The sequence below is a fragment of the Calditrichota bacterium genome, from assembly GCA_013112635.1.
In the GTDB taxonomy this organism is placed as follows: Bacteria; Calditrichota; Calditrichia; order Calditrichales; family J004; genus JABFGF01.
In genome coordinates this window covers 57,672-288,357 of the sequence record JABFGF010000001.1, presented here as the reverse complement: position 1 = coordinate 288,357, position 230,686 = coordinate 57,672, and the positions used below count along the sequence as shown (strand labels likewise).

Here is a 230,686-nt window from a genome sequence, read left to right as displayed (position 1 = left end):
TTAAATCGTCTTTTAAAACCGTGCCTGCAAATTCAATATCCGATTTGAGAAAACGGCGAACCATTAGATTCAATCTTTTATAAAGGTTTTCACCTGCTTCATGGCTTGGCATAATATTAGGGATAAGCATGATCGGGATGTCCAGGTCATTGCGTTTAATAATTTTTATCACTGCATAGGCATCAGCTATTGAAGCCGGATCGGATGTAATAACCAGAACAATTTTATCAGCGCCAAGCAAAAACGATAAAACTGAATTCGCAATCCCTGCACCTGTATCTACAATTATGTAGTCATAGTCGGTTTCGATTGTTTTAAATGCCACCGCTAATCTTTTTAAAAAAACATCTTCCATTTCCAATAATTTCCCTGATGCAGAAGAAGCCGGGAGTACATCAATGTTTGAAGGTCCGGGAACAATAATATCACTTAATGCAATACCATCATTCAGAACGTCAGCAATTGTATATTCTGTCCGGATTCCTAAAATCAGATCGACATTTCCAAGATGGATGTCTGCATCGATTATCAGGACACGTTTGCGCATTTGCTGCAACATAATGGCAAAATTAACACTTAGAGAAGATTTCCCGACGCCACCTTTACCGCTGGTAATAGCAATAATTTCAGCTTTTTTTTGATCCGAACCTTCTTCTACCCCAATGCGGGTGCCAATCTCTTTTCCTAGGGTTGTTAGCATTATATTTCCTTTACCTTGCTTTCAAAAATTTTATCATACATATATTGTGGATTGCCTTTTTCCAAATCGATAAAAATCCTTTTTCCATCGCCAAAACATGCAACAGGAAGACTGATCACATCCAAAATGGAAAACACCTTACCCGGTTGTGTCGTTTCATCAAATTTGGTAAACGCTATCCCTGTGGGCTTTAACAAGAGGTAATTTGCACATAGCAAAACCAAATCCTTAAGATCCGAGCCGACACTTAAAACAAGAAAAATATCTGTTGGTTTTAACTTTTTTATAAAATTTTCCATTTTGCCCAGTTGATTTGGAGCAAATGGGCTTTTCCCCGGTGTATCAACAATAAGGACATCACTGCTTTTATATTTTTCTAACATTGTTTCGGTTTTATCAATGTCTTTTTCTTCGTGGATTTGTGTCCCGCTCATCCGTGAAAAAGATTTTAGTGCCTCAGATGGTCCGTAAGGATCTGTTGATATAATTGTGACTTTTTTATTGCCATAAATATCAGGATGGGCTGCAAGTTTCATTGCAATTGTTGTCTTTCCAACGCCTGTAGGTCCCATCAGCAAAATAACTTTTTGTTTGCGGCTTTTTAACTGGCGGTCAAAATTATATGGCTTAAGGAGGTGATCCATTTCAGTTTTTATCAGCATGCTGATTTCATCTTTGCTGACAATGGATTTTCCATCCAGAAGCAAATAGGCCTCTTTAATAAAGGAATACGCCATGTCATCCTGAATGCCATTGTCTTTTAACATCTCTTCAAGTTCGCGGTACACTTCCGGTAATTCTGTCGGAGATTCAATTTGCTTGCTGTTAAAATCTGACTTTTTACCAAGCTCTTTTATCTCGTTGCGCAAAAGGGATATTTCTTCAAGGATATTTTTTTCCTTATCAAGCTCTTTTGGTTTGTTATCTAAAATATTACTTATAAGACTATCAAATTGGTTGCTTTTTTTTGCTGGTTTGCTTTTTGGTTTTTCACTTGCAACAGTTTTTTTGTCAGCCTTGGGTTTTGAAGTTAACCCCGGATATGTTCTTTTCTTTTTGGGCTTTGTTGGCGAATCAACAATTGGTGGTTCCCAGTTTTTCACCTCTTTTTCCTGTCCATTTTGAAAACCAACCGTTGCCTGAATCATTCTTTTTCCTGGATAATCAGGATGATTGATTATGTTTTTCGTTTCCAAAATAACAATGTCACTGCCAAGTTCTGTTTTTGCTCTTACAAGAGCTTTGGGCAGACTGTCTGCTACATACATTCTAACTTGCATTTGGGTATCCTATTGATCCAACTGACTTAACTTCTGTATCCGGTGTTAATTCCATATATGAGATTACCAGGACATTTGAGAAAACTGATTCAAGAAACTTGCGTACAGCGCGCCTTATTTGTGGTGAAACCAACAATGCCGGTTTTATCCCCATAATATTTATTTCTTCAACTTTCTCAGCAATATCCTGGAAAAGTGCACTAACCTGATCCGGAGCCAACCCTAAGTTTTGAGCTAACCCATTTGTTTTAATCGAATTCATAATATGATCTTCCAGAACCGGATCGAACATAGCAACAGTTATTGTGTTCTCCTGGTTCTTCAACATATCGGTAATAGTTTCTGCGAGTGATTGACGTACATATTCGGTCAAGACTTCCGAATCTTTCGAAAAGGCCGAATTATCAGCTATAGTTTCCAGAATAACGATCAGATTACGTACAGGTATTTTTTCCTGTAACAAATTTTTTAATACTTTTTGAATAGTTCCAAGAGAAATAATATCAGGAACAAGACCATCAACTAACGCAGAATGTGTTTCCTTTAAATCGGTTAACATTTTTTGCATTCCCTGACGATCGAGCAATTTATAACAATTACTGCGTAAAATTTCCATTAGGTGTGTTGCAATTACTGCCGGCGCTTCTACAACTGTATTTCCAAGAAGCTCAGCTTTTTCACGTTCTTGTTCAGAGACCCAGATTGCGGGTAAACCAAAAGTAGGCTCTGTCATTTCAATGCCCGTAAGCTCAAGCCTTTCATCCGGGTTAACTACCATGAAATAGTCCATCATTACTTCACCACGGGCTACTTCAATACCGTAAATTTTAAAAATATATTCGCTGGCTTTAAGTTGAATATTATCACGTATCCGAATGGCCGGAACAAGGATACCCATTTCTATAGCAAGGCTTTTACGGATTGTGGTTATGCGATTTAACAGATTGCCACCCTGGTTTTCATCAACTAGTGGAATTAGCCCATAACCAATCTCAATTTCAAAAGCATCCGGATGTAAAAATGACTCAATTCTTTCAACTTCTTCTACTTCTTCCACTTCTTCAGCTTCAGCCGCTTCAGCTTCATCTTGCTCTTTTTTCTGATAATTACTGACATAATTTCCAAGGAAAAACAATCCGATTGCAAGAATCATAAACGGCACAAATGGCAATCCCGGAAGCACACCCATTAAACCTAAAACACCAGAAGCAGCGTAAATTGCCTTGGGTTGCCCGATAACCTGTTTGGCTATATCAGCACCAAGTGTAGACATTGAGGAAGCACGGGTAATTACAATACCGGCGGCCGTTGAAATAATTAGTGCAGGAATTTGTGCAACAAGCCCATCACCAACAGTTAGCAAAGTATATAATCCGGCAGCTTCACCTGCGGGCAAACCTTTTTGTAAAACACCAATCAATAATCCGCCAAGCATGTTTACGGCAGTAATGAGCAAACCGGCAATTGCATCTCCGCGCACAAACTTACTTGCACCGTCCATTGCCCCATAAAAATCAGCTTCTTTAGCGATTGTCTCGCGGCGTTGCTGAGCTTGTAAATCATCGATTAAGCCGGCGTTTAAGTCCGCATCAATTGACATTTGCTTACCGGGCATCGCATCCAATGTAAAACGTGCAGATACTTCTGCGATACGTGTGGCACCCTTTGTAATAACCACAAAATTAATGATTACAAGAATCAAGAATATTACAGTCCCGACAGCGTAGTTGCCCTGAACAACAAAATTTCCAAATGCCTCGATTATTTCACCGGCATAAGCCTCACCCAAAATTAACCGGGTTGATGCAATATTAAGAGCAAGCCTGAACAAAGTGACAATTAAAAGAAGACCGGGAAAAACAGAAAAATCCATCGGTCGTAAAACAAATAATGTCACAAATAAGATAACTAGGGCACTTGTCAGATTTAGCGCCATCAGGATATCAAGCAGAAAAGACGGGATCGGCAAGATCATAATCCCAAGGATAAGGACTATGCCTGCTGTCAATATTAGATTGCTGTTTTGTGAGGCCGGGGATAATTTTATCGCACCGACAGCCGGATTAGCCATTTAGTGATCCCCTGATATCATTATATTTTCCCTGATTATTTTTAAAAACCTGGCTTAGTACTTCTGCCACGGCCTGATATAGTGCCATCGGTATTTCACTTCCTACTTCACATGCGGAGAACAAACTGCGCGCCAATGGTTTGTTTTCAATAACCGGCACATTATTTTTTGCTGCAATTTCTTTTATTTTTTGAGCGATCAAATTTTTACCCTTTGCCACTATTTTGGGTGCGTCTGATTTGTCCATTGGGTCATATTTTAAAGCCACTGCAAAGTGGGTCGGGTTAGTAACAACAACTGTTGCATTTGGTACATCGCTCATCATTCTCTGGCGAACAATTTCCTGCTGTTTCGATTTAATCTTACCTTTAACTTTCGGATCGCCTTCAGATTGTTTTGTTTCATCTTTTACTTCTGTTTTGGTCATTTTCAATTTTTTGGTGTGCTCATATTTTTGATAGGCAAAATCTGCAATGGCCATCACCAAAAGTGCCAAAGCAACTTTGAAAGTCAATTCAAAAATTACTTCAGCTGTTAAAGCACTTATCTGCAAAACACTTTTATGGGCGAGAACCAAAAACTCATCAAAATAGCTACTGACAACCGTATAGCCAATAGTACCAATAATTGCCAGCTTTAATATCCCTTTTAGCATTTCAACCAACGATCGTGACGAGAACATACGTTTGATCCCTGATTGGGGACTAAGTTTTTTAAAATCCGGGATTAGGGCCTTACCCGCAAAAATGAACCCCACCTGGCCAACATTGCTAATTACCGCTAATAACAAAACGCCGATTAAAACCGGGCCAACAACACCTGCGAATGCGCTCAATGTCAAAAACATAACATCACTTATAGTGATTGATGTGATTGTTAGTAAAGATGAATGTTGATACATATAGCCCATATAACCCTGTAAATTTTCTCCCATAAAACCGGAATAATTTTTAAAAATCAGTAACACTGCTACAATCACCGCCACGGAGTTTAGCTCCGTACTTTTTGCTACATCCCCTTTCTCGGTAGCTTCTTCCAGCCGCTTCCCACTCGGCTGTTCGGTTTTCTCCTGGCCATTTTCATTTTCTGCCATAACTTACCCTTTTACCGCAGTGATTATATCCAAAGTAAGCCCTTCAAAATTGTTATAGATATAACCGAACATAGTTTGAAAAATTTTTAAAGAAATCAGTACCATAAATAAGCCAACTCCAATTTTCATGGGAAGACTTATAAAAAATATATTTAGTTGAGGCATAACGCGTGCTGCAAAGGCAATAGCTACATCTGCTAACAGCATTAATACCATCATCGGTGCTGCAAAACGAACAGCGAGTTCATACATTAATGATCCGGCCTTAACAATGTACTGCCCTGTTGCAGGATCAAATTTTGCTTCATTTAATGGAATTGCGCTAAAATTGTAGTAAATCACTTCCAGCAAAAAGTGATGACTATCTGTAACAACAAAAAATGTGATCATCACCATTAACCAGAAATTTCCTATGACCGGCGCACTGTTTCCGCTGTTTGGATCCAGTATGTTCATAATGGCCAATCCCATCTGAAAACTTACAAATCCTCCGGCCAGGGTGAACACTTCAAAGATTAACCGTGCCCCAAAGCCAATGATAAGCCCAATCATTATTTCACGCATAATATCAACAACCAATACGGCCAGTGATGTATATTCAGTTTGGAAATTTTCACCAACAATTGGGGAAATTATTAATGTCAAAATTACAGCAATTGTAATCCGGATTCGTGGAGCAACGGTTGAATATCCAAAAATCGGCATGGTTATCATCATGGCAGAAAGCCTGACAAAAACCAGCATTGTAAATGGCAGCCAATTTTGTATTTGATCCGGTACTTCAAACATAAGTTTTAATTCCTTGAAACTGGTTGAGCATTTTTTGCAAAATCCTGTGCTTTTACGAGGATGCTGAATAGTGTGCGATTTGTTTTCATTTTAAGCTTTTTCTTTTTTCTTTTGTCTTTTCATATCGTTGTTCAAAACAACTCCTACTTTCCACTTCTCACTTCTTACTTCCTGGATTATTGTTAGTTTTAATTTTTAATCTTTCTTTTTTTATTATTTGTTTCGCCATCTGGAGATGGCTCCCTACTTTTATTGTTTTACCTGCCCCATCAAGGCAACCTGTTCAAAAATTTCACGCATAAAACCCATCATCAAATCAAGAAACCAGGGCATAAACAAAAATATCACCAAAAAAACTGAGATGATTTTTGGCACAAAACTCAGGGTCATTTCGTTTATTTGGGTTGTTGCCTGGAAAATCCCAATGATTAAACCGATAACCAATCCTGTTCCCAGGATAGGCATTAGAATAAACAAAGCAGTCATCAATGCTTCGCGGGCTATATAAATCACAAAATCCACAGTCATGTCAAAATCCTTTTACTAAAGATTCTACAACGAGATACCAACCATCAACAAGAACAAACAGTAGAAGTTTAAAAGGCATTGCAATCATTACAGGCGGCAGCATCATCATACCCATGGATAGCAAAACGCTACCAACCACCATATCTATAAGCAGCATTGGCAAATAAAGCAGAAATCCAATCTGAAATGCCGTTTTCAATTCACTTATAATAAATGCGGGGATTAATGTCGAAAGTGGTATATCATCTACTGTTTTCGGCCTTTCACGATCTTCCCTCAAATCCACAAAAAGCAATAGATCTTGCTCCCTGGTTTGTTTTAACATAAATGCACGAATTGGTTTGGCAGCTTTATCAAGCGCTTCGGCTTGTGAGATTTGCTCATTTAAATATGGTTGTAAAGCTGTGTCATTTATTTCATCAATTACCGGGCGCATAATAAAAAATGAGATAAACAGGGCCATGCCAACTAAAATCTGGTTAGATGGAACAGTTTGGGTGTTTAAACTTTGCCGTAAAAAATGGAAAACCACTACAATCCGTGTAAAGGATGTCATCATTATTAAAATGGATGGTGCAAGACTAAGGATTGTTAACATGAACACAATTTGCAGTGTTGGGACAAGATCTTGCGGCTTATCCGATTGATCCACTCCAATTGTCAGGTTTGGCAAAACGTTTTGTGCTTCTGTTTCGCTAAAACTGCCAAGGGCCAATACAAAAAAAAGTGTGATTAAAAAACTTTTGCGTGACATATTTATTTATTCTTTTGAAGTGATTTTTTTTAATATTTGTCCAAAACCGATGGGCTGATTTTCAATAGAATTTATATCCTGATCGTTTACTTCACCCAAATCCGAGATGAGAGAAATCTGTTGTTCAGTAACGCCCAATGCATATTTTTTCCCTTCGATAACAACAATCACAACAGATTGTTTTGCCGATAGTGCCTGACGAGCAATAACTTTAATTGAGGAACTATAAGGAGTATTGTTTTTTAAGATGAATTTCTTATAAAGGAAAAGACCACCAATTAGAAACAAAACTAAGAAAAATGTTACCAGAACAACCTGGTATAAATAACTGCTCACATTGGTTTGTTCTTTTGGTACTGCATTTCGCAACGAATCTGAAAATGTAAGTTTCTTACCATCAGAAAGAAAAAGCGAATCCTGCCCGCTTTGCTTCACTTGTTCCTGGCCAATTACAGGCGCCAAAGATAAAAGAAATATTATCAGGACAATTCTCATCAGATAGCCTGTCCTAAACTTTTAACACGCTCTTTGGGACTAATTAACTGTGTGATACGAATTCCAAATCTATCATCCACAACAACTACTTCACCCTCTGCAAATTTGCGGCCGTTTACAAAAACATCTAACGGCTCACCTGCTGATTTGTCCATTTCAACGATTGAGCCTTTGCCCAGTTTTAACAAATCAGAAACCAATATTTTTTTGCGGTCAATTTCTACGCGAATCTCTAATTCAACATCCAACAACATAGAAACATTTTGAGGATCACCCGGTGTTGTGCCGGAATAGGATATATTTCCAAATTCAGCACTTTGAATATCAACAGGATCGTTACTTAGTAAATCATCCACTTGCGGCATCTCGGTCATTGGGTTTTCCTGTTCTACAAACATTTCCGGATTTTCCGGCCACATAAACTGTTTTAGTTGATAAGTCTCGCCTTCTGTTGTTAGGGAGTAATTGCAAAAAGAGCCTTCACCTTCAATAACCTTTTCATTTACGGCATCAAACGTTTCAGCAGGAAAAACTTCAAGACCAGTAATATTGAAATTACCTTTTTCATCTGCAACAGCCATTTTAAGCTGACCAAATACTTGCTCAAGCCCTTCTTTTAGCCCATCAAAATGATCATCGGACACTTCTTCTGCCGGTTCATCCATCAACATCCAGGCATAAAATTTTAATAAGAATGCAGGTTCGAGAAGAATAATGTGTTGTATTGTTTTGTGGTCTGGTCCTGATGTAAAAGTAACTGCAATACTTGGATAAGACTCAGCAGTAATTATTGGGTTAATATCAGCCTGGTCTGAGAATTCCAACGAAAACTCAAACTCACGGTTCAGGATTTGGTTAAGGGCATTGTTTATGACAGATTGAACATCATTAATATTTTGCTCAACCCTTTCTTGAAAATATCTATTCGCCATAATGTTTTTCCTCAGGAATTTTTTCTAAAACCCGTACAGCGTATCTTTTTTTATGAACGCCAACTATCGAGTTATACATATGTTTATTATTTGCAAATAAAGGCAGAGACTGGTCGGTGCGGGTACCAAGTTTTACAACATCTCCGTTTTTAAGATTTATGAATTCATCAACAGAGATTTTGCCTTTGCCGAGTAATGATTTTAAATGGATGGGTGTATTTACCAGGTTAAACTTTACAAGATCTGTCTCTTCTTCGCTTGGTTCTTTTGCCCCAAAAAGAATTTTTTCCTGAACCTCAGGTGTAGAAACAATATTGGAGATCATCATATAAGGATAGCAGATGTTCATTAAAGTTGAATTGCCATGGATTTTTACTTCCATGGAAGCCACAACAACCGGTTCATTTGAAGGAACGATCTGAACAAATTCAGGGTTACTTTCAAACCGGTTTATATTGCAATTGAACGGTGCAATGCTTTCCCAATTTTTATTTATTTCTATTCCGATTCGGTCTATGACCCGGTTCATTATTTTCTGCTCAATAATCGAGATTGGCCTTACTGTAGAGACGAATCCACCTCTTCCACCAAATAGTCGTTCAACTATAAAAATAGAAAGTGTTGGATTTACTTCTAATACAAAAGAAGATTCCGGATTTTGGACTTTCATTACATAAATGCAGCTTGGCGGCGCAATTGACATTACAAATTCTGAATACATGATCTGGTCTATTGCCAATAAATTCATTTCAACAATCATCCGTAGCTGTGCGGAGAGAAAGACACCGAAATTCCGGCATACGCCTTCGTGGATATTTTCGAGCAAACGCATCTGCTCTTTTGAAACAAGGTTTGGATGTTTAAAATCGTATAATGAAACCTTCTGGTTCTGTTCTGCCTCCAGTTCTTCTTCTTCCCCGGAAACATTCGATAACAACGCATCAATTTCATCTTGTGATAATATTTTTGCCATTTAAGAATTCCAATCTATTCTAATACAAAACGAGTAAAATACACATTGTTTACCAGCTCATCGCCTAAAACATTATTAGCAATATCTGAGATATCTAATTTCAAAGAATCCAACAATGAGTCATTGGCCAGATCTTTCATTGTCCTGTTTCTAAAATATGCGATGTAATTATCTATAAGAACCGTCTTATATTTATCAAGAGTTGCCATTTCCTCCTCACTGGGAACTTCCAAGGAAAATTCAAAAACAGCATAGCGCATACCACGAGTGCCTTTTGGATTAACCGTTAAGTTTTCTATTTTATACATTAAACCCAGTTCTTTTGGGCCTTCTTCATCTTCATCATTTTCTGCCCCTTCTTCTTGCTGAGCAACCTGATCATTTAGTTCTGTTAATTCGTTGTATTCCGGCATAACAAATTTCCAAATCAGAAAACCGGCTACGAGCAGTTGTACCACAATAATCGCTATATACAGACCAGCTTTGCTCGATTTTTTCTCGGGTTCCTGTTCTTCAACAACCTCTTCTTTTCCTTCTACTTCATCTGCCATATCATTTCCTTTTTTGATCCTTGAAACTTTTCTTGCCTGTTATGCTGTGTTTAAGAAAGCATTCTTTGTATTGGAGGTGGTTATTCCAAAGGGCTGCTTTTAAGCACTGCTCAGAAAAATATGTAAAACTATATGCCCACTATTTATCAACTTCTGTGCCAATTGTTTAAAGAAATTATTTTACAAGGATCGAAAAACCTAAAACATGCATATATGCTGATTTTATTAGGCTTAAGGGAGGATTAGTTGTTAACAAATAGAATTAATAAAAATATTATGAAGGAAATTTATTTCTTTGCAGAAGGGAAAGTTTTTCCTGTTGAAATTTGGATTACATTTTAAAGAACATTTCCACCCGGCGATTTTTAGCCCGGTTTCCACGGGTATTATTATCAACCAATGGTCTATGTTCACCATGGCCAACGGCAGTCAGTTTAGTAGGTGGGATTTTCCCTTTTTTATTTAAATATTTTATTACGCTCATAGATCGTGCTGCGGAGAGTTCCCAGTTTGAAGGGTATTTTAAACTTTTAATGGGGATATTATCGGTATGACCTTCTACATAGATATCTTTAAATTTTCCTTTAAAAGCCTGCACTACAATATCCATCACCGGGGTAGCCTGGTTTTTTATACGCGCCTTGCCGCTGTCAAAAAGCAAATCATCACCCATACGCACCATTACACCTTCCCCTGTAAATTCAAGATCAACCATTTCAGCCAGCCCCATTTTCTCTAAAATTTCTTCCACATCGTTCATGGTATCAATTAGCTCTTGCCTCTTTTTAGATTCAAAATCCTCGTAATTTGGATCCTGCTGTTTTTTGTAGGTACTAATGTTTTCAGGTAAAACACCCAATGCCCCTTTCATAGAGCTCATCGCACCTTTAAATTTTTCTAGCTGGATGGTTGAAAATGATAGGATTAAGATAAAGAACACCATTAATAATGTAACCATATCACCATAGGTTGTCATCCAAAATGGTGCGGTTGGTTCTTCAAGTTCTGGTTTTTCTTTTTGTTCGTCGCTCATAATTATTTATTGGAGTGATGAGGTATTGAATAAAATGTACCCCGGTCACAATTAAATTGCTTTAATCTTTTCAAGTTTATGTTCCATTTTTATAACAATACGATGCTTTGTTCCACAGCCTGACAATTGATATTTCACTGCATCCCTAATTGTTGCTTCATTTTACATCTTACTTTTTACGTCTGCTTTTTTACGCTGCTTTAGCATCTCCGTTAAATCCTTCACGCAATTTAGGCGGTATAAAATTTAGTAATTTTCTACTGATCGTATTTGGGTGCTCACCAAACTGAATTGCCAACACACCTTCGATGATCATTTCTTTTTCTAAAATTTCACTCCCAGACATATTTGCCAGCTTTGTTGCCATGGGTAAAAATACAAGGTTGGCAATCAAAGCACCATAAAATGTTGTAATTAAGGCAACGGCCATACCAGGTCCAATCGCAGCCGGATCATCTAAATTTTGCAGCATGGCAATCAAGCCAATCAAAGTACCAATCATACCAAATGCCGGAGAATACATACCCAGTGTAGTATAAAGAGCCTGTCCTTTTGAATGACGATCCATTAGATAAGACAGCTCTGTATTCATCACTTTTTTTATTAGCTCCGGTTCTGTACCATCAACCACCATTTCCATACCGGTTTTCAGAAACTCATTTTCAATTTTGTTAACTTCCTTATCTACTGCTAAAAGGCCTTCACGTCTTGCTTTCTTTGCCAAATCAACTACAACTTCAATCACCTGGACATAATCAATCTTTTTCCCAAAGAATGCATTTTTTGTAATATTGGCCACGCTAAGCACATCACCAAAAGGGATAGCCACAAACGTAGCGGCAATCGCACCTCCAACAACAACCAGGAATGATGCGATATCAAGGAATGACATCATTTCCCCACCAAGAAAAATAGTAGTGAAAACAAGTATTACACCGCTCACTAAACCGACAACTGTACCCAGTTCCACGTGATTACCTCTTTGTTTTAATTAAAGGCTACCCCAAATATGGGATAGCCTGTGAATCAGTTAATTATCGTTTTAACCTAATTACTTCGTCAAGAATGGAATCGGCGGTTGTTATAATTTTCGCATTCGCCTGAAATCCTCTCTGCGCCGTAATCAGCTCTGTAAATTCATCAGCCAAATCAACATTAGACATTTCCAATGCACCAGAAACAATCGATGATGTTGCATCGCTATCAGGATTTAATATTTGTGGATCGCCTGATGCAATACTCGTTGCATATAAGCCGTCACCTAAGTCACTAAGGCCTATATTGTTTGGAAATTGTGCAATCGCAATTTTGGCCATACTTGAAATGTCACCATTACTGAACGATCCTGAAATAATTCCATCACGGTCGATAGTGATTCCAATCAATGCGCCTGTTGATTTTCCATCCTGCTCACGAACATTAAGTGTCGAAACCGAATCAAATTGGGACAAGCCGCTAAACTCATCTGAGCTTTCTGCATGCAATAAAATATCTACCTGATCAGCTCCATTACCTGGGTTCAAAGTCAATTGGCTTACACCGCCATCATGGCTGAATGATGTCATATTCCCGTTTTCGTCAAATGTAACACGGCCTGTTCCGCCACTTGCAACACTGCTATCGCCTGTTGTTGTAGCCTCCCATGTCCATTCATTGGCATTTTCTGTATTGGTAAATTCTAAAATCAGGTTATGGCTTGCTCCCAACGAATCATAAACAAGTACAGATGTTGTGGCTGTTCCAGTATTTCCCGGAACTGTATTTGTAAAACCTGGGAATGTTACGGAACCTATGTTACTTGAACCATTGGAAAGGTTTACTGTTGTTGAGCTATCCCCAGCAACATTATCTGTTACTACCAGGGTACCTGAATCTATAGTAACAGTTACGCCACTAAAGCTACTTTCAACTATTGTTGCCAATTCACCAAGTGTTGTACCATCATTTGCAGCTCCGTAAGTAAATGTTGCAGTTACTACAGAACCATCAGGATTTGTACCCGAGATTTCAATAGTATCGCCATTGGTTAGGGACTCAGAAAAAGTACTAACTCCCAACAAGTTGTTCAAAGCAGTTGTGCTATCTGCTATGGATGCTGTTGCACTATCACCATCTGCATATCCGATTGTTGCTAAAGCCGTGTTTGTTCCATCACTTAGGCTTATAGTAGTTGATGATGTCCCATTTAATTGGTGAAATTCTAAAGTTCCACCATTATTTACGGCTTCAACTCGTGTGCTGATATTCGCTGTGGCCGCTATCTGTGTATTAAGCTCTGCCACAAGTGCATTCAAATCCGCATAAGTTCCTGCTGTCAATGTAAGATCTCCAGCGATTGTTGAGGTTGGGTTATCCTGAATATTTATTGTCAATTCATTATTTGTACCATCTATTGGCATTGGGAAAGCTGGTACTCCGGCAGTACCGGTTGCAATGGCTTTATTGGCAAAAGCACTAGGTGATTGCCAGATTTCAGCAACAGTCCTGTTTCCCGCATTGATGTTTCCATTCATGTAAACATTTTGAGTTGACTCAGCCGGAGATACTAATCCTGAATCAATAACTATATCTTCAGTGTTTCCTACTCCCAATCCACCAGTTGTTTGCGATCCATTTAATTGCCAACCTTGAACTGCAAGACCTTTAGTATTTACAAGCTTGCCATCAGAGTTAAAGAAAAAATTTCCTGAACGCGTATAAAGGTTGTTCTCACCGGATTTCACCATGAAAAAACCTTCGCCTTCCAATGCTAAATCAGTAATAACACCTGTATTTTCCAAACCACCTTGCGTAAAAATGTTTTCTATTGAAGATGTATTCATCCCCAATCCAACCTGCACAGGATTTATAAAACCTGTTCCTGAACCTGGGGTTGCATTCTTAACAGTTTGGTTTAGTGCTTCTGAAAACATGATACGTCCGCCTTTAAAACCAACAGTGTTTACGTTTGCAATATTGTTACCTAATACATCAATCTTCATTTGATGATTTCTTAATCCGGAAACGCCAGATTGCAATGCCTTTAACATAATACTCTCCTTGAGTTTGTTCCGCCTCAATCAGTCAGCGGAGTTCAAGGGCTTCCCTACGGTTTATCCGATTATTGGGTCCAGCCCGATTTAATGATTATTTATTTATTTTGTCTCTCACTTCCAACTTCTTACTTCCCTTCCCTACTTCATCATCAGGAGACGAGTGCTACACAAAAGCCACACTGTCAATGTTTGTAAATACATTACTCGCAGTAAGTGTTTTATCAATTGCCGTTATAACTGTTTTGTTGCGAACACTTACTACAAATGCCGTATCATCAACCATAATCAGTGAATTTTTTCCACCTTTGGCATCAACCTGCTTTACACCGGCATTTAAACGTTCAATATCATTTGTTGTAACCGGTAAAGAACGTTCTTCAAGCCTTTTTACAGCATGGGCAGAAAACTGAACAGTACTGTTTTCTTCTACATTTTTCTGCAGGATATCTGCAAAATTAATCCCGGCTGTGGCCTGATCAGCTTTTTGCGCGGCACCTGTTTTTGCCTGGTTTATTTTATCATTCTGAAGCGGGTACATATTGGCCCGCATTTGAAGATCAGCAACTTTCATATTATGCTCCTAATCCACTTGATATTTCTAATACATCACCAAAATTAACCCGTATATTGCCAATCTTGAACATCGCCTGCCCGCCTTCATATTGCAACGATCCAGCAAAGCCACGAATGAGTTCTTGTACATCAATAGCCGTTCCTTCATTGTCTGTTGCATCAACTTCAAAAGTATAAGTTCCTTCAGGTAATTCCAGTCCATCTTTATCAAGGCCGTCCCATTCCACAGATTGAATTCCTGAAGAGAGATTATTTGCTTCTATAGTACGTACAATATTCCCGGCAGCATCCATTACATTAACACTTACATTTTCAGTAAAATCAGCCAACTCAAAATGAAGGTTCACCGGCGTATCAGGCTGTAATTCCACCTGGTTTCCCAAAGCTGTAATCTGCTTTCCTATTAAGGTCGTTGCTAATGTATTGTTAATTGTTTGGCTCAATACAAAATCAGTATTAATACTGTCTTCAATATTGCCATCAATACTTGTTAACTGCTCAACAGAGCTAAACTGCGCCAGTTGGGAGGCAAACTCCTGCCCCTCCATCGGGTTTAACGGATCCTGATTCTGGAGTTGCGCAACTAGCAAGTTCAGAAACTCTTCTTTACCCAAATCGTTTTCAAAAACGTTGGAAAGGTTATCTGTTGTTGCCGAGTTCGAACTTGTTACTTGTGTTATATCCATTATTTATCCTTCTTTAATTTATGCGGTTATATCCATGGTATTATAACCATAATATTTCTTTGAGTTTATGGTGGCGTCTTTATCATTTATTCCCTCCATTGTTTGTGAAAGATTTTGTTTAGAATTGTTTTTATTATTATTCCGTTTATTATTTTTATTCCAGGATTGTCCAATATCGATATTTACTGAATTTATTGGCACACCTTTGCTTTGTAAACTTTCAGCAAGATGCGGTAGAATGCGCGCCATTTCTGTTTTAATTGTATCATTTTCCACCAATATTAAAATAGTCTGTGAGCCTGAATCCTTGTTTAGGCGTATATCCAGGCTACCCATTTTACCGGCATCAACCACAACCTGGCTTTGAGTAAATGCCTGGTTTGATGAGTCATAATAACTTTGAATAATTCCGGAAATGTACTTGGCCTGTACAACCGGTTTAGTAAAAACTGCATTGGTTACTTTTGGCGCTTGGTTATTACTCACAATCGCTTCTTCGACTGTACGCACCAAAGGTACCTCGTTCTGAGAATCTTTTTTTGTTACGTTGCTGTTAAAGTTTTCATCATTAATTGATTGTAATTTTTCTGGTTTCCCGCTTATTGGTTCAGATGAAAAATTGGTTTGAAAAGTATTTTTTGAGATTTCTTTTGTTACGGAATTAGTTTCTATTTTTTTTGTTGGTTTTACCTGATTCTCAAAGGAATTATCATCTTTTAAAAACGAATTAGTTTCTCTTTTATCATTATGTGTGTTAACCCTGGATTTTTCATTTTTCTTAACCGGGTTTGTTAAATTCAAATCATTTACAACAGTAGTTTCCCCTGTTGTTACTTTTACAGGATTTGATTTAACAGATTTTGAGAATTCCCCCCTAAAACCATTATTTCTTAAAAGTTCATTCAAAGAGAAATTTTTAAGTGGTTCGTTTCTACTAAATGTTTTATCAGGTTTATTTTCTTGATGTTGATTTATTTTTGGCTTACGGACTTCCTTAACAACCTCATCTGTAAAAACAAACTTTACTTTCAGATTTTTATTTACATTGAAATCAATTATCTCTTTTACGATTGGTTTATTATCAGTTTTAGAGATTTCTAATGGTTGCTGATTGGCCTCTGTTTTCAAATTTTGTTGCACAGATTTTGTTGTAAAAACTTTCTCTGTTTTAATAATGACTTTAGGCTCATTTTTTTCACGGTGGATATTTTTAATATTCGATTTTACAGATCGCTGAGCAGCCACTTTTAGCTCTTCTCTTTTTGAAATATTTGATACAGTCTTCTTTAAAAAGTCGCTTTTGATGTTTTCGTTTACCGCTGTTTTCGCACTTTGCTCTTCTTTTAAAATTGTTTTTACATATCCATTTTTTGCCTCAGTAGTTCCCGGCTTTTCAAAATTATTTCTAACTAAGCTTTTTATATATCCTGAAGCTTTTGAGAGGTTTTTTTTGTTAATATTGTGGGCAGTTACAATGGCCTGGTTGTTTTTAACTTCTACAGAAACACGGTTTTTGTTATCCTTTCTGCCGACATAAATAAACTTTGTTTCTTTTTTTTCTTCAACATCAAAGTCAATATTTTCACTTGATGTTTTTGTCAATATTTCAGCGGTTTGTAGACTTTGGTTTTTTAAAATTACATTTTTATTTACTACAGGTGCAGGTGCGGTTTTGATTTTTATTTCCGCTTTTGAATTCTCATTATTTTGTGGTGTACTGTTATTTTTTACCCCTAAATTTTTAAGCACATCAATTTTATTATCCTGTTTCGCCGCAGCTGTATTCACTACTTTTGAAGCTTCATTTTTCACAGCTAAACTTTTAAGCTTTTGGCTATTAGTATCCGGAGTGTTTTTGGCTATTTCATTTGCAAGTGGTTTGCTATTGGATGCTATTTTTTTAGAAGCTGCACTCTTACTGTCTGAGATAAATTCTTTGCTATTTTTCAAACTTATCGCGGTTTTAGGTTTCTGAATCAACGTTTCGTTATTTTTTAAACCTGATTTATCAGGAACATTCACATTTGATATGACAGTTTGTTTAACAGATAATTCTGCAATTTCCTTTATAATTGAATAGACAGCTTTCTGAACCGGCACCGGCTCTTTCAATAATTTTTTTACAACTTTATTTTCTGTAGGGTTGTTTAGTGAATTGTTTTTTAATTCTTTTATAAAAGATTTGAAAGTGGACCTGGCCATAATTTTGGTTTCAGAATTATCAGTAGAATTATCCACTAATTTTATTTTTTCAGCTGGCTTACCAATTTCAAGTTGATTGATTTTTTCAAAACTGTTTAACAATGAAGCAACTGACGTTTCTGCCATAACATCGTTGTCTATTTGAAGTAGTGCTTTCTTTTCTTTAGAAACATGCGTATTTATTCCTTCAACAGATTTGTCAGATTCAAAGATTAACTGCGTATTTTTTTCTGATGGTGTATTGCCAAAAAGTCCATTACTTTTTGAGATTAATGCAGGTGTTGCCAGCCGATCATTCACTAAAGGTTTTTCAGATTTGGCGGATTTCAGATTTGTGATTAGTGTATCAATAAATGCAGCAAATCCTTTCCCGGAACCAATTGAAGAAGATTTTCCGAGTTTATTAACCAAAGTATTCAAACCCATCATTTTTTTTGATGCTACTGAAACATTATTGTTTTTCATATTTTTTGCTCAATTATTGATAAATTCTTTTGTAATTAGTGCTGCCCTTTTTTCATTAACCGCCAATAAAATATTCTTTTTAAAACGATTACCCGTATTTGTGTAAATCATCATTACTGTCTGATCATCAAGATTTCTCAAAATGGGGGCGATTTGCTTTATACTCATTTTTTCAAAAGTTTTAGCCATTGATAGAGCCTTTTCCTGTTTCATAGTATCATTTTCTTCTTCAGCAATTTTTACAGCCTCTTTTTTTGCTAATTCAACCTGCTTTTTTGCATCGTTTTTCAAACTGTCTAATTTTGTTTCTTTTTTGGTTATCTCCTGCTCTTTCATCTCAACAATTTTTTTCAAACTGTCTGTTTCGGAAAGAGGCTTCTCTAAAGTGAATGTTGAATCATTTGCAGCAAGCTCTGCAATAACTCTTTGTTGTTCCCCTTTTACATATAATAAGGCTCCATAAACAATTCCAATCATTATCAGCATTCCTATAAAAGAAATAATTAAAGCTTTCATATTTTCAATTTCACATTCTGTTACTTTGAACTATTCGTGAAGCAACTTCGTCTTCTTTTATTTGTGAAACCCTGTTGGCTTCCTTTTTAAAAACCTGTTTTTGGTTATCTTTTAACAATTCAACTGATTTTTTTTCCTGATTAGCTTTCATCAAAACGGTTCTCTTTTCATCCACCTCTTTTTCTGCCAGAGCGATTTTTTGTTTCTGCTGCTCAATCTGGTTGTTTATCTGGATCAGATATTCGTTGGATGAGCGTAGTGCATTTAAATTTACACTAATAAAATCATCACCGTTAAAAAGAGAATTTTTCATTTCTTCAAAAGTTTTCAATTGGTATAGCTCTTTATTCAAAGCCGCTTGTGCCTGACCTAGTGAAATCGCTTTCTGATCTTCGCTGTACTTTTTAAGATTTAGCAGTTTTTGTAAAGGAAAATTAAATTTTGCCATCACAATGCACCTTTTCCAATTTCTTCCAGCTTACCCATGGTTTGCAAAAAGTTTGATTTATCTTCGATATCCTGGCGTAAAAATGTGTTAATGTTTTCAGTATTGTCAATTGCGTTATCTATTTTTGTACTTGTGCCTTTGCTATATGCACCAATGTTTATCAAATCTTCCGATTCGCGATATGTTGCCATTTGCTCTAAAAGTTTTAACGATATATTTTTTTGATTATCAGTCATAACCTCATTTTTAACGCGGCTCACACTTTCCAAAACATCGATTGCCGGATAGTGGCCTTTTGTGGCAATTTTTCTAGATAAAACAATATGGCCGTCTAAAATTGAGCGTGCCGCATCAGCGATTGGTTCATCCATATCATCGCCATCTACTAAAACCGTGTAAAGCCCGGTTATACTGCCTTTGTCACTGTTTCCCGCCCGTTCCAACAATCTTGGCATTAAAGCAAATACAGACGGTGTATACCCTTTTGAAGCCGGCGGCTCACCAATCGCAAGGCCAATTTCTCTTTGTGCCATTGAAACCCTTGTCAACGAATCCATCAGCAATAAAACATTTTTGCCCTGATCCCGAAAATACTCTGCAATGGTTGTCCCGATTAAGGCGCTTTTTATGCGAACCGTGGCTGCCTGGTCCGAAGTTGCAACAATCACAACAGATTTTTTTAGGCCTTCTTCGCCGAGATCCCGTTCAATAAAATCTCGTACTTCCCGGCCACGTTCCCCAACCATAACAATTACATTTACATCGGCATCGGTATAGCGTGCCATCATCCCTAATAGCACACTTTTACCAACACCACTACCTGCAAAAATCCCCACACGTTGCCCTTTGCCCAAAGTAACCAGCCCATCAATTGCGCGGATACCTGTTTCCAGTCTTTCCGTTATGCGCTGACGAATTAGCGGGTTTGGAGGCGCGTTGTAAACACTGCGCATATTCTTTGAAAAAACAGGCGCTTTTCCATCAATCGGTGCACCAAGGCCATTTAGAACTCTTCCCAACAAGGCATTGCTCACCGGAACTTTTAAAGGCTCCGGATTTAAACGAACCCTGCTTCCGGGAGCGACTCCAACGGTTTCTCCTAAAGGCATAAGCAAAATTTTATTATTTTTAAATCCAACAATTTCCGAGCGGACAGATTGCCCCGGTTGCAGGAAAATATCACATACATCACCGACAGTACCAGACTTTGAAGTTGCTTCAATTATTAATCCGGCCGCTTTGCTTACTTTGCCGTCAACTAAAACGGGATTCATAAACGGTGCATCCGCTTTAAATTGCTCAAATTTATTCTGGAGATAACTCATTTGTCAGACCTTTTGATTAATTCACTGCGAATTTTATCAGTATGGTTTTCAAATGTACCATCAATAAAATAATCCTCAGTTTCAATATGTGCTTCGCCCGGATTCAGGCTGTCACTTCCAACAATTCTTACTTCACTTTTTTCTGTTAGACCCAGTTTTTCTGCTGTTAATTCGTTTTTGAGAGAACCTAATTGTTGAGTATTCACTTCAATAATAATGTTATTTTGTTCAATTACATCGCTTAATAATTTTCTTAAACGCTCCATCAAGATTGTATCTGTTTGCTCGTTTAGTTTTATCTCCTGTTGAATCACTTCTTTGGCCATCACCTTAGCAAGATCTAAAAGCAGCTGCTCCATTTGTTCAATGGTTTCAATATACTTTAATTCCAACTGTTTCATTTCATGATGCACGGCTTCAACCTTGTTTTGTGCTTCTTGAAAAGTTCGCTGTTTACCTTCATCATATCCTGCCTGAAAAGAATCCTCTCGCGATTTTTGCAGCTCTTTTTCCAGATTTCTCACCTGGTCTTCCAGATTTTTAATCTTGCGCGCATCATTCATTATCTGGTTCGGTGAACGCCCGCCGGAATCACTTCCTGCTGAGTCCTGGATATCTTCATTTTTATAAACATTATGATATCTTATCCCGCGTAGCTTTCGCCCCATTTTTATTACAGATTCAGCCATATTTATCCTACCAGTTCCTCTTCTTCGCCACGCGTTAGTTGTATCTCGCCGGTTTCTTCCAGCTTCCTTGCAACATCGAGAATGTCTTTTTGGGCCGTTTCAACATCTTTGAGCCTCACAGGTCCCATATAATCTAATTCCTCTTTTAGCATACCCGCCGCACGTTCAGACATATTATCAAATATCTTATCACGCAGTTCCGGAGTTGTAGCTTTTAATGCCATGGCAATGGAATTTGATTGTACTTCTTTCAGAATTGATTGTATAACAGCTGCCGGAAGTCCAATCAAATCTTCAAATATAAACATCATATCATTAATTTCAGAAGCCAGGTCTGCATCACGTTCTCGTAAATTGGTAAGAATATTTTTCTCTGATGTACGGGAAACAGAATTAAGAATTTCTGCAACAGTGCCAACACCACCTGTTTTGCTTAAGCCACCACCAAAAATAGAGCCCATTTGTTCTCTTAAAACATCCTCAATATCTTCAATTAATTCAGGAGATGTTTTTTCCATAGTAGCAACCCTGTAAGCGATTTCATATTGATACTCCTCCGGTAACTCCGAGAGTATTCCCGCCGCTTGCTGTGGTTTTAAGTTGGCCAGAATTAATGCTGCAGTCTGGGGATGTTCATTTTGTAAAAAGTTTAATAGTTGTTTGTCATCCACAGTTTGTAGTAAGTAAAAGGCACTAACTTCTGTTGCCGCTTCAACACGTTTCAAAATTTCTTCTGCTTTTTTAAGGCCATAAGCATTTTCAAGTGCTTCCCGAGCATACCCTAAACCACCCTGAACAATGTACTTATTGGCCATCATCATTTGGTAAAACTCTTCGATGGTTTGGCTTAGTGTTTCAACCGGAACATTGTACATGGTTGCAATTGCAATTGAAATTTTCTCACCTTCTTTTTCAGTGAAACTGCGCATTATTTCGCCAGCTATTTCTGAGCCAAAGGAAACCATTAACAAGGCGCATTTTTCAACTGCCGATAGTGGTTGTATCTGCTGTTTTTCTTCAGTTTGTTCTTTTACTTCTTCTGCCATGTTTACTTTCTTTTATTTATGCTTTAGGTTGTTCTGCTAACCAGGCTCGCATTAATCCGGTGACTTGCTCTGGATTTTGTTCAGCAAACGCGATTACATCCTGAGTCATTTTATCATTTGCTTTCATCCTTGCACGTGCTTCAGGACTTAGCTTTGCAATATAAATATCTTCATCAATTTCTTCTTCCGGTGTTTTTTCTTTTGCTGCTGCTATTAAACTGTTTTCTTTTCCACTTGCCAAAGCTTTCTTCTGAAGCTCAAACGGGATAAGAATTTTGCTGGTGGCTTCTGTATTCATTAAACCTTTTACAAGATTAAAACCCAGGTAAAGACCAACTGCAATCAGCAAGTACATGAAAATTTCTTTCCACATTTCAAAATCTTTAAAATTGTCGATGAATCCGCCTTCATAAACAACCGGATCGGCAAACTGAATGTTTATGACATTAACCACATCTCCACGCTCTTCATTATAACCAATCGCGCCTTTCACCAATGTTGTTAAGTCCTCCAGTTCCTGTGGAGTTCTTGGAACGTATTGTTGGTTTTCTTCGCCATCATCCGTAATAATTGTTTCATATTTTCCGTTTACTGCAACAGCAACCGAAAGTCTTTTTATATTTCCTGTACCATGAACTATATTTCTTACAGTTTTGCTAAATTCATAATTTGTTACGCTGTTCTCAACAGCAGCGGTAGATGAGTCAACATTATCCTGGTTGGATTCATTTATTATCTCTTCACTTAAAACGGTTACATCATCCGGATCAATATCTTCAATTGTCTGTTGAACCTGATCAAAATTTAATTCAACACCAACCTGAACACTTGAATTGCCAAAACCAACGCTGCTTTCAACTATATTGCGTGCTTTTAATTTTATTTCATTGGATACAGAATTGGTTAATTCCCACTGTGTTCCGGAAAGTCCAAGCGTGTTTTCTTTCTCGCCGTTATAAAGCAAATTCCCCCGAGAATCCATTACCCGCACATCTTCTGGTTGTATTCCATCAATGCTTCCGGAGATTAAAGCCGGTATGCTTTTTATCTGCGATTCCTGAACAGACGATCTGTTTAAAACCAGAAAAACGGAGGCCGATCCGCGTCGGTCATCTTCAAACAATCTTCTTTCCGGGATATTTAAATGAACCCTGCTTCCCTTTATCCAAATCATGGAATTAAGGGTTTTCATTAGCTCGCCTTCTTTTGCACGGATTATTTTTACCCGCTGCATGTTTGTCGTCTCTCCGATATTTTGCTTCTCCGGATCAAAAATATCATCAAACCCTTGTGGAGCATTGCTACCAGCACCCAGGCTGTGAAAACGAATGCGCATTTCTTCCATTTTATCCTGCTGCACATAAATTGTAGTTCCGCCGTTTTCCAACCTGTATTTTATTTTATCATTACTTAGGTTTGTTACAATTTCACTTGCATCCTGAGGAGCAAGGTTTGCAAAAAGTAATTCATACTCTGTTTTATTTGCCCACATTAACAATGCAATTACAATTGATAAAAAGCCAACAATTATTGCCGTGATAATTGCCCTTTGCTTTAAAGAGTATTGTAAGAAAAACTGAGTGAGTTGGGCCACCACATCGTTCATTTATATCTCCGTTCCTTATACCTGCATTCTCTGTACTTCTTTGAAGGATTCAAGAAGTTTATTTCGTATTTCTAACATTAGCTTAAAACTTAAACCCGATTCTTCCATTGCAGCCATTGCTTCATGCAAATTTTGCGATTTCCCTTGAACAACATCTGTTGCCAATTGTCCGGCTTCTTTAGATTTTTGATTTACAGACTTAATAAAATCTGTGATTGTATCTCCAAAGTCCTTTTTGTCTGCTTCAGAAATATTCTCACTTTGCTGATTGTTTGTCGCGCGGATTAGATTGTGCAAATCCACCGAAGCCAGTTGATCGATACTTGACATAATTATCCTATCCTTTTACATCCAGCAACATCCCGGAATGGACATTGCTCATTTTATTAGCGCCGTAAATTCCGTCACCGCCATTTTGCTCATATCCAAAAAGTGCATGAAGGGAATTTACTTCTTTTACAGAAAGTATCTGTTTTAAAGAAAAGTCCTTGATATCAGGTTTTTGATTATTTTTATCCTGAAGAAATTTAATTTCTTTTCCCGCCAACTTTGGTTTGTGAACCTTTGTTTCCTGCTGGTTAGGCCGGTCTGGTGCATATAGCCCTTGTAATCTTTCGGTAATTTTCACAGGATTAAATCTCCATTGATTTTTTGGCTATGTTTTTTGCAGCATTAATTACTGTAACGTTTGCCTCATAAACGCGTGTTGCAGAAACGAGGTCAACCATTTCTTCAACAAGATTAACATCCGGTTTACGCACATAACCGTTTTCATCTGCCATCGGGTGGTTTGGTTCATACACCGATATCTCATTATCCTGCTCCGCTACTTCAAAACCAGGTCGGTTTTTATTGCCTTTAAGGTTATCAATTCCCGGGCTCATGTGGTCTTTGTCCGATCTGTTCAATTTCAATTTTAATTGTTCAGAAAATTGCCCGGAATTGTTCTTTGAATCAGCAACCAAAACTTTGCGTTTGTAAACTTCACCATTCTTATCCGGGGTTTTTTCAGCGTTCGCAATATTATCAGAAATAAGTTCCATTCTACGCATCTGGGTGTTTAAGCCTCCCATAGTTGTTTTAATTGCTGCCAGAATTCCTTGTACTTTCATATTGCCCTCTGATATTATGATGTTCTACCTGTAATGCTTGTGTTAAGCCCACGATAGGCTTTCTTTAACATATTACTTACAAAATCAAAACGGATTTGATTGACAGCTAAATTTGCCATTTCTTCATTCAAATCAACCCCTTCTTCTTCCGCGCCTTCGCTAACACCAGAACTTCCTTTAGAATCCATATGTCTCACATCTGACTGTTTAAGAGTCTGGTTTAGCGCAACTTTGAGCTCATCGGAAAAATCCGTTTTTACCCTTTTATAATTTGTATTATGCGCATTAGCAACATTTTTTGCGATCGCTTCATGCTCTTTTGTATGAACATCCAGAGCTTGTTTATAAAGCAAAATCTTTGCTGAATTAAATATTTTCATAGTCCACCTTGTGCAGCATCTATTCTCAAACCACGTGCCAAACATTTTAGATTTTTTTATGATAACGTCTAAGGACCATAAAAACAGCCTCTTAGCTATCAATACTTTTTATATGAAATAAGTAAATCGTACGAGATAGTATTTTTCAGAGGTAAATATTTCCTGACATCGCTCAAAAATTTCCTCATGCAGCTTCATATCCAAAACATTGCACAAAATGCACCAAAAAAAGGCCATGATTTGGTATTAAATTTAATATAGAAGGCAAACAACCGACTATTATATAATGAGAGAAAAATTAAAAGTACTTATTGTTGAAGATGTTTTTCTAATTCAACGAATGCTACAAAAGCTTATTTTGGAATATGCCGATTGCCAAAGTGCGGAAAATGGTAAAAAAGCTGTAGAACTTTATACAAGCGAGTATTTTAATGGTGAACCATTTGATGTAATTTTTCTTGATATATTTATGCCTGAAATGGATGGAATTGAGGTTTTACAAAGTATTCGTCTTTTTGAAGATGAATTAAAAATGAAACCGGAAGAGAAAATTAATATTATTATGGTTACATCAATGTCAAATAACAATATGATTCAAAAAGCAAAAAACCTTGGCTGTAACGGCTATATTACAAAACCATTCTCAAGAGAACAGATTATTAGCGAACTGAAAAGATTAGGATTGGTGAAAAAAGCAGAAGGAAGGTTTAAAACGAGTTAAGTTTCAAAGTAATTCAAAATCTTCAAGAAGACCAGGTGCAAAAATATATCTAATACCTTAGATTTATTCATATCTACTTAAAAATATATCAAATCGTAATTTCATATTTCTTTCATTTTTTAGTTGTTTTGTATTGCGAAATGCTTATCTAAACGGGTAATAGCCAAAAGTTTTAAAATATTTTCAGACACATTTACCAACTTAAGACTTTCGCCTTCCTTTTTTAGCGAATTATGGGCGGATATTAAAACTGAAAGCCCTGTTGAATCAACAATGTTTACATTGTTTAAATCAATTGTTATCTGCTTTACTCCATCCTTAAAAGACTTTCTCAATTTGTCCCTAAGATCATCACATTTGGATGTTACAATGTCATAGTCAGGCTGGACAACTAATTCACTAACTTGACTCATAGAATTCCCTCCTACTTTATATTATTTCTATTATTTTCTTTTATTAGGTTTAAACTTTTGTCTCTGCTATTGTAATGTAAATCATACCCAAGTGAAGATATTATTGTTAACCCCATACCATGAGGGGTTAATACATCCGATTTTTGATCCATCTCTTTCGAAGGATTAAAACCGATTCCTTCATCTTTAATATTGAATTGCCACTCACCGTTTTCCCAAAAAAGCTTAACCCATACTTTTTTTTGAGGGTTGTTTTGATTTCCGTGTCTAATTGCATTTGTAAACACTTCACGCAAAATTACATTCAACTCAAAAGTTCCACCATAATCTGATTCTTTTTTAATATGTTTTACAATCTCTTCGATAGCCCTATCTACATTTATAAAATATGAATTGAATTCCAGCAATAGTCCTTGCTCATTTTTGCTAACTTTAAAGTGATTCATTATTATACCCAGAACCCCTGTTAATTACTCGCCGTTCATCAAGCCCAATTCTTCTAGCTTATCATAGATTTTTTGCCGGTTGTAAGGTTTCACAACATAGCCTTCACATCCTGCCTTAAATGCGTTTAAAACATTTTTACTATCATCAAGCGCTGTGGTCATAATCACTTTTACACCATCCAGGCCTAGAACACCATTTTCTTCTTCAAACTGTCTTATTTCTATAAGCAACTGCAAACCATCTTTTTTAGGCATCATTATATCAAGAAAAATAACATCATATTTTTCATTATTTGTAAAAGCTTGTTTAAATGCAATCCAAGCTTCTTCTCCATCAACCGCAATATCTGTTTCAAAATTTTCTATTAAAAGCTTCTGTAAAACCTTTCGGCTTGTAAAATCATCTTCAACAACAAGTGCTTTCATGATAATTTCTCTTTTTTTGTAAGTAATTTTTGTTTGTCAATTAACTTCAATTTTTCAAGTATGTTTAAAAACCTTGTTCTGTCAAACGGTTTTACAAGATATGCTTCACAACCCGTTTTAAAGGCACCAAGAACATTTTTACTGTCTTTTAATGCTGATGTCATTACAACCCGAACACTATCCGATGCAAAGATTCCCATACTCTCTTCAAGTTTTCTTATTTCTTTAAGGAATTCTTGCCCATCCAGCCTTGGCAATAAAATATCCAGACAAATTAGATCATAAGGTTGTTTATCCTCAACAGCTAAATTGAATGCTTGTAACGCTTCTTTGCCATCTACTGCAATATGAACTTCAAAGAAAGGTGTTAAATATTTTTGCAGCAACATGCGGCTTCTAAAGTCGTCTTCGACAATTAATGCACGCATAACTTTACCTGTTTTTTTTAGAATAATTTTATATATCGGACTTGTTTGAAGGGTCTAAAGGGAATACAAAATAAGTGAACAGAAATAATTAGAAATGCAATCAATATAGAATAAAGTCAACCAGGCCGAATATAAAACATTACTAATTTTCGGCTTCTATACTTCCGTCTTGTTCAAAAAGATGAAGCTTATTTCGAAGGGTTCGAACTGTTATTCCTAAAAGCTCGGCAGCCTGTGTACGATGATTATTTGTTTTTTTTAGAGCAGCGAAAATAAGCCTTTTTTCCATTTCAGCCAACGGCATAACTTCTGCCGCTTTAATAGAGTTCGTATGAGGTTCAAGATCATTTTCAAGTTTTAAGTGCTTAACTCCAATCTCACTTTCCTTACCAGAGAATAGTATTGCCCTTTCTAAAAGGTGATGTAGCTGACGGATATTGCCAGGCCAATTATAATTGCTTAGTTTTTCCAATGCCTGAGAATTGATTGTTTTTTTATCATATTTGTATTTCGAACTAAACAACTCCAGAAAATAATTAATTAAAAGTGGTATATCACTTTTCCGTTCCTTTAATGTCGGCATTTCAATTGGAAATACATTTAACCTAAAAAATAAGTCTTCCCGGAATTTCCCATTGTTTACCAGTTCACTTATATCTTTGTTTGTCGTTGCAATAATTCTTACATCAACAGGAATTTCAGTCGTATTTCCTACACGTACAATACACATTTCCTGGATTACCCGCAGTAATTTAGCCTGCATGGTTTGAGGAATCTCACTTATTTCATCAAGCAACAAAGTACCGCCATCACATTCTTCAAAAATCCCCTTTTGGTCTTTATGTGCCCCACTAAAAGATCCTTTCATATGTCCAAACAGAGTGCTCTCAAACAGTGTTTCTGGAACAGCTGCACAATTGATCTTTAAAAATGGTTTATCTGCCCTCTCACTTTGCGTATGAATCGCTTCAGCAACCACCTCTTTACCCGTTCCACTTTCTCCTTTTAAAAAGACAGTTGCGTTGCTGTGGGAAACAATATCAATATGATATTTTAAATCAAGGGCTGCTTTACTTTCGCCTACAAATTTATTCCGTATTTTATGTCCGGCCAATTGTTTTTTCAGTTTTGTATTTTCAGATTTAAGTGTACTGAATTCAAAAAAACGTTTAACCCGTGACTCGATATGGGAAATGGAAAATGGTTTGGTCACAAAATCAAAAGCACCTTCTTTCATAGCATCGACGGCCGTTTCAACGGTACCGTAAGCAGACATAAGAAGAACTCCGATTTCAGAATCCATTTTTTTTGCACGGTTTAGCAGCTCAATGCCTTTAATACCCGGCATCATCAGGTCTGTAATCATTAAATCAAATTTTTCTTTTTCAAGAAGCTTTAAAGCTACGTTGCCATTTTCAGCATCCTTAACTCTAAATTCATCAGATTCCAGGCTTTCTTTGATTATCATTCTAAGATCATCATCATCATCAACAACGAGTATATTCTTCTTTTCTTTCACAAAATTCCTTAATTCTTCTGTAGTTATGGGGAAAAGGTTTTAGATTTAAAACCTTTGTTGTTTTTTGTAAATATCGGCCGCTTTAGAGTTTGATACAACACTTTTTGATGCTTTGCTGACAACTCTTACCTCAGTGTTATTTTTTTCATCCAGTTGTTTTTGCAGAAGGCCAATTTGTTCTTCCAGCTCTAAGACCGAACGGTATAGGTTTTTATTTTCTTCAATAAGATCGTACTCACGTAAAGATCTTTCAAAAGCTGATATAACCTGGTCTATACGAAACGGCTTTATCATGTAATCAAATTTATAAGCGCGCATTGCTTCTACTGCAAATTTAATATTCTGATAACCGGTCATTATCATAATTATTGCATCCGGCGCATGAAAACGTATTTTCTGTGCGAGCTCAACTCCATTTAAACCCGGAACTCCCAAATCATAGTCAAGCAAGGCGAAACGAACATCTGTTTCATTAATTAAGCGCAAAGCATCATCGGGGTGCGACGTTGTTGTAACATTGTACCCATGTTCTTGCAGGCCGTCATTAATCATTTCCAGTAACCCGCCATCATCATCAACAACTAAAATTGAATTATTCATTCATCAAACCAATAAATTATGCTTCCAAATGATTATCAAGTTTATCATTTTTTGTACTGTTAATTTCCTGAAGTAATTTTGCCCATAAACGGTCAGTTATTTCTTTAGCGGTATCTCCTGCTTCAGGATATCCCATGCATGAAAAATGGATATGCAATGAAGCACCCGGTTCTTTTGCACTGTAATCCTGATTAGCAATACTTTTTAAGTTTTTACAATAAATTTCTGCATTAAAATAATCCATTTCAGGCATAATCAGCAACGCAGTATCCTGAGATTGCCATAAAAGTTTATAATCTTTATCAACCATTTCCAGCATAAAAGATTGAGATGTGCGAATCATATCCTGAAAAGAAAATGGGTCGCCGGAAGGACTGTTTAACTCCATTCGTAGTAATGCAAAAGAAATAGGGCTTAATACATCTGTAGCTTTGTTTATACTATCACGGATCATATAAATAACATCATTTTCCATTAAAGGTTTTTTATGACCATCAAATTTGAGAGAAAACATCATAGGAGCTGTTTGTGAAGCAAGGATATTTAACATAGCAATTATTTCAGAAGATGGAAAAGTTCCTTCATCTTCGGATTGGATCATTAAGAATCCCATAATCTGATCATGAAAACTAATTGGATTAAATGTAAACCAGCCATTTTTTTCAACAGAATATTTTTTTTCTCCAAAAGAGATTTCATTATTTCTTACATAAATGATTGATTCATTTTGAGTTGAGAGCTCTACATCATTTACAATTTGCGGAAGTTTAAATTCAAAACCCTGAATACTTTTACTAAGATTATTTGAAGCAACAATTTTAAAAGTAGCTGATTGAACATCTTCCATTATAATAGCACAGTTTTCAAGTTTAAAATATTCTGTGATTGTATCAATAACCATCTTAAAAACTGATTGAAGATCAGTAACCTGGTAAATAATTTTACTGATATCCATTAGCAGAGAAAGATTGGCTAAAATACGTTTATTTCTCCTTTGTAATTCTTTATTTCTTCTTTGGAGATAAAGATTTTCCGTTGCCCTGAAAACAAGGTTTTGCAATTCTTTATGATTTATAGGTTTATTAACATAATCGTATACACCAAGCTGAATGGATTCAATGGCTGTATTTAAAGTTGCATGACCGGTAATAACAATTACAGATGTATCTTTCCCACCTGTTTTTATTGCATTAACCAAATCCATTCCACCAACTTCCGGCATCATTAAATCCGTTAAAACTAAATCGTATATTTCATTTTCTAACAATTCCATCGCTTTAACAGGGTTTGTCTCACAATGGATTTTATAACGTGGACCAGTTAATGCCTCTTTTATTGTATCTAGCACATCTTGCTCATCATCCACAATAAGGATGGTGAAAACTGTTTGGTCTGTTTGGTCTTGGTTTTCCATAATTTACCGCATTGGCTAAAAATTTATTTTTCAGAAATAAAGATATCATAATCTGGCGAAGTTGGTTCTTTTAAAGATTCCAGAATTATCTCTTCTTTAAAATTTACTAACCTCACTTCAGAGATTGGTTGGTCGCATTTATAAAAAACACCACCAATGTCAATTCGCACATTTTTATACATGGTACCATGAATTTTTATTTCTTTTTGAATTGTTTGAATTGATGATTCTTTTTGCAAAAGCACTTCATCATTTTCAAGAAGTCCAAGCTTACTCTTTAGTCTCGCTATTTCAGTTTCTATAAAACTCAACTCGGAAGTTTTATCATCAGAGAGTTGTCCGGCACCCCTTTTTAAAATAAGTAGAAAATCCTTTCGTTTATTCAATGAAGAAAGTCGCAAGGTATAGCTGGACTTTTCCCTGTTTAGTTGCCACAATTGAGATTGCGATTCGCCTTCGGTGTAGTTGCGAATTTTCAATTCTGTCTCGGCTCCCCGTTCAGATCCGACATTATGGAGTTCTATCCACTTTTCAGCAGTCAAAATTCCGCCACGAATAAGACTGTCATTTTCTGATGTCCGGATAACACCACCGGATGAAACGATGCTGTTTAACGCATATTTTTCAAGCGTAATATCTTTTTGAGCCGCTACATTTGCATCTTGCATAAATCCGCATTTTAAATTTCCACCGCATAGTATTTTTGCCCTGCCTTGGCCTAGTATGCCATGTGTAATTGTTATATCTCCATTTTGCGAAAATAGATTTGCAGCATCAACACTGCCACCTACAAAAATAGACCCATCTGTTTCTACACGAAACCCAGAGCGAACATCACCATCAATTATTACAGGTCCTTTTAGTTTCAGGTTACCGGTACTATAGTCAACATTTCCTTTAATATGTAATACATCTTCTATAACAAGACTGTTATCCCGCCACAGAATGTATCCGGAAACATTAGCAACAAGTGTTTTTTTATCTTTGGAAAGTGTTAAATTTTCATAGTTTGGAAATTGCAGCTCATCCATTTCGGGCTCAACAATTTCGCCTGTAACTTTTTTACCATTTTTGGATTCCGTGGAATCTAACAAAGAAACTATTTTTGTATTTTTAGAAATAAAATGATATGAGGTTAGTTTTTTAAAATCTGCCCTGTTGGTTTTTGTAATTGTAGGTTTATGCGGATTATCGATTTCAATATGCCAGTTTAGCCTTCCTTTCGGCTGATCCCCTCTGGCAATAGTTGCAAATTTTACTGATGTTTTGTTTTGTGATATCCGGCTAATTACCGGATGATCTAATCCATAAATGATATTATTACTGCTGATCGCATTATAAATTTCTTTTTCTGTAGGGAACTCTTTTTGTTCAGCAATTATAGTAATTGAAGCAGAATACTTATCGGGGGAAATATTTAATTTTATTGATTTCACAATAATAAAAATTAATAATAAATGATGTCTTTAAGTTGTATTTATCATATTCGGATAAAAAGCCATATTTATTACCTATAATTTTTATTGACTAAAAGATTCATCAAAATCAAAAACAACTTTAGCAATCTCTCCACAGGAACACTCATAAATAAAACCAATTATCTCCTCATTATCTGTAAGTGGTGTTATTTTTCCCTTGTTAACAGGAATGTGTGAATTTTCATATGGATTGATTTTTTTGCTCGATCCGGCCAATTGCACATTGTCCTTTTTAATGATCGAGCTAGCTCGTTTCTCTTTTTTTGTTTTAAACACTTTTGACTGTTCATCAACGGTCAATTCATCAAAAACGCTCATTTATTATCCTTGTTATTATTTGAAGAGACTATCAATATCATCTTGCGATACTGCTGTATCATGATGCATAATATCCTTTGTTTTCTCATCAAAATATTCTTTATTCTCTACTTCTTTTATCGATTGTTTTTGAAATTCAACTTCCAGGGCTTTAGCTACATCACTACCCATAGCGCTGTTCATGCGCATACTTTCAAATGATTTAAACAGTGTTTCAAATTTATCATGAACTGTTTTTAGTATTCTGCTTGTATGTTCTAATTTTTGGGTTGTAATATCCTGAAACTGGAAAGCGAAGATCATCTCATTTGTCATACTGGAAATCTCATCAACAAGAACTGTTTGTTCTTCGGCTCCACTATCTTTTTTTATCATTTCACCTAATGCAGATAGTTTACCAGAAATTGTATCAATTGAATCCAATACTTGATTGGTTGAGCTTTCAGTCATTTCTGAAATATTATCAATATTTTCAGTTGCTGTTGGGATTCGTGAAGTACTTTCTTTTATAGAAATATTTGCTTCCATTAACAACGGGATCATGTCTTTCAGGAAGATAAATAAATCTTTTACTAATGGAAAAAGGTCGTCACTAAATCTAATCGTTTCACGAAGATCTTCAATATGACCAAGTACATCGTCAAGCGTTTTTATTTTCTTCATTATTAAACCTTTCGTTTAGGAAGTAAATATCTCACCAATCTTCTTCTTCAAGATTTCTGGTGTAAAAGGCTTAACAACGTATCCGTTAACGCCCATTTTTATTGCAGTCATAACATCATCCTGCATACCGCGAGTTGTAATCATTAATATAGGCATGTCCTTATATTGATCTTTACTTCTAAGCTCTTTTACAAGCTCTTCACCATTCATTTCAGGCATATTCCAATCGGTTATAACCATATCCCAACTGGCATCGCCCATCTTGTCTAATGCATCAACCCCATTTTCTGCTTCAGTAACATCATCAATTCCAATCTTATTAAGTGAGTTCATAATGATGCGCCTCATAGTAGGAGAGTCTTCAACAAAAATGACTTTTTTCCCTTCCATCATTTTCCCCTTTCTCTAGGATATTTAAATATTAATATCTATTTATTCGTCAATATAAATCTATAATGAAGGCATAGTCTGAATAACACCAAATTACTTCACTTCTAAACAACTAATTTTTACTTAGGATACAATAGACACAGGTTTCTTCCATTTCCAATGCAAATAATCTTCTATTTTCAGACTTTACACTGTTCTCATTTCCATCCTCCCAAGGATTGCACTCAGGAAACCCTAAACTAAACTCTTCATCTTCAGGGACTATTCGTGAGAGGAAACGGCCTACAATTGTATTTCCTATTTCTGAAAGTGCATCATTAACCATACTATTGGATATTTCCTCAACATCGCCTCCTGTCATTTCCATAACAATTTCTTCAGAATATTCTTTATCAATGACAAGACCAACCTTCCCCATAAAAGGCTTCAGAGTATCCACTGAAATAACAAGCGATTCTTTTTTAACCTCAATGGCATCTAAATCGAGACAGTTCTCAATATCCGCAAAAAACATGTTTTCAAATGCTTCAGAAACAGCATCGGTTAACTCTTCACTAATTTCATCAATTTCATAATTCATAAATCTACCTCAATTTTTTTCCAGGTTTAATGAATTTTCCAATACACTATTTAAAAGCGGTATTGACAAAGGTTTGGATAATACCGCCTCTGCATGATCAGCAATTAGTTTCTTTTCAGTTGCAGAGTTTGTTTTACTAGAAATAATCACAACCGGTATGTGATTTAATTTGGGTGAGCTTTTTATACGTCTCAATAAGCCTTCACCATCTAGTTTAGGCATATTCAGATCTGAAAAAACAATATCAAATGACTTTTCCTTAAGAATTTCCAGAGCATTTTCACCGTTTACAGCTTCACTCACCTCAAGGTTTTCAAATCCGCAAATCTCTAAGCACCTTTTAATTAAAGCTCTGGCCATTGCTGAGTCATCTACTATCAATATTTGATTCATAACTTTTTCCTCATAAACCTGTTTAAATATTCCACATGCCCCTACCCGGAGACGTAATCTTAATTTCTCCAGAGTCGGTATCCACGCTTACTGTCCGGCTAAAATTTTTGCCAATATCCTCAGCAATCGCCCCTAGTTTGTATTTCCACAATATTTTTTTTGTTGCTAAAACATTTCTTTTGCCAATATTAAAACGGCCTTCGGGATCCATAATTTTAGCACCACCCGTCATTTTCACAATTACTTCAGAATTTTTCTTCACCCCGAACGACTTAAACTTTTCAATTAACTCAGGGATGGCCAAGTCTGCAAAATAACCTGGTAACGATTTTGCCTTCCCATTTGAATAGTTCGAGTCTGGAAGGGCTATATGGGCCATACCAACTGCATTCAGTTTTGGTGCAATAAAAATAAGTGCAATGCACGATCCTAAGGCGTAGGTTTTGACCATTGTTTCCGGGTTGTTTGATACTCCGATCTCACCAACGCCAACATTGATTACTTCCATTATTCTCCATCCTCTAAAAACACTTTTATCTTATTAGGAATCAATTCTAAGGGAACAAGCTCTTCTGCTCCTCCTCTTTCGTATGCCTCTTTTGGCATTCCAAAAACAACTGAAGTTTTTTCATCTTGCGCAATTGTTCTCGCGCCTCTTTCACGCATATTAACCATTGCATCTGCCCCATCACTACCCATTCCGGTTAACATAATTCCTATGGCATTTTTTCCTGCAAAGCGGGCAACAGAACGGAAAAGCACATCAACTGAAGGCCGGTGGCCGCAAACTTTTAAACCAGATCTGCATACTACTTTGTACCCGGCCTCACCTTTTATCAATTGTGTCTGCAATCCACCAGGAGCAATTAGAACCTTTCCATTTTCAATCAAATCGCCAGTAACTGCTTCTTTTACAGTAAGATTTGATTGCTCATTTAATCGATCTGCAAACATTTTTGTAAATTTTTCCGGCATATGTTGTACTATAACAATCCCAGGATAATTGGAAGGCAAAGCTGATATAACCCTTCTCAACGCTTCTGTACCACCGGTTGAGGCCCCTATTGCAATGATTCTTTTTGAAAAGTGCCCGGTTTTGGTCTTCACGTTCAGGTTTTGTGGTGGCAGTTGCTTATTATTGTTTTTATATTTTGATACATCAACTGTTGCCGCTGTTGAAACTTTCTCTGACAGTTCATTCATCATCCCCATTAAACCGGTTTTTAAGTTAACCGAAGGTTTGCACACAAAATCTACAGCGCCTGCCGAAAGTGCATCCAAAGTAATATTTGATCCTGAATCAGTTAGTGAACTTACCATGACAACGGGCAAAGGATATTGTGGCATAAGTTTTTTTAGAAATTGCAACCCATCCATTCGCGGCATCTCAACATCTAACGTTAAAACGTCAGGCCGTAACTTAACAATCATGTCACGGGCTTTAAATGGATCACTTGCTGCACCAACAACTTTAATTCCTTTTTTCATCGAAAGGCCTCGGGACAAGATATCTCTGACCAATGCAGAATCATCAACAACTAGTACTCTTGTTTCCATTATTTTATTTTCCTATATACGGCCGGCTTAACATATTCAAAAAATTCATTGCTCCGCCCCAAGCTTTCCGAGTGCCCGATAAATAGGTAACCTCCGTCGACCATGTGTTGGCTGAATTTTTTAATCAGCTCTTCACGGGTTGGGACATCAAAATAAATCATCACATTTCTACAAAATATTGAATGAAATTTTTGTTGAAAAGGAAATTCAGTCCGCATCAGGTTCAGCCTCCTGAATAGGATAATATCCTTTATTTTACTTTTTATTGTCCATGAATCCTGGTCTTGTTTTTGAAAGTATTTACTTTTAAATGTACTATTAATTTTTTCAACATTTCCATCGGCGTAACGCCCTTGTTCAGCAATTTTGAGCGCTTTTGCTGATATATCGGTGGCCAAAATGCCAAGTTTCCATTTTTCCTTATTTACCCCAACAGATTCATGCATAACCATTGATAAAGTATAGGGTTCTTCCCCTGTTGAACAACCGGCACACCAAAGACGGATTGATTTTCCACGCTTTATTTCCGGATTATTAAATTGTTCCGGAAGTACCGTTTTCTGTAGAAAATCAAAATGCTCATTCTCTCGTGCAAAGTAGGTCAGGTTTGTCGAAATTCTATTTATAAGTGTATCCATACTATTGCCACTTTTATCATTTAAGATAAACTGGTAATAATCCTTGAAAGTACTAAAATTGTTTTCGACTAAAACCTTTCTCAAACGGTTTGTTACTAAAGACTGCTTTTTACCACCAAGGTTTATTCCAAAACGGTCATAAACAAGCTTGGAGATTAGCTCATATTCTTTAGGTGTTATATTTATATCAGATACATTCATCATATGATTCTTTTAAAATTCATCTTCATAATTTTGACCGAACTCACTGTTATCACCATCTTCAAGAACAAATTCTTCATCTTCTTGTTCGTTATTTAACAAAGAACTATTACCATTTGAAGAAAGTTTAAAGCGGGTTAACATAGTTCTTAAATGTTCAGAGGCTATTGTTAAATCACCTGCAGCTGCTGCACTTTCTTCAGCATAGGCCGTGTTAGATTGAGTAACCTGATCGATTTGTTGCAGTGCTTTTGTAACCTGGTCAATTCCCTGCACTTGTTCTTGAGAAGACGTATTGATTTCAGAAATCAGATCTGTTGATTTGGTAATACCTTCTATAATATTATTAATTGCACCTGCTGTTTTGCTGGCAATTTCAGTTCCATTTTTTACCTTGGAAATTGATTCTTCGATTAAATCTGTTGTTTCTTCTGCAGCCTTTGCACTTCTTTGTGCAAGGTTACGGACTTCTTCAGCAACTACTGCAAAGCCTTTTCCATGAACACCAGCTCTGGCTGCTTCAACCGCAGCGTTTAAAGCAAGCAGATTGGTTTGAAATGCAATTTCATCAATTACCTTTATTATGCGGGATATTTCTGCAGAAGATTTATTTATTTTTTCCATGGCATCCAACATATCATTCATCTGCGAGTTGCCCTCTTCTGCCGCACTTCGTGAGCTAAGAGAAATAGTATTTGCATTTTCAGCATTTTCTGCGTTTTGTTTTGACTGTTGGCCAATCTCAACCATTGATGCACTAATTTCTTCCATTGAACTTGCCTGATCAGAAGCTCCTTCTGAAACAGACTGGCTTGTTTCAGAAACCTGACCTGAACCGGAACTTACTTTTTCAACAGCTTCCTGCACCTGAACTAATATTTCATTTATTGAACCTATTGAATTATTTAATGCCGTTTTAATTTTAGCATGGTCGCCAGTGTAATCACCGTCCATTGTATAAGTAAGATTACCATTAGCCATTTCATCCAAAACAACTTTAGCTTCATTAATTGGAATAACCACCGCTTCCATTGTATTATTGAGCCCTTTCACAATCTTTCCATAATCACCGGTATGCTTATTTTCATCAACTCGTTCGCTCAATTTTCCGGATACGGCAGCCTCTGCTAAATAATTGGAATCTTCTATAAGAGCTTTAATAGATGTAATACACATATTAAGGTTGGATTCGACAACTTTAAAATCACCTTTGAAATCTTTGTTAACCTGCTCTGGTATATTTCCGCTTGCAATTTGCTGTATGTATTCTGAGGTTACAGATATAGGTTCAACAACAGCATCCAAAGTTCGGTTAACCCCACTAATTATTTCGTAAAAATCTCCCTGGTGATTCGTTGCATCAGCTCTCTTTTTTAAGTCTCCCTTAACAGCACTTTCCACCAATTCCTGCACATCATTTACCATAGCCTGAATCCGAATTTTCATGGTATTCATTGCTTTTCCAAGGTCATCAACATCTTTTAGGTCTGATAATTCCACATTCATATTTCCCCGTGAAATTTCATTGGCCACATGTGCTTTTTCACGCTGGGATTTTACAATCTCGCGAAATGAGTCTGCAAGCATTCCCAGTTCATCTCCACCTTGATAATCAATTTCCTGCTGCACGTCTCCATCGCTGAGTTTATCAGCAATATCCGCAAGATTTTGAATAGGTTTTGAAAAACGGGTAGCCAAAAATAAAATGAGCACTGCTATAACCAACAGCCCGACAATGGATATAATATAAAGGATTGTATTTGCAAAACTTAAAGCTTCGTCTCTTGCCGTAAGTGAAATACCAACATAAACATTACCAATTTTATCACTCCCAGAGAACACTGGTTTTGAATTAAAAAACTCTGAGTCGGTATTTTTCAATTCAGAAATATTTTCTGCACTTAAATCAGGATAGCCTTCTTTTCTAAAAAAGTAAACCGTTTCGCCATCGGAATTTTTGACTTGTAAGAACGAAATCTGTTCATCGTTTTTAAAGTTTTTAAGAGCATCAGCAACCGTCTCATTATCTGCAAATTCCATTCCTGTTCTAACTGCACCGGAGGCAATATTACTGACAATTTCCAACGATTTTTCTAGATTCTTGTTCAGAGCACTTTCGGTAATGATGTTTATTATCCACATGCCTGCTAAAATCATTACAAAAAGTACAGGCAGGAAAATTACCAATACTTTTGATTTGATTTTCATTTGGCCGAAACTCATAATTATGTCCCCTTAAATAGTACCTATTTTAAAACCTGTGTAATACCTAATGATAAATTGAATTCTTCTGTAAATTTATCACTTTGGTCAGAATGGTTTTGCAAGTTTATCAATAGTTCAGTCATTTTAAATTTGTCGTTAACAATTATGCCTATAAATGCCCCAGATTTAGCATAATCCATTGAAGACGAAATTACTGGAATGCCTTTTTCTTTGCACTTAGACAGAATAAACATTTTACTCGATTTTTCTTTCAAAACAGGTGTTTCATAAACAACCAATGCATCATCTGAAGAAAGCTTTTTTATGCTTCCGCCAATGGTGCGTGCGTTATCAATTAAATAAATAGTAACGGTTATCCCAAAGGTTGCTGCAGCCCTTTCAAGCTTTGGCTTTTCTTTGTTAACTAAATCCTCAGACATAAAAACAGCAACTGTTTTTCGTTCCGGTATAACCTTATTTATCATGTATAAATATTGTGCCGCTGTTGCATTTTTCCCAAAAACCTGTCCCAAAAAAAGGAAAGAAAAAACCACAATAAATAATCGAATAAAACTCATTACATCCTCCATGACGTAAATTATTTTAATAAAAAAAATTATATTTTTAGCAATATATAATTTATCGGATAAGGCACGAACGATGTTATATATATATATTTTTTGACAAGATTCTTGCCAGCATGTTGAAGATAAAAATAATAATGAGGATTGTCGAAATTTGGAATGAGTGTCTAAATTGAATAATAACAAAAGCCTTCTTGAGCTTGGACCAAAAGAAGGCTTTTAAAACAACGTCAATACAAGATAGGTTGATATATTAATTTAAGTTGTTGCAGCTTTAATTATTTGTTCTAATTCCTCTTCAAACAAAAGTTTTTGTGTATCTAATAATATTTTAACATCCTCTTCAACTTTGCCTAGCCCATGAACGAAGCGGTTGCCATTTATTTTTTTATTTACTCTTGGGGGTGGTTCAATATTTTCACCAGGAATGTTCATCACCTCTGACACAGTATCAACTACTAAGCCGACTGATGTTTCTTCAATATTTACCACAACAATACATGTCCGCTCATCGTAGTCACGTTCATCCATCCCAAATCGTAACCGAACATCCACAACCGGGATAACTTTACCTCTTAGGTTTATTACGCCTTTAACAAAATCCGGTAAGTCCGGTAAGTCGGTTACTTTTTGAATACCAATTATTTCAGTCACATGACGAATATTGATACCATATTCCTGAGTTGCAATATTAAATGTCAGGAACTGACCTTCTTGAGTGTCCTCATCATTAAACTTTTCTACCATAACTTCTTCAGTTGTTTGCATAACACTTTCTCCTAAGAGTTGACTTTTATTATTTTAGAGATCTGGTTAAATGAATTATTAATGATCATACAACTGATTCAACCATTTTTATTAAATTAGCCAGTTCAAGAATTAAACAAATTTCTCCAGTTCCAAGGATTGCACAACCCGAAACACCCTGAACTGAGCCAAGATATTTTGGCAAGGCTTTTATTACAAGCTGCTGTTGACCCAATATTTCATCAACTAAAAACCCTATTCCTTTTCCATCTTTTTCAGTTACTACAACAATACCATCACATAGTGGCTTTTGCTCAAAGCTTAAATTATGTAATTCATGAACTCTCAAAACAGGAATCAAATTTTCCCGAATTTTAATGACTTCCTGACCATCAATTAAATCGACAATATTATTTTCACCAACCTGAAGTGATTCTTTTATATCTAATGTTGGGATAGCATAAATCGAATTTTCGACTCTCATTATCATGCCATCTACAATTGCAGTTGTTAATGGAATTCGTAAATTTATAGTCGTTCCCTCACCCTCATGGCTTGTCACTTCAACCTTTCCACGAATTTTTTCTACATTTCTTAGAACAACATCCATTCCAACACCACGGCCGGAAATATCAGATACTTTCGCTGCTGTAGAAAAACCAGGGGCAAAAATAAGGTTCCAAACTTTTTCGTCAGGCATATCCAATTCAGATTCCTGGATAATGCCTTTTTCAAGCGCTTTAGATAAAAGCTTTTCTTTGTTTAGGCCAGCGCCATCATCCTTAATCATTATCCAAATCTCTCCGCCAACCTGTTTCGCAGAAAGGTCGATTTTACCTGTTTCACTTTTCCCAATCTTTTTTCTTTCGGCGGGCGTTTGAATGCCGTGATCAGCTGCATTTCTTAAGATATGGACAAGAGGATCTGAAATGTGCTCGAGAACAGAACGGTCTACCTCGGTTTCACCTCCTGAAATTACCAGATCAATCTTTTTATTATTTTTTGATGACAAATCCCGGATTAGCCTTTTCATTTTACCAAAAACGCCATTTAAGGGGATCATCCGCATCGATGTTGAAAGCTCCTGAAGCTCACGTACATTTTTTTGAAGGTAACTAATTGACTTTTCAAAACTTTCCAACTCCATTCCTTTTAAATCCGGATTATGTGAAACCATCGATTCGGAGATTACAATTTCGCCTACAAGATCCATCAACGTATTCAACTTATTTACATCGACACGAATTACCTCCGATACGCTACTTGCGTGTGTCTTATCTGTTGTTTTTTCCTGTTTTACCTTATTAACACCAACTTCAGGTTTAACCTCTTTTTTATCTGGAAGGCTTTTGGCAGTTTGTTTTTCTGGAGTTTCCTTTGGTTTTGAATTCTTTTCAGCTTTTTTAGTTTTATTTTTTGATGCACTGACTATAACTTCTTTTTTCGGCTTTTCTTGTTTTTCTTGTTCGTCTTCTTGGTGTTCTTCAAAACCAAATGAGTCATTCATTAAATCTATTAGACCAATTTTACCCATTATAACCGGTGGTTTTCCGTCATCTAAGTTATCAACTGCAATTTTTATGAAATCCAAAACCTGCAAAATGAGTGAAATTTGTGATGATCCGGGAACTGCTTTTCCAGTGCGAGCCATATCAAGAAATGTTTCCGCTTTATGGCAAATCTGGTTTATATCCATATAATTAAAAAATCCTGCATTTCCTTTTAAGCTATGTAAAGTACGGAAAGCGTTTTCAATTAACTCCATGTTAGCCGGGTCTTTTTCCAGGCTAAGAAGATCCTGTTCAAGGCTGTCTAATAAATCTGTTGAGTCAACAACGAACTGTTTTTCCATTTCAGGGGTAATTAGGGCATCAAGCATTTCTTCTTCAGTCATATCTTCAAGAGATTTATTCTTTTCATCTGCTAAATCTTCTTGTTCCTCTAAAACACTATTTTGCTCCTCTTTTTCTAGTTTACCGTTGCCAGATTCTGCTTCAGAGATAAAACCCGTAATCTGTGAACATAACAAATCCGTATCCGCAGGAAATTTGTCTTCAGTAAAGTTCTCTTGAAGATGGTTCATCATCATCATTAAAGTATCACTAACTTCAAGAAAGATATCAATGTGCTTTTTTGATAAATCAAGCTTATCTTTCCGAACCAAATCTAATAGAGTCTCAGCTTCATGGGTCAGGTTCTGTGTAGATGATAGACCAATAAACCCTGCACTGCCTTTTATAGAATGGAATGTGCGGAAAATAGTATTTATTTTCGCAGAATCTATTTTCTTGCTACCAGCAATAGTTTCTTCCAGATTTAATAAAACCATTTCTGTTTTTTCTAATGCTTCATTACTCTCAGTAATAAAATCAAATAAGATTTCCTTATCTTCTTCCAAAATTGCGCTCATCTGCCGCCTCATTATCTAAAAGATAGTAATATGTATAAAAATGTTGTAGAGTAATTAACGACAACCGAGTTATGAAAATGAAGGTATTAAGGTAATGGTGGTTAAAATCTGATAGGAAAACAATTAAAGAGAATTTACTTCAAGAGTTCCGTTTTCTTCAACCAGGCGGATTGAAACATGATTTAAGGATTCTCTAATTCTCAAAGTTTGATGAGGAGCATGAATGACGCAACCGCTGCTTATTTTACCTGTCACGATTATTTCAGGATTCTTATCATCCCGGGTATGAGTTTCATAAAATGAAAGCTGCTTTTTTTCATCTTCAAATATGCTTAAGGTTCTGTCACACTTTTCAAGAGTAGCGTTATACTTTTCATGAAGGTCTTGCATGTTTACAAAAAAACGGTTTAACAAAACATCAGAAGAAATGCTTGCTTTGGCCATTTTATTTAATTTTGCCAAATGACCAAGTGCTTTCTTTTTTGTAAACTCTAATTCACGCTGCTGATCTTCTAAATCAAGATAAAGATCAAACAATTTTCTTTCATGCTGTTTATGATAGTTTTTTATATTTTTCAAGTTAGGATCTACAACATAATTTGGCCCCAGAAATATTTGCGATGACTTATCAATATTCCGCGTATAAATTTTTGATCCCACCCTTATTTCCGAAGCGCTGATCAAAGGAGAAACCAAACTGTTCATGCATTGTATAGTAGATCTTTCAATCGATTGCTGCACAATAACATACATACCGGCCCAAACAGGATAGCCAATGATCTGATTTGTGAAAATAGATTGCCCGGCATATATCCGGGCCATTTCCAATTTTTGCATATTATCAAAACCAAAATGGCAGGTAATATTTCCACCAACACGAATGTTTGCCGAACGGATTAACCCATTTACCATTAGGTTTGAGGGCAGCGTAACAATGGACTCACTTCGGATATCCTGCTCCACTTCCAGCGCATTATCAAACTCTACACGGCCATGCATTTTCCCTATATTTTTAACATCTTTTAGCGGATAAACTGAAACTGTACCATAAATTGTGCGATGGGCATATCCGTCTACTTCTGACTCAATTGCATTGTTTTGTGCATTTAGAGTTGTATTTTCTCCGGCATAAAGCCCAATATTATCGTCACTAATTTCGGCCAAAAATTGTTTTTCCCCATTGGGATGTCTTAAATAGGAAAATGGTGTTTGAGATAAACTCAATAACCGTTCGCCCGCTTTAACCGGATAAGAGAAATCAATTGAATCAAAACTTCCGCTCTTTAGCCAGCTGTTAAAATTGTCATCATTCAAAGCATCTTCAAAGTGAAACCACGGTTTTCCGGGATCTTTATCAAGATATGCCAGGGCAATTGGTACCTGACCTTTTTGACCGCTTTCCAACAAATCGAAGCTGGAATCTAATAGACCAAAGCGATAACCTTTTTTTAACATTGCCGGGCGCATTTCAGATTTTTTAGCTGTACCGTAGCGAATTTCGCCTAATATTAATTTCCCATCCCATAACTCGGTTGCGAGCAGCAGGCCATTATTCAGTTCAATTCGTTTCTTGCTCAATCTACTTACCTCTTAGTTGTCTAATAGAGATCCAAACTTTTCCAGCCATGATCCTATCGTACCCGAGTATTTTTTTAATTGGGTGAGTTTATAATGATTTGAAAATTGTTCGTATTCAACTTGTTCCAGGTTTAAACTGTCATACAATAAATCAAAAATAGCTTCTAAAGTTACAGGTTTTTTTATCAGATCTGTATGCGGTAATTGTTTTGCATGTTCTACATAATAAGAATCCGGATTTGTACACAGGAAATAGATGGGTATTATTCCGTTTGGACTAAGTTTTTGCGGACCGTTAAAATAACGTACAACATCTTCTACATTAATCATTTTCGTTTCCACATCAATAAAAACGCATACAATTTCTTCGCGGATTAAACCTGAAATTGATGTTGTGTTAAAAGCAACAACGGGCTCATAATTTAACGCCGTAACCAGTCGCGAGATATCGTTTAAAGTAGATGAATCACGGTCTACTATAAGAACTTTTTTCATAGAGTAACTGAATTCTTTGTAATTAGAATGTTATATATTATTAATTCGAATAATTAAAACAATCGGAATAAACACGCTTCAGTTTAACGATTTTTGCTACAATTGCTATAAAAAGATATTTCCAAATCTAAAAGGATTAATTATCCAAATAAATTGATTATCATTTTTCAACTAAACTTAGTATTTCCTAAGACTTTAGCGTGTTATACCGAAAACCGGATTAAACCCAATAAAAAACAATGATTTAAAAAAAATGTCTTTAAAACAAGAATCTACAGACTTAATCAAATTTGTTAAACATCCTGTTTGTGTAATCTCCGCTTCCGGGCTTATAGAATTTATTAACCCGCCTTTTATTACACTTCTGGGTTTTTCTGAGGAAAAGCTTGTTGGCCAACATGTAAGAATTCTTTTTAATAATGAGATTCCTAAAAACCTTAAAACCAAAATTCTGTCCAAAACCGAGGATAACAAATCCTGGTGCGGCGATGTTCTTATAAATAACGAAAATGGCGAGCTGCTTCGGCTGCAGTTAAACATTGTGCCGCAACAAAGTCAATCAAAAGAAAAACGTTATATTTGTACACTGGAAAAAAATACACCGACCAATGAGCTTCATGAAAAAATAAATGAGCTGAAAGTCATTTTCCGCAGCCTTTTCCAAAAAACCAGCGATATACTTTTGCTGTTTTATTATGACCAAAATGGATTGCCAAAGCCTTTTATGGATATAAACAATATCACATGCAATCTTTTAGGATATGCGCGGAAGGATCTGTTGGAATTTTCTTTGCTGGATATTGTGGACAACACATCACGAAATGATGTTTTAGGTCTTCAGGAAATTTTAAATACCAAGGCCGTTAATTACATGACTTTGGATTTACAAAAGAAAAACGGCGGAACTGTTAATATTGAAGTTGAAGCGCAATATGTAAATTATGAGGGCAGGCAAGCTGTTTTAATGATCGGTAAAAATATTAGTGAGCAAAAAGAGCTGGAGAATAAGCTTTCTCAGATTGAAAAACTGGAAGCGGTTGGACAGCTGGCAGGCGGAATTGCCCACGATTTCAACAATGTCCTGGCCGGGATTAGCGGTCTTTCGGAACTTGCTTTACGGAAATTAGCAAGCGATCACAAAGCAGCCTCATTTATAAAAACCATCCACCAAAAAGCCAATAATACGGCTAATATGGTGCGCCAACTGGTTGCTTTTAGCCGTAAGCAAAAATTATCAACACGTACAACCGATCTTAATAAAATTGTTAAAAATAATTATAAACTTCTCGAACGCTACCTGGGCGAAGATGTCAGTTTTATTACTGATTTACAACCATCACTTTCTATGATTTCTGCTGACCAGGCATCACTTGATCAGATAATAACTAACCTGTGCATAAATGCCCGCGATGCTATGCCCGATGGTGGAGAACTTATTATTACAACCCGAAACAAAAACTTTTCTCAAGAAAAAATCACAACAACCGGCATAATTCCACCTGGAAAGTATATTCTATTTTCGGTAAAAGATACAGGCCTTGGTATGCCTGCAGAAACAATCAAACATATTTTTGAACCTTTCTTTACAACAAAAGATATTGGTTATGGTACAGGATTGGGGCTTTCAATTGTTTATGGTTTAATAAAACAACATAATGGATTTATAGAATGTAGCAGCTCTATTGGTGAAGGCACGACTTTTGACATGTATTTTCCCTGGCACTCGGAAAAAAAATCTAACAAAGTTGCAAAAGCAGAGAAAAAGAATCTCTCCGGTAAAGAGACTATCCTTGTTGCGGAGGACGAAGCCGATCTTATTCTTTATTTGAAAGAATCTTTAGAATATTATGGATACAAGGTTTTAATTGCACATAATGGTGTAAAGGCCCTGGAATTATTTGAGGACAATATTGAGCAGATAGATATGATAATTTCTGATGTGGTAATGCCGGAAATGGGTGGGGTTGAATTAAAACTGGTGACTCAAAACATAAAAAAAGATATTAAATTTCTTCTGATCAGTGCCTACACAAATCGTATAGAACCGGGAATAGCGTTCCTACCAAAGCCTTTTCAAATGGAAGAACTGGCAATGATGGTCCGCAGCATTTTAGACAACACATTTATATATGAATAATGTTTACCTATTCATATAGTCTGGTAGATTCACTAATTTATCAACCAAATCACTAATTACATCTTCATCAAAATAATATTTTGATGCGATTTTTTCCTTAATTGCATCGACTTCTTGCGGTGAAATCACTTCACTTTCTTTTATTTCTTTAAGATAGTTTTCTGCCTCTACCTTTAAAGAAAGCAACTCACGGCCTTTGTTCGATATTTCTACCTGATCTTTTGACGCATTGCCTGCAGCATTCGTCTCTTTTGCACCCGGATCATTATCAGTAGGCTTACCAATTTTCTTATTAGATTCCGCTTTTTTAAGATCAGGAGACGTTGAGAATAATTGTCTTATTGGTCCCATGATTTACTCCTGAATTATATTTATTTTTGCAGAGTTTTTTACTTCGTTAACCTGTTTATGATTATATTTTCTTTGCCCGGAAATTGCAGCAGATTTTTCAATATACTCCATTTTTCGGCTTTCCAGGTTTTTATATATCTTGTCATCAATTTTAACAAGCTTACTTGCTAAGCGTGAAATACTCTTGATATATTTTTTTTCATTACTGTTTTGAGGAACTGTGTTCAGTTCTTTTCTACGGTTTTCAAGCTTCTGGATTTTCTCAATCCACTCTTTACGGTAATCCACCATTTCTGTTAAAACTGATATTGGTAAAGATTCAACTTGTTTGACAACTTTTTCAGATATACTTAATACAGAATTGAAATAATCCAATTCCAACTTAAGAACCGATTCTAAATTATTTGGAATTGCCGCCGTATTCTGAAACACTTTAATACCTCCCGTTAAAGATCAAACCAACAAAATCTTCCATTTTGTCATTTAATCGAATCATTTCTTCTGAAGGAATTTGCCTTATAACCTCACCTGTTTCTTTATCGGAAACAATAATTACAGGTGGATCACCTTCATTATCCATTCTGAAATTAATCTCTTTGTTATTTGCATCTGCAATTTGATTTGCCTGTTCAACTAATTCCTCAATATCAATATCCGGAACCACTGAAACGTCTTTTTGGTGATCGTTCTTTGTTTCAGCTGAGGTTATTTCCGTTTTTACTTTGTTGCTTCCAGCTACTTGCGGCACGGCGGATGCAGCTGGTGAGCCAGCTATTCTTGCAATCCTTATATCTTCCATGATATTCTCCCTTAATGCCGTTTCTTACCCTGATATGAATAAGCTTAAATATGATTGTTGGTTCTGCAAAGTTGCCATTGTCTCCTGCAACTTTGAAAACTCCTCAAATAATTGTTTTTCTTTTGAATCTAAAAATGACTCAACTAAATCCAACCTGTCATTAAGACTTGTTATTTCATCGTTTAATGTTTTTTTGCTATCCGAAATTGTACCACCGGTTTTGACAAATTTTTCAACATATTCATCAATTTTTGTTGCAATCCCATCTGTTCCTGTAAATATGTCTGAAACATATTCTGTATTTGTTTCTATGGCGGTTGTTAATTTATCGTCATCAATAATTGATAGCTTGCCTTGCTGATTTGCTTCAATTCCGATGTCATATAACAAATCATAATCCGTAAAGGTTGTTCCCTCAACAGCACCCTGGGCAATATTTCGTAAATCTATCGAAATATTTCTATAGGTTAAATCTCCAGACAACGCTCCCCGGCTTTTTGTATCAGAACTATACTGGGTCTGCTCTCTCAAATAACCGATGGATTCGTTATAGGCCTTGATAAATTCATTTATTTCTTCTTTTACTTTTTCTGTATCAGTATTTACGGTTACAGTTTCTGCTGCTGTGAATGTGTTTAATAACTTCAAAGTTACGCCATCAAGTGCATCAGTAACTGTTGACGAATCACGATAATAAGTCAATCCATCCAATTCAAACTTTGAATTTAACAGAGATGTAGATGCGCTGCTTCCGGGATCCAAAATATATCCACCTGTTGTACCGCTTGTTTGAGCGTTATTATTGATATTTAAATCATCAAGCAATGTACTTGCACCAAAATCCATGCGGTATGTATATCCACTACTTGCAGAAGTGACAGACAATCTGGAGACTCCTGCTTCTTCACTGACAGTAGAAGCCAATATCTTTTCTTCATTGGTTATTGTCTCATCAGCAACTGCCTGGTCCATTGCGCCGTTAATTGCATTTTTAACAGCATTTAATACAGATTCGTTATCACCGGAAAATGCGCTTGCTGCAACAGTAACACTAATATCAACCCTGTTATCTGCATCATCATCTGTCGGGTGCGCTACTTCAATTGTGAAAGTCTGATCTGTAATATAGGAAGTAAAATCTGAATTTGTATTTGTAAACTGATCAGAAACGCGGTTATCCGATGCTGAAATCCTATCGACAGTAAGAGTATGGTTACCAAGAGCGGCATCACTGGTTGCAGTAGTCTTTAAAAGATCTTCGTTTGTAGTTGATGATTTTTTAGCCGCAAAATAATTGGTGAACTCATCCGTCATTCTGGTCGTACGTTTTTGTAATGCCGAGAGCTTCGAATCCAGATCAGAAAGGATTTGGATTCGGCTATTAACAGAATCTTTTTTATCCAACAACCTGTTTCGAGGTTCCTGCTCGAAGAACATAAACTGATCAACAAGATATTGAACAGAGTTCTGATTTGCGAATAATGAAGAAACATCCATCTTCTTTACCTCAAATTAAACAACTTTCATTGCTTTTGTCCATGTGGACTTTAAATCTTCCAGATTCCTTTTAGCTTCGGCAAAATTTCCCTGGGATATAGTATAATTTATATAGCGGTAAACATTAAAAAATGTTAATGACATTTCTTTTTGATCAAAATCCAAAGCGTTAATCAAAACCTGGACAGCTCTTGTTGCATCAGATCTGTTTTCCAACGAGCATGCTTTTATGCCGGCATCATAAACGTAAGATACCAATTGTTCAGGACTTGCAGACATAATTTTCTGAACGAGGTATGGATTCTTCTGTGTGTTCGGTCTCGGTTTATTCTGAGTCATAAATTGTTTTGCCGCTAACATATTATCTCTCCTTTAAGCAGGAAAAAGGAGTGGGAAAATAATCCCACCCCTGGTTAATTATTGTTCACCTTTAGAATAGTGACAACACTATTTGTGGTGATTGGTTCGCTTGTGAAAGTGATGCTACAGCTGTTTGCTGCAAGATCTGCATCTTTAATACTTCCATTTGCTCTTTTGCAAAATCTGCATCTTCATAAGTACTTCTAATCGCCTCAGTATTAGTGATCGACACACTCAAGGTGTTTTCTTTGGCAGATAGCCGTGCCTTATATTCACCAACATCCTGTGCACGGGTTGCCAGCGTATTAATCGCCGTATCCAAAGATGTAATTGCCGCTGATGCACTAGCCTGAGTTGACATAGAAAGACTGTTTATTCCCAATCCGGTGGATGTTGCACTGGAAAGTGCCACAGCCAATGTTTCACTGGCGCCCTCACCTGTTTGGAATGTAACAGAAAATGTTCCGTCAATAAGCGCATTGTCATTGAAAGTTGTTTCCGTAACAATCTGATCTACCTCACTACGTAGCGCTGTAAACTGATCGTTTATAGCAGTACGTTGTGTACTTCCCAAACTACCATCTGCAGCCTGTGTGGCTTTGGATTTCATAGTTTGAAGAATATCCATAATGTTTTGATAACCACCATCAGCAATATTAAGAATGCTTTGTGCATTATTAACATTTTCCAAGGCAGCTTCTAAACCATTACGGCGTGCTTCTAAACCACGGGAAAGCTGATACCCAGCAGGATCATCACCAGGTGAATTGATCCTTTTACCTGTTGCCAGGTTAAGCTGATGCTTAGCAATACCTTCATTGGTTTTATTCAGGTGAAAAAGTGATTGCATTGCCTGTATGTTCGATGCAACCCTGGTTAATCCTGAACTCATAATAACCTCCTTATTAAGGTTTAATGTAGAAACTTCCGTGTTTCCGTTATTTATTACTTTCGTAATCTTTTTTCTTACTACATAGGTCGTGGGTCGATTAGTCTTCTTAAATGTTTTTTTAACTTTTTTTTATAATTTTATAATTCCTATCATCTAAGAGTTTGTTTTTTTTATTGTTATGGAAATTGATTTTTTATGTTTTATTGGAAATATCAGTTGGGAAAATGATAGGATTTCTCAGTAAACTTGTTTAAGAATAAAAAAAAGCGCCCGTCAATTGACGGACGCTTTAGCGCTAAGTATTCTTTCCTTAGAATAAAGACAGCACTAACTGCGGTGCTTGATTTGCCTGGGATAAAGAGGCTACTGCAGTCTGCTGTAAGATTTGCATCTTAAGCACTTCCATTTGCTCCTTAGCGAAATCCGCATCTTCATAGGTACTTCGTATCGCTTCTGTATTTGTAATTGCTACACTTAAAGTGCTTTCTTTTGCACCCAACCTTGCTTTATATTCACCAACATCCTGCGCACGTGTTGCCAATGTGTTAATCGCTGTATCAAATGTTGTAATGGCTGCCGAAGCACTGGCTTGCGTAGTTAAGGAAACAGCATTTATTCCAAGCCCGGTAGAGGTTGCACTTGCTAAAGTTACTGCTAGCGTTTCAGCAGCTTGTTCACCTGTTTGGAAGGTTACAGAAAATGTACCATCAATCAATGCATTATCATTAAAAGTTGTTTCTGTAACAATCTGGTCAATCTCACTACGAAGTGCAGTAAATTGATCATTAATGGCTGTACGCTGTGTAGATCCCAAACTTCCATCAGCAGCTTGTGTGGCCTTAGATTTCATTGTTTGAAGAATATCCATAATATTTGCATATCCACCATCTGCAATATTCAGGATACTGTTCGCGTTATTCACATTATCCAGCGCTGCTTCAAGACCACTTTTACGCGCCTCAAGACCTCGTGACAATTGATACCCTGCAGGATCATCTCCAGGTGTATTAATTTTCTTTCCGGTTGCCAAATTTAATTGGTGTTTTGCTATACCGGAATTTGTTTTATTCAGATAAAAAAGTGATTGCATCGCCTGAATATTTGTAGCCACTCTTGTTAAACCTGAACTCATAATTTACCCCTTTCGTTTGATTAAAATTTTTCAACTTCGCAGTTGATTAATTCGCCTTTACTTCTTTGGTCGGGGGGGCAATTTTCTTCTTAAATATTTTCTTAAATTTTTGATAAATATATATACAAAACAGAATTATAACTCATTGAATTTTATAACTTTACTGATGAAAAAAAAGAGGGATTAAATATAATAAAAGTAGATTATTTGAATGAATATATTTCCACGATATCATTTTTTTCTATGAACTGCCCTTTGATATTATTAGTTTTTTTTAATGAGTTAGCATTAACATTAAATTGAAGGGCAATATTTCTATAAGATGTTTTTTCCTGAACCTCATAAATATATTTTGTGATTTTTTTAGGAGCTTTTATTTTTAGTGATTGGCCTTTTTTTAATGACTTGAATTTAAGTGAATTCCATTTAACCAATTCTTTTTCAGATACTCCGAATATCCGGGCAACAAGATGTAGAGTATTTGCCCTTTTGACATAATAAATAAACTCTTCACCGATATTATAAACTTCTGTCTTTTTTACAAAGTTTGGGTTATAACCAACTTTTCTTTTCTTTGTATTTGATTTTCTTTTCTTTTTTAATGGTACATTGGTCTGTTTCACATTTACAGGCTCTGAACCATCAAACTTTTTTGGTCCAAATTTTTTCCGTAAAAACTCCAGGCATCTTTCAGCTGTCACAGTTGGCACAAACAATGGATAATCCGCAACATCCATAGGTGTAGTTAGCTTATTGGAATCAATATCAGGATTTAAAGAGAAGAAGATTTCCGAAGAAATATTTAATGATTCAGTAAGTTTTTTTATATTTATTGATCGAGGTATAATAAAAGTAGAATAATCCCCACGAACAGGAAAGCCAGGATCTTTAAAGCCAAATTTTTCAGGATTACCCGTTTTTGCAATTACTATTGCAGCAAAAATTTGAGGAATATATTCCCTGGTTTCTTTAGCAAGCTTTTTGCTTTTTTCCCGAATAGCCCAAAAGCCCCTCTCGTGTAGTGTGGTTAATTCTTTTAAAGCTGACCTGGTTTTACCAGATCCAGAATTATATGAAGTAAGAGCAAGGTTTATACTGCCTAATTCTAAATAGAGATCTTTTAAGTATTGGGAAGATGCTTCCGCACTTTTAATTGCGGAGAAGCGCTGGTCACTTTTCTTACTAACTTCTAAACCATATTGTCTTGCAGTGGCCGGCATAAATTGAAACATCCCAGCTGCCCCGGCTTTACTAATCGCATTTTCATCAAATCCCGATTCAATAATAATAAAGAATAATAATTCTTCCGGAAATCCCTTTTCTGTAAAATGTTCTCGAAATAAAGGAACATACTTCCTTGATTTATTAATAGCTTTTTGAAAAAATGCGTGAAACTTTTGCTTTTGGGAAAACATGATTACGTATTTTTCAACTTCTTTTATAAAACTCTCAGGCAAGATTGTTTCTGGACGTTCTCCAAGTTCAATCGCAATGGATTGCAATTCATTCACAATAAAGAAATGAAGCTCATTATCTATTAAACTATCTTTGGCTGCATATTTATTGGACAAATCATTTTTAATTGTTTTATCATTTTCTCTCGCCAAGGTAGTGATTATAGAATCTGTCAGAAGATTATGTTTATGCAGTTCAAAATAGTTTTCTTTAAACCAAACCCCGGCACTATCCTTTTCACCTTTTTTAAGCATAAGTAACATTTTTTTTAGACCATAATTCAATTCATTAAGGATTTCACTCTTTGTTTCGCTACTGTCCTGATCTTGACCCAAAACCAATTGAAAATTAATTGCTAGAAGAACCAAAAAAATATACCTATTCAAAGTATTCATCTTTTCATTTTATAAATATCAATAACTGGTCAATAATACCACATGAGGTTATAATAATAAACAATTAATGTATTTTAGTCGAAGCTGTTTACTAAATATTTAAAAATATTATGGTAAAGTTTCTAAACGTATGAAGATTAATTCTATGGATACGTTCGATACATCTGAATTGACTGCTCAAACAGATATTGAAAATTTGTCCCAAAAAATTACTCATTTACTCAATGCGGTATTTTATGCTAGTAATGATGCGATGCTTTTGTTAGATCAGGAAGCGTCAATTCTAATTTTAAACCCGCAGGCAGAAAAAGTTTTTCAATGTTCTGATATTGAAATGCGTGGGCATTCATTTGCAAGCTTTATTCCTGAACAAAACAAAGATAAATTTATTGGGCTTCTAAAGCACTTTTCGCTCACCTCATCCGAAGGCAACACACCTTTGGATAATATGGAAATTGCTGCAAAACGGACAGATGGAGAAATATTTCCAATGGAAATTTCTCTGTCAATAGTAAATATTGATGGCGAAATATTTTTTATTGCCACAGTATGTGATATTGCAACTCGTAAGCGAACTGAAGTTGAAATAAGTATGCTTGCCCATGCAATGAAAAGTATCCATGAAGGCCTTGCAATAATTGATCTTAGCGGTAATATTATTTATGCCAATGAGATGCTTTACGAAACTTTCAACTTCACTTCCAAAGAGCTTAAAACAAAAAATATAAGTTTTCTTTGTGCCACAGCTGAAAAAAACCTTTTTGATGATGAGATTATCCCGGCAACAATGACTAGCGCATGGGAAGGCGAAATTACAGGTTTAAAAAAAACAGGTGAAGAGTTTCCATTTGCCTTTTCAACATCAACGATTTCCGATGATTCCGGCAATCCAATCCTTATAATTTGCGTTGGTCGTGATATAACGGAGAAAAAACAGCTTGAGGACCAGCTTAGACACGCACAAAAAATGGAAGCGATTGGTCAACTTGCAGGCGGCGTAGCTCATGATTTTAATAATTTATTGATTGTGATTTCCGGATACAGCAACAACCTTCTTGCCACAATTGACAAAAAGAATCCTCAATACAAAAACATTATTCAAATTAATAAAGCTGCAGACCGGGCAGCATCATTAACCCGCCAGTTATTAGCTTTTAGCCGAAAGCAAATTCTGCAACCGAAATTAATCAATATAAACCATCTTATTCATGATATGGAAAAGATGCTAAAAAGATTAATTGGTGAAAACATAATTTTGCAAACTCGTCTAGAAGATAACTTAGACAAAATCTTAGCCGATCCTGGCCAGATCGAGCAGGTTATAATGAATCTTGTAGTAAATGCAAGAGATGCAATGCCTGATGGCGGAGAATTAACACTATCCACTGAAAGCATCGAAATTAACGCAGACAACAAATTTTATGGAGAACTTGGAGACGGAGAATATATAGCTTTTAAAATATCCGATAGTGGAATTGGAATTGAAAATAAGATTAAAGACCGCATTTTTGAACCTTTTTATACAACTAAAGAAAAAGGTAAAGGTACAGGACTTGGATTATCTACAGTTTACGGTATTATTGAACAAAGTGGTTGCCACATAACTATAGACAGCGAAAAGAATGTTGGAACTACCTTCACAATTTTTATCCCTAAATCTGGAATTACTGTTGAAGATATAGAAAAAGAAGAGCTGCAAATACAGCATAAACCAAGTGTTGGTGGAGAAGAAACCCTTCTTGTAGTAGAAGATGAAGAACAGGTTCGCGAACTTGTTATCGAAATGCTGGAAACATATGGTTATGAGGTATTAGAAGCCAATAATGGTAAAAAAGCTATTGATGTTTATAATAAAAACAGAGAACAAATTAGTATGATTTTGACAGATGTAGTAATGCCAGAGATGGGTGGAAAAAAACTAATTGAAAGCCTTAAAAATTTCAAAGCCGGGACAAAAGTGATTTATATGTCCGGTTATACAGATAACGCAATTGATGAACAAGGAATTCTCGATCCTGGAACTGAATTTATTCAGAAACCATTCTCACCTTTTGACCTTTTAAAGAAAGTCCGCGAAGTTTTAGATGCATAAAATAGGTTTAATCACCTAACAAATCTGCCTGATTTAATCCCGGAAAACCTGTATCCTTTTCTGACAAGAGCACGTCTTTTATAGGCCATTTAATATTTATTTCAGGATCGTTCCACATTATTCCCCGTTCACTTTCATAACTGTATTCCGCTGTAACTTTATAGGCCACTTCAGCAATGTCTGTTAAAGCCTGAAAACCGTGGGCAAACCCTGGAGGGATATACAACATATTATTATTCTCTTCACTCAACTCATATCCAACCCATTTGCCAAAAGTGGCCGAATTCCTACGGATATCAACAGCTACATCAAAAACTGCTCCATTAATGCAACGAACAAATTTCCCCTGAACAAATGGTGCTACCTGGTAATGCAATCCCCGTAATACTCCTTTCACGGATTTTGAGCAATTGTCCTGGACAAATTCTTCCTGTATTCCATTTTCTATAAATTCTGATTTTTTATATGATTCAAAAAAGTGACCACGCTGATCGTTATAAATTTTGGGTTTTACAAGAAGTACTTCTTCTATTTCAGTTTTTTCGAAAATGAACGGCATATCATCCTTTATTTTAAAAGCCCTAATAAATATTCACCATAACTGTTTTTCTTCATTGGATCAGCTAATTTTTCAATCTGGGCCGCATCGATAAAACCATTTCTGTAGGCTATTTCTTCAATGCAGCCAATTTTTAGCCCCTGCCTGTCTTCAATTGTTTTGATAAACAAAGTTGCATCAACTAATGATTGATGTGTTCCGGTATCCAGCCATGCGAAACCTCTGCCCATCAACTCTACATTTAGTAAACCTCTTTCTAGATACACACGATTTACATCGGTAATTTCCAATTCACCACGAGGAGAAGGCTTAATGTTTTTAGCAATTTCAACGATATCATTGTCATAAAAATACAATCCTGTGACCGCATAATTTGATTTAGGTTTGTCGGGTTTTTCTTCAATACTAAGTGCTTCATTTTTATCATTAAATTCAACAACTCCGTATCTTTCAGGATCTTTTACATAATAGCCAAAAACTGTTGCGCCTTTTTGTTGTTTAGCAGCTCTTGTTAAAATCTCGGGTAAGGAATGCCCGAAAAAAATATTATCTCCAAGAACCAGAGAGACAGGGTCATTTCCAACAAACTGCTCACCAATAATAAATGCCTGTGCCAAACCTTCCGGCTTTGGTTGAACAGCATAAGAAATGTTTATTCCCCACTGGCTGCCACCTTTTAATAATCTTTCAAATTGATTTGCATCTTCCGGTGTTGTGATGATTAAAATGTCATTTATCCCGGCAAACATTAATGTTGAAAGCGGATAATAAATCATCGGTTTATCATACACCGGTAATAGTTGTTTGCTGACAGTCTGAGTAACCGGGTAAAGCCTTGTTCCACTTCCTCCGGCTAAGATAATTCCTTTCAAACTTTCTCCTTATTTTTTTGCATTCAAGAAGCATTAAGAATTAATTGAAACCGCAAATACCTAAATTAAAATTTCCAAATGGTTGCATAATAGGTTTGATATATTTGTGTTTTTATTTTGTTATTTGTTTGTTTTTTATTATTTGTACTTTGTGATTTCATATGCCTTAACGCAGATTCGATTATCCTTTCAATCCCAATCGCTGTAAGTCCAATTTCCCGTCTAAAACTATGGAACACCATTCCAAATTTTCCAGGTACCATTTAACTGTTTTTTTGAATCCCTCTTCAAATGATGTTTGCGGTTCCCAGCCCAAAGCATTTTTTATTTTTGCAGCATCAATTGCATACCTTAAATCATGCCCTGGCCTGTCTTTTACAAAGGTTATAAGGTCGGCATGGTTTTCCACTTTTGGGTCTTCATTCAGTTCATCCATTAGGTTGCAAATAATGTTTACTACATCAATATTTTGTTTTTCATTGTTTCCGCCAATACAATAAGTTTCACCGATTTCACCTTCAGAAATAACTTTCCATAGGGCCGAAACATGATCCTCAACAAAAAGCCAGTCTCGAACATTCTCTCCTTTTCCATAAACAGGAATTGGTTTTCCCTGCAAGGCATTTAAAATAATTACAGGGATTAGCTTTTCTGGAAATTGATAGGGCCCATAATTGTTTGAGCAATTCGTTATCAAAGTTGGCAAGCCAAATGTGTGCTGCCATGCTCGTACTAAGTGATCGGATGATGCTTTACTAGCAGAGTATGGTGATTTTGGATCATAAGCAGTTGTTTCAGTAAAGATGCCCTCTTTTCCCAGAGAACCAAAAACTTCATCAGTTGATATGTGTAAAAACCTAAAATTATCTTTTTTATCAACATTTAGTTTTTCCCAATAATTCCGGCTTATTTCGAGCAAATTATAGGTGCCCATAATATTTGTATTTAAAAATTCGGAAGGCCCATCTATAGATCTGTCCACATGCGACTCTGCTGCAAGGTGCATTACAAAATCAGGTTGGTATTTATCGAAGATTTTATTAATTGCAGTGGTATCACAAATATCTGTTTTTTCAAAATGATACAGTGGATTTTTTTCAATTGGTTTTAGTGAGGCGAGGTTTCCAGCATAGGTCAGACTGTCTACGTTAATAACTTCTGCCAATTTATTATTAATCAAATAATGCACCAGGTTGGAGCCAATAAACCCGGCACCACCTGTAATAAGTACTTTTTTCAATTAGGTTTTCCTTAATAAAAATAGATTGGTTTATTTCGAGGAGAGAAATTTAGGGAATAAAATGGTTTTTAGCTACACGGAAAATAAATAAAAAAAAGGCGGCCTAGGCCGCCTATTTTATTTACCATGACAAATATAACTTAATTATATGTCGGCAAGAATGAATACTTTTTACTATATTCTAACATCTGCTCAGTAAAATCATCCGGATACTCTATTTTTACATCAACAATATTTCCATTCTCTTCAACAGCCGTTAACTTTGGCTGAATAAATCCACCATAAGGAGCGATATTTAGTTTTTCATAACGTGCCAATACTTCTTTATGAAGCTCTGTATCAACTTTTACTCCGTAAGTTTCAACAAGATTTTTACCAGCTTCAAAATCACCTTCAGATTTAATTCGTTGAATCTCGCGAAGCAATTGGCCAAACAAATCGCGAAGCTTCATATAGTCGTTAATAACAAAATATGTTTTGCCATCACGTTCTTTTCGTTCGATTACATTCTCAGCCTTACCCATTTCATATGCCCACTTGGCATTTAACTGGCGATTGCGCATATGAGATTCTTCCAGATTGTCGCCCAACTCAAGACGTTTCAATTGTTTCATTAAACCATTTGCAATATAGCCATTATATTCAGCCATACCAGGTTTTAAGTTTGGTAAAATACCCATATCAACTAATCTTTCATCCATAACAAAATATAAGGCTACAAGATCTGCACGGGCTTCTTCCAAAGTATTGGAATAGTTTTTCAATGTTTCTTTTGGAGTACCAATGCCATCATTAATAACACCGGAAGCATGGCCAATTACCTCGTGCATATCCGTATGCAGGTTTCCGGCAAGTTTGCCCCACTCTTTAGCCAAATCAATTGCTTCCTGGTTCCAGGCAAATTCTTCAAGAGAACCGCTGCTTTTAGATGATTCACCATATGCATCAACAATATTTCCTAAACTAATGGATTTTGAACCATGTGTTGCACGAATCCAGTTTGCATTTGGAAGGTTGACTCCGATTGGTGTAGAGGGTGCCGCATCTCCTGCTTCCATTACTGCATTTATAACATTTGCTATAATCCCTTTAACATTCGCTTTTTTGTGCTCTTCCATGATTGTAGAATTATCTTCAAACCATTGGGCCTTTTTACTAATCGCCTCAATGCGTTTTGAAGCAATCGGATCTTTTACCTGGATGATAGATTCATAGGCACCGCGATAACCAAGAGCATCTCCATAAACCTCAATAAAACCATTAATCATATCAACGCTGGATTCTGTGTCATTTACCCACGCTATACTGTACTCATCAAAAATTTTCAAATCACCTGTTTCATAATATTTTATCAGTAATTCAAGTGTCAACTTTTGCTTATCATTTTCAGCAACGTCAATCGCTTTGGTTAACCAAAATACAACCTGTTCAATCGCTTCAGTATACATTCCGCCAACTTTATATACTTTTTCCTTAATAACACCATTTTCTTTGATAAGCTTGGAGTTTAATCCCCAGGAAATGGGTTCTTTATCTTTCTTATTCATCCGTTTTTGATAGAATGCTTCCACTTCTGCCTGTGTCACGCCTTCATAATAATTATTTGCAGACTCGGCAATAAGGTCAATCCCTGCTGCAAGATTTACACTTTTTGCATACAAAGTTTCATCAAACATGATTGGATTGATACGCGCAAGAAAATCATCCACGCTTTCGTCCTCATTTGCAGGCAACGATTCAAAAGGGATTTCTTTAACTAACTTTGAAAAATAATCTGAGCTAAAATTGGGTTTAAATTTTGATTTGGCATAATGATGATGAATTCCGCTTGAGAACCAGACGCGTTTTGTATAAATCATCAGATTCTTAAAATCATCGCTGTTTTTATCACCTTTATAGTTCTCAATAACAGCTTCAAGTGTGCGCCGAACAAATAGATTATGTTTGAAGTTTTGATCATAAATAATATCTCTGCCAGACAATGCTGCCTGCGAGAGAAAATAAAGTAATTTCTTTGTTTTCAAATCCAGTTCTTCAAAACCCGGCACCTGGTAGCGGATAATACGCAAATCTGCAAATTGTTCGGTTTGGTACTTAAACGAGTTGCCATCATTGGCTTCATCCATATTCTCGCAGGAAATAATCATTCCAAGCAATAAAAATAGAAACACAAATTTCTTCATTGTAAACCTCTTATAAAATTAAACTGTAGATATTTTATCAACTTTTAATAATACTTTTTTTAGTTTCTTACAGAATAACAGACAGATTGAATTTTCAATCCTGCAATTATCAATCGCTATACTTCGCCTTTTAGAAAAACACTTATAAATTTAAGTGAATCAATTCTTTCAAATACAATGGCACTTGTTGCTAAAATTGGAACAGAAAGCAGCATGCCGGCAACGCCCCAAATGTATCCCCAAAAAATCAAAGACAATATAACAATCATCGGGCTGAGATTTAAGGAGTAACCCATCAAACGTGGCTCCAAAACATTTCCCATAATAAATTGAAGAATTCCCAGAACAAGCAGAAGCCAAAGGGCCGTGCTAAATGTGCCAAATTGTAATATGGAAAAAATTACCGGTAACAACGATGCGATTATTGACCCGATATTTGGTATAAAATTAAACAGGAAAATTACTATGGACCAAAAGATGGCAAAATCCAATCCAAAAATTGTAAATATTATAAAGGAAATTATACCGGTAATTGTACTTACTAAAAGTTTTGTACCAAGATATTTTTGAATCTTTCCACTGGCAGCGTCAATTATATCATCAATTCTTTTGGCCTGTTTATCAGGAAAGGCTTTAAATACTTTAGATTTAAGGTTGTTTTTTCCCATCAGCATATAGGCCATAAACACCGTTACAATTAGCATCTTGCCAAAAAAGGAAAAAAATGTACCAACACCGGAAACCACATTACTGGCAATTGAAAAATCTTTTATTGCTTCCAGCCAATTAATTTCTTCCCAAAGTTCAACAGTAATTTGCTGCCCAATTAATTGTTCGAAAGAGCTGACAGTGCCTTCTAATAAGGAAACGAGTCGTTCTTCATAAGTCGGGAAATGCTGCACAAAAGTTTGAACGTTTGAATAAACAAGCAGGCCTATCAGGTATAAAATTACAAAAGAAATAATCATTGTAATAAAAACAGCAAGCCCGCGTGGAATTTTTATTTTGATTAACAATGTTATTATTGGATCTAGTACAAAAGTTAGAAAAGCTGCAATCATAAAAGGCAGAATAATAGCGCGGCCAATTATTAAAACCCAAATTGCTAAAAAAAGAACAATTGCCCCGATTGCAAAATTTATAAAACGCGGAGTAGAATTGGTTTCTGACATAATCAGGTGGCTTCCAGATTAGAATAACAGAATTTTTCAGCACCTAATTTAAGAAGATGTTGGACAAAATGCCATCTGTTAATACAGTGTTTTCGCTAAAATGGACTTTTGTAAAATTAAACCAATTGTTTGAGATTTTCATTCAACATGTTGATTAATTCTTCTGAAATGGCTTTTCCCCGGTCTTTTGCATAAAATGTCCTGATTTTACGCATGACGTCTTTCTTTTCGATTATGCCATCACTAATATCCTGGCGGTGTTCTTCAAAAATTGCCTGGGATTTTTGGGGTCTCGGGCCAAACTTTGTAATCAGATCGCCATTTGAGTCTAAAAATAAAAATATTGGAATTGCACGACCGCCTTTGGTTAAAAACTGGTCTATCAAATCGGGGTTTTCATCTCGGAGGGCAACTTTAATTTCTACAGATGTATTCTCAAATATTTTTAACAATACCGGAAAGATTGCTGTTGAATCGCCGCACCATGGCTCCGTAATTACTAATATTTTCAGATTGTCACTTTTGGGTAAATGGCCAATTATTTCTGCTTTTTTGTAATGAAGCTGATGAAGTTTTTCCTGATCACGCAATGTAGCTAAATATTCATCAACAGTTTTTGCTGATCTAAATTCATTTGAATAATTCATTTTTCCCTGTTCTTTAAAATATTCAATTTCTTTATCATGAATTTAGATTACAATTATCGAAAAGGGATACAGATCTTTTATTCTTTTTGCAAATATTTATACAGGTACTTTCCGCTAACAACTGTAAAATAAAAAAGTCCAATTCCGGCAAACACATCAATTACATAATGATAGCGTAAATAAACAGTTGAAATTAACATCAACGAAGTAACAGGAATCATAAAATTAAAATAAGGCCTGTGATATTTTTGCGCGTAATATAAAGTTAGCAAGGTCATTGCAGTATGGCCGCTGGGGAAAGCATCGCGCTGAGAATTTTCTAAAGTGTTTAACAAAATCTGAATGTCATTGGCCAGCCAAACACCGGTTAATGGAAAGCTTTGAAGGTGATCAAGAGTGAAGCGAGGCCCGATAGCCGGTAAAATAAAATACCCGATATAGGAAAGATAAAATCCATATACAATTTGGAAAATCAAGAAATTTAAATCGTTTTCTTGCTTCTTCTTCGCTAAAATTATTCCAAGACCGATGGGCAGAAAGTAAAAAGTTGAATAGATAATCTGTAAAAATTCTGTTACATATGGATTTGTAAACTGCTCCATCCAAATTGTTGGATCTGTGCCAAACATAAAGCGGTCAATTTGGATAAGAAGGTTGTCATAATCAATTGGATGAACGGTATGGACAAGATAATGCAGTTCTGTAAAATTGAGCGGGATTAAAACAATCACGGACCATTTTTTAATTCTGTTTAAATAGGCCGATCGATCCCATAACAAAAAGGCAAGAACAGTGACATGAAAAATAAGCCATAACAAGCTATTTTCTATTTTGGAAAAAAACAGAATTAGCATCACCATCATTATAACTTGATAGACGGCGATGATGACTAATAAAGGTTTATCTTTTTGATTTTTAAATATATTCCACATGTTTAGTGTAATTAAATCGTCATTCCAAATTCATTATTGAAATTCATAAAAGGAACCTGAAACAAGTTCAGGTTGACGATTAATATTTTATGGATTTATTTTTGGTTTTCAACTCGCGGCAGAACAATTCCATGCTGATTTTGGTATTTCCCTTTTCTGTCGCCATAGCTGGTTTCACATTGTTCGTCGCTTTCATAAAACAAAAGCTGGCCAAGACCTTCGTTGCTGTAAATTTTAGATGGCAACGGTGTTGTATTGGAAATTTCAATTACAAGGTGTCCTTCCCATTCCGGTTCCAGAGGCGTAACGTTAATAATTACTCCACATCTTGCATATGTAGATTTCCCAACACAAATTGCCAGTACATTTCGCGGAATTCTGAAATATTCCACAGTACGCGCAAGAGCAAAACTATTTGGCGGGATTATGCAACTGCCTCCTTTAAAATCAACGAAGGAAGCTTCTTTAAATTCTTTGGGATCAACCAGTTCGTTATTGATATTGGTAAAAATTTTATATTCATCGGCTACACGGAAATCATAGCCATAGCTGGAAAGCCCGTAGCTGATTTTATCTCCGCCGATATGCTCGCAATACGGCTCGATCATTCCATTTTCCTGCGCCATTCGGCGAATCCATTTATCTGATTTAATACTCAATTTTTCTCCTAAGCATCATCTGTTATAAATTCAATAATTAAAATAATGATATAAAAAATAGTAAATACATAAACAAAAACATTCTTACGTTTTTCAATCCATTTAATAAATAATTTATCTCTTTTTGTTGGCTTAAAAACCTCAAAGTCAAATGCATTTTTAAATAGTTCTCTAAAGATTGGATCAACCACTTTTGTTAAAAAAATAACCAAAAGAATGATTCCGATTATTTCAAAAATTAATTCTATCATAAAAACTACAACGGAATATTACCGTGTTTCTTCGCCGGGTTTTTATCCACCTTATTTTCCAGCATGCGCAAAGCCTGGATAATTCTTAGCCGTGTATTTCTTGGCAAAATCACTTCATCAATATAACCGCGTTCAGCTGCAAGATAGGGATTTGCAAACTTATCCCTGTATTCTTTTTCCTTTTCTGCCAGCATTGCTTCAGGATCTTCAGCATTGGAAATTTCTTTTTTAAAGATAATCTCTGCCGCACCTTTTGGTCCCATCACAGCAATCTCAGCAGATGGCCATGCAAGGTTCACATCACCACGAATATGCTTGGAGCTCATTACATCATAAGCACCACCATAGGCTTTGCGGGTAATAACTGTAATCTTTGGTACAGTCGCCTCACAATAAGCATAAAGCAGTTTAGCTCCGTGTTTAATAATGCCACCCCACTCCTGATGTGTGCCGGGCAAAAATCCGGGAACATCTTCAAATGTAACCAGAGGAATGTTAAATGCATCGCAGAAACGGATAAAGCGCGCGGCCTTTGTTGAAGCATCAATATCCAAAACACCCGCAAGGTGTGCCGGCTGATTAGCTATTACTCCAATCGAATAACCATCCATTCTTGCAAAACCAACAACAATATTTTTTGCAAAATCCTCATGGATTTCAAAAAAATCACCCTTGTCCACAACTGAGTTTATTACTTCTTTAATATCATAAGGTTGATTTGGATTTTCAGGTACCAGAGTATCAAGTTTCTCATCAGTACGATCAGGTCTATCATCGCTGTTTAACTTGGGCGGATCTTCCATATTGTTAGACGGCATGTAAGAGACTAGTTGCCGAACCTTTTGCAATGCCTCAATATCGCTATCTGCAGTTAAATGGTTCACTCCACTTTTTGAAGCATGAGTATCTGCACCACCCAAATCTTCCGAGCTAACTTCTTCGTGGGTTACGGTCTTTACAACATTTGGCCCGGTGACAAACATGTAGCTCGTATTTCGAACCATGATTGTAAAATCTGTAATCGCCGGAGAATAAACAGCACCGCCTGCACAAGGCCCGAGAATAGCGGATATCTGTGGTACAACGCCAGAGGCCAAAGTGTTGCGTAAAAAGATTTCCGCATAACCTCCAAGGCTTACAACACCTTCCTGGATGCGTGCACCACCGGAATCATTTAAACCAATAACAGGAGCACCAACTTTCATGGCCTGCTCCATAACTTTTAGAATTTTCTCAGCAAAGGTTTCTGACAATGAGCCGCCAAAAACCGTAAAATCCTGGGAAAAAATAAAAACCAGCCTTCCATCAATATAGCCATAACCGGTAACCACGCCATCACCTAAAGGACGCTGTTTTTCCAGTCCAAAATCTTTGCTGCGGTGACGAACAAGCATATCCATTTCTACAAATGATCCCTCATCCACAAGAAAATCTATTCGCTCCCGCGCAGTAAGTTTGCCCTTTTTATGCTGCGCAGCAATACGTTTTTCACCACCACCAAGCTTTGCCTCTTCGCGCAAAGATTCGAGATGTTTGAATTGTTGTTTTCGGTCCATGGGAACTCCTTACTGATTGAAAAATTATAAGACTGAAAGATTGCAAGATTTTCACTTCAATCCCAAATGCAATATCACCTTTGTTTTCCGGTTGCTGTCATTCTAGTAGAAATAAATATTTTCGCAATTTCCTGACTTTCATTGAATAACGGCTTTACAAGATCTACTTTCAATATTTTTTCATCGATTATAAATTCTAACCAAAAAACTGACTCATCTGCTTCTTCGATTACGATACTAATTTTAGCACTAAATGCCGCTTTTGATTGTGCTAAACATGCTGCCCTATAATTACTGGCTACTGAGGTTGAACATCTAATAAGTTGACTTTGAAGATGCCTTCCCAAGGTGGTTTTTGGCAAAGAAACCGCCAACTTAACACACCTATGTGCGAATTTCTTTGTTCGGATCTTCAATTCTTGGTTTGTCATTTATTATTTCAATCTTTCGATATTACAATCTTCAGATTCTCAATTAGATAAGCCCATTCTCTCTAAAGCTGTAATAACCTTTTTCTGTTATTATGAGATGATCATAAAGTGGAATAGAAAGAATTTTTCCGCTCTCAATCAACCGTGTTGTCATACTTCGATCATCAGTGCTTGGTTTCGCAACGCCAGATGGGTGGTTGTGTAAAACTATCAATCCCTTTGCATTATGACGAATAGCCGGATTAAAGACTTCACGCGGGTGAACCAAAGACTCTGTCAGAATTCCCCGAGAGATTTCCATATCCTGGATCTTCTTCATAGCGCTATCTAAAAGGATTACGTAAAAACTCTCTTTTTTAAGATGACCAATTACAGGAATGTAAATTTCAGCAACAGCAGCCGGATCAGTAAATTTAGTAATTGATTTTTCCGCACTTTCTTGCTGCATATTGCGGTATAATTGAAAAGCGGCAAGAAGTGTTACTGCCTTTGCCGGGCCTATTCCAGGGATTTTCTGTAGTTCAACTAAAGAAGCATTTGCCAAACCCTGCAGTGATTTAAATTCACTCAATAGATGTTTGGCTGTATCAACGGCATTATGCCTGGCACTACCCTGACCCAACAAAATGGCAATCAACTCTGCGGAGCTGACGGAATTTGCCCCATTTTTCATCAGCCGTTCACGCGGACGCTCATCAATCGGCCAATCAGTTATACGCGATGGAATTTTTTCCTGAGTAGAATTTGCCATTTTTATTATTGAGATATTATACAATGGGCAAATTTAAGCAGTAGGAAGATACACAACAAATTGAATATCACTATTCGTTGGTAGAGATTTCTTATAAATTATTTTAATCTATTTTTTTAGCAAGATTTGATTTTCTAAAACCTCAAAATTTGAAATACCAAGTTTTTTTAGCATTGATGCGCCAATCCTGATTTTATGGCTGCCTTTTATAGAAGCCAAATCATAAGAGAAATCACCAATATTAATTTGGGCATCTTCAGCAAATTTTAAAACTGAACCATCTCTGATTGGTATTCCATCAAATGAAACATATACATTTTCCAGCATATCTTTCGGGGCAGATTCAAGAAATAAATCCAGATATTCGCGAACTTTATCCGGCATTTCCTGTTTTGTTAGTTTTTCAACATCCACCAGGGCTTCCATTTTTAAACGCCCGTCAATAATTTCACTTTTTACCTTTTTAACAATCGGTTGCAAATCCACTTTGCCACGTTTACTTATCTGGCTTATAATCAAAGAAGTAATCTCGTCGCCACTTACTTTCGTCTCTCCAGTTTCATTAAGTTCTTCCCGTACTCTCGCTTCAATTTCACGTCCCTGCTGACGTTTTTCGGAAAAATTTATTTTCTCAACTTCTTCAAAGTAGTCCGGTTGGTAGGTAAATGAGCTGTAGGCCCAAAAAATTGATAAAGCTGCAATAACTAAAATTGCGCCAATAATCATTAAAAATACTTTCATTTTATTCTCCATTTTTTTCAGGTAGGAGTGCTCTCCTGAGCACGATAATGGAAAACTACAACTTACTTCTTCCTGTCTATCAAGAATAACGCTGTCAGGAGACTGCTCCTACCATTTTCAAAAAATAATTAATCACTTTTCTCTAGTTTTTCAATTATGGCAAAAACGTCTTTCATATACTTCCCATAATTTTTCTCAGAAACACCAAAAATGCCACCCTTTTTAGGACAATGTTCCAATAAGTATATTAATTCATCAACATCATCATCGCCAGTTTCATAGGCGTCAATTTCGCCCTTAATTTTATCAAGAAAATCAAAAAAGTTTAGTTTGTCTCCACAGACTTTCCTGGAAAGTCTGGCAACTTTCAAACGATAATTTTTATCTCTGTATTTTGCTGGTTCTTTATTTTTTTTAACCAAAGAATATATAACCAGAATTGTAAAAATGAATACAACAATTACAAGATTTTTTTCCATCTTATCTTACTAAAATTGCACCAATAATCATTAAAAATACTTTCATTTTATTCTCCAATTTCTTTTCTGGTAGAAGTGCTCTCCTGAACACGATAATTGTAACTACAACTTACTTCTTGCTATTTATCAATAGTAACGCTGTCAGGAGACAGCTCCTACCATTCAATTCAAAATTATCTTACATAAATATTTTTTATTTTCAAGTATGGTGAACCAAACCCAACCGGAAGAATTTGATTCTCTTTTATACAATCGGCATGAACATCAGCCATGCGGAAATCATCGCCAATCATTTTTATATTATTAAGAGTATCTTTCACATTGCCGCTAAATTCAATTCCGTGAAACGGCTTTGTTGGTTTTCCATTTTCAAGAATAAATCCTTCAACATTTGCAAATGTAAAATCACCTGTCAAAGTATTGACTGTACCATCACCGGGATCAGTCACAAACAATCCTTTTTTCACCGATTCAAGTATTTCCTGTTGCGAAAAAGTTCCCTTTAAAACCATCGTATTTGTCATACGCGGTAAGGGCAAATCTTTGTATGACTGCCTCCTGCCATTACCTGTGCTTGTAATATTATGTACCTCTTCATGATATTGATCGGAAATGTAATTCTTAAGGATTCCATTCTCAACCAAAACTGTTTTACCTGCTTCTACTCCATCATCATCAAATTTATAATTCACAATGCCATCATTTAAACAAGCATCTAAAATTGTAATTTGTCCATCGGCTATCTTTTGACCAATACAATTTTTAAACAACGTGTTTTGATTTGTAACATAATCCGCCTCCAGCAAATGGCCAACAAGTTCGTGAAAAACCAATCCACCAAAGCCTGAATCAAAAACTACATCAAAACTCCCTGGTTCTACAACTACGCTGTTTGATTTATTCTCTGCATCGCTCAATGCACTTTCAATCAATCCGGCAATTCTGTCAACCGTGAAAGCCATTTTTTCGTTTACCGCACTAAACGCTGATTTACCTTCATAAAATGTACCATGCTTTTTAATCTTAAGATTGATACTTAAAGCAGCCAGAGATTCAATCCTGAAATTATAAAATTCCTTTGAGTTAAGCAGCGTAATAAATTTATCATTTGTTTGCCATTTTAAAGCGAGTCCATCAATGGAGCTGTTTTTTGGCAGTATTTTAGCCTCAGCTTTTATAAGGATATTTTTTCTTTTTTTATTAGTCAAACTGACGGGATTAAAAGGCCTAATAACTGAAGGCGAATTTTTAATATCGTATAAACCCGAGATGCTTTTAGCAGAAAATGAGACAGATTCTTTTTCAATGCTTCGTTCTGAAAATCCTGATTGGCTTGAGGTTGAGTCGGTTATAAAAACACCATTGACATATTCGAGTAAAAATGAATTTGAATTCTCAAAATATATTTCAGAATGGGATTTATCATGGGCGGTAAGAGATTGAACGAAGTTTCTTTTAGCAACGTCAAAATCAGTATTAAAACAATCAGAAAATAATTTTTTAAAATTCATTTAAGGTTTTGTTGCAAGACAATTCCAACGTGCCGGACAATTGGATCGTTTAATTGATTGATGTATTCAAAGCTTTGAGATATTTTTTCGTTTCAATACGTAACAGGCCAAAATTTGAGGTGTGATCGGCCAATAAAAGTAGAAAATCCTGCGCTTCGGCCAACCAGGTAATTTTTAAAAGCCCTTCGTCATATTCGATTGTAATTTCTTTTTTGGTGCTTAAGTTTAAAAGAGAGGATAATTTCTTTTCTTGTTTGATAAGGTTTTCGATTTGTTCTTTGATATTATCTACATCATATTTTTCTTCAAATTGCTTATTTAGTTTTGTTACAAAAGGTTTGCCGGTTTTATCAAAAAGAATAAGAAGGTGTACACCTTTTGTCTCGATAAATTTTGAAAATATTTCATCTACCTGCTGTTTCTTTATTTCATCAGAATCCAAAACTTCTTCAGTTTCACGTTTTTCATCATTGCGTCGCAACCCTTCTAACATCAAAGATTGCCAGCCTTTCATGATTGTTTCCTGATCTGCCTTTGCGCCTTTATTTATGGCAAAACTTCCGCCTTGCCAACAGATAATTTCATAAAATGCTTCTTCTCCATCTAAATCACCAACCGTTGAATGGATGATATTTCCATCTTCAAAGTAGATTATTCCTTTCTTTTCCATCGTTTCAACAGTAATAGCATTTGTTAACCGCCCAAGGCAATTCATCTGGATTAAATCACTGAGCTGAAAATCTGAAATGCGGCCTTCAAAACCTTTTTTCTCCTTAACTGTATCCAGGATCATCTGGCGTAATTTATTTATTTCAAAAGGTTTCTCGATATATTTAAAACAACCTCGCCGGTTAGCTTCTTCTTGTATTTCCGAAGAACCGTAAGCTGTCATAATTATAACTTTTGTGGATGGATATAATTCTCGGATTTTGAGTAGCAAGTCCAGCCCGGAAATTTCCGGCATGCGAATATCTGAGATTACCAGTTCTACACTAATTGTTTTTAATAAAGCAAGCGCATCTGCTGCAGAATTGACAGCATGAAGGTTATAATGTTCCTTATCTTTGGAAAGATGTTTTGCAATAGACCAGGTTAAATCTTCTTCATCATCAACAACAAGTACATTTTTAAGCGACAAGATTTTCTCCTTTTAAGATAAGTTTCTATTTTCGATCATCAAGCCAATACTCTTTAGCATTATAAAGAAAACCGTCACTATTAATTGTTACATTTTTCAGGTTTTTAGAAACTACATTTAAAATACGCTTCCCAAATAAAACTGTTACCGGCATATCCTGAATAATCTTCTTTTGAAATTTCAGCCAGTTTTTTTCACGCGAACTTTTATGTTTACTACTCAGGGCATTTTCTATGAAGAAATCAACGGAGTCATTTGCATAACCCATAAAATTATTATCACTTTTTATTCCTGAGGAATGATACAGTTCAGTTGGATCAAATTTATCTGAAGCCACCCATGAAATAAGCGCTGCATCGTATTCTTTCGATTTTAAAGCTTTTAAGAAATCGCCCCATGGTACACTTACCACAGTAACTTCTGCCCCAATTGCTTCCCAGTAAGCTTTAATATTAATGGCTACTTTAACGCGAAGATCATTTTCATTATTGGTTAAGATTTTCAATTTAAGTTGAGAACCGTCTTTTTCAAGACGACGAGTTGTTTTATTGGTAAACCACCCTGCTTCATTCAAATATTTCCGGCTTTTTTCAAGATCAAATTCCAAAGGATCTGTTTGATGATAAGCCCAAAATTCCGGATATGCCGGTGAATCAAAAACTGTTGCATAGCCGGACATAATGCCATCAACCATCGTCTGCCTATCGAGGGCATGAGATAATCCTTTACGAAACGCTAATGCAACCGTTTCTTCATTTTTCAGGTTCCAGCCCAAAAAAGTATAACCCGGTTCAACAGAAGAGATTACTTCAAAATCAGTTAACTTTTTTACCGATTTAAGCAAATTATGTGGTAAATCGGGCATTAGGTCTATACTTGCTGATTCTAGCCAACTATTAAGAGTATCTGTCGATGAGAAAAACTTAACATTAATTTCGTCAAGCAATGGGTAATTTATATCGTATTTTTCATTTCTAATCAGCTGTATTTCATTTTTATAATATTTTTTTAGCAGAAAAGGACCACAACCAACAAAATCTTCATAATAGCTTTTTTTAAGATTATCCCAGTTTTCGGCATTTTTAATTTGCTGGTTGTTAAGAATTGGGAAGCGCGTAACAGAATGTGGCTCAGAAACATCTTCTTTAAACTTAAAACGAATTGTCAGAGAGTCAACAATTTCAATCTCTGAAATCAAATCAGTATTAAAAAGCGTGCTGATTTTATCTTGATTTTGGTTTATGAAATAAAAAGTTGTACTTACATCCTTTGCAGTAAAATGCTGGCCATTGCTCCATTTCACTTTGCCTTTTAAAACATAAGTAATTTGATTGTGCCCTGCCTGCCACGATTTTGCTAATTGCGGCTGAATATCACCATCAGGATTTACTATTGTTAAAGATTGGGAAAGTAAGTTGCTATTTATTTCCTGCGTATAATATTCACGAATATTGAAAGGAAACAAATTATCTGCATTCCCTTGAATGGCAATGTTTATTGAACCGCCTTTTTTTTCTGAGATTGTTTTTTCAGAATTTCTATTACAAGTAAAAAGGGCTGTGAAAGTTACAATTAACAACACAGCCCCGGAAAATAATTTCATTATAAACTTTAACTCCAGAATAAATAAATAATCATAAAAATTGGTGAAACAAATATCAGGCTATCAAACCTGTCCAGCATTCCTCCATGCCCCGGTAACAAATGTGATGAATCTTTGATAGCCGCATCTCGCTTAAACCATGATTCCACTAAATCACCAAACTGGCCAAACAGACCAACAACAACGCCACTTATAACCGCCAGTTCCAAAGAAATTTGATACCATTCAAAATAGTAGACCGCTAAAAAGACAGCAATAGAACCAACTAAACCACCAATTGCACCTTCGATACTTTTCTTTGGGGAAACCCGTTCAAATAGACGATGTTTTCCGATTGATTTCCCAACAAAATAAGCAAATGTATCACAAACCCAGATAGAGACAAATATTGTTAATACAAATCCTCCGGCAGATGAGACGCCTAATTGCTGTGCATTGTTTCTTAAAAAAAGTAATGCTGCCAAAAAAACACCGGGATAAATGACGCCGGCTAATGTAGTTGATACATTTAAAATCGCAGATGACTTATTGTGGAACATTTCGTAGCCAAAGATTAAAACCAATGTTGCAAATGCCACGGCCCAAATTAAATTGCTTACACCTGTTTGAACAGCAATTAACATCACCACGGTTAACAAAATGCCGGGTGCAAGTTGAGACAAACTTTCTTTTTGTCTGGCAAGATTGTAAAATTCTACCTGACCGCCAATTATAATTATTGTCATCAATGAGAAGAAATACCAACCGCCTTGAAGAATTAAGTACACCAAAAGCGGGATTGCTACAATCGCAACAGCTACACGTTTTAGAAGCTCTTTCATATTTTTCCTGTTTTATTTCTTCGTTGTATTCAGTCGTTTTCTTTATGCTGATATTTACTTAATAATTCTTTGCTAAACCCAAAATGGTCTTTCGATAATTTCTTAAACTCTCTGGTAGTATCTTGAACACTCTTGTTGTTATTATCAAGCCATTTAATCAACTGACCTTTTGCGAAATAGTAGCGGTTTTCTGAAACTGATGACTTTGAATAATCCAGCATTTCCATTCCATCTTCTTTTAATTCTTCATCCGTCATAGATAATGAAGAAACCGGTGAGTTATAATATTCATCAATGATCAGTAGGAAAAATAATGAATCATTCTTGTAATAATACTCATGGTTACTTTTTCCTATTTCACCCAGAAATTCAGCTTCCACAATTAGGACTTGGTTAAAATCATTAATAAAAAAAGTAAACTCTGCTCCTCCCGTCGAGTAGCCCATTTCAATAATTGATTTTTTTTCTAAATCCGGTTGCAACTCTTTTAAGGCATAATAATTTTCTTTGATTTTAGTTATTTGCTTATCACTTTGGGCGAAAGATATGATCGAGAAAATAATTACAACAATGAGTACATTTAGTGTCATCGTCATTAGATTTTTTATCCTCTTAAAACCTTAAACCCAATATCCCGACGAAAATTCATTTTTTGAAAACTGATTTTTTCGATTTCACAGTAAACTTTTTCAATACACTCTTCAAAAGTATCAGCAAGCGCCACGAGATTTAACACCCTTCCGCCAGATGTTAATATATTCTTGTTTTCTGCTTTTGTCCCTGCATGAAAAGTAAGTATTTCATCTACAACCTGGTCTAAGCCAACTATTTTGAACCCTTTATCATAAGCATCAGGATAGCCACCCGATGTAAGCACAACATCCACTGCACATTTATCTTCAATTTCAAGGGACAAATTTCCCAGCGAACCTTTTGCACATGCCTGAAAAAATGGCACCAAATCACTTTTAACCAAAGGTAAAACAGCCTGCGTCTCAGGATCACCAAAGCGGCAATTGTATTCCAATACATAGGGTTTTCCCTCAACTACAATAATCCCGACATACAATAACCCACGATAAGGATGCCCAAGCTTTGTCATTGCCAGCAAAGTTTTTTGAATTACATTTTTCTCAACATTTTGGATTAGTTCAGGCGTTGCCAAAGGAGCCGGAGCATAGGCACCCATGCCACCAGTATTTTTCCCTGTATCTCCAACACCTACTTTTTTATGATCTTGAGATGGTGGTAAAATGCGGTAATTTTCACCATCACATAAAACGAAAATAGAAACCTCATCACCATCCAGAAACTCCTCAATAACCAGTTTATCCCCTGCTGAACCAAATGATTTATCAGCCATAATTTGGTTAAGGGCATCCATGGATTCATTTTCATTTTGGCAGATAAGTACACCTTTTCCGGCAGCTAACCCATCGGCCTTTAAAACAAGTGGGTATTTTTCATTTTTTAAAATATAATCCCTGGCAAGATTTGAGTCCGTAAAGGTTGCATATTCAGCCGTTGGAATATTATTTGCCTGCATAAAATCTTTCGAAAAGGATTTGCTTCCTTCCAATTGTGCTGCAAATTTAGATGGACCAAACGCTAACAAACCTTCCTCTTCAAAGCGATCGACAATACCATCTACCAAAGGATTTTCAGGACCGACGATGGTAAGATCAATATTATTGTCTTTGGCAAATTTTATCAGGGTATCAAAATCAGAAACGTCCAGATCATGATTTTCCGCAATACCTGCTGTACCCGGATTACCCGGAACACAATACAATTTTTCCAGTAAAGGGCTTTGTTTTACTTTCCAGGCTAGAGCATGCTCACGCCCACCTGAACCGATTATTAGAATATTCATTTTTTATCCATTAAAAATAAATCACAATTCTCAAATATTAAATTATAAATAAATTTCAAAACGCAATTTTAAAAACACCAAACTACTTGTTTGATGATTTTTCAATTATTGAAGAAAATATTTTTTTTAGTTCAGAAGCTTCTTGAATCAAATTTGAAACTTCTTTTTCATTTTCCAGACTATTAGTTTCATAAATTAGTTTTAGCCAGTATTCACTTTCCTTAGCTTCTTTTCTACTAATTTTCATTCTCATCAAAAAGTCTTTTTTACTCAGTGATTCATTCGCCTCCCGATAGTTTGCACCAACTGATCCTGATGACCTGATTACCTGTCTACTATCTTCCGTATTCGCCAGAGACCTTGGTAATTGTTTTACAAAAAGTCTTACTTCTTTAGCAAAAATGAATGTTCTCTCTTCAAGGTCATATACTTTAGGCATAAAGTTTTGAATTTTATTATTTTTTCTTTGGAATTTATTTGTTTTTTATGTTTTGAATTTTGCTATTTACTTTTTGGGTTTTGTTTTATGATTTCAAACGAACAATCTCATCTCTTAAAGCAGCAGCTTTTTCAAACTCAAGGTTTACCGCAGCCGTCTTCATGTCTTTTTCGAGACGTTCAATCATTTCTTCATTACTTAAACTTTTCCCATAATCAATTTTCACATCGGATACAACAGGTTGTGCTTTGCGCACATCTGCAACTGCTGTACTGCGCATAATTTCTTCTGCAGATTTCAAAATTGTTTGCGGAGTGATTCCATTTGCTTCGTTAAATTCAATCTGTTTTTGACGACGACGGCTACATTCATCCATGGTTGCCTTCATCGAATCAGTTATTTTATCAGCATAAAAAATTACCTGTCCGCCCACGTTTCGGGCTGCCCTGCCTGCCGTTTGCATTAATGAAACATAAGAACGCAGGAAACCCTCTTTGTCTGCATCAAGTACGGCAACCAACGAAACCTCCGGTAAATCAAGACCTTCACGTAAAAGATTAATTCCGACCAATGCATCAAACTCTGCCAGACGCAATTCACGCAAAATGGCAACACGTTCCAGCGCATCAATTTCCGAGTGCATGTAGCGAACCTTTATACCAGCTGCATTGAGATAATCGGCCAAATCTTCTGCCATACGCTTGGTCAAAGTGGTTATAAGCGACCGCTCGCCCTTCTCAGCTCTTAGTTTTACTTCACCAATCAAATCATCAATTTGTGTGGCGATTGGCCTCACATCTATTTCGGGGTCAATCAATCCGGTTGGGCGAATAACCTGCTCCACAAAAACACCATTGCTATTTTCCATCTCGTAATCTGATGGTGTCGCCGAAACACAAATCACTTGATTGATATGCTGTTCAAATTCATTAAACTTTAAAGGCCTGTTATCGAGTGCACTCGGTAGTCGAAAACCATGTGCGACAAGAGTTTCCTTTCGAGCACGATCGCCATTATACATAGCCCTGACCTGTGGAAAACTTTGGTGGGATTCATCTACAAATAATAAAAAATCATCAGGAAAGAAATCCAGTAACGTATAAGGCGGTTGCCCTGGTTTTCGTCCGGAAAAATGTCGTGAATAATTTTCAATGCCGCTGCAATAGCCAATTTCCTGCATCATCTCTAAGTCAAAATTAGTGCGCATTTCAATACGCTGGGCTTCCAGCAATTTGCCTTCAGATCGCAGGTGCTCCAATCTTATTTTTAACTCTTCTTTGATTTGCTTTTGGGCGATTTCACGTTTTTCATCTGTTGTTACAAAATGCTTGGCCGGAAAGATAGCGGCTTTATCTGTTTCATGACGGGCCTTTCCTGTAAACGGCTCCAATACCTGGATGCGTTCAATCTCATTTCCAAAAAATTCCAGACGATAGGCAAATTCTTCATAAGCGGGAAAAATATCAATAATATCACCACGAACACGAAAGCAACCGCGCTGAAATTCAAAATCATTTCTTGTATATTGAATATCTACAAGTTTCATCAGAAAATCCTGGCGATTGATTATTTGGCCCTTCTTAAAAGTGACCAATAAATCCTCATAATCCGATGGCGAACCAATTCCATAAATACAGCTCACACTGGCAACAACAATCACATCCCGCCGTGAAAGCAAAGAGCTGGTTGCCTTAAGCCGCAGACGGTCAATTTCATCATTAACAGATGAATCTTTTTCTATAAAAGTATCAGTTGTTGGGATATAGGCTTCTGGTTGATAATAGTCATAATAACTAATAAAAAACTCAACGGCATTTTGTGGAAAAAAACTTTTAAACTCTCCATATAACTGGGCTGCCAGCGTTTTATTATGTGAGATGATCAATGTTGGACGGTTTGCTTTTTCAATAACGTTGGCCATTGTAAAAGTTTTACCGCTGCCTGTAACCCCAAGCAAGGTTTGATATTGGTCGCCGCGAAGCAAGCCATCGTTCAATTCTGAAATAGCCTGAGGCTGGTCACCTTGCGGTTTGTAAGGCGAAACAAGTTTAAATTTTTCCATATTGATTTTGAGTTTTAAAAGCCGTTGGTGTGTCTAATTTTTGGAAGGCAGAAATTAAGAAAATTGGCTTTGATTTGCGAATTTTAAAACAAAGTAAATACTCTAAAAAAATATTTCTTTTCAATGCTTCTTTTTTAGTAAATATTATTTATGTCAGGAATTTATTCTATAAAAACATTTGTTCTATTTTTAACTGACAAATTGATCATATTAATGTTGGAGTTTCTATGAGGTTTTTAAAACCACCACCAGTTCTAATAATGGTATTTTTTTTATTAACACATATTTCTCAGGCGCAAGATTATCCTTTGCAAACTATTGAGGAAATTCAATTTGTTCTCAACCCACAAACGGATGACCAATCTTTTTCGCTTGGTGATACAATTGAAGTGCGCGGGATTGTTATGAGTGATGTTCGAGGATTGGTACCAAACTCAAGTTGGTCTTGTTTTATTGTTGATCCAACCTTTCCTACCGATCCATGGCAAGGATTATTAATAGTCCAAAATGATACAACAGTCAGCGCAACCCAATTTGGAAATATTTCAGCGGGTATGATCTGCCGCTTCACAGGTATCGTTCAAGAAATAGAGACTGTAACACAACTTTCATTGTTAACCGATCCTGCAATCCAGGTAAGTATTGAGTCAGTTGGTGCTATTCTCCCTGTACCGATTGAACTCGGAACAGATGAGCTAACAAACAAAACAAACGGCGAACAATGGGAAGGACAATTAGTACATATAGCTGATGCTACAATTACAAATAATTCCGTTTCATCAAATCGTGCCATAATAGAAGATGATAGCGAGCTGCCAACTTTTATTGATGACCAGTTTCGTTTTTTTAACAGAATGTTTGAAAATGCTACTTATAACTGGCCGGCAAATGGTTCAACTGTTGAAGTAACCGGATTTGTTCAGGGATTAAGTGACGGCTACAGCGTGAATCCGCGTGATTTCAATGATTTTATTGCAATAAGTACAGCTCCGGTTATCAGTGATGTAATTCGGAATCCCCTGGTTCCAAATCCTGACAATAACGTTTTGGTAACAGCGACTATTACAGACAACAATTCTGTTGCCAGCGCCACCTTGCATTATAGTTTAGATTGGGGAGCATGGAATGTTGTTGCAATGAATTCCAACGAAAGTGAATGGAGTGCTGAGATACCGAAACAGGATGACGAAAGTTTTTTGCGCTATTTTGTTTCTGCCAAAGATAATGAAGATTTTGAAGCTCAATTTCCTGCAGACACTTCGAAAGCAACCGGAACTATTTTTCGGTATGTTATCCGTAAAAGTGGTCTGCCAATTGCCGATGTTCAAAACACTTATGGCTATGGAAATGATGTCTCCGGCTATAACACTTACAATATAATCCTCGAGGGTGTTGTAATGTCAGGACCGGAACATTTCGCAGGTTATTATATCCAGGATGCCGCAGCGGCTTGGTCAGGCATATTCGTGCGTGGCATTTCAACCACTTATCAAATTGGTGATTGGATAAAGGTCAGCGGTAAAGTAGAAGAAGACTTTGGTTTGACAAAAGTTTTAGCTTCCTCATCAGAGCTTATTACAGAAGGGTTTGGCGTTTTTGAACCCATGCCTCAAAAAACCGGCGATCTGGCTACCCATGGTGCGCTTTCTGAAGCTTTTGAATCGGTTCTCGTTTCTTTTAACAATGTTACTGTTACAGATATTGCGCCTGATGGACAAAACAATTTTGGTGAATTTATTATTGATGACGGCAGTGGTGGTTTGCGTGTCGATGATGAATCTGAGCAATATGAGGGCAATCTTGGCAATGAAATTGAACTTGGTTCAATCGGTTCAATAAAAGGAATCCATTTTTACAGTTTTAGTGAGTTCAAACTGGCTCCGCGTGATAACAATGATACGGATCTTGTTTTAGGTTTAAGTAAACATGATGTAATTCGAGCAGGGTTTTCATTGAAACAAAACTACCCCAACCCGTTTAACCCGATTACAATCATAAATTATGATATAACTAACAGGAATTATACAAGTTTAATAGTTTATAATTTATTGGGGAAAGAGGTAACAACTCTGATTTCAAAAAAACAAAACCCAGGCAGCTATCGAGTTGAGTGGGATGCTACAGAACTACCAAGTGGTGTTTATATTTATACACTGAGATCGGGGGATTATATTGAAACAAAAAAAATGGTTTTATTGAAGTAATATTAAAGGATCGATAATAGTTTTCATATTTTCCATATTTCTTTAATTACCTGATCAATATTTTGAAAAACCTCATTATCATCATAAAATAAATAATAGACCGGCTTTCCCCATTTTTCATTTGCCGATTTATTAAATAAGATTACTTCCGATCGGATTTTGTTGAATGTGCCGGGTTTAACTTGTATCCCACATTTCGTGATATTTTCTTTTTTAATCAGTAAATCGATTCGCAGCTCTTCATCCAAAAATCCTTCTGCTTCCTCGATTGTATATCCGGATAATTTATGGGTTAAAAATTGTCGCGCTTTCTTTTCGACAATATTTCCTTTCATCGATTGGGTAATAAACAAATCATATTCCCATTGAATGCATTCTTTTAATGTGAAGCGATATTCTCCCCAATATTTGATTTGCGACTCAAACAGTTTACTTCCAAAATCCTCGATTGTCCCCTGGCTTTTAACACCGCATTCGCATGTTTTATCAAAATGATTTTTTATTAACTGCACCAATTCATTTTTACTTTTTGGCTTGTGAATTCTAATCAACTTCATTACAGGCACGCTTTTATGTGGCGCGGAAATACCCATTTTCCCGTTTAGCTCATTTAAAGGTCCGCCTGTGTAAGCCACTGTATTTTCCTACCAAATTGAAATAAGCGTGATGGGTTTATTTTGATAGTCATTCGTGTCTGTGCCGACAAAATAAAAATGCATCGTAAATGACAACCCTAAGGAGTCTTTATAATAGGCAAATGCGCGGGGATACATTTCATTCGTTGTATCGTCATTTAAAGTAAACTTCTTCCATGGTGCGTCATAAAGCCTGAGTACATCATCCATTGTATCGCTTGTTTTCTCCAAACTTAATCCTGAGCTGGTCTGATATTCATACTTCGTGTATGATCCTTTTGAATTTGGATAACTATAAGACCAGTTATTTCCATAGGCTGTTATCCCGTCAACCAGGTTATTTATTTTCATTATTATTACCCGGAGGCCAAGCTTGGGATAGTAGTAATAGAGTCTCTCATCCGACTCACCAATACCATCCGGAAAACCAAGTTTATCTTCCACCTGTTCTTTGGTCGATACATCCGGGGAAATTCTTCAATGCTGTAAAAATCAATTATCCCGTGATCAATTTCATCTTTTGGTTCAACAGGATTATTATTTCTATCTGTACAATTAGAAAATACAAGGATGGAAACAAGAATTAAAATAACCGAGATGTATTTTGATTTCATATTATTCCTTTTTTGGTATTTTAATAATGACTTACTAAAACAGAACAAACGCAAAGTGCAAATCATTGTCCCGGTATAATTTCAGCTTTTAAGTTGTTTGTTGTGGATTGAGTATGTTCGTTTAAAACTAAAAAATCAATTGTTCGTCTATTTTTTGTAAGTTTTAATCCAAGTTTTTCTAATCAGTTTTCAATGTTTTTTTATCAGCAAAAGTCCATTTAAAATCTATATCGTACTTATCCAATAAGCTAGTCTTATCAATAACAAGGAGACTTCTGAAATTATCTATGTATTTTACAAATTTGGTTAATTGGAATATTTTTGCCATTAATTCTGGCCACCCTGGATTTGTATATTGTTTCATCCGAAACTGAAACCATAATTTTTCCAAAATTAGAACTTCAACGTCCGATACCCTTTTTTCAATCCTTACAAAAATGTTAAAACTATTATTCAAAAGATCAATCATTATTGTTTTTATATTTTCTCTTTGATGCTTAGGGACAATTAAATCAAAGTAATATTTATCATGATTTCCAAATCGATCTCAAGTGAATGGCTTCTTTTGGAGTTGGGACCAAGCATAAAGCCAAAGAATCCTTCGGCAGCTTGATCTATATAACGTGCAAATAGTAAACCTTCATCATGATAAGGTATTTTGCAATATGTGGCAAAATCACCTTAATTTTTTCGTTAGCCACAAGGTTCATTTTATTAAAATCATTTTTTTACTTTGAGTAAAGATATCGGATTTTATTTGATAAATATAGACACCACTCGATAAAAAAGACGCATCAAATGAAACTTTATAAGAACCAATATTTTTGAATTCATTAAAAAGTGTGGTTATTCTTTCTCCAAGCAAATTGTAAATTGTAATTGAAGTTAATCCAGGTTTTTTAATTGAAAATAAAATATTAGTGATAAGGTTAAATGGATTTGGATAGTTTTGGCCTAACGAATAATCTAAAGGCTTAATCTCTTCTTGATTTAAATCCGTAATTAATTCCCACTTACGGTAAAGAATTGAAAAACCGTTTCCTGCAGCCCAGACATTTGGACGATCGTTTTCTGTTAACACATAAAGTCTATTATAATTATTTGAAGTTGATGTAAATTGCTCATAACTGTATCTAATGCTTCCATCTTGATTTATATAGTAAACATGAGCTTTGCCATTTTCGCCTACTTCAATATATCTGTTCCATCCTTGCATAGAAGGACCAATAAATTTGCAATCAAGAGTTCTAATAAAAGATATCTTTGGTACTGTTTTCCAGGAAACTCCACCATCATTTGTGAACTGAAATTCACGAGAATGGTTTGAAACAATGCCCACTTGTGAATTGTAGAAGTTAAAACAGCCATTATAAAAATTTATATCCAAGATATGTTCCCATGATTTAGATGTATCATTTGAAACCCAAAGACCATTATCAGCTTTTCCCCATAGATGTTTAGGATTTGTAAATTGCATTTTTTCAAATGTTATTGGTAAGCCACTTAGTGAATCTAGTTGTGGACTTATATGGTTCCAGGTATCTCCACCATTTGTAGTTATATAATGGTATTCTTCAGGGTGTTCTTGGTAATTTCTTCCTGTTCCATTAAATATAATTCCTAAATATTCATCATAAAATTCAAATCCTTTAAACCTCTGTGCATATTCTTCAAGGTATACTTCAATCCAAGTTTCACCACCATCTATAGTTCGATATAATTTTTCCCAAGTAATTAACCACCCTTTTTTTGCATTTAACATCTTAATCTGTAAAACTTCTTGAGGATTTGTAATTTCAGGTGAGAATACTTTTTCCCATTTATTTCCACCAGTTTCAGTTTTATACAATCCTTTCGATCCTAATGCAAATCCAATTTCTAATGTTAAAAAATCAATATCAAAAATATCTGATTTATATGATGAGTCAATTAAATCCCACGAATTACCTCCATTTTCTGTCTTAACAAGATTATTTCCAAAATGGAACCCCTTGTTTTTATTATAAAATTCAATTTGATTTTTTCCGGAATATCCTAATTCTTTTAATGCCCAAGACTCCCCAAAATTTTCCGAAACAAAGAATTTACTTTGGCCTGTTAATACAAATATGGTACTATCTGCTGTTGTAGCAATATCATCTATAGTATAATCACTTATATCTTGAGTAGACCAGTTTTTTCCACCATCAACAGATTTATAAACAGCTCTATGAGATTTACTCCAACCAATAGAATCATTAATAAATGATATTTTTTCCAAGTAATCGTGAAGATCCAGAAAAAGGGTATCCCATGAAGCACCAAAATTGTTTGTTTCTATGATTACAGATAAAGAATCATCTAAGATAGTATAATCGTATGCTATATCATTATTTCCAAGTGCTAAAATTTTGCCTGATAATAATTTTTCAAATTGTATAAAATGGCCATAAGGAAAATATGTATTATAATAAACTGAATCATAAAACATGGGTTGTGTAAAAATTTGAGTCCATTTATTAAAAAAATTATTTAAAGAAAATATATCGCCGGTTTCTGAGCTTTTGAAAATTAGTTGCTCTGATATAGGTAAATATGCAGTACCATCCAAAGTGATGTTTTGTTCTTCCCAATTATTGCCTGAATCTGTAGTATATAATAAATGATTATTGATTCTTATAAATCCAGTTGTCTCATTAATGAAAATAATTTTAGTTAATGATTTATATGGGAAAGATACAATTCTTTCCCAGGATTTACCGCCATCAAAAGATTTATAAATACTGCCATACTCATTAATAAATATAATTTCATTTTCATTAATGAAATGTAAGTCTTTTATATAATCAGTTGGGATTTTGGGATAAATAAGAGATTGACTAAAAAACATAATAGGTGACAATAAAAATATACTTATTATTAGTACTCTCATAAACCTGTCTCCCAAAAAAAAATTATTAAGTGGTTAACTTAAAATAGAGCGCTTATAAAGTGTTTTATTTTTAAACCGGTTAATTCAACATCCGAAAGGCAAACCGAAATAAATATATATTTTTTTGTACTTCTTTAAACACTTAATCCAAAACTCTTAGAGTTTGCATATAAAACTTATAGAGTTTGCAGGGTAAACTCTTAGTGTTTGATCCTGAAACTCTTAGTATTTGGAATAGTGCTATCTTTATATTATGGTGTAGCTTAGGCAAGTTGTTAAAAAAGAGTTATATCCCTGTACCAAAACCACAACCAATCGTTTATAAATTATACTAAAGTGAGAGTGTAAAGGCAAAGAAAAAGTAGGCTCATTTTAGAAAGGCAGAGTTACTTCCTATTATAAGTTAAATGAAAACAGAATCAATTTAGAATATCAAGATAAGCTGCTATAAAATCATTGGATATTACAGTTGTAACTGAAACCCAGAATAATAATTGATCTTTGGCAAAAACAAAATGGGTCTGCCCCATACCAAAGCATTTGTAAATTTCTACTTTATTCATTTCAAGGTATGTACCTCCTATAAAGACCGAATTCTCAGGAGATATTTTCTGTGTCATTTTTTCATACTCAGACTGGCTGGTTTTGTTATCACGATAGTAGGATACATAAATTGTTGCTACACTATTAGGCCCTTCATAAACGGCTATTTCGTTTTTCTCGGCAGCGACATTTTGAAAATGCAGTTTGTTGATTTGTTGCGTTGCATCAGGGTCTTCAATTTGCTCTTTGAGTGTTAAATTAAATATTTTAGGAGGTATAGGATTCTTTGTGGATGATTCACAATTTAAAAATATAATGAGTAGTAATATTGGAAGTGTTTTGGTGGACATAGGTTATTTTCTCCGAAATCCTATCAATTATCTCTTAAGCCTCACTCGAATTCATATAGTATTAACGATTTGCGGTTAACTGCGCCAAAAAAAAGCAACGATTAACCGATGCCTTTTCCGAATTACCGGACACGTGTTAGCGTCCGCTACAACGCATTTGTTATATTTTATGACGGATTATTTAAATCAGATATCTTCATCACTGCGTTGTGTTTGTAAAGATATCATTAACCCGTTTTTCAATTTCACCTGATTTCCCACCCAGTGCGACATTAATTACTTCCAAATCTTGGGTTATTAAATAATATTTATTGTCGTTTCTATAAAAATCTAACCACCTGAAAAAATTGTCTGAGTATCGAAAAAGCATCCAAATCATTTTCCATATAGTGGATAATATTGCCAGACTTGATCCAATTAAAATACTTATCGAATAGCCAAATGAATAATTAACCCAAAAATAATACGTGAAAAATAAGATTATGGAGGTTAATAGACCACTAAAAAAAACAGTTATTATATATTTTTTCAATACAGGTCGGGAATTAATAAGGTCTTTCCGTTTTAGTTTTAATGTTGCCGGAATATCCAAAAAAAGTGGAGTAAAGATATTTGCGAATAAATAAAAAAATACTACATATGAGATCGCAATCGTGATAGTTGCAATAATATAAATCATAATATTCACTCACTTCTTTGGGGGTCCGCATTAATATCAAAAAGTTTCAAAAATACATTTAGATCTTCTTGCGAATATTCAGTTAAAAAGTACTCAATACCTCCAATTGAAATTTTATCATTATAAATAATTCCAGGAACATCATATTCTTCTCCTTTATCACCAAAACTTGATTCCTCAATTCCATATCCACTTTTATTCTCTAATTTTAAGTAAAATTGCCAAACTGATTCCACATTATCATTATACCACCTAAATCCAAATGGATTAATAACTCCGTCAATGTTCCACAGGCCGCTTACTAAGTGAGTCGCTTGAGTTCCATATATTTGATATAAACCAGCATCAAAGGCTTCAAATTCAGGATGTTTCTTAATTAATATCATTTTATTCGAAGGTGTTAAAATCAATATTTCAATTTGAGAGATTTCAGTTCTTTCATAAATACTAAAGTTTTTCGTTCCATATGCGACTTTGACACAACTTTTTAAAGAAATGAAGATAATTAGTATAACTGCCAGTGTAGAAAATATTTTTTTAAAAATATTCATATCACACCTTTGATTTTAGTTAAGCCGGAAAATATAACGACCAAGCTAACCGGCGCCGCGTGGGGAAAAGCTTCCGGTTGCCGATTCATCGTCCCCGTGTGAGCGTCCGTGTTAAGCGCTGTGTTATATGTAATTTAAGGATTTCAAGATTGCTGTTTCTCTATTGTAAATATTACAATTAAATTATAAATAGAATTAACAAGTATTCCAATTGCTATGCCCATTCCCCCGCCAATCAATGCTATCATGTCTATATCTTTTTTAAAATCGGTAGGTATTACTTTTTCAGAGAATAAGAAAATTAAAAACCCTAACAATATTAAACTTGAAATTAAACCGATAATTGATTCCGTTTTACCTTTTAATATTTTAATAACAGATGCAAAGCCAATTATTATTGCTACTATTAGTAAAGCTATAAATGTATTAAAGTATGATTCTTGTGGAGGTGGAATAACAAAATAAAAATTGTTATGATTAGTTTTAAATTCAATATAATAAAAACCACTACCTTTTTCGGACAAACTAAATTTGGGTTCTGAATCAAGTAACGTTTCTGTTTCAATTGTTACGTCCCTTATCTTTACTATACTAAAATTTGAGGCTTTTGATGAAATCTCATTTTTTTCAGCTATAAAATTTAGATTAACTAATAATCCATTCGTTTTATTATATATTTTTTTTGCCGGGAGAACAACATTTATAAATTCTGCCTTAAAATCAAAGTTATTATTCTTATTAGTAATAAATCCTATCCCTTTGTTAGAATTATTAAAACCATAAGTAAAGAATAAATTTGGATCATTCGCAATAAGATTAAAAATCAAATCATGATTTTCTTCAAAGGGAAGCGGAACAGCAAATAAGTAAATAGAATCATTTTGTCCTGAGATAAACGAATAAATAAAATCACATTTAATTTCTTCATCCGAAATTTCATTTATTTTAATGTCTAATTGAACATCTATATTACTAAATGTTTGTGTAACTGGTAAGACATTAAGCAGTAGTATGTATAGCGCTAATTGTCTTATTCTCATTTTTCGTTCAATTTAATATTTTCAGATTTTTCCCAAAGCTTATTAAATAATTCAATAAATGACTTTCCTACAGTGTCATAACTGCTGAGACTAAATAACAATCTACTATTAATTGCTTCGCCAAACTGATTTATAACCCAAATTTTAGTATCCAAAGCAATTATTGTATAATTTTTGTATTCAACAGAATTAATTAGTTTGATATCTAAATATTTGTGATACTTTTCTTTGATTTCCTGTATGTTATTATGGATTGTTTCTTCAGAAGAATGAGTATTAATAATAATTCTCGTAGTTGAATCAATTTTTGTATTAGATACTAAACTTCGTAAGAAATATAGGTTGTCAATATTTGCTTTTGGAAAATATATACTTGCTTTATAAATATATCTTTGTTTTCGTATTTGATATAGAAAATCATTTGAGAAATCATCAGCAATCAGCTTAACATTACTTAACTTATTGTCTTTTTCAAGTTGTAATTCTTCTTCAATTGCCAGAAGCCGTTTTTTAATTTCTGTAAAACCATAAAACATAATTCCAATAAATATCAAGACTAAAGCAGTTTGATTGATTATAGAAGTTGGAAAATTTAATGGTAAAATCCAGGGTAGAAATTGAAGATAGATACCTGTAACAATAAATACCAAAGCAATTAATTTTGTTTTTATTTTCAACATGATAAAAAATATTCCTTATTTAGTTTTTTTGGTAATAATAAGTAAATATTTATTTAATGTAAAATTGACACTCACTACATATAACGGCTTAGATAACCGGACAAAGGCTTGTAGATCCTTCATATCGCCAAATCATGCTCCGAGCCTTTGTTCCGTGTTAATTGATTTGTTAGCAGCATAAATAATTACATTTCTTTGTATTGAAAAAAAGAAAACTATTATTTGTTCTAATAACTATATTTTTACCAATCACCATTTCCATATGACTGTTTTACAAGAACAGTTGAATATTCAGTTTCTATAAAATCTGGACCTGGATTTATTGGGCCTGTTTCAGAAATCTCTGCATAAGTTGATCGAAGTTCGTATCTAATAGTATAAGCACCTGTTTGATCAAAAAAATATGGTAATTCAATTTTCTTAATTCTTGACCATTCATTAAAAGGGAATTGGTAAAGTTGATTGTGAATAAGGATTGCTGGCTCGGATGACTTTTCAATATATATTTTTAACCAAAATTCATCCGGTTGTAATACATTACAAAAAATATTAAGAGAAGCAGGACTTCCACTTGGCGATATTTCAATGGTTTGGTCTGGTGTAACAGCGTTAATATGAGACTTATATTCATTAAAATCATCATAAAGATATGTGTCGTATTCGTTACACGTTCCTTCTATTTCAAGAACAATATTATCAATAATAACAATATTATAGTTTTGTGGTGTAAAATTCGGTGGTACATCTACTATGTGATGTATGCCGTAAGAAGAACTTGAATATGTTGTATTTATAGTACCGTTTGAACTATGCAATAATCCAGAAACATCTATGTTTGCTTGTGCGGCTGACGTTATCCAAAAATCAAGATCCTTACCTGCATTCCAATTCCAGCGTTCTAAATCTGTTGTATTATTTATTTGAGAACTCGTTTGTTTTGCTATTTTTGATTCAACAACATCAATTTCTCTTTCAGGCTTTACCATGTTTGAACAGCCAATAAAAAACAATAATACGATAAAAACTAAACTCTTTACAATTTTGCTCATGAACTTCTCCTTTGGTTAGATAAAGTATAATAATTTAAAACTATCTGATGGCTGCTAACGACCGAATGTTTACCGGATTTTGCGTAGGAGAATTATCCGGTTTCCGATTCACCGCCGCACGTAAAATTCCGCGTACAACATTTTGTTATACGGAATATCGCTCCATGATATCTAATATTTTAAGTTTTTTAAAAGTATTTTTAAACGCTTGTAACTAATAGGTTCATTACAGAACTGATATTCAACTTTATTAAGTTGATCCAAATTAAGTTTTACCATTGAAGAGATAAAACCTTGTGGATAGACAGTTAAATAAAATCTGCTTTGTTTAATAGCTCTTTTAATTTTGATACAGGGACTTTCCCCACCCGGATCAAATTCAAAAAAAACATAATTGGATATAAATTCAGATGAATGCTTATTATATTTTCTCCAGATTGACAATGTATAATATGTAGAAGGATACTTTAATAGAAAGTTTTCACATTTAATAATGAGCGATATCCTTTGTTTCCAAGATTCTTCATCTTTTACAATGTTAAGAAAAAGCGTCAATAATGAGTCACCAAAAGATTTGGAATATTTAAGAAATAAATCGCTATCTGGAACAAATGGTTGATTTCTTGCTGGGCCATCCTCTGGCTCTTGAATACACTTAATACCAACTTTGGCCAAATTATCTTCGATTGATGAAAAATTATGGATATTTCCGTAACTATATTCCAATCCTTTTGAATAGTATTGTTGAGATTTATACCATCGATTAAGAACTTTTATTCTGTCAATTGTTGAATTTTGAGTATTATTCAAGTAATTAAGAATATTAGGAATAAACTTTTCATATATTTTATTTGATCTCCGAAACCCACCCTCCATAAATATTAAATCTGCACTATCCAATAAGGAATAAAAATTGTTTATATCATTTTTTTGGTTTTCCTGTGAATATGAAACTGAAAACAAAATATTAAATGTTAGAAAAATTATAATAGAAATCTTCATATAGCCTTTCTTGAATGATTACCGTATAACATAATATTAGTGTTCTGTAAAGCTATTTTTTTTAAAGATAACTCTGGTCAACTTACCAAAAGGCAAATATTTAACTCAGTTTTTCTTTAACTGAAACCGCGTTTAAAACTCGTTTAACAAGACCGCGTTACAAACCTGCTTTGATATCTGGGAATTAGTCTTAATATAAAACAGTAAGAATAAAATCACAACGGTAAATATTAAACCTTTAAAGCTTAACGTTCTGCTTTCAATCCAAACAATGGGCGCAAAAAGGAAATACGTTTGATAATCAACTCATAGCTGGCAAAACTACCAATAAATGTGATTAGGGTAATCAGGGCAAGATTTAATTCCAGAGACAAATTAAGAGGTAAAATGAAATAGGCAGCACCAAACAGAAAAGCCATATGCAGAATATAAACCGGGTAAACTGCCTGACTTAGATAACTCAAAACTGCGCTCTGTTTGTTGAGATATTTATAACCAAATCCAAAGATAGCAAATATCCAATTCATCGATTCGATGGAATTTAAGTAATTCGGGCCGTTAAGATCAAAATAGAACAGGCGAACTAGATATAGCGCAAAGGCAATTATCAGACTAACAGTTTTAATTCGGGTAACTGCATTCCAAAAAGCATCACCCGTGGCAATAAATATATAACCGCTGGCAAACGCCAGCATGCCAATTAAAAAGCCATGGCTATTACCAACATAAGAACTAAAATATTTGGGATTGATTAGTTCCGCTTCCAGGATAAATGGAATCATAAACAGGTATAAAAAGTATGGTCGTTTCAATAATTTTCTAAGGGCTTTAAAAAACCAATAGTCATAATTCTTATCCAAAAAAGCCAGGCCAATCATCTGAAGCACATAAATAAGGATATTCAACAAAAACCATAAATGCCCAATGTTGGGAATATAGCTTATTTCTTTAGCATAGAATTTCTGGAATAGCATATCGTGGATTGGTACGATGAGCAAACTGCCAAAAACCAATGGCAGCAAAATACGTCGGCTGCGTTCGAGCAATAATTGTTTCCAATCGCGTCGTCTTAAAGCAAAACACATGCCCATTCCGGAGACAAAAAAAAGTAAAGGAATTCTCCAGACATTTATCAATGCCATTGGAATCCAGATTATCTCGCTCGATTGTTCACTCTGGATAAAGCCGATAAGTTTGCCCCAGGGCTGAAAGACAAGCGCCACATGATAAATTAACAGCATAGCGATGGCAATTACCCGAAGCCAGTCTATATCATATCTTCTATCGGAGTCATTCATTTAGTAACCTATCCCAGTTTACAGCTCTTCTTCAGAAATCTCCCAATGCACGTTTCTCGCCTGTAATCCTTTTTGCATAAAATCAATGCACTCTTGCTGTTTTCCCATATACTCCGGAGGTGAAATGCCCTTGTGTGTATAAATCCCTTCGGCAATCATTCTTAGCGCAAGTGTGGCTGTATAGCCGGTTGTCCGTGCCATGGAGATAACATCTGTGTCCTCGCAATACCTGTCGTGCATATTAATTGTGTATCTCATTTTCCGGCCGTCTTTTTCACCTTCAATTGTGGATTGAAATACCGTGATATCAGCCTCACCCTTTTTTAATTTCCAGTTGGGGAAAAGAACCTGGGATGTAAATTGTAGTGGGCTTATTTTATTGCCGTTAAGTTCAAGGCGCTCCTCTTTAGAAAAGAAGCCAAGTTCCCGCAGAACCGCCATCTTCTCGATATGACCGGGATAGCGCAAAGTTTTTTCTTTTAAGTTTGGTGCATCGATTGTTTTTGCCAAAGTTCGCAAACCATCGGTGTTGAATGCCTCAAGCGTTCCTATTTTGGGGAAGAAAATATATTCAGGATCTGATAAAGCCGGACGCACTACTTCAAATCCATTTTCGATATAACGCGCCGGACGAATATATTCTTCAATTACATCAATCGGCGAAAACACAGCTTTGTATTCACTTGGCCACTCCCTTATTTCCGGTAATCCGCCAACATAAGTCAAAACACTATCCACCTTATCAAGCTGCAGTGCCCTATTCATGATTAATGCGCTGCCCATACCGGGATAAACACCACAATCCATAATCATGGTTACATTGTTATCTTTGGCCAGTTGGTCAAGCTGAAAGGGGTCTTCTTCATAGAAAGCAATACAAGCACAATTTTTTCCGGCTTTTATAATTGCCTTTGCCGTTTCAAATCCCATAAAGCCGGGCACGGCATTAACAACAAAATCATAATTGCTTACAAGTGTGGTTACATTGTGCGGGTCAGATAAATCTTTTTGGACAAAAGATAATTGCGGGCATTTCTTTTTCAGATTGTCCAAAGCCTCGTTACTGTAGTCTGCCACTGTCACATCAAATTTGTCATCATTATTTAAATCGATCGCCATTGGCGCCCCAACCAGCCCTGCACCTAAAACAATAATTTTCATCTCTTCCTTTCTAAATTCTAAACCACATCAATTACAACATTGCCTTTTTTATGCCCTTTTTCCACATAAGTATGTGCTTCAGGTATTTGGTCAAAAGGAAAGTGCCTGTCTATAACGGCTTTTAGCTTCCCTGCTTCAATTAGTTCTTTTAAGAAAATCAGATCTTCTACTTTTTCTTTGTCGCTTGTATCTTTTAAAACATCAAAATATTTTCCAGAGTCTTTCAGCGATTTTTTAGCTTTCGATGAGTCTAACTTATGAACGGCATCAAAAACAACATCGTACTTTTCACCATTTTCAGTAAAATCCACTTTAGTATAATCAATAACTTTGTCTGCTCCCAATGATTTAACCAGCTCCAGGTTTGCCCCGCTACAAACCCCGGTTACTTCTGCACCAAAATATTTTGCAAGTTGCACAGCGCTGCTTCCAACAGCTCCGGATGCACCGTTGATAAGAACTTTCAGTTTATCAGATTGATTAGTTGATCCATTTTTCAAATTTGCTTTGCGTAAAACACCAAGCGCAGTCATCCCACCACCGGGAATTGTTGCGGCTTTATCAAAAGTTATATTATCCGGTTTTAATACAAGCATGCCGTTTTCCGGAAAACATTTATACTCAGCATGGGCGGCAAATCCAATACTAAAGGTAGACCCAAAAACATGGTCACCTGGTTTGAAACGCGTCACATCTTTTCCAATGCTTTCAACCACACCGGCCAGCTCCATTCCTAAAATACTTTTTCGCAGTTTTCTAAAGCCAAATGCCACATGCAGCATTACTGTATAAAATTTTGAATCAGGGTGTTTTCCATTGCGGATTATTGTATCGCCAATGGTTACGGTGGTGGCTTTAATTTTCACCAAAACTTCTTTGTCTTTTGGAATTGGTTTTTCAACTTCTCTAAGTTGTAGAAAATCTGTCGATCCAAATTTTGAACAAACAAATGCTTTCATAGTATCTCTCTAAAAAGTAAATGTATTTTTGCTTAGATTTAAAATGGATATATCAAAATATAAAACAGTGCTTAGCAAGGTACAACTGATTAAAATTGAATCTTTAAACACAATTTAACCAGCCCAACTAAATAAGTTATTAAAAACCGATACGAGCCAATTTTCGCTAAGATGCTCTTTCAAAGTATTAGGATTTTTTTAATACTTATTCTTTATTTTTAAATTTTTGTATATTAATTCCAACCAAACCATTCCACAAAAATTAAGCTAATATGAAAAAACAAAATCAACCCATTTGGGATAAATATCCTTTGTCGGGTATAAAAATCAAGAAAATCACAATTGCCGATTTGGTACTTTACATACAGCTATTAAAAAATGAAATAAAAATCGCAGCATATTATACAACAGATAAAAAAAACCCTGACAACAACATTGAAGAAAACCTAGATTGGAAACGCTGGCCAATTAGCAAAGAAATAACTGCTGTTCAGATCGATCCCGTCTTTCCCGATCTTTCTATTCTTGTTAAACCTGAATCATCTTTCAATCTGGCCATTAATTCGGAAAGTAATGTATTTGTTCGCTTCCCTATTTCAATAAAAATTTCAGCTATATCTGAAAAGGAAACATATCAACTTATGGAAATTCCATCTGTCAAATTATCCAATACCTGGTTTGGCACATTTACAGAAGGAGAAAAATGCTACAGTATTTCGTCAGGATTTCGGACCGAAATAGAAACAGACGATTCAAGACAGTTTATGGTAATATGTCCCATTAAACTTAAAAATAAATCCAAAGAAGATTTATTGGTAGACAAGATCTGTCTCCGGACAGAATATATTTCGTTGTTTATGGACCAAACGCAGCTTTGGACTGATGATATTTCAATAACCTATTTTGGTAAAAACGAAATAAGCTTAGTCAACTTTACCAGTAAAAAACCGCACATTTTACCAGAGGCATCTTTGTTGACCAAGCCGCGTTCTGTGACAAAAAAATCAATTAGTGCCCGATCGTTCTCATCAATAAAAGATTTAGCAGGCCCAAATGTATTTGTTGGAAAATAGGAGAGAGAATGGATTTTTTATCAGGACCAGACATCGAGAAGTACCTTACACAAGAATATTTTAGTTTAGCAATTCGCATATTATTTTGGGTAGTTATTGCTTTACCGCTTGTACATATTACAGGTAAATGGGTTAAGCGGATCACTCAAAAGAAATTTTCTGCTCAACTATCGATGATTTTTCATAAGATCATTTTATACACCGGGTACATAATCATTAGTTTTTCGATTTTAAATATTTTTGGTTTTGAAATTTCCACATTACTTGGAGCAGCGGGAATCATCGGTATTGCAGTGGGTTTTGCTTCTCAAACCAGTGTTTCAAACATCATTAGCGGTTGGTTTCTTATTGCCGAAAAACCCTTTGAAGTGGATGATGTGATTACGGTAGGAAGTACAAGTGGTGTCGTATTGTCCATAGATATGTTATCTATCAAGCTGCGTACATTTAACAATGAATTTGTCCGAATTCCGAATGAAACAATCATTAAAACAGAAGTAATAAATGTCACCCGTTTTCCGATCAGGAGGGTTGATATTAGTGTTGGTGTAGCCTACAAAGAAAATATTGATCATGTAAAAGAGGTTTTAACTAATATTGCAAAAGAAAATCCTCTTTGTCTCAATGAACCAGAAGCTTCAATTATTTTTACAGGATTTGGAAACTCATCGCTCGATTTTCACTTCAGGGTATGGGCTGTAAAAGATGATTGGCTCGATCTTAAAAATTCGATCATGGAAGAAATAAAGAAGAAATTTGATGAGGAAAAAATTGAAATACCCTTTCCACATTTGTCGTTGTACAGCGGCAGTGAGAGTAAACCAATTCCTGTGAGTATTATTAACCCGGCAGAATCAACAAAATAATTATTCTTGTAAAATGGAAACACAATATGAATCCTACGGTTGATTTTTTTTTCGATAAAGCCAAAAAGTGGCAGCAAGAATATGAGAAATTGAGAACGATTGTCCTTGACTGTGGACTAATCGAGGAATTGAAGTGGGGTGTTCCTTGTTACACCTTTCAAAAAAGTAACATCGTTTTAATTCATGGGTTTAAAAAATACTGTGCTCTGCTGTTTCACAAAGGTGCTTTATTAAAAGATGCCAATAGTATTCTAATCCAACAAACCGAAAATGTGCAGGCTGCGCGACAGATTCGTTTCTCCAATCTTCAGGAAATAGTCGAGATGGAAACTGTTTTGAAAGGCTACATTTATGAAGCAATTGAAGTGGAAAAGGCCGGTTTGAAAGTGGAATTAAAAAAGACTTCAGAATTCACAATGCCGGAAGAATTTCAAAAGGCATTGGATGAAAACCACGCACTGAGAAATGCTTTTGAGGCATTAACACCGGGGCGGCAAAGAGGATACCTTCTTTATTTTTCTCAACCAAAACAGGCAAAAACTCGTGTATCCCGGATTGAAAAATGCATACCACAAATCTTCGATGGCTTGGGATTAAATGATCGGTAAATCAACAAATGGCTGTTTCCTCATAAGCAGAGTATGGCAACAACTGCATTTTAAATAAGTTGTTTAATGAGATAAAATGAATTATACAAATTGAGTTGGTTTTACTTGCCATTATATTATTTGGTGTTTTTACCGTTCAATATACTGTTCATGGTCATAAAAGACCTAAATTAAAAAAAGCAGCTTAATGAGTCCACGACGGAGCGTTAATTATGAAAAAAGCCCTTCGGCTGTCTCGAAAAACCGGGCTTGTTCCTGGCAGCCCTGTTTTTGTTGGTGAACAAAAACAAGAAAAAACATTGATAAACCTTATGGATTTCGATTCCGGTAACTATGAGTTTTTCGATTGTAAAAATATAGACGACATTTTTCCTTATAAAGATAAAGAAAGTACAACCTGGGTAAATGTTTATGGTTTACACGAAACTGAAATTCTTTCAAAAATTGGAAAACAGTTTAACATTCACCCATTGGTTATGGAGGATGTTCTAAACACCAAGCACCGTCCAAAATCCGAAGAATTTGACGAGTACATATTTTTTATAATTAAAATGATACAGTACTCTCCTGGAAATGATGAGCTTGATATAGAGCAGATCAGCCTTGTAATGAATAAAAATTTTGTTCTCTGTTTTCAGGAGCGCAAAGGAGATTTGTTTCATGCATTACGGGAAAGAATTAAGAATTCGCACGGCAGGATTAGAAAATCTGGAGCCGATTATCTTTGCTACTCAATATTGGATGTTCTGATAGATAATTATTTTATAGTTATGGAAGGGCTGGAGGAGCAGATTGATAAGTTGGAAGAAGAAGCTTTAGAAGCGAAAGCAGAAAGTATCCAACATATAAATAACTTTAAGCAAACAATAGTTCACCTTAGAAAAAACATTTGGCCCCTTCGCGAAATGCTTGCTAACCTGGTACGAAATGAATCAGCTTTCTTTAAGGAATCCACCTTACCTTTTCTCAGGGATTCATATGATCATGTATTAAAAGTTGTTGATTCATTAGAAACATATCGTGAAAGAATTGTAGGCGTAATGGATATCTACATGTCTGCAACCAGCTTTAAGATGAATGAAACAATGAAAGTCCTGACAATAATCGCAACTATTTTTATCCCATTAAGTTTTTTTGCCGGCCTCTATGGAATGAACTTTGAATTTATGCCGGAACTAAAGTGGAAATGGGGCTATTTTAGTCTGCTGGGATTTATGGCAACTATTTTAATTTCGATGTTGTTTTATTTTAGGCACAAGAAATGGATTTAAGTTATTCAGCTCTACCTAATAAAATCTTAACTTCAAATTAATTCCGATGTCTAAAATAATTATCGCCATACATGGGCTTGGCAACAAACCTCCAAAAGAACAACTTGAAAAATGGTGGTTGGCTGCTATACAAGAAGGTCTTCAAAAATCTGGCATTGCTGATCCTGATCTAAGTTTTAAGCTGGTTTACTGGGCTGATATTCTTTATCCTGAACCATTAGAGGCCGACGTGACTGATGAAGATAATCCTTTATACCTGGATGAGCCTTATCTGCCTGCCAGCGGAAACTTAAAAGCAGAACCTGAAAATCTAAAAACACGCCTTTTGAAATATGCCGAAAAACAATTGGATAAAATATTTCTAAAAGAAGATATGACGCTCAACTTTGAAGGTGTAACCGATTCCATAATTCACAGTTATTTCAGGGAGCTGGATATTTATTATCGTGGTGATGAAACGGAAAACGAACAGGAGAAAAGTTTTCAGTCACGTAATACTATTCGAGAGCGACTAAAAAGTGTACTGCTAGAACATAAGAAGGATGAGGTTATACTTTTATGTCACTCAATGGGCACAATAGTGGCTTATGAGGTTTTGCAGGATAACCCGGATGAACTCTCGATTAATACTTTGGTTACTTTTGGTTCTCCGCTTGGATTGCCTGTTGTGGTTAGCCGGATTTATGCTGATCAAAAACTGAATAGCGGTTCGGAGGAGCCATTAAAAACACCCGTCAATGTTCACAGCAAATGGTTTAATTTGGCTGATCCGCAGGATATGGTTGCGCTGGATCCTACGCTGGCAGATGATTATCAGGCCAATGCTCTTGGTGTTCAGGCCCAGGATTTAAGCGTAATTAATGATTATGAAGCAAACGATGAAAGGAATCCACACAAATCCTTCGGATATTTACGGACAGTTGAGATGGCTAATATTATTAGAACTTTCCTGGCCGAGGAAGAAAAACATGGTTTACCAAAGTATTATTCACAAATAAAACATAAGCTTGTTAATTTATTTTCCCGCCGGAAGAAGTAGAGTTCTCCTATGCTTTCGATCAATCTAAAATTATCTATTTTGTACAAGATTTGACTGTTCTGATTTCGTATATTAGACAACTGTAAAATAAGTTGAACCTTTAAAAGTAACAAAGAGGGGTTATATGAAAACATTAGCTTTAAACCACATTCTCGATAAACCTAAAACTGAAATTACCCGTGAAGATATTTTAACTGTGATCAAAGACGCGGAAATCAATAAAATAACGTTTCATTATGTTGGGATAGACAGTAAGCTAAAAGAACTAAAAATTCCGATAAATGATTTAAAACATGCGGAGCGTGTATTGGCTGAGGGTGAACGAGTAGATGGCTCTTCCCTTTTCAAAGGTCTTATCGACGCATCGGTTTCTGATTTATACGTTGTCCCACTTTACAAAACCGCTTTCATAAATCCTTTTGATTATCACAGCATTAATTTCATGTGTCGTTTTCTGGATCGTGATGGAAATCCGGCATCTTATGGACTGGATAGTGTTTTACATAGGGCAAACCACCTTTTGAAAAAAAATAGCGGATTGGAGTTATATGCGCTTGGAGAACTGGAATTTTTCCTGATAAGCGAGCCGGATAATAATTCCTTTCCAATTGCCAGACAGCACGGCTATCATGCTACAGCGCCCTTTACAAAAAGTGGTGAAATCCTGGATGAAATGCTTACCTATCTATCACAAATAACAGGTATTATTAAATATGCCCATAATGAAGTTGGATGTATCAATTACATCAGAAGCGATGTTTCTGAAATTAAAGGAAAGCAAGCCGAGCAGATGGAAATTGAATTTTTGGCAGCACCTATTGAAGATGCAGCTGATTATTTACTTTTGGCCCGCTGGCTAATTCGAAATGTAGCATATAAGCACAATTGTGTGGCCACGTTTGCACCTAAACTGGAAGAAGGAATTGCGGGAAATGGTTTTCATGTTCACATGGAGCTACGCAAAAATGGACAGAATATTATGCTCGATAAAGATAATTCTTTAAGCGAAGAAGCAAAAAAACTAATAGGAGGATTATCCCATTATGCCGCTTCTTTAACTGCATTTGGCAACACAACCTCGTCTGCATATTTGCGGCTCGTTCCAAACCAGGAAGCACCAACCCATATTTGCTGGAGCGATTTGAACAGGAGTGCTATGATCCGTGTTCCGCTTGCCTGGGGCAAAGAAAAAGATCTTGCCAGAAATATGAACCCACAGCAAACCACTGATTATTCCAGTAATGACAGCCGCCAAACTGTGGAACTACGCAGCCCGGATGGCAGTGCAATAATTCATTTTTTATTAGCCGGAATTACAATGGCTGCAGAATGGGGACTGACAAATGAAAAATCTCTCGAGAAGTCTGAAAAGTTATATGTCTCCGGAAATATTTTTAAGAATCATGATGTATTGAAAAGCCTGCCCATTCTTCCGGCCAGCTGTGTTGGATCGGCCCAAATTCTGCTTGAAAGCAGGGATTTGTACGAGCGCGAAGATGTATTTCCTTCAAGTATAATTGATTATATGGCTAAACTTTTGCAAAAAGAAGATGACGAACAAATGAACGATAAGCTGGCTGACCTACCGGCTGACGACCGCCTAGAAAAAACACGTGCTATCATGCATAAGGATATTCACAGGCACTAGTCAATTGATAATTGATCAATGACATTTTTAAAATGTTATTTGAATTACCCGGCACTAAAACCGGTTAGCCGTTCGTAGGTATCTTCAACTTCATCTGCAATAAGCTGAATAGTTAAATTAATTTCGTCGTGAATGCGCGGTTGCAGACTTTGCAGCGGTGGATGCTTTAATAAATTGAAGACTATAACATTGCCAATTTTAATTATGGCCTGAATTACTTCCTGAACCTCAAAATTTTCTTTTATTCTTTCAATGGCCAGGTTATTTGCATAAGGCATAATATGCATCCTGTCGCCGGATCGTATGGCCCTTTTGAGGATTTCATAAATTACCTCAATACGTTCTTTTAACTTTTGTGGCTGAAGACTTTGATAGGTTTTAAAGATTTGTTTATACTTTTTTGATGTCAACTCCATTAATATTTTTGTTATTATTTCTTCTTCCAACAGCAACATTGCATCCAGTATAGCAAGGTTTGGCCTGCCTTCCCCTTTTTTATAAATGGCCTCATAATTCCGTCGGTTCCATTCATATGGATTACTTTTCATATTTTCAATTAGAAACAGTAAACGCCGGTTTATATGATACCGTCCGGTTGGTTTCCAGGATAACATTTTTCGTGTTAACGATGCATCAATCACCATTTTTTGATTGATATATTTTATCATCCAGGGCCTTTCAAACGGACGTTTGCCGATAAGTTTTCCAAAAACATCTTTTATAAGAACAACTATTGCTGCCAACCCTTTAGGAATAAAAAACGGTTTTGCCTGATTTGTAAAATTATATCGCATAGCCAAGCTATATAATTCTTTATGAGTGCTGCAGCCATCCGGACTTACAACATAAATCTGGTAATCCGGCAGTAACGTGCTTTGTTTTATCAGGAGATTAATAAACCTGTTAACATCACTCACATGTAAATACGGCACTGCAGATTCCCCTTTTCCGGCAAGAATCCTGGCCTTCCAGGAATTAGAAAACCACCCTGTTAGAAACATATAAAGCGGACCATACTCACACCAATCACTAAAAATAGCAGCCAGCCTTATAATTGATGAAGGAAACAGATATGAGTATTCTAAAATCATCTCTTCACAAATTCGCTTACTGATTGCATATGGAAACGTGGCATCTGCCGGACTTTTTTCATTTAGGATTGTGCCCGGTTTTGTAAACTCAGAAACAGTCAGCGAACTGGTATAAATAAATCTTTTTATATTTAATTGCCCGGTATTATCAAGGATATATTTTGTGCCATTTATATTTGTCCGTTCAAATTCAGGATGTTCTTCATTGTCAAAATCATAATAACCGGCAAGGTGTAAAACAAAATCTGCTCCACCGTTTTTTGCAATTTTTGAAAATATTTTTTTCACTCCGGCTTCTTCGGCTATATCCTGGCGAATCCAGCAAATATTTTCATGCTCAGTAACAGCAGCTGCACGCTGACTGCGACGGCCAATACAATACATATAAAACTCATTACAAAAATTGTTTACAAAATGACGCCCTATAAATCCTGAGGCCCCTGTTACTACAATAATTGGTAATGGTGATGGGCGTTTATTCACGAGTTTGGCCAATAAAATGCAGGTATTGTTTGTAAAAAATAAATATGAGCAATGCCATCAAACCGTCAGCAATGGCGGACAATAAAATTATCCAAATGGATTCTGCATACAGGAAATAGACAAATAGAAATATCACGGCAACCGTTTTTGCGCTTATCACAAATCGGATTATTATTGCAGAGTTAAGATTTTTTGAAGCCATGAAATAGGCAATACACATCACAATATGGAAAACACCGCCTTGTGCCTGGAAAAAACTGGAAGAGTAATTTTTAAAACCATAAAGTTCTAAATATTGGGATGAGATTATTATCAGGCCAAGTCCAACAGCCAATGAATGAAAGGCAATAAGTTGCAACAAAACTGTGATTCGTGATGCCGGGTTCATTGTTAACATACAGCACCTCTTATCTTCTAATCTTCAGAAAAGATTGAAACAGACACAGCAGGGATACATAAATTTAACAATATAAAGTGGGTATGTAAACAAAAATGATGGGTTTTTTAAGGTTCACAAAAAACAGAATTTTGTTTCGATAAAAATATTGATAATTAGACTAATCGCGTATAAAGATACCTCTATCTTTAAAATATGAATTAGCCCATAAAAAACTATTCATCCTTATAGCAACAGAATTGGATTCATTTAAAGTAGCTCTCGTATTTAAATACAATAAATCATTTTCTATTTTAAAGTTAAACTCATGTGGTTCTTCATTATAGGGTTTTAATAAAATCTTTTTTTCTCGATGCTAACTTTTTTGCTACTTTACTGTCTATATATCCAGGAGGCGGAATTTAAGTGCACAATGATCTTGAACTGATAAATAAAACTCTTGCTAATAATCTATCAGCATACGATGAATTGATGCAGCGTTATGAACGTTTGGTCTATACAATTAGCTTTGGATTTGGCAAAAACAAAGAGAATGCCCTCGATATTACACAAAACGTTTTTATAAAATGTTACCAAAAGCTGAGTACATTCAAAGCTAAAAGTTCATTCAAATCATGGCTTACAAAAATAAGCTATAACGAAGGGGTTAACTGGGTGCGCAGTAACCAAAAATTTAGCAAACATGAAAGCATTGATGAGCATTTGGATTTACCATCAATTGCATTGAGCAATGAAGATGAATACCTGGCAAAGGAGAATAAATCTCAGCTGTTACGCAGCTTATACAATTTAAACACCCGCTATCGGCTGGCAGTTGTGTTACGCTATTTTGAGGAACAATCTATAAAAGAGATTGCCGAAACGTTGCAATGCAGTGAAGGAGTTGTAAAAAATATGTTGTTCAGAAGTTTGCAAAAATTAAAAGAAAATCTAAAAAAAAACGAAGAGCGTGAATCATAACTGTATTAAAAAATGCTTTGCGTCATTCCGAACTTGTTTCGGAATACTTTTAATAATGAATGCTCAATCCAGTTCAGTATGACGGAAATATTGTAGAGGTAAAAATGGCAATAAATAAACAATTAGAAGAAAAGCTAAAAAAGTATATTTCAGATGAGCTGTCTGCTGAAGAAAAAGAACGAATCCAAAAAGAGGCAGAAACCAATTTAGAAATATCCGAATACCTTAATCTTCATTCAAATCTAACAAACCCTGAAATGACCTTTGAAATGGCTGATGAAAATGAATTTCAAAAAATGCGATCTGTGAGTATTAATAAAATTCATCATTACAATAATCATAAGTCAAGATATATTTTTTCATCACTTTGGGACAATATTTTACAACCATTTCGCATTCCGGCTTTTAGCGCCGCATTTGCAGGCGCAATGTTCCTGATTGGTTTTTTTATGAGCACTTCGGTCTCAGACAATTCTTTAATCAGGAATATTAATTATGCAGCTGAACAGACAGGTGAATTACAGGAAAGTATAAATTCACCTTATATTTACAGCAATACCATTTTTCGCGAAAATGAAGACGGCCTCGTAAGTGTTAGTTTTGATGTAACCCGGCACCTGCAAGTTACCCGCAAAAAGAACGATCCGCTGATTCAGGATATACTTGCTCAATCTTTAGTAAATGCCAGCTCCACGGGTGAACAACTACGCAACATTTCGGTTAGTGAAAAAGTGATGCACCCAAAAATTAAACAGGCATTAATAAAAACCATGTTAAATGATGGCAATGAAATTGTGCGTCAAAAAAGTCTCTTTAGCTTGATGAAATATCCAAATGATGAAGTCATTCAAACGGCATTGATTAGGTTGTTAACTGAGGAAAAATCAGTTTATATGAGATTGACTGCCATTGATTATTTAAGCAACAACAATGTAAACCCCGCCCTTCTTGAGAAAGGTTTAGAGGAATATAAAAATGTTAACAGCGCTGTTACACAAAAAATAAAACAACTAAAATATGAACACTAATAAACAGGAAAAAAAGTAAAAAAAACTTGCTTGCCATGCTGAGGAACGAAGCAAGTCCTAAAAGAAACATTTAAAATAATCGGATTCTTCGTTTCACTACAACAATCAGAATGACAGGATCGTTCAATCACAAAGGAAAGGAAACAGAATGAAGTACTTAACAATATTTTCAATTTTAATGGTAGCGTCAATTACGTTTGCAGGTGAAATAAAAAAAGAGTTTGACGTTTCTGCGGGACAACGACTGGAAATGGATATAAAAACAGGCGGTTCGATTTACATCTATGGAGAAAACCATGACAAAGTAGTTGTTGTTGTATCGCATAGGGGCAGCAAATTAAATGAAAATGTCTGGGTCGATATGGATGATAATAGTCGTGGTGTAGAAATTTCGGCTGGCGCAGACGGTAATACAAATTCTGATTTGGAATTTAAAGTTTACGTCCCGTTAAAATTTGACATTGAGGTAACAACAATGGGTGGCGAAATAGTTGTTGCCAATGTTGAGGGTAAACTTGAAGGCGAAACCATGGGTGGCGAAATAACATTGGAGAAATTAAAAGGGTCTGTAAAATTTTCTACAATGGGTGGAGATGTGGAATTAACTGATTCTGATGTAGATGGCAAGATTAGCACTATGGGTGGTGAAGTTTTGTTCAAAAATATTATTGGTGATGTAGATGGCTCATCAATGGGAGGAAATGTAATATATAAAAATGTCCGTAGCAGGAATGGTAAATCAACCGGAAAAGAAGTAAATATTTCAACAATGGGTGGCAAGATAAAAGTTGATGAGGCCTTTTCAGGCGCAGATGTTTCAACAATGGGTGGCGATATAGATGTAAATAAAGCAAAACTGTATATAAAAGCCAATACAATGGGTGGCGATATAGATATTAGGGATATTGATGGCTGGGTAAAAGCAACAACTATGGGTGGTGATGTTGATGTTACAATGACCGGCGATCCATCAAAAGGTGACCGCCATGTAGAGATTAGTTCCATGGGTGGCGATATTGAATTAGTTCTGCCGGATGGAATTTCTGCTGATTTTGATATCCGGATAACATATACAAGAAATAGCAATAAAAATTATGAAATAAACAGCGACTTTTCATTGGATATTGAAGAAGATGATGAATGGTCATACAATAATGGTGATCCTCGTAAAAAGATTGAAGGCACAGGTAAAAGCGGTGATGGTGAGCATTCAATAAAAGTAAGTACAATAAATGGAAATATTACAATAAAAAAGAATTAAAACGTTTTAAAAGAATTTATCAAAAGAGATTCTTCCAGGATGGCAACTAGAGAGCCCAATACTTACCACCCTGTTAGAATCCTTTTTTATTACTTAATTTCTGTATTGGGGTAAAAGGCAGCCCACGCAAACCAAAATGAGATATAAGAATGTGTACCAGCCAACCTGGAGCCACTATTAGGCCCAGTGACAACTTCACCTAAAACATTATAATTATTCCCAATATTATCTTTAAACACAACCTGGCCGTTACCTGAACCTTTTGTAAAGGTTAATGGAACCTGGCTGTCATTAAAAGTATTTTTATAGGCGACTAAATAGTTGCTTGTTTTACTGCCAACAACTACTACTTCAACACCACCAACATTTGTGTTTATGACATTTATTCCACTTTCCAGACTTTCGAATCGGTATGCTCGGGCTTCTCCGTTTATTACAATGCCCATTACCCGTTCTTTCCCTGGAATTCTGTTATCACTGTTGCTTATTGGAAACAGCAAGCGATTATTATTTGTTTTATAATCTCCATAAGGGTAAACCGCATACTGCTCGGTACTGTAATAGCCGGTTTTATCTGATAAAACTCTAGCATCCTGAAACATATTTTTTACTGTTTTATATGTTGTTTCAACAAGTATTTCATTTTTAGGAAAAGTTCCGATGAGATCTCCGCCGACACATTGGTTTTTCATTTGCGACCAATAGCTGTCTGTTAATCGGTCATACAAAATCAAATTAGTATTGTACAACAAACCGGAAACTCCAAATGCTGTTCTTTCAGATAAACCATTTTGTTCAATTTCACGGTTTAAACCAATCGCGGTACCAGTCAACGGGCAATAGGATACAACTACATCCTGGGCATTAACAATCTCGTGCCAATCCAGTATTTTGTGTGGATAAATACTTAACTCTCCTTGATTGCCAAATAGAACAACCAAATCATCATCATTTAAAAAATCTGTATTTTCTAAAGAAATCATTTTGGGATTATCAATCGAAGGAATACCATCCTTACCTGGCCCGCCATCATGAACTTCCCTTTTAGGAATTAGCCAATCGCCATTTACAACATTGGTAAGTGGTTCTTCTGAACACGAAAGAATCACAAAAATAATTAAGGTTATAAAAACTAATTTCATCATAGCTTTCCCCTTATAAAATGAAATAAAAAATTGATGCTGAAATAGAATAACTTGTTGTTATCTGGATACCTTTCAGATTTCTGTAAACCGGAACCTGACTTGACAAGCGGAAACCATATGTATCAAAGTTAAAGTTTATAGAAGGGATAAGATAAAGCCAGTCACCCCCAGTATTTATAACTTCTCCACCTGCAAACGAATCTTTGGCTGTGTGCCTGAACCGAGATTGTATTGCCAAGTCTACCAAAGGTGTCATTCTGTAAGAAATACCACCTGTTACTGCAAAAACATTCCCAAAGTGATAAGACCTAAATGGGCCATTTGTTTGAAAACGATTGTTATCACCATTTATTCTGTAGTTTAGGTTTAGGAAAAAGCTAAAGGGACTTGGCCTGAAGCTTTGAGAGAAAAATGCCCATAGAACATGATCCCATGATGCAGTTCCAGGTTGTAGTTGCGGGGCAAGTACCACACCAGTTTGACCACGAATTTTTGATTTCCCTGTGGGCAGCTTTAAGCCATAGCCAACCGCAAATTGTCTTTGATTGGCAATATCAGAAGTGACAATGTTGTATTTTGACATAACCAGGATATCTCCAAAACCATTGGACGATATTTCCTCCCGGCTTCCAAAAAGGGCTGTCTGGCTTAATTGAACATAAGGAAGGATAATTGTCGCAGAAACCCGCTCATTTATTCCATAAGAAATATCAAAAATATAAGAATTTGTAAAACGCTCTTCTCTAGGCTTTATCGATTTTGGCAATACATCCTTTATGGAATTATGCTCGGCAGAAAAGGAAAATTGCCATTGATTAGCATTTGTTGCCGCAACATTTACTGCTGATAATATGGGCGTTCCGGCAGAGCAACAAGTTTGACTAAGACTATCAACCGGTAAATAAAGGACAAGGATATATAAAGCAGATAATGTTTTCATCTATCTCTTTTTTTACTTTACTTTGCTCTATTTTAAGCAATAGTTTTTCAAAAAACAGGGATGCAAACCAATGTTATAAAAATTTTAAGATGATTAAAAAAGTGGTGATGAAAGATAAACAGTTTTGTGAGATGAAATAGAAGAATAAAAAAAACCCCGAAAAATCGGGGCTTTTAAGTTAAACAAAAACTATTCTTGAGTCGCTTCTTCAACAGCAGATGAAACAGAATCAACAACAGCCTCTGCAGAATCAGCAACAGTAGAAACAGCCTCTTCTACTGCAGGTGCTTCTTCTGTTTGAGCTTCCTGTTTCTGTCCACCACAAGCTATTAGACCAAAAACAAAAAGTAGTAATACGAGCCTCTTCATACAGACCTCCAAATGTGAATAGAAGTGCAAAACTTATGTGAGGATGTGATCAATGTCAATTTTATTTTAAAGTGGAAAAAATAGTACAATCCTTGTACTGACAGCCTTTAGCAATTAATATTTTCAGACTATTTAGAAGAGAGTTGCATTGGAAAGAATTGAAAATTGATTAACCATTTGTTTTTAAAATTGAAACAATTTCATTTAAAACCGAGTCTGCGTCACTCGATGGAACAACACATGATCCGGCTGTCATCCTGCCGCTTCCATGGTACTTATGCATTAATTCATTAATATCTGTTTTGCACCCACGGTTAAAAATATTATGGCCGCAGAAAAGGACGGATTGATCTGTTCCTCTTCTGTTAAAAATACTAATGGAAACATTTTGATTAGGATACAGTGAGTAGATTAAAAAGCGGTTCCCATTCGGGAAATAACGTAAACTTCTTGAATCTGTGATAATAACATTTTGATCAACATTGCTGCATTCACGGAGGGCATTAATAAATAATTTGTGTTCACTTCGAACATGTTCAATGCGGTGTTGAACATCATCAGACATTAATATGCTGCTTAGCGAACTTGTTTTTATCCAATGAACAAGCTTAATAAAATATTCTCTAAAATCTCCCAAGGTACCTTTTGGATCAAATGCACTCAGGGTTCTATCGATTATAAACCAACCATGGGGATTCTTAATTGCTTCAATAGATAAACTTGCTGAATCGATTTGATCGGCAACTTCAACAACCTTTTCAAAACGACGTGTTTCAGCAATATTTTCACAATAATCAAAAATAACACGGGAACAGCTTGGAGCAACTTTAAAACATCCCTGAAATTCAATTTCATTGGCTACATGATCTTCATTAATATGGTGATCAAACCAATATCCACAATCACTATGATATGGTAGGTTAGCGAGTATATCATTAGATGTTATTTCAAATTTACATTCTTGAATTTCAGCTGGGTGAGATATTTTAACATCATCAATATCATACGAAAGACTAAGAAGTACAGTACTGATCAAACTGTCAAAATCACCACGAGTTACTATACGCATCTAATAATCTCCAAACCTGGTATCCCAAACAAAGTATTTCTAAACCACAAAATCATAAAAAGAATTTCTAATACTCTATTAACGGTTTTTGAATAATTTTTCTTAACTTTTATTACTTAAATTGTCTTTTTTGAGCTAAAACTTCTTTAAAAATAATTACTTAAGATACTTTTTTGAATAAATATACTCACTTAGGTTTTTTAGAGTATCTCCTTTTATATTTTCAAATCTTGGCATTAACCAATCGCCTTCCAATATTGCCCGCTCAATCTTTTTTATATCAAGTTGAGAATGGTCAAATGACGGGTACAAAATTCCACTTCCCTGCCCTTTTTTGCCATGACACTGAACACATGCTTCCTGATAAATCAACTCCGGATTATCCGTTGTGGGAAAGTAAGGTTCATTATCTCCAAGCAATATAAAGTAGATAAAACTAAAACATGCTATAATTAGCAAAGTTACAAACGGAGCCCAACGGCGGATTTTATCCATTTTGTACCTGCAATTTTTTTAATAAAATGGTTGCCCAGGAACCAAACTGAATTAAACGGTTTTTAGCCTTTAAACCCGGGTATTTTTTGTATTCTAATTTTTTTTGGAAATCTTTTTGTGAATCAATCCGATAAATATTTATACGTTCAAATGGACGCAGGGAGTTACTATTCTGAAAAAATGACGGCAACAAACCCACATCAAAATCATAATATTTTCGGGCAAACTGTAAAACCCTGTTATTAAATTTACCAAAGGGATAGCTTATGGAAATAATATTTTTGCCAACAATACTTTCTAGTTTTGTTTTACTAAGTTCCAGCTCCTTAACCAATTCATGATCCTGTAAATCATTTAAATATTTATGATTTAAAGTGTGTGAACCTATTTCAATATTATTTTCCGATATTTCCCTGAGTTGATCTTCCGACATGTGCCTGTACTTTTTACCAAAAAGTTGAACATCCCATTCGTTTTTTTTATTGATAAAATTTACCGGTACAAAAACAACAGCTTTCATCTTATGTTCTTTTAAAATTTTAAATGCGCTTTCATAAAATGAAAGATATGCATCATCAAAAGTTATTATTACAGGTTTTTCTGGTAGCTGTTCCGGTTTTTTTAGATCATAAAAATTAACAGTCTGGTAGCCCTTTTGAACAAGGGTTTTCAGATCTTTTCTAAAATCATCCGGATGACGGGTAGTAATTCCAATATCAGTTCTGGATTCTATTTTGTGGTAATTTAAAATTAGAAGATTTGGGGGGATCATCGCTTTACAGATTTAGGTCTAGAAGATCAAAGATATTATGAAAAGTATAATCGAATCTGTCGGCCAGTATTCGGTTGGTTATTTTTCCTTTGTACATGGCCAATGCCGAGAGTAATTCCGGAGATTTGTTTAATCCATTTTTCAATCCGTTTTTAGCTAATATTTGTACGAAAGGTATTATTTTTTTTGTATAAATCTGGCTGCTTGTTAAAGGTACAGTTGCACTTATGTTTGGCACACAATAATGAACAATATCATTTACCCTAAATGTCGGTTGGTTAATATTTGTTACATGTGACGTTTCTACAACCGGGCTCTGTTCCACAGAAAGATCAATTATTACACTTCCTGGTTTTAAAAGATTTACCATTTTTTTATCAATTGAAAACTCAACTTCAGGGTAGCGTAAAGAATAAACTGAAACAATTAAAACATCGGTTTCGGGAAGCAAATCTCTCAAATTTTCAGGAGTGAACTCTTTAATGCTTAAGCCATCCCGGACAATATCATAACTTTTAATATTTTCCGGTTTTAAAGATAAAAGATTAACATTTGCCCCATTGGTCCAAGCCTGAACAGCTGAAACGCGCCCGATAAGGCCAGATCCAACTATTGTTACAGTTGCTGGTGGAATTACATCAGCGCCAGAAAGTAAGATTCCTTTTCCACCTTGTGATACAGATAAAAGGTTTGCGCCAACATGAACTGCCATTCTCCCCGCAACCTCGCTTATTGCTTCCAGGATTGGATGAGTACCCTGATCATCTTCCAGCAAATCCGATCCAAAATAGATTGTATTTGAGTTAATAAGTGGCTTTAAACGCTCACCTTTAGGGTTTAGCTTTAAAAAAGAAAAAACGATGTGTGAATCATTTATTAGTTCGGCTTCAACCGGCGAAATGGGCAAAACCTTTACTATTAACTCTGCTTTGCGGATTAGCTTTTCAGCAGATGGTAAAATTGTTGCTCCTGCACCTATATACATATCGTCAGAAAAATCACATCCTTCCCCGGCACCTGACTCAACAAAAACTTCGATACCTTCGGAACAAAGTGTTTTTACCCCATTCGGACAAATACCAACCCGTCCATCATCATTTTTTATCTCTTTTAGTACACCAACTTTAAGCATTAGTTTTTCCCAGATGACATGATTACCGAATTGAGATTTGTAACATTCAAGTATTCATTGGCCATCTTGTTTATACTTTCGGGGCTAATCTGATTTATGGAATGGGCCAGTTCATCAGCAGAAATAAATTTATTAAAATATATTTCATTTTTTGCCAGCCGTGACATCCTTTTAAATGTACTTTCCATTGAAAGGAAAAAACTGCCTTTAATTTGTTCTTTTAAAATATTCACTTTTTTTAGCGTCAGTTTATTAGTTGCTATTTGGTCTAGCTCCTTGTGAAGTTCCCCAATTGCCTTTTCCTGATTTTTGACATCGGTGCCGAGGTAAAAGCCAATAACACCCGTGTCTTTATAAAAATCTAAAAATGAATAAACAGTATAAACCAAACCATGTTGCTCTCTCAAAACCTGAAACAGGCGTGAACTTAACCCACCTCCCAAATAAGTATTCAAAGCAATAAGATCAAAACGGTTTTCATCGTAATACGAGATTGTGCCATTACCCAAACAAATGTGTGTTTGATTCAACGGTTCGCTTAATTTAAAATGAATGTTTTGTGCTACCTTTGCGGGCAGCATTTCAATTCTATCGGCATTGTCTGGAAAATTGAAATAAAATTTTACTAATTCTACCAAAGAATCATGGCTTATATTACCAGATGCTGAAACAACAATATTAGAAGGATGATAGTGTTTTTTCCAAAACGCAATCAATTTTTGCCTGTCAAATCCACGTACATTTTCCGGATTGCCTAGAATAGGATAACCTAAAGGTTGGTCCGGAAATATTTTTTCCTGAAAAATATCAAAAATATACTCGTCCGGTGTATCCTTTACCGCTTTAATTTCTTCCAGAACAACATGCTTCTCCATTTCAATATCACTCTCACGGAATAGAGAATTACAAATCATATCAGCTAAAACCTGAACACTTATCTTTAGATGAGAATCTAATGTATGAATATAAAAACAGGTTTCTTCTTTTCCGGTAAAAGCATTTAAACTTCCACCAAGCTCTTCGAGAGAACTGGCAATTTCCAGTGCTGTTCTATTTTTTGTGCCTTTAAAAAGCATGTGCTCAATAAAATGCGCCATGCCTTTCTCTTCAAGTGTTTCAAATCGGCTACCCATTTTTATCCATATACCAAGTGCTACCGATCGAAAAACAGAATTATGTTCCGTAACAATTGTAAGTCCATTATCCAGAACAGTTTTATTTACAGCAGAATTTTGCATACCAGTTTTACTTTTTTTTCTATCAGATATGTATTATCAAAAAGGGAAATAGTTTCATTTGATTTCCCTTTCGTTAAACAAAAAATCCCCCAAAATTATATTTAAAAAACTTTGGGGGATTATAATATTAAACTATTGATTTTAAAACCGCTAGTTATCTTTATTTTGTTCTTTTTGTTGCTTTAGCAAAAACATCTTCATACTCAAGGCGATTTTGCCATCAGGTGCAATGCTTTTAACTATTACATCAACCTCGTCACCTTCTTTAACAACATCGGTAACTTTGTTTGTGCGTTCAATTGCCAATTCGGAGATATGAACCATTCCATCTTTACCAGGCAATATTTCTACAAAAGCGCCAAAATCACGAACGCGTTTTACAACACCTTTGTACGCTTTACCGGCCACTGCTTCTTCCGTAAGTTTTTCAACTATGGAAATTGCTTTTTCAGCAGATGGTCCGTCCGGTGCAGCGATCATCACGGTTCCGTCTTCATCAATATCGATCTGAACACCTGTTTCATCAACGATACTGCGAATCATTTTTCCACCTGGTCCAATTACAGTTCCAATCTTCTCTGGAGAAATTTTTATCTTGTGGATTTTTGGAGCATATGGATTAAGTTCTTCACGACCTGCAGAAATGGTTTCGTTCATGATACCCATAATATGCATCCGGCCAGCACGGGCCTGTTCCATCGCATTTGCCATAATCTCGCTTGATATACCATCAATTTTGATATCCATTTGAACTGCTGTAATACCTTTGGCAGTTCCGGCAACTTTAAAATCCATATCACCTAAATGATCTTCATCGCCTAAAATATCAGATAGTATTGCTACCTTGTCTCCATCTTTGATTAGTCCCATTGCAATACCTGCAACTGAGCCTTTAACAGGCACACCGGCATCCATCAAAGATAAGGAACCGGAACAAACTGTTGCCATTGAAGATGACCCGTTTGATTCGAGTACTTCGGACACTACACGAACTGTGTAAGGGAAATCCTTTGGAAGAATTGGTTTGATAGCTCTTTCAGCAAGATTTCCATGCCCAATTTCCCGGCGGCTTGTACCACGGATTGGTTTAGCTTCCCCTGTGCAAAATGGTGGGAAATTATAATGTAGCATATAGTCTTTTTTATATTCACCACTAGGTACATCTACAATTTGCTCATCACTTTTACTACCAAGGGTTACAACACCAAGTGATTGGGTTTGACCTCTTGTAAACAATGCAGAGCCATGTGTACGAGGCAAAACACTAACTTCACAGGTAATATCTCTGATATCTGTCAAACCACGTCCATCAAGCCTTACTTTTTCATCCAGGATCATTTTCCGCACTTCGGCTTTTTCAATATCATGGATTATATCTTTGATCGTACCTTCTGTTTCGGGGTATTCCTCTTCAAGTGCTTCCAAAACACTTTTCGTAACTTCTTTTAATGCTTTGCGACGTTCCTTCTTTTCACGGATTTTAATACCGGCAGCAATTCCATCTAAGGAAAGATTTTGTACTTTCTCCTCTAATCCTTCTGGCAATTCTTCAGGAACTACTTCCCATTTTTCATTAGAAACCTCAGCAAAGAACTCTTTTTGAAACGAAATCAGTTTTTTGATCGCATCATGTGCAGTTGAAATTGCTTGTTGTAAATCAGCTTCGGAAACTTCTTCAGCTTCACCTTCAACCATCATGATTGAATCTTCAGATCCGGCAATAATAAGCTCAATATCTGATTTTTCAACCTCTTCAACCGTCGGATAGATAATAAAATTGCCGTCAATACGTGCTATTCTCACTGTGGCGATAATTCCATTAAATGGAATATCAGAAAGCCCCAGCGCAAACGATGAGCCTAATCCTGCAAGAACATCGGCATCGTTTTCTTTATCCATGGAAAGCACGTTGGCAATAATCTGGGTTTCATTCATAAATCCGTCCGGAAAGAGTGGGCGAATTGGCCTGTCTATAACCCTTGCGGATAAAATTTCTTTTTCACTCGGGCGGGCTTCCCTTTTAATAAATCCCCCAGGAAATTTCCCGGCGGCATAATATTTTTCTCTATACTCTACTGTCAATGGGAAAAAGCCCAAACCTGCTCTTGGTTCTTCTGAAGCAACTGCTGTAACTAAAACGGTTGTGTCTTTTAAACTAACCAGAACAGCTCCGTTTGCTTGCTTGGCCATTCTACCCGTTTCAACAGTAAGGGTTTTACCACCAATTTCGATTGATTTTTTTACTAACATTTATCCTCCAGGCTAAAGTGCCTATTTACCTGCGTAACCCGAGATCTTTGATGACTGCACGGTAGCGCATAATATCTGTTTTTGTTAAATATCTTAATAATCTTCTCCTCTGACCTACAAGTTTCAACAAACCACGGCGGGAATGATGATCTTTTTTGTGGGTCTTTAAATGTTCTGTTAAATACTTAATTCTTTCTGTGATTAAGGCAATCTGTACTTCGGTTTTTCCAGTGTCCTTATCATTTTCACCATGTTTTTTTACGATGGTTTCTCTATCTGCATTTGTTAATGCCATTGTGTTCCTCCAAAATCTTAAAGTAATAAACTTTGTTCTTTGTCTAAATTTAATTGCTTAATAAGTTCTTCAACTGACGAGAACTTTTTTTCCTTGCGAAGGCGTTTTTTAAAATATACAGTTATTGTTTCATTATAAATATCTTCATTTAGTCCAAAAATATGGGCTTCCATCGTGTGACCACGGTTTTCAAATGTCGGTCTGAAACCAATATTCATCATGCCTTTTAGACGTTTCCCTTTTAACAATACATCTATTGCGTAAACCCCATTCATTGGGACTATTTTCCTGCATTCCCCAATATCCAGGTTTGCCGTGGGAAACGACATCTTTTTACCACGCCCGTCACCATGGACAACTTTTCCGGTTAAAGTATAATGGCGCCCCAAATATAGTGAAGCAACCCTTACTTTTCCCAATCCGAGGTAATTGCGGACAACCGAACTACTGGCAGGCTTATCTTCAACAAAATGCGGTTCCACTCTGCTCAGCTGAAAATTTATTTCTTTGCTTAGCTCTGTTAAAGATTCAAAATTTCCAGATCTGTTTTTTCCAAAAGCATGATCGTGACCGATAACAAGATGTTGCATATCCAATTTATCAATCAAAATTCTTTCAACAAACTGCTGATGAGATAAATTGGCAATTTCCTTGGTAAAGTCAATTACTAATACTTTTTCAATACCAAGTTTTTCTAATAGCTCAAATTTTTCATCATAAGAAGCCAGTAATTTTACGCTATTATCCAACTGACTGTTTAATACAACTTTGGGATGTGTTTTGAAAGTGACAAGGGTACTTTGAAGACCTGAATCCTTACCAATTTTTAAAACTTGCTCAAGAATTTTTAAATGACCCAGATGAATTCCGTCAAAAGTTCCAATTGTTACAACGGAAGCGCTTTTATCTGAGATATTATTAATTCCCTCAATTATCTCCATTTTTTAAGCAGCTACCTTTTCCCAAAATGTGCAAAATTCTTCAATTGTAAAACTATCCTCTAAAAGGAAATTATCAACCTGGGTTCTTTGCAGTTCTTTTAAAAGTGCCGGTACATGAAGAGCCTTGCCTAAATCATGCGCATAAGATCTGATGTACGTCCCTTTTGAAACATGTAAATTCATTTTTAAAAACGGCTTTTCCCAGAAATTAATTTTTGATTCAATAATTCTTACTTTTACAGCTTTTCTTTCAATTTCTATTCCTTGACGGGCATATTTATAAAGCGCTTTACCCTTAACTTTTTTTGCGCTGAACATCGGTGGTGTTTGTTCAATTTCACCGGACATTGATTCAACCACCTCTTCTATCTGTGAGTAATCAAGATTAAAATCTTCTTGCTCATTAACAATTTTTCCGGTTATGTCGTAGCTGTCACTTTCTTTTCCAAACTGAATCAGTGCTTCATACTTTTTTGAAGCCTGGCTAAATTCAGTCATCATTTTTGTCCCTTTGCCTGCACCAATCAGTAAAAGACCTGTCGCAAAAGGATCTAAGGTTCCTGCATGACCAACTTTTTTCATGCCAATGGTGTTACGAATTTTTTTACAAACATCAAATGAAGTCCAGTCAACCGGTTTATCAATCAAAACCAAAAAACCATTTGACAAATCACTAAATTTGAGCTCACTCCCCTTTTTCAGGACCGGAACTATCATGAATTTTATTTAAAAGCTTATTAATATTATGAGCATGTTCAATGGTATCATCATAAAAAAAACGCAACTCCGGCAACCAACGGGATTTTATACTTGGTTTAAGTTCATTCCGTATAAAACCTTTTGATCGATCCAGCGCACGTTGGCTTTTTTCCTTTTGCTCATCATCACCTAAAACAGTGTAATAAATTGACGCAATTTTCAAATCTGGTGAAACACGTACTGCATTTATTGTAATGAATCCTTTTTCAGGATCATTAACCTTGCGATCAATAATAAAGCTTATTTCTTTTTTTAAATTGCCGGCATATTTTACAAGCCGTCTGCTATCTGCCATTATTTATAATCAAATCTATATTTTATAAGCTCAAAGCTTAAATCTTTATCAAGAATCTGAAAAATCTTTTGTAAAACTTTTTCAGAATGTTTTTTGCTGTTTGAAACAGTCGCAAAAGCCATCGACGCCCTTTGCCACTTATCTAAAAAATCAATCTCGGCAACAGATACATTAAATTTTTTAGATATTCTATCTTTAACAGAGCGAATCACCATTCTTTTATCTTTTAATGACAAACATCCGGGCAGGTGTAGCTCTATTTCCAAAACCCCTACAATCATGCAGTTTCGAGTTTACGTTTTGTATGGGTTATTTCAAACGGTTCAATAATATCACCGACTTTTAAATCATTATAGTTTTCAACTTGTATACCGCATTCAAAACCTGTAGCAACTTCTTTTACATCATCTTTAAAGCGTTTTAATGATGCCAGTGAGCCGGAATAAATTTCAATATCATCACGAATAAGACGGATTTTATTATTTCTGCTTATTTTGCCACTGATAACATGACATCCTGCGATAACCCCGATTTTTGATATTTTGAATGTTTCGCGTACTTCTATCTGGCCTAAAACAACTTCGTTCTCTGTTGGTTTCAATAATCCTTCAAGGGCCATTTTTACATCATTTATCGCATCATAAACAACACGGTAAATATGCATATCTACTTCTTCACGTTCGGCCAGTTCTTTGGCTTTTGCGTTTGCCCTAACATGGAAACCAATAATAACCGCTCCGGATGCGCTGGCCAGAAGAACATCACTTTCTGATATCGGGCCTACTGCTTTACGAACCACATTTACCTGGACTTCTTCAGTATTTAGTTTTATCAATGAATCGGCCAAAGCTTCAGCAGAACCATCCACATCTGCTTTTACAAGAATATTCAATTCCTGAACTTCTCCACGTAAAATCTGTTCTGAAATTTGGGCAAGGGTAACATGCTTATGCTGTTTCGCATCTTGCTCGCGTTTTAATTGTTGACGTTTATTTGCAATCTCGCGGGCAACTTTTTCATCTTTTTTAACAACAAAACGATCACCAGCCTGCGGAACCCCCATAAAACCAACAACAAGGGCAGGTTGTGCAGGTCCAATACTTTTCAGCCTTACATCGTGTTCATTTAAAAGAGCCCTTACTTTTCCGTTAAACTGTCCGGAAACAAAACTATCACCAACTTTTAACGAGCCGGTTTGTACAAGCACCGTGGCAATTGCACCTTTTCCTTTATCAAGACGTGATTCGATAACAAATCCAGCTGCCATTCTTTTCGGATTAGCTTTAAGGTCAAGCATCTCTGCCTCAAGGTGAATTTTCTCTAAAAGTTCTGGAATACCTTGTCCTGTTTTTGCAGAAATTTCAGCACACTGATATTCTCCACCCCAGTCTTCAACTAATACATTTCTTTCTGCAAGCTGCTGACGGATTTTTTCACTGTTTGAACCAGGTTTATCAATTTTATTAATGGCAATTATTATTTTTACACCAGCTGCTTTGGCATGATCAAGAGCTTCATCTGTTTGCGGCATAACCGCATCATCAGCCGAAATGATCAAAATAACAATATCCGTAACCTGTGCACCACGGGCACGCATTGCGGTAAAAGCCTCATGGCCGGGCGTATCAAGAAAAGTTACTTTCTTACCATCGTTATCAACTTCGTAAGCTGCAACGTGTTGTGTAATTCCACCTGCTTCACCATCAACTACATGGCTTTTGCGCAAATAATCCAGAAGCGATGTTTTCCCATGATCCACATGCCCCATTATCGTAACAATCGGTGCACGGGATTCTAAATCAGCCTCATTTTCTTCCAGCTCTTCCTCTTCATCTTCAACAAATTCACTAACATTGGAAAGCTCAGCTTTAAAGCCGTATTCTTCTGCTAATAAAGTAATTGTATCAATATCAAGACGCTGGTTTATAGAAACTACAAGTCCAAGTTCAAGGCATTTTGTGATAATTTCTGAAATTGGAACATCCATCAGGTTGGCCAAATCATTGGCAGAAATAAATTCTGTAACCTCGACAATGTTCTCTTCAATAAGTTCGCCTTCAACTTCCGTAACCTTTTTGCGATGCTTAGTCTTTTTAGATTTAGTATCAAGGTTGGCAAGCGTTTTCTTTACATTATCCTGAACTTCTTTTAAATCAACTTCTTTTCTTTTTGGCTTTTTATGTTTTTTTCTTCTTGGCTGTCCATCGCCATCAACGCCAACATTTCTCAAATCCGGCTTAGCGGCTTTCCCTTTCTTGCCATCTTTGCGGATCATTTCAAGGGCTTTTAATCGCTTTTTCTCTTTTTCGGTTAAACCTTCGTCTTTTGGTTTTTCTTTTTTCTTTTTTGGTTTAAATGCATCTAAGTCAATTTTCTCAAAAACCTGTTTCTTAGGCTCTTCTTTCTTTTCTTCAGGAACCTTCTTTTCTTCCTTAGCAACAACTTCTACTTTTTCAGGAGCAGGTTTTTCTTCTGCTTCAACAGGAGCTTCCTCAGGTTCTTTAACTTCTTCCTGAACAGGTTCGACCTCTTTTACAGGCTTAGGCTTTTCTTCTTTTACTTCAGGTTTTGTTAGTTCTTCAGTACGATCTTCAATGGATTTTTTGATCGCCTTCATATATTCTGATTGAACAACATCTTCTGCAACTTCCACTACTTCTTCAGGGGCCGCCTCATCGGTCGTTTCTTTTTTGCGCTCCCTAAGCTTATCTGCTTTTTCTTTGTCTGTTGCAAATCGCTCAACAATTTCAAAATAAAGATCTTCATGAACCGCAGAATTAGGGCCGGTAACCTTTACACCCTGTTTCTCAAGAAAGCCCTTAATTGTGTCTAAACCTAAGTTAAGTTCTTTACAAATTTTAAAGAGTTTGTATTTCTTAGCCATTAATACTCCAATAACCTTGCTTAGTCTTCATCCTCTGTGTCCAGATATTTCTGAACAACATCCCAGATTTTATCAACAGTCTTAGGGCCAATTCCAGCAATTTCCTTAAGCCCGTCAATTCCTTTTTCTGCAAGGTCTTCAATGTTTTCCAACCCGGCATCAATTAATTTAGTTTTTACTGATTTTGCTAATTCTTCAATATCATCAATCACAGTTGCTGCATAATTTATCGAGCTTTCCGTATTATATTCTGATTCTTTAATTGGCTCAATCTGAAAATCTGTAAGCAAAGATGCCATTCTCAGGTTAACACCATTACGGCCAATAGCAAGCGACATCATGTCATCCGGAATAACTGCAACAGCCATACGCTCATCTTTATTTACGATGATTTTTACAGGCTTTGCAGGTGTCATGGCACGCATAATAAAAATTTCCGGTTCTGAAGAAAAACTAATGATATCAATTTTTTCATTATTCAATTCTTTAACAATTGACTGAATACGCACACCTTTCATTCCAACACATGCACCAACCGGATCGATACGGCGGTCAATTGATTCAACAGAAATCTTAGACCTTTCACCCGCTTCTCGTGCAACCTTTTTGATCTCAACAATACCGTCATAAATTTCAGGTACTTCCAACTCAAATAAACGGATTAAAAATTGTTCATCGGAGCGGCTAACGATAATTTCAGGGCCACGGCCGGTATTTCTTACTTCCTTAATCAAACACCTGATTGTGTTTCCACGCCTTAAACGCTCATTATGGATTTGTTCATCTCGCGGCAGAAACACCTCTGTTTTATCCACATTGATGTACATGCCCCGTTTATGCATCTGGTGAATGTCGCCTATAATAATTTCACCAATTCTATTTTCATACTCTTCGATTAAATTTTCTTTTTCAAAATCACGGATACGTTGATTTAGGTTTTGTTTAGCAGCCACAATTAAACGCCGTCCAAATAAAATCGGGTCAATCACTTCTACAATCTCTTCACCCATTTCAGCATCTTCGTCAATCTTCAATGCATTTGCCAAAGTTATCTCACGAACCGGGTCTTCTACATCTTCAACAACTGTCTTTTCCTGATAAATTTCTATATCACCTTTATCAATATTAACGATAACATCAAAGTTCTCATCCGAACCATATCTTTTTTGGATCATACCTCTAAAGATATTTTCAAGCATATCGCGCAGATCTTCTTTTTCAATTTTTTTATCTTTTGCAATCTGAGTGATTGCTTCCATTATATCTACATTCATTAGGTTTGAATACCTCCTATACTGGAATAATCCCGCTGTAGTCTCGGGACGTTCTGACAGTTATACTAGATTCATTAGTGTCTATTTTACCGATCCGTATAATCTACCATTGTAGCTTAATTTTTACTTCCCCGATTTTGCTTCGGGAATATTGCTGCTCAATACCTTTTTTATTTTCAATAATGAGCATTTTTTCATTAAAAGATTTTAATTTACCAATTACATTGTTTTTTGATTCTTCAAATGTAAACGTAATGTTTTTCCCGATACACCTGTCAAATTGAAAATCTTCGACCAAAGGCTTATCTAAACCCGGTGAAGAAACATCCAAGCGGTATTTTAATGGGAAATCATCATCAATATCAATTTCGTCCTGTATTAGCCGGGATAATTGCTCACACTCACCTAACGTGATTCCTTTCTCGCTGTCGGCAAAAACCTGGTAAAGGGGTTTTGATTTATCGCCTTTCACTTCAAGATCGATAAGATGCAGATGCAAGTCCGAACACAGGCCCTCAGTAATATTACGAAGCTTCTCGTAACTACTCATCATTTCTCCAATACACCCGGAATATGCTAAAACAACCAGCTTTGATTGATATTGGCATGAACAGGGATAAAACAAAAAAAGTGGGTATATACCCACTTCAAACAGTTGATAAATATAAGGGTAATATCCCTTGTTTGCAAATTTAACTATAAGTATTTAAATACTTTAAAGGCAATGTAAAATGATGCTATAAAATCGTTTTTTGAGGAAGCATTAAAGGCAAAAAAAAAGGGCGCATTTTTGCGCCCTTTTCTGTTTCAAAATCTGAATTAGTAGCTTAATGTAATGCCAATATTAAATGTCTGAGGAAGTCCCATATACACTTCTGCATCATCTGCATCATGGTCACCATCAAAACCGTTAAAACGGCTATTGTCCGTAGCATCACTGATATAAAGGTCATCAAGAATATTGAATACATGTGCATTTAAACTAAAAGTCACACCATTCAAATCAACTGGTAATTTATATGAGCCATGAAAATCAAGAAGCCCATATGCAGGAACTTGCCAGCTTTGTTTTCTATCAGGATCAGCACCATCAAAAACTATTCGGTCTGTAGGATCCCAATCTGCATAAAAATCATCATAGTATCTGTACTGTAACTGAAGGTTTAAACCCTGTACCGGGAATACTGTACCAGCTATGGCGATCTGTGTTTGAGGAGCATCACCTATCATCAATCCGTCAACACCAACTAGATATGTTGTTGTTGTTAAATTATCATCAGAATCTAAAGCACGATATTCACCTGATGCATCTGATGTATGCTCCCAACTTCCAAGGGATCCTGCCAAGTCAACCCTAAATAATGATATTGGTTGATATGCTGCTTCAAATTCAAAACCAGTATGTAGCTGATCTAATCCGGTTAAGAAAAAGATGTCAGTATCATCCAATGAAGTTCGAACATTCCTTGGAAGTGATCTATCAGCCCACATTGTATAATAGAAGCTACCTTTTAAACTCAAAGTATTATTCAGACCTCTCCAGTTTGCACCAGCTTCAAATGAAGTAAATTTTTCGGTTTCCGCGCTCCCTGCAAAGATACCATTATTGTCATCAATAACATTATCAAAAATAGGTACCTTTTCAACATAACCAACATTAGCAAATACTTCTGTATTGTCATTTAAACGATACATCGCACCACCTTTAAGCTGGAAACCATATTCTGGGTCAGAATCCAATTTAAGTTTGCCACCTTCGTCTGCTTTTTTGAAATGATCTACGTAACTGTATGAAACAGAAGAAAAGCCGAATGTACCGTAAGCAGTCCACTGATCCAATGTGTATTCAGCCTGAGTGAAAGCACCATACCAGTCAACCGTGTTTGTGTTGTTATAGCCTACTTTATCACCTAACCTTCTTTTTACATCATCACCTTCCCAAAATTCGGATTGGTCATCTAAATCTGGAATATAAAATTGTCCACCAAGTAAATCCCGAACCTCACGAAAATGATCAATTTCAGCAGTACGCCAATCAATACCAAATGTTGTTTTTAAATTATCACTTACACGCCAGTTTAATTTGGAAATTAAACCAATTGTACTTTGATCATTACGGCTATTACGTAAAATACCAGACGCACCAGTACTATCAGCTCCTTCAATATTTCTTTCTATTGTAGCATCCCAAGCAACAAAACGAGACGGACTTTCAATTCCTACATGATAATTCCAACGCATGCTACCCATTGTACCCGATCCACCACCTGTACCACCTGAATAATACAAAACAGTAGCCAAACCTAAATCAGAAGAAAGATTTGAATACCAGTTTAGGTTTACTTGTGGTTTATGATAAAAATTTTCACGTTCATTTAGAAATCCACTATCATGACGATCAAATCTATCGCTTCCCACAGCTTGCTTCCCTTTGTACGAAGAACTTACAGGACCCCAGTTTTCATTATATAATCTGCCGCGGCTTGCTTCTGGATAGTCATCTAAAGCAGCAACATCATAATCATCTTGATCTTTAGCAAAATCATGATCATAAGCTGCAATATTTTGTTGCCACAAATTCTGGCCATGTCTTTGAGGAGCTCCAACCGCATATAGTTCCAAACGGTTATCTTCATTTATGTTATACGCTGCACCAAAATAATATGCCCAGGCATCGGTCCAGGTTTTATCTGTAACGCCATCACCTGTTTTTCTGACTACTGAACCGCTCACTGCATATTTCCCATCAATTAAACCTGAATTTGCAGAAAGTGTTGTTTTTAAGAATGTACCCTCACCATATTCCTGCTTAAATTTAGCTCCGGCGTTTAAAGCAGTAGGATCAGTAATAATATTCATTGTTCCACCAATGGAAGGTGTTGCAAGGTTAACTGCACTTAGTCCACGCTGCATCTGTATTGAAGCAGTAGCATCACCTACACCATCCCAGTTTGACCAATAAACCCAGCCATTTTCCATATCATTTACGGGAACCCCGTTAATCATAATAGCTACGTTTCTTTGATTAAAACCACGAACATTAATCCGTGCATCACCAGCTCCGCCACCTTGCATTGTAGAATACACACTTGGAGTGGAGTTTAAAACCATTGGAATATCTTGAGATCCAAGTTCTTGAACCATTTTAGCCTTGGAGACATTTGTGTATGCAACCGGTGTTTCACGCTCTTTTGCCCGGTCAGCAATTACACTAATTGTTTTAGAGAACAAAAATTCAACCATAACAAAATTTTGTTCAACATCACCATCAACATTTATCTCAACTTCTTGAGTTGCATAACCTACATAATCACAAACCAATGTATATGTTCCATCTTCAATATCACTGATGTAATAGATTCCATCTTCATCAGTTGCCGCACCTAATGTTGTACCTTGCAAATATACGTTTGCACCAATCAATGGTGAATCATCTGATGCACCTGTAACAATACCTTTGATACTTCCAGCAAAGGATGTACCAATTACAAATGCCATCATAACTAGAGATAGTAATAATTTACTCACACACACCTCCTAAAAATTATTTTTTGTTTAAAAATAGAACTATAGAGAAGCTAGGTAAGATTGACAATTCGAAGATCCCTCCTTTCCGAAAAATATATCAATCTATAATTGGGTTTTATTTTTATTGTAATAAAAATATGAATTCAATGTGATTTGTGTCAAATTCTTTTAAAATATAGCTAAGCTATTAAAACAACTAAACTTATCGTTTCAAATTCATTTTTTAATTTGGAAAACTAAGTATTGAATATAAGGATTCTGTTAAGTAAATGTTAAAAAAAAATGCAGTATTTTGTAGAGTAACCAAGGAAGGATATACTGAAAAGTGTCTTACTTAATTTTAAACTCTTTGTCCATTAGTTCACTGATAATGCGGTTAAAAACTTCATCTTTTTCATAAAACTTATTCTTTATTCGTAGCTTTATTAAATCGATTTTTTGTTTTTCAATTAGACTGACCTCGTTTTTTTCGGTCATTTCCCCCGCCTTCTTCTTTTGATCCATACCCTCATGCAATCGAATAGATTAGTAGATAACCACTATTTCGGATAACCGCAATAAAACTTTAATTCAGAAATCACATGTAATTTTTAAAAATTGGAAGAAAGAGGAATTATTGTTGTGCAGCTACAGGGTTTTCTTTTGGTAGGTTTATAATAAATTTGTTCCCAGTTGAGGAAGAATTATCTAAATACAATTTGCCTTTATGGGCTTCAACAGCAATTTTAGAATAGGTAAAACTTAGTCCACGACCGACACGATAGCCTTCATTTTTTATTTCAATCTGACTATACTTTTCAAAAACTGAATGCTGATATTTGGGGGGAATTTGAATACCATCATCCTTAATCTCGCAATTAACAATATTGTCATTAAATGAAGTGTTTATATTAACTTCACCATCCGTATTAATATTTGAAACAGCAAAAGTAATAATATTTTCCATCACTCTTTCTAAAACTGAGTTGTCAACATATGTAAAAGGGACTTCTTTAGAGAGGGAAAGCGTTACTTTTTTTGTATTGTTTTCTGGGTATTCGCATACTTTCTGGACGCATTTTTCTATTACATCATTAACTTTTATTAGTTCTTTATTGAGTTTCATTTGGCCGGATTCAATTTTAGCAATATCGATCAGGTTCATAACCATTCGCAGTAAATTTTGAGTACTTCTATCAATGCGGTCAACATATTTTTTTAACACACTTGATGCGGGATCAGATAATCCCATACTCATCATTTGCAAATTACCCTGGATAACAAAAATTGGATTTTTCATATCATGAACAATAAGGTGTGATAATTCATCCTTAAATTGATCCATCCGTAATAATTCTTTATTTTTTTGTTCCAACTCATCATGATATTTTTTCAATCTTAATAGAGATTTAACACGGGTAAGTAATTCTACATTTTCAAATGGTTTCGTTATAAAATCATCTGCACCAACTTCGAGGCTATGGATTTTATCTTTAAGCTCTTTTAATGCAGTAATCATTATAACAGGTATAAAACGTGTTTCCGGATTTTTTTTAATCCGTTCGCAAACTTCAAAGCCATTCATTTTGGGAAGCATAATATCAAGCAAAATAATATCAGGCGGATCATTTGCAATTTTTTCAATAGCAGATTCGCCATCCATTGCAACTGAAATTTCATAATTCTGTGGTTTTAAAAAATATGAAATGAGGTCAATATTATCTTGTTTATCTTCGACAATTAAAATTTTTGGTTGAGCAACATCCGCGGACATCCAATTTCCCTGTATAAAAGTTGTTCTATAAATATAATTTTAATTTAAATTCATTCTAAGCATATGTCATTTTGTTGATTTCTTTTCTCAACTTAGACATAGTTTCTGAATGAATTTGGGAAATGCGAGATTCGGAGACACTTAAAATCTTACCAATTTCTTTAAAAGTAAGCTTTTCATAGTAATACAAAGTAATGGCAAGACGTGTTTTTTCAGGTAGTTTTTTGATTGCTTTTAGTAGAATTCTTTTCATTTCATCATCTTCAATTTTGTCGTTTGCGCTGATATAATCAAAATCTTCAATTACATCATACAAATTTTGTTTATTTGAATCGTCAATCGGTTTATCGAGGGAATAAACGTTGACGGCATTTACATCTTTTTTCCAATTATGAAGATCTTTAACTTCAATACCTAATCCATTAGCCATTTCAGCTTCTGTGTAATTCCCGGAAAACTTCTGATCCATTTCAACGGCTTTTTCTTTCATATTATTTAGCTTTGCACGTAAAGAACGCGGCACCCAGTCCAGTTTTCTAAGCTCATCAATAATAGAGCCTTTAATTCTAGGAATTGCATATGTTTCAAATTTAATCCCATAGGCAGGGTCAAAACGTTCAATCGCTTCGCATAAGCCAAGGATACCAATCTGGTGCAAATCATTTTCTTCTATTGCCTGAGGAAAGTTTTTAATCATCTTACGGACTACGTATTTTACCAAGCCACTATATCGAAGAATTAATTGTTGACGAAAAGCATTACTATTAAATTGTTTATATTCGTGCCACATTGTATCAACTGCTTGTTGCATTGCGCCCCCTTTTGGTAAGAGTTAAATTTGAACAGCCTGAATGCATCTACCATGCCATAATTTGTTCATCTTGGCAATAAGCAAACTAAACAAACGATATAAACACTTGTTATTAATAAACTTACATATTGTATATTTAGAAAATATCCCTTTTTTTTACAAATCACGAAAAACTATTTTTTTTCTAAAGTGTACCTAATATCACCACTAAACTGTGTCAATTTTCAACACTATAAACATCAATATTGAGCACTTTTTTCTCAAAAAACTTTAATATATATTGGGATTTTTCAATTTATTGACTAATATTTGACCGATTATTGAACCAAGTATGGATAATATTCATGTTTAAGATTTTTAAGACTTTGGCTTTCGACCTAATAAATATGGTTTTACCTGCAACATGCACGGTTTGTGGAAAAGTATTGTCGAGCAACAGAGTGATTGTTTGCGAAAATTGTTATTCAGAATTAAGAAAAACCACACCGGAACAACTAGAGGTTTTTATAAGCAGAATTAGTAATCAGAAGTTTGATAATGTATATATAATGTTTGAATTCTCTGAATTATTCCAAAAGTTAATGTATTTTTTTAAATATGAAGGACATCAAAGAATTGCTGACTATTTTGCGGCATCCCTCCACGAATCAATTAATAATACCTATGACATGGTTTCATTTGTGCCACTACATGTTACAAAACAAAGAGAACGAGGTTTTAATCAAAGTGAGGAAATCGCCAAGAGCTATTGCCAGAAATCTGGGTTACACTTTAGCAACCAACTGTTACAGCGAGTTAAATATACTACATCGCAAACAAAATTGGATCGAAAGAAACGTCTGGAAAATATATCAAATGCTTTTTTGGTGAATGAAGATATTACAAATAAATCAATATTGATTATAGACGATGTGATTACAACCGGTGCGACTTTAAATGAATGTGCTGGGGTTTTGAAGAGGGCAAAATGCAAAAAAGTGGACATTGTTGCAATGGCCACTCCTGTAAATATTCTTCAATCCAATCTTGAAACTAGTGAGATGGACGATTTAATTTTGATTTAAAAAAGATTCTAACTCATTTCTATCCTGCCCTACTAAATGCAGGATATCGCTTGCACCTTCAATTGAATTTGCAGTACCCAAATCTTCAAGAGTTAAAAAATGATTCGCCATTCGGGTTACATTCAAATTTGCAGATGCTCCCTTAAGGCTGTGGGATATTGATTTCAATTCATCATAGTTCTTATTCTCGATAGCTTTTTTAATTTCATCAAAATTTTGGTCTATCTGGATGAGTAACTCTTGAAGTAGTTCATTTAAGAATTCTTCATCACCGCCTAAACGGTCTAATGCTTCCTGATAATCAATTAGTTTTCCACTCATCGTAAATAATCCTTATTTATAACTAATAACCCCAAATTCGGCAACATAATAACCCAGTTTAGATTTGAATATTTTATGAACAGACTTTGTCTCCTTTTATATTTGTTAAATAAATCTTAGTTTAATAAACAAAATATGAATTAGTGTTGCCTTAGAGCTTTGAATATTAGGAGATTTTCTGTGGATCATTTTGGTATCTGGTCTTTAGTACCACCGGTTATTGCAATTGTTTTGGCGATTAAAACACGTCAGGTTTTTATTTCACTGCTATTTGGTATTTGGCTTGGATGGATAGTTTTAAATAATTGGAATTTTCTGGATGGCTCTATTGCAACCATTCAGGCCCTGGTTGATGTTTTTAAAGATTCCGGAAATACTCGGACGATAATGTTTAGTTCACTTGTAGGGGCTCTTATAGCTTATATACAACGTTCAGGAGGTGTGGACGGATTTATCAAAATAATGAGTAATAAACTGCAAAAGCTTGATGAGGGAGATAAATCCCGGACTCGTGTGCAGTTGTACGCCTGGATAACAGGTGTCATTGTCTTTGTTGAATCAAGTATAACTGTCCTTACGGTTGGTTCACTGTTTCGACCTTTGTTTGACCGTTATAAAATATCGCGTGAAAAGTTAGCCTATATTGCAGACTCAACTTCTGCCCCAATTTGTATACTGGTTCCCTTTAATGCCTGGGGCGCTTACATCATCGGCCTTTTGTTAGCACAAGGCATTTCAGATCCGATTTTAGTTTTTGTTAAGGCCTACCCTTTTAACTTTTATCCAATTCTTGCTTTGATTGGTGTTTTACTTATTATACTCTCAAAAAAAGACTATGGACCAATGAAAAAAGCAGAACATCGAGCCCAAATTGAAGGCAAGGTTTTAGCAGATGCTGCGCAACCGATGATTTCTGATGATGTAGTTGGACTGCAGAAAAAGGAAGGTATACCGGTAAGAGCAAAAAATATGATAGTTCCCATTTTTGTTATGGTGTTTATGATGCCCTTCGGATTGTTATATACTGGCTGGAATATTTCTGATAATTTCCAAAATTATAGTTTTATGGAAAAGATATTTGATTCAATGAGCAATGGCTCGGGATCAACAGCTGTTTTATGGGCAGTATTATCTTCTATTTTTATTGCGGCAATTATGTACCGAACCCAAAAACTATTCAAAATGAAAGAACTAATTGAATTGGCCTTTAAAGGAATTGGTGGGTTAATTCCTCTTGCTCTGCTAATGATGCTGGCTTTTGCAATTGGTAAGGTGAGTAAAGATTTAGGTGCCGGATTGTTTGTTGCAGAAATTACAAAAGAGTGGCTTAGCCCTTCCATGGTGCCTTTTATTATATTTATTGCAAGCAGTTTTATTGCTTTCTCTACAGGTACATCATGGGGTACATTTGCGATAATGATAAGTATTGCAATACCAATGGCTACTTCAATGGATGTGAGCATTCCATTGGCACTGGCTGCTGTTCTTGGAGGTGGGGTTTTTGGGGATCACTGTTCGCCCATATCTGATACAACTATTATTTCGTCTATGGCTTCTGCCAGTGATCATATCGATCATGTAAAAACACAATTGCCATATGCTTTAGTTATTGGCGGTGTTTCGAGTATATTTTATATTATTGCTGGTTTTGTTTTGTAGAGTTTATTTCTTTATGAAAAATAGTGAACACACTGCCAATAGCTGCACCGGATGTCATTAATAAAACGTCGGTTATATCCATTACCCGGCCTGGGATAAATAGTTGTCCTATTTCTATAATAAAACTAAGGCTAAAAACTGCACTTACTGTAATTAGAACCCGTTCAGCAGTATTCTGTCTTTTAATCAAATAACAAAGATATCCCCCAATCGGAATGGATAATGTTATGGAATAAAGGACATCTTTTATATTAAAAAAAGAAGTCTCTTTAAAATAGAAATAAAATGGTACAAAATTCTTAATGGAAATCTCTGAAGACGAAAAAGAAGTGAATTTAAAAGGATAGAATCCATCTATCAAAATGTATGTTATTAATAAAAACACAATGCTAATAAATATTCGATTTGTAAGGTGTGGTGTTGTTTTTCTGTTTTCTATCCAAAATAATCCTGCTTTATGCCCCAAACTAAATCCTAGTAATGCAAGAAAGATAATACTTGAATAAACCGGTATTTTATAAAACAGGATATGAAATGCCTCAGAACCAAACAGGAATAAAATCAATCCGGAATAAACAAAAACAAGAAAACTCTTCCTGCCCTCAAATTTTTTGATTATCTCTGAGAAAAACAGGCCCATAAATAAATAGATCATAAAATTTTTAAATAGAATACTATCAGAAAAGGAAGAAAACGGGATCAACTCTGAAAGTTCCCAGGCTAAACCAACATTATGTGCCCTAAGGAATGTTTTATCTGGAACAAGGATATCAATTAGTTTAAAAACGAAAAATAATAAAAATAAAATATTGTGTGGATGCGCGAATATAATTTTATTGAAAAGTCTTTTAGTATGATCAAAATATTTGTTAATAATTAATATTGCCAATACCCCGCCAAGAGCAGCACCAAAAGTATTTGTAAATAAATCATGTGAGGATGTGATTCGGTATTTAAAAAATATTTGGGCTGTTTCAATAAACAAACTAAACCCAAAGCCAACTAATGTAGTTTTTAAAAGAATTGAAACGTTATTTCTATTTCGTATAAAATATAGCGCCGCAAAAAAACCAATCGGCAAAAAAAGAATCACATTTCCCAATAAATCCACAAAAGGCACTAAACTGCCATTATGCAAGAATGGAATCCATTCAATGCGTCCAATATTTCTTATAATTTTTGAGGGTTGTGTGTAAAAATGGAATGGAATTAGCGTATTATACAGAATTAGTATTGCAGAAAATGCGAAACCATATTTAGCAATTTGAGATCGTTGAATATTCAAATCAAGTTCCAGGCCTAAACTTCAACATATCTCAACAGGTCTTCGCTGTTTGGAAGATGCACAATCCATCCTTTGTATTCCATATCGGAAATAAGTTGCTTCACTTCTTCCAAAGGCAAATCGTACCTGTAAACAAAATGCCAAATATCAAACGCAGAAAGATGAAGTTCAAAAAGGATCAATTCATCAATATCAAGCTGTTCATTCTGTTCGGTTTTTTTGAGAATTCTTTCCATCTCCTGTAAACCTTTTGGCTTAATATGTTTTACGGAGAAATAATAATTTGATTCTTCCAAATCACAAATCGGGAAGCCATTTTTTTCTTTTAAAAATTGGGCGAGCAAATCAATGCTGACAAGGTATAGATTGTCATTATCACCCCAAATATCATTCCAGACCCGGTTATCATTTTTTTTCAACCATTCAAAAAACAATAGTTCGGCAGGCGGCAGTTTCATCAAAACGCGCCCATGAAAATGTTCAACAAGCTTGTTTGCAGTTTTTAGATCAATTCGGGCAATCTCTTCATCCGAAAATTGAATGAAATTATTTTTGAGATGATCTTCCTCTTTTTGTTTTATTAATTTTTCTATATTCATTTTTTCAAGTTTCAAGTTTCAAGTTTCATAAAAATTGTGCCTAAAATCCCGGAAGCTGCAACATTTCACTTCAACGCATTCTCAACAACAGACAACACTTTATCCAGAGCTTCTTTTGCATCCTTGTCTAACACTTCACATCTCTTTCGCATTTCCGCGTTAAACTCCTGGTCGGAGATATCCTTCAAATTGATCAAAACATTGTATATGCCGCCTTTTACGCCACTATAAGCCATTTGAGCCCCAACTCCTACATCTGTTACCGAGGCAGGATTTCCATACTTTACAACAGTTTCTGCAAGTTTAACTGCCCTAAAGCTTTGACGCGCCGTATTTAATGGAACTGCAACGGCCTGCTTTAATCCATCAAGCATGGCATCCTCGCGAATCTTTTTTTGCTGATCAGTTTTGGCCGGTAAACGCCGTGCATCCATATAAATATTAAAAGCATCTGTATCCGCATCCACTGCCTTTATCAACGCCTGTTTTACTTCCTGGCAGGTTTCTGCTGCCTCATTCAAAATATCATCTACGTCTTCACTACCACGCCTGTTTGCGGTTAACGTGGCAACCATGGATGATAAGGATGCACCAATCGCGCCAGCCAATGCAGCAATTGAGCCACCACCCGGTGCTGCAGATTCCCTGGAAACTTCATCAGTAAAATCTGTAACAGACATCTCTACTAATGCCGTATCAAGATTTTTTGGCAAACCAAGCACACGTTCTTCAATGTTAAATTCAGCAACATCTGTTAAACCAAGTGACTGCACAGCGGTATTTAAAATATCTATGATTGGAATGCCAACGGCCCTGCCTTGTTTGCGTAAATAGTATTTTCCTGTTTCCAATAATGCGGGATAAGGCACCATTCCAACTATCTCACTGCCAGTTACAACAAGACCTCTTTCAGCCGCTAACTTCCGAGTGGCTTCGAGCACATCATGTGTAGAGGTTACATTATAATCTGTCAGATTGATTGAAATTTGTGCGCGGTCAAATTCAGGCACAACCCAGCCAATTGATTTCGCGTGAGAAAAAAGACCCGGTTTTTTTACCGATTTTCCTTCCGGCTTTTCCGGATTAATCGCATTTTGTTTTAGAAGCGCTACTAAATCATAATTATGTTTTTCAATGCAATGGGCATTTGTTTCTGTAATAGTTTTGCCTTCAAAATCACAACTTCCACAAGGATACAATCCTTCTTTGTATTTAAGAATTGTTTGGCCTTTATAATAAAACGGATTAATATTTCCACGACGAGCAGAACGCCCTTTCTCGCGTAGTTCAAAAGCAATGTCTGTAGCATGCAATTTTTCGCGGGTATTCAAGCTAATATTATAAGCAATCAAAAATTCACGGACACCCATTACTGTGCCACCTGCCTTAGCATTAAATATGGCCGGTCCAAAATCGGGCTTCCACTCCGGCTTGGCCAGTTTTGCTTCCAAAGCCTCATATTCCCCTTTCCGCACAACAGCGAGATTTTCTCGTTCAGGTTTTTGGGCAGATTTTTCATACAGGTAAATCGGGATTTGTAATTCATCGCCAACTCTTTTGGCCACTTCTTTGGAAAGTTCGATGCATTCCTCTATTGAAACGCCACTAACCGGCACAAAAGGGCAAACATCGGTAGCGCCCATGCGTGGATGTGATCCCTGGTGTTTTGTCATATCGATCAATTCGGAAGCTTTTTTGATTGACCGAAATGCAGCTTCCTTAACTGATTCAGGTGGGCCAACAAATGTTACAACAGTACGGTTCATCTCAGCACCGGGATCAACATCAAGAAGTTTTATATGATCGACGGCTTCAATTTCGTTTGTAATTTGTTTAATAAGGTTAAGATCTTTCCCTTCAGAAAAGTTGGGTACACATTCAATTAATCTGTCATCCATTATTTTTCCTTATTCTTGCTGATTTTAAATTTTTGGTTGATATAACTTTGTAAATCATTGATTGAATGCCTAAAATTAAACCTAAATTTTGATAAAAAAAACTTTATTATTTTAAAATCCATTTTCACTTGGATTAATTTTTTGGAGATATATGAAAAATCCCTGGAAAAAAATCAGCACAAAAGAAATTTATAAAAATGATTGGATACGTCTGCGTGAAGATAAGGTAATCAATCCATCGGGAAACAATGGTATTTACAGTGTTGTTGAGGCAAAACCTGCAATCGGAATTGTACCGATCACTCATGACTTGCAGACATACCTGGTTGGCCAGTTTCGCTATCCACTAGGCGAGTACTCCTGGGAAATACCTGAAGGCGGAGGATTACACGGAGAGGATACTTTAATAGGCGCTAAGCGTGAGTTGCGTGAAGAAACTGGGTTGACAGCAAAAAGATGGACTTTTCTTAACACCCTTTATACAAGTAATTGTTTTACAGATGAAGTAGGATACGTTTATCTTGCTGAAGATTTAGAACAAGGTGAATCTGACCCGGATGACACAGAAGACCTAATCATAAAAAAACTGCCTTTTGAAGAAGCATGGCAAATGGTTTTAAATACAGAAATTAAAGACGCTCTTGCAGTGATTGGGTTGATGCGGGCTTATAACTATTTGCGGAAAAATAACCGGATTAACTTTTAATCACTATATGAATAAACTAAAAATAATCGGTGTTATGGGATCGGGTAATGACGAACACCTGGAATTCTCAGAACCTTTGGGAAAGTGGATTGCTGAATCGGGATTTCATCTGTTAACCGGTGGTGGTGGTAGTGGTGTAATGCAGGTTGTAAGTAAAACTTTCGTTGAAACAAAAAAACGTTCCGGGTTATCACTTGGCGTCATTCCGGGAAAAGTTGAAAACAGAAAGTATAAAAGTCACTCAGGCTATCCCAATCCATGGATTGAGGTTCCACTTTATACTCATCTTCCATTTAGCGGAAAAAAAGGAACTGATCCTTTGTCGCGTAACCATATAAATATTCTAAGCGCAGATTATATTGTTGTATTGCCGGGGAGTTATGGTACTATAAGCGAGGTTGAATTAGCTTTGCAATATAATAAACCAGCGGTAGGATTTTATAAGAATTTTCTGTTGTTAACGAAAATGAATATTAAAATACCTCATTTTAACAAATTGGAAGAGGTTTCAGATTATATACTTAAAAGAATAAAAATCTGATGTCATACTGAGGGTTGAAGCATTCCCGGTTCCTATAAGATTCTTCGCTTCACTGCTCTACTTTGAATGACACCATTAACTAGCAAAAAGCATCATCAATGGCCTGGCAGATTATATGACCAATTAAAATATGCATTTCTTGAATTCGTGCTGTTACATCTGATGGAACAATTAAATTCAAATCACACTCACCGCTAAATTTGCCGCCCTTATTGCCACTAAAACCAAGCGTTTTGCAGCCAAGTTTTTTTGCCATTTTAAGCGCGTTGATAACGTTGGCGCTGTTTCCGGAGGTTGAAATACCAATCAGCAAATCACCTTTTGATGCAATTGCTTCAACCTGCCTGGAGAAGACAAATTCAAAGCCAAAATCATTTGAAACAGATGTTAAGACAGATGCATCGGTTGTTAATGCCAGCCCTGGCAAACCTTTTCTTTCCCTTACAAAACGCCCGCTAAGCTCCGCAGCCAAATGCTGAGCATCCGAGGCACTACCACCATTTCCGCAAAACATAATTTTATTTCCGGATTGAATTGTCTCAACAGCGAGAATCGAGGCTTTTTCAATTTCCTGAGCAAGTATTTCTGTTGTTTTTTCCAAAACAGATTTATGTTCAAGCAGTTGTTTTTCTATCGTTTCATGCATATCTATAATCCCAAATTAATATTACCAAATTTTAACTAATTCAAGTTTTGTTTATTTCTTCAATTAGTTTTTTTTGTATGTCCATCAAGGCTTCCCCAGTTTCCAAAGCCACCTTTTTACAATCCTCAAATTCCGGAGTTCTTTTTATACTTCCATCCGGCAAAGTAATTTCTTTTACCTTTATAATACCAAAAGATGTTTTAAGATCGGTAACCCTGCGCTTTAAAATTGATCGTGTTAATTTTTGTTTGCGAACCCCGATCGAAGTTGTTTCTTTAAAAATGATATTTAAAATATCCTGTTCATTTTCATCTGCACATAGAATCGAAAACAAATGTCCCGGTCTGCCCTTTTTCATTACAACCGGTGTAACAAATGCTTCTACCGCCCCGGCTTGTAAAACTTGCTCAATCAAATAAGGATAAATTTGAGGGTTTAAATCATCAATATTACACTCAATTTGAAGAATTTCATCAGATTCTAAATTAGTGCTTTTTTGTATTTCTCCTAACTGGACTCTCAAAACATTTGGGGTGTCCTTAAATTCAGCAGTACCAGCTCCATATCCTGTTGCCTTTAAATGGAAAGAAGGGATTTCAGTTTGTTCACACAAAGTAGCTAAAACAGCTGCTCCGGTTGGCGTCACAAGCTCTTTATCAACAGGGCCTTGGTTAAGCATAAAACCTTCTAATAAATATGCAGTTGCCGGTGCAGGAACCGGATAAGTTCCGTGAGCAATTTTGACAAGTCCACCACCCACTGATATTTTGCTACAAAAAGCCTGATCAATTTGCAATTCGTGAAAACCCAACGCTACTCCGGTAATATCAGCGATTGCATCTAAAGCACCTACTTCATGAAAATGAATTTGGTCAACATCTGTTCCATGCACGCGGGCTTCTGCTTTAGCAAGATTTAAAAATATCTTTTTTGATATGATTTTTACAGGATCAGGTAAATCCGCAGCATCAATTATTTTTTCAATATCAGCAAGATGTCGGTGTACCTGTTCTTCGGGAAACGTTACATCAACCTTTGTAGCACTTAATCCATTTTTAAGGACTTTGTTGATTGTAACTTTAACTTGTGGAAGATTGAGTTTTTCCGGTAATTCGGTTAATAACTCTTGATTAAGACCAGCATCAATAAAAGCACCAAGAAGCATGTCTCCGCTTATACCGCTAAAACAGTCAAAGTAAATAATTTTCATTCAGCAAAATACCAACATTTTTTAAATTTTAAAAAAAGTTTTTCATTTAACCCAAAGAATAACACATGCAATGGTAGGTTTTAACTTCTAAACACTTAGTCAAAAGACTTGGTTTCTGATCAAAAATAGTATTTAGTTTAATTACTAAGAATATATTTCGACATTCAAAATAGAAAGACTATTTCCCCTTTATTTCTTTTCATCTCAAAATTCGAGGTTAGATATGAATACAAAACAACAAACTCAGAGATTGTATTTGTTATCTATTGTATTGTTTATTGCCCATTGTTCTTATCTTTTAGGGCAAGAAAAAGTATACAAACATATTGATGTTATTAGGGCACTCCCTACGAGTGAAGCATCAAAGCATCCCAATGTAGAAATTTTTGGAACAATTACTTATAGTACCGAACGTTACTGTTTTGTTCAAGATAAGACTGCAGGCATATTTATGTTTGTAAATAATGGTGATAAGCCTAAAATGGGCGACCGGGTCAAAGTCACTGCCAAAGTCTATCCTGGTGATTTTGCACCAGTTTTAAACGAAACGTTTATTAAAGTGCTAGGCCAAGGGAAAATGCCAACATATCCGAATACAAACCACGATAAAATATTTAATGGCCATGAAGACAGCCAGTGGATTACTGTAAAAGGAAAAATAAAATCTGCAAAAAGAGATGATTTTCATCAATCTATAAAAATGATTTTAGATATGGATGGTAAAACAATTGGTGTTCAGCTTAAAACTAACAATACTCAAAAACTGCCTGTTCATTTTATCGGAAGCTTTGTCGAGGTTAGTGGGGTGTGTGCAAGCAATTTTAATTCGAGAAAGCAACTCCTTGGGATCAGAATAATGCTTCAAAATATAGATCAGATTTCCATCCTGAATGAAGAACCTATAAACCCATTTGAGTTAAAACCAGTGCCAATTAATAGGATTATGCAATTCTCTCATGGTTTTGATGCTAACCAAAGAATAAAGTTAGAGGGAACTGTCATTCACCCTGGAATTAATCAACAAATATACATTCAGGACTCAACAGGAAGCATATTGGTAAGCACAACAAATGCTTATAACTTTAAGATTGGAGATTATGTTGAAGTAGTAGGGTTTGCAATATCTGGAAACCTATCTCCGGAAATTGAAAACGGAATTTGTAAAAAAATTGGAAGTAGTCAAATAATTGAACCGGTTGCATTAAAATCCATATCTCCCTTAATAAATGTCCCGGAAGCCACCCTTGTATCTTTTAATGCACATTTAGTAAGGATTGTAGAGACTAAGTCTTCTGTTGATCTCCACCTTGAAAAGGATAACCATTATTTTACAGCGTTTTTATACAATACGGATTCAGTGAGTTTAGCCGAGTTATTTGAAGCCGGGAGTGATATTGCAATCTCGGGTATAACGAAGTTGAGTATTAACCCTCTAAATATCAAAAAAACAGAAGAAGGTGTATATGTCCCCGAAACCCTAAAGTTACTTTTAAGGTCGAAGTCAGATATTCAATTAATTAATCCTCCACCCTGGTTAACAATACAAAAAGCATTTGGTTTATTGGCTGGCTTGGGTTTACTAATTGTAATCACTTTTGGGTGGGTTTACCTTTTAAAGAAAAAAGTAAATGAAAGAACCAAAGAATTAGCATTAAGTAACCAAAGTCTTAAAGACTCTCAAAAAGAAAAAGATAAAATTTTACAGAATGTAGAAGAAGGTTTTTTTCTTTTAGATATTGACCTTATTATTCAATCGCAATATTCTTCTGCATTATTAGATATACTTGAAACTTCCAGCCCTGCTGAAAAATCAATTTTGGAATTACTTTCTTCATATTTACAAGAAGATAATATTAAAACAGTTAAAGAATATCTGGATATTTTGTTTGATATAGAAATCGATGAATGCCTGGTTAAAGAATTAAATCCAATTACCAAATTAAGATTTGGGTTTGATGAAGAAAGTAAGTCAAAATATTTGTCTTTCGAATTTAAAAGAATTATTCACAACGAGAAGATAACAGGCTTAATTGCAACAGTCATTGATGAGACAGACGAATACCTGCTTTCTGAAAAGCTTAAAAAAACAGAAGAAGATTCCCAAAAACAGGTAGAGTGGTTAATGTCCATAGTTCAATTAGCCCCAAAAACATTGCAAGATTTTATGACATCTACTAATAATGAGTTATCAGAATTAGAAAACTTATTGCAATGTGAAGACAATTCTAAATATAATTTTGTCTTAGAGCAAACGGGAAGAAAGCTTCACCTGTTAAAAGGAAATGCGAGTTTATTAAACTTTGGCTTTTTTGCTAATCAATGTCACAAACTGGAAGAAATAGCGCTAGAAGTCGGGCGAAAACCAAATGTAAAAGGAAACGATTTTATCCCACTAGTAATGGGAGTTCATGATTTAATGAAGAACATGAATGATTTCAAAGGTTTAATTGATAAATTATCTGCCCTCACTTTTCAAAAGGAAGAAATGGGTGCAAATGATAACCTTCTTATAGATTTTAAAAAAATGATAGAAAATGTCTCGAAAGAATTAAATAAAAAAGTTTCATTAGACAATTCAGATTTCAATTCAGAATTAATTCCATCAAATTATATTCCATTGATAAAAAACATTCTTGTTCAATTTACACGCAACAGCCTATCTCATGGCATTGAAAGTGTTGATGAACGTTTAAATGGAAACAAACCTGAAACTGGTGTTATTAGATTATCAAACAGTATTCACAAGAACCGACTTATTCTCACTTACATGGATGATGGAAAAGGTTTGCAACTGGACAAACTAAAAGACAAAGCATTAGAACTAAACAACTGGAAGGAAGAGGAAATAAATAGCTGGGATAAAAAGCAATTATCCAATGTAATATTTACAGCTGGAATCTCGTCAAACGATGAAGCAGATTTAATTTCGGGTCGTGGGATTGGGATGGATTTAGTAAAAGAATTGATAGAAGAAAATAATGGTTCAATTGAGGTTGATTCTGAAACAAACTCTCATTGTAGATTTACAGTTTCATTGCCGCTCATTAATTCGAATTAAACGAAGAATGATGCTAAAAAACACAAGTGCTTAACTCCGCCCAATTCAAGTTTTTCCAATCATTTCATTAAATATCCATACATAAAAAAAGCTCCAGGAAATCCTGAAGCTCATATCTTTGTACCGAGGGCCGGACTTGAACCGGCACGATCCGAAGATCGAGAGATTTTAAGTCTCTTGTGTCTACCAATTCCACCACCTCGGCACGGAAACTTAATGTGAGGCGACGGTCGGATTCGAACCGACGATAAAGGTGTTGCAGACCTCTCCCTTAACCACTTGGGTACGTCGCCGTTTTTAAAACAAAAACCGTATTTTGCCGCCCTGAAATAAAAATGAGCGAGAGACGGGATTCGAACCCGCGACCCCGACCTTGGCAAGGTCGTGCTCTAGCCACTGAGCTACTCTCGCTAAAAACAACAATATTCTCTGTTGTGAGCCTTGAATATACACACGTCAAAAATGTCTGTCAACTTATTTTTAATCACGATCTCTGTTTTTTATCTTATTAATTAACTGTCTTCTTTTAAGGGCAGCTTTCTTAGTTTCCTTTTGAGAAGCATACAGCAAAAAAACAAAAATTATTATCAAAAGTATTAAGAAAATTTTAATCATTTATTCTATAATTTGTCAGATTTATTTCTATAAAGTGATTTATCAATGGCATTTACCATACCATCTAAATTTAAACTCTTTTCTAAGAAATTATTAATTGACTGGCAAATTGGGAAAGGCGTTTCCATAATCTGATTATAAGAAACATTTATTGTATCAATATTTTTTTGATTTTTTAGCCAATCCTTGCACTTTATAATTTCAGAATTAAATAAAATTTCAAATTGTCTGTTATCCTGACCAATAGATTTTCCAGATCTCAGCAACATTTTATTTTGTGATGCTAAAATCTCCTGCATATTACGCTGCATAAAGATAATTTTGAATTTATATTTTTGTGGAAGGAAATACAAAAAATTGAAGAGTATTTTGATTGCTTGTCCCTGGGCATCAAAAAGCCAGGAATTATCCTCTTTTAGGTTTTTTACTTTTGCATATTCAAAATATCCGTTCGGATTGTCATTATCTGCAACCCTTAAATCATCATAAACTAAAGTCATTCCGCCCTTTTGCAAAACTTTCATCATCATGGATGTGCCAGAGCGTGGAAGACCAGAAACAATTGTGATTTTATTATTCATGTAAAATTAAAGGTAGGAACCACTACAATAGTAAAGTTATCTCTTCCGCCGATAGTGACTTTGAACTAAGGCATCTAAAAACACTTCTGTTTTGATATGTTCAAATCCCAATTCTTTCGGAAGCTTTTTAAATAGTGAAACTCCACCACCAAGCAATATTGGCATAATTGTAATAATCATTTCATCAATTAAATCTTCTTTTAGAAAATTTTGAACTGTTAAACCACCATCAATATAAAGTTGAGAAAAACCTTCCTGATTCAAATTCTTCACAACATTTGAAAGGTCCCCTTTAACAAGCTTAACCTTATCTTTGAATTCATCCCCTAAAGAAGTTAAAGAATTACTTAAAACAAATACCGGTTTTTGATATGGCCAATCAACATCGAAGCCACACACTGCCTCGAATGTGTTCCGGCCCATTATAATTGCATCAACCCGGCTCATAAAACTTGTCCAGCCAAGATCAAGTCTGTCTGGATTAGGAATTGAATCGAGCCATTCTAATCCGCCATTTCTGTCTGTAATATATCCATCAAGACTAGTAGCAATATAAACTATATTTGATTGCATTCTGCCAATTGAAAAAGGTTGTTTAATCTGGTTTAATTGATAAAAAAAGTGGAGACGCCGGGAGTTGAACCCGGGTCCGGACAAGGACCAATGCAAACGTCTACAATCATAGTTACTTTTTTAGGTCTCATTTTATAAGCGATAAAGTAACGAGCCGTTTATAAAACCAGCCTGCTAAATATGAATCAATACCCACAGACAAAATATTGACCCAATCTACCTTAAAATTGGCGCTTCAAAAATCCCCGGTAAATTAGAGAAATAGGAAGCGTAGCAGTCAATTAAGCTGCTAATGCGTAATTATTATCGGCACTTATAGTGCTTTCCGGTTAATCACGGGGTAGCCGGAATCCCGGATTGCTGTTTACACCCTTCTCTTGCCCGTCGAATCCAATATCGTCCCCAAGAGAATTTTTAATATAAGAAACAAAATACTTTAAAACTGTAGATAATAAGAAGAAAAAATCCAAATATTGTATTTTAAGCTCTAAACGGCGAGTCTTTTTTCTTCAACGTCATCCGCATTTAAATCATTTATATCACCACAAAATGGCGGACATGGAAAAGCTTTTTCAATGATTACGCCATCAAGGATATCATAACCATGTTTATCAACTCCAACGATCACAATTACATTCTTATCTTCTTCATTAATTCCATGATAATAACGCATTGCAATGCAATCCTGTTGGTTTAATACTGCTAAAACAGTCTCTTTGTCAAACAAACCCGAAATACTTTCACCTGTCTTTTTTTCCGCCCTGAAATTTCGAGTCAATTCGCGCGCATAATCAATGGAAATTCGATGATCCTTTCCTCCATAGAGTTTCATGGCTCTCCTCCTAAACTTTGTTTTCCCCAATATAGCGCACATGAAAAAAATTGCAATATTTTATTACCTATACATAAAAACTAAATAATTGCAAAAATGCTTATTTGCTTTTCAACAGAGCAGAATAAAGTTTTATATATTCTTTAACTTGTCGATCCCATGAATAATCCTGTTTCATGGCATTTGAGATTATTTTCTTCCAGGCCTTCGTATGCTTAAATGTTTCCAATGCATAATCGATTGCCCAATCCAACCCTTCTGCGGAATAATCTTCGAAAACGAATCCTGTGCCGCTTTGCTTTTCCCAATCATAAAGATCAACTGTATCAGCTAAGCCACCTGTTTTACGTACAATTGGAATTGTGCCATATTTCAGGCTATAGATTTGATTTAATCCACATGGCTCGTATTTCGACGGCATTAAAAACATGTCCGATCCTGCCTCAATAAGATGAGCCAGTTTGTTATTATAACCAGAAAAAAATCCCAATTTTGCAGGATATTTGTTTTTCAAGTATGTAAAAAATTCCACATATTTTGGGTCTCCACTCCCTAAAACAACTACCTGCATATCTTTGTGAGCCAGAAAATTTTCTAACACCTGAATTATTAAATCAAGACCCTTTTGTTCGACCAACCTGGTAATCATGCCAATTAGTGGCCTTTTTATGGAAAATTCTAAATCAAACGAGTCTAATAGACTTTGTTTATTTTTCTTTTTTCCGGAAAGTTTATTTATTGAAAATGGAAAGTTAATATTCGTATCATTTTCAGGATCCCATTCCTCATAGTCAACACCATTTACAATTCCAACAAGATTTTCTTTCCGGTAAGCTAACATTGGATCCAGCCCAGCGCCATACTCTTCAGTCTGAATTTCCTGAGCATAGGTTTTACTGACCGTAGAGAGTTTATCAGAGTGGATTACCCCCAATTTCATAAAATTGAATTGGCCGGATTTATTGTCAAAATCATCCAGGAGATGAGTAAAATCGGCAAAACCTAAATCATTAATCACGGCTAAATTAAAACTACCCTGATAACCGATATTGTGAATAGAAAGCAATGTTTTTGATTTACTAAAAAGCGAATCCCAGGAATAATGAGTTTTTAAATATAAGGGCAATAAAGCACTCTGCCAGTCATTGCAATGAAAGACATCTGGTGCCCATGCCATTTTCTGACAAATCTCAATTGCTGCCCGGCTTAACAAAGCAAACCGAATGTGTTCATCGACATCATTTGTATATAGTGACTCCCGGTTATACAATTCAGGACAGGAAATAAAATATACACTTGCAGCTGTGTCCGGAATTTTTGCTGTATGAACGGAATAACTATACTTATGACTTCCAAACCACAATTCCATATCCTGTAAAAATTTAACAGGATAAAAGTTGGATACGGATAAGTCGACATCTGAGTATAAAGGTGTTATTAACCTTACATCAACATTGTTTTTTGATAGGTATTTGCCTAATGCACCGCTCACATCCGCCAGCCCACCTGTTTTGGAAAAGGGGAAAATTTCTGAAGAAACCAAAGCGATTTTAATTTTTTTTGGCATTTGATCACCTGTAATAAAGCAAAAATAATATTGGGATAACTATTCCAATGGCTGTCATCCATGTACCACGCCACTTCCAACCTTTTTTACCTTTTAACAAAAAGAGACCACTAATTGCAAGGAACAAAAGACTTACGGCATATAAATCTGAAAACCAGGTCCAGGCTTGTTTGGGTTCATTTAAATGCAAAACATTAAACTCTCTCAAAAATGGCCTTGGTGATACTTTCTCTTGTACAATTTTACCGGTTTCAAGATTAACATCTACAGTGTTGCCTTCTAAAAAAATCTGTAAGTGGTTTGGCGAAGTTCTATGCCAACCCTCCGGCTTTTGAGTTATTTCCAGCTCGTTTAGAACATGCTTTACAATATCTTCATTATTTGTAGATGGAATATTTTCTACTTGCGTTGTTGATTGTTCTATGGAATAATTTGGATTCCAATCATGAATATGATTTACGGCGATCCCGGAAACAGCAAAAATAACTGTTAAACCGATTCCCAGATAACCAATATCCCTGTGCAAAATGCGCAACCATTTTCTTATTTTCAATTTATACTCCGTATTCTTTTTTGGGATATCCACTCTTTTTTTATCCAGCTAAAAAAAAAGCCCCGCAAGGCGAGGCCATAGACTTAGCTAAAATAATTACATTTCAATATCAGCACCAAGTGCGCGTAAACGATACAATACATCTGGCTTTGTAACTTTAGATGCATCAAATTCCTTGCCTTCCATCTCGCATTTGTGCTTTTCTTTTTCAATGGTTTGTTCCATTGTATATTCTACTTTTTCAATTTTCCCTTCAACTTTGGCCATTTTACCTTTGCTTTCCATTGGGAAAATTATTACACCATCGTCTACTTTAACAAGAATAGATTCAAACTCTTTATCACCAGCAATTTTAATCCAGCAGCCACGTTTTTTACAAACGTCAATGATACGGCCTTCTACAAGAACAGCCTTATCTACAAAGTCTTCCGGTGTTTCGTTTATTTTTGAAATCTGAGTAGTTTCATTAAGGGTCAGCTTTTCTCCAAAATTTTTTGTATCGGCTGCAAAAAGCAATCCAGCCAAAATTAGTGATGTAATTATAACAGATTTAAAGTTCATGAAACGATCTCCTATGATTTTTTTTATTTTGTAGTGGCTAAAATTAATGAAATAAAATAACCTTTGCAAAATCAATTCAGAACCTTTGTGGAAATATTTTTCAGTTCCATTTATTCCTTGTAAATTGATAGCAGCTTGTTCATTCTCGTTTGAAAACCTACATCCAATCAACCTTGGCAAGTTTTTCAGATATTTTATGGAAATGGTTTTACCAGTTACCAATTTTTTCCTTTATATTTTTCAATAATTCTAAAAATTCAGGATTGTTTGAAACTGCAGCTGCTATTCCAAAAAGAATTTCTTTTTAAATGATTCGTGTTTTTCCTTTGCGTCAATAAGTATCTTTTGAAAAGCATCATCGTTTCGAACATTATTTAAAAAAGAATCATTTAGTAAAAATGGGTAGCAATAAAAACCGCTTTCAACTGCCTTTTTTAAAACACGGATACAATCTTCTTTTTTTCCATAAAGCCCGTATAAATTAGCGTAATTGTAAAATTGTTCTCCATCAAACACATCAGATGTTTCAAGTTTTCTGATCATCTCTAGACCTTTATCAATTTCTCCATCGATATAGTAAAGCATTGCCTTTGACCAGGTTCCCAGCGAACCACCGGGTTGTTGTGTAATTGCATCCGATAAATACTTTTTGGCTTTTGCAAATTGGCTTTTTCTTAAATAGATATTTCCTTTCCAGGCCTTTGTGTATGTACTTTCTTCATCTAAATTTAAACCAATCAATGCTTTCTCAAACTGTTGCTGATAAATATAAGTTACACCCAACGATCTGAAACGGGGATTGCCGGGATCTAAGGCAACTGCCTTTTCCATTTCCTCTACAGACTCTTTTAGCAATCCTGTGTATCGATAAATGTAACCAAGCCAAAAATGAGCCCCGGCATTATTTGGGTTTATAGCCAGCGCCTTTTTAATTAGCTCAACCGCTTTTACTGCTTTATTCTTTTCTGTATATAACACCGCTAACTGACTTAGTCCCGTGAGCAAATTTTTATTAATTGCCAACGCTTTCTCATATGCTTTCTCTGCATCTTCAAGCCTGCTTCTTTCATTAAGATCGTAGCTGGCAATTAAATGAAGGCGGAAGCCAAGTTCTGCATAGGCCGGTGCAAAAGTCGAATCAAGCTCTATAGATTTTTTGAACATTTCAATTGAGAGTTGATGCCCTTCAAGGCTTAAGGGATATGACAAAGCACGTAAAAAATACTCATATGCTGCAGGGTTATTTGTGGAATTATCGTCTGTAGATTTTGATGAAAAGTGGATTTTTAAATTATCTACTACTTTTTGAGAAACCAAATCTTGCAGCTTAAAAGTATTCTCAAATGGTAATTCAATTCCTTCATGCCAAATCAAATTATTTGTTTTTACATCAATTAGTTCCAGGGAAAGCCGGACCATATCATTTTCTTTGAGATAATTGCCAGAAAGTATATAATCAACTTTTAATTTTTCTGCGATACTCTTGGTTTCAACCTCAATATTTTGATAAGGTCTAACAGATCGCGAGGGACGGACAAGTAACTCTTCAATATATGCCAGTGAGCTTATTATCCTGTCTGAAAGGGCAAATCCAAGATAATTGGACTCAGGATTATTATTTAAATTATTGAATGGAAGAACCGCAATTCTTTTCAGTAGTATGTTACTATTTTCTTGTTTGGCTATATCGGGTTCGTTTATAAATACAATTTGGGATACAAAAAAAGCCAGAACTACAAAAAGCGTTATTAGTGCAAAAAGATGGGTTTTTCGTATTTTCACAGAACTCTTTACATCTTCCAACTCCTCAATCGCTTCCGAAGAAATAGAATGGTAACTTTTAAAAATGCTTTCTTGTAAAATGCTTTCAATATTTTGGTAGCGTTCTTCAACATCTTTCATCAAACATTTATCAATAACTGTTTCTAAAACTTTCGGAATACCTTTAATATAATCTGATAAAGGTTTTGGAGGTTCATTTACAATTGCATACAACACTGCCAGTTCATAATCCCCTTGAAAAGGCAATTGTCCTGCAATCATTTCATAAACAACAATTCCAAATGACCAAATGTCAGTTCGATGATCTGCTTCTTCCCCATTGGACATCTCGGGTGACATGTATGCAGCAGTACCAACAGTTGTTCCAGCTTTTGCCGGTGTGGATGATCTGAACTTTGCCAGTCCAAAATCCATTATTTTTACTTTGCCATCGACTGTTAACATTATATTTGAAGATTTAATATCGCGGTGAGCTATCCCTTTTTTATGAGCGGCTTGCAATCCTTCGGCAATTTGGATGGCAATGTCGACAGTTCTTTCAATCCCAAGTTTGCCTCTGTCAATCTGCTGTTTTAACTCTATCCCCTCTATATATTCCATTACAAGAAACATTTCATTTTCAGATTCTTCAATGGCATGAATAGTAGCAATATTTGGATGGTTTAGAGCTGCGGCCGCTTTAGCTTCCGTTTCAAAACGCTTACGTTCATCTGTATTCCCTGCAATATGGTGAGGTAGGAATTTTATGGCTACCTGTCTTTCCAGCTTGGTATCCTCTGCAAGGTATACTATACCCATGCCGCCTTGACCCAGCTTTTCAAGAATTTTGTAATGGAGGATAGCCTTTCCAATCATCAATTTTTCTCCGAATACTTCTTAGTTAACTCCTGAAATCCAGTTTTATCATGCATACGGGCAAAACGTATATCGTTTTTTAACCAGGTGCTGGAAAGCATAGATGGTTTTATTAATAATTCTTCAAGCTGCTTCAGCGCAAGATCGAATTCTCCAACTAATGTATAAATGTGGGCAAGATCAGTTACGAAAATAGTACCGTAAATTGCATCTTTTGAAAGTGGAAGCAACTCAACTGCTTTTTTACCTTCTTTAATGGCATCAACCTTATTTCCGAGACCTGCATATGCAATACCAAGTGAGCTGTGATAACGTGGATCATCCGGTGTTTCTTTTACAGCTTGCTCCAGAAGAACACGGGCAGAATCATAACTTGCTTGTGCAAGTTCCTTTTTATTTTGAAAATCATAAATAAAAGCAGCAAGCAAAGCATTGGGTCGCGCACAAATTTTATTATTCATCCACATACCTTCTCTTTTGGATAAAAGATCAAGCGCTTTTTGATAATTCCCACGCATCGTTTCCTGCCAGTACCAATACCATAACCACCAACTATGCTCCGGTGATGCATTTTCAAGAGCAGCCTGTGAAATGTCATCCGGGCCGGATTTACTCCAGATAATATTGGCTTTATAATAATAAGGCCAGTTTGACCCGGGTGAAATCTCTATTGCCTTGTTACTTGCTTCCAACCCCAAATCAAATTCATGATTAAACCAATAAGCAAAAGCAAGTTCAGAAACCAGCGAAGGATCTCTGGGACTCAGTTCAATACCTTTCTTGAGTGCTTTCATATAAATATCCCACTGCCCAAGAGTGCTATACAGACTTGACAAGGCTCTCTGTACATCTGCATTATTTGGCATGCCTTGTTCGGCAATCCTGAATTCTTTTAAGGCCATTTCTGAATCTCGATATGCCCACAAATAATAATATCCGATATTAAGATGAATCTCAGGAAGGTCCCTACCAAAACGCAATGCTTTACTGGCAGCGCTGTCTGCTTTTGTCATTCTTTCAGGAGTAAGGTCATACCGTACAAAAATCATGCGGGAATGCGTTTTTGAAAGTGCGGCATAGGCTAAAGCAAAATGTGGATCAAGTTTCACAGCATGCTCAAAACTTTCAACCGCTTTAAGCCAAAGTTCCCTTGTAAAATGTGGGCGATTTAAATAATAAATACCTCTAATATATGATTGATAAGCTTCGATATTTTCTGTTGGAGTCTTGTTCAGGTTTTGTACCTCGGACGCTTCCAAAGTAATACCAAGTTCTTTAACAACGTTATGAGCAATTTCGGATTGAACGCGAAAAATATCCTCAATTGTTTCCTCATAAATATGCGTCCAAATATTAACATCTTGCTTAGTCTGAATTAATTGTGGTGTTATGCGTACGCGGTCAGTGCCATCAGGGTTTCTCGCCCAGCGCACAGTCCCTTCAAGAATATATTTTACTCCAAGTTCTTCGCCAATTTGTTTAATCGTCTTTTCTGTTTCCCTGTATTGACGCGCGCTTTTACGTGAAATAACAGCTAATGATTTTAGAGATGATAAACGACTGGTAATCTCTTCTGTTATACCTTCAGCAAAATATTCTTCTTCCGAAGGTCCAAGATTTTCAAAGGGTAAAACAATCAGTTTATCTTTAACAGTCAAATTGTCTTCTGCTTTTTGAGTGAAAAATAAATAGCCTCCAAAGACAATAATAAGAAACCCAGCAATTGCTGCTATATAATAATTACCCCTTTTCTTATTCTGTGCGTTTTCATTTTTTTTAGTTGAAATTTTTATACTTTTTGATTGCTCATACTTTCCAGATAAATCTCTGATTATTTCCTCAGCATTTTGATATCTGTTGGAAGGTTCCTTTTGCAGGCACTTATCCATTATATGCACTAATTCTTCAGTAATATCTGCTGAGTGCTCTGTCATGGATTCAGGTGATTCATTTAAAATATTATAAATAACTGCCTGCTCATATTCGCCTTTGAAAGGTAGCTCACCAGTCAACATTTCATATAAAACAACACCAAATGACCAGATATCTGATCTGTGATCAACTTCATCACCCCGTGCTTGTTCAGGACTCATATAAGCGGCAGTTCCAAGCGTTGTGCCAATTTGGGTAAGTTGTGCTGAACCGTGAAACTTGGCCAATCCGAAATCCATGATTTTCACTTTACCATCTTCGGTAACCATTATATTGGATGATTTAATATCCCTGTGAACTATCCCTTTTTCATGCGCGGCTTGCAAACCTCCTGCAATTTGGATGGCGTAATCAATTGTTTTGTTAATTGGTTGGGGTGTATCGCAATACGCCCTTACAATATTCCTGAGCTCTTTGCCTTCGATATACTCCATCACCAGGAACATCTCTGTATCTGATTCTTCAATAGCATGAATGGTGGCAATATTGGGATGGTTTAGTGCTGCAGCCGCTTTGGCTTCTATCTCAAAACGCTTTCGCTCATCAGAATTAGCAGTTATATGATGTGGTAGAAACTTGATGGCTACCCGGCGTTCCAGCTTTGAATCCTCGGCAAGATATACCACACCCATCCCGCCTTCGCCGAGTTTTTCTATAACTTTGTAGTGAAGTATTTTTTTTTCAATCATCTTTAGTTTCCGGGAAAAAATTTCTTTTTAAAAGCTAAATGTTTTTTCTTTGCCTTTTCCATGAGTTTCTGGAATTCAGGGTCATCTCGCACCGGATCTAAATCAGGTTGCCTTAACATTGCCGGATAATTAAAATAACCACCATCAATGGCCTTTTGCAAAGTTTGAATACATCTCTTTTTATCACCAAATAGTGCAAAATCACAAGCTATATAATAAAGAGGTTCTGAATCAGTAATATTCAACTCTTCTCTTTTTTGAATAGTTTTAAGCCCGGTCAATGTATCCCCAATGAGAAACGATTTTCTTGTAATTGAGCTTAATGTCCAAAACGAATCAGTGTTCTATTAATAATTTTATTAAAAACCTCAATGGCCTGCTCTTTTTTCCGCTGCTTGAAAAAGATATAGCCCCTCATCCCAACAACCCAATCACTACTTTCAATTAATTCAAAAACTTTTAGTGCTTTTTCGTATTCTCCAATATTACAGTAGGATAAACTTAAAGATCGAAACCGGGGATTTCGTGGATCATTTTTCATAGCCTGTTCCATTTTCAAAATACTTTCATTATCCATACCGGCGTATCGGTAAATATATCCTAAAGAAAAAAGGGCATCTGCATTATTAGGGTTTATTTCAAGAAGATGACGAGAAATTACTACGGCTTTTTCTATTCTTCCGGTTTCAGCATAATACATAGCTAAGCCTGCTTGTGCGCTAATAAGGTCGTTATTTAGAGAAATAGCCTTTAAATAAATACTCTCTACCCTTCTATATTTTTCTGAATCATATTTTCCATAAAGAGCTACACGGTGCAGACGATCTGCAAGTTGGGAAAAAGCCGGTGCAAAAGTAGAATCTAATCCAATGGATTGCATTAACATTTCAGTGGCAAGTTGGTTTCCTTCGGCTGTCAATGGAAACCCAACCCCCCGCAGGTAATATTCATATGCTAAAGGATTGTCAGGGACATCTTTGCCAATTCTATTCATTTCTTTTTGTGAAAACTGGACATTAAGCCTTTCAACAACTTTTTCCGCTACAATATCCTGAAGCTCAAAGGCCGAGTTGAAATCGACCTCTATTGGTTCACGCCAAACCATTTCATTATTATTAACTTTAATAAGTTCAACATTTAATCGAATAACATTAGCTTCCTTAAAAAAGTTGCCTGTTAAGATATAATCTACTTTCAGTTCATCACCTGCAATCGAAAGGTCCGTTGCTTGTTTTCCATATTTGCGTACTGAACTTGAAGAACGGACCACAATATTTTTAAGGTAAACCAAGTCTCCAATAATCTGATCAGCAAGTGCGAAACCCAGGTAATCTGTTTCAGGGCCAGGCTTATTATTGGAAAAAGGGAGAACTGCAATTAAGTCTATTGTTTTTCTTTGCTCCTTTTTAGGAAAGAAAAACAATGCAATAACGACAGTTAGCATGATAGTGACAAAAATTCCAAAAATGAGATATGGCGTCTTTCTTTTCGGGGCCTTGTTTAGTGAAGCGACTGTATTAATATTATTCTCATTCGATTGATTTTTTAACGTTCTTAATTCAGCTAATAATTCAGTTATGTTTTGGAATCGATCATCGGGGTCTTTTAAGATAGCTTTGTTTATAACTTGCTCTAACCCCTCAGGAATATCAGTAGCTGACCCGGTAATTGGTTGCGGATCTTCATTTATGATCGAATAAATGACCGCCTGTTCATAATCACCTTTAAAAGGAAGTACTCCCGTTACCATTTCAAACAAAACCACTCCAAAAGACCAAATATCAGAACGTTGATCAACTTCTTCCCCCTTGGCCTGCTCCGGCGACATATAAGCTGCTGTACCAACTGTTGTACCAACCTGGGTAAGTTGCACCGATCCACGGAATTTAGCTAAGCCAAAGTCCATAATTTTAACTTTTCCATCAGTGGTAACCATAATGTTAGCAGGCTTTATATCGCGGTGCACTATGCCTTTTTCATGAGCTGCCTTTAGACCTTCTGCAATTTGGGTCGCGTAATCAATTGTAGTTTCAATTGGCTTGGGCGAATCGTCATGCGCTCTTACAATTTCCTTCAGTTCTTTACCTTCTATGTATTCCATGACGAGAAAATGCTGGTCATCAGTTTCTTCAATCGCATAAATGGTTGCAATATTAGCGTGGTTTAGAGCTGCGGCTGCTTTAGCTTCTGTTTCAAAACGTTTGCGTTCATCTGTATTCCCTGCAACATGGTGAGGTAGGAATTTTATTGCTACCTGTCTTTCCAGCTTGGTATCCTCTGCTTTGTAGACGATGCCCATGCCACCTTCGCCGAGCTTTTCAATAATTTTATAATGTAAAATTGTTTTGCCGATCATCTCAATTTCTTCCTTTTCCAAATAATTGCAAAGGGAATACCGGTTGCAATTAAAGCCAGGTCAATTAATGATTTTTCCCATTCATAATATGCCCTAAAAAGTAATAGCAGCGTAATACCAATAAAAAACACAATAGGCAGAAAGGGGTACAAAGGCATTTTAAAAACTCCTGATCCTTCATTGGATTTCCTTTGTTTTATTAAGGCTGCTGTTGTAAATAAATAAAATATTAATACAGCAAAAACCATCCCCACTGCAATTGTTTCAAATTGCCCTCTTACTATAAGGATTAAAGATGCCCATACACAATGGACAATTATTGCACGCGAAGGTGTTTGATATTTTGGATGGACATAGTTTAACCAATTAAAGAAAAGGCCATCTTTCGACATTGCGTAATAAACTCTCGGAGCTGTCATCAAAGTGCCATTAGTACTTCCCATTGCAGAAATTATAACAAGTATTGAAACCAGTCCTGCGCCAATTGGCCCAATAAGGTGTGTCGCCGTATCAGACGCAACAATCTTGCTACTTCGTAAGCCTTCAATACCAAGTGTATTATAATAAATGAAGTTAATTGAAAGATAAAGAATTATAATAATCCCTATCCCAAAAATCATAGTTTGCGGAATAACTTTCTTTGGATTTTTCATTTCGCCGGCAACATAGCCAACACGGTCCCATCCTGTGTGTGTAAAAATGATAAGCATAAAAGCGGCCACCGTATTGCCAATCACACCCAAATTTTGTGAAGCAATTGCTTTTGTACCAATTAAACTCGTTTGAGAATCAATTAGAATAATTCCAATTATGACCAGTAATAACAATCCAATCACTTTTATAAGAGTTGAAAGTTTTTGAAAAAGGCTGGCAGCGCCAACACCGATGAAGTTTAGATAACCAAGAAAGCTAATTATTAATAGCGCAAGAATAGTTTGCTCCAGGCCGGTCATAGTAATAAAATACCCGAGATAATTGACTGCAATAATGGTTAATCCTGCCGTTGCGCTGGTCCTTATAATAAAAAGCTGGGTCCAGCCAAAAAGAAACCCCAAAAAAGATCCAAATGTCCGGCTGATATAAATATACTCCCCGCCTGTTTCCGGAAATCGGGTCCCAAGCTCTGCATAAATTAAACTGGCCACAAAAACAAAAAGCCCGACAATTAGCCAAAGAACAATGATGCTTAGGAAGGACTCTTGGTACCCGGCAATTATCTGAGGTGTTGAATAAATTCCTGCACCGATGGTAATACCAACGAGAATGGCAACGCCATCAGGCACTCCCAGTACTTTTCGTAGATTTGTATTTTTATTTAAGACCTGTTTGCTTTTCATTTAAACTGTTTGGATTAATAAATGGAGATACTCTTATCATTAATTGAGGTAGAATAAAAGAAAATGACAAATAATATCGAACTAAACGTATGAGCCACAATAATTATTGCACTTATAATTAAAAAAAAATAACTGTTTATTTGTTACTTTTCAGGTCAGGGATTAAAAAAAATTTTAGTATAAATTTACGGGGTTTTCTTTAAAACAACGAGCGTTATATCATCCATTTGTTCTTCACCGGCAACATGATTTTCTATCTCTTTTAAAATCGTATTCATAATCTGTTCAGCACTTTTTTTATTATTTTCCAGGACTATCTGTTGCAAACGGTCTAATTCAAACTCTTCTTCAGCCGCGTTCATTGCTTCGGTTACACCATCACTAAAAATAACAAGGATTTCATTTGATTTAATTTTATAGGTGTCACGTTCATAATCAAAGTGTGGTACAAATCCCAGGCACAATCCTCCCATTCCCAGTTCTTCATAATTATTTTGGATACTCAGCACAAAAGGTTTGTCATGCCCGGCATTGCAATAAATTAATTCATTTGTTTGTAAATCAAGAATACCCAGAAAAAAAGTTATAAATTTATCTGATGTAGTACTGGCATGAATCAACTTGTTGGCCTGCTGGACAATTTTTGAAGGCTCTTCGTTGGCGAGTATTAATGAATGGATTGTCGCCTGTAGATTGGCAACAAGTAAAGCAGCGGGCATTCCTTTACCGGAAACATCACCAAGGCAAATAATATATCTGTTCTCATCAATTGGGATTACATCGTAATAATCCCCTCCCACTTCTTTTGCCGGTATATTTGTTCCGGCTATTTGATATCCTTTAATTTCAGGAAGAGTATCCGGCAGAAGTTTCTTTTGTATTTTGCTGGCAATATTCAGTTCTTCCTTAACAGCAATTAATTTTTTTTCTTCTTCCAATAAACGCGCATTTACAATTACCTGAGATGATCCCGAAGCAATAATAGTCAATAATCTCTGATCATTACTGTCAAAGTCTTCCTTCCCGGATTTATTAAAAAGGCTTAAAACACCAATCACTTTTCCTTTATGCATCATAGGCACCGCAAGCAGTGAAAAATATGCAGATTCGGTAAGAAAAGATTTAAAACGAGGATCCTCATCAACATCATTTATGATAAGTGCCTGGTGTTTAGTTAACATCCAGCCGGTAATTTGTTGATCCAGCCTAAAAGGAATTCGCCCAGATTCGGAATCAAATTCCCTGATCATTGTTTGCAAGGGTACTAAAGCTGTATCTTCTGTGATAAGTGATATATTGGCTTGTTCAACTTTAAAATGGCGAATGCATTTTTTTACTACGATCTCAATTATATTGTCCAGCTCCATTGTTGAGCTAATGGTCGTAGCAATTTCATTCAGAATTGCCAATTCCTGAATACCTGTCTTCAACCGATCATGATCGGCTTTAAGTTTTTCGTAATTAAGCTGGTCGGGCATATATTACTCTTGATATGATTTACAAATTACAATTCATGATTTAATTAAAATGAAAATTGAATATCAACGAAACAAGGCAAATTATCAAGCCATTAGATAATAGATAAGGTTTTAAACCTAAAATGGTGCCTTGATAAATTCGTGAATTTGCCACTAAAACATCAGTCTGCTTATCAAAACGGCTGTTATCAAACCGGCTGCATCAGCCATTAAACCGGCTGAAATAGCATAACGTGTTTTACGGACTCCAACGGCTCCAAAATAAACGGCCACAACATAAAAGGTCGTTTCAGTACTGCCAAACATTGTAGAAGCAGTAAAACCAATCAAAGAATCTACACCATGTGTGCTCATAAGCTCAGACATTACGCCCAATGATCCACTACCTGATAGCGGGCGCATCAATGCCATTGGTAAAAGCTCCGGTGCCATTCCAATAAAATTTGTAATTGGGGATGCCAGCCAGGTTAAAACATCTAAAGCCCCGCTTGCCCGAAACATTGCAATTGCCATAAGCATCGCAACAAGATAAGGGATGATTTTTACACCAACATCAAAACCTTCTTTTGCACCTTCCACAAATACCTCGTAAACGCGTACTTTTTTTAGATATCCATAACCAATAAATACAAAAATCATCAGCGGGATTGCCAATAAGGACAGCCAATCGATAATAATTTTAAAAACTTCCATTTTTTCTCCAGGAGGAATAAGTCATTTATAGTTTTAATTTGTTTCGCTATTTAGCAGCTTGTTTCTTGCTTTGAAAATACTGTATCGTTTTAACAGTTGTTAAGCCCACGATTGTTGCTACAGTTGCCGCCATAATTGCAGGGACAATAATTGCCTGTGGATTTGCTGAACCAAGAGACGCCCTAATTGCAATAGCCGAAGCAGGTATCAAGGTAATAGCGCTTGTATTGATCACGAGAAAAGTGATCATGTCATTGCTTGCAGTATCTTTTTCAGGATTTAGTTTTTGAAGTTCATCCATTGCTTTTAACCCAAGAGGAGTTGCAGCGTTACTTAAGCCAAGCATATTTGCGGCAATATTCATAATCATAGCCCCAATTGCCGGATGATCGGATGGGATCGTAGGAAATAATCTTTTTGTAATTGGCCGTACTAGATATCCGAGTTTCTTAATCATCCCGGCTTCTTCGGCTACGCGCATAATGCCAAGCCACATTGCCATAACGCCAATCAGGCCAATCGCAATTTTAACTCCCAACTCAGCCGCATCAATAGCGCCATTTGTTACTTTCCCAAGATAAGTTGTTTCGCTTAATGAAGGTGCTTTTTCATCTTTGGCGATTTGTTCTGTAGCGGTTTTTTCATCATTAACGCTATTAACAATATCATATATACCAGCAATAAAAAGACTGGCCAAAATCATCCAGAACCAGATGTGGTTTAACATGAAGCCTCCTATAAGAATAGATAATTTTATTATTTTTGATTAAAAAGTGTGAAGTTGAATAGCAGTAAGATTAAAAAGTAAAAAGGAAAGATGAAAGCGAAATCTGTTCAATTTCGCTTTCATAATTGAAGTAAATAGTTATTTTTCCTCGGGAGAAATTGCCACTTTGGTTATCTCATTATTTACCGGCTTTAGTGATATTAAAAATCTATATATGGCTTTAAGATCGTTATCGCTCATTTTTGCAAATGGTACCCATGGCATCGGTGACGTTTCGTACCCTTTTCCACCTCGCATACGCTCAATAAAATCATCTTCACTCCAATCAGACATTACACCGCTTTCTGAATGCGGAGTTAAATTAGGTGTGACATAAACCCAACCTTTTGTGAAGTCATCAGGACCAAATATCATTCCACCTGCGTAATCATCACCAATAAACTCTCCACTTTTTAAATCTCTATCTGTATGGCAGCCCCTACAATTTGCGACAGAATAAGCAAGATACTTACCATATTCAACGCTTGAGTCCGGTACAACTTTATCTAAGATTGGCTTATCAGGTTCACCTGATTTAATGGCCCCAAAAGCCAAAAGCATTTTTCCCAAAAAACTAAACTCTGTCTCAGGCATTTTGTTTTTGACTGGTTTTTGGCTCTTTAGGAAAGCTATAATGGAATATATATCCTCATTTGCCATATTTATAAATGGCATAAAATCTATGGTTGCCTGTCCACTACGTGTAATATTGTGACGCATCATTCTATACAGCTCACCATCGCTATAATTACCAATGCCCGTTTCCTTATCTGGCGTAATGTTGGGTGCATAAAAAATACCGGGGGGTATTTGCAAACCAAATCCACCGGATAGAGGCAATTCTGAATTGTCTTCATTTTTAACAACTTGTTCCATTGGGCTATGGCAATCCATGCAGTGTGCCGGTCCATAAACCAGGTAACGCCCTCTTTCAATCATTGCAGAATCTGCTTCTACTTTTAAATCGGAAACTGGGTATTGTTCACTATAATCTCTGTCATAAGTGGAAAAGACAAAGACCACAACTCCTAAAACAACAATAAAAAATAATGCAAATACTCCAATTAGTATCTTTTTTACCATGCTGAACTCCTTGATTTATATTTAGGAAAGATGAGCTACGGACAATCTAAACATTGGCAAAATACTAAATATTCCGCCGTTTGCAATTTATTGAATCCCAGGCAATAGGCATTGGTACTTTGTTTTGCACAAAAAACAAATATTATTTATACTGCCAACCGTCAAAGTATGCTTGCCTTAAACATTCAACAAAAACGGTTTTACATTGGAGTAATTCTATGAAACAATTATTTCTGTTGTTTATTTTTATTTTAATCAGCTGTGTTTCTCAAAAACAAAAAGATGGATTATTAATTGAAAAAGCATACAAATTAGCTAAACAAAATTTGATTGTAGATACACACGTAGATGTCCCTTACCGTTTGCATGATAAAATGGATGATATCTCACAACGGACTAATGGGGGTGATTTTGATTATCCGCGTGCTAAAAAAGGCGGTCTTGATGTTCCATTTATGTCCATTTATATTCCGGCAGATTACCAAAAAAAAGGCGGGGCCAAAGATATTGCTGATTCGCTGATTGATATGGTTGAGAAGTTTACTAAAGACTGGCCGGATAAATTTGCTTTGGTCCGTTCAGTAGCGGAAGCAAAGGATAATTTTAAAAAAGGTTTAATTTCCCTGCCAATGGGTATGGAAAACGGTGCACCGATCGAAGGCAATTTAGCCAATGTTTCCTATTTTCATAAAAGAGGGATTCGTTATATTACACTAACGCATTCCAAAGATAACCATATTGGAGATTCCTCCTATGATACAACCAATACCTGGAATGGACTAAGCCCATTTGGCAAAGAACTTGTAGAAGAAATGAACCGTGTGGGCATTATGATTGATATCTCTCATGTATCGGACAGTACATTTTACCAGGTTATTAAAATATCCAAAACTCCAATCATGGCTTCTCATTCCTCATGCCGCAAATTTACTCCAGGCTGGGAACGCAACATGAATGATGATATGATAAAAACATTAGCTCAAAATGGAGGCGTAATTCAAATAAATTTTGGGTCCGCATTTTTAGATAGCACTATAAATAAAGAGTCGTTAAAACGATGGGGGCACCTAGATGAATATCTTATCGAACATAATCTTGACCGTAACAATCCAAAGGTTAAAGCCTACTGGAAAAAATACAAAAAAGACAATCCTGTTGGCTGGGCAGATGTATCATTAGTAGCTGATCACATTGATCATGTTGTTAAACTTGTTGGGATCGATCATGTGGGCATTGGTTCAGATTTTGATGGTGTTGGTGACTCTTTACCAACCGGGTTAAAAGATGCATCTGAATTACCAAATCTGATTTACGAACTTCTTAAACGCGGATACAGTGATCAGGATATTGAAAAAATATGCTCTGGCAATATTTTGCGCGTTTGGACTGCTGTTGAGAACTATTCATTAAATCGATAATCCATAATTTAAATATGACCAATTTAACTTATTGAATATCTTGCAGCATTGTATTTACTAGATAGCTTTTTCTGTACAATAAGAAATCTAACTAATCCAACCTTTGTTTTCCGAATGTTTTGAATACCAGATTAAAAAGATAGCCACGAGCAATGGCATCAAAATCATCATCGCCATTTCAAAAGGCCCGCTAATTGATGAGGTATCAACACTCATGGAATGAATCATTGTTAAAATAACACCAACTAATGATGCTATAAAAAGATAAAATGAAGATGATTTTTTTAGTAAGAGCAAAATACAACCTATTGACCCACAAAAAACAGCAATAGCAAAAGCGCCTGTAGCCCAGGCAGGCCGGCTTTCAATAATGGCACGATGTGATTCCGGATACGATGCCATCACCTCTGAACTCATCTGCATTAAATAATTCATAACACCCATTAAATTCCATATCAAAGCAACAATTGCAATAACCCAGAAACTCCAGTGAATTTTAGCAGCAGTGTTCTCGCTCATTTTTTCTCCTATAGGTTTTAGCTATTAGTATTTTCCATTTTCTTAGTGAACGGTAAAATCATCATTTTCATTCCATTAAGACTGGTAATTTCTTTTTTACTGGCTGAAAATAATTTGCAGCATATTAAAATCTAATCATGAAATGTCAATACTTTCCGAAGGAATATCTTTCGGTAATTTCAGAGTTCGAGTATCAATGAGCTCTAAACAGTATGATTAGGTTGTCCATGGTTAAAAATGACTTTAACGTAAAATATGCTAAACCATCTCTTTTAAAGAGAACTTTCTCAGATATTCTTTTTTTCCGAATCCTTGCTTTTTCACTTATTCTAACATTATTAACAATTATAATCCTGGCAAATATTCAGTTTGAAAATGTAGATGAACAAATAAAAAAACAATATAAAGAATATGTTTTAAGCCTTACACCGGAGCCAATCCTTAAAAAGGAAGTTGAAAAACAAAAGAATATTTTTTCTACAAAAACCAGTTCAAGCGGCCCTTCGGAGCGTTTCGCATTTAAAGATACAACTTCTGCAATTACTCCGCAGCCAACCATTAGAATAGCTGATATTGAGATTGAAGAATTATCGCATGACGGCGAAGCTGATGGAGATATCACAATTGAAAGGCCTGTAACGAGGCAGCAAAGAGGTGAAGTAAAACTTGAAATGGACGGCTTGATGACGAACAAGCTCTTTGAATATGAGATTGAGCGAAATGCTAACTTATATATCAAAGAGCCTGTCAGTGAATCTGCTGAAAAAGAAAAGTTTGGATATCGTGATCAGGAAGAGGTTTACAGGGTAATTGAAACTAAAAGTGTTAATATTGAATCATGCTACAACAAAGCAGCGCGCTATGGCATGGTAAAAAGCGGATATGTAAAAGTACAATTTAAAATTACAAGTGATGGCTACATTCTACCTCAAAGTATCAGAATTATTGAATCCAATTTAAGAAATAAGTCTGTTGAACAATGTATCAAAAAGACAATCCGGCGCCTGCGTGGCTTTGAAAAATTAGATGAGAGTAAAGGAACCGCCAGGATTAGGCACAAATTTGTTTTTAATTAATATAATTCTTTTTTGCCACAGATTAACACAGATAAACACGGACTTAATTATAAGACTTAACAACTTCATCAGTGAAAATCAGTGAAGATCAGTGGCTATACAGATAGTTCTTTTAGTGATATACTCTAAGAAGGTTTTTGGGCAGGCCTTGGATTTCTTCTTCTTTTTGACCTTACCGGTTTTTCCTGCGCTTTCTGTATATCCAATAGTTTATTATACACTTTTTGTGAATTCATTTTAAGATCTTCAAGTGAGGTGTTGTTGTTAATAACAAAATCTCCCCAGGACACTTTATCCTCAAGTTTGATTTGCTTATTAACCCGGTCATAAAAATCCTTGCGAGATATTTTGTCTCGTACAACCACCCTTTTTTGTCTTTGGCCAACAGGCGCATTTACAACCACGATATGGTCAAAATTTCGCTCAATACTAATCTCAAATATTAATGCGGCATCAATTATAATTAATGGGTACTTTCCGGAAAAACGTGCTTTTTCCATTTTTTCGATCAGGTTTTCAACCATTCGCGGATGAACAAGTTGGTTTAATTTTCGTGTCTGAAGTTCATCTTTAAAAGCAAGTTCTGCCAAACGCTTTGTATTTAACTTTCTTTTTCTATCAAAAATATCCGCCCCAAATGCTTTCTTAAGATCGGACTGTAAAACTTTATTCATTTTTATAGCATTTTTAGCTTCATCATCTGCATTAATTACTTTTGCGCCCCACTCTTCAAAAAATGAGCAAACGCTTGATTGGCCACTGCCCATTCCACCTGTTACACCAATTACTAATGGATTTCTATATTTCATTTTTTTCCTTATTTAATGATGGCAAGTTTACCACGGATTACTTTTCCGTTCCACTCTAAAGTGTAAATGTATAAACCGGCCGAAACTTTTTTTCCTGAACTATCTTTTAAATCCCACTTTACGCCGCCATAGCTTGTTTGCTCTTCAATTTTTCTAACCGAGGATCCATTAATCGAATAAATTTGGATTATTACATCACCGGGCAAATTAGCAAAGATCAACTCATTATGCCGAGGTTTAAGCGGTTGCGGATAAACTATAACTTTATCAAGATTTTCACTTTCGCGAAACAAACTGATTGCACTGGTTTCTTCGAGCAATACACCATTTTGGCTATAAAGATTTATTATAATCAGATAGCTTTTTTGCCCACTGGCACCTATGAAAGACTTCTTTCCCAACGTGACTATCATCGAATTTCCAAGGCTATCAAATTCAACTTTTTCAGTTTCACCTGATGGCTCAATTGGAAAAGAGAACGAAGTTTCCCGCGGGATTTGCATTGCTTCACTAAATTCAATTTTCATTTGGGTTTCTGAAAACCAGCTACTTTCTGTCACATATGGCGCTGAAAACTCAGCAACATAATTAATAGCAATTTTATTAAAATTATTATCAACCGGCACACCACTTTGTCCAAAAATATTATGTAGCTCAAGCGTGTCCGGTTCATTTTCAACAAATGGATCATCGAAACTGACCAATAAACTTTTCCCTGAATTATCGTTAATAACTGAACTTGCAACATCATTTCGGTTAGTCAGCTTTACCAAGAACGGTTGTTCCTCAAATAAAAAAACAGGCTGATCGAAAGTAATAAGAAGCTGTTTTTCATTACTAAATTCAACCGATTCCGGCTTAGGCGGATAAGCTGTCTGTGCTGAATCTAAAGTGCTGAAAAAGCTTTCTCTAATTTCAAAAGAAGAATCAACAGTTGTAATTTTGTAGAAATACTTTTGACCGGTTATCGAACTCGAATCGATGTAAAATGTTTTTGATGTATTTGTGAATAAACTCAAATTATCAGAAACACTTCCACGGTAAATGTTGAAATAGTCAGCATCTTCAACAGCAGACCACTGCAATGAGACACGTGTACTATCCAATGCACGCGCAGAAAAAATGTAGGGAGCAATGGGTCTGTTTTCCCGGGCAGAAGAGTACCCCACAATTTGTGTTCCGTCATTAAAATAAAACTCGTCATTTCCATCACCGTCTAAATCTGCAACAAGAACGGTATTAGATCTTGCCTGCTCATTAAACCAAACCGGAAGCCATTGATTCCCTGATTTCTCAAAAACAAATAGTTCTGGAAAAAATGGTGCAAATAATAATTCACGTCCATCAAAAACATGATATTTTAAACCGCTGTCAAAATCTTTTGTGGCCGAAAATCCAAATGTATTTATTGTATCTTTTGAAATTAAACTTCCGGAATGATTTTCAAAAAACTCTATCGACCAATATCGCGCATCAAATTCATGTTCAAAATTCAAATCATCGGAAGTATGGGTTGCTGTAAAGATTGTGCCTAAACCATCGGAGCTAATCATTTCTGTTGAGTTTGTATGAACTGTTTTTCCTGTTGAAACAAGATCAAACTGGTTATCTCCGATTGTAGTGAAAACTAGCAGCTCCCCATCATAATCTCCAAAAACAATATCATCAACTGCGTCTCCGGTTAAATCACTCAACTCAACTTTTGGAACACCCAACCGGTTTTGCCCTTCCCCGTTATTTGTAAGCCGCGCAATTTCAGAAAAAGAGTTATCCGAGATATTTTCCAAAAGTACATATTCGTTTTCTATGCGCCCTGTAATTTCATTTTTTCCATCATTGTCAAGATCGGTGTATGCGGCGGCCCAGAAATTTGTCGTGTCTTGCCAGATCAACTCGGTTGGAAAACTGTTTGCATCTTTTGCTTCCAATAAAAACGAGAATTGTCCCAGCCCCAAAAGTAAATCAGTCTTCCCGTCACTATCAACATCACCGGCAGCCCGTGGAATTGCTGTAAATCCGGTTTTCAAGCGTAATTCAAATATTCCATTTTCAAATTCATAAATTTCAATTGGGCCAAATGCTGAATTTTCATCATAACGGCTTATTACAACTTCCTTTTTTCCATCATGGTCAAAATCCATTACTTTATCCAGCATATATCCGGCAGGAAGCTGCCATTCTACTTTGTTAAATTCTTTCCAGGAAAAGTTTCTATCCAGCGAAATATTGTAATTTTGGCCCAGGTTATCATCCCTGCTTTTTAGGCCGCTTAAGTTTTTTACTTCAATGAAAAATTCAAATTCTCCATCAAATTGATTCTTATCTATTTTTATACGCTGATTTTGTGTTTCGTACGGTGAAGCCATAGTTATAAATGGCTCCGAAGAACCTAAAGGCCTTAAGTTTAACTGCGCAGTACAAATATCATCAGTCTCAAAAGAAACAAGCAACGATGCTGTAGCTCCATCCCATAAAGGCGTTGTAGAAATATTGCTGATTTGGGGTTCTGTGCGGTCAATTAAAAAGGATGTGTGTATCTCATCAGACAGAAAATTAAACAGCTCCATTGTAATTTTTATTGTCACAATTGTATCAGAGATAGCCGCGCTATTTAAAACAGCAAGAGTATCATCAATTATTTGCCTTCCTTCAAGATTGCGTAAAGTACTCCATTGTTCCGGTGATTTTCCTATTCCATATTCAATTGTACTTTTTACCAAATCAGGATGTGCAGCACTGCCTATTATGGCAATTTTCTGATCCGCCGTGCTGAAGTTTTGCAAGGGCGAGGTCACTTCAAGTACTCCACCATGTGGAATATTTAATGCGTGTGATGCTGAAACTCGGCCTGCTCCGCTGTAATTATCCCATCCGAGAAACAAAATATCCTGCGCACTGCTTTTTAAAATATTACGAATTTGATCAGAAGAAATATCCGGGTTATTTGAAAGCAACAAAGCTGATACGGCACTCACAATTGGAGCACTAAAAGAGGTTCCGTTAACGCTGTTATAAGAACCACCCACTGCTGTACTCAAAATATCTGAACCCGGGGCCACAAGGTCGATTGTATTTCCAAAGTTTGAGAATCCTGCTAAACCATCGTCTTCCGTACTTGCTCCAACTGAAATAGTCTCAATTAAACCCGATGGATAATGAACCTGGTCTGTGGCACTGTTCCCTGCAGAAGCAACGATTATAACATCCTGCTCATTAGCAAAATGTATGATGTCCCTTAAAAAACGTGATAAAGCTGTATCCCCAAAACTCATATTTATAATGCGGGCGCCATTTTCAACGGCATATAAAATAGCTCTTGCAACATCGTCTTCTTCCAAATAACCGCTTGCAGTACCAGCCCTCAGGTTCATCACTTTAACACCCGGCGCAACTCCTGCAATACCGGTTACATTATTTGCTTTGGCCGATATAATCCCTGCCACCTGAGTGCCATGCCCTGTACCAAACTCATCCATTGGCTCATTATCAGGATCCTGAAAATCACCGCCATCAGCAAAACGCGGTGCATCTGTAAAATCCCAACCAATTACATCATCAACAAAACCATTGCCATCATCATCAATATTGTTCAGGTCATCTTCATCCAATTGACCATTCCCATTCAAATCTTCCTGGCTATTTATCCACAGCGATTCAATCAAATCGGGGTGCAAATAATCAATACCCGTATCAATTACACCAACAATTATATCCGGTTTACCCTGAGTTATTTGCCAGGCGCCTTTAACATCAATTTTGTCTAAATACCACTGCTGGCCGGAAAGTGAGTCACTACTTTCAAAATCAATTTTAAACCTGCCAATTGGTTCATAATATTCAATTATATGATCATCTTTTAATGATTGTATAAAGTTTGTTTCTTCAGTTTCTGTCTCAAGAATAATCCAGTTTTGCAAATTTGAATTTAGCAAATAGGACGAGTTGATTTCTTTAAAAGTAAATTGATTGTTTTTTGCAAAATTGATATTTGTGGAAGATAAAAAGGAAAGGTTTTCATTTAACAGCTTATTTTTGTGTTTTAGGCCTTCATCGCTTAAATGCACAAAATACTCACCGGAAAAAGCAATCTGAAAAAAAAGAAAAAGAAGTATTAAAATATTTTTAAACATTAATAACCAAAAATTACATCTATAAATTACGCTTTTTGAACAGCGAGAAATTTATCCAAGAACTCAACTTTCTTTAAGAAGCGTAAGTTATCTGGTTCACGTTTCAGAAGTTCCATAAATATATGGCGGGCCTCGGAAAATTTACGTTGTGAAACTAATATTTCACCAAATGTAGGTGTTACAAGGTTTGGGTTTTCCATTAAATCTTTTATAGTAACTTCTTCATCAGAACTTAATTCACTGGGTTTCAATGGTTCAAATTCAGGTTCCGGTGTTACATCGGGCAAAGGTTCAAGCACTGTTTCCTGCTGAGAATCAGCTTGAGTTTCATCTTCTTCCAGTTCAGGAACTAAAAGTTTCTCACTCTCAGTTAATGTATCTAAGGGATTTATTTCAGCAGGACCTTCTTTATTTATCACCGTTGAGTCAGTGGTAGCTTGTTTTTCGGAATTATCATCCACACCTAAATCCGAAAGTTGTTCAAGCAATAACTCTGTTTCGTCGCGAGTGTTTTGTATTTCCGAATCAGCCTCAATTTGCGAATCTGGTTGTTCATTATTGGCAGCTACAACAGGTTCTGAAGATTCTTCCTCATCAATCAAAAGATTTTCAACTTCAATCCATTCATCAGTTTCTTCGGATTGATCATCCTCTTCAGAATCAAAATAACCATCCATAATTGTCGAAAAATCATCTTCTGTGTTTGCATATTGGTTTAAATCATTTTCAGCAGTTTTTTCTTTATCTGCGAAATCTCTATTATGTCCTTCACCTAATTCTACATTCTCAGCAAGTGGATCCAAATCATCAATTAGCCCATTTTCATCGGCTTTCTTTTCTTCAGCTGGGACATCTTCTTTATTTACAGAATCTTCAACATGTTCTAAATCAGGCTCAGAAGCACTGGTTTCTTTCGTTTTAATTTCTGAATCCGAAGTTTCAATAGCATCATTTTCAATACGGTCATTTTCTTCCACAGCTTTTTCTTTTTGATCAGTAAGATCGTAAAGATTTTTCTCTTTTAGAATTTCAATCAACGATTGATCCATTGGATTGTAAAGAGATTCTTTTATCAGCCATTCATTGGATATTGTTGATAATCCGGAGTTTTCATAAATCCCGGATAATTTGCGCATTGCTTTTGAGTGAGAAGGATCGTAAACCAATGTTCTCTCAAATTCATTTTTGGCTTCATCTTTTTTACCCAATGATTCATAACAAAGGCCTAACACAAAATGTCCTGGTGAATAAAAAGGGAAATTACGAACACCTGCTTCACATAAAGTCATTGCTTGTTCCACTTTATCATTTTCCATTAAGCGGGATGCTTTACTGGCAAATAAAATAAAATCTTTTCCCATAGGTGAAGATTTCTCTGACATATTTTCTCCGGGCATTTACCAACCACCAAGGGTTGTATTTATAATGTCTTCGGTAATTAACTCAATGGCATCATCAATGGCCTGATCTTTTTCATCCTGACCTGCACTACTTGACATTATACCATATTGGCGAAAAACTTTATCATAAAGCTTTTTTGATTTTCTTATATCTTCGCATAACACTTTTATGCTTACATGCATCTGATATTCGGAAACAGTCTCACCTGCTTTAATGGCTGCAGCTTTTTGTGTTACAGATTGTATTGTTCCGTTAATAACAATATCAGCTTTACTTTCGTCAACAACTTTTAAAGTATTATCAGTTACAAATGATTCAATAACTGTGTCAGTCACTTTTTCGAGCATTCCAGGATAACCGGATCGATCAATGAAAATTGGAATAGCAACAGATTGAATGTGCGAAGGTAATGCACCTTTGAACGAGTAATATCCACATCCTGATAAAATAAAAAGGATTAATAAAATAATATATTTATGAGTTTTCATTTGTTTAATTACAATCCATACTCGTTTATTTTGCGGTACAGTGTTCTTTCACTAATCTGAAGAGCTCGCGCAGTTTTACGGCGGCTACCGGCATATTTATTTAAAGTCTCTTTTATCATTTCACGTTCCATACCGGAGAGCGTTGTTGGTTTCACTTCATTTTCGCCAACTTCACCCAACGGACTATCTTCACGTATTGGTGGATACGGTTTTGGTGCTGATCCATTTTGCATAAATATGGAGATCATTTGCTTCAATTCATCCATATCAAGTTTTAGCGCCATAAGCATTCGATAAATAAGTTCGCGCTCTGCCTGATCAGGAGTTTTGTTGAGTGGTATTGGCAACGAGCTGGAAGATGTAAATCCCTTATCCAGGTTCAGCGTTGTACGAACATAATCCGAACGGACAACTTCTCCTCTGTTTAAAATAATCGATGTCTCAACAAAATTGCGTAACTCGCGGACATTGCCGGGCCAGTTATAGGACATCAATTCATCTACTGCATCGGGCGAAAAACCTTTAAAATTAATATCATTCTTTTCTGCGTAAAGCTGGGCAAAATGTGAGACCAGCCCCTGGATATCATCTTTGCGTTTTCTTAAAGGCGGAATTTCAACTGTAATTGCTTTCAACCTGAAATACAAATCACGGCGGAATTCATTATCATGAACAGCTTGTTCCAGGTTTTTATTTGTGGCCGCAATAACCCGAACATCAACCTTGTTTGTTTCAGTTCCACCAACGCGCATAAATTCAGATGATTCTAAAACGCGCAGCAATTTAACCTGGGTATTTAAAGGCATTTCTCCAATTTCATCAAGAAAAATTGTACCTTTATTTGCAACTTCAAAATAGCCTTTTTTCTGCCCAATCGCTCCTGTAAATGATCCCTTTTCATGCCCAAATAGTTCTGATTCGAGAATGCCCTCCGGAATGGCTCCGCAATTAACAGAAACCATTTGCCTGTTTTTACGCAAACTTAAGGAATGTATCGCATTTGCAATTACCTCTTTACCAGTACCGCTTTCTCCATTTATTAGTACAGATAATTCGGTTGGCGCGACCATTTTTACCGTTTGTAAAAGTTCATCGATTTGAGGATTATTGCCCAAAAATCCGGTTGTTTTTTGCAGATCTTTTAGTGAAGCTGAATTCATATTCTTTCAATTATTTTTTAAAAACGTAAATGTATATATTTTGTGGATTTAATTCAATTTTGAAGTTAAAGATTTTTGACATGCAATTTAAGCATAATCTATGCCCTTGGATGGTATTTTCTGTATTGTTTTTCAATATGGCTGCGATCCAGATGCGTATAAATTTGAGTAGTACTTATATCAGCATGTCCCAGCATTTCCTGAACAGCACGCAAATCAGCACCATTTTCTATAAGATGGGTGGCAAATGAATGACGCATAGTATGTGGATGTACTTTCTTTTTTATGCCGGCTAAATGCGCATCTTTATCCAGAATTTTCCAAAACCCCATGCGAGACATCGCCTTCCCTCGGGAATTTAAAAAAACAACTGTGTCTCCCAAACGCTTTTTATCTAAACTTGGTCGTGCCGAATCCAGGTATTTTTTTAGCCAGGTTAAAGCCGAATCAGAAACCGGGACAAGCCTCTCTTTACGTCCTTTTCCAAAAATACGTAATATTCCCTGTTCAAAATAAATTTGAGATATCTTTAATGTTAACAACTCAGAAACCCTTAGGCCGGATGCATAAATTGTTTCAAACATGGCCCGGTTTCGAAGGCCCAGTGTTTTTTTTGTATCAGGTACATTAAACAAGTTGGTTACTTCTTCAAATGTCAATACTGATGGTAAATACCTGGGAATTCTTGGTCGGTCAACATGAACCGTCGGATCTGTTTCAATTATATTTTCGCCAATTAAAAATCGGTAAAACCCACGGATAGAAGACAAGTTTCTGGCCAGGCTGTTCTCACTTAATCCAAGCCCAGTTAAAGCCTGCAATAAGCGATGTACATGTACCGGCTTTGCTTTTTGAGGAGAATCAACACCATTCTTCTTTAGGTAATCCAGGAAACGAACAATATCTAATTTGTAAGCATCAATTGAGTTTTGTGAAAGGTTTTGCTCAAAGGTAAGGTGGCTAAGATAAAGCTTTAAAAACGCATGCATTATTATTCAGATTTTTTCTCCAAAAGCGGCTCGGTTAACGATAGTGCAATCCCTGAAAGCATAACTTCCGGCGCCAATTGAGAAAAGTCTCCGGACAATAATTCTGCATCAACATTTGTAAAAATAGAACATCCGGCCTGGCGTTCAACAATCACACCCGAAAGATGCCCTTTAAACTCTGCAAAGAATGTGACTTCTTCCAAAACATCGCTGGCAACAAATCCATTACAAAAATGCAGTTGCGAATGAGTATATGGAGTAAAAATAGAAACCAGGTTGCCAACTCTTTTCCCGATTTGCATATCAGGATAAATTTCAATTGTCAGCTTGCGGCCAAGTTCAGTATTTAATAAAACTGCGCGATATTGATCACCCCGTTTTTTAAATTTTGTATCCAATACTTCTTCAATTTCTTTGAACTTTTCTTCAGTAAACTTAAAACTCATATCAATCCTTTAGTTGTAAGAAGTGAACAAGCGCTGTTACGCAAAAATTTCTATTATGTTATCTAATTTTATAGCTGATTTTACAAAAAAAGGCTCACCATATTCAACCCCAATTTGAAACCCAAAGTATTTTGCCCTGTTTTTTACAGATTCAATAAATTCAGGGCTACTTATATAAGTTTCTGGCTCATCCGATGATGAATTAAAAAACTGGCTTTTGTAAGCGTTCACAGCTTGTAATTTGTTTTTAAATTCAGTACTAATATCAACAATAAATGAAGGCTTTGCCACTTCATGATGAAAATAATATATCAAATTATTGGGGCGATATGCTTCATATTCCGTTTTTATCTTTGTCAATCCGCTATAAAAAAAAGAAGCACTGACCAGTTGTGATGCAGAAATGTGATCCGGATGACGGTCTTCCCAATATGGCGCTAAAACTATTTTAGGCCGATATTTCCGTATTATTTCAATAACCTGCTTTTTACTTTCCAAATCAACTATTATATCACCATCACTCAAACCGGCATTTTCACGAATATCAAGATTTAAAATAGTTGAAGCTTCCTGTGCCTCTTTTGATCGGAGTTCAACTGTACCACGTGTACTTAATTCTCCACGGGTTAGATCAATTACTCCAATAGAGTGGCCTTGAGATTTTAATTTTATCAAAAGCCCGGAGCAGAAGAGTTCCACATCATCAGGGTGTGCACCAAATGCTAAAACATCAATTTGCATCGCTAATATTTTTGATTGTTGATAGTGATTAATACAAGTTGTGGAAATTATAGAAAAACATGTTTTAAATACAATTTAATTTTTTGATTTGAAATTAATTTATTTCGAACTTTAAAAGACTTATAGGTATATTTACAACTCTAAACTAACTCAAAAATTTCAAAAAAATATATCTAAACAATTTTCATAAAAATTTCAGAATAGTTTTATAATGCAGGAGCATTCCATGAACCGCAAACTTGTCATTCTTCTTTGTTTAGTGCTTATACCGGCCAGTTTCCTAAATGCACAAAATAAAAATCATTCCAAAATAAATACACTGCCGGACGGTGTTTCAATCCATTTATTAGATAACGGGATGCAGGTTCTGCTTATCGAAAACCCTGCCCTGCCAATGATTGGCGCCAATGTGGTAGTAAAGGTTGGATCAGCTTATGAAACTTTTGCAACCAGCGGAATGAGCCATATGCTTGAACACCTGCTTTTTAATGGCACAACAACACGCAAACAAAAAGAATTATACGATGATGCTGACCGTATTGGCGGCTATAATAATGCAAATACCTCAGATTATTATACAAACTATATGATGGTCACGCCTTCAGAACATATTATTAAAGGGATGGAAATCCAGGCAGATATGTTGTTTAATTCAATTTTGCCTGATGAAAAATTTGAGAAAGAAAAAGGAATTGTGCTGGAAGAGATATCAAAATCTTTGGCAGAAGCACGCGAGCAGTTGGAACGAAACACCAACGCCATTCTTTATCCCGGCCATGCCCTTTCTTTACCAACATTGGGTACTTATGCTACGATTGAGGGAATGTCCCGCGATGAAGTAAATGATTTTTATAAAAACAATTATGTGCCCAATAATATGATTTTGAGTGTGGTTGGTAATTTTAAAAGTAGTGAAATGATCAACTCTGTTAAGGAAATTTACGGCAAGGCAAAACCGGGTTTGGTAACACGCGATGCAAACCCAGCATGGAAAACAGGATTTGAAGATTTGCTGGCAAATACAAATCAAAAAGATCTGTATTTTCGTTTTTTTGATGGATCTAATGTTCAGTTTCAAATGCTCTACCCAATCCCATCCGTTGCATTTGCAGATTATTATGAATTGATGGGCGTTGCACTGGAAAACAACAAATCAAAGATTGAAGATGCGGTAAAAGGAAAATTTCAGGATCAATTTAAAAGTGTCGATTTTTCTACTCATAACTCACCAATCGCCAATTGGTTGGAAATTACAGTAAGCCTGACAGATGATGTTGATTTTAACGCGCTTACCAAAATTGTTCAAAATAATTTAGCTAAATTTGATTTTGCAATTTCCAAGGATGAGATAGATATGCAAGTTGCAGGTGCACGGACAAGCTTCTTAAAGAATATCGAAAAACCTCATATGTTTGGAATTTATAATGCCCGTCCCTTTTCTGTAGGTGGAATTGAGGCAGTGCTCGCTTCCTATAGCGGATCAAAATTAAAAGAAGGAGCCGAACTATTAAAAGGACTTAAAATAGATTCTAAACCTATTACAATTATACAAAACCCTGCCCCTAAAGATGAACAAGGCAGTTCCGAATCGATCACACGAAAACTATTTAAAGATGAAAAATCAGGGTTGTCTTTGATTACAGTTCAAAACAAAGCCAGCAACCTGTTGGCCATTCATTACCTATATAAGCACAAAGCATTCTTCGATTCAAAATATGGTAAAGATGCAGCAAAAATTTTGCATGATTGTTTTGGCCAAAGGCTCAAATCGGATGAAAATCAAAAAATTAGCGCCAAGTTTGGTTTGAGTTACAAAGTAAATGATAATCCATGGTTTCCGATGGATAATATTTATTTACACCCGGATTTTGGTTATATCCGCGCTGAAGCCTTGGCCGACGATATTCCGGGAGTTATTAATTTTTTAAACAGCCAAATGAATGGTTTTAAACCGACAGAAAAAGAATTCCAAAAAGCAGTTGGCAAATTTAGCCGGTCTAACCCAATGATGGGCGGTGGCAACAAAGCTAAAAAAATGTTCGAAAATATATATAAATCAGCGATTTATGAAGATAATCCCTTTGAAAAAAACACAAATAAAATTGATTTTGAAAATATTCAGAAATATGCAGAGGAATACTTTCAATCCGGAAATATAATTATTTCTGTTGTTTCTCCGGAAAGCCCGGAAAATATTGAAAAACTTTTTGCAGGTTTAAAAGGAAGTATTTCTGAAAACGAGCCAATTGTTTTTTCCACTAAATTAAAAAAGATTGATCAACCTGTTACAAGCGAAGAAAAAATGGATGGCCAACGATCTTATCTTTTCTGGGGATTTACAAAAGAAATTGATCCTGCAGATAAAGCTGCCATGACTGCCCTCTCTCTTGTTTTGTCAGATAAAATTGTTTTTGATATCCGTGAAAAACAAGGAATGGCTTACCGTATAAAAGCAGGGATTGAAATAAAAGGCGATAAAGCACTTTTTAATATAAACCAGGGTACGAGACCGCAAAATGTGGATGTGCTGCTTCCGCAATATCCAGGCTTTTTTGAAATGGAAAAACTGGATGGTCTAACAGAAAATGATGTTCAAAAATCAATTAACATGTATTTGGGCCGTATGATGTTTCGCCGTTTGTCCAGTGTTAACCAGGCTTATTATTTGGCTACATCGCTCTATTTTAATAATGACATGAATTATGATGCCACATTTTTAGATCAATTGAAAAACACCAAATTAAAAGATGTGATGGCAGTAGCTAAAAAATATATGAAAGTTGAAAATCCAGTTCAGGTTATTGTTAGGTAAAAAATATCATTAAAATATCTCACGTTCCATTCAAACAACGGGGAAAATATGGGTGATAAGGATATTCGCTGGGAACAACGTTTTTCCAACTATCAAAAAGCAGTAAATAAGATATCTGAAGTTGTAGAAAAATTAAAGCTTGAGGAGCTTACAGAACTTGAAGTAGAAGGTCTAATCCAGCGTTTTGAATATACATATGAACTCGCGTGGAAAACACTTCAGGATTTGTTTAAACATCAAGAATATATTGGCATTACTGGCCCCGGACCTGTCTTAGACCAGGCTTTCAAAGATGGTTTGATAGAAGATGCTGAAGGGTGGAGAAGACTAAAAAAAAGTCGAGAGCTAACATCTCATACCTATGATAGTAGAACTGCAGAGGCAATTGCTGAAGAAGTTGTTGAAAACTATTATCTTCTATTTAAAAGATTAGAAGATAATCTCATTAAGCTAAAAAGTAAATAAAATGAAAACTTTTGGAATTGCTAAATATGCTTTTGACAAACTTATACTTCTTATCAGCCAAAACCCACGTTTTGAAAAAGTTGTTATTTTTGGATCGAGGGCAATGGATACATATCAAGAAGGCTCGGATATTGATCTTGCCTTGTATGGTCCAGAAGTTAAGCTTAATGACCAGCTTGACCTAATTTGGAAACTTGAAAAGCTTGGTTATCCATATTCTTACGATTTCCTGATCCATAAGAACATTAAAGATCAAAACGTTTTAGATCATATCGAGAGAGTGGGAATTATTATCTATAAAAAAAACCATTGATTATCGGAGAAAAAAATGTTTTCAAAAATTTCCTCATTCTTTTTAGTTTTTATTGTGGTCGGATTTGCCTTTGCCGGACCAAATGCCATTCATCATAAAATTGAGGCTACGGTTGATCCCGCTACCAGCTTTATTGAAGCAACCGATAAAATCACTATTCCTGCAGACCAGATCAATGCAAATTTGCACTTTTTACTAACCAGTGATTTGAAGGTTGAGTCCATCACACCCGGCGTTTCAATCAGCTTGGAAAAAAGTGAAATTAAGGGTGAAGACTTTGGCATGGACAAAGAGGATTTTGAGTCTTCGTCGTCCATATCTCAAAACAAATATGCTGTTTCCTTTGACAGCAAAGCGAAAGGCGATCTTGAAATTACCCTAAAGTTTAGCGGCAAAATCAATCATCCCATTGAGCAGCTTGGCGAAGAATATGCCCGTGGTTTTAGCCAAACACCAGGGTTAATTGAAGAGCGCGGTGCGTATCTTTCAGGGTCAACCTATTGGGTGCCATGGTTTAATGATAAGCTTATCACCTTTGATATGACAACCAGCGTTCCTGAAGGTTGGGATGTTGTCAGTCAGGGCAACCGCACATTACACGAGGTTAAAAATGGCCGGCAAATCACCCGCTGGGAATCTCCTGAACTAATGGAAGAGGTTTTCCTGATTGCAGCGCAATTCCACGAATATTCATTTTCTGCCGGAACAGTGGAAGTAATGGCCTTTTTGAGGACGCCAGACGAAACAATGGCCAATAAATATCTTGAAACAACCGCCCAATATTTGGAGATGTACCGCAACCTTGTAGGCCCTTATCCATTTTCAAAATTTGCATTGGTTGAAAATTTCTGGGCAACAGGCTACGGCATGCCTTCTTTCACCTTGCTTGGCGAACAAATTATCCGTTTCCCTTTTATTCTTCACTCTTCTTACCCGCACGAACTTTTGCACAATTGGTGGGGCAACAGCGCTTATGTGGATTTTGACAATGGCAATTGGTGTGAAGGCCTTACAGCTTATATGGCCGATCATCTGATCAAAGAACAACGCGGACAAGGTGATTCTTATCGCCGGTCAATCCTCCAAAAATATACTGACTATGTTAAACCGGAAAATGATTTTGCATTGAGTAGCTTTATCTCGCGAACAAGCTCTTCATCTGAAGCGGTTGGTTATGGTAAATCGTCTATGACCTGGGATATGTTGCGCATGGAAGTTGGTGACGAGAATTTTATCAGAGCTTTCCAAAAATTTTATCGTGAACTAAAATTTAAACGTGCATCATTTGATGATATTCGCATTGCTTTTGAAGATGTTAGCGGCAAAGATTTAAAACCATTTTTTAAGCAATGGGTAGACCGTGTTGGCGCACCGGAATTAAAACTGACTGATGTGAAGGTAACAAAACCTACAAAATTCTATAAACTGCAATTTACGCTAAATCAAATCCACAAAGACGATGCTTATAATTTAAATATTCCTGTTGCCATATCCTTTGCAGATGAATCAAAAATCGAAACAATTAAAATGAACAGTAAGCGGCAAAATATTGAATTGTCTTTTGAGAAAGAACCTCTTAAGGTTCAGGTAGATCCGCAATTCAACATTTTTAGAAAACTTCATTTTAGCGAAATACCACCTGCTCTCTCCAAGGTTTTTGGCTCTGAGAAAATATTATTTTTATTACCTTCTAAAGCTTCTAAAGAAAAACAAACCCAATACAAACAGCTTGCTGAAATATGGGCAAAAGATCCTACAAAACAATCAACCATAATGCTTGATAGTGAATTAGATGAAATTCCTGAAGACCAGGCAGTATGGGTATTTGGAGAAAACAACAGCTATTTTAAAACTATTAAAAACGGTTTTAAAGATTTTGATATTGAAGTTAAAAAGGAAAGCATTCGGCTGGGAAAAACAACTTTAAGCAAAACCAACAACAGCTTTATTGTTTCAACACGTCATCCGAAAAACCCTAATTCTGTGCTGGTTTGGCTTACAATAGGCAACAAAGATGCGGGAGCAGGTTTAGCAAGAAAATTACCTCACTATGGCAAATACAGCTACCTTGCTTTTGAAGGTGATGAACCCAGCAATATTGCAAAGGGCCAGTGGCCAGCGGTTCATTCACCACTCATGGTTTCTTTGGCCGATAAAAATCAGGAAATACATTCCACATTACCAAAACGGCAAGCCTTGGCAAAATTAGCGCCTGTTTTTTCAGCTGACAGGATGCTTGAATATGTCACTTATCTTGCGAGTGATGAGCTGGAAGGACGTGCGCCCGGTTCTGCAGGAAGTGATAAAGCCGCTGATTATATAATGACTCAATTCCAAAAAGCTGGATTGAAACCCGGTGCTGATGATGGCTCATTTTTCCAGCAATGGCAGGAAGTTGTTGACGCAAAAGGCAATAAGGCTTCCGTAAAAAATGTGATTGGAATTATTCCGGGCATTAATAAGGATTATGCCGGTGAATCTGTGATTGTAAGTGCCCATTATGATCATTTGGGTTTGGGTTGGCCGGATGTGCGCCAGGGAAATGAAGGCAAAATCCATAATGGCGCTGATGATAATGCCAGCGGTGTTGCTGTTATGATGGAATTGGCAAACTTGCTAGGTAAAACTTTTAAACCACAACGTACTGTAATTTTTGTGGCTTTCACAGCTGAAGAAAGCGGATTGATGGGCTCCCGATACTATGTAAAAAACATGAAAGGCTTTCCTGCTAAAAAGATTATGGGTGTTTTAAATTTGGATACGGTTGGACGTCTGGGTAAAAATAAATTAATGGTTATTAATTCTTCAACGGCCCGTGAGTGGAGATTTATTTTTATGGGGACAAGTTATGTAACCGGCGTTGAATCGGAAATAGTAACACAGGATTTAGATGCCAGTGACCAGGTTAGTTTTTTTGAAGCCGGGATTCCTGCTGTACAGTTTTTCTCCGGACCTCACAGTGACTATCACCGCCCCGGAGATGACGTTGATAAAATTGATGCTCCCGGTATGGTTAAAGTTGCAACCTTTGTTCGTGAAAGCATTTTACATTTAGCGGACAGGGATAAACCTATGCCGTTTACTGGCAAAGCCAGGACATCTGATGATAAACCACGAAGACCTCAAAGTGAAGGTGGAAAAAGAGCTACTACAGGAAGTATGCCTGATTTTGCATTTGCAGGAGAAGGAGTGAAAATTGCAGCACTCTCTGATGACTCTCCCGCTGCCAAAGCCGGTCTAAAAAAAGGTGATGTAATTATCCAGCTTGATGAATATAAATTCAAAAATTTAAAAGAGTATTCAAATGCATTAAGGAATTTTAAACCGGGAGATAAGGCAGACTTAACTTATTTAAGAGATGGGAAAGAATACAAAACACAAATTGTGTTGGGTGCGAGATAGACTGTTTTATTTATCCAATCATTTCAAACTAAAAAGCCCCGAACAATCGGGGCTTTTTTTAAACTTATTCTAATTTTTTAACTAGCTTCCAGTCAAATTTTCCATTCCCGATATAAGAGTAAGTAACCGTATCCATTAACTTGGTTACCAGTGACATTCCCAAACCATTATCGTTTACTTTATCTAAAACCGCCAGATCATCCAATTGAACATCATCTTTTTCAATAAACGAAAAAGAAATTGAAAAAGGATCTGTCACCGTATAATAAACAGTTCCATCTAAAACATCACGCAGTTTATACTTTTGGCCTATGCATTCTTTTGGGTAAGGTGGCAAATGGTCATTTGCTTTAAAACCCGGGCCATAATCATAAATTGATATTGAGAAATATTTTAGACCTATTTCAAATTGGAATCGAACAATTTCATTCTCTTCAGCTGTATTTGTGTGTTCAATAATGTTCACAAAAACTTCATTCATTACCGTACATAGTTTTGAAGTAAAATCCTGTGATCCTTGAGGATGCAAATACGATGCAGATATTTTGATGAAGTCTTCTACAAGTTTAGTGTATTCAATTTTACATGGTAGGTGAAAGCGAAGTATATCGTTCATAATGTCTTCTCTTTATTTTAATTTATAGGGAGATTGATCAAAAAACGCATCCATTCACCTTGTTTGGACTCAGCAACGATCGAGCCATCGTGGAGTTCAATAATATGTTTTACAGTGAATAACCCAATCCCAACATTTGTTTGTCTGTATTTTGTATGAAAACGAGAAAATTTTTCAAAGATATGGCTCAGGTGCTTTTTTTCCAATCCTTGCCCTTTATTGAAAACCTCAATCAGCACACGGTCACGAACTTTTTCTAATCTGATTTCAATATCCGTTTTTTCGAATCCATATTGAATAGCATTTACAGCTAAATTGCGCAATGCAACTTGCAATAAAGCCGGGTCGCCATTTAAAAGAACATCATCTTCTTTTGAGATAACTTCAATCACCATACCTTTTTCATGCAATTGAAATTCAAGTTCCCTTACAAGCGGATCAACAACATCTTTTAATAATTTATATTCACTTTTTTCAGCAATTAGTTTTTCCTGTTCGATCAAAGACATGTTTAGCAAAGTTTCAATCAGACTAAAGAGTTTTTTTGAAAGCCTGTCAACATTGCCGGTTATATCTTTTAAATCATCCGTTCGCCCTTCAGAAATTCGTTTATCTATTATGCGGTTATAGCCATAAATGGATGTCAGAGAGTTTTTAAACTCATGGGTTATCACACTTAAAAGATCACGATAATTTTGATTAACAGTTCGCAGGTTTTGTTGGATTCTTGAATTTTCTTTGATCAGTGCAGCCTGGGTACCAAACAAAACCAAAGATTTTAGTTTTTCTTTTGTTTCATCATCAAACCCATTGTTCAGTAAATCTGAATCGAAGTTTGGCAGGTCTGCAAAACGGGTTGTGTATTCATCAAGCACCTTTAAAAGTAGCTTTTTGGGCTCTTTTTCACTTTGAATTAAATCAAGACCCTTTTCATAAATTTCTTCGTAATGTCCAAGTTGAACCTGGGTATCACCAAGATATTTGTAATCTAATTCTTTCAATTCTTTCGTATTCATTCCATCTAACCAGTCATCAAGTCTGTCAAGGTAAAAAAGATCATTCATTCAGGGAGCCTGCTACATTTTCAAATTTGTTAAAAAAACTCATTTAAATAATGAATTTTCAATGAATTATCGTTGACAATGCCGGTTAACTTAAATAAAAGTTGGTTGTAGATAAGAATCAAACACAATTAATAATTTCAAATGGGTTTAATAACTATGTAACATTCCAAAGATATTAATAAACGATCATGATAATAAAAAAAAAAGCTTTGGCATTCTTTTACCAAAATTAGTTTTAGAAGGAATTATATTAACGTATCTACCGTTGTATGCAAATCAATGTAGCTTAATTACAATCCCACAACTTACTTCGTAACTATTCTCCCACTAATTAAAAATATTCAGAAGGTAATATGCTTAATAATATATTTGCCCACTATAAATCTTCTTTTTCAGGGTTATCAAAAAATGCCTGGATTCTAACTTTTGCCATGCTGATAAATCGCACTGGGACAATGGTTATTTTCTTCTTGATGCTCTATCTCACCAAGGATTTGAATTATGCACTGGAAGATGCGGGATTGGTTATAAGTTTTTATGGAATGGGTGCAATGGTCGGTGCTTTTGCTGGTGGTTGGTTTAGTGACAAATTCGGAACAAAGTTTGTTCAGCTTTTCAGTTTATTTGTTGGTGGCCTTGGCTACATCGTTCTGTCTTATGTAGAAGGAAAGGTTTACTTAAGTATTTCTTTATTTTTTCTGGCAATTATTGCAGAATCATTTAGGCCAGCTGTTATGACTGCTATTGCCCTTTCCTGTAAACCGGAAAACCGGGCTCGCGGCTTTGCTTTAATTCGCTTGGCTATTAACCTCGGTGTTTCAATTGGGCCTGCTGTTGGTGGATTTTTAGCACTATATGACTACTCTTATATTTTCTGGTTTGAGGGTTTGACGTGTATTGCCGCTTCCTTTTTTCTGTTGTTTTTTTATCACGAGCCAAAGCTTGATCACCATAAAGAACCAGGAAAAGCTGAAATAAAAAAAATATCTCCTTTTAAGGATGTAATATTTATTCAACTTCTTGTTATTATGATATTTACGGGATTTGTTTTTAATCAGCTATTTAACACATGGCCATTGTTTATAAAAGAATTTTACAATTTTAATGAAGACACCATTGGTTTGCTTCTTGCATTTAACGCTTTTGTAATTGTGTTATTTGAAATGCCTTTGGTCCATAAGTTTGAGCGATTAAATAATATTGCTGTAATTGGTGTTGGTCTCCTGCTGCTTTGTTTCGGGTTTGGAGCAATAATGTTTTATAGTTCTATAACATATATAGTTTTTACTATTCTGATTTGGACTACGGGCGAAATGCTGGCATTCCCTTTCATAACCTCGTTTATTGCAAACCGGGCAAATGATCAGAACCGCGGAAGCTATATGGGAATGTTCACTTTTTCATTTTCATTATCCTTTGTTATAGGTCCGCTTCTTGGATCGTGGATGTACAAAAACCTGGGCCCAGAATTCTTGTGGTGGTTAATTATGGCAATTGGTATAGTTGTTATACCAGGTCTTTTTATAATTGACAAAATGATAAAAAAAGAAAATTTTGAAAAAATAGAAACGATGGCAGATTGAAACTGGGTAAAAAAAAGGCGCCCAATTGGACGCCTGTCTTACTTAATCCCCCTCAAACAGTTACTTGTTCAATTTGGCTTCAAGTAACGCATCCAGGCTTATTTTGCCCGGACCTTTAACTATCAGCGAAAGAAGCATTGCCATATAAGTTACAACATTTTCAATACCATTCTGTAAAATCACAAAACTACCTTTTTCAGTAAGCCAATCGTAATTGCCATATTCTTTTAAAATATCCTTAGCAGCTGATAAGCGGCTGGCAATTTCCGGATTCAAATCGCTGCTACCAATTACTAACCATCCATTATCCATATGTACGGTTACCATTGCAACTATCATAACAAAAAATAAAGGAATTGAAATAAGGCGTGTACCCAACCCAAGGAACAAAAGAACAAATCCTGCTACTTCGGTCGCTGTTGCCATAAATGCATTTAGTGTTGGGAATGGCAGATTTAAGCCATGTTCAAACCAGTAGACAATTCCTTCAAAATTATTAAACTTCATCATCCCGGTTACATAAAAAACGTATGCAAGTAAAAACCGAAATAGTAATGGCGCCACATCCTCTAATAAACTGAGAGAATCTCTGAACTTATTATACAACTCCAACATTTTAACGACCTCCAATTGATTGATATTTTTATATAAGATATTGTAATATACCAGCTTCAACGAAGTGAGTTATCACTAAATTCAGAAAAAATAATATCAAATTATCACGGATTTATAATATGACAGAGAATATTTTGCAAACAACATGAACATTATAAACAACATTCAAGATGGTTCTTTTTCCAATTCTATAGTCAGCGCTATCAAAAAAATGTTTTCTAAAAAATCCCTAAAGGAGATCTGAGGTTTATTTTGTTGATAAATTTTCCATTCAGAAGCAACAATCTGTTTTAGTGTTGGAAAAAGTACAAATATTTCTTCAATATCAGAATTATATTTATTTTTCTTTTTTTGCAAAAAATTAAGCAATATTCGTTTTACATAAGGGCCTAAAATATAATACCAAAAGATTAAAATAACAGTGGCGCGAACAACCATTGCCAAAGCAGATAGCCCTACATTTCTATCAAAAACGGGCATAATATAAGAAAGTACCATTATCACAACTGCAAGTGGGAAAACAAGGTATGCAAAACGTACGCGCTTTTTCTTCTTAAGAGGTTGCTCAATATTTATATATGATTGTAAAAAATATTCTGTCTTACCTTGGCTGTTTAATTTATTAAAGATTGTCTTAGAAAAAGTAGAAGCCCAGCCCCCAATCAAAAGCCCGGCAATGAGGTGAATAATTAGATAACCTGTGATTAAAACAAGGCTTAAATTTACAGAACTGATTTCTTCATTATTTTGCATAAATTGCATTACAATAAAACTTGCAAAAATGTTAATCGAGTCCCAAAGGTTTTGCCCAAAAATAAGTGTTAAAACTAATAGTTTCTGAAAGCCGGATTCTACTAATGAGAAAACTGACAATAGCATTGCTGCAATTGATTTAATCCTGATAAAACCAAACAGAAATATTGCCAGGAAAGCCTGAAAAGAAACAGCAAGGTAAGCAGTTGGAGGAGTGTGTGGACTGACAACCGCTTTTACAATTAAGACGAGTAAAAATGCTTTTAGAAAATCTTTTTTTTCAGCGCCCAAATATGCCATCAATGTAAGTAAAACTACAGCACTCCCACCTATAAACAAGCCTGTTAAGGGGATTTTTACAGCATGAAGAATCCCGCCTAATGCTGATTCACTTAATGCCCAGATTGCTGTTATCCTGAGGAATATTTGGTTTTTATTCATTATTTAAAAAACTACCACTCATATAAATAATGCCCGTCACGAACTTTGTTTTCCTTCCCGTCATGGACTGCATAAGTTCCAGGTCCGTAAATACTGGCGCTGCCAAAGTCGCCATTTTTGTTTAATGCATAAAAACGAATATTGAAGTTTGGAAGACCATTTTCTTTGACCAGACTTTTATGAAAAGCATTTTGAATGATTCGTTTAACGCCTGCTTTACAAGCCTCTTCCGGAGACATCCCCTGACGCATAAATTCAACAACTAAAAAACAAGTTAAATTCTTCAGGTTCTCTTCGCCCCGGCCGGTTGATCCGCATGCCCCGACATTATTATCAACATAAAGCCCTGCTCCAATAATAGGGCTATCTCCCACCCGCCCAGGTATTTTGTAACTTAAACCGCTGGTAGTTGTCACGCCGGAAATATTATTATTTAAGTCCAACCCCAAGCATGTAATTGTTCCGTATGTAAATGGGATCTCCGTTGCCGACCTTGCTTTTTCGTACATTTCGGGTGGATACCAGTCATCATTTTTATCCCTGTTTTCTTTCCATTTCAACCAAACTTTTCGTGCCTGTTCTGTAAGTAAATTTTCTTCTTTAAAACCATGAGCTCTTGCAAATTTTAAAGCACCTGCCCCAACAAGTAAAACGTGATCGGTTCTATCCATTACCAGCTTTGCAATCTTTGATGGAGTTTTAATATTTTGAATTGATGCAACGGCGCCAGCATTATGAGTAGGGCCATGCATACAACATGAATCAAGTTCAACAACCCCTTCTTCATTTGGTAATCCACCATAACCCACGGACATATCATTTGGATCTTCTTCAACAATATTTACTCCGGCAATCACCGCATCAATTGCATCCGATCCATTTTTAATCATATCCATAGCTTTTTCTGTTGCGGGTATACCATTGTAACTTGAGACAACTAAAGGTTCCTTCCCTCCAGAAGTTTGACCCAAAAGACTTGCAGCAGCAGGTTTAACATTAGTTAATAGAGAAGAACCAAGGCCAATTGCTCCAGCCTTTAAAAATGATCTACGTTTCATTGGCTACTCCATTTGATAGATTAGTTTTTCTGTGGATTAAATTCTGTAAGCAAAATTGCAATTTTATCCTGCAATTTATTTACATAAGCTGTTGGAACAGAATAATAATTTAACATAATTACAAAGAGATAGTCATTTCCGGACCGGTCTTTTGTATATCCTGAAAGGCTGCGCATATAACGAACATAGCCTGTTTTTGCGCGGACAACATTTTGTGCCACACTATTTTTCATCCGTCTCTTTAAAGTTCCATCCACACCTGCAATGGGGAGTGAATAGTAGAAAGGCTCAAAATTCTCACTATGGTACATTTCTTTTAAAAGAGTTGCAGTAGAATATGGGCTTACAAGGTTCATTCTGGATAACCCAGAACCATCTACAATGATTGCGTGGGCGTCCGTTACGGCATTACTATTCAACCAATCCATAATAACTTTGGATGATTCTTTTGCCGTACCTTTTTTCTTTATTTCTGCGCCTAGAGTTTTAAAAACCTGTTCAGCATAAAAATTATGGCTGCCTTTATTCACAACTTTAACAAGTTCTGACATTTCAGGTGAAAAATGCGTAAACAGCGCTTTTTTATTAGTTTCGAAATCTACTCGCGCCGTATTTAATTTGTAACCATTTTTGACCTCTATACCCTGTTCATTCAGCACTTTGATAAATGTATCTAAAAACCATAAAGCGGGTTTTTCAATTGTTATTGATTTTTTTTCCAGACTTGAAGCAAACGGTAATCTACCTTTTATCTCAATTCTATTTTTTCCGCGGGCCCGCCCAATACTTAAAGTCGATAAAGAATCTTTCGCCGCCGTTATAGCGTTGTTTTCAATTATAACATAATCTGTAATGGGATTGGTTTTAACCTTAATCAATTCACCTTCTTTTTCTCCAGGCGTTATTTCCAAATCAATACAATTTTCATTAAATGACAAAGCCCCAATTTGTGCCGAATACCAATATGGTTCATCATCCCAATTCCAACCATAGCCAAGTTTGTGGCCCTTAAAAAATGTATCATTGCCAATTAAAGCACCATTAATTGTGTTAATTCCTTTTGCTTTTAAAGAATCCGCCCAATCCTTAAAATGTGCTAATATATCTTTTTCCTTAAATCTGCCAGAAATGGAGGGATCGCCTCTTCCGACAACAAATAAATCTCCATTTAATGAGCTATCCTGGATTTCCCCAGTTGTAAAAAAACGGGTTTCGTATTTATAGTCTGCTCCAAGTTTTTCGAGAGCCACTGCTGTTGTATACAGCTTTTGATTTGAAGCAGGTACAAAAAGTTTATATTCATCTTGCTTGAATAAAACAGAATTATCAGAAATTGATTCAATAAAAATACCAATCTGAGCATTTGCAAGCACGGGGTCATTTATTAAATACTTAATTTGGGAAATCAGGTTTTCTTTTGGAGAATGTGATGTAGTTTTAAAATTGGGCTTACAAGATAGAAGCGAAAAAACAAGTAGAACGAACAAGAATTTTCGAATTAGCATAAAACTAAATCCATAGTAGTATATTTAGAAAATAAAAAAAGGCGGAAAAGAAATACCTCTCCGCCTTTAAACTTGGTCAGACTTGTTAGTTATTAACAGCGTCTTTTAAACCTTTACCTGCTTTAAAAGTAGGAACTTTGCGGGCAGCAATCTGAATTTCTGCACCTGTTTGAGGGTTACGACCTGTACGGGCTGCTCTTTCGGAAACACCAAAAGTACCAAAGCCAACCAGGCTAACGCTTCCACCTGAGCTTAAGGCGCCTTTAACAGAACCCATGAAAGAATTTAAAGCATCTTCCGCTGCTTTTTTTGAAATACCTGCATCTTCGGCACATTTAGAAACTAGTTCTTGCTTAGTCATTTACTGACCTCCTGTTTATTTATTGAGTAAATTGTTTTTATTTGATCATTAAGTCGTATGGGGACGCTGAAATATCTGAACTTCATTGGTTAAAAGCAAGAAAAACTTGATAATTGTCACAAGAATCTTCAATGCTTAAAAAGACGCAAAAAATCCAATAAAACCATAGTTATCATCCCGAAGTTAAAATATAACGAAAAATATTTTTTTTAATCAAATATTTGTTGAATGATTTTTTTTTCGTAATTTTAGCCATCCCAAAAAAACATAATAAGGTTTTATTTATGAAAACGAAAAAAAAATACATAGTTAATTCGGAAACCGAACAAACCATTTTACAAAAAAGTGACATGGGGATAATCTATCCTCCAACAGAAAAACTAAAAACAATTATCGTTGATAATTTTCCTGCACTTGGAAAACTTGTAGCTCTCAGGTTTATTGAATGGGCACAAAAAAACCCGGGTTGGACTATTTCACTGCCAACGGGAAAAACCCCTGAGCATTTTATAAAATGGGTAAACTACTTTTTAGAAAACTGGAAAACTAAAAAAGTGCAATCAATTCTGGAAGAATTTAATATTGATCCTGCCAAATTTCCGGATTTAAAAAGTTTTCATTTTATACAAATTGATGAATTCTACCCCATTAACTCAACACAGCATAATAGCTTCTTTTATTATGTTAACAAATTTTATTTAAAAGGCTTTGGGTTAGATCCCAAAAAAGCCATGCTAATAAATCCAAATAAAATTGGTTTAAGTGAAGACCACCACCTTGATGAAATATGGCCAGATCATAAAGTAGACTTATCACTAAGAACGCGTTATCCAAAGAATGTTCTAGAAGAAAAACAGAAAAAAGTATTAGAGTCGGTTGACCAGTTTTGTTCAGATTACGAAAAGAAAATCCAATCGCTTGGTGGTATCGGTTTTTTTCTTGGTGGTATCGGCCCGGATGGACATATTGGCTTTAACGTAAAAGGCTCAGATCATTTTTCCACTACCCGCCTTACCCCTACAAATTATGAAACGCAAGCCGCAGCGGCGTCAGATTTGGGCGGAATTGAAGTATCCAGAAACCGCCTTGTTATTACGATTGGCCTACAAACAATTGTGAGTAATCCAAAATCAACCGCGATTATTATTGCCGCTGGGGAAGCAAAGGCTAAGGTCATAAAAGATGCCATCCAATCTGAAATGTCAAACCAGGTGCCGGCATCTGTTCTGCAAAAACTAGAAAATTCTTGTTTTTATATTACCAAAGGGGCCGCAAAATTATTAAATGAAAGACGATTTTATTATCTCTCAAAAGCTGATAAAATAAATCAACAAGATGCACAACAAATAATTTCAGATTTGGCAATACTTAAAAATAAAAAGCTGGCTGATCTGGACAAAACTGATTTCCAGTCTGTACGGTCTGCAAAATTGCTTTTAAGCCAAACCAAGAAAGAGTTTTCAACCCTGACAAAGGAAGTTGAAACTATCTATAAAAAACAAATAAATGATGCAATGGACCTCCCCAAAAATAAAATTCTTTTCCATACTGCACCCCACCACGATGATATTATGCTTGGCTATCTGCCCTTTCTGGTTCGTCTTATGCGTGAAGGAAGTAATACACACTATTTTAATTATCTAACCAGCGGCTTTAACGCGGTTACAAATGATTATATGTACAAGGAAGTAAAAAATGCACAGGAGTTTCTAAAAAACAGTGATTTTAAATATCTACTAAAAGAAAACTATTTTGACCCGCAAAATACTCTTTTTCGTGATCGGGACGTTTACCAATATTTAGATGGCGTTGCTGCCAACAATAAGTTTGATATGAAAGAAGGATGCGCACGACGCTTGTTAAGAAACCTAGTTGAAATATTTGAAGAGGACTCATTTGATAATTTGGAATTTAGAATTCATGAATTACTGAATTATTTTTCAACTCAATATCCGGGCAAAAAGGATTTACCTTATATTCAGCAGTTAAAAGGCATGACTCGTGAATGGGAAGCAGATATATTGTGGGGATATTTTGGATTCAGTTCTAAATCAGTCATCCATTCCCGACTTGGATTTTATAAAGGTGACATTTTTACTGAAGAGCCAACGATCACACGCGATGTAATGCCAATTTTTAATAACCTGAAAAAAATTAAACCGGACATTGTTACTGTTGCTTTTGATCCGGAAGGAAGTGGCCCCGATACACATTACAAAGTTTTACAGGCCGTTGCAGAGGCATTAAAACTCTACGAAGAGGAAAGCGGTAAAAGTGACATAAAAGTTTGGGGATATCGAAATGTGTGGTACCGCTACCATCCGAGTGAAGCAAATTTATTTGTACCTGTAACACACAATACCCGGGCAATTTTGAATGATGCTTTTTTAAATTCATTTGGTTCTCAGGCTGAAGCATCTTTTCCGAGTTATGAATATGACGGTCCGTTTAGCGGGTTGGCACAAAAAATACAGGTTGAGCAATATCAAACAATGAAAAAATTATTAGGCCGTGATTATTTTTATCAAAACCCGGATTCCAGGATTCGATCAACACGCGGTTTTGTTTTTCTGAAAATGATGGATTTAAAAGAATTTTATGAGAAATCATTAGAACTGAGAAAAACTACTGAAAATGCAAAGTAGATTTTTTTAATTCAAAACGGTTTTCAATTTTGCTTCAAGAAATCTTTTTTCAATTTCGTTCTGTGCAAGTTCAATGGCTTTGTATAAAGATTTTATTGCATGTTCAATCAGGGCACAGCTTTGTTCAAGTTCTGCCCTAATTGCAAAAAAAAGGTGTGTTTCAATTTTTGGATAATTTTTGTGTAGCAAGTTCAATTCATTCAGCGCAATTTTGCAGTTTTTAACTTTTGAGAGTACAACAATTCTGTTCAATTTAGCAGACAAAGATGGATCGATCTCCACAAGCAGATCATATAAACGTAATATCTCGGGCCAATTGGTTTCACTGTATTTTTCAGGCATGATGTATAAACTGGCAATACCGGATTCCAAATGATATTTTGATAAATCAGAACCTTTAGCAGACATGCTTAAATAACAAACACCCATGTTTATATAATTTTTATCCCAATTATTTCTATCCTGGTCTTTCAAAGTTACAAGATGCATTTGCGGATCCTGCCTACTGGAAAACCGGGCATAATTAAAACACATCAACGCCAATAATGCAAATACTTGTGGACTGTTGTACCGGGAATGATTTGATAAGATATAAGTCAATCTGATAGCTTCTTCACACACATCACTTTTAATAAGATTTTGGCCTGAAGTAGCTTTGTAGCCCTCCGTAAACATGAGGTATAACACCTTTAATACAACTTCTAACCTTTCCTTTTGTTCTTCACCATCTTGAGGAAGTTCAAAACCTTTGGATATTGATCTAAACTTTCCTTTCGCCCTGGTCAGTGATTTTTTTACTGCTTCATTTTGCTTCACCAAGGCCCTGGAAATTTCATCAATACTAAACCCACAAAGTAACTTTAGGGATAACATGATTTGCTCCTGGGTTGATAAAACAGGATGGCAGGTCGTAAAAATCATTTTAAGTAAATCATCATTAACCTGATCAATATCTTCAGAAAAAGGTTCTTCAACTAAGCTGTCATTGAGATATTCGGGAAAAGTATTACTTTTATTTTCTCTTCTTAAAATATCCAGTGCCCTGTTTGAGGCAACTTTATATAACCAGGCCGAAGGATTATCAGGAATATCTGTATAGCCCCAAACCTGCATGGCTTTTATAAGCGCATCCTGAACCGAATCTTCAACGATCTGGATATTTTGTATACCAAAGCGGTGGCTAAGGGATGCGCAAATTTTGACATATTCTCGTCGAAAAAGATGCTCTATTTTTTTCTGAAATGTTATTTCTGGTTTCATATCTAACTAAAATGCAGAGGCCATAAAGCCCCTGCTTTATAAGGATTTACATATTTAATATTTCTCGTACTTCTACTTCCCCGGCATTTTCAAAAATCGGGCAGCCTTTTGAAATCTCAACAGCATGGTCTAATGATTCAGAATTTACAATAAGATAACCACCTACTACCTCTGCCCCTTCCGTGTACGGGCCATCTAATATAACATTGCCTGCTTGTTTAACACGTTTTCCTTCTTTGGCCAATGGCAATCCATCAATAAGAACTTTTTGTTCAGTCAAACTTTGCATCCAGGTTCCCCATTTTTGCATGTGTTCCTGCATTTGCTCCGGCGATAGCTCGGCCATTCTTGCATCTCCACCTCTAAAAAGGTATAAATACTTTTTCATATTTCCTCCAATTGGTTAAACTTTGAAATGTGTTTTATTAAATCTCAAAAACTAAACGATTAACAGATAAAAAAAAGGACATTAAATATGTATTTTTTTTACTTTCAGTTTTTATTATTAAAAAATTTATATTAAAATAAGGCTATGTTAGAAAATCTAAACTGGTTCATTATTGTTTTATTGTCATTACCCGCCATTTTAATGGGATTTCTCTCATTAAAGGGATATACTCAAAACAAAGAACTTTTTCTTTGGCTTGGGCTTGGTGCACTTTGTATTGCTTATATATTTTTCTATGTTCATTCCCATCCTTTTTACCATCTTTTTATAATTGGTCTTTTTTGGGGAATTCTCAATTCTGTGATCCAATCCGTTTATTACACAACTTATATTGCCCACAATATTAAAGCTGCAAACAGCTACAAAAAACTGGCACAATCAATGAATCCAAGAGTTGCAATGGTTTTAATAGGTATTGGTACCGGTACCGGAATTGGGATTGCTCTTGGTGCTGTTTCGTGGATTGCAAAAAAACTTCTGTATAACCTTTAAGCCCTAAAACCGAAAAATAATTTCTTTCCTTCCAGCTTTTCACAAAAAGCTATTGTTGCATAATTACAACATTTTTGCTATTTATGTTTCCAAATGGCAACATTTCTTAATTTATTATCAGGTTTTATCAGTTTAAAAAATTGGCATCTCTTTTGTAAAGCAAGGGTTGGGTTCACTCCCAATTAAGAGTTGTGATTTTAGTTGCCCCCCTCTTCAAAAATTGCAACTCTATTTTATAAATAGCTATTTCAAACTGCTTGCATTTAATAATCTATATAATCACGTAAGCTTTGCCAGGAGCTATTCCAGGAAAATGACAACCAAAATTGAGGCAGATAACTATGTTCGTATTTGGGAAACCGGGGAGCATTTAGAAGGTTTTTTGTTGGAAAGATTGCAAATCCAATATCAAAATAAAACTGTTGATATGTTTTAAATTTTAAATTAATCGCACTTATAAGCCCGGAACGGATCATTTCTGAATACTCTTTTTTTTCTATTACATAGAAACGGCCCAGAGCTAACAATTCCATTTGAATAAAAGAAAAAATTTCATTTTGATAGCTAATTGATGGTCCAATACGCGACGGCACAAAATCAGTTATGAATCTTGCCTCAAAATTGGCTTTAAGCAAATCCCTGCTAAAAAGCAGATGTTTCTTTTGCCAGATTGCATTAAATCCTATAATAAATGCTATGCCCTTTTCTTTGGAGTAAGGAAAATCTATTGTTTTAATATAGCGCAAAGTGTGATAATTGTTTTGTAATGTTGCACCGCCAAAATCGCCTTTTAAAACTATTCCAGCTTGCGATTGAAGATCTACCCATTTCGCATGGACTTTTTTTGAAACTAAACCTGATAATAGATCATAGCGGAAATTGAATTTTCGAGAAGTAATTGATTGATAAACGAGTGCTGTATTCCAGTTATTTACATATAGTCGTGCAAGTAGCGAGACAGTCAAAAAATCATCCGCCCCGAAATAATTATTTTTTACTCCCTTTTTCCAGGTGCCAATATAATTATCATTAACGATGCTGAGTGAAAAGGCTACTTTGCTTTGTGGAGTAGATTTTTCCAAAGTTGTATTTATATGTGCCTGGACTGAATTCGTCGTAAAAATTAAAGCCAGGAAAAATAATCTGAATGAATGAAGCATCTTTGCATGCAATAATATTGAAATTGTATTTTTTTTAGAAATTAATGTAAATCGGGTTTAATACAAAAAATATCCATTTTTGGACTTCTATTGATTTATCCTGTAAATTTTAAATTACAAATAATTTTGAAATAATTATTTATACCCAGGCAAAATGCAAAAAGCAGACAAGTCCGATATCCCGGAAATAAAAAAACTTTTAAAAGATAATGATCTTCCTGTTGCTGATCTTACAAATGAGATTGATTTTTATATCATAAAAGAGAATAGCCAGGTTATTGCTGCAGGTGGTCTTGAACATGCAGGCGATTATGCAATTTTAAGATCTGTAGTCATTAATGATATATATAAAGGTAAAGGCCTGGGAAACGATTTAACCCGATTGCTAATTGAAAAAGCAAAAGAAGAAAATTATACAGCTTTGTTTCTTTTAACAATGACTGCAGAAAACTATTTCCCCAGATTTGGCTTTACCAGAATAGCTCGCGAATCTGCCCCGGATTCCATAAAAAACAGTAGTGAATTTACCACCGTATGCCCCGATTCTGCAATCGTAATGAAGTTAGATATTAAATAAATGAAATATCAAAAACCGCAATCCTTTATTAAAGCCGATAAAATCCCAATAATTGATGTCAGATCTCCACTCGAGTATCAAAAAGGACATATACCTTTAGCGATAAACATTCCGCTGTTTACTAACGAAGAGCGTCATGAAATAGGGATTATATACAAAAAACTGGGAAAGCTGCAGGCCATTGAAAAAGGACTTGGTTTTGTTGGTCCAAAAATGATGGAGATAGCACAAAAAGCACGTGATATTTCAGAGCACAACGAAAGAAAGGTTTATTGCTGGCGCGGAGGGATGCGCAGCGAAAAGATGGCCTGGTTATTTGAATTAATAGGAATGCAATGCCAGGTACTTGAGGGCGGCTATAAAGCCTATAGAAATTGTCAAAGTGCTGATTTTTCCAAAATTGAAAACCTAATAATTTTACATGGCTCTACCGGCTGTGGTAAAACCGAAATTTTAAAAGAGTTGTCACTTAAGGGTGAACAGGTAATCGATCTTGAAAAGCTTGCCAATCACCGTGGCTCAGCATTTGGGTTTATAGGCAATAAAAATAAACAACCAACATCTCAACAGTTCCAAAATGATATTCATAATACTCTAACCAATCTTGATTTTAGCAAAAGAATTTGGATTGAAGGTGAAAGCATGAAAATTGGCCTGGCCACTTTGCCGGAAGCCTTGTGGCTGAGGATGAAAAAAGCACATGTAATTGAAATAAGAGTTGAACGAACTAAAAGAGTTAAACGAATAGTAAAAGAATATGGGTTGTATCCTAAACCAGAATTAATGGACAGTATTTTAAAAATTAATTCACAATTTGGAAAACAGAATACACAGGATGCCGTTCACTTTTTGGAAATGGGCCAGCTGGAAGAAACAGCCAATCTGCTTTTAAAATATTATGATCATAGTTATGAATATACACGTAAGCGATTTCGGGAACAGTCAATATTTGTAGTTAAATCTGAAAGTGGTGACTCAAAAGAAAACAGCGACAAACTTTTAACCACACTTACCAAGTACATGAATTTAGAAGTCGCATAACTTCTCAAGGTTTATTAAATCAGAAAGACAAAATGCAGCACGAAATAAAACTAACACACTTTTCACATGGTTCCGGCTGTGGGTGTAAAATTGCACCAAGTGTGTTGAATAAAATTCTAAAATCAGCTGAACCGGCATTTACAGATCCAAGATTGTTAGTAGGAAATGACAACCGGGATGATGCAGCTGTTTATGCCATTGATGATGAAAATGTAATAATAAGTACCACAGATTTTTTTATGCCCATTGTAGATGATCCTGTTGATTTTGGAATGATAGCCTCGGTGAATGCCATTAGTGATGTTTATGCAATGGGCGGCAAGCCGATCATGGCAATTGCTATACTTGGTTGGCCGCTGAACAAATTATCCCCGGAAATTGCAAACCTTGTTTTAAAAGGTGCGCGGCAAGCTTGTAAAAATGCCGGAATCTCTTTGGCCGGTGGACATAGCATTGATTCTCCGGAGCCAATTTTTGGACTAGCCGTAACCGGATCAGCAAAAAGAAAATCATTACTTACAAATAGTGGAGCTAAAAAAGATAATCACATTTATCTTACAAAACCATTGGGTGTTGGCATTATGACCACTGCAATGAAAGCAGGTTTATTAGGCAACCAGGATTTTAAAGCAGTTCGTGATTCGATGATAACTTTAAATAAACCCGGTGAGGATTTAGGAACTTTGGAATGTGTGACAAGCTTGACCGATGTAACGGGTTTTGGGTTGCTTGGCCATTTAATTGAGATGTGTGAAGCCAGCAACTTAAGCGCCAAAATTGATTTTGAAATGATTCCACAATTCAATGGATTAAAATCATATTTAGATCAAAAAACTATTCCCGGTGGGACAAGCAGGAATTATAAAAGTTATGGTCACAAAGTAAATCAGCTTTCAGAAATCCAAAAAACTATATTATGTGATCCACAAACAAGTGGTGGTTTACTGATTGCCGTTGATCACGAGAATAATGAAGCATTTCTTGACTTATTAAAAAGGTTTAACTTGAATTTACAACCGATTGGTAAAATCACAGAAAAAAAAGAACTAGCAGTTTACGTTGAATAGGCCGGTTGAAATAGAAGAATGTTTGATAAGAAATTTTGGGATGGATATTATGAAAACTCCCATACACCATGGGATATGGGAGAAGTTTCCCCACCAATAAAGAATTATATAGATCAGCTTAAAAATAAAGAAACCGAAATCCTGATTCCCGGGGCCGGAAATGCTTATGAAGCTGAATATCTTTGGAGTAATGGATTTAAAAACATTGATGTTGTAGATATATCAGAACACCCCTTGCTAAACCTAAAAAAACGTCTCCCGGGAATTGATAACCGCAGACTTCTGCAAATGGATTTTTTTGATCTGGACAAACAATACGATTTGATTATCGAACAAACCTTTTTTTGCGCAATACTTCCGGATCTACGCGATGACTATGCTAAAAAAATGCATTCCTTATTAAAACCTTCGGGAAAACTAATCGGTTTATTATTTGTATTTCCACTGGACTTAAGTCAGGAAACTCCTCCATATGGTGGGTCTGTTGAGGAATATACAAAATGCTTTTCTCCTTATTTCAATTTATACACTCTTGAAACTTCCTTTAATTCTCACCCTGCGCGTCAAGGTCGGGAAGCCTTTTTAAATCTTCGTAAAAAATCAACCGATATCTGATAAGAATAAAACCGTTAACTATTTTACTTTACTCAAACTTTTTTCTAAAAAGCCCCTTCATTATTTTCTTTCCATTGCTCCTCAATTCTTTTTTCACGAAATTTGATAAGTTAATTATTCGAAACAACGGATTTTGAAATAGTTTTTTCTTATTCCATCTATATAAATCTTAAGGAAAATAAGTGAAAAGCAATATTTATGATGTAATTATTATTGGTGGTGGGCCTATTGGAATTGCCTGCGCCATTGAAGCAAAAAAAAATGGACTAAGCAACCTGGTAATTGAAAAAGGCGTGCTTGTAAATTCGGTGTACCATTTCCCAACAAATATGACATTTTTTTCTACCTCCCAGCTGTTAGAAATAGGTGACGTACCTTTTATTGCACATGGTGATAAACCAACCCGCCGGGAAGCATTGGAGTATTTTAGAAGGGTTATTCAAAGCTGGCAGATTAATGTAAATGTGTATGAAGAAGTAAAAAACATAATGAAAAATGAAAACGGATTATTTAGTGTTTCATCCTCAAAAGAGAGCTATCTGGCAAAAAATATTATTGTAGCCACGGGGTTTTATGATACTGCAAACTTGTTGAATATCCCTGGTGAAAATCTGCCAAAAGTAAAACATTATTATGATGAGCCTCATCCATATGTTGGGCAAAAAGTAGTTGTAATTGGTGCCGGCAATTCTGCGGCGGATGTTGCCCTTGAAACTTATTTAAAAGGCGCGGATGTTACGTTGGTTATGCGGGAAAGTGAGTTTAAGCCCAGTGTAAAATATTGGATTTTACCCAATGTAAACAACCGAATAAAAGAGGGTTCAATAAATGCATATTTTGAAAGTGAATTAACTGAAATCCGCGAGAAAGAAGTTGATATTCAAACCAAAGAAGAAAAAATCACAATAAAAAATGATTTCGTTCTTGCCATGACCGGTTACCGACCTGATTATCCTTTATTGGAAAAATTTGGCATATTAATCGGGGATGATGAATTTTTAGAGCCAAGTCATAATCCTGATACCCTGGAAACAAATATCCCGAATGTGTATCTGGCTGGTGTTGTTCTTGGAGGGTTAAGAACTGGTCGTTGGTTTATTGAAAATGCACGTGAACATGCCGAAAAAATTATTTCCAATATTCTGAAATGAATTTAAGAGTTTTAATTCAGTTTCTTAACTTCAAGATTATATTTTTCTAATTTAGATTCGAGTTTTGATACATCGCGACTTCTCTTTTTAGCACCGTTAATAACAATTTCTAATTTCTTGATGATTTCGGCTAAAGCGGCGTATCTCAATTCTGCTTTTAAAGAATCATCTTTTAAATGTTTCTCTATTGCCCGAATTCGCTCTAAATCCATTACTGGGAATGTTGTGGAAAGCTGATCCGGGTGACCGCCATACTTAATCAGTCCGATATTTTTATTTAATCCTATCAGATATTTTCTGGCCACACGCAACCAAAGATCATAATCCTCACAAACCCGAAACGATTTATCAAAACCTTCCATTTCTGACCATAGTTGTTTTGTAAACATTACTGCCGATGGAGATACAATACACAAAGGCAGGCATTGCTCAAAAATCCAACCGGATTGTTTTTTAAATTTTTGCTTTGGATTTACTCTTATTCCATTCCTTATCCAAATTTCTTCACACTGAAAAATTTGAATATCAGGATGTGCATTAAAATACTCTACTTGTGTTTCCAAAGCATTTGGCGTCCATTCATCGTCACTATCAAGCAAAGCAATCCAATCACCTTTTGCATTTTCAATTCCGGTATTCCGAGCAGCGGAAACACCTTTGTTACTCTGAGAGAGAACAATTATTTCATTTTTCAGAGGCTCAAGAACAACATTAGTTGTATCGTTGCTTCCATCATCAACAACAATAATTTCAAATGGTTGATAAGATTGATTTAGCACTGAGTTTACGGCACGCAAAATTGTATGTGCTCTGTTATACGTTGGAATTATTACAGAAATTTTCATTCTTTATAAAATGTGATGTGTGTAGAAAATCTAATGAAAACAGGGGAAATAAAAAATCCCGGTGGCTGCCGGGATTTTATTGGGGTTAGGTTAATGCTAATTAAACAATGTTGAAACGATGTTGATTACTGCTGGTTTGGCTTTTTGGGTTAATGCTAAATAGGATTTTCTCGTTAAATCTTTTGTTACATCATAAAACATGTACAAAAATGGAAGCGCCATTAGGACTACAACTGCAACTTTTAAAAATTCATTCATTTTCTTCTCCGCTTAATTTTGAATGGTACTACGGAGTAAAAAAACAAAAGGTTTCAAAAAAAATTAATCCCTAAAAAATAAATTAAAACATATCCTGATTTCCCAAGTTTGCATAGTCATCCCCAGACTCTTTTAACATGCTGCTTAAAATATCTTTAAACTGCAATCTGGAATCCATAGCTACTTTGCTTAGAAAGGAATGCTCTGCCAATCCAAATAATGCAAATTCCATTAAAATATTAATCTCTTCTTCTGAACTATTTGTATGATATTTTTGAACAAGATTTTTTAATCCGGGAACATCATTCAATAATTTTTTGAATTCTTTATCACTTGCTGTAAGCAAAAGGTCAAGAGTGTTGTTGTTACCAAACCAGTCTACAATTTCCTGATAAGGGTTTACACTTTCTGTTTTTTTGGTTTTATCAGGATCAGGAAAATAATTTTTAAAATGTTGCTGAATCGAATTATTAATTAAGATATGGGCAATTTTTAAGGGACCTTCCTGCTCTCCTTCATAAACAAGTTCAACTTTTCCCGTAATGGAAGGAATTACTCCATACAAATCCAGGATACGTGCTATGGCCTTATCTTCCTTGTTTAAAAGCATACGCCTTTCTGCGGTACTGATTAGATTTTCATAAGCAGAAATTGTTAGCCTGGCTGATACACCGCTGTTTTCATCGATGTATTCGCTTTCACGGGCCTGAAAGGCAATTTCTTCAATAAGGGTTTTTAGTAACTCAGGGACACAAACATTTTCTTTTTGTGAATTTGTCAGCCGTGCTTCCTGTTGTGTAATTTGCATTGAATGTTCAATCTCACGCGGGTAATGTGTTAAAATCTGGCTGTCGATTCGGTCTTTTAGTGGTGTTACAATTGATCCGCGGTTTGTATAATCTTCAGGATTTGCAGTAAAAACAAACTGAATGTCCAAAGGCAGCCTTAGTTTAAATCCACGAATCTGAATATCTTCCTCCTGCAAAATATTAAACAATGCAACCTGAATCCTGGCTTGTAAATCCGGCAACTCATTGATAACAAAAATACAACGATTGGATCTGGGAATTAATCCAAAGTGAATTACTTTTTCATCTGAATAATGGAGTTTTAAAGAAGCAGCTTTGATTGGATCAACGTCGCCAATAAGATCTGCAACTGTAACATCCGGAGTGGCAAGCTTTTCTGTATAACGCTGAGAACGGTGCATCCAGTCGATTGGTGTCTCGTCGCCCTGCTCTTTAACAATTTGTTTGCCATGCCTGGAAACAGGATTCATCGGATCATCATTTAGCTCTGTTTCGGAAATTACCGGGATATAGGCGTCAAGTAAGTTATCCAGCAATCGGGCCATTCGGGTTTTTGCCTGGCCGCGTAGCCCTAAAAAGATAATATTATGCCGGGAAAGAAGTGCCCTTTCCAGCTCAGGAATAACAGTCTCTTCATAACCGATGATACCCTGAAAGAGTTTTTCATTTCCGGAAAGCTTTTTCACCAGGTTATCACGCATTTCATCTTTTATGGAACGCGAATAATAGCCGGAATTTTTCAATTGGCCGAGTGTTTTTATTTGATCGTGATTTTTTATCAGCATGGATTTCCTTATTTTTCTCTTATCGCATTTTCTTTCTTCGGTTACGTACATAATCTTCAAAAATATATTCACCCAATCCCTTTAAGCTGCTATAAAAAGCGCGTCCGTGATTTATTTTTGTAAAATCCTGAACAAATTTCTGCAAATAAGGATCGCGGGCAATCATAAAAGTGGTGATGGGTATTTTTAGTTTTCTGCAACGCGCTGACTGTGTCAAAGTTTTATTAACAATTTTACGATCCAGTCCAAAGCTATTTTTATAAAATCGCCCGTTTTCAATTAAGCACGTTGGTTTTCCATCAGTAATCATAAATATTTGTTTGTTATTCGTTTTCCTGCGGCGTAAAATATCCATGGCAAGTTCTAAACCGGAATAAGTATTTGTGTGGAATGGACCAACCTGAAGATATGGAAGATCTTTTATTTCAATCGGCCATGCCTGGTTCCCAAAAACAATAATATCCAAAGTATCTTTTGGATAACGCGTGGTAATTAATTCTGCCAGGGCCATTGCAGTTTTTTTTGCAGGTGTTATCCGGTCTTCGCCATATAAAATCATTGAATGGGAAATATCAATCATCAAAACTGTGGATGTTTGTGTTTTAAATTCACGTTCTTCAACCACAAGATCATTTTCTGTTAACTGAAATTTATCTGGTCCGTGGTTTATTTGAGCATTTAAAAGTGATGATGTTGAGTCAATCTGATCGGGTTCATCACCAAAAGTATAACGTCTGCGCTCAGCGGATGATTCATCCCCAAGACCGGCAAAAGGTGTTCGGTGATTGCCACGGTTATTTTTACGGAGTTTGCCAAATATCTCTTCCAGCGAACGTTGGCGGATGGTCTGTCCCGCCTTTGGTTTCACCTCAAAATTACCGGAATTTCCATCTTGTTCTTCTATATAACCTTTGTCTTTTAAATCCTCAATAAAGTCACCCATTCCATATTGATCGTCAGTCAAAGTGTATTGCTCATCCATCTGGTTCATCCAACGCAGAACTTCAGAAATGTCACCAGAAGCGTATGTAAGAAGTTCCAGAAATATATCCAGTAATTTATCAAAGCCCTTTTTATTATTATTAAAAGGGACAAATTGAGAGAAGTTTACACCAATCATAAATATTATTTTTGATTTTTATTATTTAACAATATGAACGGAAGATATGTTTTAATTATTCTGTAAAAGTAATTTTTGCATAAAAAATGATTCAAAGTTTTCGAAAAGTAGTTAATAGATATACAATTTTTGCAGCTTAGTTTGATTAAATTTATATTTGTAAAAACTAAATTACATTTAAAAAAATGATTATAATAACTGACAATAAAGAGTATTCAGAACAAATTTTTACTTCCATTCCAAATTGGATTAGGTATAAAAAAAGTTCTTATCCCCAGGCTTTGATAAAGATTACTGATAAGTTTTTTAGAAGCTCAAATTTATTCCAGACAGAAATCGAATCTGATCCAATATGGAAATACGCATTTGTTGTAAACCATGCGCAATCTTCGCAGTTTACTTCATTAATTGAACTTTCCCGTGATGAATGTGATTTACCTGGTGGAATTTTATGTTTTGCCCGGTCAGGAGATAATTTTAAAGGATATAGAAGCCGGAGCTGGGTAAGCTTGTCCGGGAATATTCACCTCTCTGCGTATATAAAACCCAACCAGGTGGTTGATTATTTTCATATCGGCTTTACAATTCTTTCAGCAATTTCTGTTATTCAGTCTATTGACAAAATCCCAAATATGGAAAAAAGATCGCAAATAAAATGGGTAAATGATATCCTGATTGACGATGGAAAAGTTTCAGGCGTATTGACTCAAACCCAAACTAAGGCGAATAAAGTAACAGATTTGTTTATCGGGATTGGTATTAATGTGAATGTAATTCCAAAACTGGAGTCAGATTTTATTGTAAAAAAAGCAACCTCGATCAATGCCAACCTCCCTGATTCACAAAAGACAACACAAGGCTTGATAGCTAAAAATCTTATACATGCATTATCAAAAAATTATTCACTTTTATTAAAAGGCCAATACAATAAAATTTTAGATTTATATCGAGAACGCTCAAAAATAATTGGCAAAAAAATAGAGGTATATTCCGATCCTATGCAGGGAAAGCCTGAAAAAAACAATGAAGGGAAAGTGGTTTCTATAGGGAAAAATCTTGAGCTATACCTTGAGGGAAAAGAAGAACCCGTTGTAAAAGGACGGATTATTTTAGTCTGAGATAACTTCCGCTAAAGAGAAAATGTCCTGCTGCAAATGCAACATTGACAGGCAAAAGAAAAAACATAATCATATAATTATCCTGATCAAACAGTGGTAATAGTTTCAGAATCATCAAAAGCAAACTTGAACCCGCCAATACCATCCATAATAGTTTTAAATACCCCCACAACTTATCCGATTTTTTGAAAAATAGAATTAAGGTTAAAAAGAATATGAAAAGTGTTATTGGATTTGCCAAAAACAGATTTTCATTTCCATGAGTAACAAGATGATCTGTAAACAAGCTCATAAAAAAAAGTACCGAGCCAATAATTCCCAAAAACAAGGAAATGATTGAATTATACACCAAAAAAATCACCCGGGAAAGCTTTTGGCCATTTGATGCCCATTGTGCTAACCCGATGGTTAATCCTGTTAAAATTAAGCCACTTAACACAGACCACAAAGGTGTATTTGATGCATTGAAAGGTACTTTCTTTTTCTCTGACTCATAATAAGTATAGCCATGCGAAACGACACTTTGCCTGGCACCGGAAGAATCAATAAAAACAGCATTGGCCACATATTTTGATAATTCATCCGGTAGAAACATTTCATCCCATTTAAAGATTTGCTTGTCAATGGTATCATTCATTAAAAACATCAACAGCCATTGCATAAAGGGTTGGTGTGCGGTATAGCGTAAAGTATGTTCTCTAAATGTTAAGCGGCCCTTTGTTTTCATTGAATCTGCAAACTGGCCTCCAACAGAAGCATCTATATAGTCACGCAAACGAGTTGCACAATTTTCATGATAATGATGATATAAATATCGGCTGTTTTCCGGCAAGACTGCATCGGCTAGTTTCCTGGCGAGTTCAATCCGTTTCTTTAAAGGAATATTTAATTCTTGAATTATTATTGTTCGCTTTGCCCGCACATAAACAGCAATTGTGGCTGCAAGAGAGTTTTCTCCCGCCCAAAAAATAAGGCGTCCCATTGCAAATCTACTGATAAATCCTTCGTCAAAAGAAAAATATCCAAAATTATAAACCCTTGAAATATCCAGGGTCGTATCTTTTACAACAAGGGCCGTGTGTCCCCACCAATCTGTTAACGTTTCACCCGGACCAAATGTAATTAAAGAAATTTGCAGATTCTCAGCTGAACTTTGTCCGTTTGCCCACGGTGTATTTGTTTTAATGTTTTGAGCAGACAAAAAAGAAGAAATCAGCATAATACCAATCGATAAAAAAAAAGATTTTTTCAAGATTTTGTAACCATGGTTAATAAGTTGAATCGAATAATTGTTTATAAAGTGAGGAAAGTAAAACTCTCTTGATTTTAAATCAACAAACTTGTTTTGCCTAAAAATAAATTTATAAAAAATATGGAAGTTTTTTGGCTTGATTTACGTTTACCGAAAAAACAATTTTTTTAATTAGAGGAGATTTTATGTTTCAAATGCAATCTATGTACCCGGAAGAACTTGTTGCACCCATGCGAGAAGAATTAACTTCTTCTGGATTTGACGAATTGAAAACCGTTGAAGACGTTGACAAAATGCTGGCTGATCATCAAGGGACCTCCCTTGTTGTTATAAATTCAGTTTGCGGTTGCGCAGCAGGAAACGCAAGACCCGGAGTACGAATGGCCGTAAATAATGAAGTTTTACCAGATAAACTCACAACTGTTTTCGCTGGTGTTGACCGCGAAGCTACGGAGAAAGTTCGGTCATATTTATTAGGATATCCTCCATCATCTCCTTCTATGGCATTATTTAAAGATGGACAGGTTGTTCATTTTATTCCTCGCATGAGTATTGAAGGACATATGCCTGAACAAATTGCTGAAAGCTTAAAAGACGCATTTAATGCACATTGTAAATAAAGAGAATAAAATGGTATTAGAAAGTTCGCCCGGGACGTCCAGAGTTTGGGTTTATGGATTTAACCTGCTATTGAGTCCGGAACAAAAAGCGATTGTTCAATCAAAACTTGAAGAGTTTAAATCTGGTTGGCAATATCATGGTAAAGCAGTTAATGGAGATTTTGAAATCATTCACGATCAATTTGTATTGCTAACAACCAATGATTCTATTTCTGGCTGTTCGATTGACAGTAGTGTTGCCGTGTTTAAAGAATTAAAGTTGATCCATGGTTTGGATGCACTTGATCAGAACCTGATTTTTTTTCGTAGCAAAAGAGGTGTTGAGGCAGTAAGCAGGCCTGAATTTCAGGTCTTAGTAACTGCAGGAGAGATCAATGAAAACACTAAAGTTTTTAATCTTTCTGTTTCATCAATCAATGAAGTTCGTGAAGGGAAATTTGAAGTAAACTTTAAAAATAGTTGGCACAGCCAGGCCTTTAAGTTAAAACCCGAAACCGTTTCTTAAAACTAAAAAGCCCCGTTAACCGGGGCTTTTTTTAATTTAAGCCACTGCGAGTATTTCGCTATTAATTACTCACAGAGGCTCCTATACTTCGACTATTGATAGGATCACCTCCTCCCTTCAGGGCACCAACATCACACAGAAAAGTTCCCTGTCAGCTTCTCTGTGCAGCGACAATAGATTCTTTTACTATAAAAGTATAGTCGGGTTCAAAATATTCCATATTAATAAAATATTGTTTATTTCCTATAATAAAACATAAACAAAATTTATTGCCACTTATCTAAATATGGGATACTTTTGCAGATTCACTTTTTGGAGGAAGCAATAATGATCAGTGCAAAACAAAAAGAATTTATTCAATTATGGGCAATTTCAGGTAAATCCATAGATAGTATTTCTTCTGAAATAAATGAAGAAAAGTCAACTTTGATTAAATGGGAAAAGCAGTTTAAAAAAGAGATAAACTCAGCAAAAGCAGAAGAGTACGATAAAATTCTGGAAAACAATTCTCTAAGTAGCATAAATCGTTTTACATACTTGTGCGAATTATACAATCGTTTGAAAAATGAGTTGGATAAGCGTGACTTTTCAGGGCTTCCAACCGATAAGCTTTATTACATTCTGGATGATGTTTACGATTTAATAAAATCAATAAAAGAAAACACCAACAACGAGATTAAATAAATCTGTAAATATATAAAGAACAACTTTTTAAATTTAGGAGTATTAATGATTCTTGTGGCCAAAATAAAATCTATTTCCATTTTTCTTTTTATTATTTCCATCGTTATAAGCTGTAAAAATACAGAAAAAGATATTCATAGTTTTGCAAATATAAATGACATCATTATTGAACACATGGATCTCGATCTCAAAGTCGATTTTGAGACACATAAAATAAATGGGATTGCATCTCTTATAGTAAATAATTTGTCCAATACTAATAAATTGGTACTGGATTCCTGGGATTTAGATATTTTAAAAGTTACACTTGATAAAAGCGATCAGGAGGTTAAGTTTAATCTTGGAGCTTATAAAAAGGATTTTGGACAGCCTCTGACAATTGATATTCTATCCGAAACAAAAGTAGTTCATGTTCATTATAAAACATCACCCAAAGCACAGGCTTTACAGTGGTTAACCCCGGAACAAACATCGGGGAAAGAGCATCCCTTTTTGTTTTCACAAAGTCAATCAATTTATGCCCGAACCTGGGTACCTTGCATGGATACTCCCAGCTTACGATTTACGTACACGGCAAAAGTCACAACAGACCCAAATTTACTTGCTGTTATGAGTGCATCAAATCCAACACAAAAAAACGAAGATGGGATTTATCATTTTAAAATGGATCAGCCTATCCCAACTTATCTTTTAGCATTGGCAGTTGGTGATATTGAATTTCAGCCACTCGGAGAAAATAGTGGTGTTTATGCAGAACCATCAGTTATTGAGAAGGCTGTTTATGAGTTTGCCGATACACCACAAATGATTAAGAAAGCTGAAAATTTATATGGCCCTTATAAATGGGGCCGCTTTGATGTTCTGGTTTTACCGCCAAGCTTCCCCTATGGTGGCATGGAAAATCCACGCCTTACATTTGCCACGCCTACAATTATTGCCGGAGATCGGTCACTTGTTGCACTTATTGCCCACGAACTTGCCCATTCCTGGTCTGGCAACCTGGTTACAAATGCAACCTGGGATGATATCTGGCTGAATGAAGGGTTTACAACTTATTTTGAATACCGCATCATGGAAGAACTATACGGCCGGGATTATGCTACGATGATTGAACAAATCGGATACCAGGATTTAAAAAGCACCCTTGATCACATAGGACATGATCATCCCGATACAAAATTAGCTATTGATTTAACCGGGCGTCATCCGGAAGAACCGGTTGGAAAAGTTGTCTATGAGAAAGGGGAATTATTTTTACGCACTCTTGAAGTGGCCTATGGCCGTGATAAATTTGACGAATTCTTGAAAACCTATTTTGATAAATTTGCTTTCAAGACTATGACCTCAGATGAATTTGCAAAATATATTTCAAGCACTCTCACAAAAGAAACTAAAAGCACAGGACAAGCTGTTCTTGTTTACGAATGGATTTATGGAACTGGTCTGCCGAAAAACTATTATATCCCGGATTCTCCGGAGTTTCGCAAAGTTGATACGCAACGCCAGTCTTTTATTGAAGGAAACCCGGCATCTTCATTGGATGTCTCAAATTGGACAACTCACCACTGGCTTCATTTTATACGGGTTTTACCACCAAAAATCAGCTTAGAACAATTAAGCGATCTAGATAAAACATTCAATTTCACAAATTCAGGGAATTCCGAAATTTTATACGCATGGTTTATTAAAGCTATTGAACATAACTACAACACAGCTTTCCCTGCTTTGGAGAATTTTTTGATGTCCGTTGGCCGGGCAAAATTTGTTGCCCCTCTTTACGGCGCATTAACACAAAGTGAAGAAGGAAGAGTTTTTGCTAAAGAAATATATAAAAAAGCACGGCCCGGTTATCATCCCGTTACATATGGCTATGTGGACGGAATTCTTGGACAACCAGAATAATAAATTGAGCAATGGCTGAAAACATCTATCAGCCCTTGCTCTCTTCTGACTCATTTTTTCTTTTACGAACTGCCTCACGCAAAACAAATTCAATCTGCCCGTTCAGGCTACGTAATTCGTCTTCTGCCCATTTATTAAGATCAACCCACAATTGCGGGTTGATCCTTAAAATTAATGATTTTTTCTTTTCGGTTGAAGGCATGATTAATATATAGAACCTGTATTAATAATTGGTTGGGCAGACTTGTCAGAACTTAAAACGACCATTAAATTGCTTACCATACTTGCCTTACGTTCTTCATCCAGCTCGATAACATTTTCATCTTTTAATCTTTTCAATGCCATTTCAACCATCCCAACTGCCCCATCAACAATTTTTTGGCGCGCAGCAATAATTGCCTCAGCTTGTTGACGCTGCAGCATGGCATGAGCTATTTCAGGTGCATAAGCAAGATGATTTATCCGTGCCTCATCAACTGTTACTCCTGCAGTTTTAACACGCTCCTGAATTTCTCTTCCAAGTGCTTCAGATACCTCATCAATCGAAGAGCGAAGGCTTTCTTTTTCGCCCCCTGTTTTATCATAGGCGTAATGTGTGGCCAAATGGCGTATCGCAGATTCTGATTGAATCCTTACATAACCGATAAAATCATCAACATCGAAAAGGGCTTGTGCAGTATCATTTACATGCCAGACAATAACTGCGGATATTTCAATTGGATTACCCTTTTTGTCGTTCACTTTAAGCTTATCACTATCAAAATTACGTGCGCGTAACGAGATTTTTTTTCTGCTGTATAACGGATTTGCCCAACGGAAACCCATTGTTTTTTCGGTCCCTTTGTACTTTCCAAATAAGAGGAGAGCAACCGCTTGATTTGGTTCCACGGTAAACAACCCGCTAAACATAAAACCCCATAATCCAAGAAAAAGGGCCGATACAAAAATAGTGATTGGACCTTCGGGGATAAAATGCTCTTTGGAAAGATAAATCCCATAAATAAAAGAGTAGATTGTAATTAAGACCAAAAGAATCAAAATACCCAAAGCAGTCCAACCGCTTTTCTGGACAGATAGTTTTTCATTTAACATGACAGCTCCTTTCATGAATGATTTCTTTATGATATCATTTTGATATCTTATTTTAAATATAATACATCAAAAATGAAAATCAACCTAATTTTCAAAAATCATCTTTTTTGGCAAAATGGAATTTGTTATGTTGAAAAAAAACTGTAAAGAAAGGTTATTATGGAGATTTCACCAGCACAACATCAGGAGAATTTGTGGAATGATTTTATAAAAAAAATCCAGCTGGGAGAAAACCTGCCTTTTGAAAAACATTGGGAAAAATTTAATCAAGTTTACTCGGATAGAAATGAAAAAGATGGCCCTGCCCTTGCTTGGTTTCCGGATGACAATGCACTTAAAAAATCCAATATTGCTTTACTAATGCAAGAATTGAATTTCACGGATTATAAAGAATTTCATACCTGGACTGCAAATAACCGATCCGAGTTTTGGCAAAAGGTTATTGAAAAATTGTCAGTTGTTTTTAAAACAAATCCATCAAAAATAATAAACCTGCCCGATGACGTTAAGAATCCTGACTGGTTGCCTGGAGCAAAATTAAATTGTGTTGATAGCTGTTTTACTGCTCCCGATGATCAACCTGCCATAATTTCTTCAAGTGAAAATTCGAATGAACTAAATATCACATCTTATGCAGATTTAGAAAAATTAGTTAACCGAATTGCCAATGGTCTTATCGAAAATAATTTTAAAATAAATGATGCGATTGCGATTTACATGCCAATGACAGTTGAATGTGTCGCGGCATATCTTGCCATAATAAAATGTGGTTTCCGGGTTGTATCAATTGCGGATAGTTTTTCTGCTGAAGAATTAAATAAAAGGCTTGAAATTTCTAAAAGTAAAGCTATAATTACTGTAGATTTTTATAGTAGAGCTGGAAAAAATATTTATCTTTACAACAAGGTTAAAGAAGCAAATTCTCCAAAAGCAATCATTATCAATACCGATAATTCAACTCCAAATATCAGAGACACTGATATTTTGTGGACTGATTTTTTATCAAAGGAGCGAAAGTTTGAATCGGTTATTTGCACTCCTTATGATGTAATAAACATCCTGTTTTCATCGGGTACAACCGGCGCTCCAAAGGCCATTCCATGGAACCATCTTACACCTATAAAAAATGCAATGGATGGTTGCTTTCATCAGGATCTTAAATCCGGAGACGTGGTTTGCTGGCCAACTAATATTGGCTGGATGATGGGACCGTGGCTCATTTTTGCTACATTTATTAATCAGGGTACAATGGCTTTATATGAAGGCGCTCCGGTAACAGAAGGATTTGTAAGATTTGTAAAAGACGCAAAGGTAAATATGCTTGGAGTAATCCCTTCTATAGTTAGAGCCTGGCGCACAAATGATCTTGTAAAACAAGATGATTGGCAAGACATCAATGTTTTCAGCTCTACAGGAGAACCATCTAACAGGGAGGATTATCTTTGGTTAATGAGCCGCACTCGTTATAAAGCACCCGTGATTGAATATTTAGGTGGAACGGAAATTGGAGGTGGTCATATTACCGGAACCGTTGTCCAGGCAGCATCTCCGGCAACATTTTCAACTGCAGCTCTTGGATTGGATTTCGTTTTCCTCAACGAAGAAAATAATCCAGTAAATGAAGGTGAAATGGGAGAATTATTTCTAATACCTCCTTCAATTGGGCTTTCTCAAAAACTGCTTAATAAAGATCATGAGAAAACATATTATAAGGATTGTCCTTTTGGCCCTGAACATGAAATATTACGCCGACATGGTGACCATATGGCAAAATTATTTAACGGATATTTTAGAGCACAAGGCCGGGCGGATGACACCATGAACCTCGGTGGAATTAAAGTTAGCTCATTGGAGCTGGAAACTGTGATTAATCAACACAGTTCAATTTATGAAAGCGCCGCCATCGCTGTTCAACCCCAGGGTGAAGGACAGGAAAAGCTTGTAATATTTATTATTCTCAAGCAAAATATTAATGTGCAAATACTTAAAAATGACCTTAACAAATTGATTGGTACAAAAATTAATCCCTTATTTAAAATATTTGATTTAATCATTAGAACTGAATTACCCAGAACTGCTTCAAATAAATTGATGCGCCGCGTACTAAGAAAAAATTACAACGCAGATAATTAGTTGCCTGATAACAATTATTAAAAAACTTTTTGTATAGATTTTTCCTTTGTAACTTAGGTTAAAAAATACCGGTTTGATAAGGGAGTAATTATGCCTCAAAAGAAGGCTTTGATAATTGGTTGTACTTCTGGAATTGGTCTTGAACTTACCTACCAAATGATTGAAAAAGGCTATATAGTTGGAGGCACAGGAAAAAGAGAAGATGTGTTGATTGAGTTAGATAAGGAGTTTTCCGGCCATTTTCATTGGTGTGTTTTTAATTCGCAAGATATAAATACTATTAAGCCCACTTTGAGCCATATGATTAAAAAGATGCACGGTATGGATATTTGCATCATTGCCGCAGGTACAATTGGCGAGAATCACAACCTGCAATGGGCCATTGATGAAAAAACAATCCGCACAAATGTTTTAGGTTTTACAGCTATTGCAAATTTTGCCGCTCATTATTTTTTAAAAACAGGATCCGGACATATTGTTGGCATTTCTTCGTTAAATAAATTCTTTGGTAGTATTTGCCACACATCTTTTAATGCATCAAAGGCTTTTATATCAATCTACCTTGAAGGATTGAGGAATAGAATGGAAAAACAAAAAATATATGTTACGGAAATTTGTCCGGGATTTTTAAAAACCCCGTCATTCGATGGGTTCAAAGAAATGCTTTGGATAATTCCCATGAAAAGGGCTGCAAAACAAATAATAAAAGCCATTGAACATAAGAAGAAAATCGCCTACATCTCAAAAAGATGGTATATTACAGGTTGGCTTTTAAGATTAATGCCAAGTTTCCAAAAAAGGATTTGGCAATAGTTCGGCATGCTCACCATAAGTAATTAAAATGACTTCTCCCCCTTTTTACCAGGGTTTACTTCGATTTTTGACGCATAATCCAGCCAAGCCAAATATATGTAAACGCCAGCGCCATCCCTAAAAGAGGTTCCCAATCAAATAAATTAAATGATTTTGCAATTGTAATAATTGTTGAGCTTACAGCAAAAACAACACAATACCATCCAAATGAATCAATCTTATTTTTTCTAACCCGGTGAATCCCAATTCCGGCAATCCAGAGACCAATCATAAATTCCCCAAAAAGGCGAAACTGCATTCCTAGTGCAACAAAAATTTCGTGTAGTAAAAGTGAATTATTTGTTCCCAGCGTAAATGCTTTTGCTGTAATGGGTGAAATAGTAAAAAAAACAATGGATGCGATAATCAAAAGATAAAAACCACATAGTCCCACAAGATAGGAAACTGTCGCCATTGACGAAGATCTGTTGCTATGCTGACGAAAAACTTGAGATGCAGCTAATGGAGCGGGTAGCATCAGAACCCCGATTATGGCATAATGAACCCACAAAATTGAGTATGCCAATTTATTAGCATCTATCCATGTAAGCAGGGCTTTTGTGTCTTCAAACATTGAAAACTCAAGTCCCATACTGCCCAGAACAACAAAAACATAAAATATTGAAGCAAGGACAAATATCCCAGCCATAATACTAAATGTTCCGGCCATACGAATAAAATGCTGATTCACTTTGCGGTGTTCAGAATTCATATTTTCCAACTTATTTTGATTAATCCCAGAGGTATGATAATATTGGGTAAGATAAGGATAAAAGATTATAGTGTAAAAAAAATATAAAATTAAATCAGTTTGGCAAGGGTTGCACCGCGGACACGCATATCAACCTTATTCTGAAGATAAACAAGGATGTGCATGTTATTTCGATCAATATCCGGAGGGCATTTAAAAAGAATTGTCCCTGATTTTTCAAGGCTATTTTTTTGTTTAAAAGCACGCACAATGTTAATACATTTAATTTTTTTTCCAGCATTTTCGCCACTCTTTACTTCAATTTCTCTGGAGTTTTCAACGAGAGCAAAATTTACATAACCGGAATTAAATTTATTTATATCATATTTTATTTTAATCGTATCATTCAAATGCTCAAATGTGGCTTCAATTTGTGTATTAGTTTCTGGCTTATTATCTAAGAACCCCGCTATCTTTTTTTCACAAAGGGATCTATTTGAACCGACAAATTCAAATTGGCCGTTCACAACCATTTGGGGTGTATAAATATTATATTTTTTAAAAACCCTTGAGTATTGTTGCTGTCGTTCGCTATAAATTTCATTACTAAATTTATCTACCCAACCAAGATGGTTCCAGTAATCCACATGGAAAGAAATCGGGTAAACAGGCAACCCTTCCTTATCTGCTATTTTCTGTACTTCTGCAAGATGTTTTTCAGCATCCGGGCAACTTGAACAACTTAGAGATGTAAATAACTCCAATACAACGAAAGAACCATTATTCACCACCTTTGGTAATGAAAGACTTGAATTGTCTGCCCCAAAGTTATTAAAAAGAAATATCCCCAAAACAAGAATTGAAGAAAACATGATTATAACATTCCTTTGCATTATGCTTTTTCCAAAATATTTTGCATGGAGAAACATAAATAATCGGAATTCTAAAATTCTCGCGGAATTATCATATTTTTTTCAAAATTATGGTATTTACTGGTAGGAATTTGTTACTGGCAATTTCTATTATTTGATGTAAAAAAAATATAATTGAAATTATTTATAATCGAGATCTTCAATTTGATCAACAAGATCAGCGTCAATTATTTCCCCATAGATTGAACTTCCCTCTTCGATAAAAACCGAGACAATGACATCTCTGTTATCATTAACTAAATCACCCTGGATTACGGAGCTGTCAGAAATGATAATTTTAACATTTCTCAATTTCTCAGGGATTTCATCATTAGCCTTAATGACTACAGATCCATTTATCTCTGAATTGTTTTCGATCGTAATCTTGCCGAAGTTTGAAATCAAATCGCCATCGAGTTCTATTTTATTTACTTCAATATCGCCGCTAATGTTTGAGACATTTCCAACAACTGTAGAATTATTTATTTCAATGAGACCGGTTAAACTTGTAATGTCCCCATCCACTTTTACTTTTTCAATTATAGAAATATTTCCATTTACAGTTTGGATGGAAGATTCAATACGAGTGAATTTTTTGATTTCAATATTACCATTTACAGTGCTGAGATTAGCCTCAACAATGCAATTTTCACCAATATTTATATTCCCGTTTACTGAGATCAGGTCATTCTCTACTGTAGTATTATCAGGGATAACAAAATCTTTATTTATATTTACATCGCAAGAGACTAAAAAAAGAAAAGCGAAGAAACTAAATCTCACAATGTTATTCATAAAAGGCTCCATTTATTAGCTCAGACCATAGTCGAGTATTAACATACGATAATCAAAGCTAATGTTGCATAGATTATTAATTCAAATTAATTTAAACTTTTTAAAATTTTAAGGAGATTTAGTTTATGAGATTTGCAAAATTTATTCTGCCCATTTTTTTTGTGGTTTTATTTTCATGTGAAGGAAAAAAGGATTTAGCACCTGAAAATGAAAAACTTAAAGAACAGGTAACAAAACTTGAATCCATGATCACAAAAATGCGCATGAGTGATGACAAATTGTTGTTTCTTGCCAGCAAACTGAATGGGATTAAGGCACGTTTTATAACCGATTATGGTAACATTGAAGTTAAATTCTTTCCTGAATCAGCCCCAATCCAATGTTTCAATTTTATTACCAGGGCAGAAAGTGGCTATTATGATAATACCCTCTTTCACCGCGTAATGGCTGGATTTATGATACAAGGCGGTGATCCTCATACAAAAACATCAAATAAAGCACTGTATGGTTCTGGAGGCCCAATTGCCAATATACCTCACGAATTTAATGAAAGAACCCATAAACGCGGAATTTTATCAACTGCCAGAACACCGAACATAAATGCCGGTGCCGGTTCACAATTTTTTATAATGCATGGTGACCGTCAGGGTTTAGACAAACAGTACACCGTTTTTGGCGAAGTAACCAAAGGAATGGACGTGGTTGATAAAATTGCCAGTTTGGAAACACAAGGCCAGATGGCAATTAACCCGGCCAAAATAAAAACAATTGAAGTTTACAGGTAAAAATATTTTATAAACCTTATTCTCATTTTCTCATATGGAGGGCCTCAAACCACACGAGGCACTCCTGTTTTACAGATTGTCCTTTGAGGCAAATGTCTGAATAATTATCCCGGCTACAATTAACACCAGTCCCAAAAATGTGGAAACATAGATTTCTTCTCCCAAAATCAGATTTAGAAACACCAAAGACAAAAATGGGGCAATGAAAATAAGGTTTCCAATCCTGGCTGCACTTGATGCAAGTTTTAGAGCTATCAACCAAAGGACAAAAGTTACTCCCATCTCAAACATACCGATATAGATTAATGGCACCCAGGCTTCAAAAACCGGTATTTCAATCCCACCCCAAAAAGGACTTGCCAAAAAAGTATATACCAGACCGAAACAAAATCCGATAAATAATTTGATGACCGGGTCCTGCTTATCTTTGGCATTTGTCAGCCAAAATGTTGCCCAGATAAGTGTGCTGACAATTGCGAGTGTTACCCCTAAATAGCTGACATTTGTAAAGGAGATGATCTCTCCACGTGTGGCAATTATTACTGCGCCAATAAAACTAATCAACACCGCTAAAACCTGTTGCGAAGTAAGCGTTTGTTTCAGGATTGGAACAGATAGCAGAATTAAAGCAATTGGCCAGGCATAGTTTAATGACATTGCAATTTGCCCCGGCAATAAACTATATGCTTCAAACAAAATTAAATAATAAAGAAATGGATTTAAAAAGCCAAGACCGGCAAAAATCAGAATATTTTTTAATTTTAACCTAAATAACTGATTCAGTTTTTTCTGAATAATTATTATAACAAAAAGTGAGATGGTTGAAACAAATACACTGTATAGTAACAAATGAAATGGGGATACATATTTCAATGCAATTTTAAAAGCCGTTGCCGAAGTTGCCCAAAATAAAATGGCCATTGCAGTAAAAATATATGCTTTTGTATTATTTTTCATACAGGTTTCAAAGGAAATAAATCAATATAGTAAAATGTTAAAATATGTTAGCTCGTTTAAACATAGACAAATTGAAAAACTTAATCTATAAAATATGATAATTATTAGCAGAATTATACATAGCATTATTGTAATATTTTTAACATTCTGCCTGGGATATGTATATTATTCTGTATTCTCCGGAACCATCAACTTTTGGACATACAGCGCACTTTGCGCAATATTGCTGGAGGGAATGCTTCTCTGGATAAATAAAGGCAAATGCCCGTTAACTAACTTTCAAAAAATGATTGGTGATGACAAAGGTTTTTTTGGTCTAATCCTGCCAAATAAAGCGATACCACTTGTAACACCCTCTTATGCATTTTTTACATCCCTGGCCTTAGTTTTAATTTGTTTAGTCCAGGTTTAAATCCAATCTTACAAGACACAAATAATTAAAAACTACCTTATTTGATTATTGCAACTGGTGCTGCCCTGTTTGCATATTATCACGAATAATTAAACAAGATTAATATCATGAAATCAATTGTAATTACAGGGGTATCCAGCGGTATCGGTTTAGAATGTGTAAAAATGTTTGCAAATGCAGGGTATAAAGTTTTTGGTAGCGTCCGTAAAAAAGAAGATGCTATTAAGATTAACAAAGAAATCGGACCAAATTTTATTCCACTTATTTTTGATGTTACTAATTCTGAAGCAATCAAAGAAAGCGTAGAAATTACAAAAAAAAATATTGGCAATTCCGGGCTTTCAGGTTTGATTAATAATGCCGGTATTGCCATTAGCGGCCCATTAATGCATGTCCCGACGGATGAACTTCAACAACAGTTTGATGTAAACGTTTTTGGCTTATTAAATGTAACCAGGTCCTTTTTGCCTCTGCTTGGAGCAAAACAAAATTATCCGCTTACTCCGGGAAAAATAATCAATATCAGTTCTGTTTCCGGCAAGATTGGATATCCATTTGCCGGACCTTATGCAGCATCTAAACATGCCGTCGAAGCCATTTCACACAGCTTACGCCGTGAATTGCTTATTTATGGTATCGATGTAATCATCGTTGGTCCAGGTTCTGTTAATACTCCAATTTGGGGCAAAGCTCCGGTTGATGATGTTAATGTTAAATATGGTGACAGCGATTGGGGGAAAACCATAAACCGCTTCAAGGAAGCTTTAAATGAGCAAGAGAAGAATTACCTTTCAGCAGATTTTGTAGCAGCAAAAATTTTTGATATCTTTCATAAGAAAAAACCAAAAACAAGATATCCGCTTTATAGAGACAAAATACAAAGCTGGATAATTCACAATCTTCTTACAGACAGAATGCTTGACAAAATTATACTTCGGAAATTTTTTAAATAGGATAGGTCATGGAAAACTTCAATACAATCAAACTTGAAAAAAACACAACTTATACACTTCTTGCGCTAAACCGTGGTAAATCAAATCCCATTAATATGGAAATGCTGAACGAGCTCCACACTTGCTTCAATCAATTGAAAAAAGACGAAAGTGTTTTAGGTGTTATTCTTACCGGCCAGGAACATTTTTTTTCAGTGGGTGTGGATGTTGTTGAAGTTTTTAATTATGATCGCGAGCAGAGCAAAGAATATTGGTCGCTGCTTTTTAGTCTCATGGTAAAAATGGCCAAATTTCAAAAGCCACTAATTGTTACTGTTTCAGGGCATTCCCCTGCCGGTGGATGCGTGTTGGCCATTCCAGCCGATTGGCGAATAATGGTTGATGGAAGTTACACAATCGGGCTTAATGAAGTACCTTTGGGTATTATTGTTCCAGAGAATTTTTTTCATATTTATTCATTCTGGCTGGGTAGAGGTAAAGCTTATCAATATTTGTTAGAAGGAAAACTTTTATCTGTAGACCAGGCACTTGAACACGGGTTGATTGATGAAAAATGCTCCGGAGAAACTTTATTAAAAAAAGCTGAAGAAAAGATGAATCAATACTTACGGATTATCCCAAATGTTTTTCAGACAAGCAAAATGAATTTTAGGCGAGAATTGTTTGTGCAGCTCGATATTGACTTTGAAGATTCTGTCGAAACGTTTTTAGACCAATGGTGGAGCAAAGAAACAAGGGCAACAATAAAGGGTCTTATTGAACGTTTAAAAAAATAAAAAAAAGATCATGCAGAGATTATCCCTGCATGATCACAAATATTATTTATTTTAGCCCGCGTTTTTTAAGTAACGGTTCTGTTTCAGGTTCACGGCCACGGAAATTCTTAAACATTTCCATTGCTTCTACTGTCCCGCCTTTTGCCAAAATATTATTACGATATGAATCGGCAGTTTCCTTATCGAAGATGCCTTTTTCTTTAAAAGCTCCAAACGTGTCAGCATCCATAATTTCTGACCAGATATAGCTATAATAGCCTGAAGAATATCCGCCGGTAATGTGGCGGAAATAAGTTGTGCGATAACGGCTGATAATTTCCGGAATCAATCCCAGGTCGTCTAACACTTTCTTTTCAAACTTATTAATATCCAGATTCGGATCTTCATTAGTCAATGTGTGGTACGCCATATCCAGAAGTGCTGCTGCCATGTATTCAACAGTTGTAAAACCCTGGTTAAATTTACCGGCTTTCTCTATTTTTTCAATCAAAGAAGCAGGCATTATTTCACCGGTTTGATAATGCTTGGCATAAAGATTTAACATTTCAGGTTCCAGAACCCAATTTTCCAAAACCTGTGACGGAAATTCCACAAAATCCCTGGGTACACTAGTCCCGGAAATAGATGGATATGTGCAATCGGATAATAAACCGTGAAGCGCATGTCCAAATTCATGAAACAAAGTATTGGCCTCATCCAGGCTTAATAAAGAAGGTGCATCTGCTGTTGGTTTTGTAAAGTTTCCAACATTGTAAATAATTGGTAACACTTTTTTACCATCCATTGCGCTTTGTTTACGGAAGGAATTCATCCAGGCACCGCCACGTTTGCTTCCGCGGTAAAACCAGTCAGAAAGATAAACGCCAACCATTGTGCCGTCTGCTTCTTTAACAACATACGTTTTAACATCTTCATGATATTTTGGAATATCTGTGCGTTCTTCAAAAGACAGCCCAAAAAGTTTTTCTGCAAGAATAAAAGATCCGGAAATTACATTGTCAATTTTTAGATATGGGCGAATTTCATCTTCATTTAAATCAAATTTTTCTTTACGGATTTTCTCTGCATAATACCACCAGTCTGAAGCAGCAAGCTTAAAATCGCCACCATCTTTATCAATCATTTTCTGCATCATAGCGCGTTCTTTTTTAGCCATTTTAAGGGCCGGAGGCCAAATCTTGTTTAAAAGATTGTATACATTGCCCGGTGTTTTGGCCATCCGTTCTTCTAAAACAAAATGGGAATGTGTTTCATACCCAAGCAGGTTTGCTTTGCGAATACGTAAGTTGACCATCTTGGCTATAATTTTTTTATTGTCGAATTCATTATTATTGTCACCACGATTTATATAGCCACCATAAAGCTTTTCACGCAGATCACGTCGCTCTGAAAATGTAAGGAATGGAATCCAGCTTGGTTTGTGTGGAGTAAAAAGCCACTTACCTTCATAGCCTTTTTCTTTCGCGGCTTCAGCAGCAGCATTTCGTACAGATTCCGGCAACCCGGCTAAATCTTCTTCATTTTCCAAAACCATTTCAAAAGCATTATCTTCCTTTAATACATTTTCGCCAAACTGAACAGCCAATACAGAAAGTTCTCCATTTATTTCGCGGAACTTAGCTTTGTTTTCATCAGATAAATTGGCACCACCACGAACAAACCCTTTGTAATAATCTGTTAAAAGCTGTGTTTGTTCACCTGTTAATCCTAAACCATCCTTGGTATCATAAAGTGTTTTTACTCTTTGGAATAAATCAGGATTTAAATTCCGGTCGTCATTGTGTTTGGATAATAATGGGGTTATTTCTTTATTGATTGCCTGCATTGTATCGTTTGTATTTGCAGAATTTAGATTGAAAAAAACATAACTGACATTTGTCAATAAAGGATCACTTTTTTCAAGTGCTTCTATCGTGTTGACAAATGTTGGAGCTTCCGGGTTGGCTGTAATTTTTTCAATGGCCGCCAGTTGATCCTCCATACCTTTTTTAAAGGCAGGTACATAATGTTCTTCACTTATTTGATCGAATGGTGCAATGCCATATGGCGTTTTCCATTCACTAAAAAAAGGATTTTGTACTTCTTGTTTTGTACACATAATTAAAACCATGCTAGTTAAGATTAACAAAATTAGTTTTTTCATTTACAATCCCCTTATAAAAAAAATGTTTAGTTAATTTGTCTTGCAGATGAGGGTATAATATACAAAGATTTGAGCGAAAAGTTAGCAGAAATTTTGACTAATCCGCGGAATGCAAACATAGATTATTCTTAAAAGGAATTCTTGACAGGTATATTTACTTTGCTTGGCACAATAAACGCCTCACGGTATCCATAATTCTTAGCCATTTCCCGGATTTCTTCAGCAGCATTGCGATTTGCAGCGTCACCTACACGGACTTTATAAAGAGGTGCATCAAAAATTAAATAAACCGTGTATTTTGAATTAAAAATATCCTTTGCTTCAGATTCAGTTAATGTAGCAGCTTCGATATTTTTGGTTGCAACTAATTGTACGCGAAAACCATTTCCTTCTCGGAATTTAATTTCCCCTTCATCCAGAGAATTTTCAATATCCTTAGTTTTAGATTCCGGTACCACGTTTTCAAGTTTTGCGATTACAATATCATCATCATTTAAAGTGTTCGGGTCAAAAGACTCATCATAACCAGATCCGCTATTTTCAGTATCTTGTACAACCGTTTTTTGAGTTGATGAGCAGGCAATTAAAAGTGTAAATACAATAAGAGTTGTCAAAGTTTTCATAGAATTCCTTTAAATGATTTCAACAGCATCAAACATAAGCCATCCTGTTTTTCCGTCTTCAAGACGAATTTCAAACCAAGAATCAGTTTTGCCTTCTATTTGCACTTTTGTGCCTTCATGGATTACAAAGAGTTCGGTTGCGTCTTCAGCTGGCTCTGAATGAATTGTGACAGTACTTTTTAATATAATGCCATAGTTCTCTGTTTCAAACTGGTAAATTTTGGAGATCCAGATTGTTCCAATCAAAATCCAAAGAATCAATGAAAGTACAAAAACAGTTTTAAATCTATTTAATCCCCGTTTTCTATAATGCAAAAGCAATGAGGCCAATACTAAAGTGAGCCAAAGCAGACCTAAAACAAAATAACCAAGCAGATCCATATTAAACAGTTTAAGTAACTTTTCCCACCAGGCTGAAATAAATATTTTTGGAGTCGGCTCAATCTGATCAACGAGCCGAAGTTTTAACAATTCAAGGTTTTGAGCTAAATCATCATCGCCTTCCATCCAAAGTAGAGCGCGTTCATAGTTTAATCGAGACCTGGCAATATTTCCTGTTTTATAATATGCATTGCCCAGGTTAAAGTATAAATCGCCACTCTCAAATCCTGCTAAGATTATTTTTTCATAAGTCTCAATAGCGTCCTCAAACTGCTTTTCCTGATACAATTTATTTGCGGTATCAAATTGCTCTTGAACCTGGTTAGCAAAAGCGAGATTTAGCGATATTAGAATGAAAAGTGTAAATAGTTTTTTGTACATAAATAATTATTTTTTTGATCTGTTGTAATGTGTGGTTAATACTTAAATATATTTTTCCATTTTTGTGATTACCACTTTCGCCTTTTCAAGAATATTCTGTTTCTCTTCCTGTGATCCGGAATTAGAGGCAAATTGCATAAAGTCACATTCACTAACTAAATCAGTATAATCCTTAATAATGTCATCCGTTATTTGCCGTTTTTTTAAAGCAGTTTCAACATTTTTAACATTAAAATCAGTAAGCTCAATATTTAATTTATCTTGTACAAATTTTGATAGTGCGGCACTGACTGATTTATAGAACAGGTTAGCATCATCCATTTGTATATTTTTATGAGCTTCCGACAAAAATTTAGCTGCTAATTTTCCAGCATATCTGTTACGTTTCAGCGCAATATTTCCATCAATTTTAGCGCGATGATCATCATAAAAAAGAAAACCTGCAAAAAGAAATACACTAAGGATGAAACCACCGATCAATGTACCGGAAAAATATCCACGATCAGATATTTTTTGAAACACAGTGCTCTCTTTAATAAAGCGGATATCCCGGCCAATCATTGTAACTTCTTTTCTACTAAACCCCGCCATTGGCGATGAAGCAGTTGGGTTGGCTTCTCCCGATACATTTAGCACGAGTGGTCCGCTTGTTTTTGTAAAATATTTTTTCTTAACGGGATCGAAGTAACTAAAAGAAATTGGTTTAATTTTAAAAGTTCCAGGCACACGTGGAATGAGCAGATATTCAGCGTTTTTAGTACCGCTTATTATTCCGCCCTTTTTTGAGATATTTGAACTTAATTTTGGATCATACTTTTCAATATCCGGTGGGATTTCCGGTACTGGAAGTTCGGTCAATTTAATATTACCCGCGCCTGATAAATCGATCTTTAGAGTTACTGCTTCATTAACCTCAGCACTAATTTTATCTGCTTTTACATTGAAATTGAAGCCACCGACCGCCCCGGCAAAATCAGACGGTTTATTCTTTTCGGGCAATGCTGATATTTTTAGTTTTATTTTCTTACTACTTAGTTGTTTTCTAACCGACCGCCCACTTGGTTCAAAAAAGCTATCAAATAAACTCCGCCTGTTTCTGCGTGAGGCAACAACAGCTTCAACATTAACAATCAAAGGGTCCAATTCAAGATCACCAACACGGGTTGCGAATGCAGCTACCTTTTTTAGAGTTGCAACCTGATAATTAACACCGTTTATAACTTCACTTTCTATTTGCGGCCGTTGCGGTAAATCAAAATCCTCGGTCCAAAAGCCAACATTTGATGGAATACTTTCCAATTCATAAGTCCGCACATTTACTTTAAAATAGAGTTTATATTCAACAACAATTTGTTCACCAATAAATGCTTTCTTTTTAGAAATATGGCTTCTTAAAAAAATATTATCAGAAGAAATTTGATTATTATTTTGATTGTTCCGTTGGGTTTGTTGTTTTTGAGCTGCCGGATTAGCTTTTGTAACATTGATCGTTATTGGCTTTGTTTCGTAGGTAGTACCTTTAAATTCCAGTGTTGCTTTGCCAATAACAAGCTGCCCCACTTTACGCGGTTTGAGAACAAAAGAAAGAGTTTTTGATGAGGTCATTGCCCCATTCACAAATTGAATATTTGTTGATTGATTTGGACCGGACAGCACAAAGAAATCTTTCAACTCAGCAAACTTTATATCAGGCAAGCTGGTTGATTTACCACTAACTTCTACAGAGTATTCAAATCGCTCTTCACTGTTAATTTTATTCTTTGATACAAAAGCTTTTATGTTTACGTCCTGTGCCAGACATAATTCAGGGAATACCAAAATTAAGGAAATTAGTATAACCGGGATTGCCCCAATTTTGAAATTTGATTTTTGAAATTTGAAATTTTTTATCATTTACTTAAACTTTGAGAAATTAAACTCACCAATCTTTACCTCGTGCACGCCGTGTACCTTGTACCGGTGCTTTTCTTTTTTGGGCATCCTGCTCTTCAGCTTGCAAGGCCTTTAAAATACGTTCTGCTTCTTCTTTGTTTATTTCTTCTTCTTTTTCTGCCTGGGCCTGCTGTTGTTTTTCCTGTTCTTCCTGTTCATTCTTTTCAGCTTCCTGCTGCTGTTGCTCTTCCTGCTTTTGTTGTTCCTCTTTTTCTTCCTGGCCTTCTTGCTCCTGCTGATCTTCGCCTTGCTGTTGTTCCTGCTCTTGTTCCTCTTGCTGCTGATCCTGGCTATTTTCACCCTGAGAGTCTTGCTTCTCTTGTTCCAGTTCTTCGCGGATTTTATCCAGCAATGCCCTCAGTTTTTCATTGGAAGGGTCAGCCTGTAAAGCCGTTTGGATTAGTCGCCCGGCTTCCTGCAGATTGCCATTAATATAGAGGTTAGCAGATTTATTAAAAATCTCCTCATTTGCTAATAGCGGGCTACTAAACAAAATTAATATTATTAAAAATTTCAAATCTAAACACCCTCATCAATATCTACAACATTTTGCAACCGTTCTGAAAACTTCTTAAACGCCGCAATGGTCGGATCATTTTTTAATTCCCGGTTCATTAAACTCAGGGCTTGCTTAAACAACCCTTGAGAAGCCAGAGCCTCTGCTTGCTCTTTTATTTTTTTTGCGTAATCACTCGGTTCAATATTTTCCTGTTTTTCATCGTTTTTTTGTTCTTGTTTCTCAGATTGTTCTTTCAGTTTTGCCCGAGCCAGTTCCAGGTTATATTTCGCATCATAATCCGAAGAGTTTAACTCCAACGCTTTTTTATAGGCATAGATACTTTCTGTTAATTTCTCTTGCTTAAAGTGTACGTTTCCAATATTAAAATGTGCCTGAGATGCCAGGTTCAAATCTTTACTTCCAAGAATTTTCTGAAAACCTTCCAAAGCTTCGTCATATTTTTCCATTTTATACAAGGCATCTGCTTCATTAAATAAAATCCTTTCATTTAAAGGATCATCCAATAACGCATCTTTATATTTATTAATTGCAAGCTCATATTCAGATTGGCTGTAATGCTCATTTCCTTTATTTACCTTTTCACGAAGGCTTTGAGCATTTGTAATAATTGGAACTAAAATCAGCAATGTGAACAATTGTCTTATCTTTGAAAAAAACATTCTATGTTATTTATCTTTCTAATTGATAGTTTAAGGTCGTTCAATTTTTACGGTAACTGGTAAAAAAGTTTCAATCAACAAAAACAGTATTGCTAAAGCAACAAATATTTGAAAGCGGTTTTCATATTGTGAAAATTGCCTTGAGGTCAGCTCCTTTTTTTCCATCTGGCTAACTTCTTTATAGATTTCATCAAGCTCAGCTTCACCGGATGTCGAAATATAATATTTCCCCTCAGTAGCATAAGCAATTTGTTGAAGGGTTGTGGCATCCAGTTTGGTTGTTACAACATTACCTTTGCGGTCCTTTTTAAACCCTTCTTTATTGCCATATTTATTAATCAGCGGAATTGGTACACCTTGTGGCGATCCTAAACCTATTGTATAAATTATTATTCCTTCCTGTGCTGCCTCTTCTGCAGCTTTTAAAGGATCGCTTTCATGATCTTCACCATCTGTAATTAAAATAAGAACTTTGTGCTTTCTCTCTTTTTGATTGAATGCTTTTTGTGCTGTGCGAATTGCATCACCAATGGCTGTTCCGGGTTGCGGAATAAGATTAGTTTCCATCAACCGCAAAAATAAACGTGCCGCAGAATAATCCAATGTTAAAGGTGCCTGAACATGGGCCATACCCGCAAATGCCACAAGACCGATACGATCACCTTCCAAAATGTCAATCAGCTTATTAACTTCATACTTTGCTTTTTCCAGTCTGTTGGGAGCGATATCCTCAGCCTGCATGCTCAGAGATACGTCAAGGGCGACAATTATATCAATCCCTTCCCGTTTCACATCCTCCATTGCAGTGCCAATTTGCGGGCCGGAAATAGCCAATACCAGGCTAATAAAAGCCAGGTGAATTAAAGCTGCTTTCCAAATGCGACGGCTGTTTTTATAACCGGGCATCATTTTTTGTAAAATTTCAATATGCCCAAATTTTTTAAGCAATTTTTCACGGCTACGAAAAACATAAATATAGAAAGCTGTTATGAGAAAAACTGCCCATAAGCCATACAAGTAAGACGGGTTTGCAAATCTTAGAACTTCCATAATAAAACCTTAGGATTATTGAATTAATGAATAAGTGAATTGTTGGGAAGAAATTTATTATATAAACATTTCACTATTCCAATAATCAATAATTCATAAATTCTTTGTTAGGGTATTCTCCTGAAATAAGTGTTGGCCAGGACAATCTCCACCAGAAATGAAAAAAGTGCTATCGCAAGAAAATAAACAAAAAGCTCCTCATAGCGGGTAAATTCTAAAACTTCAATTTGGGTCTTTTCCAATTCACTTATTTCATCATAAACTTCTTTTAACTTTTTTGTATCTGTTGCCCGGAAATATTTAGCTCCAGTCAAATCAGCAATATTTGTTAAAACTTCTTCATCAATATCAACCTGCATTGGGACATATTTTTTTCCAAAGTATGGATCATCAACCGGATACATTGCTGTGCCGTGTTTCCCCGCCCCGATAGTATAAATTTTTATATCAAAAGCTTTAGCAATTTGGGCAGCTGTTAATGGTGCTACCTGGCCGCGATTATTAACACCATCTGTTAACAGAATGATAATTTTGCTTTTGGTTTTACTATCGCGCAACCTGTTAACCGCATTTACAATCCCCATGCCAATGGCCGTTCCATCCCAATTTTTATCAGCAATTTTGATGTCTTCCAGCAATGTTAACAGAACTCCATAATCCAAAGTTAGCGGGCACTGAGTAAAACTCTCACCCGCAAAAACAACCATTCCCAGGCGATCGTTGCTACGGCTTTTTATAAATTCCCGTGCTACACTTTTTGCAGCCTGCAAACGATTATTAGGCTTAAAATCTTCAGCAAGCATACTTGTGGATACATCCATTGCCAACACAATATCCACACCTTCAGTAACTATTTCTTCCTCTTTACTGCTGCTTTGTGGTCGCGCCAAAGCCAACACCAATGCAGAGAAAGCCACCAAACGTAAAAGCAAAATAAGTGGCGTTAAGCGTTGTTTAATTGTTTTCCCAAGACGCTTTACAAGATTAACATCCGAGTATTTAAGTTGGGCATTTTTACGCCTTCGACCTTTAAAATACCAGAATACAATCCCTGGTAATAAAATAAAAAGAATTAAATATTCCGGATCTCGAAATTCAAACATATCTAATTAATACCCATACAATATTTTAGCAATACACTTAAAATGAAATATCAAAACCGGCTGTTAATCCAAAATCAGATGGCAATATTTCTGATCCCAAATGCCACAATTGAAAACCTCCAGCCTTTATACAAATCGTATCTGCTAACTTAATTCCAAAAGTTTCTTTTAGCTGAGGCCCAATAAAGAAATTTGATGTCTGATTATTTATTCTCTCAGATCCAAAAACTAAGTGAGCCGCACCTCCAATAATAATTTGGACCGGTCCATCGTTGAGATAATAGTTTAAAGCAAATTGGGGACTATAAGAAAAGAAAGTCCCCTTAAAACCATCATCAAGGTTTAGAACATCAAAGTAATTTATTGCAAATCCAAAACCCGATTCAAAGTCATTGTCTAATTCTCTATTTAAAGACAAATAGTGCAAAGTGAATCCATCTTTCACTTTGTCACCCTTTAAAATTCCAACCCCAATCACAGAAGAGCCATCACGAACCTGACGTACTTGCCTACCTGTAGTATTGGCAAAACTGTTTGATACAAACAATGATAGAAGTATGATTGTTATGGATTTGCCCATGATAATCCTATTTGATTTTTACTGCCACTCCTGATGCACCTGTCCTGCCACCAAAAGAAGTAAACTTGGTTAGTCTCAAATTTATAATTGCATCTGCCCCTACTAAAGCAGCTTCCTTCTTTAATTCTTTTAATACTTTGTCACCATTACCGGGTGCATCTGCTGCAACACTGCCAATAACAGTATATTCTAATCCAATATCTTGGCCGGAATAAATTTTTATCGAATTATAATCTGTTTTTTCATAGGCTTGGGCACCATCTTGAATATAATGTGTTTTAAAAACGCAGGATGTTAATAGTGCAACACTTATAATTAAAAGTAATTTTTTCATCATCTTTTTCTCCAAAATTATTTAAATTTAACCGCAGTCCCTTCAGCTCTGATGGCATTTTGCCAATAACCCTGACTTATTTCTAATCTTAAATCAATAATTGCATCAGCTCCAAGTTTTGCTGCAACTTTCTTAAGATGAACAACAGATTTCTCAGAATTTGATCCGGCATCTGCACTGGCAACAACTTGTCCAATAATTACATATTCTCGCCCGATATCTGAAGTAGAATATACCTTGATATCTTTTGCAGATGTTTGTTGCAAGTTTAAATCCGGATTATCATCGGTTCTAAATTTTGCAACACTTGAGCAGTTAACGAGCATTGCTGCCACTATAACCACAATAAAAAATCGCATTATCATAAAGGCCTCCTAATAGAATATAATTTTGTGATACTTGCAGGAAAGTATCTCATTTTCAGTATTAACCCTGCTTTTAAGTTTTATAAACTATGTTGATTCTTTTTAGATTATTGTGTAACCGTTTCTTCCTCCGGTAAAACTTGTTCCTCAAAAACAAGCTTTGTTTCCTGAATAAATCTTTCACTTTGCTGCTTTATTTCTTCTGTTTGTCCAGATTGCGGTTTATGTTTTGCAAATTTTACAAGATCAGCTTCTTTTAGAATCCCGGATAATTCATCTCTTTTTTCTTCATCGATATGCTCAATCAAATCGCGAATTATTTCATCTGTGGTTTCTTCCATCGCAGAAATATAATACCTGCCTTCAAGATAATTTCTCAATATTTCTGTTAGACGAATATAAAAGATTTTAAGTTGTCCGGATTCAAGCAAATCCGAACCATATAATTCTTCCAAAGCCTCAAGAGCAATTTCGTGCGCCGGTCTTGGTTTTGGTGGTGGAGAAAAAAGAAATCCTTTTTCCTGTTTTTGTTTCCATGCACGATATCCAAACCAGCCGGCTAAAACAATCAGCAAAGCTACCGCCAGCATTGAATACATAAAAACATAGTCTAATGGGAATTCAATAGGTGGTTTTACGTCTTTTAGTTCAGGAGCCTCCTCACCAGACAAAACAGATTTTACAAATATATCAATCGGAGATGCCTCGATTATTTTGTAATTCATTGTAGTGTCAGGAAAATAGGCAACCGGAAAAGCCGGAATAGTAAATTGCCCGGTATCGTAAACAGAGATTGTAAAATCAAAACGCTGGGTTATGATTCCTTCATTTTCCTCAGGCTCACTAAAATTATATTCTTTAATTTCAAACGCACCAAGATGTAACCCTTCGCCTGGTTGCTCAACACGTAAACCTGCTTGATGGCTGATTACAATGGAATAATTAATACGATCGCCAATAAAAATCTCAGCCGTATCAACCGCCGACTTCACTTCGATGAGAGAAGTTTGAGCAGATAGATTGGACGCTAAAATGGCCAAAATAATAAATAGAGGAGATATACTTTTTTTAATAAATTTTTTCTTTAACATTTTGTTTTTTTGTATTCAAGAATCTGAAAAGAGCCACTTCGAATTCAGAATTATTAATTCAACTTTATTTACTTCTTACTTAATCGCTGTCAGGAGACAGCTCCTACTTAACCTTGTCTTCATAAATCTTTACGTTATTGGCTTTGATTAATCTTTCCGCCAGTCTTTGATATGCCTCTTGTTGTCGCTGAAAAGCCAGGTCTCTTGCAGCTTGTTCGGCTACTTCATTAAAAGCTTTCTGCTTTTTGATTTTCCCCTTTTCATCTTTCTCAGCGTAACGATCCTTGTTTGCATTATAAAATAATTGGGCATCCGCAGCAGTTATTTGAGGTTGGTCTTTCATTTCCGCTTGTAAAATCTTTTCCGACATTAAACTTTTTTGAATGCGAAATGTCCCCTCAATCACTTCTTTATCTTTATCAAGTCCTTGTTTTTTGGCCGTGTCATACAATAATTCCTGAATAACAAATTGCTGTAAAAATTCCTGTCTTCCCTTTTTATCAGCAAACTGATTTTGCATATATGAGGGCATCTTGCTTATTTCAAAATCAATATCACCCTGAGTAATTTTGCGTTCTCCAATTTCAGCCAAAACTGCTCCAGGTCTTTTCTCCTGAACACTGTTTTTGTCCAAAGCTGCTTCCTGCTGAACATAACGATTGGCGTCTTTGCTTCTTTTTAGTCTTTCCAGGCAATTAACAATTCGCTTGCCCACTTCTCCCTGCAAAGTGCTTTCCGGGTATAAATATTTAATTTTAAAATAATATTGCAATGCTTTTTCATAATCGTTGATCCTATCGAAATAAATATTAGCAATATTATAAAAAGTACTTGCCTGGCGATTGGCGTCAACCGCATAATTATTTATGTACTCAAGATATTCGTTTACAGCCGCCTCATATAAACCATTATTATAAAATGTATTGGCCAGTTGAAGCTTTGAATCCGCAGACACTTGAGGTGTTTTTGTTTCATTGCAGGAAATAAAAAAACTGAAAGCAAGTATTAGCAATAAATATTTTTTCATTTATTCAAACAATCAATTTTAGACTTATTTTACTCATTGTCATTCCCAAATTGGCTACTCGGGAATCTTATTCTCAGATCCCTGCTAAAAACATGCAGGAATGACATTCATTTAACTTTTAAAACCAAATTCGTAAACCCAGCTCTTGGCCATGTAAAGCACTGCCCGGATCAACAGACGGAACCATTGTTTTGTAGGCTGCAAACAATTCAAAATTATTCATATGCAGACCGGCACCAATTTCAAAATCAAAAAGAAATGGCGGCTCCGGTGCGTCAAGCTGATCAACAATTGGGGCAAAACCAATTTTGCCGTTTATGCTGATTGGATTTGCGATAAACCATTGCGCATCAATTGCCATTTCCAAACCAAAATCAGCATCTTTAAATTTATCAGGATTCAATACTTTTAAACCTGCATTTCCTGCAAATAACAAATTATTATCTGCATGAAATAGATGTCGATAAGCCAGACCAATTACTTGTAAATGATCTGTGTGAGTTGGCAAAGATTC

222 protein-coding genes, 3 tRNA genes, 1 other RNA gene and 1 pseudogene (2 of these 227 only partly in view) are annotated in these 230,686 nt (G+C 35.8%); 43 read left to right on the top strand and 184 right to left on the bottom strand.

Annotated features, from left to right (window positions below):
- The 27 genes from HND50_01380 to HND50_01250 all read right to left on the bottom strand — a co-directional run.
- Positions 1 to 700, bottom strand: the 5' portion of a protein-coding gene (locus tag HND50_01380) for a MinD/ParA family protein (protein ID NOG43855.1). Its footprint begins 182 nt before the window's first position; the window shows 700 of its 882 coding nt (coding positions 1–700); the start codon lies at positions 698 to 700; the stop codon falls past the left edge of the window.
- Positions 700 to 1,980 (bottom strand): hypothetical protein, encoded by a 1,281-nt coding sequence (locus tag HND50_01375; protein NOG43854.1) that lies wholly within the window; start codon positions 1,978 to 1,980, stop codon positions 700 to 702. Before HND50_01375 ends, HND50_01380 begins: the two co-directional genes overlap by 1 nt.
- Positions 1,970 to 4,051 carry a flagellar biosynthesis protein FlhA gene (gene flhA / locus HND50_01370; protein NOG43853.1) on the bottom strand — a complete coding sequence of 694 codons (2,082 nt, stop codon included), beginning with the start codon at positions 4,049 to 4,051 and terminating at the stop codon, positions 1,970 to 1,972. The genes HND50_01375 and flhA overlap by 11 nt, the downstream gene beginning before the upstream one ends.
- Complete coding sequence (gene flhB / locus HND50_01365; protein ID NOG43852.1) at positions 4,044 to 5,144, bottom strand: flagellar biosynthesis protein FlhB; 1,101 nt, start codon at positions 5,142 to 5,144, stop codon at positions 4,044 to 4,046. The genes flhA and flhB overlap by 8 nt, the downstream gene beginning before the upstream one ends.
- Before the next feature lie 3 nt (positions 5,145 to 5,147).
- Positions 5,148 to 5,933: a flagellar biosynthetic protein FliR gene (fliR, locus tag HND50_01360; protein NOG43851.1), complete on the bottom strand. Its 786-nt coding sequence runs from the start codon at positions 5,931 to 5,933 to the stop codon at positions 5,148 to 5,150.
- 249 nt (positions 5,934 to 6,182) lie between these two features.
- Entirely contained in the window at positions 6,183 to 6,461 is a 279-nt protein-coding gene (gene fliQ, locus HND50_01355) for a flagellar biosynthesis protein FliQ (protein ID NOG43850.1), read from the bottom strand.
- A gap of 1 nt (position 6,462) precedes the next feature.
- Positions 6,463 to 7,215, bottom strand: a complete 753-nt coding sequence (gene fliP / locus HND50_01350; protein NOG43849.1) for a flagellar type III secretion system pore protein FliP — start codon at positions 7,213 to 7,215, stop codon at positions 6,463 to 6,465.
- Between the two features lie 6 nt (positions 7,216 to 7,221).
- The gene (locus HND50_01345) at positions 7,222 to 7,710 is read right to left on the bottom strand and encodes a flagellar biosynthetic protein FliO (protein ID NOG43848.1); all 489 of its coding nucleotides are present in this window, start codon (positions 7,708 to 7,710) and stop codon (positions 7,222 to 7,224) included.
- The gene (fliN, locus tag HND50_01340) at positions 7,710 to 8,642 is read right to left on the bottom strand and encodes a flagellar motor switch protein FliN (GenBank protein ID NOG43847.1); all 933 of its coding nucleotides are present in this window, start codon (positions 8,640 to 8,642) and stop codon (positions 7,710 to 7,712) included. Before fliN ends, HND50_01345 begins: the two co-directional genes overlap by 1 nt.
- On the bottom strand, positions 8,632 to 9,615 hold the full coding sequence (gene fliM, locus HND50_01335; protein NOG43846.1) for a flagellar motor switch protein FliM: 984 nt from the start codon (positions 9,613 to 9,615) through the stop codon (positions 8,632 to 8,634). The genes fliN and fliM overlap by 11 nt, the downstream gene beginning before the upstream one ends.
- A 14-nt stretch (positions 9,616 to 9,629) precedes the next feature.
- Positions 9,630 to 10,166: a flagellar basal body-associated FliL family protein gene (locus HND50_01330; protein ID NOG43845.1), complete on the bottom strand. Its 537-nt coding sequence runs from the start codon at positions 10,164 to 10,166 to the stop codon at positions 9,630 to 9,632.
- 331 nt (positions 10,167 to 10,497) lie between these two features.
- Entirely contained in the window at positions 10,498 to 11,199 is a 702-nt protein-coding gene (locus tag HND50_01325; protein ID NOG43844.1) for an OmpA family protein, read from the bottom strand.
- Between the two features lie 190 nt (positions 11,200 to 11,389).
- Positions 11,390 to 12,169, bottom strand: a complete 780-nt coding sequence (locus HND50_01320; GenBank protein NOG43843.1) for a motility protein A — start codon at positions 12,167 to 12,169, stop codon at positions 11,390 to 11,392.
- Between the two features lie 64 nt (positions 12,170 to 12,233).
- A complete protein-coding gene (locus tag HND50_01315; GenBank protein ID NOG43842.1) occupies positions 12,234 to 14,228 on the bottom strand; it encodes a flagellar hook-basal body complex protein in 1,995 nt (664 codons plus the stop codon).
- Positions 14,229 to 14,397: 169 nt separating this feature from the next.
- Entirely contained in the window at positions 14,398 to 14,805 is a 408-nt protein-coding gene (locus tag HND50_01310) for a hypothetical protein (GenBank protein NOG43841.1), read from the bottom strand.
- A gap of 1 nt (position 14,806) precedes the next feature.
- A complete protein-coding gene (locus tag HND50_01305; protein ID NOG43840.1) occupies positions 14,807 to 15,493 on the bottom strand; it encodes a hypothetical protein in 687 nt (228 codons plus the stop codon).
- Between the two features lie 18 nt (positions 15,494 to 15,511).
- On the bottom strand, positions 15,512 to 18,160 hold the full coding sequence (locus HND50_01300) for a flagellar hook-length control protein FliK (GenBank protein NOG43839.1): 2,649 nt from the start codon (positions 18,158 to 18,160) through the stop codon (positions 15,512 to 15,514).
- Between the two features lie 9 nt (positions 18,161 to 18,169).
- A complete protein-coding gene (locus tag HND50_01295; GenBank protein NOG43838.1) occupies positions 18,170 to 18,676 on the bottom strand; it encodes a hypothetical protein in 507 nt (168 codons plus the stop codon).
- Positions 18,677 to 18,686: 10 nt separating this feature from the next.
- On the bottom strand, positions 18,687 to 19,124 hold the full coding sequence (fliJ, locus tag HND50_01290) for a flagellar export protein FliJ (GenBank protein ID NOG43837.1): 438 nt from the start codon (positions 19,122 to 19,124) through the stop codon (positions 18,687 to 18,689).
- Entirely contained in the window at positions 19,124 to 20,449 is a 1,326-nt protein-coding gene (fliI, locus tag HND50_01285; protein NOG43836.1) for a flagellar protein export ATPase FliI, read from the bottom strand. The genes fliJ and fliI overlap by 1 nt, the downstream gene beginning before the upstream one ends.
- Complete coding sequence (locus HND50_01280) at positions 20,446 to 21,138, bottom strand: hypothetical protein (protein NOG43835.1); 693 nt, start codon at positions 21,136 to 21,138, stop codon at positions 20,446 to 20,448. Before HND50_01280 ends, fliI begins: the two co-directional genes overlap by 4 nt.
- 2 nt (positions 21,139 to 21,140) lie before the next feature.
- A complete protein-coding gene (gene fliG, locus HND50_01275) occupies positions 21,141 to 22,184 on the bottom strand; it encodes a flagellar motor switch protein FliG (GenBank protein NOG43834.1) in 1,044 nt (347 codons plus the stop codon).
- Positions 22,185 to 22,200: 16 nt separating this feature from the next.
- The gene (gene fliF, locus HND50_01270) at positions 22,201 to 23,790 is read right to left on the bottom strand and encodes a flagellar M-ring protein FliF (GenBank protein NOG43833.1); all 1,590 of its coding nucleotides are present in this window, start codon (positions 23,788 to 23,790) and stop codon (positions 22,201 to 22,203) included.
- Between the two features lie 15 nt (positions 23,791 to 23,805).
- Positions 23,806 to 24,120 carry a flagellar hook-basal body complex protein FliE gene (fliE, locus tag HND50_01265; protein ID NOG43832.1) on the bottom strand — a complete coding sequence of 105 codons (315 nt, stop codon included), beginning with the start codon at positions 24,118 to 24,120 and terminating at the stop codon, positions 23,806 to 23,808.
- Positions 24,121 to 24,127: 7 nt separating this feature from the next.
- On the bottom strand, positions 24,128 to 24,418 hold the full coding sequence (locus HND50_01260) for a hypothetical protein (GenBank protein NOG43831.1): 291 nt from the start codon (positions 24,416 to 24,418) through the stop codon (positions 24,128 to 24,130).
- Between the two features lie 4 nt (positions 24,419 to 24,422).
- Complete coding sequence (gene flgC / locus HND50_01255; GenBank protein ID NOG43830.1) at positions 24,423 to 24,902, bottom strand: flagellar basal body rod protein FlgC; 480 nt, start codon at positions 24,900 to 24,902, stop codon at positions 24,423 to 24,425.
- 14 nt (positions 24,903 to 24,916) lie between these two features.
- On the bottom strand, positions 24,917 to 25,282 hold the full coding sequence (locus tag HND50_01250; protein ID NOG43829.1) for a flagellar basal body rod protein FlgB: 366 nt from the start codon (positions 25,280 to 25,282) through the stop codon (positions 24,917 to 24,919).
- Positions 25,283 to 25,568: 286 nt separating this feature from the next.
- Here HND50_01250 and HND50_01245 point away from each other — a divergent pair, with 286 nt between their 5' ends.
- Entirely contained in the window at positions 25,569 to 26,003 is a 435-nt protein-coding gene (locus tag HND50_01245) for a response regulator (GenBank protein ID NOG43828.1), read from the top strand.
- Positions 26,004 to 26,122: 119 nt separating this feature from the next.
- Here HND50_01245 and HND50_01240 read toward each other — a convergent pair whose 3' ends face one another.
- The 22 genes from HND50_01240 to HND50_01135 all read right to left on the bottom strand — a co-directional run bounded on the left by HND50_01240 (position 26,123) and on the right by HND50_01135 (position 45,486).
- Complete coding sequence (locus HND50_01240) at positions 26,123 to 26,416, bottom strand: STAS domain-containing protein (GenBank protein ID NOG43827.1); 294 nt, start codon at positions 26,414 to 26,416, stop codon at positions 26,123 to 26,125.
- An 11-nt stretch (positions 26,417 to 26,427) separates the two neighbouring features.
- The gene (locus HND50_01235) at positions 26,428 to 26,862 is read right to left on the bottom strand and encodes an ATP-binding protein (protein NOG43826.1); all 435 of its coding nucleotides are present in this window, start codon (positions 26,860 to 26,862) and stop codon (positions 26,428 to 26,430) included.
- A 24-nt stretch (positions 26,863 to 26,886) separates the two neighbouring features.
- Complete coding sequence (locus HND50_01230; GenBank protein ID NOG43825.1) at positions 26,887 to 27,288, bottom strand: response regulator; 402 nt, start codon at positions 27,286 to 27,288, stop codon at positions 26,887 to 26,889.
- Positions 27,285 to 27,716: a response regulator gene (locus tag HND50_01225; GenBank protein NOG43824.1), complete on the bottom strand. Its 432-nt coding sequence runs from the start codon at positions 27,714 to 27,716 to the stop codon at positions 27,285 to 27,287. Before HND50_01225 ends, HND50_01230 begins: the two co-directional genes overlap by 4 nt.
- Before the next feature lie 142 nt (positions 27,717 to 27,858).
- Positions 27,859 to 29,184: a sigma-54-dependent Fis family transcriptional regulator gene (locus HND50_01220; GenBank protein NOG43823.1), complete on the bottom strand. Its 1,326-nt coding sequence runs from the start codon at positions 29,182 to 29,184 to the stop codon at positions 27,859 to 27,861.
- A 96-nt stretch (positions 29,185 to 29,280) separates the two neighbouring features.
- Positions 29,281 to 29,835, bottom strand: a complete 555-nt coding sequence (locus HND50_01215) for a response regulator (GenBank protein ID NOG43822.1) — start codon at positions 29,833 to 29,835, stop codon at positions 29,281 to 29,283.
- A 16-nt stretch (positions 29,836 to 29,851) separates the two neighbouring features.
- Entirely contained in the window at positions 29,852 to 31,249 is a 1,398-nt protein-coding gene (locus HND50_01210; protein NOG43821.1) for a response regulator, read from the bottom strand.
- A 23-nt stretch (positions 31,250 to 31,272) separates the two neighbouring features.
- Entirely contained in the window at positions 31,273 to 32,685 is a 1,413-nt protein-coding gene (locus HND50_01205; protein NOG43820.1) for a DUF342 domain-containing protein, read from the bottom strand.
- Positions 32,686 to 32,769: 84 nt separating this feature from the next.
- On the bottom strand, positions 32,770 to 33,045 hold the full coding sequence (locus HND50_01200; GenBank protein NOG43819.1) for a hypothetical protein: 276 nt from the start codon (positions 33,043 to 33,045) through the stop codon (positions 32,770 to 32,772).
- Between the two features lie 15 nt (positions 33,046 to 33,060).
- A complete protein-coding gene (locus HND50_01195) occupies positions 33,061 to 33,708 on the bottom strand; it encodes a hypothetical protein (GenBank protein NOG43818.1) in 648 nt (215 codons plus the stop codon).
- Between the two features lie 15 nt (positions 33,709 to 33,723).
- Positions 33,724 to 34,101, bottom strand: a complete 378-nt coding sequence (locus tag HND50_01190) for a response regulator (GenBank protein ID NOG43817.1) — start codon at positions 34,099 to 34,101, stop codon at positions 33,724 to 33,726.
- Between the two features lie 109 nt (positions 34,102 to 34,210).
- Positions 34,211 to 34,678 carry a hypothetical protein gene (locus tag HND50_01185; protein NOG43816.1) on the bottom strand — a complete coding sequence of 156 codons (468 nt, stop codon included), beginning with the start codon at positions 34,676 to 34,678 and terminating at the stop codon, positions 34,211 to 34,213.
- Positions 34,679 to 34,687: 9 nt separating this feature from the next.
- Entirely contained in the window at positions 34,688 to 35,071 is a 384-nt protein-coding gene (locus HND50_01180) for a response regulator (protein ID NOG43815.1), read from the bottom strand.
- 22 nt (positions 35,072 to 35,093) lie between these two features.
- Positions 35,094 to 35,579: a chemotaxis protein CheD gene (locus tag HND50_01175; protein NOG43814.1), complete on the bottom strand. Its 486-nt coding sequence runs from the start codon at positions 35,577 to 35,579 to the stop codon at positions 35,094 to 35,096.
- Positions 35,579 to 36,628: a chemotaxis response regulator protein-glutamate methylesterase gene (locus tag HND50_01170; protein ID NOG43813.1), complete on the bottom strand. Its 1,050-nt coding sequence runs from the start codon at positions 36,626 to 36,628 to the stop codon at positions 35,579 to 35,581. The genes HND50_01175 and HND50_01170 overlap by 1 nt, the downstream gene beginning before the upstream one ends.
- Positions 36,628 to 37,467 (bottom strand): protein-glutamate O-methyltransferase CheR, encoded by an 840-nt coding sequence (locus tag HND50_01165; protein ID NOG43812.1) that lies wholly within the window; start codon positions 37,465 to 37,467, stop codon positions 36,628 to 36,630. The genes HND50_01170 and HND50_01165 overlap by 1 nt, the downstream gene beginning before the upstream one ends.
- 12 nt (positions 37,468 to 37,479) lie before the next feature.
- Positions 37,480 to 39,690: a HAMP domain-containing protein gene (locus tag HND50_01160; GenBank protein ID NOG43811.1), complete on the bottom strand. Its 2,211-nt coding sequence runs from the start codon at positions 39,688 to 39,690 to the stop codon at positions 37,480 to 37,482.
- Between the two features lie 23 nt (positions 39,691 to 39,713).
- Positions 39,714 to 40,250, bottom strand: coding sequence for a hypothetical protein (locus tag HND50_01155; protein NOG43810.1), 537 nt, complete (start codon positions 40,248 to 40,250; stop codon positions 39,714 to 39,716).
- A 264-nt stretch (positions 40,251 to 40,514) separates the two neighbouring features.
- On the bottom strand, positions 40,515 to 41,003 hold the full coding sequence (locus HND50_01150) for a purine-binding chemotaxis protein CheW (protein NOG43809.1): 489 nt from the start codon (positions 41,001 to 41,003) through the stop codon (positions 40,515 to 40,517).
- An 85-nt stretch (positions 41,004 to 41,088) separates the two neighbouring features.
- The gene (locus HND50_01145) at positions 41,089 to 43,413 is read right to left on the bottom strand and encodes a chemotaxis protein CheA (GenBank protein NOG43808.1); all 2,325 of its coding nucleotides are present in this window, start codon (positions 43,411 to 43,413) and stop codon (positions 41,089 to 41,091) included.
- A 123-nt stretch (positions 43,414 to 43,536) separates the two neighbouring features.
- Positions 43,537 to 44,991: a DUF342 domain-containing protein gene (locus HND50_01140; GenBank protein NOG43807.1), complete on the bottom strand. Its 1,455-nt coding sequence runs from the start codon at positions 44,989 to 44,991 to the stop codon at positions 43,537 to 43,539.
- 12 nt (positions 44,992 to 45,003) lie between these two features.
- Positions 45,004 to 45,486, bottom strand: coding sequence for a response regulator (locus tag HND50_01135; protein NOG43806.1), 483 nt, complete (start codon positions 45,484 to 45,486; stop codon positions 45,004 to 45,006).
- Positions 45,487 to 45,739: 253 nt separating this feature from the next.
- Here HND50_01135 and HND50_01130 point away from each other — a divergent pair, with 253 nt between their 5' ends.
- Positions 45,740 to 47,623: a PAS domain S-box protein gene (locus HND50_01130; protein NOG43805.1), complete on the top strand. Its 1,884-nt coding sequence runs from the start codon at positions 45,740 to 45,742 to the stop codon at positions 47,621 to 47,623.
- Between the two features lie 3 nt (positions 47,624 to 47,626).
- Here HND50_01130 and HND50_01125 read toward each other — a convergent pair whose 3' ends face one another.
- The 8 genes from HND50_01125 to HND50_01090 all read right to left on the bottom strand — a co-directional run bounded on the left by HND50_01125 (position 47,627) and on the right by HND50_01090 (position 54,477).
- The gene (locus tag HND50_01125) at positions 47,627 to 47,974 is read right to left on the bottom strand and encodes a hypothetical protein (protein NOG43804.1); all 348 of its coding nucleotides are present in this window, start codon (positions 47,972 to 47,974) and stop codon (positions 47,627 to 47,629) included.
- A 3-nt stretch (positions 47,975 to 47,977) separates the two neighbouring features.
- Positions 47,978 to 48,406, bottom strand: coding sequence for a hypothetical protein (locus HND50_01120; protein NOG43803.1), 429 nt, complete (start codon positions 48,404 to 48,406; stop codon positions 47,978 to 47,980).
- A 1-nt stretch (position 48,407) separates the two neighbouring features.
- Positions 48,408 to 48,773 (bottom strand): flagellar protein FlaG, encoded by a 366-nt coding sequence (locus HND50_01115; GenBank protein ID NOG43802.1) that lies wholly within the window; start codon positions 48,771 to 48,773, stop codon positions 48,408 to 48,410.
- Between the two features lie 24 nt (positions 48,774 to 48,797).
- The gene (gene fliD, locus HND50_01110) at positions 48,798 to 50,270 is read right to left on the bottom strand and encodes a flagellar filament capping protein FliD (protein ID NOG43801.1); all 1,473 of its coding nucleotides are present in this window, start codon (positions 50,268 to 50,270) and stop codon (positions 48,798 to 48,800) included.
- Between the two features lie 15 nt (positions 50,271 to 50,285).
- Positions 50,286 to 50,630 (bottom strand): flagellar protein FliS, encoded by a 345-nt coding sequence (locus HND50_01105; protein ID NOG43800.1) that lies wholly within the window; start codon positions 50,628 to 50,630, stop codon positions 50,286 to 50,288.
- Positions 50,631 to 50,700: 70 nt separating this feature from the next.
- On the bottom strand, positions 50,701 to 51,522 hold the full coding sequence (locus HND50_01100; protein NOG43799.1) for a flagellin: 822 nt from the start codon (positions 51,520 to 51,522) through the stop codon (positions 50,701 to 50,703).
- 310 nt (positions 51,523 to 51,832) lie between these two features.
- Complete coding sequence (locus HND50_01095; GenBank protein NOG43798.1) at positions 51,833 to 52,654, bottom strand: flagellin; 822 nt, start codon at positions 52,652 to 52,654, stop codon at positions 51,833 to 51,835.
- Positions 52,655 to 52,857: 203 nt separating this feature from the next.
- Positions 52,858 to 54,477, bottom strand: coding sequence for a transglycosylase SLT domain-containing protein (locus HND50_01090; GenBank protein NOG43797.1), 1,620 nt, complete (start codon positions 54,475 to 54,477; stop codon positions 52,858 to 52,860).
- A gap of 172 nt (positions 54,478 to 54,649) precedes the next feature.
- Here HND50_01090 and HND50_01085 point away from each other — a divergent pair, with 172 nt between their 5' ends.
- Positions 54,650 to 56,596: a PAS domain S-box protein gene (locus HND50_01085; GenBank protein NOG43796.1), complete on the top strand. Its 1,947-nt coding sequence runs from the start codon at positions 54,650 to 54,652 to the stop codon at positions 56,594 to 56,596.
- A gap of 7 nt (positions 56,597 to 56,603) precedes the next feature.
- Here the strand turns inward: HND50_01085 and rfbC are convergent, their stop codons facing one another.
- The 22 genes from rfbC to uvrB all read right to left on the bottom strand — a co-directional run bounded on the left by rfbC (position 56,604) and on the right by uvrB (position 78,516).
- A complete protein-coding gene (gene rfbC / locus HND50_01080; GenBank protein NOG43795.1) occupies positions 56,604 to 57,155 on the bottom strand; it encodes a dTDP-4-dehydrorhamnose 3,5-epimerase in 552 nt (183 codons plus the stop codon).
- An 8-nt stretch (positions 57,156 to 57,163) separates the two neighbouring features.
- Positions 57,164 to 58,027 (bottom strand): glucose-1-phosphate thymidylyltransferase RfbA, encoded by an 864-nt coding sequence (rfbA, locus tag HND50_01075; GenBank protein ID NOG43794.1) that lies wholly within the window; start codon positions 58,025 to 58,027, stop codon positions 57,164 to 57,166.
- A gap of 181 nt (positions 58,028 to 58,208) precedes the next feature.
- Positions 58,209 to 59,267: a dTDP-glucose 4,6-dehydratase gene (rfbB, locus tag HND50_01070; protein NOG43793.1), complete on the bottom strand. Its 1,059-nt coding sequence runs from the start codon at positions 59,265 to 59,267 to the stop codon at positions 58,209 to 58,211.
- A 140-nt stretch (positions 59,268 to 59,407) separates the two neighbouring features.
- Entirely contained in the window at positions 59,408 to 61,450 is a 2,043-nt protein-coding gene (locus HND50_01065; protein NOG43792.1) for a dihydrofolate reductase, read from the bottom strand.
- A 116-nt stretch (positions 61,451 to 61,566) separates the two neighbouring features.
- Entirely contained in the window at positions 61,567 to 62,622 is a 1,056-nt protein-coding gene (locus HND50_01060) for an AI-2E family transporter (protein NOG43791.1), read from the bottom strand.
- A gap of 116 nt (positions 62,623 to 62,738) precedes the next feature.
- Positions 62,739 to 63,269, bottom strand: coding sequence for a thioredoxin family protein (locus HND50_01055; GenBank protein ID NOG43790.1), 531 nt, complete (start codon positions 63,267 to 63,269; stop codon positions 62,739 to 62,741).
- A 77-nt stretch (positions 63,270 to 63,346) separates the two neighbouring features.
- Complete coding sequence (locus HND50_01050) at positions 63,347 to 64,123, bottom strand: phosphatase PAP2 family protein (protein NOG43789.1); 777 nt, start codon at positions 64,121 to 64,123, stop codon at positions 63,347 to 63,349.
- 173 nt (positions 64,124 to 64,296) lie between these two features.
- Positions 64,297 to 64,860, bottom strand: a complete 564-nt coding sequence (locus HND50_01045) for a dCTP deaminase (GenBank protein ID NOG43788.1) — start codon at positions 64,858 to 64,860, stop codon at positions 64,297 to 64,299.
- An 8-nt stretch (positions 64,861 to 64,868) separates the two neighbouring features.
- On the bottom strand, positions 64,869 to 65,111 hold the full coding sequence (locus tag HND50_01040; protein NOG43787.1) for a hypothetical protein: 243 nt from the start codon (positions 65,109 to 65,111) through the stop codon (positions 64,869 to 64,871).
- A 5-nt stretch (positions 65,112 to 65,116) separates the two neighbouring features.
- Positions 65,117 to 66,667, bottom strand: a complete 1,551-nt coding sequence (locus tag HND50_01035; protein ID NOG43786.1) for an acyl-CoA carboxylase subunit beta — start codon at positions 66,665 to 66,667, stop codon at positions 65,117 to 65,119.
- 74 nt (positions 66,668 to 66,741) lie between these two features.
- Positions 66,742 to 67,098: a four helix bundle protein gene (locus HND50_01030; protein NOG43785.1), complete on the bottom strand. Its 357-nt coding sequence runs from the start codon at positions 67,096 to 67,098 to the stop codon at positions 66,742 to 66,744.
- A gap of 43 nt (positions 67,099 to 67,141) precedes the next feature.
- Positions 67,142 to 67,849: a DNA repair protein RadC gene (gene radC, locus HND50_01025; GenBank protein NOG43784.1), complete on the bottom strand. Its 708-nt coding sequence runs from the start codon at positions 67,847 to 67,849 to the stop codon at positions 67,142 to 67,144.
- A gap of 108 nt (positions 67,850 to 67,957) precedes the next feature.
- The gene (locus tag HND50_01020; GenBank protein NOG43783.1) at positions 67,958 to 68,590 is read right to left on the bottom strand and encodes a hypothetical protein; all 633 of its coding nucleotides are present in this window, start codon (positions 68,588 to 68,590) and stop codon (positions 67,958 to 67,960) included.
- 128 nt (positions 68,591 to 68,718) lie between these two features.
- Positions 68,719 to 69,069: a hypothetical protein gene (locus HND50_01015; GenBank protein NOG43782.1), complete on the bottom strand. Its 351-nt coding sequence runs from the start codon at positions 69,067 to 69,069 to the stop codon at positions 68,719 to 68,721.
- Positions 69,070 to 69,242: 173 nt separating this feature from the next.
- On the bottom strand, positions 69,243 to 70,580 hold the full coding sequence (locus HND50_01010; GenBank protein ID NOG43781.1) for a TldD/PmbA family protein: 1,338 nt from the start codon (positions 70,578 to 70,580) through the stop codon (positions 69,243 to 69,245).
- Between the two features lie 49 nt (positions 70,581 to 70,629).
- Positions 70,630 to 71,718 (bottom strand): response regulator, encoded by a 1,089-nt coding sequence (locus tag HND50_01005; GenBank protein ID NOG43780.1) that lies wholly within the window; start codon positions 71,716 to 71,718, stop codon positions 70,630 to 70,632.
- Between the two features lie 25 nt (positions 71,719 to 71,743).
- Positions 71,744 to 73,321 carry a hypothetical protein gene (locus HND50_01000; protein ID NOG43779.1) on the bottom strand — a complete coding sequence of 526 codons (1,578 nt, stop codon included), beginning with the start codon at positions 73,319 to 73,321 and terminating at the stop codon, positions 71,744 to 71,746.
- An 8-nt stretch (positions 73,322 to 73,329) separates the two neighbouring features.
- Positions 73,330 to 74,142, bottom strand: a complete 813-nt coding sequence (locus HND50_00995) for a phosphatidate cytidylyltransferase (GenBank protein ID NOG43778.1) — start codon at positions 74,140 to 74,142, stop codon at positions 73,330 to 73,332.
- A gap of 29 nt (positions 74,143 to 74,171) precedes the next feature.
- Positions 74,172 to 74,738: a hypothetical protein gene (locus HND50_00990; protein ID NOG43777.1), complete on the bottom strand. Its 567-nt coding sequence runs from the start codon at positions 74,736 to 74,738 to the stop codon at positions 74,172 to 74,174.
- Positions 74,739 to 74,746: 8 nt separating this feature from the next.
- Positions 74,747 to 76,015, bottom strand: a complete 1,269-nt coding sequence (gene purD, locus HND50_00985; protein ID NOG43776.1) for a phosphoribosylamine--glycine ligase — start codon at positions 76,013 to 76,015, stop codon at positions 74,747 to 74,749.
- An 82-nt stretch (positions 76,016 to 76,097) separates the two neighbouring features.
- Positions 76,098 to 76,454 (bottom strand): four helix bundle protein, encoded by a 357-nt coding sequence (locus HND50_00980; GenBank protein NOG43775.1) that lies wholly within the window; start codon positions 76,452 to 76,454, stop codon positions 76,098 to 76,100.
- An 85-nt stretch (positions 76,455 to 76,539) separates the two neighbouring features.
- Positions 76,540 to 78,516, bottom strand: a complete 1,977-nt coding sequence (uvrB, locus tag HND50_00975; protein NOG43774.1) for an excinuclease ABC subunit UvrB — start codon at positions 78,514 to 78,516, stop codon at positions 76,540 to 76,542.
- Positions 78,517 to 78,743: 227 nt separating this feature from the next.
- On the opposite strand from uvrB, the gene HND50_00970 reads away from it, so the two are divergent.
- Positions 78,744 to 80,720: a T9SS type A sorting domain-containing protein gene (locus tag HND50_00970; protein NOG43773.1), complete on the top strand. Its 1,977-nt coding sequence runs from the start codon at positions 78,744 to 78,746 to the stop codon at positions 80,718 to 80,720.
- 23 nt (positions 80,721 to 80,743) lie between these two features.
- Here HND50_00970 and HND50_00965 read toward each other — a convergent pair whose 3' ends face one another.
- The 13 genes from HND50_00965 to HND50_00905 form a co-directional block, all read right to left on the bottom strand.
- A complete protein-coding gene (locus HND50_00965; protein NOG43772.1) occupies positions 80,744 to 81,355 on the bottom strand; it encodes an MjaI family restriction endonuclease in 612 nt (203 codons plus the stop codon).
- A 9-nt stretch (positions 81,356 to 81,364) separates the two neighbouring features.
- Positions 81,365 to 81,799, bottom strand: a complete 435-nt coding sequence (locus HND50_00960) for a hypothetical protein (protein NOG43771.1) — start codon at positions 81,797 to 81,799, stop codon at positions 81,365 to 81,367.
- 348 nt (positions 81,800 to 82,147) lie between these two features.
- Positions 82,148 to 82,438 carry a DUF3738 domain-containing protein gene (locus tag HND50_00955; GenBank protein NOG43770.1) on the bottom strand — a complete coding sequence of 97 codons (291 nt, stop codon included), beginning with the start codon at positions 82,436 to 82,438 and terminating at the stop codon, positions 82,148 to 82,150.
- A gap of 237 nt (positions 82,439 to 82,675) precedes the next feature.
- Positions 82,676 to 84,880, bottom strand: a complete 2,205-nt coding sequence (locus HND50_00950) for a T9SS type A sorting domain-containing protein (GenBank protein ID NOG43769.1) — start codon at positions 84,878 to 84,880, stop codon at positions 82,676 to 82,678.
- Between the two features lie 419 nt (positions 84,881 to 85,299).
- Positions 85,300 to 85,773 carry a hypothetical protein gene (locus tag HND50_00945; GenBank protein NOG43768.1) on the bottom strand — a complete coding sequence of 158 codons (474 nt, stop codon included), beginning with the start codon at positions 85,771 to 85,773 and terminating at the stop codon, positions 85,300 to 85,302.
- 684 nt (positions 85,774 to 86,457) lie between these two features.
- Positions 86,458 to 87,003, bottom strand: coding sequence for a hypothetical protein (locus HND50_00940; protein NOG43767.1), 546 nt, complete (start codon positions 87,001 to 87,003; stop codon positions 86,458 to 86,460).
- A gap of 143 nt (positions 87,004 to 87,146) precedes the next feature.
- Positions 87,147 to 88,043 (bottom strand): hypothetical protein, encoded by an 897-nt coding sequence (locus HND50_00935; GenBank protein ID NOG43766.1) that lies wholly within the window; start codon positions 88,041 to 88,043, stop codon positions 87,147 to 87,149.
- Positions 88,040 to 88,723, bottom strand: coding sequence for a hypothetical protein (locus tag HND50_00930; protein NOG43765.1), 684 nt, complete (start codon positions 88,721 to 88,723; stop codon positions 88,040 to 88,042). Before HND50_00930 ends, HND50_00935 begins: the two co-directional genes overlap by 4 nt.
- A 242-nt stretch (positions 88,724 to 88,965) precedes the next feature.
- Positions 88,966 to 89,772 (bottom strand): hypothetical protein, encoded by an 807-nt coding sequence (locus HND50_00925; GenBank protein NOG43764.1) that lies wholly within the window; start codon positions 89,770 to 89,772, stop codon positions 88,966 to 88,968.
- A 171-nt stretch (positions 89,773 to 89,943) separates the two neighbouring features.
- Complete coding sequence (locus HND50_00920) at positions 89,944 to 90,774, bottom strand: hypothetical protein (protein ID NOG43763.1); 831 nt, start codon at positions 90,772 to 90,774, stop codon at positions 89,944 to 89,946.
- Positions 90,775 to 91,019: 245 nt separating this feature from the next.
- Complete coding sequence (locus tag HND50_00915) at positions 91,020 to 92,072, bottom strand: acyltransferase family protein (protein NOG43762.1); 1,053 nt, start codon at positions 92,070 to 92,072, stop codon at positions 91,020 to 91,022.
- 18 nt (positions 92,073 to 92,090) lie between these two features.
- Positions 92,091 to 93,233, bottom strand: a complete 1,143-nt coding sequence (locus HND50_00910) for a saccharopine dehydrogenase (protein ID NOG43761.1) — start codon at positions 93,231 to 93,233, stop codon at positions 92,091 to 92,093.
- Between the two features lie 17 nt (positions 93,234 to 93,250).
- Positions 93,251 to 94,192, bottom strand: coding sequence for an NAD(P)-dependent alcohol dehydrogenase (locus HND50_00905; protein ID NOG43760.1), 942 nt, complete (start codon positions 94,190 to 94,192; stop codon positions 93,251 to 93,253).
- A gap of 272 nt (positions 94,193 to 94,464) precedes the next feature.
- On the opposite strand from HND50_00905, the gene HND50_00900 reads away from it, so the two are divergent.
- The 6 genes from HND50_00900 to HND50_00875 all read left to right on the top strand — a co-directional run bounded on the left by HND50_00900 (position 94,465) and on the right by HND50_00875 (position 100,697).
- Positions 94,465 to 95,265 (top strand): DUF432 domain-containing protein, encoded by an 801-nt coding sequence (locus tag HND50_00900; GenBank protein ID NOG43759.1) that lies wholly within the window; start codon positions 94,465 to 94,467, stop codon positions 95,263 to 95,265.
- An 8-nt stretch (positions 95,266 to 95,273) separates the two neighbouring features.
- Positions 95,274 to 96,131, top strand: coding sequence for a mechanosensitive ion channel family protein (locus tag HND50_00895; GenBank protein ID NOG43758.1), 858 nt, complete (start codon positions 95,274 to 95,276; stop codon positions 96,129 to 96,131).
- Positions 96,132 to 96,157: 26 nt separating this feature from the next.
- Positions 96,158 to 96,739, top strand: a complete 582-nt coding sequence (locus HND50_00890) for a hypothetical protein (protein NOG43757.1) — start codon at positions 96,158 to 96,160, stop codon at positions 96,737 to 96,739.
- Positions 96,740 to 96,951: 212 nt separating this feature from the next.
- A complete protein-coding gene (corA, locus tag HND50_00885) occupies positions 96,952 to 98,010 on the top strand; it encodes a magnesium/cobalt transporter CorA (protein NOG43756.1) in 1,059 nt (352 codons plus the stop codon).
- A 46-nt stretch (positions 98,011 to 98,056) separates the two neighbouring features.
- Positions 98,057 to 99,049: an alpha/beta hydrolase gene (locus HND50_00880; protein NOG43755.1), complete on the top strand. Its 993-nt coding sequence runs from the start codon at positions 98,057 to 98,059 to the stop codon at positions 99,047 to 99,049.
- Between the two features lie 124 nt (positions 99,050 to 99,173).
- Positions 99,174 to 100,697: a glutamine synthetase gene (locus HND50_00875; GenBank protein ID NOG43754.1), complete on the top strand. Its 1,524-nt coding sequence runs from the start codon at positions 99,174 to 99,176 to the stop codon at positions 100,695 to 100,697.
- Positions 100,698 to 100,741: 44 nt separating this feature from the next.
- On the opposite strand, the gene HND50_00870 is transcribed toward HND50_00875, so the two are convergent.
- Both HND50_00870 and HND50_00865 read right to left on the bottom strand, forming a co-directional pair.
- Positions 100,742 to 102,271, bottom strand: a complete 1,530-nt coding sequence (locus HND50_00870) for an NAD(P)-dependent oxidoreductase (GenBank protein ID NOG43753.1) — start codon at positions 102,269 to 102,271, stop codon at positions 100,742 to 100,744.
- Complete coding sequence (locus tag HND50_00865; GenBank protein ID NOG43752.1) at positions 102,264 to 102,668, bottom strand: hypothetical protein; 405 nt, start codon at positions 102,666 to 102,668, stop codon at positions 102,264 to 102,266. Before HND50_00865 ends, HND50_00870 begins: the two co-directional genes overlap by 8 nt.
- Positions 102,669 to 103,073: 405 nt before the next feature.
- Here HND50_00865 and HND50_00860 point away from each other — a divergent pair, with 405 nt between their 5' ends.
- The 3 genes from HND50_00860 to HND50_00850 all read left to right on the top strand — a co-directional run bounded on the left by HND50_00860 (position 103,074) and on the right by HND50_00850 (position 105,917).
- A complete protein-coding gene (locus HND50_00860; protein NOG43751.1) occupies positions 103,074 to 103,628 on the top strand; it encodes an RNA polymerase sigma factor in 555 nt (184 codons plus the stop codon).
- A gap of 104 nt (positions 103,629 to 103,732) precedes the next feature.
- Positions 103,733 to 104,656 (top strand): HEAT repeat domain-containing protein, encoded by a 924-nt coding sequence (locus tag HND50_00855; GenBank protein ID NOG43750.1) that lies wholly within the window; start codon positions 103,733 to 103,735, stop codon positions 104,654 to 104,656.
- A gap of 148 nt (positions 104,657 to 104,804) precedes the next feature.
- Positions 104,805 to 105,917 carry a DUF4097 family beta strand repeat protein gene (locus HND50_00850; GenBank protein NOG43749.1) on the top strand — a complete coding sequence of 371 codons (1,113 nt, stop codon included), beginning with the start codon at positions 104,805 to 104,807 and terminating at the stop codon, positions 105,915 to 105,917.
- 89 nt (positions 105,918 to 106,006) lie between these two features.
- Here HND50_00850 and HND50_00845 read toward each other — a convergent pair whose 3' ends face one another.
- The 21 genes from HND50_00845 to HND50_00745 form a co-directional block, all read right to left on the bottom strand.
- Positions 106,007 to 107,062: a DUF3179 domain-containing protein gene (locus HND50_00845; GenBank protein ID NOG43748.1), complete on the bottom strand. Its 1,056-nt coding sequence runs from the start codon at positions 107,060 to 107,062 to the stop codon at positions 106,007 to 106,009.
- Positions 107,063 to 107,072: 10 nt separating this feature from the next.
- Positions 107,073 to 108,002, bottom strand: a complete 930-nt coding sequence (locus tag HND50_00840) for a hypothetical protein (protein NOG43747.1) — start codon at positions 108,000 to 108,002, stop codon at positions 107,073 to 107,075.
- Positions 108,003 to 108,191: 189 nt separating this feature from the next.
- Complete coding sequence (locus HND50_00835; protein NOG43746.1) at positions 108,192 to 108,371, bottom strand: hypothetical protein; 180 nt, start codon at positions 108,369 to 108,371, stop codon at positions 108,192 to 108,194.
- 169 nt (positions 108,372 to 108,540) lie between these two features.
- On the bottom strand, positions 108,541 to 109,440 hold the full coding sequence (locus tag HND50_00830; protein ID NOG43745.1) for a hypothetical protein: 900 nt from the start codon (positions 109,438 to 109,440) through the stop codon (positions 108,541 to 108,543).
- Between the two features lie 156 nt (positions 109,441 to 109,596).
- Positions 109,597 to 109,935 carry a cytochrome c gene (locus HND50_00825; protein ID NOG43744.1) on the bottom strand — a complete coding sequence of 113 codons (339 nt, stop codon included), beginning with the start codon at positions 109,933 to 109,935 and terminating at the stop codon, positions 109,597 to 109,599.
- On the bottom strand, positions 109,928 to 110,707 hold the full coding sequence (locus HND50_00820; GenBank protein NOG43743.1) for a polysaccharide deacetylase family protein: 780 nt from the start codon (positions 110,705 to 110,707) through the stop codon (positions 109,928 to 109,930). The genes HND50_00825 and HND50_00820 overlap by 8 nt, the downstream gene beginning before the upstream one ends.
- 4 nt (positions 110,708 to 110,711) lie before the next feature.
- Complete coding sequence (locus tag HND50_00815; protein ID NOG43742.1) at positions 110,712 to 111,839, bottom strand: hypothetical protein; 1,128 nt, start codon at positions 111,837 to 111,839, stop codon at positions 110,712 to 110,714.
- Positions 111,839 to 113,077, bottom strand: coding sequence for an insulinase family protein (locus HND50_00810; GenBank protein ID NOG43741.1), 1,239 nt, complete (start codon positions 113,075 to 113,077; stop codon positions 111,839 to 111,841). The genes HND50_00815 and HND50_00810 overlap by 1 nt, the downstream gene beginning before the upstream one ends.
- Before the next feature lie 150 nt (positions 113,078 to 113,227).
- Positions 113,228 to 115,327 (bottom strand): polyribonucleotide nucleotidyltransferase, encoded by a 2,100-nt coding sequence (locus tag HND50_00805; protein ID NOG43740.1) that lies wholly within the window; start codon positions 115,325 to 115,327, stop codon positions 113,228 to 113,230.
- Positions 115,328 to 115,352: 25 nt separating this feature from the next.
- Positions 115,353 to 115,622, bottom strand: a complete 270-nt coding sequence (rpsO, locus tag HND50_00800) for a 30S ribosomal protein S15 (GenBank protein NOG43739.1) — start codon at positions 115,620 to 115,622, stop codon at positions 115,353 to 115,355.
- 17 nt (positions 115,623 to 115,639) lie between these two features.
- A complete protein-coding gene (locus HND50_00795) occupies positions 115,640 to 116,563 on the bottom strand; it encodes a bifunctional riboflavin kinase/FAD synthetase (protein NOG43738.1) in 924 nt (307 codons plus the stop codon).
- Positions 116,564 to 116,566: 3 nt separating this feature from the next.
- Entirely contained in the window at positions 116,567 to 117,280 is a 714-nt protein-coding gene (truB, locus tag HND50_00790; GenBank protein ID NOG43737.1) for a tRNA pseudouridine(55) synthase TruB, read from the bottom strand.
- A complete protein-coding gene (rbfA, locus tag HND50_00785) occupies positions 117,249 to 117,617 on the bottom strand; it encodes a 30S ribosome-binding factor RbfA (protein NOG43736.1) in 369 nt (122 codons plus the stop codon). The genes truB and rbfA overlap by 32 nt, the downstream gene beginning before the upstream one ends.
- The gene (locus HND50_00780; protein NOG43735.1) at positions 117,617 to 117,898 is read right to left on the bottom strand and encodes a DUF503 domain-containing protein; all 282 of its coding nucleotides are present in this window, start codon (positions 117,896 to 117,898) and stop codon (positions 117,617 to 117,619) included. The genes rbfA and HND50_00780 overlap by 1 nt, the downstream gene beginning before the upstream one ends.
- Positions 117,895 to 120,501: a translation initiation factor IF-2 gene (gene infB / locus HND50_00775; protein ID NOG43734.1), complete on the bottom strand. Its 2,607-nt coding sequence runs from the start codon at positions 120,499 to 120,501 to the stop codon at positions 117,895 to 117,897. The genes HND50_00780 and infB overlap by 4 nt, the downstream gene beginning before the upstream one ends.
- A gap of 20 nt (positions 120,502 to 120,521) precedes the next feature.
- Entirely contained in the window at positions 120,522 to 121,775 is a 1,254-nt protein-coding gene (gene nusA, locus HND50_00770) for a transcription termination factor NusA (GenBank protein ID NOG43733.1), read from the bottom strand.
- Between the two features lie 103 nt (positions 121,776 to 121,878).
- A complete protein-coding gene (locus tag HND50_00765; GenBank protein ID NOG43732.1) occupies positions 121,879 to 122,325 on the bottom strand; it encodes a hypothetical protein in 447 nt (148 codons plus the stop codon).
- Between the two features lie 269 nt (positions 122,326 to 122,594).
- Positions 122,595 to 125,276: a TonB-dependent receptor gene (locus HND50_00760; GenBank protein ID NOG43731.1), complete on the bottom strand. Its 2,682-nt coding sequence runs from the start codon at positions 125,274 to 125,276 to the stop codon at positions 122,595 to 122,597.
- A 357-nt stretch (positions 125,277 to 125,633) separates the two neighbouring features.
- Positions 125,634 to 125,780, bottom strand: coding sequence for a hypothetical protein (locus HND50_00755; protein ID NOG43730.1), 147 nt, complete (start codon positions 125,778 to 125,780; stop codon positions 125,634 to 125,636).
- Between the two features lie 136 nt (positions 125,781 to 125,916).
- Positions 125,917 to 127,056 (bottom strand): response regulator, encoded by a 1,140-nt coding sequence (locus tag HND50_00750; GenBank protein NOG43729.1) that lies wholly within the window; start codon positions 127,054 to 127,056, stop codon positions 125,917 to 125,919.
- Positions 127,057 to 127,111: 55 nt separating this feature from the next.
- Positions 127,112 to 127,867 (bottom strand): FliA/WhiG family RNA polymerase sigma factor, encoded by a 756-nt coding sequence (locus tag HND50_00745; protein ID NOG43728.1) that lies wholly within the window; start codon positions 127,865 to 127,867, stop codon positions 127,112 to 127,114.
- A 344-nt stretch (positions 127,868 to 128,211) separates the two neighbouring features.
- On the opposite strand from HND50_00745, the gene HND50_00740 reads away from it, so the two are divergent.
- Entirely contained in the window at positions 128,212 to 128,931 is a 720-nt protein-coding gene (locus HND50_00740; protein ID NOG43727.1) for a ComF family protein, read from the top strand.
- On the opposite strand, the gene HND50_00735 is transcribed toward HND50_00740, so the two are convergent.
- The gene (locus HND50_00735; protein ID NOG43726.1) at positions 128,917 to 129,252 is read right to left on the bottom strand and encodes a hypothetical protein; all 336 of its coding nucleotides are present in this window, start codon (positions 129,250 to 129,252) and stop codon (positions 128,917 to 128,919) included. The genes HND50_00740 and HND50_00735 overlap by 15 nt on opposite strands.
- A 180-nt stretch (positions 129,253 to 129,432) precedes the next feature.
- On the opposite strand from HND50_00735, the gene HND50_00730 reads away from it, so the two are divergent.
- Positions 129,433 to 130,911 carry a sodium:solute symporter gene (locus HND50_00730; protein NOG43725.1) on the top strand — a complete coding sequence of 493 codons (1,479 nt, stop codon included), beginning with the start codon at positions 129,433 to 129,435 and terminating at the stop codon, positions 130,909 to 130,911.
- On the opposite strand, the gene HND50_00725 is transcribed toward HND50_00730, so the two are convergent.
- The 3 genes from HND50_00725 to ftcD form a co-directional block, all read right to left on the bottom strand.
- Positions 130,889 to 132,196: a VanZ family protein gene (locus HND50_00725; protein ID NOG43724.1), complete on the bottom strand. Its 1,308-nt coding sequence runs from the start codon at positions 132,194 to 132,196 to the stop codon at positions 130,889 to 130,891. The genes HND50_00730 and HND50_00725 overlap by 23 nt on opposite strands.
- A 14-nt stretch (positions 132,197 to 132,210) precedes the next feature.
- Complete coding sequence (locus tag HND50_00720) at positions 132,211 to 132,795, bottom strand: hypothetical protein (GenBank protein ID NOG43723.1); 585 nt, start codon at positions 132,793 to 132,795, stop codon at positions 132,211 to 132,213.
- Between the two features lie 65 nt (positions 132,796 to 132,860).
- Entirely contained in the window at positions 132,861 to 134,693 is a 1,833-nt protein-coding gene (gene ftcD, locus HND50_00715; protein ID NOG43722.1) for a glutamate formimidoyltransferase, read from the bottom strand.
- Positions 134,694 to 134,844: 151 nt separating this feature from the next.
- Between ftcD and HND50_00710 the strand changes: the two genes are divergently transcribed.
- Together HND50_00710 and HND50_00705 are read left to right on the top strand one after the other, a co-directional pair.
- Positions 134,845 to 135,399, top strand: coding sequence for an NUDIX hydrolase (locus HND50_00710; GenBank protein ID NOG43721.1), 555 nt, complete (start codon positions 134,845 to 134,847; stop codon positions 135,397 to 135,399).
- A 7-nt stretch (positions 135,400 to 135,406) separates the two neighbouring features.
- Positions 135,407 to 135,940 carry an LOG family protein gene (locus HND50_00705; GenBank protein NOG43720.1) on the top strand — a complete coding sequence of 178 codons (534 nt, stop codon included), beginning with the start codon at positions 135,407 to 135,409 and terminating at the stop codon, positions 135,938 to 135,940.
- 79 nt (positions 135,941 to 136,019) lie between these two features.
- Here HND50_00705 and gmhA read toward each other — a convergent pair whose 3' ends face one another.
- Together gmhA and larC are read right to left on the bottom strand one after the other, a co-directional pair.
- Positions 136,020 to 136,586 carry a D-sedoheptulose 7-phosphate isomerase gene (gmhA, locus tag HND50_00700; GenBank protein NOG43719.1) on the bottom strand — a complete coding sequence of 189 codons (567 nt, stop codon included), beginning with the start codon at positions 136,584 to 136,586 and terminating at the stop codon, positions 136,020 to 136,022.
- Positions 136,587 to 136,626: 40 nt separating this feature from the next.
- Positions 136,627 to 137,796 carry a nickel pincer cofactor biosynthesis protein LarC gene (gene larC / locus HND50_00695; GenBank protein NOG43718.1) on the bottom strand — a complete coding sequence of 390 codons (1,170 nt, stop codon included), beginning with the start codon at positions 137,794 to 137,796 and terminating at the stop codon, positions 136,627 to 136,629.
- A gap of 223 nt (positions 137,797 to 138,019) precedes the next feature.
- Here larC and HND50_00690 point away from each other — a divergent pair, with 223 nt between their 5' ends.
- Complete coding sequence (locus HND50_00690) at positions 138,020 to 140,854, top strand: hypothetical protein (GenBank protein ID NOG43717.1); 2,835 nt, start codon at positions 138,020 to 138,022, stop codon at positions 140,852 to 140,854.
- Positions 140,855 to 140,975: 121 nt separating this feature from the next.
- Here HND50_00690 and HND50_00685 read toward each other — a convergent pair.
- From HND50_00685 to HND50_00595, 19 genes are all read right to left on the bottom strand, one after another.
- Positions 140,976 to 141,059: transfer RNA gene (locus HND50_00685), tRNA-Leu, on the bottom strand.
- A 16-nt stretch (positions 141,060 to 141,075) separates the two neighbouring features.
- Positions 141,076 to 141,147: transfer RNA gene (locus HND50_00680), tRNA-Cys, on the bottom strand.
- A 45-nt stretch (positions 141,148 to 141,192) separates the two neighbouring features.
- Positions 141,193 to 141,265 (bottom strand) — tRNA-Gly (locus HND50_00675).
- 209 nt (positions 141,266 to 141,474) lie between these two features.
- Positions 141,475 to 142,050 carry a sulfotransferase family protein gene (locus HND50_00670; protein NOG43716.1) on the bottom strand — a complete coding sequence of 192 codons (576 nt, stop codon included), beginning with the start codon at positions 142,048 to 142,050 and terminating at the stop codon, positions 141,475 to 141,477.
- A gap of 36 nt (positions 142,051 to 142,086) precedes the next feature.
- Positions 142,087 to 142,623: a dihydrofolate reductase gene (locus HND50_00665; protein NOG43715.1), complete on the bottom strand. Its 537-nt coding sequence runs from the start codon at positions 142,621 to 142,623 to the stop codon at positions 142,087 to 142,089.
- A gap of 46 nt (positions 142,624 to 142,669) precedes the next feature.
- Positions 142,670 to 143,027, bottom strand: a transfer-messenger RNA (tmRNA) gene (ssrA, locus tag HND50_00660).
- Positions 143,028 to 143,110: 83 nt separating this feature from the next.
- Entirely contained in the window at positions 143,111 to 143,455 is a 345-nt protein-coding gene (locus HND50_00655) for a hypothetical protein (GenBank protein NOG43714.1), read from the bottom strand.
- A 100-nt stretch (positions 143,456 to 143,555) separates the two neighbouring features.
- Positions 143,556 to 145,022, bottom strand: a complete 1,467-nt coding sequence (locus tag HND50_00650) for a glycogen synthase (GenBank protein NOG43713.1) — start codon at positions 145,020 to 145,022, stop codon at positions 143,556 to 143,558.
- 4 nt (positions 145,023 to 145,026) lie between these two features.
- On the bottom strand, positions 145,027 to 145,575 hold the full coding sequence (locus tag HND50_00645; GenBank protein NOG43712.1) for a hypothetical protein: 549 nt from the start codon (positions 145,573 to 145,575) through the stop codon (positions 145,027 to 145,029).
- A gap of 96 nt (positions 145,576 to 145,671) precedes the next feature.
- Positions 145,672 to 146,136, bottom strand: a complete 465-nt coding sequence (locus HND50_00640; GenBank protein NOG43711.1) for a DUF4920 domain-containing protein — start codon at positions 146,134 to 146,136, stop codon at positions 145,672 to 145,674.
- A gap of 282 nt (positions 146,137 to 146,418) precedes the next feature.
- Positions 146,419 to 148,773 carry a protein kinase gene (locus HND50_00635; protein ID NOG43710.1) on the bottom strand — a complete coding sequence of 785 codons (2,355 nt, stop codon included), beginning with the start codon at positions 148,771 to 148,773 and terminating at the stop codon, positions 146,419 to 146,421.
- The gene (locus HND50_00630; protein ID NOG43709.1) at positions 148,773 to 151,394 is read right to left on the bottom strand and encodes a protein kinase; all 2,622 of its coding nucleotides are present in this window, start codon (positions 151,392 to 151,394) and stop codon (positions 148,773 to 148,775) included. The genes HND50_00635 and HND50_00630 overlap by 1 nt, the downstream gene beginning before the upstream one ends.
- A gap of 2 nt (positions 151,395 to 151,396) precedes the next feature.
- Positions 151,397 to 151,675, bottom strand: coding sequence for a hypothetical protein (locus tag HND50_00625; protein ID NOG43708.1), 279 nt, complete (start codon positions 151,673 to 151,675; stop codon positions 151,397 to 151,399).
- Between the two features lie 38 nt (positions 151,676 to 151,713).
- A complete protein-coding gene (locus tag HND50_00620; protein NOG43707.1) occupies positions 151,714 to 153,750 on the bottom strand; it encodes a protein kinase in 2,037 nt (678 codons plus the stop codon).
- On the bottom strand, positions 153,747 to 155,087 hold the full coding sequence (locus HND50_00615) for an amino acid permease (protein NOG43706.1): 1,341 nt from the start codon (positions 155,085 to 155,087) through the stop codon (positions 153,747 to 153,749). Before HND50_00615 ends, HND50_00620 begins: the two co-directional genes overlap by 4 nt.
- A 185-nt stretch (positions 155,088 to 155,272) precedes the next feature.
- On the bottom strand, positions 155,273 to 156,565 hold the full coding sequence (locus tag HND50_00610; GenBank protein ID NOG43705.1) for a SpoIIE family protein phosphatase: 1,293 nt from the start codon (positions 156,563 to 156,565) through the stop codon (positions 155,273 to 155,275).
- A 153-nt stretch (positions 156,566 to 156,718) separates the two neighbouring features.
- Entirely contained in the window at positions 156,719 to 157,258 is a 540-nt protein-coding gene (locus HND50_00605) for a spore maturation protein (protein ID NOG43704.1), read from the bottom strand.
- Positions 157,259 to 157,304: 46 nt separating this feature from the next.
- On the bottom strand, positions 157,305 to 157,985 hold the full coding sequence (locus HND50_00600) for a nucleoside recognition protein (GenBank protein NOG43703.1): 681 nt from the start codon (positions 157,983 to 157,985) through the stop codon (positions 157,305 to 157,307).
- 138 nt (positions 157,986 to 158,123) lie between these two features.
- Positions 158,124 to 159,107, bottom strand: coding sequence for a cytochrome C (locus HND50_00595; GenBank protein ID NOG43702.1), 984 nt, complete (start codon positions 159,105 to 159,107; stop codon positions 158,124 to 158,126).
- 218 nt (positions 159,108 to 159,325) lie between these two features.
- Between HND50_00595 and HND50_00590 the strand changes: the two genes are divergently transcribed.
- Positions 159,326 to 160,525 (top strand): membrane dipeptidase, encoded by a 1,200-nt coding sequence (locus tag HND50_00590; GenBank protein NOG43701.1) that lies wholly within the window; start codon positions 159,326 to 159,328, stop codon positions 160,523 to 160,525.
- An 87-nt stretch (positions 160,526 to 160,612) separates the two neighbouring features.
- Here HND50_00590 and HND50_00585 read toward each other — a convergent pair whose 3' ends face one another.
- Entirely contained in the window at positions 160,613 to 161,044 is a 432-nt protein-coding gene (locus HND50_00585; GenBank protein ID NOG43700.1) for a hypothetical protein, read from the bottom strand.
- Between the two features lie 227 nt (positions 161,045 to 161,271).
- Between HND50_00585 and HND50_00580 the strand changes: the two genes are divergently transcribed.
- A complete protein-coding gene (locus HND50_00580) occupies positions 161,272 to 162,120 on the top strand; it encodes an AgmX/PglI C-terminal domain-containing protein (GenBank protein NOG43699.1) in 849 nt (282 codons plus the stop codon).
- A 125-nt stretch (positions 162,121 to 162,245) separates the two neighbouring features.
- Here HND50_00580 and HND50_00575 read toward each other — a convergent pair whose 3' ends face one another.
- The 8 genes from HND50_00575 to bshB1 all read right to left on the bottom strand — a co-directional run bounded on the left by HND50_00575 (position 162,246) and on the right by bshB1 (position 172,284).
- Entirely contained in the window at positions 162,246 to 162,929 is a 684-nt protein-coding gene (locus HND50_00575) for a dephospho-CoA kinase (protein ID NOG43698.1), read from the bottom strand.
- Positions 162,930 to 162,937: 8 nt separating this feature from the next.
- Positions 162,938 to 167,059: a S8 family serine peptidase gene (locus tag HND50_00570; GenBank protein NOG43697.1), complete on the bottom strand. Its 4,122-nt coding sequence runs from the start codon at positions 167,057 to 167,059 to the stop codon at positions 162,938 to 162,940.
- A gap of 26 nt (positions 167,060 to 167,085) precedes the next feature.
- On the bottom strand, positions 167,086 to 168,441 hold the full coding sequence (locus HND50_00565) for a hypothetical protein (GenBank protein NOG43696.1): 1,356 nt from the start codon (positions 168,439 to 168,441) through the stop codon (positions 167,086 to 167,088).
- A 15-nt stretch (positions 168,442 to 168,456) separates the two neighbouring features.
- Positions 168,457 to 168,948 (bottom strand): LptE family protein, encoded by a 492-nt coding sequence (locus tag HND50_00560; GenBank protein ID NOG43695.1) that lies wholly within the window; start codon positions 168,946 to 168,948, stop codon positions 168,457 to 168,459.
- An 8-nt stretch (positions 168,949 to 168,956) separates the two neighbouring features.
- On the bottom strand, positions 168,957 to 170,108 hold the full coding sequence (locus HND50_00555) for a sigma-54-dependent Fis family transcriptional regulator (protein ID NOG43694.1): 1,152 nt from the start codon (positions 170,106 to 170,108) through the stop codon (positions 168,957 to 168,959).
- A gap of 98 nt (positions 170,109 to 170,206) precedes the next feature.
- Entirely contained in the window at positions 170,207 to 171,097 is an 891-nt protein-coding gene (gene xerD / locus HND50_00550) for a site-specific tyrosine recombinase XerD (protein NOG43693.1), read from the bottom strand.
- 2 nt (positions 171,098 to 171,099) lie between these two features.
- Positions 171,100 to 171,543, bottom strand: coding sequence for a hypothetical protein (locus HND50_00545; protein NOG43692.1), 444 nt, complete (start codon positions 171,541 to 171,543; stop codon positions 171,100 to 171,102).
- A 36-nt stretch (positions 171,544 to 171,579) separates the two neighbouring features.
- Positions 171,580 to 172,284, bottom strand: coding sequence for a bacillithiol biosynthesis deacetylase BshB1 (gene bshB1 / locus HND50_00540; protein NOG43691.1), 705 nt, complete (start codon positions 172,282 to 172,284; stop codon positions 171,580 to 171,582).
- A gap of 226 nt (positions 172,285 to 172,510) precedes the next feature.
- On the opposite strand from bshB1, the gene HND50_00535 reads away from it, so the two are divergent.
- From HND50_00535 to HND50_00520, 4 genes are read left to right on the top strand one after another with little or no spacing between them, the layout of a single operon-like run.
- On the top strand, positions 172,511 to 175,096 hold the full coding sequence (locus tag HND50_00535; protein ID NOG43690.1) for an insulinase family protein: 2,586 nt from the start codon (positions 172,511 to 172,513) through the stop codon (positions 175,094 to 175,096).
- 48 nt (positions 175,097 to 175,144) lie between these two features.
- Positions 175,145 to 175,561, top strand: a complete 417-nt coding sequence (locus HND50_00530; GenBank protein NOG43689.1) for a nucleotidyltransferase — start codon at positions 175,145 to 175,147, stop codon at positions 175,559 to 175,561.
- Between the two features lies 1 nt (position 175,562).
- Positions 175,563 to 175,874 carry a nucleotidyltransferase domain-containing protein gene (locus HND50_00525; GenBank protein NOG43688.1) on the top strand — a complete coding sequence of 104 codons (312 nt, stop codon included), beginning with the start codon at positions 175,563 to 175,565 and terminating at the stop codon, positions 175,872 to 175,874.
- A 15-nt stretch (positions 175,875 to 175,889) separates the two neighbouring features.
- Positions 175,890 to 179,276 carry a M20/M25/M40 family metallo-hydrolase gene (locus HND50_00520; protein NOG43687.1) on the top strand — a complete coding sequence of 1,129 codons (3,387 nt, stop codon included), beginning with the start codon at positions 175,890 to 175,892 and terminating at the stop codon, positions 179,274 to 179,276.
- Between the two features lie 64 nt (positions 179,277 to 179,340).
- Here the strand turns inward: HND50_00520 and HND50_00515 are convergent, their stop codons facing one another.
- Entirely contained in the window at positions 179,341 to 179,892 is a 552-nt protein-coding gene (locus HND50_00515) for an ATP-binding protein (protein NOG43686.1), read from the bottom strand.
- A gap of 17 nt (positions 179,893 to 179,909) precedes the next feature.
- Positions 179,910 to 180,956 carry a HAMP domain-containing histidine kinase gene (locus HND50_00510; GenBank protein NOG43685.1) on the bottom strand — a complete coding sequence of 349 codons (1,047 nt, stop codon included), beginning with the start codon at positions 180,954 to 180,956 and terminating at the stop codon, positions 179,910 to 179,912.
- Positions 180,957 to 181,309: 353 nt separating this feature from the next.
- Between HND50_00510 and HND50_00505 the strand changes: the two genes are divergently transcribed.
- Positions 181,310 to 182,539, top strand: a complete 1,230-nt coding sequence (locus HND50_00505) for an MFS transporter (GenBank protein ID NOG43684.1) — start codon at positions 181,310 to 181,312, stop codon at positions 182,537 to 182,539.
- A gap of 60 nt (positions 182,540 to 182,599) precedes the next feature.
- On the opposite strand, the gene HND50_00500 is transcribed toward HND50_00505, so the two are convergent.
- The 5 genes and pseudogenes from HND50_00500 to HND50_00480 all read right to left on the bottom strand — a co-directional run bounded on the left by HND50_00500 (position 182,600) and on the right by HND50_00480 (position 187,272).
- A complete protein-coding gene (locus HND50_00500) occupies positions 182,600 to 183,154 on the bottom strand; it encodes a DoxX family protein (GenBank protein NOG43683.1) in 555 nt (184 codons plus the stop codon).
- A 165-nt stretch (positions 183,155 to 183,319) separates the two neighbouring features.
- Entirely contained in the window at positions 183,320 to 184,348 is a 1,029-nt protein-coding gene (locus HND50_00495; GenBank protein NOG43682.1) for a hypothetical protein, read from the bottom strand.
- A gap of 11 nt (positions 184,349 to 184,359) precedes the next feature.
- Positions 184,360 to 185,418 (bottom strand): annotated as a pseudogene (locus HND50_00490) (N(4)-(beta-N-acetylglucosaminyl)-L-asparaginase).
- An 8-nt stretch (positions 185,419 to 185,426) separates the two neighbouring features.
- The gene (dacB, locus tag HND50_00485; protein NOG43681.1) at positions 185,427 to 186,911 is read right to left on the bottom strand and encodes a D-alanyl-D-alanine carboxypeptidase/D-alanyl-D-alanine-endopeptidase; all 1,485 of its coding nucleotides are present in this window, start codon (positions 186,909 to 186,911) and stop codon (positions 185,427 to 185,429) included.
- 85 nt (positions 186,912 to 186,996) lie between these two features.
- Positions 186,997 to 187,272, bottom strand: a complete 276-nt coding sequence (locus HND50_00480) for an HU family DNA-binding protein (protein NOG43680.1) — start codon at positions 187,270 to 187,272, stop codon at positions 186,997 to 186,999.
- 284 nt (positions 187,273 to 187,556) lie between these two features.
- On the opposite strand from HND50_00480, the gene HND50_00475 reads away from it, so the two are divergent.
- Entirely contained in the window at positions 187,557 to 189,917 is a 2,361-nt protein-coding gene (locus HND50_00475; GenBank protein NOG43679.1) for a glucosamine-6-phosphate deaminase, read from the top strand.
- 6 nt (positions 189,918 to 189,923) lie between these two features.
- Here HND50_00475 and HND50_00470 read toward each other — a convergent pair whose 3' ends face one another.
- Both HND50_00470 and HND50_00465 read right to left on the bottom strand, forming a co-directional pair.
- The gene (locus HND50_00470; GenBank protein NOG43678.1) at positions 189,924 to 191,177 is read right to left on the bottom strand and encodes a sigma-70 family RNA polymerase sigma factor; all 1,254 of its coding nucleotides are present in this window, start codon (positions 191,175 to 191,177) and stop codon (positions 189,924 to 189,926) included.
- Positions 191,178 to 191,223: 46 nt separating this feature from the next.
- Complete coding sequence (locus tag HND50_00465) at positions 191,224 to 191,565, bottom strand: hypothetical protein (GenBank protein NOG43677.1); 342 nt, start codon at positions 191,563 to 191,565, stop codon at positions 191,224 to 191,226.
- A 144-nt stretch (positions 191,566 to 191,709) separates the two neighbouring features.
- Here HND50_00465 and HND50_00460 point away from each other — a divergent pair, with 144 nt between their 5' ends.
- Positions 191,710 to 192,117 (top strand): hypothetical protein, encoded by a 408-nt coding sequence (locus HND50_00460; GenBank protein NOG43676.1) that lies wholly within the window; start codon positions 191,710 to 191,712, stop codon positions 192,115 to 192,117.
- Positions 192,118 to 192,380: 263 nt separating this feature from the next.
- Here HND50_00460 and HND50_00455 read toward each other — a convergent pair whose 3' ends face one another.
- Complete coding sequence (locus tag HND50_00455) at positions 192,381 to 193,277, bottom strand: hypothetical protein (GenBank protein ID NOG43675.1); 897 nt, start codon at positions 193,275 to 193,277, stop codon at positions 192,381 to 192,383.
- 154 nt (positions 193,278 to 193,431) lie between these two features.
- Here HND50_00455 and HND50_00450 point away from each other — a divergent pair, with 154 nt between their 5' ends.
- From HND50_00450 to ypdA, 5 genes are all read left to right on the top strand, one after another.
- Positions 193,432 to 193,854 carry a GNAT family N-acetyltransferase gene (locus HND50_00450; GenBank protein NOG43674.1) on the top strand — a complete coding sequence of 141 codons (423 nt, stop codon included), beginning with the start codon at positions 193,432 to 193,434 and terminating at the stop codon, positions 193,852 to 193,854.
- A complete protein-coding gene (mnmH, locus tag HND50_00445) occupies positions 193,855 to 194,895 on the top strand; it encodes a tRNA 2-selenouridine(34) synthase MnmH (protein ID NOG43673.1) in 1,041 nt (346 codons plus the stop codon).
- Between the two features lie 32 nt (positions 194,896 to 194,927).
- Positions 194,928 to 195,962, top strand: a complete 1,035-nt coding sequence (gene selD / locus HND50_00440; protein ID NOG43672.1) for a selenide, water dikinase SelD — start codon at positions 194,928 to 194,930, stop codon at positions 195,960 to 195,962.
- Positions 195,963 to 195,980: 18 nt separating this feature from the next.
- Positions 195,981 to 196,577 (top strand): methyltransferase, encoded by a 597-nt coding sequence (locus tag HND50_00435; protein NOG43671.1) that lies wholly within the window; start codon positions 195,981 to 195,983, stop codon positions 196,575 to 196,577.
- Between the two features lie 182 nt (positions 196,578 to 196,759).
- Positions 196,760 to 197,728 (top strand): YpdA family putative bacillithiol disulfide reductase, encoded by a 969-nt coding sequence (ypdA, locus tag HND50_00430; protein ID NOG43670.1) that lies wholly within the window; start codon positions 196,760 to 196,762, stop codon positions 197,726 to 197,728.
- 11 nt (positions 197,729 to 197,739) lie between these two features.
- Here the strand turns inward: ypdA and HND50_00425 are convergent, their stop codons facing one another.
- The 4 genes from HND50_00425 to HND50_00410 all read right to left on the bottom strand — a co-directional run bounded on the left by HND50_00425 (position 197,740) and on the right by HND50_00410 (position 201,545).
- Positions 197,740 to 198,573: a glycosyltransferase gene (locus HND50_00425; GenBank protein ID NOG43669.1), complete on the bottom strand. Its 834-nt coding sequence runs from the start codon at positions 198,571 to 198,573 to the stop codon at positions 197,740 to 197,742.
- 96 nt (positions 198,574 to 198,669) lie between these two features.
- A complete protein-coding gene (locus tag HND50_00420; GenBank protein NOG43668.1) occupies positions 198,670 to 198,831 on the bottom strand; it encodes a hypothetical protein in 162 nt (53 codons plus the stop codon).
- A gap of 82 nt (positions 198,832 to 198,913) precedes the next feature.
- Positions 198,914 to 200,425, bottom strand: coding sequence for a magnesium chelatase (locus HND50_00415; protein ID NOG43667.1), 1,512 nt, complete (start codon positions 200,423 to 200,425; stop codon positions 198,914 to 198,916).
- Between the two features lie 19 nt (positions 200,426 to 200,444).
- Positions 200,445 to 201,545 (bottom strand): hypothetical protein, encoded by a 1,101-nt coding sequence (locus HND50_00410; protein ID NOG43666.1) that lies wholly within the window; start codon positions 201,543 to 201,545, stop codon positions 200,445 to 200,447.
- 185 nt (positions 201,546 to 201,730) lie between these two features.
- Between HND50_00410 and HND50_00405 the strand changes: the two genes are divergently transcribed.
- Positions 201,731 to 202,663: a biotin--[acetyl-CoA-carboxylase] ligase gene (locus HND50_00405; GenBank protein NOG43665.1), complete on the top strand. Its 933-nt coding sequence runs from the start codon at positions 201,731 to 201,733 to the stop codon at positions 202,661 to 202,663.
- Here the strand turns inward: HND50_00405 and HND50_00400 are convergent.
- Positions 202,650 to 203,915 (bottom strand): DUF4105 domain-containing protein, encoded by a 1,266-nt coding sequence (locus tag HND50_00400; GenBank protein ID NOG43664.1) that lies wholly within the window; start codon positions 203,913 to 203,915, stop codon positions 202,650 to 202,652. The genes HND50_00405 and HND50_00400 overlap by 14 nt on opposite strands.
- A gap of 203 nt (positions 203,916 to 204,118) precedes the next feature.
- Here HND50_00400 and HND50_00395 point away from each other — a divergent pair, with 203 nt between their 5' ends.
- The 4 genes from HND50_00395 to HND50_00380 all read left to right on the top strand — a co-directional run bounded on the left by HND50_00395 (position 204,119) and on the right by HND50_00380 (position 207,626).
- Positions 204,119 to 204,535: a BrxA/BrxB family bacilliredoxin gene (locus HND50_00395; GenBank protein ID NOG43663.1), complete on the top strand. Its 417-nt coding sequence runs from the start codon at positions 204,119 to 204,121 to the stop codon at positions 204,533 to 204,535.
- A 10-nt stretch (positions 204,536 to 204,545) separates the two neighbouring features.
- The gene (locus HND50_00390; protein ID NOG43662.1) at positions 204,546 to 205,040 is read left to right on the top strand and encodes an ABC transporter ATPase; all 495 of its coding nucleotides are present in this window, start codon (positions 204,546 to 204,548) and stop codon (positions 205,038 to 205,040) included.
- 327 nt (positions 205,041 to 205,367) lie between these two features.
- A complete protein-coding gene (locus tag HND50_00385) occupies positions 205,368 to 205,724 on the top strand; it encodes a hypothetical protein (protein ID NOG43661.1) in 357 nt (118 codons plus the stop codon).
- Between the two features lie 45 nt (positions 205,725 to 205,769).
- A complete protein-coding gene (locus tag HND50_00380; protein ID NOG43660.1) occupies positions 205,770 to 207,626 on the top strand; it encodes a M1 family metallopeptidase in 1,857 nt (618 codons plus the stop codon).
- Between the two features lie 28 nt (positions 207,627 to 207,654).
- Here HND50_00380 and HND50_00375 read toward each other — a convergent pair whose 3' ends face one another.
- Both HND50_00375 and HND50_00370 read right to left on the bottom strand, forming a co-directional pair.
- Positions 207,655 to 207,828: an Arc family DNA binding domain-containing protein gene (locus HND50_00375; GenBank protein ID NOG43659.1), complete on the bottom strand. Its 174-nt coding sequence runs from the start codon at positions 207,826 to 207,828 to the stop codon at positions 207,655 to 207,657.
- A 2-nt stretch (positions 207,829 to 207,830) separates the two neighbouring features.
- Positions 207,831 to 208,718 (bottom strand): SPFH domain-containing protein, encoded by an 888-nt coding sequence (locus HND50_00370; GenBank protein ID NOG43658.1) that lies wholly within the window; start codon positions 208,716 to 208,718, stop codon positions 207,831 to 207,833.
- Between the two features lie 159 nt (positions 208,719 to 208,877).
- On the opposite strand from HND50_00370, the gene HND50_00365 reads away from it, so the two are divergent.
- Both HND50_00365 and HND50_00360 read left to right on the top strand, forming a co-directional pair.
- The gene (locus HND50_00365) at positions 208,878 to 210,851 is read left to right on the top strand and encodes an AMP-binding protein (GenBank protein NOG43657.1); all 1,974 of its coding nucleotides are present in this window, start codon (positions 208,878 to 208,880) and stop codon (positions 210,849 to 210,851) included.
- A gap of 90 nt (positions 210,852 to 210,941) precedes the next feature.
- Positions 210,942 to 211,664 (top strand): SDR family NAD(P)-dependent oxidoreductase, encoded by a 723-nt coding sequence (locus tag HND50_00360; protein ID NOG43656.1) that lies wholly within the window; start codon positions 210,942 to 210,944, stop codon positions 211,662 to 211,664.
- Positions 211,665 to 211,719: 55 nt separating this feature from the next.
- Here the strand turns inward: HND50_00360 and HND50_00355 are convergent, their stop codons facing one another.
- The 3 genes from HND50_00355 to HND50_00345 all read right to left on the bottom strand — a co-directional run bounded on the left by HND50_00355 (position 211,720) and on the right by HND50_00345 (position 214,100).
- Positions 211,720 to 212,415, bottom strand: a complete 696-nt coding sequence (locus HND50_00355) for a hypothetical protein (protein ID NOG43655.1) — start codon at positions 212,413 to 212,415, stop codon at positions 211,720 to 211,722.
- An 89-nt stretch (positions 212,416 to 212,504) separates the two neighbouring features.
- A complete protein-coding gene (locus HND50_00350; GenBank protein NOG43654.1) occupies positions 212,505 to 213,287 on the bottom strand; it encodes a DUF1223 domain-containing protein in 783 nt (260 codons plus the stop codon).
- A 159-nt stretch (positions 213,288 to 213,446) separates the two neighbouring features.
- The gene (locus HND50_00345; GenBank protein ID NOG43653.1) at positions 213,447 to 214,100 is read right to left on the bottom strand and encodes a hypothetical protein; all 654 of its coding nucleotides are present in this window, start codon (positions 214,098 to 214,100) and stop codon (positions 213,447 to 213,449) included.
- A gap of 263 nt (positions 214,101 to 214,363) precedes the next feature.
- On the opposite strand from HND50_00345, the gene HND50_00340 reads away from it, so the two are divergent.
- Positions 214,364 to 214,885 carry a peptidylprolyl isomerase gene (locus HND50_00340; GenBank protein NOG43652.1) on the top strand — a complete coding sequence of 174 codons (522 nt, stop codon included), beginning with the start codon at positions 214,364 to 214,366 and terminating at the stop codon, positions 214,883 to 214,885.
- 69 nt (positions 214,886 to 214,954) lie between these two features.
- Here HND50_00340 and HND50_00335 read toward each other — a convergent pair whose 3' ends face one another.
- Complete coding sequence (locus HND50_00335; GenBank protein NOG43651.1) at positions 214,955 to 215,842, bottom strand: DMT family transporter; 888 nt, start codon at positions 215,840 to 215,842, stop codon at positions 214,955 to 214,957.
- 235 nt (positions 215,843 to 216,077) lie between these two features.
- Between HND50_00335 and HND50_00330 the strand changes: the two genes are divergently transcribed.
- The 3 genes from HND50_00330 to HND50_00320 all read left to right on the top strand — a co-directional run bounded on the left by HND50_00330 (position 216,078) and on the right by HND50_00320 (position 217,983).
- Positions 216,078 to 216,254 (top strand): hypothetical protein, encoded by a 177-nt coding sequence (locus tag HND50_00330; GenBank protein ID NOG43650.1) that lies wholly within the window; start codon positions 216,078 to 216,080, stop codon positions 216,252 to 216,254.
- A 107-nt stretch (positions 216,255 to 216,361) separates the two neighbouring features.
- Positions 216,362 to 217,207, top strand: coding sequence for an SDR family oxidoreductase (locus HND50_00325; GenBank protein NOG43649.1), 846 nt, complete (start codon positions 216,362 to 216,364; stop codon positions 217,205 to 217,207).
- 8 nt (positions 217,208 to 217,215) lie between these two features.
- A complete protein-coding gene (locus HND50_00320) occupies positions 217,216 to 217,983 on the top strand; it encodes an enoyl-CoA hydratase/isomerase family protein (GenBank protein NOG43648.1) in 768 nt (255 codons plus the stop codon).
- Positions 217,984 to 218,029: 46 nt separating this feature from the next.
- Here HND50_00320 and HND50_00315 read toward each other — a convergent pair whose 3' ends face one another.
- The 14 genes from HND50_00315 to HND50_00250 form a co-directional block, all read right to left on the bottom strand.
- Positions 218,030 to 220,126: a M3 family metallopeptidase gene (locus tag HND50_00315; protein NOG43647.1), complete on the bottom strand. Its 2,097-nt coding sequence runs from the start codon at positions 220,124 to 220,126 to the stop codon at positions 218,030 to 218,032.
- Positions 220,127 to 220,254: 128 nt separating this feature from the next.
- Complete coding sequence (locus HND50_00310) at positions 220,255 to 220,749, bottom strand: SPOR domain-containing protein (protein NOG43646.1); 495 nt, start codon at positions 220,747 to 220,749, stop codon at positions 220,255 to 220,257.
- Between the two features lie 9 nt (positions 220,750 to 220,758).
- Entirely contained in the window at positions 220,759 to 221,511 is a 753-nt protein-coding gene (locus HND50_00305; GenBank protein ID NOG43645.1) for a tetratricopeptide repeat protein, read from the bottom strand.
- A gap of 42 nt (positions 221,512 to 221,553) precedes the next feature.
- Positions 221,554 to 223,404, bottom strand: a complete 1,851-nt coding sequence (locus HND50_00300) for a protein BatD (GenBank protein NOG43644.1) — start codon at positions 223,402 to 223,404, stop codon at positions 221,554 to 221,556.
- Positions 223,405 to 223,429: 25 nt separating this feature from the next.
- The gene (locus tag HND50_00295; GenBank protein NOG43643.1) at positions 223,430 to 223,960 is read right to left on the bottom strand and encodes a hypothetical protein; all 531 of its coding nucleotides are present in this window, start codon (positions 223,958 to 223,960) and stop codon (positions 223,430 to 223,432) included.
- A 2-nt stretch (positions 223,961 to 223,962) separates the two neighbouring features.
- Entirely contained in the window at positions 223,963 to 224,622 is a 660-nt protein-coding gene (locus HND50_00290; GenBank protein NOG43642.1) for a tetratricopeptide repeat protein, read from the bottom strand.
- 30 nt (positions 224,623 to 224,652) lie between these two features.
- Positions 224,653 to 225,672 carry a VWA domain-containing protein gene (locus tag HND50_00285; protein ID NOG43641.1) on the bottom strand — a complete coding sequence of 340 codons (1,020 nt, stop codon included), beginning with the start codon at positions 225,670 to 225,672 and terminating at the stop codon, positions 224,653 to 224,655.
- A gap of 107 nt (positions 225,673 to 225,779) precedes the next feature.
- Positions 225,780 to 226,775, bottom strand: coding sequence for a VWA domain-containing protein (locus HND50_00280; GenBank protein NOG43640.1), 996 nt, complete (start codon positions 226,773 to 226,775; stop codon positions 225,780 to 225,782).
- 37 nt (positions 226,776 to 226,812) lie between these two features.
- Positions 226,813 to 227,355, bottom strand: a complete 543-nt coding sequence (locus HND50_00275; protein ID NOG43639.1) for a hypothetical protein — start codon at positions 227,353 to 227,355, stop codon at positions 226,813 to 226,815.
- A 7-nt stretch (positions 227,356 to 227,362) separates the two neighbouring features.
- Positions 227,363 to 227,692: a hypothetical protein gene (locus HND50_00270; protein ID NOG43638.1), complete on the bottom strand. Its 330-nt coding sequence runs from the start codon at positions 227,690 to 227,692 to the stop codon at positions 227,363 to 227,365.
- Between the two features lie 14 nt (positions 227,693 to 227,706).
- A complete protein-coding gene (locus HND50_00265; GenBank protein NOG43637.1) occupies positions 227,707 to 228,054 on the bottom strand; it encodes a heavy metal-binding domain-containing protein in 348 nt (115 codons plus the stop codon).
- 107 nt (positions 228,055 to 228,161) lie between these two features.
- Entirely contained in the window at positions 228,162 to 229,145 is a 984-nt protein-coding gene (locus tag HND50_00260) for a hypothetical protein (GenBank protein ID NOG43636.1), read from the bottom strand.
- Between the two features lie 103 nt (positions 229,146 to 229,248).
- Positions 229,249 to 230,172: a hypothetical protein gene (locus tag HND50_00255; GenBank protein ID NOG43635.1), complete on the bottom strand. Its 924-nt coding sequence runs from the start codon at positions 230,170 to 230,172 to the stop codon at positions 229,249 to 229,251.
- A 118-nt stretch (positions 230,173 to 230,290) separates the two neighbouring features.
- Positions 230,291 to 230,686, bottom strand: the 3' end of a protein-coding gene (locus HND50_00250) for a hypothetical protein (protein NOG43634.1). Its footprint extends 483 nt past the window's final position; 396 of the gene's 879 nt are visible here — the last part of the coding sequence; the start codon falls outside the window, past its right edge — the gene reads right to left on this strand; it ends in the stop codon at positions 230,291 to 230,293.

Excerpts from the sequence above, each read along its gene's own strand:
- HND50_00380 (NOG43660.1), top strand. The coding sequence starts at position 205,770 with ATGATTCTTGTGGCCAAAATAAAATCTATTTCCATTTTTCTTTTTATT.
- HND50_00500 (NOG43683.1), bottom strand. The coding sequence starts at position 183,154 with ATGTTGGAGTTGTATAATAAGTTCAGAGATTCTCTCAGTTTATTAGAG.
- HND50_00840 (NOG43747.1), bottom strand. The coding sequence starts at position 108,002 with ATGAAAACATTATCTGCTTTATATATCCTTGTCCTTTATTTACCGGTT.
- nusA (NOG43733.1), bottom strand. The coding sequence starts at position 121,775 with ATGAATGTAGATATAATGGAAGCAATCACTCAGATTGCAAAAGATAAA.
- HND50_00395 (NOG43663.1), top strand. The coding sequence starts at position 204,119 with ATGTACCCGGAAGAACTTGTTGCACCCATGCGAGAAGAATTAACTTCT.
- HND50_01175 (NOG43814.1), bottom strand. The coding sequence starts at position 35,579 with ATGGAAGTAATCAATGTTGGCGTTGGTGAGATCGGAGTATCAAACAAC.
- HND50_00980 (NOG43775.1), bottom strand. The coding sequence starts at position 76,454 with ATGCCTAAAGTATATGACCTTGAAGAGAGAACATTCATTTTTGCTAAA.
- HND50_00745 (NOG43728.1), bottom strand. The coding sequence starts at position 127,867 with ATGCAACAAGCAGTTGATACAATGTGGCACGAATATAAACAATTTAAT.
- HND50_01245 (NOG43828.1), top strand. The coding sequence starts at position 25,569 with ATGAGAGAAAAATTAAAAGTACTTATTGTTGAAGATGTTTTTCTAATT.
- HND50_01010 (NOG43781.1), bottom strand. The coding sequence starts at position 70,580 with ATGAATTTTAAAAAATTATTTTCTGATTGTTTTAATACTGATTTTGAC.
- HND50_00940 (NOG43767.1), bottom strand. The coding sequence starts at position 87,003 with ATGAATATTTTTAAAAAAATATTTTCTACACTGGCAGTTATACTAATT.
- HND50_00995 (NOG43778.1), bottom strand. The coding sequence starts at position 74,142 with ATGAAAGAGCTTCTAAAACGTGTAGCTGTTGCGATTGTAGCAATCCCG.
- HND50_00620 (NOG43707.1), bottom strand. The coding sequence starts at position 153,750 with ATGATCGGCAAAACAATTTTACATTATAAAATTATTGAAAAGCTCGGC.
- HND50_00410 (NOG43666.1), bottom strand. The coding sequence starts at position 201,545 with ATGATTGGTGTAAACTTCTCTCAATTTGTCCCTTTTAATAATAATAAA.
- HND50_01015 (NOG43782.1), bottom strand. The coding sequence starts at position 69,069 with ATGGAAAAAAATCTTGTAATTGTTGTATTCATTTTTACAATTCTGGTT.
- HND50_00555 (NOG43694.1), bottom strand. The coding sequence starts at position 170,108 with ATGAATTCAGCTTCACTAAAAGATCTGCAAAAAACAACCGGATTTTTG.
- HND50_01305 (NOG43840.1), bottom strand. The coding sequence starts at position 15,493 with ATGGATATAACACAAGTAACAAGTTCGAACTCGGCAACAACAGATAAC.
- HND50_00415 (NOG43667.1), bottom strand. The coding sequence starts at position 200,425 with ATGCTGATAAAAAATCACGATCAAATAAAAACACTCGGCCAATTGAAA.
- HND50_00425 (NOG43669.1), bottom strand. The coding sequence starts at position 198,573 with ATGAAAATTTCTGTAATAATTCCAACGTATAACAGAGCACATACAATT.
- HND50_01210 (NOG43821.1), bottom strand. The coding sequence starts at position 31,249 with ATGGAAAACCAAGACCAAACAGACCAAACAGTTTTCACCATCCTTATT.
- HND50_01000 (NOG43779.1), bottom strand. The coding sequence starts at position 73,321 with ATGAAATTATTTTCCGGGGCTGTGTTGTTAATTGTAACTTTCACAGCC.
- rbfA (NOG43736.1), bottom strand. The coding sequence starts at position 117,617 with ATGGCAGATAGCAGACGGCTTGTAAAATATGCCGGCAATTTAAAAAAA.
- HND50_00325 (NOG43649.1), top strand. The coding sequence starts at position 216,362 with ATGAAATCAATTGTAATTACAGGGGTATCCAGCGGTATCGGTTTAGAA.
- HND50_00465 (NOG43677.1), bottom strand. The coding sequence starts at position 191,565 with ATGAAAAAGTATTTATACCTTTTTAGAGGTGGAGATGCAAGAATGGCC.
- HND50_01170 (NOG43813.1), bottom strand. The coding sequence starts at position 36,628 with ATGGAAACAAGAGTACTAGTTGTTGATGATTCTGCATTGGTCAGAGAT.
- HND50_00320 (NOG43648.1), top strand. The coding sequence starts at position 217,216 with ATGGAAAACTTCAATACAATCAAACTTGAAAAAAACACAACTTATACA.
- fliR (NOG43851.1), bottom strand. The coding sequence starts at position 5,933 with ATGTTTGAAGTACCGGATCAAATACAAAATTGGCTGCCATTTACAATG.
- HND50_00950 (NOG43769.1), bottom strand. The coding sequence starts at position 84,880 with ATGAGAGTACTAATAATAAGTATATTTTTATTGTCACCTATTATGTTT.
- HND50_01135 (NOG43806.1), bottom strand. The coding sequence starts at position 45,486 with ATGAAAAAAGTTCTTATAGTAGACCGTGATTCATCTACTTTAAACGAT.
- HND50_00405 (NOG43665.1), top strand. The coding sequence starts at position 201,731 with ATGATTATAATAACTGACAATAAAGAGTATTCAGAACAAATTTTTACT.
- HND50_00990 (NOG43777.1), bottom strand. The coding sequence starts at position 74,738 with ATGACGATGACACTAAATGTACTCATTGTTGTAATTATTTTCTCGATC.
- HND50_00925 (NOG43764.1), bottom strand. The coding sequence starts at position 89,772 with ATGAGCAAAATTGTAAAGAGTTTAGTTTTTATCGTATTATTGTTTTTT.
- HND50_00780 (NOG43735.1), bottom strand. The coding sequence starts at position 117,898 with ATGATTGTAGGGGTTTTGGAAATAGAGCTACACCTGCCCGGATGTTTG.
- HND50_01065 (NOG43792.1), bottom strand. The coding sequence starts at position 61,450 with ATGAAGAAATTTGTGTTTCTATTTTTATTGCTTGGAATGATTATTTCC.
- HND50_00735 (NOG43726.1), bottom strand. The coding sequence starts at position 129,252 with ATGAGTGGAAAACTAATTGATTATCAGGAAGCATTAGACCGTTTAGGC.
- HND50_00630 (NOG43709.1), bottom strand. The coding sequence starts at position 151,394 with ATGATTGAAAAAAAAATACTTCACTACAAAGTTATAGAAAAACTCGGC.
- infB (NOG43734.1), bottom strand. The coding sequence starts at position 120,501 with ATGGCTAAGAAATACAAACTCTTTAAAATTTGTAAAGAACTTAACTTA.
- HND50_00300 (NOG43644.1), bottom strand. The coding sequence starts at position 223,404 with ATGATAAAAAATTTCAAATTTCAAAAATCAAATTTCAAAATTGGGGCA.
- fliN (NOG43847.1), bottom strand. The coding sequence starts at position 8,642 with ATGGCGAATAGATATTTTCAAGAAAGGGTTGAGCAAAATATTAATGAT.
- HND50_00635 (NOG43710.1), bottom strand. The coding sequence starts at position 148,773 with ATGATTGGAAAGGCTATCCTCCATTACAAAATTCTTGAAAAGCTGGGT.
- HND50_00810 (NOG43741.1), bottom strand. The coding sequence starts at position 113,077 with ATGCAAAATTCTGCTGTAAATAAAACTGTTCTGGATAATGGACTTACA.
- radC (NOG43784.1), bottom strand. The coding sequence starts at position 67,849 with ATGGCAAATTCTACTCAGGAAAAAATTCCATCGCGTATAACTGATTGG.
- HND50_01300 (NOG43839.1), bottom strand. The coding sequence starts at position 18,160 with ATGAAAAACAATAATGTTTCAGTAGCATCAAAAAAAATGATGGGTTTG.
- HND50_00835 (NOG43746.1), bottom strand. The coding sequence starts at position 108,371 with ATGAAGAGGCTCGTATTACTACTTTTTGTTTTTGGTCTAATAGCTTGT.
- mnmH (NOG43673.1), top strand. The coding sequence starts at position 193,855 with ATGAAATATCAAAAACCGCAATCCTTTATTAAAGCCGATAAAATCCCA.
- fliP (NOG43849.1), bottom strand. The coding sequence starts at position 7,215 with ATGTCACGCAAAAGTTTTTTAATCACACTTTTTTTTGTATTGGCCCTT.
- HND50_00740 (NOG43727.1), top strand. The coding sequence starts at position 128,212 with ATGTTTAAGATTTTTAAGACTTTGGCTTTCGACCTAATAAATATGGTT.
- HND50_00820 (NOG43743.1), bottom strand. The coding sequence starts at position 110,707 with ATGATCCCCCCAAATCTTCTAATTTTAAATTACCACAAAATAGAATCC.
- HND50_00265 (NOG43637.1), bottom strand. The coding sequence starts at position 228,054 with ATGATAATGCGATTTTTTATTGTGGTTATAGTGGCAGCAATGCTCGTT.
- fliD (NOG43801.1), bottom strand. The coding sequence starts at position 50,270 with ATGGATGTTTCTTCATTATTCGCAAATCAGAACTCTGTTCAATATCTT.
- HND50_00945 (NOG43768.1), bottom strand. The coding sequence starts at position 85,773 with ATGTCCACCAAAACACTTCCAATATTACTACTCATTATATTTTTAAAT.
- HND50_00455 (NOG43675.1), bottom strand. The coding sequence starts at position 193,277 with ATGCTTCATTCATTCAGATTATTTTTCCTGGCTTTAATTTTTACGACG.
- HND50_00460 (NOG43676.1), top strand. The coding sequence starts at position 191,710 with ATGTTAGAAAATCTAAACTGGTTCATTATTGTTTTATTGTCATTACCC.
- HND50_00665 (NOG43715.1), bottom strand. The coding sequence starts at position 142,623 with ATGCAATCAAATATAGTTTATATTGCTACTAGTCTTGATGGATATATT.
- xerD (NOG43693.1), bottom strand. The coding sequence starts at position 171,097 with ATGCATGCGTTTTTAAAGCTTTATCTTAGCCACCTTACCTTTGAGCAA.
- HND50_00855 (NOG43750.1), top strand. The coding sequence starts at position 103,733 with ATGGCAATAAATAAACAATTAGAAGAAAAGCTAAAAAAGTATATTTCA.
- HND50_01250 (NOG43829.1), bottom strand. The coding sequence starts at position 25,282 with ATGAAAATATTTAATTCAGCAAAGATTTTGCTTTATAAACAAGCTCTG.
- fliM (NOG43846.1), bottom strand. The coding sequence starts at position 9,615 with ATGGCAAAAATATTATCACAAGATGAAATTGATGCGTTGTTATCGAAT.
- HND50_00825 (NOG43744.1), bottom strand. The coding sequence starts at position 109,935 with ATGGATAAAATCCGCCGTTGGGCTCCGTTTGTAACTTTGCTAATTATA.
- HND50_00655 (NOG43714.1), bottom strand. The coding sequence starts at position 143,455 with ATGAAACTCTATGGAGGAAAGGATCATCGAATTTCCATTGATTATGCG.
- HND50_01035 (NOG43786.1), bottom strand. The coding sequence starts at position 66,667 with ATGGACCGAAAACAACAATTCAAACATCTCGAATCTTTGCGCGAAGAG.
- HND50_01240 (NOG43827.1), bottom strand. The coding sequence starts at position 26,416 with ATGAGTCAAGTTAGTGAATTAGTTGTCCAGCCTGACTATGACATTGTA.
- HND50_00705 (NOG43720.1), top strand. The coding sequence starts at position 135,407 with ATGAATAAACTAAAAATAATCGGTGTTATGGGATCGGGTAATGACGAA.
- HND50_00830 (NOG43745.1), bottom strand. The coding sequence starts at position 109,440 with ATGCGTATAGTAACTCGTGGTGATTTTGACAGTTTGATCAGTACTGTA.
- HND50_01330 (NOG43845.1), bottom strand. The coding sequence starts at position 10,166 with ATGGCAGATGAAGTAGAAGGAAAAGAAGAGGTTGTTGAAGAACAGGAA.
- HND50_00710 (NOG43721.1), top strand. The coding sequence starts at position 134,845 with ATGAAAAATCCCTGGAAAAAAATCAGCACAAAAGAAATTTATAAAAAT.
- HND50_01230 (NOG43825.1), bottom strand. The coding sequence starts at position 27,288 with ATGAAAGCACTTGTTGTTGAAGATGATTTTACAAGCCGAAAGGTTTTA.
- truB (NOG43737.1), bottom strand. The coding sequence starts at position 117,280 with ATGATAGTTCCGGTCCTGAAAAAGGGGAGTGAGCTCAAATTTAGTGAT.
- HND50_00530 (NOG43689.1), top strand. The coding sequence starts at position 175,145 with ATGGGTGATAAGGATATTCGCTGGGAACAACGTTTTTCCAACTATCAA.
- HND50_01125 (NOG43804.1), bottom strand. The coding sequence starts at position 47,974 with ATGGGACCAATAAGACAATTATTCTCAACGTCTCCTGATCTTAAAAAA.
- HND50_00255 (NOG43635.1), bottom strand. The coding sequence starts at position 230,172 with ATGAAAAAATATTTATTGCTAATACTTGCTTTCAGTTTTTTTATTTCC.
- HND50_01060 (NOG43791.1), bottom strand. The coding sequence starts at position 62,622 with ATGTCAGAAACCAATTCTACTCCGCGTTTTATAAATTTTGCAATCGGG.
- fliF (NOG43833.1), bottom strand. The coding sequence starts at position 23,790 with ATGAACGATGTGGTGGCCCAACTCACTCAGTTTTTCTTACAATACTCT.
- HND50_00285 (NOG43641.1), bottom strand. The coding sequence starts at position 225,672 with ATGGAAGTTCTAAGATTTGCAAACCCGTCTTACTTGTATGGCTTATGG.
- HND50_00520 (NOG43687.1), top strand. The coding sequence starts at position 175,890 with ATGTTTTCAAAAATTTCCTCATTCTTTTTAGTTTTTATTGTGGTCGGA.
- HND50_00565 (NOG43696.1), bottom strand. The coding sequence starts at position 168,441 with ATGTCAGAGAAATCTTCACCTATGGGAAAAGATTTTATTTTATTTGCC.
- HND50_01100 (NOG43799.1), bottom strand. The coding sequence starts at position 51,522 with ATGAGTTCAGGATTAACCAGGGTTGCATCGAACATACAGGCAATGCAA.
- HND50_01280 (NOG43835.1), bottom strand. The coding sequence starts at position 21,138 with ATGGCTGAATCTGTAATAAAAATGGGGCGAAAGCTACGCGGGATAAGA.
- HND50_00420 (NOG43668.1), bottom strand. The coding sequence starts at position 198,831 with ATGAATGAATTTTTAAAAGTTGCAGTTGTAGTCCTAATGGCGCTTCCA.
- HND50_00560 (NOG43695.1), bottom strand. The coding sequence starts at position 168,948 with ATGAAAACTCATAAATATATTATTTTATTAATCCTTTTTATTTTATCA.
- HND50_00815 (NOG43742.1), bottom strand. The coding sequence starts at position 111,839 with ATGCTTAAAGTTGGTGTACTAAAAGAGATAAAAAATGATGATGGACGG.
- rpsO (NOG43739.1), bottom strand. The coding sequence starts at position 115,622 with ATGGCATTAACAAATGCAGATAGAGAAACCATCGTAAAAAAACATGGT.
- HND50_01315 (NOG43842.1), bottom strand. The coding sequence starts at position 14,228 with ATGTTAAAGGCATTGCAATCTGGCGTTTCCGGATTAAGAAATCATCAA.
- HND50_00795 (NOG43738.1), bottom strand. The coding sequence starts at position 116,563 with ATGGAGATAATTGAGGGAATTAATAATATCTCAGATAAAAGCGCTTCC.
- HND50_00385 (NOG43661.1), top strand. The coding sequence starts at position 205,368 with ATGATCAGTGCAAAACAAAAAGAATTTATTCAATTATGGGCAATTTCA.
- HND50_00895 (NOG43758.1), top strand. The coding sequence starts at position 95,274 with ATGGATTTTTTATCAGGACCAGACATCGAGAAGTACCTTACACAAGAA.
- HND50_01295 (NOG43838.1), bottom strand. The coding sequence starts at position 18,676 with ATGAAAGCTTTAATTATTTCTTTTATAGGAATGCTGATAATGATTGGA.
- HND50_00805 (NOG43740.1), bottom strand. The coding sequence starts at position 115,327 with ATGTTAGTAAAAAAATCAATCGAAATTGGTGGTAAAACCCTTACTGTT.
- HND50_01115 (NOG43802.1), bottom strand. The coding sequence starts at position 48,773 with ATGGAAGATATAAGGATTGCAAGAATAGCTGGCTCACCAGCTGCATCC.
- HND50_00765 (NOG43732.1), bottom strand. The coding sequence starts at position 122,325 with ATGAGTAGTTACGAGAAGCTTCGTAATATTACTGAGGGCCTGTGTTCG.
- fliI (NOG43836.1), bottom strand. The coding sequence starts at position 20,449 with ATGAGTTATCTCCAGAATAAATTTGAGCAATTTAAAGCGGATGCACCG.
- HND50_01345 (NOG43848.1), bottom strand. The coding sequence starts at position 7,710 with ATGAGAATTGTCCTGATAATATTTCTTTTATCTTTGGCGCCTGTAATT.
- HND50_00310 (NOG43646.1), bottom strand. The coding sequence starts at position 220,749 with ATGAAAACTTTGACAACTCTTATTGTATTTACACTTTTAATTGCCTGC.
- HND50_00910 (NOG43761.1), bottom strand. The coding sequence starts at position 93,233 with ATGAAAATTATTGTTTTAGGTGCAGGGCTGGTTGGGGCGCCAATGGCG.
- HND50_00355 (NOG43655.1), bottom strand. The coding sequence starts at position 212,415 with ATGAATTCTGAACACCGCAAAGTGAATCAGCATTTTATTCGTATGGCC.
- HND50_00970 (NOG43773.1), top strand. The coding sequence starts at position 78,744 with ATGAGGTTTTTAAAACCACCACCAGTTCTAATAATGGTATTTTTTTTA.
- rfbC (NOG43795.1), bottom strand. The coding sequence starts at position 57,155 with ATGCCGTTCATTTTCGAAAAAACTGAAATAGAAGAAGTACTTCTTGTA.
- HND50_00890 (NOG43757.1), top strand. The coding sequence starts at position 96,158 with ATGAATCCTACGGTTGATTTTTTTTTCGATAAAGCCAAAAAGTGGCAG.
- HND50_00315 (NOG43647.1), bottom strand. The coding sequence starts at position 220,126 with ATGAAAAAACTAATTTTGTTAATCTTAACTAGCATGGTTTTAATTATG.
- HND50_00515 (NOG43686.1), bottom strand. The coding sequence starts at position 179,892 with ATGAACGATATACTTCGCTTTCACCTACCATGTAAAATTGAATACACT.
- flhB (NOG43852.1), bottom strand. The coding sequence starts at position 5,144 with ATGGCAGAAAATGAAAATGGCCAGGAGAAAACCGAACAGCCGAGTGGG.
- HND50_00340 (NOG43652.1), top strand. The coding sequence starts at position 214,364 with ATGAGTGATGACAAATTGTTGTTTCTTGCCAGCAAACTGAATGGGATT.
- HND50_01310 (NOG43841.1), bottom strand. The coding sequence starts at position 14,805 with ATGAAAGTTGCTGATCTTCAAATGCGGGCCAATATGTACCCGCTTCAG.
- HND50_01050 (NOG43789.1), bottom strand. The coding sequence starts at position 64,123 with ATGCTAATTCTGTTTTTTTCCAAAATAGAAAATAGCTTGTTATGGCTT.
- HND50_01185 (NOG43816.1), bottom strand. The coding sequence starts at position 34,678 with ATGAATTATGAAATTGATGAAATTAGTGAAGAGTTAACCGATGCTGTT.
- HND50_00350 (NOG43654.1), bottom strand. The coding sequence starts at position 213,287 with ATGCAAAGGAATGTTATAATCATGTTTTCTTCAATTCTTGTTTTGGGG.
- HND50_00330 (NOG43650.1), top strand. The coding sequence starts at position 216,078 with ATGCTTCTCTGGATAAATAAAGGCAAATGCCCGTTAACTAACTTTCAA.
- HND50_00580 (NOG43699.1), top strand. The coding sequence starts at position 161,272 with ATGGTTAAAAATGACTTTAACGTAAAATATGCTAAACCATCTCTTTTA.
- HND50_00610 (NOG43705.1), bottom strand. The coding sequence starts at position 156,565 with ATGCCCGACCAGCTTAATTACGAAAAACTTAAAGCCGATCATGATCGG.
- HND50_00920 (NOG43763.1), bottom strand. The coding sequence starts at position 90,774 with ATGAAGATTTCTATTATAATTTTTCTAACATTTAATATTTTGTTTTCA.
- HND50_00845 (NOG43748.1), bottom strand. The coding sequence starts at position 107,062 with ATGATGAAATTAGTTTTTATAACCTTAATTATTTTTGTGATTCTTTCG.
- HND50_01145 (NOG43808.1), bottom strand. The coding sequence starts at position 43,413 with ATGAGCGCAATTTTGGAAGAAGATAAGGAAATCTTATTTGATTTTATT.
- fliQ (NOG43850.1), bottom strand. The coding sequence starts at position 6,461 with ATGACTGTGGATTTTGTGATTTATATAGCCCGCGAAGCATTGATGACT.
- HND50_01095 (NOG43798.1), bottom strand. The coding sequence starts at position 52,654 with ATGAGTTCAGGTTTAACAAGAGTGGCTACAAATATTCAGGCGATGCAA.
- HND50_00290 (NOG43642.1), bottom strand. The coding sequence starts at position 224,622 with ATGTTTTTTTCAAAGATAAGACAATTGTTCACATTGCTGATTTTAGTT.
- purD (NOG43776.1), bottom strand. The coding sequence starts at position 76,015 with ATGAATATTCTAATAATCGGTTCAGGTGGGCGTGAGCATGCTCTAGCC.
- HND50_01200 (NOG43819.1), bottom strand. The coding sequence starts at position 33,045 with ATGAGCGTTTTTGATGAATTGACCGTTGATGAACAGTCAAAAGTGTTT.
- HND50_00935 (NOG43766.1), bottom strand. The coding sequence starts at position 88,043 with ATGAGAATAAGACAATTAGCGCTATACATACTACTGCTTAATGTCTTA.
- HND50_01020 (NOG43783.1), bottom strand. The coding sequence starts at position 68,590 with ATGAAAGTATTTTTAATGATTATTGGCGCAATTTTAGTTATTGCAGCT.
- HND50_00900 (NOG43759.1), top strand. The coding sequence starts at position 94,465 with ATGAAAAAACAAAATCAACCCATTTGGGATAAATATCCTTTGTCGGGT.
- HND50_00545 (NOG43692.1), bottom strand. The coding sequence starts at position 171,543 with ATGAGTTTTAAGTTTACTGAAGAAAAGTTCAAAGAAATTGAAGAAGTA.
- HND50_00570 (NOG43697.1), bottom strand. The coding sequence starts at position 167,059 with ATGTTTAAAAATATTTTAATACTTCTTTTTCTTTTTTTTCAGATTGCT.
- HND50_00750 (NOG43729.1), bottom strand. The coding sequence starts at position 127,056 with ATGTCCGCGGATGTTGCTCAACCAAAAATTTTAATTGTCGAAGATAAA.
- HND50_00690 (NOG43717.1), top strand. The coding sequence starts at position 138,020 with ATGAATACAAAACAACAAACTCAGAGATTGTATTTGTTATCTATTGTA.
- dacB (NOG43681.1), bottom strand. The coding sequence starts at position 186,911 with ATGCTAATTCGAAAATTCTTGTTCGTTCTACTTGTTTTTTCGCTTCTA.
- HND50_00525 (NOG43688.1), top strand. The coding sequence starts at position 175,563 with ATGAAAACTTTTGGAATTGCTAAATATGCTTTTGACAAACTTATACTT.
- HND50_00720 (NOG43723.1), bottom strand. The coding sequence starts at position 132,795 with ATGAATATAGAAAAATTAATAAAACAAAAAGAGGAAGATCATCTCAAA.
- HND50_01220 (NOG43823.1), bottom strand. The coding sequence starts at position 29,184 with ATGATAATCAAAGAAAGCCTGGAATCTGATGAATTTAGAGTTAAGGAT.
- HND50_00605 (NOG43704.1), bottom strand. The coding sequence starts at position 157,258 with ATGGAAGTTTTTAAAATTATTATCGATTGGCTGTCCTTATTGGCAATC.
- HND50_01160 (NOG43811.1), bottom strand. The coding sequence starts at position 39,690 with ATGAGTTTCGGCCAAATGAAAATCAAATCAAAAGTATTGGTAATTTTC.
- HND50_00930 (NOG43765.1), bottom strand. The coding sequence starts at position 88,723 with ATGTTGAAAATAAAAACAAAATTAATTGCTTTGGTATTTATTGTTACA.
- HND50_00305 (NOG43645.1), bottom strand. The coding sequence starts at position 221,511 with ATGTACAAAAAACTATTTACACTTTTCATTCTAATATCGCTAAATCTC.
- HND50_00480 (NOG43680.1), bottom strand. The coding sequence starts at position 187,272 with ATGACTAAGCAAGAACTAGTTTCTAAATGTGCCGAAGATGCAGGTATT.
- HND50_00585 (NOG43700.1), bottom strand. The coding sequence starts at position 161,044 with ATGAGCGAGAACACTGCTGCTAAAATTCACTGGAGTTTCTGGGTTATT.
- HND50_01165 (NOG43812.1), bottom strand. The coding sequence starts at position 37,467 with ATGAATGTATCTGATATAAATATAACACCTAAAGAATATGAGCTAATC.
- HND50_01190 (NOG43817.1), bottom strand. The coding sequence starts at position 34,101 with ATGATGGAAGGGAAAAAAGTCATTTTTGTTGAAGACTCTCCTACTATG.
- HND50_01375 (NOG43854.1), bottom strand. The coding sequence starts at position 1,980 with ATGCAAGTTAGAATGTATGTAGCAGACAGTCTGCCCAAAGCTCTTGTA.
- HND50_00595 (NOG43702.1), bottom strand. The coding sequence starts at position 159,107 with ATGGTAAAAAAGATACTAATTGGAGTATTTGCATTATTTTTTATTGTT.
- HND50_01130 (NOG43805.1), top strand. The coding sequence starts at position 45,740 with ATGTCTTTAAAACAAGAATCTACAGACTTAATCAAATTTGTTAAACAT.
- flgC (NOG43830.1), bottom strand. The coding sequence starts at position 24,902 with ATGAAAGTACAAGGAATTCTGGCAGCAATTAAAACAACTATGGGAGGC.
- HND50_00270 (NOG43638.1), bottom strand. The coding sequence starts at position 227,692 with ATGATGAAAAAATTACTTTTAATTATAAGTGTTGCACTATTAACATCC.
- bshB1 (NOG43691.1), bottom strand. The coding sequence starts at position 172,284 with ATGCAAATTGATGTTTTAGCATTTGGTGCACACCCTGATGATGTGGAA.
- HND50_00280 (NOG43640.1), bottom strand. The coding sequence starts at position 226,775 with ATGTTTGAATTTCGAGATCCGGAATATTTAATTCTTTTTATTTTATTA.
- HND50_01055 (NOG43790.1), bottom strand. The coding sequence starts at position 63,269 with ATGAATTATTCAAATGAATTTAGATCAGCAAAAACTGTTGATGAATAT.
- HND50_00600 (NOG43703.1), bottom strand. The coding sequence starts at position 157,985 with ATGTTAAACCACATCTGGTTCTGGATGATTTTGGCCAGTCTTTTTATT.
- ftcD (NOG43722.1), bottom strand. The coding sequence starts at position 134,693 with ATGGATGACAGATTAATTGAATGTGTACCCAACTTTTCTGAAGGGAAA.
- HND50_00375 (NOG43659.1), bottom strand. The coding sequence starts at position 207,828 with ATGCCTTCAACCGAAAAGAAAAAATCATTAATTTTAAGGATCAACCCG.
- HND50_01325 (NOG43844.1), bottom strand. The coding sequence starts at position 11,199 with ATGAGCGACGAACAAAAAGAAAAACCAGAACTTGAAGAACCAACCGCA.
- HND50_00435 (NOG43671.1), top strand. The coding sequence starts at position 195,981 with ATGTTTGATAAGAAATTTTGGGATGGATATTATGAAAACTCCCATACA.
- HND50_00915 (NOG43762.1), bottom strand. The coding sequence starts at position 92,072 with ATGAATGACTCCGATAGAAGATATGATATAGACTGGCTTCGGGTAATT.
- HND50_00850 (NOG43749.1), top strand. The coding sequence starts at position 104,805 with ATGAAGTACTTAACAATATTTTCAATTTTAATGGTAGCGTCAATTACG.
- HND50_00470 (NOG43678.1), bottom strand. The coding sequence starts at position 191,177 with ATGAAACCAGAAATAACATTTCAGAAAAAAATAGAGCATCTTTTTCGA.
- HND50_00475 (NOG43679.1), top strand. The coding sequence starts at position 187,557 with ATGAAAACGAAAAAAAAATACATAGTTAATTCGGAAACCGAACAAACC.
- HND50_00590 (NOG43701.1), top strand. The coding sequence starts at position 159,326 with ATGAAACAATTATTTCTGTTGTTTATTTTTATTTTAATCAGCTGTGTT.
- HND50_01030 (NOG43785.1), bottom strand. The coding sequence starts at position 67,098 with ATGACAAACCAAGAATTGAAGATCCGAACAAAGAAATTCGCACATAGG.
- HND50_00505 (NOG43684.1), top strand. The coding sequence starts at position 181,310 with ATGCTTAATAATATATTTGCCCACTATAAATCTTCTTTTTCAGGGTTA.
- HND50_00755 (NOG43730.1), bottom strand. The coding sequence starts at position 125,780 with ATGACCGAAAAAAACGAGGTCAGTCTAATTGAAAAACAAAAAATCGAT.
- HND50_00510 (NOG43685.1), bottom strand. The coding sequence starts at position 180,956 with ATGAATGATCTTTTTTACCTTGACAGACTTGATGACTGGTTAGATGGA.
- HND50_01195 (NOG43818.1), bottom strand. The coding sequence starts at position 33,708 with ATGAAGAAAATAAAAACGCTTGACGATGTACTTGGTCATATTGAAGAT.
- HND50_00955 (NOG43770.1), bottom strand. The coding sequence starts at position 82,438 with ATGATTGATCTTTTGAATAATAGTTTTAACATTTTTGTAAGGATTGAA.
- HND50_00370 (NOG43658.1), bottom strand. The coding sequence starts at position 208,718 with ATGTTAAATGAAAAACTATCTGTCCAGAAAAGCGGTTGGACTGCTTTG.
- HND50_00905 (NOG43760.1), bottom strand. The coding sequence starts at position 94,192 with ATGAAAGCATTTGTTTGTTCAAAATTTGGATCGACAGATTTTCTACAA.
- HND50_01180 (NOG43815.1), bottom strand. The coding sequence starts at position 35,071 with ATGAATCAAATATTGATAGTAGATGACTCAGCAATGGCCAGAGCTTTA.
- selD (NOG43672.1), top strand. The coding sequence starts at position 194,928 with ATGCAGCACGAAATAAAACTAACACACTTTTCACATGGTTCCGGCTGT.
- larC (NOG43718.1), bottom strand. The coding sequence starts at position 137,796 with ATGAAAATTATTTACTTTGACTGTTTTAGCGGTATAAGCGGAGACATG.
- HND50_00615 (NOG43706.1), bottom strand. The coding sequence starts at position 155,087 with ATGAAAAGCAAACAGGTCTTAAATAAAAATACAAATCTACGAAAAGTA.
- HND50_00575 (NOG43698.1), bottom strand. The coding sequence starts at position 162,929 with ATGAAATATAGAAATCCATTAGTAATTGGTGTAACAGGTGGAATGGGC.
- HND50_00640 (NOG43711.1), bottom strand. The coding sequence starts at position 146,136 with ATGAACTTTAAATCTGTTATAATTACATCACTAATTTTGGCTGGATTG.
- uvrB (NOG43774.1), bottom strand. The coding sequence starts at position 78,516 with ATGGAAAAATTTAAACTTGTTTCGCCTTACAAACCGCAAGGTGACCAG.
- fliE (NOG43832.1), bottom strand. The coding sequence starts at position 24,120 with ATGTCAAGTATCGATCAACTGGCTTCGGTGGATTTGCACAATCTAATC.
- HND50_01085 (NOG43796.1), top strand. The coding sequence starts at position 54,650 with ATGGATACGTTCGATACATCTGAATTGACTGCTCAAACAGATATTGAA.
- corA (NOG43756.1), top strand. The coding sequence starts at position 96,952 with ATGAAAAAAGCCCTTCGGCTGTCTCGAAAAACCGGGCTTGTTCCTGGC.
- HND50_00760 (NOG43731.1), bottom strand. The coding sequence starts at position 125,276 with ATGATGGCATTTGTAATTGGTACATCCTTTGCTGGAAGTATCAAAGGT.
- HND50_01155 (NOG43810.1), bottom strand. The coding sequence starts at position 40,250 with ATGAGTTTTATTCGATTATTTATTGTGGTTTTTTCTTTCCTTTTTTTG.
- HND50_01215 (NOG43822.1), bottom strand. The coding sequence starts at position 29,835 with ATGAATAATTCAATTTTAGTTGTTGATGATGATGGCGGGTTACTGGAA.
- HND50_01225 (NOG43824.1), bottom strand. The coding sequence starts at position 27,716 with ATGCGTGCATTAATTGTCGAAGACGACTTTAGAAGCCGCATGTTGCTG.
- HND50_00670 (NOG43716.1), bottom strand. The coding sequence starts at position 142,050 with ATGAATAATAAAATCACAATTGTTTCTGGTCTTCCACGCTCTGGCACA.
- HND50_00260 (NOG43636.1), bottom strand. The coding sequence starts at position 229,145 with ATGTTAAAGAAAAAATTTATTAAAAAAAGTATATCTCCTCTATTTATT.
- HND50_00495 (NOG43682.1), bottom strand. The coding sequence starts at position 184,348 with ATGAATAAAAACCAAATATTCCTCAGGATAACAGCAATCTGGGCATTA.
- HND50_00335 (NOG43651.1), bottom strand. The coding sequence starts at position 215,842 with ATGAAAAATAATACAAAAGCATATATTTTTACTGCAATGGCCATTTTA.
- HND50_01150 (NOG43809.1), bottom strand. The coding sequence starts at position 41,003 with ATGGTAGAAAAGTTTAATGATGAGGACACTCAAGAAGGTCAGTTCCTG.
- fliG (NOG43834.1), bottom strand. The coding sequence starts at position 22,184 with ATGGCAGAAGAAGTAAAAGAACAAACTGAAGAAAAACAGCAGATACAA.
- HND50_01235 (NOG43826.1), bottom strand. The coding sequence starts at position 26,862 with ATGAATCACTTTAAAGTTAGCAAAAATGAGCAAGGACTATTGCTGGAA.
- gmhA (NOG43719.1), bottom strand. The coding sequence starts at position 136,586 with ATGCATGAAACGATAGAAAAACAACTGCTTGAACATAAATCTGTTTTG.
- HND50_00360 (NOG43656.1), top strand. The coding sequence starts at position 210,942 with ATGCCTCAAAAGAAGGCTTTGATAATTGGTTGTACTTCTGGAATTGGT.
- HND50_01105 (NOG43800.1), bottom strand. The coding sequence starts at position 50,630 with ATGTTAGCGGCAAAACAATTTATGACTCAGAATAAACCGAGACCGAAC.
- HND50_00865 (NOG43752.1), bottom strand. The coding sequence starts at position 102,668 with ATGTTAACAATGAACCCGGCATCACGAATCACAGTTTTGTTGCAACTT.
- HND50_01040 (NOG43787.1), bottom strand. The coding sequence starts at position 65,111 with ATGATAGAATTAATTTTTGAAATAATCGGAATCATTCTTTTGGTTATT.
- HND50_00450 (NOG43674.1), top strand. The coding sequence starts at position 193,432 with ATGCAAAAAGCAGACAAGTCCGATATCCCGGAAATAAAAAAACTTTTA.
- HND50_00390 (NOG43662.1), top strand. The coding sequence starts at position 204,546 with ATGGTATTAGAAAGTTCGCCCGGGACGTCCAGAGTTTGGGTTTATGGA.
- flhA (NOG43853.1), bottom strand. The coding sequence starts at position 4,051 with ATGGCTAATCCGGCTGTCGGTGCGATAAAATTATCCCCGGCCTCACAA.
- HND50_00880 (NOG43755.1), top strand. The coding sequence starts at position 98,057 with ATGTCTAAAATAATTATCGCCATACATGGGCTTGGCAACAAACCTCCA.
- HND50_00345 (NOG43653.1), bottom strand. The coding sequence starts at position 214,100 with ATGAATAACATTGTGAGATTTAGTTTCTTCGCTTTTCTTTTTTTAGTC.
- HND50_00535 (NOG43690.1), top strand. The coding sequence starts at position 172,511 with ATGAACCGCAAACTTGTCATTCTTCTTTGTTTAGTGCTTATACCGGCC.
- HND50_00650 (NOG43713.1), bottom strand. The coding sequence starts at position 145,022 with ATGCCAAAAAAAATTAAAATCGCTTTGGTTTCTTCAGAAATTTTCCCC.
- fliJ (NOG43837.1), bottom strand. The coding sequence starts at position 19,124 with ATGGCAAAATTTAATTTTCCTTTACAAAAACTGCTAAATCTTAAAAAG.
- HND50_00275 (NOG43639.1), bottom strand. The coding sequence starts at position 227,355 with ATGGGCAAATCCATAACAATCATACTTCTATCATTGTTTGTATCAAAC.
- HND50_00365 (NOG43657.1), top strand. The coding sequence starts at position 208,878 with ATGGAGATTTCACCAGCACAACATCAGGAGAATTTGTGGAATGATTTT.
- HND50_00875 (NOG43754.1), top strand. The coding sequence starts at position 99,174 with ATGAAAACATTAGCTTTAAACCACATTCTCGATAAACCTAAAACTGAA.